At 62.1% G+C, this 230,104-nt stretch carries 208 protein-coding genes, 1 pseudogene and 1 riboswitch (2 of these 210 running past the window's edge); of the genes and pseudogenes, 73 read left to right on the top strand and 136 right to left on the bottom strand.

Annotated features, from left to right (window positions below; translation table 11 throughout):
- The 12 genes from OCA5_RS07450 to OCA5_RS07395 all read right to left on the bottom strand — a co-directional run.
- On the bottom strand, positions 1-932 hold the 5' portion of the coding sequence (locus tag OCA5_RS07450) for a DUF2793 domain-containing protein (protein WP_012563724.1). 538 nt of this gene lie to the left of the window's left edge; only the first 932 of its 1,470 coding nucleotides appear in the window; its start codon is at positions 930-932; the stop codon falls past the left edge of the window.
- A gap of 6 nt (positions 933-938) precedes the next feature.
- Positions 939-4,808 carry a baseplate multidomain protein megatron gene (locus OCA5_RS07445; protein WP_012563725.1) on the bottom strand — a complete coding sequence of 1,290 codons (3,870 nt, stop codon included), beginning with the start codon at positions 4,806-4,808 and terminating at the stop codon, positions 939-941.
- Positions 4,808-5,251, bottom strand: coding sequence for an NlpC/P60 family protein (locus OCA5_RS07440; protein ID WP_012563726.1), 444 nt, complete (start codon positions 5,249-5,251; stop codon positions 4,808-4,810). Before OCA5_RS07440 ends, OCA5_RS07445 begins: the two co-directional genes overlap by 1 nt.
- Positions 5,252-5,259: 8 nt before the next feature.
- Complete coding sequence (locus OCA5_RS07435; protein ID WP_012563727.1) at positions 5,260-6,150, bottom strand: DUF2163 domain-containing protein; 891 nt, start codon at positions 6,148-6,150, stop codon at positions 5,260-5,262.
- Complete coding sequence (locus OCA5_RS07430) at positions 6,147-6,788, bottom strand: DUF2460 domain-containing protein (RefSeq protein ID WP_012563728.1); 642 nt, start codon at positions 6,786-6,788, stop codon at positions 6,147-6,149. The genes OCA5_RS07435 and OCA5_RS07430 overlap by 4 nt, the downstream gene beginning before the upstream one ends.
- Before the next feature lie 116 nt (positions 6,789-6,904).
- A complete protein-coding gene (locus OCA5_RS07425) occupies positions 6,905-7,495 on the bottom strand; it encodes a phage tail tape measure protein (protein ID WP_012563729.1) in 591 nt (196 codons plus the stop codon).
- Positions 7,492-7,695, bottom strand: a complete 204-nt coding sequence (locus OCA5_RS07420; RefSeq protein WP_012563730.1) for a rcc01693 family protein — start codon at positions 7,693-7,695, stop codon at positions 7,492-7,494. Before OCA5_RS07420 ends, OCA5_RS07425 begins: the two co-directional genes overlap by 4 nt.
- On the bottom strand, positions 7,692-8,036 hold the full coding sequence (locus tag OCA5_RS07415; protein WP_012563731.1) for a gene transfer agent family protein: 345 nt from the start codon (positions 8,034-8,036) through the stop codon (positions 7,692-7,694). Before OCA5_RS07415 ends, OCA5_RS07420 begins: the two co-directional genes overlap by 4 nt.
- Positions 8,037-8,045: 9 nt before the next feature.
- The gene (locus tag OCA5_RS07410; protein WP_012563732.1) at positions 8,046-8,453 is read right to left on the bottom strand and encodes a phage major tail protein, TP901-1 family; all 408 of its coding nucleotides are present in this window, start codon (positions 8,451-8,453) and stop codon (positions 8,046-8,048) included.
- A gap of 33 nt (positions 8,454-8,486) precedes the next feature.
- A complete protein-coding gene (locus OCA5_RS07405) occupies positions 8,487-8,897 on the bottom strand; it encodes a DUF3168 domain-containing protein (protein WP_012563733.1) in 411 nt (136 codons plus the stop codon).
- Between the two features lie 33 nt (positions 8,898-8,930).
- The gene (locus OCA5_RS07400; protein WP_012563734.1) at positions 8,931-9,251 is read right to left on the bottom strand and encodes a phage head closure protein; all 321 of its coding nucleotides are present in this window, start codon (positions 9,249-9,251) and stop codon (positions 8,931-8,933) included.
- The gene (locus OCA5_RS07395) at positions 9,248-9,817 is read right to left on the bottom strand and encodes a head-tail connector protein (protein ID WP_012563735.1); all 570 of its coding nucleotides are present in this window, start codon (positions 9,815-9,817) and stop codon (positions 9,248-9,250) included. The genes OCA5_RS07400 and OCA5_RS07395 overlap by 4 nt, the downstream gene beginning before the upstream one ends.
- Positions 9,818-9,872: 55 nt before the next feature.
- Between OCA5_RS07395 and OCA5_RS07390 the strand changes: the two genes are divergently transcribed.
- Both OCA5_RS07390 and OCA5_RS07385 read left to right on the top strand, forming a co-directional pair.
- Positions 9,873-10,631, top strand: a complete 759-nt coding sequence (locus OCA5_RS07390) for a S1 family peptidase (RefSeq protein WP_012563736.1) — start codon at positions 9,873-9,875, stop codon at positions 10,629-10,631.
- A gap of 36 nt (positions 10,632-10,667) precedes the next feature.
- Positions 10,668-10,910, top strand: a complete 243-nt coding sequence (locus OCA5_RS07385; protein ID WP_012563737.1) for a porin — start codon at positions 10,668-10,670, stop codon at positions 10,908-10,910.
- A 69-nt stretch (positions 10,911-10,979) separates the two neighbouring features.
- Here OCA5_RS07385 and OCA5_RS07380 read toward each other — a convergent pair whose 3' ends face one another.
- From OCA5_RS07380 to OCA5_RS07365, 4 genes are all read right to left on the bottom strand, one after another.
- Entirely contained in the window at positions 10,980-11,231 is a 252-nt protein-coding gene (locus OCA5_RS07380; protein WP_012563738.1) for a PilZ domain-containing protein, read from the bottom strand.
- A 144-nt stretch (positions 11,232-11,375) separates the two neighbouring features.
- A complete protein-coding gene (locus tag OCA5_RS07375; protein WP_013913011.1) occupies positions 11,376-11,741 on the bottom strand; it encodes a DUF2019 domain-containing protein in 366 nt (121 codons plus the stop codon).
- A gap of 99 nt (positions 11,742-11,840) precedes the next feature.
- Positions 11,841-13,109, bottom strand: coding sequence for a phage major capsid protein (locus tag OCA5_RS07370; protein ID WP_012563740.1), 1,269 nt, complete (start codon positions 13,107-13,109; stop codon positions 11,841-11,843).
- Between the two features lie 129 nt (positions 13,110-13,238).
- Positions 13,239-13,703, bottom strand: a complete 465-nt coding sequence (locus OCA5_RS07365; protein ID WP_013913010.1) for a hypothetical protein — start codon at positions 13,701-13,703, stop codon at positions 13,239-13,241.
- Here OCA5_RS07365 and OCA5_RS07360 point away from each other — a divergent pair.
- Positions 13,702-13,887, top strand: a complete 186-nt coding sequence (locus OCA5_RS07360) for a hypothetical protein (RefSeq protein ID WP_041559587.1) — start codon at positions 13,702-13,704, stop codon at positions 13,885-13,887. The genes OCA5_RS07365 and OCA5_RS07360 overlap by 2 nt on opposite strands.
- Positions 13,888-13,945: 58 nt before the next feature.
- On the opposite strand, the gene OCA5_RS07355 is transcribed toward OCA5_RS07360, so the two are convergent.
- The 4 genes from OCA5_RS07355 to OCA5_RS07340 all read right to left on the bottom strand — a co-directional run bounded on the left by OCA5_RS07355 (position 13,946) and on the right by OCA5_RS07340 (position 16,381).
- Positions 13,946-14,461: an HK97 family phage prohead protease gene (locus OCA5_RS07355; protein ID WP_012563744.1), complete on the bottom strand. Its 516-nt coding sequence runs from the start codon at positions 14,459-14,461 to the stop codon at positions 13,946-13,948.
- Positions 14,462-14,674: 213 nt separating this feature from the next.
- Positions 14,675-14,875, bottom strand: a complete 201-nt coding sequence (locus tag OCA5_RS07350) for a hypothetical protein (protein ID WP_012563745.1) — start codon at positions 14,873-14,875, stop codon at positions 14,675-14,677.
- Positions 14,872-15,072, bottom strand: a complete 201-nt coding sequence (locus tag OCA5_RS07345) for a hypothetical protein (RefSeq protein ID WP_012563746.1) — start codon at positions 15,070-15,072, stop codon at positions 14,872-14,874. Before OCA5_RS07345 ends, OCA5_RS07350 begins: the two co-directional genes overlap by 4 nt.
- A gap of 133 nt (positions 15,073-15,205) precedes the next feature.
- Positions 15,206-16,381 (bottom strand): phage portal protein, encoded by a 1,176-nt coding sequence (locus OCA5_RS07340; protein WP_012563747.1) that lies wholly within the window; start codon positions 16,379-16,381, stop codon positions 15,206-15,208.
- A gap of 151 nt (positions 16,382-16,532) precedes the next feature.
- On the opposite strand from OCA5_RS07340, the gene OCA5_RS07335 reads away from it, so the two are divergent.
- Positions 16,533-16,820, top strand: coding sequence for a GIY-YIG nuclease family protein (locus tag OCA5_RS07335; RefSeq protein WP_013913008.1), 288 nt, complete (start codon positions 16,533-16,535; stop codon positions 16,818-16,820).
- A 147-nt stretch (positions 16,821-16,967) separates the two neighbouring features.
- Here OCA5_RS07335 and OCA5_RS07330 read toward each other — a convergent pair whose 3' ends face one another.
- Genes OCA5_RS07330 through OCA5_RS19260 form a run of 3 tightly spaced genes read right to left on the bottom strand, consistent with a single transcriptional unit; the run spans position 16,968 to position 19,148 of the window.
- Positions 16,968-18,272, bottom strand: a complete 1,305-nt coding sequence (locus tag OCA5_RS07330) for a DNA-packaging protein (RefSeq protein WP_012563749.1) — start codon at positions 18,270-18,272, stop codon at positions 16,968-16,970.
- Positions 18,223-18,951: a hypothetical protein gene (locus OCA5_RS07325; RefSeq protein WP_013913007.1), complete on the bottom strand. Its 729-nt coding sequence runs from the start codon at positions 18,949-18,951 to the stop codon at positions 18,223-18,225. Before OCA5_RS07325 ends, OCA5_RS07330 begins: the two co-directional genes overlap by 50 nt.
- Before the next feature lie 44 nt (positions 18,952-18,995).
- Positions 18,996-19,148: a hypothetical protein gene (locus OCA5_RS19260; protein WP_012563751.1), complete on the bottom strand. Its 153-nt coding sequence runs from the start codon at positions 19,146-19,148 to the stop codon at positions 18,996-18,998.
- Positions 19,149-19,421: 273 nt separating this feature from the next.
- Here OCA5_RS19260 and OCA5_RS07315 point away from each other — a divergent pair, with 273 nt between their 5' ends.
- Positions 19,422-20,375 carry a DUF3800 domain-containing protein gene (locus tag OCA5_RS07315; RefSeq protein ID WP_013913006.1) on the top strand — a complete coding sequence of 318 codons (954 nt, stop codon included), beginning with the start codon at positions 19,422-19,424 and terminating at the stop codon, positions 20,373-20,375.
- 228 nt (positions 20,376-20,603) lie between these two features.
- Here OCA5_RS07315 and OCA5_RS07310 read toward each other — a convergent pair whose 3' ends face one another.
- Positions 20,604-22,196, bottom strand: coding sequence for an MDR family MFS transporter (locus OCA5_RS07310; RefSeq protein WP_422836364.1), 1,593 nt, complete (start codon positions 22,194-22,196; stop codon positions 20,604-20,606).
- A 158-nt stretch (positions 22,197-22,354) separates the two neighbouring features.
- Positions 22,355-22,864, bottom strand: a complete 510-nt coding sequence (locus tag OCA5_RS07305) for a YcgN family cysteine cluster protein (RefSeq protein WP_012563754.1) — start codon at positions 22,862-22,864, stop codon at positions 22,355-22,357.
- A 365-nt stretch (positions 22,865-23,229) separates the two neighbouring features.
- Here OCA5_RS07305 and OCA5_RS07300 point away from each other — a divergent pair, with 365 nt between their 5' ends.
- From OCA5_RS07300 to OCA5_RS07290, 3 genes are read left to right on the top strand one after another with little or no spacing between them, the layout of a single operon-like run.
- On the top strand, positions 23,230-25,497 hold the full coding sequence (locus OCA5_RS07300; RefSeq protein WP_012563755.1) for a transglycosylase domain-containing protein: 2,268 nt from the start codon (positions 23,230-23,232) through the stop codon (positions 25,495-25,497).
- A 34-nt stretch (positions 25,498-25,531) separates the two neighbouring features.
- On the top strand, positions 25,532-26,110 hold the full coding sequence (locus OCA5_RS07295) for a DUF1214 domain-containing protein (RefSeq protein ID WP_012563756.1): 579 nt from the start codon (positions 25,532-25,534) through the stop codon (positions 26,108-26,110).
- Positions 26,107-26,676 carry a DUF1254 domain-containing protein gene (locus tag OCA5_RS07290; protein WP_012563757.1) on the top strand — a complete coding sequence of 190 codons (570 nt, stop codon included), beginning with the start codon at positions 26,107-26,109 and terminating at the stop codon, positions 26,674-26,676. Before OCA5_RS07295 ends, OCA5_RS07290 begins: the two co-directional genes overlap by 4 nt.
- Before the next feature lie 153 nt (positions 26,677-26,829).
- On the opposite strand, the gene OCA5_RS07285 is transcribed toward OCA5_RS07290, so the two are convergent.
- Positions 26,830-27,039 carry a hypothetical protein gene (locus OCA5_RS07285; protein ID WP_013913004.1) on the bottom strand — a complete coding sequence of 70 codons (210 nt, stop codon included), beginning with the start codon at positions 27,037-27,039 and terminating at the stop codon, positions 26,830-26,832.
- A gap of 210 nt (positions 27,040-27,249) precedes the next feature.
- Between OCA5_RS07285 and OCA5_RS07280 the strand changes: the two genes are divergently transcribed.
- Positions 27,250-27,546 carry a DUF3551 domain-containing protein gene (locus OCA5_RS07280; RefSeq protein ID WP_012563759.1) on the top strand — a complete coding sequence of 99 codons (297 nt, stop codon included), beginning with the start codon at positions 27,250-27,252 and terminating at the stop codon, positions 27,544-27,546.
- A gap of 284 nt (positions 27,547-27,830) precedes the next feature.
- On the opposite strand, the gene OCA5_RS07275 is transcribed toward OCA5_RS07280, so the two are convergent.
- The 4 genes from OCA5_RS07275 to OCA5_RS19455 form a co-directional block, all read right to left on the bottom strand.
- Positions 27,831-28,496 carry a TerC family protein gene (locus OCA5_RS07275; protein WP_012563760.1) on the bottom strand — a complete coding sequence of 222 codons (666 nt, stop codon included), beginning with the start codon at positions 28,494-28,496 and terminating at the stop codon, positions 27,831-27,833.
- A 268-nt stretch (positions 28,497-28,764) separates the two neighbouring features.
- Positions 28,765-29,307, bottom strand: a complete 543-nt coding sequence (locus tag OCA5_RS19460; RefSeq protein ID WP_013913003.1) for a hypothetical protein — start codon at positions 29,305-29,307, stop codon at positions 28,765-28,767.
- A 54-nt stretch (positions 29,308-29,361) separates the two neighbouring features.
- Positions 29,362-30,090 (bottom strand): hypothetical protein, encoded by a 729-nt coding sequence (locus tag OCA5_RS07265; RefSeq protein WP_013913002.1) that lies wholly within the window; start codon positions 30,088-30,090, stop codon positions 29,362-29,364.
- A gap of 50 nt (positions 30,091-30,140) precedes the next feature.
- Positions 30,141-30,341, bottom strand: coding sequence for a hypothetical protein (locus OCA5_RS19455; RefSeq protein ID WP_012563763.1), 201 nt, complete (start codon positions 30,339-30,341; stop codon positions 30,141-30,143).
- A 187-nt stretch (positions 30,342-30,528) separates the two neighbouring features.
- Between OCA5_RS19455 and OCA5_RS07255 the strand changes: the two genes are divergently transcribed.
- Positions 30,529-31,512, top strand: coding sequence for a DUF2336 domain-containing protein (locus OCA5_RS07255; RefSeq protein ID WP_012563764.1), 984 nt, complete (start codon positions 30,529-30,531; stop codon positions 31,510-31,512).
- 392 nt (positions 31,513-31,904) lie between these two features.
- Here the strand turns inward: OCA5_RS07255 and OCA5_RS07245 are convergent, their stop codons facing one another.
- From OCA5_RS07245 to OCA5_RS07235, 3 genes are all read right to left on the bottom strand, one after another.
- Entirely contained in the window at positions 31,905-32,249 is a 345-nt protein-coding gene (locus tag OCA5_RS07245; protein WP_012563766.1) for a DUF1491 family protein, read from the bottom strand.
- Between the two features lie 79 nt (positions 32,250-32,328).
- On the bottom strand, positions 32,329-32,961 hold the full coding sequence (locus OCA5_RS07240; RefSeq protein ID WP_012563767.1) for a peptidoglycan-binding domain-containing protein: 633 nt from the start codon (positions 32,959-32,961) through the stop codon (positions 32,329-32,331).
- Positions 32,962-32,971: 10 nt separating this feature from the next.
- Complete coding sequence (locus OCA5_RS07235) at positions 32,972-34,777, bottom strand: PAS domain-containing sensor histidine kinase (RefSeq protein ID WP_012563768.1); 1,806 nt, start codon at positions 34,775-34,777, stop codon at positions 32,972-32,974.
- A 101-nt stretch (positions 34,778-34,878) separates the two neighbouring features.
- Here OCA5_RS07235 and OCA5_RS18720 point away from each other — a divergent pair, with 101 nt between their 5' ends.
- The 3 genes from OCA5_RS18720 (at position 34,879) to OCA5_RS07225 (ending at position 36,334) form a co-directional block, all read left to right on the top strand.
- Positions 34,879-35,142: a hypothetical protein gene (locus tag OCA5_RS18720; RefSeq protein WP_013913000.1), complete on the top strand. Its 264-nt coding sequence runs from the start codon at positions 34,879-34,881 to the stop codon at positions 35,140-35,142.
- A 50-nt stretch (positions 35,143-35,192) separates the two neighbouring features.
- Positions 35,193-35,729 carry a DUF5330 domain-containing protein gene (locus OCA5_RS07230; RefSeq protein ID WP_012563769.1) on the top strand — a complete coding sequence of 179 codons (537 nt, stop codon included), beginning with the start codon at positions 35,193-35,195 and terminating at the stop codon, positions 35,727-35,729.
- Positions 35,730-35,902: 173 nt separating this feature from the next.
- Positions 35,903-36,334, top strand: a complete 432-nt coding sequence (locus tag OCA5_RS07225; protein ID WP_012563770.1) for a SufE family protein — start codon at positions 35,903-35,905, stop codon at positions 36,332-36,334.
- A gap of 680 nt (positions 36,335-37,014) precedes the next feature.
- Here OCA5_RS07225 and OCA5_RS19255 read toward each other — a convergent pair.
- From OCA5_RS19255 to OCA5_RS07205, 5 genes are all read right to left on the bottom strand, one after another.
- A complete protein-coding gene (locus OCA5_RS19255; RefSeq protein WP_012563772.1) occupies positions 37,015-37,182 on the bottom strand; it encodes a hypothetical protein in 168 nt (55 codons plus the stop codon).
- 86 nt (positions 37,183-37,268) lie between these two features.
- Entirely contained in the window at positions 37,269-37,883 is a 615-nt protein-coding gene (locus OCA5_RS07220) for a DUF6456 domain-containing protein (protein WP_013912999.1), read from the bottom strand.
- On the bottom strand, positions 37,880-38,272 hold the full coding sequence (locus tag OCA5_RS07215) for a helix-turn-helix domain-containing protein (RefSeq protein ID WP_013912998.1): 393 nt from the start codon (positions 38,270-38,272) through the stop codon (positions 37,880-37,882). The genes OCA5_RS07220 and OCA5_RS07215 overlap by 4 nt, the downstream gene beginning before the upstream one ends.
- A gap of 295 nt (positions 38,273-38,567) precedes the next feature.
- Positions 38,568-38,981, bottom strand: coding sequence for a Ros/MucR family transcriptional regulator (locus tag OCA5_RS07210; protein WP_012563773.1), 414 nt, complete (start codon positions 38,979-38,981; stop codon positions 38,568-38,570).
- Between the two features lie 156 nt (positions 38,982-39,137).
- On the bottom strand, positions 39,138-40,019 hold the full coding sequence (locus OCA5_RS07205) for a hypothetical protein (RefSeq protein WP_012563774.1): 882 nt from the start codon (positions 40,017-40,019) through the stop codon (positions 39,138-39,140).
- A gap of 298 nt (positions 40,020-40,317) precedes the next feature.
- Here OCA5_RS07205 and OCA5_RS07200 point away from each other — a divergent pair, with 298 nt between their 5' ends.
- A complete protein-coding gene (locus tag OCA5_RS07200; RefSeq protein ID WP_012563775.1) occupies positions 40,318-41,973 on the top strand; it encodes a glycosyltransferase family 39 protein in 1,656 nt (551 codons plus the stop codon).
- Between the two features lie 261 nt (positions 41,974-42,234).
- On the opposite strand, the gene OCA5_RS07195 is transcribed toward OCA5_RS07200, so the two are convergent.
- Positions 42,235-43,635 (bottom strand): M20/M25/M40 family metallo-hydrolase, encoded by a 1,401-nt coding sequence (locus OCA5_RS07195; protein WP_012563776.1) that lies wholly within the window; start codon positions 43,633-43,635, stop codon positions 42,235-42,237.
- Between the two features lie 135 nt (positions 43,636-43,770).
- Complete coding sequence (locus OCA5_RS07190; protein ID WP_012563777.1) at positions 43,771-45,423, bottom strand: helicase HerA-like domain-containing protein; 1,653 nt, start codon at positions 45,421-45,423, stop codon at positions 43,771-43,773.
- A 552-nt stretch (positions 45,424-45,975) separates the two neighbouring features.
- On the opposite strand from OCA5_RS07190, the gene OCA5_RS07185 reads away from it, so the two are divergent.
- From OCA5_RS07185 to OCA5_RS07155, 7 genes are all read left to right on the top strand, one after another.
- A complete protein-coding gene (locus OCA5_RS07185; protein WP_012563778.1) occupies positions 45,976-46,383 on the top strand; it encodes a DUF4332 domain-containing protein in 408 nt (135 codons plus the stop codon).
- Between the two features lie 136 nt (positions 46,384-46,519).
- Positions 46,520-47,374, top strand: coding sequence for a dihydropteroate synthase (folP, locus tag OCA5_RS07180; protein ID WP_012563779.1), 855 nt, complete (start codon positions 46,520-46,522; stop codon positions 47,372-47,374).
- Complete coding sequence (folB, locus tag OCA5_RS07175; protein WP_012563780.1) at positions 47,371-47,736, top strand: dihydroneopterin aldolase; 366 nt, start codon at positions 47,371-47,373, stop codon at positions 47,734-47,736. Before folP ends, folB begins: the two co-directional genes overlap by 4 nt.
- A 2-nt stretch (positions 47,737-47,738) precedes the next feature.
- Positions 47,739-48,224: a 2-amino-4-hydroxy-6-hydroxymethyldihydropteridine diphosphokinase gene (gene folK / locus OCA5_RS07170; protein WP_012563781.1), complete on the top strand. Its 486-nt coding sequence runs from the start codon at positions 47,739-47,741 to the stop codon at positions 48,222-48,224.
- Between the two features lie 243 nt (positions 48,225-48,467).
- Positions 48,468-49,262, top strand: coding sequence for an RsiV family protein (locus OCA5_RS07165; RefSeq protein WP_012563783.1), 795 nt, complete (start codon positions 48,468-48,470; stop codon positions 49,260-49,262).
- Positions 49,259-49,921: a pyroglutamyl-peptidase I gene (locus OCA5_RS07160; RefSeq protein ID WP_012563784.1), complete on the top strand. Its 663-nt coding sequence runs from the start codon at positions 49,259-49,261 to the stop codon at positions 49,919-49,921. The genes OCA5_RS07165 and OCA5_RS07160 overlap by 4 nt, the downstream gene beginning before the upstream one ends.
- 93 nt (positions 49,922-50,014) lie before the next feature.
- Complete coding sequence (locus OCA5_RS07155; RefSeq protein WP_012563785.1) at positions 50,015-51,376, top strand: TIGR03808 family TAT-translocated repetitive protein; 1,362 nt, start codon at positions 50,015-50,017, stop codon at positions 51,374-51,376.
- On the opposite strand, the gene OCA5_RS07150 is transcribed toward OCA5_RS07155, so the two are convergent.
- Complete coding sequence (locus OCA5_RS07150; protein WP_012563786.1) at positions 51,332-51,673, bottom strand: TIGR03809 family protein; 342 nt, start codon at positions 51,671-51,673, stop codon at positions 51,332-51,334. The two genes, OCA5_RS07155 and OCA5_RS07150, sit on opposite strands and share 45 nt — an antisense overlap.
- Before the next feature lie 453 nt (positions 51,674-52,126).
- Between OCA5_RS07150 and OCA5_RS07145 the strand changes: the two genes are divergently transcribed.
- Positions 52,127-53,266: a GGDEF domain-containing protein gene (locus OCA5_RS07145; RefSeq protein WP_012563787.1), complete on the top strand. Its 1,140-nt coding sequence runs from the start codon at positions 52,127-52,129 to the stop codon at positions 53,264-53,266.
- Between the two features lie 50 nt (positions 53,267-53,316).
- Positions 53,317-54,438 carry a DUF2336 domain-containing protein gene (locus tag OCA5_RS07140; protein WP_012563788.1) on the top strand — a complete coding sequence of 374 codons (1,122 nt, stop codon included), beginning with the start codon at positions 53,317-53,319 and terminating at the stop codon, positions 54,436-54,438.
- On the opposite strand, the gene OCA5_RS07135 is transcribed toward OCA5_RS07140, so the two are convergent.
- Both OCA5_RS07135 and OCA5_RS07130 read right to left on the bottom strand, forming a co-directional pair.
- On the bottom strand, positions 54,435-55,073 hold the full coding sequence (locus tag OCA5_RS07135) for an NrsF family protein (RefSeq protein ID WP_012563789.1): 639 nt from the start codon (positions 55,071-55,073) through the stop codon (positions 54,435-54,437). The genes OCA5_RS07140 and OCA5_RS07135 overlap by 4 nt on opposite strands.
- Complete coding sequence (locus tag OCA5_RS07130; RefSeq protein ID WP_012563790.1) at positions 55,070-55,621, bottom strand: sigma-70 family RNA polymerase sigma factor; 552 nt, start codon at positions 55,619-55,621, stop codon at positions 55,070-55,072. The genes OCA5_RS07135 and OCA5_RS07130 overlap by 4 nt, the downstream gene beginning before the upstream one ends.
- A 360-nt stretch (positions 55,622-55,981) precedes the next feature.
- On the opposite strand from OCA5_RS07130, the gene OCA5_RS07125 reads away from it, so the two are divergent.
- Entirely contained in the window at positions 55,982-56,635 is a 654-nt protein-coding gene (locus OCA5_RS07125) for a hypothetical protein (protein WP_012563791.1), read from the top strand.
- Here the strand turns inward: OCA5_RS07125 and OCA5_RS07120 are convergent.
- Entirely contained in the window at positions 56,612-58,450 is a 1,839-nt protein-coding gene (locus tag OCA5_RS07120) for an acetyl-CoA hydrolase/transferase C-terminal domain-containing protein (protein WP_012563792.1), read from the bottom strand. The genes OCA5_RS07125 and OCA5_RS07120 overlap by 24 nt on opposite strands.
- A 225-nt stretch (positions 58,451-58,675) precedes the next feature.
- Between OCA5_RS07120 and OCA5_RS07115 the strand changes: the two genes are divergently transcribed.
- A complete protein-coding gene (locus tag OCA5_RS07115) occupies positions 58,676-60,073 on the top strand; it encodes a TolC family outer membrane protein (RefSeq protein ID WP_013912996.1) in 1,398 nt (465 codons plus the stop codon).
- Between the two features lie 111 nt (positions 60,074-60,184).
- Here OCA5_RS07115 and OCA5_RS07110 read toward each other — a convergent pair whose 3' ends face one another.
- The 3 genes from OCA5_RS07110 to OCA5_RS07100 form a co-directional block, all read right to left on the bottom strand.
- Positions 60,185-63,307 carry an efflux RND transporter permease subunit gene (locus tag OCA5_RS07110; RefSeq protein ID WP_041559657.1) on the bottom strand — a complete coding sequence of 1,041 codons (3,123 nt, stop codon included), beginning with the start codon at positions 63,305-63,307 and terminating at the stop codon, positions 60,185-60,187.
- A 129-nt stretch (positions 63,308-63,436) separates the two neighbouring features.
- The gene (locus OCA5_RS07105) at positions 63,437-64,660 is read right to left on the bottom strand and encodes an efflux RND transporter periplasmic adaptor subunit (RefSeq protein WP_193372378.1); all 1,224 of its coding nucleotides are present in this window, start codon (positions 64,658-64,660) and stop codon (positions 63,437-63,439) included.
- A gap of 404 nt (positions 64,661-65,064) precedes the next feature.
- Positions 65,065-66,240: a M20 aminoacylase family protein gene (locus OCA5_RS07100; RefSeq protein WP_012563797.1), complete on the bottom strand. Its 1,176-nt coding sequence runs from the start codon at positions 66,238-66,240 to the stop codon at positions 65,065-65,067.
- A 127-nt stretch (positions 66,241-66,367) separates the two neighbouring features.
- Here OCA5_RS07100 and OCA5_RS07095 point away from each other — a divergent pair, with 127 nt between their 5' ends.
- Positions 66,368-67,987 (top strand): GMC family oxidoreductase, encoded by a 1,620-nt coding sequence (locus tag OCA5_RS07095; protein ID WP_012563798.1) that lies wholly within the window; start codon positions 66,368-66,370, stop codon positions 67,985-67,987.
- A gap of 195 nt (positions 67,988-68,182) precedes the next feature.
- Complete coding sequence (locus OCA5_RS07090; protein WP_012563799.1) at positions 68,183-68,419, top strand: hypothetical protein; 237 nt, start codon at positions 68,183-68,185, stop codon at positions 68,417-68,419.
- Positions 68,420-68,626: 207 nt separating this feature from the next.
- Here OCA5_RS07090 and OCA5_RS07085 read toward each other — a convergent pair whose 3' ends face one another.
- Complete coding sequence (locus OCA5_RS07085; RefSeq protein WP_012563800.1) at positions 68,627-70,018, bottom strand: aspartate aminotransferase family protein; 1,392 nt, start codon at positions 70,016-70,018, stop codon at positions 68,627-68,629.
- Positions 70,019-70,141: 123 nt separating this feature from the next.
- Between OCA5_RS07085 and OCA5_RS07080 the strand changes: the two genes are divergently transcribed.
- On the top strand, positions 70,142-70,777 hold the full coding sequence (locus OCA5_RS07080; protein WP_012563801.1) for a DUF2147 domain-containing protein: 636 nt from the start codon (positions 70,142-70,144) through the stop codon (positions 70,775-70,777).
- Here the strand turns inward: OCA5_RS07080 and hpnN are convergent.
- Positions 70,733-73,333, bottom strand: a complete 2,601-nt coding sequence (gene hpnN, locus OCA5_RS07075; protein WP_012563802.1) for a hopanoid transporter HpnN — start codon at positions 73,331-73,333, stop codon at positions 70,733-70,735. The genes OCA5_RS07080 and hpnN overlap by 45 nt on opposite strands.
- Before the next feature lie 212 nt (positions 73,334-73,545).
- Here hpnN and dxs point away from each other — a divergent pair, with 212 nt between their 5' ends.
- From dxs to hpnH, 3 genes are read left to right on the top strand one after another with little or no spacing between them, the layout of a single operon-like run.
- A complete protein-coding gene (gene dxs, locus OCA5_RS07070; protein WP_012563803.1) occupies positions 73,546-75,462 on the top strand; it encodes a 1-deoxy-D-xylulose-5-phosphate synthase in 1,917 nt (638 codons plus the stop codon).
- Positions 75,455-76,423, top strand: a complete 969-nt coding sequence (gene ispH, locus OCA5_RS07065) for a 4-hydroxy-3-methylbut-2-enyl diphosphate reductase (protein WP_012563804.1) — start codon at positions 75,455-75,457, stop codon at positions 76,421-76,423. Before dxs ends, ispH begins: the two co-directional genes overlap by 8 nt.
- An 18-nt stretch (positions 76,424-76,441) precedes the next feature.
- The gene (hpnH, locus tag OCA5_RS07060; protein ID WP_012563805.1) at positions 76,442-77,644 is read left to right on the top strand and encodes an adenosyl-hopene transferase HpnH; all 1,203 of its coding nucleotides are present in this window, start codon (positions 76,442-76,444) and stop codon (positions 77,642-77,644) included.
- An 87-nt stretch (positions 77,645-77,731) separates the two neighbouring features.
- Here the strand turns inward: hpnH and OCA5_RS07055 are convergent, their stop codons facing one another.
- The 8 genes from OCA5_RS07055 to OCA5_RS07025 form a co-directional block, all read right to left on the bottom strand.
- Positions 77,732-78,313 carry a class I SAM-dependent methyltransferase gene (locus OCA5_RS07055; protein ID WP_244396200.1) on the bottom strand — a complete coding sequence of 194 codons (582 nt, stop codon included), beginning with the start codon at positions 78,311-78,313 and terminating at the stop codon, positions 77,732-77,734.
- Positions 78,223-78,522, bottom strand: coding sequence for a hypothetical protein (locus OCA5_RS19130; protein ID WP_148261423.1), 300 nt, complete (start codon positions 78,520-78,522; stop codon positions 78,223-78,225). Before OCA5_RS19130 ends, OCA5_RS07055 begins: the two co-directional genes overlap by 91 nt.
- A gap of 43 nt (positions 78,523-78,565) precedes the next feature.
- Positions 78,566-79,291 (bottom strand): phosphorylase, encoded by a 726-nt coding sequence (locus tag OCA5_RS07050; RefSeq protein WP_012563807.1) that lies wholly within the window; start codon positions 79,289-79,291, stop codon positions 78,566-78,568.
- The gene (gene shc, locus OCA5_RS07045; protein ID WP_012563808.1) at positions 79,288-81,252 is read right to left on the bottom strand and encodes a squalene--hopene cyclase; all 1,965 of its coding nucleotides are present in this window, start codon (positions 81,250-81,252) and stop codon (positions 79,288-79,290) included. Before shc ends, OCA5_RS07050 begins: the two co-directional genes overlap by 4 nt.
- Before the next feature lie 10 nt (positions 81,253-81,262).
- Positions 81,263-82,528: a hydroxysqualene dehydroxylase HpnE gene (gene hpnE / locus OCA5_RS07040; protein WP_012563809.1), complete on the bottom strand. Its 1,266-nt coding sequence runs from the start codon at positions 82,526-82,528 to the stop codon at positions 81,263-81,265.
- Positions 82,528-83,355: a presqualene diphosphate synthase HpnD gene (gene hpnD, locus OCA5_RS07035; protein ID WP_012563810.1), complete on the bottom strand. Its 828-nt coding sequence runs from the start codon at positions 83,353-83,355 to the stop codon at positions 82,528-82,530. Before hpnD ends, hpnE begins: the two co-directional genes overlap by 1 nt.
- Positions 83,356-83,362: 7 nt before the next feature.
- The gene (gene hpnC, locus OCA5_RS07030; protein WP_012563811.1) at positions 83,363-84,241 is read right to left on the bottom strand and encodes a squalene synthase HpnC; all 879 of its coding nucleotides are present in this window, start codon (positions 84,239-84,241) and stop codon (positions 83,363-83,365) included.
- A gap of 188 nt (positions 84,242-84,429) precedes the next feature.
- The gene (locus tag OCA5_RS07025) at positions 84,430-86,019 is read right to left on the bottom strand and encodes a B12-binding domain-containing radical SAM protein (protein ID WP_012563812.1); all 1,590 of its coding nucleotides are present in this window, start codon (positions 86,017-86,019) and stop codon (positions 84,430-84,432) included.
- 239 nt (positions 86,020-86,258) lie between these two features.
- On the opposite strand from OCA5_RS07025, the gene fdhD reads away from it, so the two are divergent.
- The 3 genes from fdhD to OCA5_RS07010 are packed head-to-tail and all read left to right on the top strand — an operon-like array spanning position 86,259 to position 88,094.
- On the top strand, positions 86,259-87,080 hold the full coding sequence (gene fdhD, locus OCA5_RS07020) for a formate dehydrogenase accessory sulfurtransferase FdhD (RefSeq protein WP_012563813.1): 822 nt from the start codon (positions 86,259-86,261) through the stop codon (positions 87,078-87,080).
- Positions 87,081-87,121: 41 nt separating this feature from the next.
- Positions 87,122-87,880, top strand: coding sequence for an oxygen-dependent tRNA uridine(34) hydroxylase TrhO (gene trhO, locus OCA5_RS07015; protein ID WP_012563814.1), 759 nt, complete (start codon positions 87,122-87,124; stop codon positions 87,878-87,880).
- The gene (locus OCA5_RS07010; protein WP_012563815.1) at positions 87,873-88,094 is read left to right on the top strand and encodes a SlyX family protein; all 222 of its coding nucleotides are present in this window, start codon (positions 87,873-87,875) and stop codon (positions 88,092-88,094) included. The genes trhO and OCA5_RS07010 overlap by 8 nt, the downstream gene beginning before the upstream one ends.
- 198 nt (positions 88,095-88,292) lie before the next feature.
- Here the strand turns inward: OCA5_RS07010 and OCA5_RS07005 are convergent, their stop codons facing one another.
- The 14 genes from OCA5_RS07005 to OCA5_RS06940 all read right to left on the bottom strand — a co-directional run bounded on the left by OCA5_RS07005 (position 88,293) and on the right by OCA5_RS06940 (position 107,296).
- The gene (locus OCA5_RS07005; protein ID WP_012563816.1) at positions 88,293-89,153 is read right to left on the bottom strand and encodes an aldo/keto reductase; all 861 of its coding nucleotides are present in this window, start codon (positions 89,151-89,153) and stop codon (positions 88,293-88,295) included.
- A gap of 77 nt (positions 89,154-89,230) precedes the next feature.
- Positions 89,231-90,748 (bottom strand): glycerol-3-phosphate dehydrogenase, encoded by a 1,518-nt coding sequence (gene glpD, locus OCA5_RS07000; RefSeq protein ID WP_041559591.1) that lies wholly within the window; start codon positions 90,746-90,748, stop codon positions 89,231-89,233.
- Between the two features lie 88 nt (positions 90,749-90,836).
- Complete coding sequence (locus tag OCA5_RS06995) at positions 90,837-91,760, bottom strand: FecR family protein (protein ID WP_012563818.1); 924 nt, start codon at positions 91,758-91,760, stop codon at positions 90,837-90,839.
- A gap of 23 nt (positions 91,761-91,783) precedes the next feature.
- Positions 91,784-93,151, bottom strand: coding sequence for a tetratricopeptide repeat protein (locus tag OCA5_RS06990; protein WP_012563819.1), 1,368 nt, complete (start codon positions 93,149-93,151; stop codon positions 91,784-91,786).
- Positions 93,152-93,289: 138 nt separating this feature from the next.
- Entirely contained in the window at positions 93,290-95,071 is a 1,782-nt protein-coding gene (locus OCA5_RS06985) for a hypothetical protein (RefSeq protein ID WP_012563820.1), read from the bottom strand.
- A gap of 58 nt (positions 95,072-95,129) precedes the next feature.
- Entirely contained in the window at positions 95,130-98,213 is a 3,084-nt protein-coding gene (locus OCA5_RS06980) for a MexW/MexI family multidrug efflux RND transporter permease subunit (RefSeq protein ID WP_012563821.1), read from the bottom strand.
- 19 nt (positions 98,214-98,232) lie between these two features.
- Positions 98,233-99,405, bottom strand: coding sequence for an efflux RND transporter periplasmic adaptor subunit (locus OCA5_RS06975; RefSeq protein WP_013912992.1), 1,173 nt, complete (start codon positions 99,403-99,405; stop codon positions 98,233-98,235).
- Positions 99,406-99,407: 2 nt separating this feature from the next.
- Positions 99,408-100,109 (bottom strand): TetR/AcrR family transcriptional regulator, encoded by a 702-nt coding sequence (locus OCA5_RS06970; RefSeq protein ID WP_012563823.1) that lies wholly within the window; start codon positions 100,107-100,109, stop codon positions 99,408-99,410.
- Between the two features lie 243 nt (positions 100,110-100,352).
- A complete protein-coding gene (locus OCA5_RS06965; RefSeq protein ID WP_012563824.1) occupies positions 100,353-101,864 on the bottom strand; it encodes a tripartite tricarboxylate transporter permease in 1,512 nt (503 codons plus the stop codon).
- 12 nt (positions 101,865-101,876) lie between these two features.
- Positions 101,877-102,425 carry a tripartite tricarboxylate transporter TctB family protein gene (locus tag OCA5_RS06960; RefSeq protein WP_193372369.1) on the bottom strand — a complete coding sequence of 183 codons (549 nt, stop codon included), beginning with the start codon at positions 102,423-102,425 and terminating at the stop codon, positions 101,877-101,879.
- An 85-nt stretch (positions 102,426-102,510) separates the two neighbouring features.
- Positions 102,511-103,503, bottom strand: a complete 993-nt coding sequence (locus OCA5_RS06955; protein WP_012563826.1) for a Bug family tripartite tricarboxylate transporter substrate binding protein — start codon at positions 103,501-103,503, stop codon at positions 102,511-102,513.
- 86 nt (positions 103,504-103,589) lie between these two features.
- A complete protein-coding gene (locus OCA5_RS06950; RefSeq protein ID WP_012563827.1) occupies positions 103,590-104,792 on the bottom strand; it encodes a pyridoxal-phosphate-dependent aminotransferase family protein in 1,203 nt (400 codons plus the stop codon).
- 153 nt (positions 104,793-104,945) lie between these two features.
- A complete protein-coding gene (locus tag OCA5_RS06945; RefSeq protein ID WP_012563828.1) occupies positions 104,946-106,016 on the bottom strand; it encodes a Rossmann-fold NAD(P)-binding domain-containing protein in 1,071 nt (356 codons plus the stop codon).
- Positions 106,017-106,087: 71 nt separating this feature from the next.
- Positions 106,088-107,296, bottom strand: a complete 1,209-nt coding sequence (locus tag OCA5_RS06940) for a pyridoxal-phosphate-dependent aminotransferase family protein (RefSeq protein WP_013912991.1) — start codon at positions 107,294-107,296, stop codon at positions 106,088-106,090.
- Positions 107,297-107,471: 175 nt separating this feature from the next.
- Here OCA5_RS06940 and OCA5_RS06935 point away from each other — a divergent pair, with 175 nt between their 5' ends.
- The 7 genes from OCA5_RS06935 (at position 107,472) to OCA5_RS06905 (ending at position 116,345) form a co-directional block, all read left to right on the top strand.
- The gene (locus OCA5_RS06935) at positions 107,472-108,170 is read left to right on the top strand and encodes a GntR family transcriptional regulator (protein ID WP_012563830.1); all 699 of its coding nucleotides are present in this window, start codon (positions 107,472-107,474) and stop codon (positions 108,168-108,170) included.
- Between the two features lie 267 nt (positions 108,171-108,437).
- Complete coding sequence (locus OCA5_RS06930) at positions 108,438-111,404, top strand: FAD-binding and (Fe-S)-binding domain-containing protein (protein WP_012563831.1); 2,967 nt, start codon at positions 108,438-108,440, stop codon at positions 111,402-111,404.
- 59 nt (positions 111,405-111,463) lie between these two features.
- Positions 111,464-111,895, top strand: a complete 432-nt coding sequence (locus OCA5_RS06925; protein WP_012563832.1) for a GlcG/HbpS family heme-binding protein — start codon at positions 111,464-111,466, stop codon at positions 111,893-111,895.
- A gap of 63 nt (positions 111,896-111,958) precedes the next feature.
- Positions 111,959-113,152: a CaiB/BaiF CoA transferase family protein gene (locus OCA5_RS06920; protein ID WP_012563833.1), complete on the top strand. Its 1,194-nt coding sequence runs from the start codon at positions 111,959-111,961 to the stop codon at positions 113,150-113,152.
- Between the two features lie 16 nt (positions 113,153-113,168).
- The gene (locus tag OCA5_RS06915) at positions 113,169-113,960 is read left to right on the top strand and encodes an enoyl-CoA hydratase (RefSeq protein WP_012563834.1); all 792 of its coding nucleotides are present in this window, start codon (positions 113,169-113,171) and stop codon (positions 113,958-113,960) included.
- A 10-nt stretch (positions 113,961-113,970) separates the two neighbouring features.
- Positions 113,971-115,071 carry a DSD1 family PLP-dependent enzyme gene (locus OCA5_RS06910; RefSeq protein ID WP_012563835.1) on the top strand — a complete coding sequence of 367 codons (1,101 nt, stop codon included), beginning with the start codon at positions 113,971-113,973 and terminating at the stop codon, positions 115,069-115,071.
- 14 nt (positions 115,072-115,085) lie between these two features.
- Entirely contained in the window at positions 115,086-116,345 is a 1,260-nt protein-coding gene (locus OCA5_RS06905) for a Zn-dependent hydrolase (RefSeq protein ID WP_041559659.1), read from the top strand.
- Positions 116,346-116,355: 10 nt separating this feature from the next.
- Here the strand turns inward: OCA5_RS06905 and OCA5_RS06900 are convergent, their stop codons facing one another.
- The 5 genes from OCA5_RS06900 to arsC form a co-directional block, all read right to left on the bottom strand.
- Complete coding sequence (locus OCA5_RS06900; RefSeq protein ID WP_012563837.1) at positions 116,356-116,943, bottom strand: hypothetical protein; 588 nt, start codon at positions 116,941-116,943, stop codon at positions 116,356-116,358.
- A gap of 348 nt (positions 116,944-117,291) precedes the next feature.
- Entirely contained in the window at positions 117,292-117,501 is a 210-nt protein-coding gene (locus OCA5_RS06895) for a hypothetical protein (RefSeq protein WP_012563838.1), read from the bottom strand.
- Between the two features lie 86 nt (positions 117,502-117,587).
- Positions 117,588-120,359 (bottom strand): formate dehydrogenase subunit alpha, encoded by a 2,772-nt coding sequence (gene fdhF / locus OCA5_RS06890; RefSeq protein ID WP_012563839.1) that lies wholly within the window; start codon positions 120,357-120,359, stop codon positions 117,588-117,590.
- Entirely contained in the window at positions 120,356-122,068 is a 1,713-nt protein-coding gene (locus OCA5_RS06885; protein WP_012563840.1) for an NADH-ubiquinone oxidoreductase-F iron-sulfur binding region domain-containing protein, read from the bottom strand. Before OCA5_RS06885 ends, fdhF begins: the two co-directional genes overlap by 4 nt.
- A 122-nt stretch (positions 122,069-122,190) precedes the next feature.
- Positions 122,191-122,601 (bottom strand): arsenate reductase (glutaredoxin), encoded by a 411-nt coding sequence (arsC, locus tag OCA5_RS06880; RefSeq protein WP_012563842.1) that lies wholly within the window; start codon positions 122,599-122,601, stop codon positions 122,191-122,193.
- A gap of 58 nt (positions 122,602-122,659) precedes the next feature.
- On the opposite strand from arsC, the gene OCA5_RS06875 reads away from it, so the two are divergent.
- The 3 genes from OCA5_RS06875 to OCA5_RS06865 are packed head-to-tail and all read left to right on the top strand — an operon-like array spanning position 122,660 to position 124,939.
- On the top strand, positions 122,660-123,355 hold the full coding sequence (locus OCA5_RS06875) for an ABC transporter permease (protein WP_012563843.1): 696 nt from the start codon (positions 122,660-122,662) through the stop codon (positions 123,353-123,355).
- The gene (locus OCA5_RS06870; RefSeq protein ID WP_012563844.1) at positions 123,355-124,080 is read left to right on the top strand and encodes an ATP-binding cassette domain-containing protein; all 726 of its coding nucleotides are present in this window, start codon (positions 123,355-123,357) and stop codon (positions 124,078-124,080) included. The genes OCA5_RS06875 and OCA5_RS06870 overlap by 1 nt, the downstream gene beginning before the upstream one ends.
- A 25-nt stretch (positions 124,081-124,105) precedes the next feature.
- Positions 124,106-124,939 (top strand): ABC transporter substrate-binding protein, encoded by an 834-nt coding sequence (locus OCA5_RS06865; RefSeq protein WP_012563845.1) that lies wholly within the window; start codon positions 124,106-124,108, stop codon positions 124,937-124,939.
- An 83-nt stretch (positions 124,940-125,022) separates the two neighbouring features.
- Here the strand turns inward: OCA5_RS06865 and bla are convergent, their stop codons facing one another.
- From bla to mobB, 6 genes are all read right to left on the bottom strand, one after another.
- Positions 125,023-125,901: a class A beta-lactamase gene (bla, locus tag OCA5_RS06860; RefSeq protein ID WP_012563846.1), complete on the bottom strand. Its 879-nt coding sequence runs from the start codon at positions 125,899-125,901 to the stop codon at positions 125,023-125,025.
- Positions 125,902-125,997: 96 nt separating this feature from the next.
- Positions 125,998-126,126 carry an MFS transporter small subunit gene (locus OCA5_RS19580; RefSeq protein WP_012563847.1) on the bottom strand — a complete coding sequence of 43 codons (129 nt, stop codon included), beginning with the start codon at positions 126,124-126,126 and terminating at the stop codon, positions 125,998-126,000.
- Positions 126,127-126,137: 11 nt separating this feature from the next.
- Positions 126,138-127,592: an L-lactate MFS transporter gene (locus tag OCA5_RS06855; protein WP_012563848.1), complete on the bottom strand. Its 1,455-nt coding sequence runs from the start codon at positions 127,590-127,592 to the stop codon at positions 126,138-126,140.
- Positions 127,593-128,176: 584 nt separating this feature from the next.
- Positions 128,177-128,401, bottom strand: a complete 225-nt coding sequence (locus OCA5_RS06850; protein ID WP_012563849.1) for a sulfurtransferase TusA family protein — start codon at positions 128,399-128,401, stop codon at positions 128,177-128,179.
- Positions 128,402-128,406: 5 nt separating this feature from the next.
- Entirely contained in the window at positions 128,407-129,663 is a 1,257-nt protein-coding gene (locus OCA5_RS06845; protein WP_012563850.1) for a molybdopterin molybdotransferase MoeA, read from the bottom strand.
- Positions 129,664-129,666: 3 nt separating this feature from the next.
- The gene (gene mobB, locus OCA5_RS06840; protein WP_012563851.1) at positions 129,667-130,191 is read right to left on the bottom strand and encodes a molybdopterin-guanine dinucleotide biosynthesis protein B; all 525 of its coding nucleotides are present in this window, start codon (positions 130,189-130,191) and stop codon (positions 129,667-129,669) included.
- Positions 130,192-130,283: 92 nt separating this feature from the next.
- Here mobB and mobA point away from each other — a divergent pair, with 92 nt between their 5' ends.
- Positions 130,284-130,931, top strand: a complete 648-nt coding sequence (gene mobA / locus OCA5_RS06835) for a molybdenum cofactor guanylyltransferase MobA (protein WP_013912988.1) — start codon at positions 130,284-130,286, stop codon at positions 130,929-130,931.
- Here mobA and OCA5_RS06830 read toward each other — a convergent pair whose 3' ends face one another.
- The 3 genes from OCA5_RS06830 to OCA5_RS06820 form a co-directional block, all read right to left on the bottom strand.
- Positions 130,932-132,884: a molybdopterin biosynthesis protein gene (locus OCA5_RS06830; protein WP_013912987.1), complete on the bottom strand. Its 1,953-nt coding sequence runs from the start codon at positions 132,882-132,884 to the stop codon at positions 130,932-130,934.
- Entirely contained in the window at positions 132,877-133,983 is a 1,107-nt protein-coding gene (locus OCA5_RS06825) for a molybdopterin-binding protein (protein ID WP_012563854.1), read from the bottom strand. Before OCA5_RS06825 ends, OCA5_RS06830 begins: the two co-directional genes overlap by 8 nt.
- 252 nt (positions 133,984-134,235) lie before the next feature.
- A complete protein-coding gene (locus tag OCA5_RS06820; RefSeq protein ID WP_012563855.1) occupies positions 134,236-134,946 on the bottom strand; it encodes an outer membrane protein in 711 nt (236 codons plus the stop codon).
- 297 nt (positions 134,947-135,243) lie between these two features.
- On the opposite strand from OCA5_RS06820, the gene ku reads away from it, so the two are divergent.
- On the top strand, positions 135,244-136,110 hold the full coding sequence (gene ku / locus OCA5_RS06815; protein WP_012563856.1) for a non-homologous end joining protein Ku: 867 nt from the start codon (positions 135,244-135,246) through the stop codon (positions 136,108-136,110).
- Between the two features lie 309 nt (positions 136,111-136,419).
- On the opposite strand, the gene OCA5_RS06810 is transcribed toward ku, so the two are convergent.
- From OCA5_RS06810 to OCA5_RS06785, 6 genes are all read right to left on the bottom strand, one after another.
- Positions 136,420-137,217 carry a TonB family protein gene (locus tag OCA5_RS06810; RefSeq protein WP_012563857.1) on the bottom strand — a complete coding sequence of 266 codons (798 nt, stop codon included), beginning with the start codon at positions 137,215-137,217 and terminating at the stop codon, positions 136,420-136,422.
- A gap of 12 nt (positions 137,218-137,229) precedes the next feature.
- A complete protein-coding gene (gene exbD / locus OCA5_RS06805; protein WP_012563858.1) occupies positions 137,230-137,700 on the bottom strand; it encodes a TonB system transport protein ExbD in 471 nt (156 codons plus the stop codon).
- Between the two features lie 11 nt (positions 137,701-137,711).
- Positions 137,712-138,638 (bottom strand): tonB-system energizer ExbB, encoded by a 927-nt coding sequence (gene exbB / locus OCA5_RS06800; RefSeq protein WP_012563859.1) that lies wholly within the window; start codon positions 138,636-138,638, stop codon positions 137,712-137,714.
- A complete protein-coding gene (locus OCA5_RS06795; RefSeq protein WP_012563860.1) occupies positions 138,635-139,324 on the bottom strand; it encodes a Fe2+-dependent dioxygenase in 690 nt (229 codons plus the stop codon). The genes exbB and OCA5_RS06795 overlap by 4 nt, the downstream gene beginning before the upstream one ends.
- 97 nt (positions 139,325-139,421) lie before the next feature.
- On the bottom strand, positions 139,422-141,839 hold the full coding sequence (locus tag OCA5_RS06790; protein WP_013912986.1) for a TonB-dependent receptor: 2,418 nt from the start codon (positions 141,837-141,839) through the stop codon (positions 139,422-139,424).
- 206 nt (positions 141,840-142,045) lie between these two features.
- Positions 142,046-142,309 (bottom strand): hypothetical protein, encoded by a 264-nt coding sequence (locus tag OCA5_RS06785; protein WP_012563862.1) that lies wholly within the window; start codon positions 142,307-142,309, stop codon positions 142,046-142,048.
- Between the two features lie 158 nt (positions 142,310-142,467).
- On the opposite strand from OCA5_RS06785, the gene OCA5_RS06780 reads away from it, so the two are divergent.
- The 3 genes from OCA5_RS06780 to OCA5_RS06770 are packed head-to-tail and all read left to right on the top strand — an operon-like array spanning position 142,468 to position 145,495.
- Complete coding sequence (locus OCA5_RS06780) at positions 142,468-143,607, top strand: 8-amino-7-oxononanoate synthase (protein WP_012563863.1); 1,140 nt, start codon at positions 142,468-142,470, stop codon at positions 143,605-143,607.
- Positions 143,604-144,236, top strand: a complete 633-nt coding sequence (bioD, locus tag OCA5_RS06775) for a dethiobiotin synthase (RefSeq protein WP_012563864.1) — start codon at positions 143,604-143,606, stop codon at positions 144,234-144,236. Before OCA5_RS06780 ends, bioD begins: the two co-directional genes overlap by 4 nt.
- Positions 144,233-145,495: an adenosylmethionine--8-amino-7-oxononanoate transaminase gene (locus OCA5_RS06770; protein ID WP_012563865.1), complete on the top strand. Its 1,263-nt coding sequence runs from the start codon at positions 144,233-144,235 to the stop codon at positions 145,493-145,495. Before bioD ends, OCA5_RS06770 begins: the two co-directional genes overlap by 4 nt.
- Positions 145,496-145,672: 177 nt before the next feature.
- On the opposite strand, the gene OCA5_RS06765 is transcribed toward OCA5_RS06770, so the two are convergent.
- Positions 145,673-147,409, bottom strand: a complete 1,737-nt coding sequence (locus OCA5_RS06765; protein ID WP_012563866.1) for a methyl-accepting chemotaxis protein — start codon at positions 147,407-147,409, stop codon at positions 145,673-145,675.
- Positions 147,410-147,894: 485 nt separating this feature from the next.
- Between OCA5_RS06765 and OCA5_RS06760 the strand changes: the two genes are divergently transcribed.
- Positions 147,895-148,875, top strand: coding sequence for an aldo/keto reductase (locus OCA5_RS06760; protein WP_012563868.1), 981 nt, complete (start codon positions 147,895-147,897; stop codon positions 148,873-148,875).
- A gap of 182 nt (positions 148,876-149,057) precedes the next feature.
- Here the strand turns inward: OCA5_RS06760 and OCA5_RS06755 are convergent, their stop codons facing one another.
- Positions 149,058-151,400 carry a bifunctional diguanylate cyclase/phosphodiesterase gene (locus tag OCA5_RS06755; protein ID WP_244405982.1) on the bottom strand — a complete coding sequence of 781 codons (2,343 nt, stop codon included), beginning with the start codon at positions 151,398-151,400 and terminating at the stop codon, positions 149,058-149,060.
- Positions 151,401-151,688: 288 nt separating this feature from the next.
- The gene (locus OCA5_RS06750; RefSeq protein WP_244396068.1) at positions 151,689-152,393 is read right to left on the bottom strand and encodes a Crp/Fnr family transcriptional regulator; all 705 of its coding nucleotides are present in this window, start codon (positions 152,391-152,393) and stop codon (positions 151,689-151,691) included.
- 271 nt (positions 152,394-152,664) lie between these two features.
- On the opposite strand from OCA5_RS06750, the gene OCA5_RS06745 reads away from it, so the two are divergent.
- Positions 152,665-153,045 (top strand): hypothetical protein, encoded by a 381-nt coding sequence (locus OCA5_RS06745; protein ID WP_013912984.1) that lies wholly within the window; start codon positions 152,665-152,667, stop codon positions 153,043-153,045.
- Positions 153,046-153,072: 27 nt separating this feature from the next.
- Here the strand turns inward: OCA5_RS06745 and sucD are convergent, their stop codons facing one another.
- From sucD to OCA5_RS06715, 6 genes are all read right to left on the bottom strand, one after another.
- The gene (sucD, locus tag OCA5_RS06740) at positions 153,073-153,963 is read right to left on the bottom strand and encodes a succinate--CoA ligase subunit alpha (RefSeq protein ID WP_012563873.1); all 891 of its coding nucleotides are present in this window, start codon (positions 153,961-153,963) and stop codon (positions 153,073-153,075) included.
- Positions 153,960-155,087, bottom strand: coding sequence for an ADP-forming succinate--CoA ligase subunit beta (gene sucC, locus OCA5_RS06735; protein WP_012563874.1), 1,128 nt, complete (start codon positions 155,085-155,087; stop codon positions 153,960-153,962). Before sucC ends, sucD begins: the two co-directional genes overlap by 4 nt.
- A 13-nt stretch (positions 155,088-155,100) precedes the next feature.
- Positions 155,101-156,528, bottom strand: coding sequence for an acylating sulfoacetaldehyde dehydrogenase (gene sauS, locus OCA5_RS06730; protein WP_012563875.1), 1,428 nt, complete (start codon positions 156,526-156,528; stop codon positions 155,101-155,103).
- Between the two features lie 326 nt (positions 156,529-156,854).
- The gene (locus OCA5_RS06725; RefSeq protein ID WP_012563877.1) at positions 156,855-158,363 is read right to left on the bottom strand and encodes a tripartite tricarboxylate transporter permease; all 1,509 of its coding nucleotides are present in this window, start codon (positions 158,361-158,363) and stop codon (positions 156,855-156,857) included.
- Positions 158,364-158,380: 17 nt separating this feature from the next.
- A complete protein-coding gene (locus OCA5_RS06720; RefSeq protein WP_012563878.1) occupies positions 158,381-158,920 on the bottom strand; it encodes a tripartite tricarboxylate transporter TctB family protein in 540 nt (179 codons plus the stop codon).
- A gap of 43 nt (positions 158,921-158,963) precedes the next feature.
- Positions 158,964-159,944 carry a tripartite tricarboxylate transporter substrate binding protein gene (locus tag OCA5_RS06715; protein ID WP_012563879.1) on the bottom strand — a complete coding sequence of 327 codons (981 nt, stop codon included), beginning with the start codon at positions 159,942-159,944 and terminating at the stop codon, positions 158,964-158,966.
- A 151-nt stretch (positions 159,945-160,095) separates the two neighbouring features.
- Here OCA5_RS06715 and OCA5_RS06710 point away from each other — a divergent pair, with 151 nt between their 5' ends.
- Entirely contained in the window at positions 160,096-160,971 is an 876-nt protein-coding gene (locus OCA5_RS06710; protein WP_012563880.1) for a LysR substrate-binding domain-containing protein, read from the top strand.
- Positions 160,972-161,141: 170 nt separating this feature from the next.
- Here the strand turns inward: OCA5_RS06710 and xsc are convergent, their stop codons facing one another.
- Entirely contained in the window at positions 161,142-162,917 is a 1,776-nt protein-coding gene (gene xsc / locus OCA5_RS06705) for a sulfoacetaldehyde acetyltransferase (RefSeq protein ID WP_012563881.1), read from the bottom strand.
- A gap of 160 nt (positions 162,918-163,077) precedes the next feature.
- Between xsc and OCA5_RS06700 the strand changes: the two genes are divergently transcribed.
- Positions 163,078-163,854 carry an IclR family transcriptional regulator gene (locus OCA5_RS06700; protein ID WP_012563882.1) on the top strand — a complete coding sequence of 259 codons (777 nt, stop codon included), beginning with the start codon at positions 163,078-163,080 and terminating at the stop codon, positions 163,852-163,854.
- Positions 163,854-164,768: a bifunctional enoyl-CoA hydratase/phosphate acetyltransferase gene (locus OCA5_RS06695; RefSeq protein ID WP_012563883.1), complete on the top strand. Its 915-nt coding sequence runs from the start codon at positions 163,854-163,856 to the stop codon at positions 164,766-164,768. The genes OCA5_RS06700 and OCA5_RS06695 overlap by 1 nt, the downstream gene beginning before the upstream one ends.
- Before the next feature lie 238 nt (positions 164,769-165,006).
- Here the strand turns inward: OCA5_RS06695 and OCA5_RS06690 are convergent, their stop codons facing one another.
- Complete coding sequence (locus OCA5_RS06690) at positions 165,007-166,332, bottom strand: MFS transporter (RefSeq protein WP_012563884.1); 1,326 nt, start codon at positions 166,330-166,332, stop codon at positions 165,007-165,009.
- Positions 166,333-166,361: 29 nt separating this feature from the next.
- Positions 166,362-167,987 carry a GMC family oxidoreductase gene (locus tag OCA5_RS06685; protein WP_012563885.1) on the bottom strand — a complete coding sequence of 542 codons (1,626 nt, stop codon included), beginning with the start codon at positions 167,985-167,987 and terminating at the stop codon, positions 166,362-166,364.
- 114 nt (positions 167,988-168,101) lie between these two features.
- On the opposite strand from OCA5_RS06685, the gene OCA5_RS06680 reads away from it, so the two are divergent.
- Both OCA5_RS06680 and OCA5_RS06675 read left to right on the top strand, forming a co-directional pair.
- Positions 168,102-168,953 carry an IclR family transcriptional regulator gene (locus OCA5_RS06680; protein WP_012563886.1) on the top strand — a complete coding sequence of 284 codons (852 nt, stop codon included), beginning with the start codon at positions 168,102-168,104 and terminating at the stop codon, positions 168,951-168,953.
- Between the two features lie 177 nt (positions 168,954-169,130).
- Entirely contained in the window at positions 169,131-169,358 is a 228-nt protein-coding gene (locus OCA5_RS06675; protein ID WP_012563887.1) for a hypothetical protein, read from the top strand.
- A gap of 71 nt (positions 169,359-169,429) precedes the next feature.
- Here the strand turns inward: OCA5_RS06675 and metE are convergent, their stop codons facing one another.
- Entirely contained in the window at positions 169,430-171,793 is a 2,364-nt protein-coding gene (gene metE, locus OCA5_RS06670) for a 5-methyltetrahydropteroyltriglutamate--homocysteine S-methyltransferase (protein ID WP_013912982.1), read from the bottom strand.
- 111 nt (positions 171,794-171,904) lie between these two features.
- A riboswitch (cobalamin riboswitch) is annotated at positions 171,905-172,118 on the bottom strand.
- 38 nt (positions 172,119-172,156) lie between these two features.
- The gene (locus OCA5_RS06665) at positions 172,157-172,825 is read right to left on the bottom strand and encodes an epoxyqueuosine reductase QueH (protein WP_012563889.1); all 669 of its coding nucleotides are present in this window, start codon (positions 172,823-172,825) and stop codon (positions 172,157-172,159) included.
- A gap of 697 nt (positions 172,826-173,522) precedes the next feature.
- Between OCA5_RS06665 and OCA5_RS06660 the strand changes: the two genes are divergently transcribed.
- From OCA5_RS06660 to OCA5_RS06645, 4 genes are all read left to right on the top strand, one after another.
- Positions 173,523-176,432 carry a ribonucleoside-diphosphate reductase subunit alpha gene (locus OCA5_RS06660; RefSeq protein WP_012563890.1) on the top strand — a complete coding sequence of 970 codons (2,910 nt, stop codon included), beginning with the start codon at positions 173,523-173,525 and terminating at the stop codon, positions 176,430-176,432.
- Between the two features lie 148 nt (positions 176,433-176,580).
- Positions 176,581-177,714 carry a ribonucleotide-diphosphate reductase subunit beta gene (locus OCA5_RS06655; RefSeq protein ID WP_012563892.1) on the top strand — a complete coding sequence of 378 codons (1,134 nt, stop codon included), beginning with the start codon at positions 176,581-176,583 and terminating at the stop codon, positions 177,712-177,714.
- A gap of 287 nt (positions 177,715-178,001) precedes the next feature.
- Positions 178,002-179,627: a sensor domain-containing diguanylate cyclase gene (locus OCA5_RS06650; RefSeq protein WP_012563893.1), complete on the top strand. Its 1,626-nt coding sequence runs from the start codon at positions 178,002-178,004 to the stop codon at positions 179,625-179,627.
- A gap of 86 nt (positions 179,628-179,713) precedes the next feature.
- Complete coding sequence (locus tag OCA5_RS06645) at positions 179,714-179,995, top strand: hypothetical protein (protein ID WP_012563894.1); 282 nt, start codon at positions 179,714-179,716, stop codon at positions 179,993-179,995.
- A 26-nt stretch (positions 179,996-180,021) separates the two neighbouring features.
- Here the strand turns inward: OCA5_RS06645 and putA are convergent, their stop codons facing one another.
- On the bottom strand, positions 180,022-183,726 hold the full coding sequence (gene putA / locus OCA5_RS06640) for a trifunctional transcriptional regulator/proline dehydrogenase/L-glutamate gamma-semialdehyde dehydrogenase (RefSeq protein ID WP_012563895.1): 3,705 nt from the start codon (positions 183,724-183,726) through the stop codon (positions 180,022-180,024).
- A 112-nt stretch (positions 183,727-183,838) separates the two neighbouring features.
- Positions 183,839-185,419, bottom strand: a complete 1,581-nt coding sequence (locus OCA5_RS06635; protein ID WP_012563896.1) for a winged helix-turn-helix domain-containing tetratricopeptide repeat protein — start codon at positions 185,417-185,419, stop codon at positions 183,839-183,841.
- 191 nt (positions 185,420-185,610) lie between these two features.
- On the opposite strand from OCA5_RS06635, the gene OCA5_RS06630 reads away from it, so the two are divergent.
- The 5 genes from OCA5_RS06630 to OCA5_RS06610 all read left to right on the top strand — a co-directional run bounded on the left by OCA5_RS06630 (position 185,611) and on the right by OCA5_RS06610 (position 190,349).
- Positions 185,611-186,366, top strand: coding sequence for an SDR family oxidoreductase (locus OCA5_RS06630; RefSeq protein ID WP_013912980.1), 756 nt, complete (start codon positions 185,611-185,613; stop codon positions 186,364-186,366).
- A gap of 72 nt (positions 186,367-186,438) precedes the next feature.
- Complete coding sequence (locus tag OCA5_RS06625; protein WP_012563898.1) at positions 186,439-187,389, top strand: helix-turn-helix domain-containing protein; 951 nt, start codon at positions 186,439-186,441, stop codon at positions 187,387-187,389.
- Between the two features lie 260 nt (positions 187,390-187,649).
- Entirely contained in the window at positions 187,650-188,480 is an 831-nt protein-coding gene (locus OCA5_RS06620) for an alpha/beta fold hydrolase (RefSeq protein WP_013912979.1), read from the top strand.
- Positions 188,481-188,587: 107 nt separating this feature from the next.
- Positions 188,588-189,793 carry an NAD(P)/FAD-dependent oxidoreductase gene (locus tag OCA5_RS06615; RefSeq protein WP_012563900.1) on the top strand — a complete coding sequence of 402 codons (1,206 nt, stop codon included), beginning with the start codon at positions 188,588-188,590 and terminating at the stop codon, positions 189,791-189,793.
- Positions 189,794-190,055: 262 nt separating this feature from the next.
- Positions 190,056-190,349 (top strand): I78 family peptidase inhibitor, encoded by a 294-nt coding sequence (locus OCA5_RS06610; RefSeq protein ID WP_012563901.1) that lies wholly within the window; start codon positions 190,056-190,058, stop codon positions 190,347-190,349.
- 54 nt (positions 190,350-190,403) lie between these two features.
- Here the strand turns inward: OCA5_RS06610 and OCA5_RS06605 are convergent, their stop codons facing one another.
- Positions 190,404-194,159: a vitamin B12-dependent ribonucleotide reductase gene (locus OCA5_RS06605; protein WP_012563902.1), complete on the bottom strand. Its 3,756-nt coding sequence runs from the start codon at positions 194,157-194,159 to the stop codon at positions 190,404-190,406.
- Between the two features lie 724 nt (positions 194,160-194,883).
- Between OCA5_RS06605 and OCA5_RS06600 the strand changes: the two genes are divergently transcribed.
- Positions 194,884-196,101, top strand: coding sequence for a GGDEF domain-containing protein (locus OCA5_RS06600; protein WP_012563903.1), 1,218 nt, complete (start codon positions 194,884-194,886; stop codon positions 196,099-196,101).
- A 54-nt stretch (positions 196,102-196,155) separates the two neighbouring features.
- Here OCA5_RS06600 and fdxH read toward each other — a convergent pair whose 3' ends face one another.
- Positions 196,156-197,091: a formate dehydrogenase subunit beta gene (gene fdxH / locus OCA5_RS06595; protein ID WP_012563904.1), complete on the bottom strand. Its 936-nt coding sequence runs from the start codon at positions 197,089-197,091 to the stop codon at positions 196,156-196,158.
- A gap of 11 nt (positions 197,092-197,102) precedes the next feature.
- Positions 197,103-200,183 carry a formate dehydrogenase-N subunit alpha gene (fdnG, locus tag OCA5_RS06590; protein WP_013912978.1) on the bottom strand — a complete coding sequence of 1,027 codons (3,081 nt, stop codon included), beginning with the start codon at positions 200,181-200,183 and terminating at the stop codon, positions 197,103-197,105.
- 394 nt (positions 200,184-200,577) lie between these two features.
- Between fdnG and OCA5_RS06580 the strand changes: the two genes are divergently transcribed.
- Positions 200,578-200,880: a hypothetical protein gene (locus tag OCA5_RS06580; protein ID WP_244396069.1), complete on the top strand. Its 303-nt coding sequence runs from the start codon at positions 200,578-200,580 to the stop codon at positions 200,878-200,880.
- A gap of 371 nt (positions 200,881-201,251) precedes the next feature.
- Here OCA5_RS06580 and OCA5_RS06575 read toward each other — a convergent pair whose 3' ends face one another.
- The 21 genes from OCA5_RS06575 to OCA5_RS06475 all read right to left on the bottom strand — a co-directional run bounded on the left by OCA5_RS06575 (position 201,252) and on the right by OCA5_RS06475 (position 220,491).
- Complete coding sequence (locus tag OCA5_RS06575) at positions 201,252-202,049, bottom strand: ABC transporter permease (RefSeq protein WP_012563908.1); 798 nt, start codon at positions 202,047-202,049, stop codon at positions 201,252-201,254.
- Positions 202,046-202,924: an ABC transporter permease gene (locus tag OCA5_RS06570; RefSeq protein WP_012563909.1), complete on the bottom strand. Its 879-nt coding sequence runs from the start codon at positions 202,922-202,924 to the stop codon at positions 202,046-202,048. The genes OCA5_RS06575 and OCA5_RS06570 overlap by 4 nt, the downstream gene beginning before the upstream one ends.
- Positions 202,921-204,027 (bottom strand): ABC transporter ATP-binding protein, encoded by a 1,107-nt coding sequence (locus tag OCA5_RS06565; protein WP_012563910.1) that lies wholly within the window; start codon positions 204,025-204,027, stop codon positions 202,921-202,923. The genes OCA5_RS06570 and OCA5_RS06565 overlap by 4 nt, the downstream gene beginning before the upstream one ends.
- The gene (locus OCA5_RS06560) at positions 204,027-205,118 is read right to left on the bottom strand and encodes an ABC transporter substrate-binding protein (protein ID WP_013912975.1); all 1,092 of its coding nucleotides are present in this window, start codon (positions 205,116-205,118) and stop codon (positions 204,027-204,029) included. Before OCA5_RS06560 ends, OCA5_RS06565 begins: the two co-directional genes overlap by 1 nt.
- Before the next feature lie 57 nt (positions 205,119-205,175).
- The gene (locus OCA5_RS06555) at positions 205,176-205,907 is read right to left on the bottom strand and encodes a CoA-transferase subunit beta (protein ID WP_012563912.1); all 732 of its coding nucleotides are present in this window, start codon (positions 205,905-205,907) and stop codon (positions 205,176-205,178) included.
- Complete coding sequence (locus tag OCA5_RS06550; RefSeq protein ID WP_013912974.1) at positions 205,904-206,728, bottom strand: CoA transferase subunit A; 825 nt, start codon at positions 206,726-206,728, stop codon at positions 205,904-205,906. Before OCA5_RS06550 ends, OCA5_RS06555 begins: the two co-directional genes overlap by 4 nt.
- Entirely contained in the window at positions 206,725-208,266 is a 1,542-nt protein-coding gene (locus OCA5_RS06545; RefSeq protein WP_012563915.1) for a class I adenylate-forming enzyme family protein, read from the bottom strand. The genes OCA5_RS06550 and OCA5_RS06545 overlap by 4 nt, the downstream gene beginning before the upstream one ends.
- Positions 208,260-209,030, bottom strand: coding sequence for an IclR family transcriptional regulator (locus tag OCA5_RS06540; protein WP_244396070.1), 771 nt, complete (start codon positions 209,028-209,030; stop codon positions 208,260-208,262). Before OCA5_RS06540 ends, OCA5_RS06545 begins: the two co-directional genes overlap by 7 nt.
- 323 nt (positions 209,031-209,353) lie before the next feature.
- On the bottom strand, positions 209,354-210,091 hold the full coding sequence (locus OCA5_RS06535; protein WP_041559594.1) for an enoyl-CoA hydratase/isomerase family protein: 738 nt from the start codon (positions 210,089-210,091) through the stop codon (positions 209,354-209,356).
- Positions 210,064-211,236 carry a CaiB/BaiF CoA transferase family protein gene (locus OCA5_RS06530; protein WP_012563918.1) on the bottom strand — a complete coding sequence of 391 codons (1,173 nt, stop codon included), beginning with the start codon at positions 211,234-211,236 and terminating at the stop codon, positions 210,064-210,066. Before OCA5_RS06530 ends, OCA5_RS06535 begins: the two co-directional genes overlap by 28 nt.
- 27 nt (positions 211,237-211,263) lie before the next feature.
- Positions 211,264-212,037 (bottom strand): IclR family transcriptional regulator, encoded by a 774-nt coding sequence (locus OCA5_RS06525; protein WP_012563919.1) that lies wholly within the window; start codon positions 212,035-212,037, stop codon positions 211,264-211,266.
- Positions 212,038-212,300: 263 nt separating this feature from the next.
- Positions 212,301-212,876, bottom strand: coding sequence for a cysteine dioxygenase family protein (locus OCA5_RS06520; protein WP_244396071.1), 576 nt, complete (start codon positions 212,874-212,876; stop codon positions 212,301-212,303).
- A gap of 207 nt (positions 212,877-213,083) precedes the next feature.
- Positions 213,084-214,076 (bottom strand): quinone oxidoreductase family protein, encoded by a 993-nt coding sequence (locus OCA5_RS06515; protein WP_013912972.1) that lies wholly within the window; start codon positions 214,074-214,076, stop codon positions 213,084-213,086.
- Positions 214,077-214,084: 8 nt separating this feature from the next.
- Positions 214,085-214,813 (bottom strand): sulfite exporter TauE/SafE family protein, encoded by a 729-nt coding sequence (locus OCA5_RS06510; RefSeq protein ID WP_012563923.1) that lies wholly within the window; start codon positions 214,811-214,813, stop codon positions 214,085-214,087.
- Between the two features lie 39 nt (positions 214,814-214,852).
- Positions 214,853-215,476, bottom strand: coding sequence for a glutathione S-transferase family protein (locus OCA5_RS06505; protein ID WP_012563924.1), 624 nt, complete (start codon positions 215,474-215,476; stop codon positions 214,853-214,855).
- Positions 215,477-215,515: 39 nt separating this feature from the next.
- Entirely contained in the window at positions 215,516-215,836 is a 321-nt protein-coding gene (locus OCA5_RS06500) for a Rieske (2Fe-2S) protein (RefSeq protein WP_012563925.1), read from the bottom strand.
- Positions 215,820-216,872: a 2Fe-2S iron-sulfur cluster-binding protein gene (locus OCA5_RS06495; RefSeq protein WP_012563926.1), complete on the bottom strand. Its 1,053-nt coding sequence runs from the start codon at positions 216,870-216,872 to the stop codon at positions 215,820-215,822. The genes OCA5_RS06500 and OCA5_RS06495 overlap by 17 nt, the downstream gene beginning before the upstream one ends.
- On the bottom strand, positions 216,869-217,234 hold the full coding sequence (locus OCA5_RS06490; protein ID WP_012563927.1) for a Rieske (2Fe-2S) protein: 366 nt from the start codon (positions 217,232-217,234) through the stop codon (positions 216,869-216,871). Before OCA5_RS06490 ends, OCA5_RS06495 begins: the two co-directional genes overlap by 4 nt.
- Before the next feature lie 3 nt (positions 217,235-217,237).
- Positions 217,238-218,311, bottom strand: a complete 1,074-nt coding sequence (locus tag OCA5_RS06485) for an amidohydrolase family protein (protein WP_012563928.1) — start codon at positions 218,309-218,311, stop codon at positions 217,238-217,240.
- A gap of 34 nt (positions 218,312-218,345) precedes the next feature.
- Positions 218,346-219,896: a tripartite tricarboxylate transporter permease gene (locus tag OCA5_RS06480; RefSeq protein ID WP_012563929.1), complete on the bottom strand. Its 1,551-nt coding sequence runs from the start codon at positions 219,894-219,896 to the stop codon at positions 218,346-218,348.
- Between the two features lie 10 nt (positions 219,897-219,906).
- Positions 219,907-220,491 carry a tripartite tricarboxylate transporter TctB family protein gene (locus OCA5_RS06475; protein WP_013912970.1) on the bottom strand — a complete coding sequence of 195 codons (585 nt, stop codon included), beginning with the start codon at positions 220,489-220,491 and terminating at the stop codon, positions 219,907-219,909.
- On the opposite strand from OCA5_RS06475, the pseudogene OCA5_RS19625 reads away from it, so the two are divergent.
- Positions 220,470-220,535 (top strand): annotated as a pseudogene (locus OCA5_RS19625) (hypothetical protein); the annotation flags it as partial. The gene OCA5_RS06475 and the pseudogene OCA5_RS19625 overlap by 22 nt on opposite strands.
- On the opposite strand, the gene OCA5_RS06470 reads toward OCA5_RS19625, so the two are convergent.
- On the bottom strand, positions 220,517-221,437 hold the full coding sequence (locus OCA5_RS06470) for a Bug family tripartite tricarboxylate transporter substrate binding protein (protein WP_244396073.1): 921 nt from the start codon (positions 221,435-221,437) through the stop codon (positions 220,517-220,519). The pseudogene OCA5_RS19625 and the gene OCA5_RS06470 sit on opposite strands and share 19 nt — an antisense overlap.
- A gap of 187 nt (positions 221,438-221,624) precedes the next feature.
- On the opposite strand from OCA5_RS06470, the gene OCA5_RS06465 reads away from it, so the two are divergent.
- From OCA5_RS06465 to OCA5_RS06445, 5 genes are all read left to right on the top strand, one after another.
- A complete protein-coding gene (locus OCA5_RS06465) occupies positions 221,625-222,713 on the top strand; it encodes a mandelate racemase/muconate lactonizing enzyme family protein (RefSeq protein WP_012563932.1) in 1,089 nt (362 codons plus the stop codon).
- A gap of 31 nt (positions 222,714-222,744) precedes the next feature.
- A complete protein-coding gene (locus OCA5_RS06460; RefSeq protein WP_012563933.1) occupies positions 222,745-223,524 on the top strand; it encodes an IclR family transcriptional regulator in 780 nt (259 codons plus the stop codon).
- A gap of 177 nt (positions 223,525-223,701) precedes the next feature.
- On the top strand, positions 223,702-224,703 hold the full coding sequence (locus OCA5_RS06455) for a glycosyltransferase family 2 protein (RefSeq protein ID WP_012563934.1): 1,002 nt from the start codon (positions 223,702-223,704) through the stop codon (positions 224,701-224,703).
- Positions 224,704-224,838: 135 nt separating this feature from the next.
- On the top strand, positions 224,839-225,687 hold the full coding sequence (locus OCA5_RS06450) for a universal stress protein (RefSeq protein WP_012563935.1): 849 nt from the start codon (positions 224,839-224,841) through the stop codon (positions 225,685-225,687).
- 314 nt (positions 225,688-226,001) lie between these two features.
- Positions 226,002-226,895, top strand: coding sequence for a LysR family transcriptional regulator (locus tag OCA5_RS06445; RefSeq protein ID WP_012563936.1), 894 nt, complete (start codon positions 226,002-226,004; stop codon positions 226,893-226,895).
- Positions 226,896-227,000: 105 nt separating this feature from the next.
- Here the strand turns inward: OCA5_RS06445 and OCA5_RS06440 are convergent, their stop codons facing one another.
- The 4 genes in view from OCA5_RS06440 to OCA5_RS06425 are tightly spaced (at most 23 nt apart) and all read right to left on the bottom strand, a layout consistent with a single transcriptional unit that may run on beyond the window.
- Positions 227,001-228,281, bottom strand: coding sequence for an ABC transporter substrate-binding protein (locus OCA5_RS06440; RefSeq protein ID WP_013912967.1), 1,281 nt, complete (start codon positions 228,279-228,281; stop codon positions 227,001-227,003).
- Positions 228,282-228,304: 23 nt separating this feature from the next.
- Positions 228,305-229,012, bottom strand: coding sequence for an ABC transporter ATP-binding protein (locus OCA5_RS06435; RefSeq protein ID WP_012563938.1), 708 nt, complete (start codon positions 229,010-229,012; stop codon positions 228,305-228,307).
- Positions 229,009-229,761: an ABC transporter ATP-binding protein gene (locus tag OCA5_RS06430; protein ID WP_012563939.1), complete on the bottom strand. Its 753-nt coding sequence runs from the start codon at positions 229,759-229,761 to the stop codon at positions 229,009-229,011. The genes OCA5_RS06435 and OCA5_RS06430 overlap by 4 nt, the downstream gene beginning before the upstream one ends.
- Before the next feature lie 5 nt (positions 229,762-229,766).
- Positions 229,767-230,104 carry the final stretch of a branched-chain amino acid ABC transporter permease gene (locus tag OCA5_RS06425; RefSeq protein WP_013912966.1) on the bottom strand. It continues 673 nt past the right edge of the window, so 338 of the gene's 1,011 nt are visible here — the last part of the coding sequence; its start codon lies off the right edge, out of view — the gene reads right to left on this strand; the stop codon is at positions 229,767-229,769.

Genomic DNA, 230,104 nt, shown 5'->3' with positions numbered 1-230,104 from the left:
ATCTTGACGGAGCCGCCGCCGGTCCAGGGCTGAGAGACAGCCAAAACGCTCGTGCCGCTTGGCGGCGCATAGGTGCCATCGGCAACCTGGACCGTGACCGTAAACCCGCCAAGATCGAGCGTCGCCGCGATCACATCGTACGCTCTCTGGATCGTCTTGAATGCACCACCCGCTGTGTTACTGAATCCGGCATTACTGTCATTGCCATCCGTGCGGACATAATAGGTGCGATCGGCGGTGAGCATCTCACGCGCACCACCGGAGGGAAACAAGACACGCCCCGTCGTGCGATCGAACTTCAGCGCGTCACGCCACAAGGTGCCGTCCGCACTCACCTTGAGATGAAAGTCATCGTCACCCGTCAAGCCAAATTCGGCACGGCCGGAAAAGGCATTGGCGAACACCACCGATGCCGTATTCTCCGCCGCCTCCTTGGAGAGCTGCAGCCGCACATCACCCGTGCCGTCGTCATCCGCGTCGATCGCATGAAACAGCACGTCGTCGGAGCGGACGGTGAGCAAGTTCGTCTCGGCAGCAGCCGTGTTGATGCCGAGATGCGTCAGGTTGTCGGGCGAAAACGGTGTCCCGCCCGCAGCCGATACCGGCATCCAGGTGCTACCGTCGAACACCAGCATCGCATTATCGGCGACGGACCACACGCACCACCCAGCTTTCGGCGCAAGAAAGCGCCACGCATTGGTCTCCCACGTTGCCACCGCATGGCCCTGCCCGACCCATGCACCGCTGGCACCGCTTGCCACGACATAACGCTCACCATCGGCGGGTGCTAACGGTGGCGTCGTCCGTGCAGTATCCTGCACCGAGATCTGGATTGCATCGTCGAGGATCCGAAGAGCCTCATTATGGGTGATGTGCTTCTGCGCCTGGCCGCCCTCGATGAACGGCAGGCCAAGATTGGCTGTCTCTGTCATGTGACCTCAAAGCGCAAAGGTGGATTGCGCGGGAAAGCCGCGCCCAACCGTGGAGGAAAGCTGAAACACGCGAATGGTGAGGTTTGTCTGCGCCACGCCGAAATCGACGATCTCGTCCGCCGAGACATATGTCGCAGCAGACGCGCTCACCGAAAGCGTACGCTTCACGGTGCTGTCCGAAAGTATCTCCACGTCATAAGCCTCGACATCTTCGCCGAGCGGCACTTCGATGCCCCAAGCGTCGCCGTCCTTCCGCGTCCGCCTGATCCAGGTGATTGAAATATCGCCTGCATCGTTTCGGACGGCGCGCAGATGCACCGGCGCAAGTGGCATCAGCGCGACAGACTGCGGCACCAGCGTCATTGCCATGGCGGAGGGATCGTCGTGGCTGCGGCCGGTCGCGACGATGCGCAGATCGCTTGCGCGGTCCAGTGCGCCGATGCCGCGCGCGATCTCGATCAGATGCTCGTCGAGTAGCACGAACGGCGCACCCACAGGCAACGGCGCAGCTATCGCATGTTCGCTGCCGCCCTGCCCACGCAGCAGGCGACTCAAACGATAGGTCCGTTCCTCGACCAGTTCTGCGTGCGCGAACTGGATCACCTCCCATGCGCCGCTTGGCGTCATCACCGCCGCGGCGTTGGCACCATTGAGCACGTTCGCATCCGCAGCCGAGGTCAGCGCATCGCCGTAAAGCCGCACGCGCATCGTCCCGCCGCGATCCCAGCATGCTGTCGGCCCCGCAGGCAGCGGGTCGAGCGTCTCGCCCATCACCGAAGGCGCAAACGTCGTCGCTGCGCGTTCGAAACTCAAACCGTCGGCGGAGCGCCACACCGTAACCGAGCCCGGCCACGGGCTGGCGAATACCGCAAGCCGGGTCAGTACTGGCGGCTCGGAGGCGTCCAACATCGGCAGATCGAGCGCCAATGCCTGCACCGGCCCGAGCGCCGGCGGGATCACCGGTATGCTCGCGCGCGGCAACGGCAGCGGCACCGCGAAAATGTCGGGATCGATGCTGCGCGCGGTGAGTTGGCGCTGCTCGGTATCGACGAGTTCGTTGATCTCATAAAGCGTGCGGCGGCCCTTGAGCGTGACGCCGATCACATCGCCCGGCGTTAGCGCAAGCTGCGCCTGCCCCAGCGCGAAGGTGGCGCTTTCACGTCCTGCCCACAGATCCTGCAGATGAATGTTGGCGCGCCGCGTCGCGGCTGCGTCATCGGTGACGACCGCAAGATCCGCATGCAACGTGCGGCGCGCGCCGCCGACAAGCCGCCGCGAGGTGGCAGCCGCGCGGCGGTAATCGACCGACGCATCGGTGTAACCGAATCTCACCTCGCGCGGCAGCTCGGTTTCCTGCGCGCGCGTCAATTGCGCCAGCGCCTCTTTACCAGAATCGACGAGATGATCTTCTGAAAGCTCAGCCACCGGCGCGCCGCCACGCGGCACGAACACGAGATCGCTTCCCACTGCCGTCGCATCAAAAGCGTAAGCGGCGGCCAGCGGCTCGATCATCGCGCGCGGCGTCATCGGCCGGTCCACCACATAGCCATCGAAGCTCTCGCGCAGCGGCGACGCATCGACGCCCTCGACACCGGCATCGCGCAATAGCGCGGCGACCGTCGCATCGAGCGGCGCGCCGCCGAGCCGGCCGGTCAGCCAATGCCCGGTCTGCCAGTTCGCGGCATCGTCCCAGACGTCGCGCGCGAGCGGAAAGATCGGATAAGGCCGCGCATCCCAGGTCCACAGGTGGATGCCGGAGACATCGACCATCCGTCCGCCATAAACAGGCGACAGCGGATTATGCGCCTCGTCGCCGCCGAAGGCCGGATCGAACGCGCCGAGCACCGCTTCCAGCATTCGGCGCTGGATCAGGTCATCGCGCTGGCCGTTGGAGAAATACGGCACGTTGCCGTCGGACGACTTCGCATCGGGAAACACGCTCGGCTGGTTCGCGCCTTTGTCGACCGCCGGGCAGCCGATCTCGGTCAGCCAGATCGGCTTGCTTGCGGGAGTCCACGTCGTTGCGGCGGGCAACTCATTGCCATCGACGCGCTCGTGATGCGCGCTCCCCCACCAGCTCCAGATATCTTTCGCGCGGAAGATCCACGGCTTGCCGAGGCCATCGGTAATGGGGCTGCGCACCTGCGCTGCGCGCGCAGCGGCGTCGGCGTAAAACCAGTCGTAAGCTTCGCCGCTCGTGAGGCGGCCGCGTAAGTAGTCACGCTGATAGATCGAGGGCGTCTCCGCCGCATCGAGATGCCCGGCCTCGTCGCGCCAGTCGGAGAGCGGCGCATAATAATCGATGCCGACCGCGTCGATCGCAGACGAGGCCCACAGCGGATCGAGCGGAAAGCGTACTTCGGACGCGTTCGGCGACACCACGTCCGCACCGTATTCGGTCCAGTCCGCGGCGTAAGTCACGGTCGTTGCCGCGCCGAGGATCGCCTTGACGTCGGCCGCAAGCGTTACGAGCGCTGTGACGGCCGGATAGACACCCTCGCCGGAACGTACGCGCGTCAGCGCCTTCATCTCCGAGCCGATCAGGAACGCATCGACCCCGCCGCTGGCTGCCGCAAGCGATGCGTAATGCAGGATCATCCGGCGATAATTCCAGCCGCTCGCGCCACCGCCGGAGAAGAACGCCGCGACCTGCGCCGCTGCATCACTCGTTCCCTGCGGTGAACCGCTCTGCCCCGGTGCGGGGTTGCAGGTGATGCGCCCGCGCCAGGGATAAGCCGGCTGCGAGACCGCACCGCTCCACGGGTCCGGCAGCGCGTTACCGGGCGCAATGTCCATCATCAGGAACGGATAGAGCGTCACCTTCAGGCCGCGTGCCTTCAGCTCCGTGATGAGATGCTTCACGCTATCGTCGGACGGCGTGCCCCCATAGGACGGCACACCATCGATGCGCGATACGAGATATGCGGCAGGCCGCGTCACGCCCGCAACCGACCAGGTGCCGCCCGACGTTACCTTGATCGCGTTATCGACGCCGGGTCGCACGATACAGTTTCCCGCGCGCAGATCGCTGCCGAACCACGCCACCACGATGGCGACACGTTCGAGGTTCGGGCATGTCGCCTGCAACTCGTCGAGCGAGGCCATCACATCCGATGGCGCTGTCGCAACATGGCGATTCTCCGGCGCGGATTGGCCGGGACCGAGCACGCGCACCACGGGCGACGTCTCGTAGCCGAACTCCGTCGAGCCTGGAATGAGCGTCACCGCGCGCGTCATCTGCTCCAGCGCGCCGACCGGCCGCACGATCTCGAACGACAATTGCGGAATGCGGTTGCCGAAATTCGCAAGCGGCAGCCGCTCGAACAGGACATAAGCGAGACCGCGATAAGCCGGCGCATTGCCTGCGCCCTCCTTCGCGACAATCAGATCATCGGGCAATTGATTTTCGCCGCCACGATGCACGCGCAACGTCAGCGTCGAGGTATCGAGCAGTTCGCCATCAGCCCAGATGCGGCCGATGTTGCCGATCTCGCCTTCGCACAGACCGACGGCGAAGTTCGCAAAATAGGAATAGGTCGTCGTGGTCGTGGTGACGGTCGCGCCACCGAGGCCGCCTTTGCCGCCCGATGACTGCGTGCTGGTGGACACCACCTCCTCGAGCCGTGTCGCCCAGATCACCTGTCCCGACAGACGCGCGCGGCCATAGAGGCGCGCGATCGGCGCGCCTTCAGTCGAGGCCATCACGTCGAGATCGGCAAGCCGCGGCCCGGTGACGCTCCGCGCGGTCGAGCCGAACATCGCGCGGTCGATCATGTTGCCCGCGAGCGCGCCGGCAATGCGCCCGGCAATCGCGCCCGCCGGGCCGAACACGGCACCGGCCGCGCCACCCGCGACAGAGAGAACGAGAGCCGCCATCAGTCGCACACTCCCGGAAAGCGAAATGCATAGGCCAAGCGCCGCACCCACCATGGCGACAACGCCACCTCGCACACCGCCGCGCCGTCATGCGCATGGATCATCGTGCCATCGCCGCTTGCGATGGCGACATGCTTGGCAACGAACCCCTCGCGCCAGCGAAACAGCAGCACATCGCCTGCACCGATTTCGTGCAAGGCGGTCCTCACGAGATGACGCGCAGCCGCCTGCGCCAGCGTCTCCTCGCCATGCGCCTCAGCCCAATCGGGTGCATACGGCGGCGGCAGCTCCGGCTCCGCACCAATGCAGTTGCGCCAGACACCGCGCACGAGGCCGAGGCAATCGCATCCCACGCCCTTGCACGAGGCCTGGTGGCGATAGCGCGTGCCGATCCAGCTTCGCGCCTCGCTGACAATCGCGGCGCGAGTTAAAGGTGTTGTCATGGTGTGTCTCAGGAGGCGAGCGAGCCGCCGTCGTTGTTGCCGGCGGCATGCGCGCCGGCGATGACGAAGTCGTTGCCCGGAATGTGCGGGAAACCACGAAAATTGACGCTGTTGAAAAAGCGGTCGCGACAGGTCTCGAACCGCTTGTCGCAGCCCGCCGTCACAGTGAAGGCATCGCCGACGCCGATCGGCTCGCTCGCTGCTTGCCATAGCGTGAACTGTGTCTCGCCGTTGACGATACGATGTTCCTTCACCTCGACCGAAAGGTTCAGGTTTGCACCGCTCACCCATGTCAGGCGCCCCGCCGCAAAGAAGCCTTCGGTAAATCCGTCAAGGCCAGTCACCGCGATCGCCGATGCGCCAAGTAGCCGCGTAACGTTGCCATTGCCGCGCAAACCTTCCGTTTCAAGATCGACCTTGCAGCGCGCATCGCCCAAATCTGCTCCGCAGCGCGCGGTATAAAGCTGCCCGCTTTCCTGCGAGAGCTTGTCGGCGAGACCACGCAGTTCGGCGCGAAACGCTTCACCCTCGCGCTTCACTTCGCCGAGCGTCGCGCGCGACAGCAGAACGCTCAGCGCGACGTCGCTCCAGTCCACGAGCCAGGTATCGACCTGCGCGGCGTCGAAGCGCCCGGCCGCAAGATCGGCCTCGGTCAGCGCCTCCGCCGCGAGCGCACCGGAAATCTCCGCGCCATCGATCGACAGATCGAACCGATGGGATGCCTCGGAGGCGCCGAAGCCGGTCCCGGCGCGGCAGATAACGCCTTCGACAACGAGGTCTGCGTCGTGATCGGTAAAACCCTGCACCACGCCATCGCGACGGGTGAGAATCCAGCAGCGCGCCAGCGTGGTGACGCCACTGTCCAGTTTGGCCTGCAGCGCAGGCGGAATGATTCTCATGGCTTGATCTCGATCAGCGGGATTTTCGGGATCGCGCCGGCCGTGAACGCCGACAGATCGACCTCGAGATAATCGGTGTCGAAACGCACCGGCACATCGAACAGGAAGCCAGCGGTGACCGCCGCACCTTCCGTCGGGATATGCCCCGGCACGAACGTCACCACCCCACGCGTCGCATCAACGGTGAAGGCACTTGCTTCAACCTCAACACCGCCGACCGCAACGCGTACGCTACCCGGCACCGGCTTCTCGATCGGCCGCGCATAAGGCGCGTAGCTCGCGCCGTAAATCTTCACCAACTGAAAATCCGTCGCTACGCCGTCACCCGCGCCCAATAACTGATCGAGCGGAGCCGGTGCAGCACTGCCGGATGCAGACGAATGGTCCAGCCGATCGCGCCAGCGAAAGCCATAGAGTTGGCCGCGCCGCTCCTCGAAAAAAGCAACCACCTCACGCAGCGCATCGAGCGTCTTCACGCCATAACCGGCATCGTAACGTCGCCGCGAATGCGCCCAGCGCGCGTTGCGCTGCTCGCGCCCGGAGCCGAACGCGACGATCTCGGTGCGCCGCTCCGGCCCGCCCGCACCTCGCAGCGCGACGTCGAGCGGAAACAGAACTTCGTGAAAGCTGGTGGGCATATCGATGTCCGACTGGAATGGCGAGACGGCTCACCATTCAATGTGTCATTGAGAGGAGTACCCGGATCGACGCAAAGCGTCGTCCGGGCACAGGCTCCGCAACGAAGCAATGACGGCTACAAACTGCGCTGGCCGCGCGCCACCGCGCGCGCGATCTGGCCGGTGATGTAACTCTCCGAGCGGCGGAAGCTGCCGGGATCGGGTGTCGCGATCTGCACGGTGATGTTGTTGACGCCACCACCTGCGCCGGCGACGCCAAGCCGCCCATCCGGCCCGCGCCGAAGCGGCATGATCGCCTCCGGTCCCGCTTCACCGGCAAGACCGACACCACCCTGCATCAGCGGAAAGTATGTCGGCGTGCCGATCACGCCACCGGCCGCAAACGGCTTTACCGCACCCGTTGCCGCAGTGACTGCGGCGTTCGTAGCAGTGCCGGCGCCGGTCAACCCCGACAGCAGGCTTTCGATGCCGCCCGCGATCGAATTTTGCAACGGCTTCAAGGCGAGGTTGAGCGACAGGTTCGACAGCCGCAGCGCCAGCGACTTCAAGACATCGTCGAACTGCCGGCCGCCTGTGACCGAGACCGCAAATGCGCTCGTCATCGCCCGCGAGAACGCGTTGGCGGAGTGCTCAAGATCGCGCACCCGCAGCGTCAGACCATCGGCCCTCTGCTCGGCGTCGTCGAGACTGTTGAATGTATCGCTCACGATAGTGTCCTCTCGCGATCCGGAAATCGCTTCATCAGCTCATCGAGCGCGGCACGCCCGATCGGCTCGTTCAGCGGTCCGCGCACGGCGCGGATTGCCGCCGCCAACTCGCGCGGCGTCATCGCCCAGAATTGTGCAGGCGGCAGATGCAAGACGCCGAACCCGAAACCCATCGCCTCCGTCCAGGGAAACGGCTTCACGATTTGGCCTCATGCGACGGAGCCGCGGCGTTGCCGTCATCGAATGTCGCAGCGATCAGCGCCGCCGCGATGCGCACATAGCCGGCCGCCCCGCCCTCGACCCGTAGCGCCGCAACCTCGTCGTCGGTGAGGGTTTCGCCTGCACCGCGCAGGCCAGCCGCGATGATCCGGATCAGGTCGCGCGCCGACAGCCGTCCCGTGCCGAAGCGCTCAGCCAGCGCCATCAGGTCGTCGGCGCCAAACGCGCTTTCGAGTTCAGCGAGCGCACCGAGCGTGAGCACCAGCGTATGCTGCCGGCCGCCGAGTTCGGCGACGATCTCTCCACGATAATGATTGGGCACGATGCTCTCCTAGAGCGCGGTGAAGCTGAGCGCACCGGCGGACTCCAGCCCGAGGTCGAACGTCACCTCGCCATTGTGCTCGCCGGAAAACTCCAGGCTGGAGATCTGGAACGGCCCCTCGACGGTACCGAAATCCGGCACCACTACCTGACACGATGCAATCGCGCCATTGAAGAACACCTGCCGCACCAGCGCATCGGAAGCCGCGTCCTTGAACAGGCCGCGTCCGGAAATCGAGGCGCGCTTCACGCCCGCGCCTTCCAAGAGTTCACGCCAGCGATCGGCCGATTCCGCATGCGTCACGTCCACCGTCTCGGCGTTGAACGCAATCCTGCGGCTGCGCAGCCCCGCCACCGTGACGAAAGCGGAGCCGTCGTTCATCTTCAACAGAAGGTCCTTGCCCTTTTGCGCGCCCATGTCGTCTCCTTGAATAAGAATGTCTCGCCGCGCTCAGGCGGACGGCTCCGTCACCGCGCGAAAGCGCACCAGTGCGTGATAAGTCCGCCCGTCGCGCTCGCGACGAATGTCGGCAACGGAAAAACGGAAATTGACGAGCCGGTGCCCGCCGAGCGGCAGCGGCGCATCGTCGAGCGCCTGCAACAGCGCACCCGCGATGGTATGCGCCTCGCGATGACCGCCCTGACGCGACCAGGCATGCAGCGTGAGCTGATGCTCCTGCGTCGTGCCGCCATCGCCGGAGAGATCGGACAGCCGCGCCTCGCCCAGCGTCACATAGGGAAAGGCAACATTGCGCGGCGGCTCGTCATAGACATGGCTGCCGCCGAGCACGGCGGCGAGCCCGCTATCGCTGCGCAACGCCGCATGAACGGCCGCACGCAGCGCGACACTGGCTGAGGTCATGATGATCTTTCGGATTGAGAATTGGTGGATGCCTCACTCGACGCGAAGCTCAGCATCGAGCTCGATAAAGCCGCGTTCGCGCGCATCGCGGATCGCGGTGATGCGATAGATCTTGCCGCCGTCGACCAGGCGATGCTGAAGCGTCAAACTGAAATTCGCCCGCAGCATTATTGTAAAAGCCTGCGTCGCACCGGCGGAATCCGCATCCATCTCGTAGCGCGAACCGCGCGGCACCACCTTCGCCCACGCATTACCAAAACTCTCCCAGGTGCGGACCACGCCGCCCTGATCGTCAGCGGTCTCGATCGGCCGCTGCAGCACCAGCCGCGTTCTCAACTGTCCCGGATCGATCATAGCGACAGCACCCGATGGGAGGCGATCAGTGCGTTGACGCTCGGCGGCATCACCGCGACGCTGGAGCCGATCGTGATCAGCCCGCGATTGTCGTACCAGTGCGCGAGCAGCATCCGCAGCGCCTGCATCAGCGCGGGCGGCACATCGCTACCCGCCGCACCGAAGCCGACCGTGACATCCATCTCGATCCTGGCCGTCGCCCGCCCCGGCTGCGGCAGCGACACAGCGCGCATCGCGATGATGCCGCACGCTGCATCGAGCACGAAATTCTCCGGGTCAACGGCATGCGCCACATCCGTCTCGTCATAGACACGCGCCGCCATCACCGCGCGAAGTGGCGCAAGCTTCAGCTTCATGCGTCCGTCGGCGGGCCAGCAATCGCGCACCAGCCGCCAGGTCTGTGTCAGCATCGCGCAGCCGCTCATCGCCTCAATGTGACTGCGCGCCGCCGCGATCAGGCTTGCGATCACCGCGTCATCATCGTCGGTCTCGACCCGCAGATAGGCTTTGGCGTCGGAGAGCGACAGCGGCTCGCTCTCCGGCGGCGTCAGAAGAATGGCGGCCATCTCTCACTTCTCTTTCAGTTGACAAAATGCGCGCGTGCAGGCTCAAGCTGCGTCCATGACGCCGCTTCGCCTCATCTGCTCACTCATTGCGTGGTTCACACTCGCGCAGCCCGCGCTCGCCATCACCGGCAGCCGCTCGGCGCCAAGCGATGCGGTCGCACGCGCGCTCGTCACCGTGATCGGGCCGAACGGCGTAGTCTGCACCGGAACCATGATCGCGCCCGCGGTTCTGCTCACCGCCGGACATTGCGCGACATCGCAGGCCGCGCTGCGGATCGTCGATTACGCCGCGACGCCGCCGCGCCTGATCACGCCGCGAAAAATTCTCATTCATCCGCGCTACAACGCGCAGGACATGGCCGCGCATCGCGTGACCGTCGATCTCGCGCTGGTGCAACTGCCTGCACCGATGCCGGGCAAGGCGCCGCTCGCGCTCGGCACGCCGCGGCTGCCGGTGGTGACAGGAGCGCCCTACACGATCGCGGGCATCGGCTCGAGTTCGCCGAGCGGAAGCGACGTCGGCACCGCACGCGCGGCACCTCTTGTTGCAACCGGCAAGCCCGGCACGCTGCAGATCCGCCTCACCGATCCCTCAACGCAGAACAAGCGCCCCGGCATGGGCGGCTGCACCGGCGATTCCGGCGGGCCGATGCTCGAAATGCAGGACGGCCGCAGCGTCATCGCGGGCGTGGTCAGCTGGTCCACCGGGCCGAACTTCACGAACGGCTGCGGCGGCCTCACCGGCGTCACACCGCTCACATTATATAGAGATTGGCTCGTGCAGGCAGCGCGCAGCCTCGGCGCGGCGCTTTAAGCACGGCCGCACCTATCAGGAGCGGAGACACTCATCATGCTGTTCCGATCCCTCACCATTTTTATCGTATCGCTCATGGTCATCGCCTGGAGCGGCACTGCTTCCGCGCAACACGACAAGCGCAAGCCGCGAAAGCCCGCCGCACAGGAAGCCACCTCAGCGCCACGCACGACTCCGCGTGATCCCTGCGCGCAATATGGCGCAGGCTTCACCCGCGTACCGGGCAGCGACACCTGCATCCGCATCGGCGGCAGCGTCGAGGGCGAAAGCAGATTTTAGCGCAAGACGATGCGTTGTCGTTCATGCGTAAACGCGCGTGTGACAGCATCGCTGTCTACCGAAAGATGCCTACTGGAACGCGACACCGATGCGACGGCCATTGGTCCACGCCACACGACATTTCTTCTTGATAGCGCCGTGGATCAACTCGAAGCGCCGCGGCAGCACCACGCCGGGGTTCACCTGCAGGCAGACGCCGCCCGCGCCATAATCGATGATGTGACAGTCGATCAGCGGCGACTTCGCGTCGATCGCGATCTTGCCGGAGCTTGAAATTCGCCCACCAGGTTTGACACGGGCAAAGCGCCTGTTCTGAACCACCGCCGCACCTCGAAATTTACAGATTGCAATCCAGGCTCACGACATAATCGGTAACATTATGAGGGCGCAGGTGAACGAGCGGTTAAAGCGCCGGTCGCCTATGAGTGGTCACAGGTCGGCCATTGGACGAGCGGCCAGCCCGATCTATGTCGGCTTGTAAAAGCCGCTATCGAGATTATCGAGCGTCATCCCTGCATCGCCGGCAAACGGCCATTCTTTCTTATCGACGATATTCTGGATCACCGCCCGCGCTGCCGGATAAGCCAGTGCCAACGTCATATGCGCGGCCATAAGGCGCACCTTCGGAAGTGGATGCTCATAAAGCACCATAAGCGCACGCCGCTGATCGCCCGGCCGGCTTTTCAGCTCATTGGCGACGCCCATCATCTGTGCGAACAATTTTTTATATTGCTGGATTTTGTAGTGCCTCAGCGCGTCGCCCTGCTTGGCAGTGATCTCAGAAAAAAGCTGAACAAGCTCCTCCACAGTCATGTTCTGGAGAGCGTTCATGGCTCACGCACCTAGCGCTTTCGTGGTTCGGCTCCGTTATCCTAACAAACCGAAAACGGCGCGCAAGGAGCGCGCCGCTCTCATCGTCGAAGCGACGCCTCAACTCGCAGCAAACTTCACGAGCTTGATAGCGTCGAAGTCCTGCACGCCACCACCGACGCGCTTGGTCGTGTAGAACAGCACGTAAGGTTTGGCGGAATACGGATCGCGCAACACCCGCACGCCGAGCCGGTCGACGATCAGATAGCCGCGCTTGAAGTCGCCGAACGCGATCGAGAGCGAATCCGCGCCGATGTCCGGCATGTCCTCCGCTTCCACCAGCGGGAAAGTCATCAGCGAGGCGCGCCCGCCCGCCTGCGCCGGCGGCTGCCAGAGATACGCGCCGCCGGTGTCCTTGAACTTGCGGATCGCGCCCTGCGTCTTGCGATTCATCACGAAGGTCGCGTTCTGCCGATAGCCCGCCTTCAGCGCATAGATCGTATCGACCAGCACGTCGGAAGGATTCGAAGCGGGAAACGCGCCGGCGTTGCCGCTCGCAACCGTGCCGAGCTTGCCCCAGGCCCACGAACCATTCGCGACCGTGGTGTAATCGAGAAAGCCCTTCGGCTTGCTGCTGCCGTCGCCGTTGACGAACGCGGCGCCCTCCTGCACGGCGAAGGTGAGCTCGACCTCGGAGGCGATCCATTCGTCGATGTTCACCGCCGCGTCGTCGAGCAGCGTCGCGGTCGCAGCCGGCATGGCGTAAAGCTCCATCGCCGGGAAGCTCAATGCATCGAGCGTCGGCGACGTGGTCTGCGTGCGCGCGTCGGTCTCGCCGACCCAGCCGGTCGCCGGGCCCGCGGTCATGAACGGCTTCTTGTAGACGCCGCCGGAAATCTCGCGCACCGAGGCGATGGCGCGGATCGGCGAGATCGCCGCGAGGCGCTGGCCGATCTCGTGTTCCAGTTCGCTCGGCACCAGATAGCCGCCATCGGCATTGCTGCCCGCCGACATCGCCTTGGTTTCGATCTCACGCAGCGCCGACGCTTCGCCGGAGCGGACATAAGCCTCGAACGCGCTCTTGTGTTCGCGCGCGACATTGTCGGTTGCGTGCGCGCGCAGGCCCGCCGGCCGCGAACCGTCGAGCAGCGGCCGCGCCGCCTTCAGCGCGAGTTCGTCGATCCGTTTCATCTGCGCATCGAGCGCGCCGTTGATGCGGTCCACCTTTTCCTCGAGCAACACATCGGCGCGGCGGCCAAGCGCTGCAAGGCGCTCGTCGTTCGCGGCCTTGAACTCCTCGAACATCTGCACGATCTGGTCGTGCTCGCCGCGCGCGGCGGAAATGCCGGACTTGTGCTCCGGCGCGTGATCTTGAATGTCGTAATCCATCGGGGTCTCCTTTGTAACGTTTCGATCGGGCAAACAAAAAGCCGCCCAATGGGCGGCAAAAACAAAAATCCAGATGCAGATGGCCGCCGAGCCGGGCAGCGCCGGCCGAGCCAAACTATCCCACGCGGTTCACTCCTCCTTCGTAACCACCAGCCCCGGCACATCGGCCAGCAGCTTTTTGAGCGACACCATCAGCGGATCGATCTCGGCCAACGAAGGTGACGACTTTTCACGCTGTCGATAGAAAATAAACGCGAATTGAAATTCCGGTGCGCGCCTTTTCGACCTGTTTGAACCCAGCAGCAGAATGTTCTTCTGCGACAATTGGAAGAAAATTTCATCGGGATCAGGCGTCAATTGCCTGATGTTCAAATCGAAATGGTGCTGATCGGCAAAACGCCTGACCTGTTGTACAAAATGATTTCGTTCGCTGCGATCCATTTGAACATAGAGCAAACGGATCGGCGACGACCCTTCCGAGCGATCAGACATGGGCCTTCGCTCCCACGACCACATGGCGAGTGCCAAGGCGACAGCCGGCAGCCACAGCAGCACGAGGAGTCCACGTCGAGTCCACGAAACTTTTTCGCCCATGATGCCGCTCGATGTTGGCGCGCATCTGCCGGTCCAAACCATCGAAAATGCCCGGACCGAAGATCTGGTTGATCCCATTCATTCCGGGCTCGACATTATTGCCGATGCCGCGCGTTGTCACGTACCACGCGCCGTCAATCGTTTGCGTAGCACGACGCTCGACTGTTCTATCGCCTGGCGATAAGCGTCCGGCCGCGTGAAGCGCGAGCGCTGTCGCGCGTCGAACACGTCGCTGCCGCGGATCATCGGCGCGCCTCCATGACTTGATCCATCGCTTGATGGCGGCGCGAGGATCGCGGCACGCTTTTCACTGCATGCACGCGCGCGCCGGCGAGCAGCGGAAAGGTAACGATCGACACTTCCCAGAGATCGACCTGATAGAGGCGGCGGATGCGCGTCTTCGGATCGATCCGGCCGCGCACGGTGCGATAGCCGATCGACAGCCCGTCGATCGCGCCCTCGCCCACCAGCGCCATCAATTCGCGCCCACGCGCGACCTCGGGGATCAATCGCCCGCGCGCCCACAGCCCGCGCCAATCCTCGCGCAGCTCCAGCCAGATGCCGACCGGCTCGGACGGGTCGTGCTGAAACAGCATCGGAATGCGGCGCAGGCCGCGGCTCTGCAGCGTCTGCGTGAACGCGCCCGGCATCACCATGTCGCGCGCCTGATCGACCGCGCCGAACAGGCTGGCGTAACCTTCGACGGCGCCGTCGCCGGTGAACGAGACGCGGGAGGCGGATGGCAGCGGCGCATGCATAGGCGTTCTCGCAGGGTGCAAGGTGGGAAGGCGTTAAAGAGAGGCTGAAGAAGTGCGGCTACATTCGATGTCGTTCCCGCCAACGGATCGGCGCGAAGCACCGTCCGATGACAGGCTCCGGCGGGGACCCATAACCGCCAGCGGTTCTGAGTATCGCGCTTGGAATCACCAACTTCATAAGTCTGGATCCCCGCATGCGCGGGGATGACATCATTACTTCACGCGGCGCGGAGTCTTCTTCGCCGGCCGCGTGGGCCGGGCCGCAACGCGAGCGGCTCTGCCCGGCGCACGCGGCGCCTTGTGCTGGATCTTTTCGAGATGGGCGAGGAACTCGCGAAACACCGTGAGGTGCGCGGGCTTCGCCTTGGTCTCGCTGCTGATCGACTGGATCACGGTGTGCAGTTTGTCCATCATGGGTCCATCGGTTTGCGGCGGCGCGCGCGCCGGTTGAAAACGGAAAGCTCGCGCACAGAATCGTCGAAGCGCTTTGAGGCGACCGCAAGTTCGCGCAACGTCACAAGAAACGCAGTGCTGGCGACAGCCGCCCACAGAAACAGCGCGAGATGCGCGAGGTCGCCGCGCTCGACGAAGATGCGGATGAGGTCAATCATGGCGCCTTTCCCCGGGCGCGGCGCAGTATTCTTCATGCTGCACCGCTGAACCGGGGCCATCTCGAGTTTAGTATTTTTGGCGGCCCCGGCTCTGCGACGCGGCGCATGCGCTGCATCGCGTCCGGGACACTCATCACCCCAGCCGGTCGCCACCGTCCACTGGTGCGTAGCCGGCGGCTTCGCGCTTTTCGTTCAGCGTAAGAAACTGCGCGCGTTCAATCCGCTCCCACAGCGCGTTGCGGTCGGACGCCAGCGCGTCGATGCGGTCGGTGTCGATCACCAATCGCAACTCGTTGCCGAACTGCGGCCCGAGCCATTGCACCAGCACCGCGCCGACACGCGAGGCGAGCGGCAGCACCGTCTGGCGCCACAGCGCGCGGTTGGCTTCCTGATAATTGGCATAGGTATTGTCGCCCGGAATGCCGAGCAGCATCGGCGGCACGCCGAAGGCGAGCGCGATCTCGCGCGCGGCGGCGTGCTTCGCCTCGAGAAAATCCATGTCCTTCGGCGTCAGCGACATCGCCTTCCAGTCGAGCCCGCCTTCGAGCAGCAGGGGCCGCCCGGCATTCGCCGCACCTTGATAAGTATCGGTGAGTTCACGCTTCAGCCGCTCGAACTGCGAGTCGGAGAGCACCGCGCCCTCCGGTCCGGCATAGACCAGTGCGCCGGAAGGGCGCGCGGCATTGTCGAGCAAGGCCTTATTCCATTTCGCCGCCGCGTTATGCGTATCGACCGCAACGGCGGCAGCTTCCAGCGGCGCGAGGCCGTAATGATCATCAAGCGGATGAAAGAACGTGAGATGCAAAATCGGCGGCACGCGCTCGGCCGATTGCTCGAACCGTACGCTGCGCCCGCCCGCGGTGTACTCATAAGCCTCGGCCCAGCCGTTCGCGCCCGGCACCACCTTGATGCGATCGGGCCGCAGCGCATACAGCTCGCGCACTTCGTCCTCCAGCGCCACGCCTTCAAGATAGGCGTTGCCGGCAAGCAGCATGTGCGCATAGAGCGCCTCGAACAGGCTGGCACCATCCTGACGCGGGTTCGGCCGCGCGAGGAGCTGCAGTAGCGGATGCGATTCGAGTTCGCGCGCGCCTTCGTACAAGAGATAATGGCAGGATGCCGCGCTTTCCGCGATCAGCCGCACCGCGCGATGCACCACCGCATTGGCGAGGTAGCCTTCGCGCGCGAGCGTCGCGTAATCGCGCGGCATCCATCGCGCCCGTCCACCGGAGGCAAACGCCAGCACCTGCGCGGTGCGGCTCGCCTTGGCTTCGGGGGCGGCGAAGAAATGTTTGAGGCGGTTGAGCATAAGAAATGATCCAGCATTCTTGCCCCGGACGCAGCGCAGTATTCTTCATATCGCGCCGCCGAGCCGGGGCCGTTTCACATTCGGAGTTCTTGACGGCCCCGGTTCTGCGGCGCAACGCTTGCGCGTTGCATCGCGCCCGGGACACGCCTCAATGGACTCGACTTTCTTTGTCTACGTTCTGGCCAACTGCCCCAGAGGGGTGCTCTATGTTGGTGTCACCAGCGATTTATCGCGACGTCTATCCGAACATCGGGTGAAGCTCGTCGCCGGCTTCACCGCAACCTATGGCGTAACCAACCTCGTCCATGTCGAGACATACGCATCGATTATCGAAGCTCGTGCCCGCGAGCATTCGCTCAAGCGCTGGCGACGCGCGTGGAAGTTCGACCTGATCGAGAAGGACAATCCAACGTGGCGCGATTTGTCCGGCGATATCTAATTATCAGAATGATCCGTTGCCCCGGGCGCGGTGCGGCATCCTTCATGCCGCTCCGCTGAACCGGGGCCGTTCCAAACATAGTACTCTGAACGGTCCCGGTTCTGCGAAGCAGCGCTTTGCGCGCTGCATCACGCCCGGACAAATTTCTCACAGCTCCCGCACCCGCGGCCGCACCGCCGCGCCATGGGTGAGTGCGGTGAGCGCCCAGACCAACGCGTCGAGATGATCCGGCGAGCGGCCGGAGCTCAAGCCGCTGGTTGCGAAGTCGCACATCTCGTCCTCGAGCGCGGCGAATACGCCGGCGTGGCGCACCCGCCCCTGCTCGTACAATGTCGCGATCGGCTCGGCGCGCAGCCACTTGCCACGCAAGGCCCGCACCGGCTGCACCGGCACGCTCGGGTCGACCTGTGCGATCACCGCGCGCACCATCTCGCCGCCCTGGTTGACTTCGACGACCAGCGCATCCGCTTCCAGCCGTCGCCACAACGCCACCGCCCGGGCGGCCCACGCCGCCGGCGCGGCCTGCGTCAGTGTCTCGTCGGCCAGCACATACAAACCGTTATCAGCGGCAACTCCCGCCGCGACGATGCCGCAGGCATCCGCACGCTTGCCGGAGGTGGCGGGCGGATCGACCGCCACCACGATCCGTTGCAACGGCGGCGCTTCACTGATGCGACACGTTTCGATCAACCCGCGCGACCACAGCGCATCGGGCCGCTCCTCGATCAGTTCGCCGTCGAGCTCCTGCCGCCCGAGCCGCGTGCCGGCATAGCGCGCCATCACACTCTGCAGAAACGTCGGCGCCAGATGCAGCGCATTGGAGCGCGTCGCCGCGCGCGTCGTCACGCAACTCTCATCGTTCAGCAATCGCTTGATCAGTGCGGTCGGCCGCGGCGTCGTGGTGATCAACTGGCGCGGCTGCGCGCCGAGCCGCAGGCCGAACTGCAGCATGTCGAACGCCGCCTCCGCGTAACGCCATTTGGCGAGTTCATCCGCCCACGCGCAGGCAAATTGCGGCCCGCGCAAACTCTCCGGGTCCTCCGCCGAGAATGCATGGGCGACCGCGCCGTTCTTCCATTCGAGCCGGCGGCGCGAGGGCTGCCACATCGGCCGCTCGTCGCGACGGTGCACGGCGAGAAGACCGGAGACGCCTTCGATCATCACCTCGCGCACGTCATGTTCGGTTTCGCCGACCAGCGCGATGCGCCCGGCAGGCTGTTGCGCGAGCGGCGCGAGGCCAAGCGCCTGCGCCCGGATCCACTCCGCGCCCGCGCGGGTCTTGCCCGCGCCGCGCCCGCCGATCAGAAGCCATGTGGTCCACGGCTTGTCATTGGCGGCAAGATCGGGCGGCCATTGATGCGGATGCGCGAACAGTTGCCAGTCGGAATGCAGCGCTTCGAGTTCATCGCGGTTGAGCCGCGCCAGGATGTACAGCCTTTGCGTCGGCGACAAGCTCGTCCAGTCGTTGCGCGAGCTTGGCTCGAAGCTCGTCGATGTCGCGGGGCAAGGCGTCGTCATCCTCCTCACACTTCTCCTCGCTCTCGCGCAACTGCATCACCTCGCGCAACGTGCGCGCGAGCGAGGCAAGCGTGCGCGCCCGCCGCTCAGCTTCGGTGCGGTGGCGCGGCAGCACACGCGTGCCGCCCACGATCAATTCGATTTGCGTGAGCTCGCGCTCGATCGCGCGGCTGACGCGATTGAGCAGCGTCGGCAATGGCGCTGGCGGCGGATCGTCGAGACGCTCGAGCGCGCTGCGGCGATGGTTGGAGAGTTTCGCGCCGTGACGCCCGCGCGCGAACGCCATCGCGTCCTGCGCCGTCTCGTCATCGTCCAGCACCACCGCGTCAAGAACAGCCGGCGTTACCCGCCGCTGCGGCAGCGAATCCCCATCAAGACATTCGTCATCGGCTGTAGCGGAAACTTTTTTTGCAGGCTTTTTTGCCGCAGATTTTTTGGCTGAAGCTGTCTTGGTTGAAGCCTTCCGGACCGGAGACTTCTTGACCGGAGCCTTCTTTGCCGCCCTCTTCTTCGTTGCGGCCTTGCGCACCGCGACCGGCTCGACACTCTCGTCCTCAACAGATATCGCCGCCGCCGGTCGAGCGACCGGCACGGTTGTCTTTCGCACAGGCATGAAAACGATCGTCCCTGTTGCGCCGTCAGCGGACGGCCGCGACGTCAGGTCCGGAAGAACACGAACCAGATGATCGCGAGAATGAAGATCGACGCGATTGTGCTCACCGCAAGCACTGCCGCAATGGAAGGCCCCGGCTCCGCCTGGCGGGCTTCCGTCGGTGTTTCCACGATCTGACCGTGCTGCTTTGTTACCATCTCCGCCTCAAACTTCCGTTCGCGTTGGATTGCTGCAAACCGGCAGCGTGCGCCGGCTTCACTCAACAGGCCAACGTGCGGAAGAAAGGCGGGTTCCTCAGAACCCAATTTCGGAGCATGGCGTAACCCTACTGCGGGAGCGTCACGCTGTCAAGGACTATTTTCCTAGTCATGAATAACGTACCCAGTCAAAAACTGGTACGCTACCGCGTCGAGGAGTCGTGAGCCTACCCTACGCACCTCCTAGGGCGGCTTCGACTTCGATCTCGGCGCATGTTAGCGGCATTGTTTGGCTGGTACAGGACGAAAAAGTCTTTGGCCTTTTTGAGAGCGTTTATCGACGATTCTGGCAGCGAAAAGGGGGATCGACGTCTTTTCCTAGCAGGCTATCTAAATCGCGCCGATAAATGGGCTCTTTTTGCCGACGCCTGGAAAGAAGAGCTAAGGGCGGCACCATCGATTGATTACTTGCACATGGTTGAGGCTGGGAATTTCAGAGGGCAATTCCATCGAAAATTGGGTTGGAACGAGGAAAAACGCGCGGAAAAACTGCGTAGTTTAGCGCGCGTGATCCGCCACTTCGATCCGATATCCTTTCAAATATCGATTGATCGCAACCATTTTTACGAGGTGCTTGCTCCTGTTTCTCCTCGCGGTTTGGCAAACCCATATTTTACCTCCTGCTCTGCGCTCATCGCTAAGCTCGCTCAACAGGGCGAGACGACCGGTACTAAGGGCAAGATAGAATTCATCTTCGACAGTCAGGAGGGTGTCGACGATGATATGGACATGTTTTTCGATGACATGATGCAGGGCATCTCTAAAAAGGCCCGCAGTTGGATAGCTGGACGACCCCTTTTTAGAAGTGACCGGGAATTTGATGGCCTACAAGCCGCCGATCTTCTGGCTTGGCACATTCGGCGGGAACACGAAGAGGTAGGATTTCCAAATATGCCAATGGCTGAGTTGTTACGGGGCAACAACCATATCGTTTCAGAAATTCCCAATTCGTACATTGATGCTTGGGCTGAGCACCATCGGCAACAGCCTGGAATCTCATCAGTGCAAAGTAAGACTCAATGGCGCAATCTTAAAAGCGAAGCACGAAAGCTCCGGTCAGTGGGCATCAACCCAGCAAGAGTGACGAAACCCGGAGTATATTATCCTGATAGCTGGGGCATCTTTGGGCGAGTGCTTGAACTTGCAAGGCGCTTACTTGGGCGCTGATCTTTTTAACGTGATTTTTCGCGTTGCTACACCCTTGGTCAGGGGTCGAGAAACGACAGCACAAGCGCGGGCGCGTAGTAGCCTGCTGAAATAATTTCGGGCGGTGGCACACAATCGGGCCACGCCCGCGCGGAGTTCGTCAAAGCCTGCATGCAGGGCAAGATCAAGTAGCGCTCGGGCTCACGCCGCGATCGCGATGAAGGAGCCGCGCGCTGCTGCGCGGCTCGCCTATTCCGCCGCGATCGGTGCTTCGCGCGGCGGGCCGCCGGCGAGCGGGCGTTCTTCCATCAACGCAAACAGCAATGCCGCGATCGCCATGAACAGCATCGCCGCGAAGAACACGTAGCGGAAGCCCGCGACCATCGCTTCGGGCGCGCCGGTAAAGGCACTGTGCGCGCCCTCGCCGACCGCGATGCCCGGCCCCACCGCCGCAAGCAGGATCGCGGTGAACAACGCCACCGCGAACGAGCTCATCAGCGAACGGAAAAAGTTCATCGCCCCGGTCGCGGTGCCAACCTTGGAATGCGGCACCGCATTCTGGATCGCGACGACGCTGATCGGGAAGCAGGTGCCGAGCCCGAGCGCAAAGATCGCCAGCAGCGTCAGCAACAGCCAGAGCGGCAACGGCGACAGCGCGCCCATAATCAGCGAGCAGATCACCGCAACCGATGCGCCGCCGACCGCCGCCCATTTGTAATGGCCGGTCGTCGCCATGAACTGCCCCGCGCTCCACGCGCCGAACACCGAGATCGCGACCAGCGGAATGAGCGCAAGCCCCGCTTCGCTCGCGCTGAGGCGATAGACCGATTCATAGTAGATCGGCATGTGAACGATGAGGCCGATCATCGCGCCCATCGCGCAACCGCCTGCGATCATCGCATACGGGATTACCGATCCGCTGATGAGCGACAGCGGCAGGAACGGCTCGTCGACGCTGCGCGCATGCAGGACGAAGCCCGCGAGCAGCACGACAGCCGAGCCGATCATGCCAAGGATGGTCGGTGACAGCCACTCGAACTTGTGCCCGCCCCAGGTCAGCGCCAGCAGGAAGACGACGGCCGCGATCATCAAGAGGAAGCCGCCCGTCCAGTCGACCTTGCGGCGGCGGTGATAGGTCGGGATCTTTTTCATCCGCGGCAACAGCAGCATCAGCGAGACGACGCCGATCGGCAGGTTGATCCAGAAGATCATCGACCAGTGCAGATGTTCGGCGAACACGCCGCCGAGCACCGGGCCGCCGATACCCGCCGTCACCCAGACCGAACTGATGTAGCCCTGATAGCGGCCGCGATCGCGCGGCGTCACGATGTCGGCGATCAGCGTCTGCACCAGAGGCAGAATGCCGCCGCCGCCGATGCCCTGCAGGCCGCGCGCGAGGATCAGCGCCAGCAACGTCGGCGCAAGCGCGCACAACACCGAGCCGACGAGGAAGATCACCGTCGCGGTGATGACCATCGCGCGGCGGCCGTAGACGTCGGCGAGCTTGCCGTAGACCGGCGCCACCGCGGTCGAAGACAACAGATAGGCGGTGATCACCCAGGACAGATTCGAGACGTCGCGAAACTCCGTGCCGATGGTCGGCAGCGCGGTTGCGACAATGGTCTGGTCGAGCGCGGTGAGGAACAGGTTGAGCATCAGGCTCAACACAATCGGCACCACCTCGCTGTGCGGCAGCGGCGCGAGGTCGGACTGGTGGGTGGTCTTGATTTTCTTCCCCTTGTTCGCCGTTTTGGCGGGGCTCTTGGTTTGTGCGGGCACAGACTGATCTGCCTTTGCCGATTCGCGTTGCAACGGATAGCCCGGTCTTTCGATCTTGTTCATGCGGCCAAAGCGCAAAACGCGCGCAGTCTGAGGTAAACTCGTAAATATATCGGATGGCGGAGCGTTTCTTTAGCCCGAACAACGCGGCACGGTAAGCGGCCACAACGCATGGGATGGCTTCCCTGCGCGCACAGCGCTCCACGCAAATGTGATCGAACTTATGCCCGGCGCTTCATCCGCGCGCGCTTCGGCAGCAGCGTCGGCCAGCGCACGATGTGGTCTTCGAGGTCGGCGTCGTCCACCTCGTCCTCGGTCGCAACCACGCGGCCCCGCACCGAGACGCCGGCCTCATGAACGGTATTCGGATCGCCCGAGATCAGCGGATGCCACCAATAGAGGTCGCGCCCTTCGGCCACGAGCTTGTAGGCGCAGGACGGCGGCAGCCAGTTCAGCGTCCGCACGTTCTCCGGCGTGAGCCGCACGCAGTCCGGCACCTTCGCCGAGCGGTTCGGATAGTCGCTGCAGCCGCAGGCGCCGACATCGAACAGCCGGCAGGCGACATGGGTGAAGTAGATCTTGCCGGTGTCCTCGTCCTCAAGCTTTTCCAGGCAGCAGCGCCCGCAGCCGTCGCACAGGCTCTCCCATTCGGCGCTGGAGAGTTCCTCCAACGTCTTGGTTTTCCAGAAGGAATCCTTCTGGTCGGACGGCTTTTCAGGTGGGCGGGTCATGGGTTCGATATACGCTCTCAGCCGTCATGGGCGGGCTTTCCCCGGGCCATGACAAGGACGAGTCCTGAATTAAGGGTTGGCGCGAAAAACACCAAGGCTAACCGCCGCTTGGCATTGGTTTGTCCCCTGACCTCGGCTAGAAAGAGGCAGATTCCCGAAAGCGGAAAGGTTCGGGAACATCCGGCCGCAGGACGCCATTCCTTTCCGATGCAGGCATCGACGCGCGGAACAGGGCTTTAGCCCACACCGCACAAGGGCCGCCTTCATCACCGCCACGGGGATGCCGCAAACGAACCGCCATGTTCGTTCGCGCCCTGCCCGAGCGCCCGGCGGGCCGGAGTGAACCGCAGATTTAGGACGATCGGTTGCGCAGGATCATCCCCAGCAATTGGACGGAGCGGGTCCGGAATTTCTTTCTGGACCTCGATTCACGCTTCGATTCCACCCTGTTCTCCTCAGGGCGCGGCTTGCGCGAACTCTATGAGCGCTATTCGGCGTTCATGGACCGCTTTTATGTCGGACGCTGGAAGCGCTGGGTGTTCATCGAGCCGTTGTCGGAGGCGGCCACCATCGGCCTTGCCGGCGGCATCGTCATGCTGGCGCTCGCGATCCCCGCCTTCCACGAGACCTCCGACGAAGACTGGCTGAAGAAGTCCGACCTCGCGGTCAGCTTCCTCGACCGCTACAATAATCCGATCGGCAACCGAGGCATCAAGCACAACGACTCCATCCCGCTCGAAGACTTTCCCGATCATCTCATCAAGGCGACGCTCGCGACCGAAGACCGCCGCTTCTACGATCATTTCGGCATCGACCTCGCAGGCACGATGCGCGCGCTCGTCACCAACGCACAAGCGGGCGGCGTGCGCCAGGGCGGCTCCTCGATCACCCAGCAGCTTGCGAAGAACCTGTTCCTGTCGAACGAGCGCACCATCGAGCGCAAGGTCAATGAGGCGTTCCTCGCGATCTGGCTCGAGACGCGGCTGTCCAAGAACGAGATCCTCAAGCTCTATCTCGACCGTGCCTACATGGGCGGCGGCACCTTCGGCGTCGACGGCGCGGCACATTTCTATTTCAACAAGTCGGCGCGCGACGTGAACCTCGCGGAAGCCGCGATGCTCGCGGGTCTGTTCAAGGCGCCGACCAAATACGCGCCGCACATCAACCTGCCCGCAGCGCGCGCCCGCGCCAACGTCGTGCTCGACAACCTCGTGGACGCAGGCTTCATGACCGAGGGCCAGGTGTTCGGCGCCCGTCGCAACCCGGCATCCGTCGTCGACCGCCGCGACGAGAACTCGCCGAACTACTTCCTCGATTACGCCTTCGACGAGATGAAGAAGCTCGTCGCGACCTTCCCGAAATCCTACGCCGAGCGCGTGTTCGTGGTGCGCACCACCATCGACATGAAGGTGCAAAAGGCGGCCGAGGACACCGTCGAGGATCAGTTGCGCCAGTTCGGTCGCGACTATCACGCAACGCAGGCCGCCGCGGTGATTGCCGATCTCGACGGCGGCGTGCGCGCATTGGTCGGCGGGCGCGACTACGGCGCGAGCCAGTTCAACCGCGCCACCGACGCGATGCGCCAGCCCGGCTCCTCGTTCAAGCCCTATGTTTACGCCACGGCGCTGATGAACGGCTTCAAGCCGACCTCGGTCGTGGTCGACGGCCCGGTCTGCATCGGCAACTGGTGCCCGCAGAACTACGGCCGCTCCTACTCCGGCTCGATCACGCTGACGCAGGCGCTGACGCGCTCGATCAACGTCATCCCGGTGAAGCTCTCGATCGCACTCGGCGGCAAGAGCGGACCGAAGGCCGGTCGCGCCAAGATCGTCGAGACCGCGCGCAAGTTCGGCATCGTCACGCCGCTGCCGGATACGCCCTCGCTGCCGATCGGCGCCGATGAAGTGAACGTGCTCGAGCACACCGTCGCCTACGCCACCTTCCCGAACCGTGGCAAGGCGGTGACGCCGCACGCGATCCTCGAAGTGCGCACCGGCATGGGCGATCTGGTCTGGCGCTTCGACCGCGATGGACCGCAGCCGCGTCAGGCGATCCCCACCTCCGTCGCCTCCGACATGGCGATGATGATGAGCCACGTCGTCTCCGAAGGCACCGCGCGCCGGGCGCAACTCGACGGCATTCCCGCCGCGGGCAAGACCGGCACCACCAACAATTATCGCGACGCCTGGTTTGTCGGCTACACCGGCAATTTCACCGGCGGCGTGTGGTACGGCAACGACGACTACTCGCCGACCAACCGCATGACCGGCGGCTCGCTGCCCGCCAAGACCTGGCACGACATCATGGAAGTCGCGCATCAGGGCATCGAGATCAAGGAATTGACCGGCGTCGGCGCAGGCAAGGCGCTGCCGCGCGACGGCGTGATGGCGGGCGCGAGCGCGCCGAAGATCATCGACATCGCGGCCGGTCCGCCGCCGACGCTGACACGGCGCGGCGTCAACATTCTCGTGAAGATCGAGAAGGATATGGACGAAGCCGCGAAGGCCATTCCGGCGGACAAGACCTCGATGAAAGACCGGAAGCCGCCCGCGCCGCGCGCCGCCGTTCCCTTCACCGACAGCTTCGCCTCCGCGGGCGATGCCGTGACCTCCTCCGTGCCTGCGAAGAAATGACGAGGGGCCGGACGATCATGGGGGCGATGCTGCCGTGCGGCTGATTTTCGTGGTGATCCTCGCCATGGCGATTGCGACTGCCACAGGCCTCGGCCTGACGTGGAGCACCGCCACACGCGGCGTCGACATCGGCACGCTGACGATCGGGCCGTGGACCGCGCGGCCGTGGATCGGCACCAGCGACATTGATCCCTACGCCCGCGCATCGATCGCGCGCAGCGGCGAATTGCCGATCGGCGCCGGCGACGGCATCACCTTCCGCGCCGCCGCCGACAGCGACGGCAAGAAACTCGACGGACGCTGCGACGTGGTCGTGAGCGGCATCACCCCGCCCGCGCGATTCTGGACGCTGACGCTCTACGACACCAGGGGCCGCCTCGTCGCCAACGCGCTGTCGCGCTACGGCTTCACCAGTCAGGAAGTGGTGCGCGCCGCCGACGGTTCGTTCACGGTGCGGATCGCGCCGCGCGCACGCTCCGGCAACTGGCTGCCGACCGGCGGCATCAATCGCTATCAGCTTCTGCTGCGGCTCTACGATACGCCGGTGGGCGTCGCGACGCGCTCGCAGAAGGATGCGCCGCTGCCTTCCATCAGCATGGCGGGGTGCTCATGATCCGCTGGCTGTTCGCAATTCTGGGGGGCATTCTGCTCGGCGGCGTCGTGCATCTCGTCAGCGTGCTGGCGCTGCCGCGCATCGCCTCGCAGGACGCCTATGCGCGGCTCTCGCCGATGCTGAAGGTGAATGCGGTGACGGCACTGCCCGATGCCACGCCCGACACCGCGCCGATGCCGTTCATGGACCCGGCCTTCGCCTCCGCCGCCTGCAAATACGATCTCGCCGGCGGCGCGATCAAGCTACGGGTGCCGGTGAGTCAGGCCTACACGTCGGTGTCGTTCTACACCGACAACGACATCGCCTATTACGCGATCAACGACCGGTCCGCCGGACGCAAGGTGATCGAGCTCGATTTGATGACCCCGCAGCAGAAGGCGGCGCTGCCGGAGGACGAGGACATCACCTCCGCCGACCGCCTCATCATCGAATCGCCGACGCCAACCGGCCTCATCGTGATGCGCGCGCTCGCCGCCGAGCCGGGCCTGATGAAACAGGCCAAGGCCTCGCTCGCCGCCGCAAGCTGCAAGGAACAGGTTCAGGTCGCCCAGCCGAAGCGGCGGTGAAGTTACCTTCACCTCTCCCCAACGGCGAGAGGGAGCGCGTCGCGGAAGTGCCAGCGCGGCGTCAGCCAGCCTGCACCGCCGTTGCACTTGTCACGAGCCTCTCCTCCTGGTCATTCCCGCGAATGCAGGAATCCACACTTACCGGGTCCCCGCCTACGCGGGGACGACAGTGGAGAGATGCGTCGCGCGGCGGCGGCGCACGAACAGCCGGCGCAGATCGAGGCGGAAGGAGAACACGCACTCGTGGCAGCGCAGCCCCTTGCCGCCCTTGACGAGCCCAAGGTCGCGAATGACGGACCAGCGTCCGTCGCTCATCCGCACGAGACGCAGATCCGGGTAGCGCCGTTTCAGATATGACAGCATGCAGCACCGCGCGTGGATCGCGGCCCATGATGCATCGTGCCCGCGAGCGGTCAATGCTTGACGCCCGCGCCGCTCCTTCACAAGAACGAATCATAAATGACGGTTGCGTCTTCACGCAGCCTTGAGGGCTGCCATGAGACGGCTATGCGCTCACCCGCTGGCGCCGACCCCGCGCGCTCTCTATGTTGGGGGAAACCAACGGAGTCTCGTATGCGAATTCTCATTACCGGCCTGATGGCGGCCGCCACCCTCGGCGTCATGCTCGCCGCACCGACCCCGGCGGAAGCCTTCGAACGGCGGATCTGCCTGATCGGCGGCGGCTACCCCTACCCCGGCGACTGCGCCTACGACACCTTCGCGCAATGCAAGGCATCGGCCGCCGGCCAGCAGGCCTATTGCGACGTCAATCCGGCCTACGCCTTTGCCGAGGCGGAAGGCCGCCGCATCCATCCGCGCGACGGATTCGACACCACCCGCTTCATCTTCGGCGGCTACCGCTTCCGCTAAGGCACCCACACCTCACTCTCATTGCGAGGAGCCATAAGCGCGTTTACGCGCGTCTTCGACGCGCTATGGCGACGAAGCAATCGCCCCCACCCCAACCCTCCCCCGCTTGCGGGGGAGGGAAAGGGAGGGAGCGTTCCGGATTGCTTCGCGGAGTCTGTCATCGGGCCGGCAAAGCCGGACCCGTTGGCTCGCAATGACAGGGACAGACGTGGATGCCCGGCATAAAGCCGGGCATGACAAATCAGTCGAAAGGGCGCGCGAGGCCATCGCGCGCCCGTTTTGCGTTACGACGCCCCGCGGCCGGCCAGCCACGACAGGATCTGCGGCTGCACCTCCATGAAACCGCGATAGATCATGTCGCCCGCGACGTAGAGGATCACAGCAAGGCCGACATAGGCGATCCAGCGATGCTTCTGCAGTAGCTTCGCGATGAACGACGCGGCCGCGCCCATCATCGCGATCGACAGCAGCAGACCGAACACCAGCACCCACGGATGCTCGCGCGCGGCGCCCGCGACCGCGAGCACGTTATCGAGCGACATCGAAACGTCGGCGATGATGATCTGCCACGCCGCCTGTCCGAGTGTCTTGCGCGGCGCGGTCTCGTCGTCGGCAAGCTCATCGAGATCGGCCGACGCGTGGTGCGCCTGCACCCGCAGCTCGCGCCACATCTTCCAGCACACCCACAACAGCAGGATGCCGCCCGCGAGCAACAGGCCCACGATCTGCAGAAGCTGTGTGGTGAGACCCGCGAACAGCATGCGCAGCAGCGTCGCCGCGCCGATGCCGATCATGATCGCCTTGGCGCGCTGCTCTTTCGGCAGGCCCGCGGCGGCGAGACCGATGACAATGGCGTTGTCACCGGCAAGCACGAGGTCGATCAGGATCACCTGAAACAGGGCGGTGAGGACCTGCGTGGTAAATACTTCAGTCGTCAGAAATTCTAACATAAGCCGGGCTCCTTGATGACGAAGGAGCGGCTCCTGCAGCAGGCACGCCAATCAGGCATCGCGGCCGCTAACGCGGCTACAATGTCGATGAACGAGGCGGCGGGACGCAACGCATTACGGCGGCGGCCGTTAATAACGGTCACCGTCCGTGCGCAAGCACGTCCCACGGCAGAAACAAGGGCCACTCCAACTTTTCCAGTCCGACATCACAGCTTGTCGCTGCCAGAGGGGCCCGGGCTGGTCTCTGCTTAGTAGGTCAGGTCTCCTGCTATCGTGACTCGGATCGGCGTTCGAACAGATGCTCGAACAGTTGTGCTGCGTGTTCCGGCTCGGCCATCACCGAAGCGGCGCAACCGGTGATGACAAATCCACCGGCGACATCCCAAAGCGAGAGGCTTTGCGAATTGCGCTTGCTGTTGATGAACCAGGCCGTCACGGCGGCAAGGGTGGCACCGAGAAAGAACATGACGCTGAAGGCGATCATCATCAGTTCCCGATCGAGCGTTCGCGCGATGAAGAGAACCGGGACGAAAACCGCAAGGGTCAGCGCGGTCAAGCTCGGAGCGGACTCCTTCAGGCTTGCCAGTTCGCGTTTCCAGTTGCGGTCACCTATGCCGATCATGGCCTTTACTCGTTGCGTCCTTGCCGTCCTGTCCAGTGCGAAGCCGCAACGGCTTCTCACCGAACACACCGGAATGGCTGCCGATACCGGACCGAAACCATTCCGATACACCGATCCAACACACGACCGGCGATTCCGACAACGTGGTGATGCGCCGCGCGCCAACAAGACGCGGGTTTGCTCACGCATGCGTGAAGACGCTGCATACGATCCATTTCGGGAACTTGATTTTGCGAATGACGGTCAGCCGCCGACGCGCAGCACGCGTCCTGCAACCGGCGTCGCACTGGTCCAGGCTGTCGCAGCACGACGGGCGAGTTCCGCAATCAGCGCGTCGGCCTGCGCCGCAAGCGGGTCCGGCGCCATGATGACGAGACGCTCGAGCGCCCAGCGGTAGGACGAGACGCGCTGCTCGACGCATTGCTGCGCCCACTGCACCACCAGCACGTTCTCGCGCATCCGTGCCTGCGCATCACCGCGCTCGCGCGGCGACAGATCGCCGACATAGCCGAGCGCCTTGTTGCGCTTGATATCGAGGTCGTTGATCTTCACCGCGAGCGGAATGAACTGATCGAGCATCGAGAGATCGTTGCGCACGTCCTCCATCAGCCCCTGATAGGAGGAGGCCTGCGAGCGATGCGGCTCGTCGATCATCTTGCGGCCGTAAGACGTGCGGTCGAACACCACCTTCTGCCGCCACGGCGAGGCGATGCGATCGTAATCGCCGAACACGGCCTTCCACGCCGGGCGCGAGTGCGGCGGCTGGATGAAGTAATAAGCCATGTCGCGCAGCGCGCGCTCATTGTCGGTTAGTAGAAATTCGGATGCACGGCCGCCGAGGCTCTCGGTCGCCTCCGCGCCAACCCACTGGTGCATGTCCTGATGATAGATCGTCTGGCGGGTGCGGCCGAAATCATCGCCAACGCACCCGAGCCCGAACACCAGCGGGAGAACGAAAAGAGGAGTGCACATCGAACGACGCCGTTCTCTTGGTCACGCGCCGGACGATCCGGCGCGAATGGTTACGACCGCGCCCGTCGCCTGCGGCGGCGCCCTGCGGCAGCGCCCTCTTCCGGCCCGTGATCGCCGTTCGGCTCCTCGACGTGCCGCTCGATGCGAACGACCGGAAGGATCACGATTGTCGCCTCACACGGGGCCGATGCCATGTTTGAGTCCGCGCGCCGCGACGCCGCGTCCGCCGGAAATTCAAGAATGGTGCCCATCGCTACTGTCTCCTCGTCACGGCATTCACACGACCGTGACGCAGGCCATTAGAGTGAGGCATGGTTAATGGTGTCTTAACCGAACGATTCCGATGTGCAGCATCGGGTTAACCGTTCCCTAATCTTAACTGCCCGTTAAAAAAGCCGCTCTAAATTGACGCAATTCTCGTCAACGCGTCCGGTCTCCATGAGCGTGCCTCCTCCCTTTCAAGGCTTCGACGGCCTGTTGTCGCTGTCCCGGCGCGAGGGCGTGGACATTCGCCCGACGCTGCTGCGCGTGCTGACCGATCTTTACGTGCAGACGCCCGCTCACACCGCCGACGAAGAGCAGCAGTTCACTGAGCTTGCGATACGGCTGCTCGACGAAGTCGATGACGCGACGCGTGCGATGGTGCGCGCCAAGCTCGCGATCTATCCGAAGACGCCGCGCGACATTCGCCGCAAGCTTCTGATCCCCCCACCACCGCTCTATCCGCGCGAGGTCGCGCCATCGCTGGTGCCTGCGCAAGCCGAGACCGTTGTGGCAGAGGCCGAGGCACAGACCGCCGATGCGCCGCCGCTTGCGCCGTCGCAGCCGCAGGGTCCCGCGCTGCTGTCGATGAAGCCGCAGGATGCCTCCTCCCTCATCGAGATGTTCACCGGCGCCTCCGCAAAAGAGCGTGCCAGGATTCTCGAGAGCCTCGCGGATGCGCCGCTGAAGCCCTCGGTGAAGATCGATGCGAAGCGTGCAACCCGCGCCATCGCCTTGCTCGAGGGCGCGGCGATGGTCGCCGATGCACCGGCCTTCACCACCGAACTGGCCGATGCGCTGATCCTGCCGGGATCGGTCGCGAAGGCGATCGTCTCCGATCCGCTCGGCGAGCCGCTCGCCTGCGCGATGAAGGTGCTCGGCATGAGCGCGGAAGCATTCCAGCGCGTGCTGCTATTCCTCAATCCCGCAATCGGCGCGTCGGTGATCGACGTCTATCGTCTGGCGCGGATGTACGACGTGTTGAGCGAGCGCGTCGCGCTGATCATGATCGCGGCCTGGCGCGGCTCGTCGATCGCGAACGCACGGGCGAAGTATCAGCCGGTGCTCTACGACGGCGAACGCCAGCGCGCCCGCCTCACGCCGCACACCCAGCCATTCCACATCGCAACCGACGACGGCCTGCGCAAAGAGCGGGTGTGAGGTTCAACACGAACGGCAGATGTCCTGGGCGCGATGCAGCGCGAAGCGATGCGTCGTAGAACCGGGACCGCAACAGCATCGCATTAGGAACGGCCCCGGCTCAGCGGCGCAGCATGAAGGATGCCGCACCGCGTCCGGGGCACCATCGCAGACTGGATACTTTCTTCACCTCTCCCCGCCGGGGAGAGGTGCAGAAGAAGCCAGATTGCTTCGTCGCTGACGCTCCTCGCAATGACGGCTAGAATGATTTCGCTTCTAATGGAAACGAAAGCTGTCATTGCCGGGCATAGCCCGTCGAAGACGGGCGTGAACGCCCTTATGACCCGGCAATCCATCTTCTTGAGAAGACTCACCCTTTTTGATGAATCAAGTCCGCGCATGACGGCCGGTAATCACACCTTCGCAAGGTCGAGCAGGTGCCGCCCCTTGGGATCCTCGATCTCGACGATCCACGCATCGGGATCGAAATCGACCTCGCGCCGCAGCCGCGCTTCCACCGCCTTCTCCTCGACAGGTGCAGCACCGGTCGCAACGAAGGCGCGGTCGGACGGCTTTGCATCGTCATAGATCGTCTGCGGCGCGGGCACGAACAGCGCCGCGGTGCCGTTGAGCAGCGCAACCTTGACGAACACCGCGCCCGCCTCCTCCGCGCCGCGGCGGCGCACGGCGGCGAAGATGCCCTCGCCCTGCAGGCGGCGCAGATAGGCCGATACCCAGATTGCGGATTTCAGTCTCATGCCGTCGTGATAGGCGATCCGCCTGACTCGCGCCAGCGCGATATCAGGCTGGGCGCGCGGACTTACGCCGCGCGCGGCCTCACTGGATCGTCTTGCCGGTCAGCTTCGCCATTTCTGCCAGCAACCAGTCGGAGATCTTGCCGGTCTGCGGATGGCGGCGGTCGGCCTCGAACTTGCGGATCGCAGCCTGCGTATCCGCGCCGATGATGCCGTTCGCCTTCAACTGGCCGTAGCCGTAATCGGTCAGCACGCGCTGAACCGCGATCACGCGATGGCCGGCGCTGATGAGATCGCCGAGCGGGTCCTTGTGCGTGGGCACCGGCGCGGGCGGACGTACCGCGGCGGGCGCGGCCGCAGGCTTCGCGGCCGGGATCGCAACCATCGGCTTCGGATCGATGACGTTGGCAGCCTCGATGTCGGCGGGGCGCGGGCGCGGCATCGGCTGCACGGTCGCCGGAGCCGGAGCGCTTGCCGCCTGCGGCGCGACATAGGCCGTACCGAACATCGGCGAGGGATGATGGCCGGACTGCAGGAACATCGCATTGACGACGATCGCGGTCATCGCGCAGAGCGCCACCGCGCACGCCATCGTATCCTTCGGGCTGTGCAGCAGCACGCGCATCACGAAGTTCTGCTCGCGTTCGATATCGAGCGCCACCGCCTTTGCAACGGTCCTGGCGCGGGATTTACGGCGGGGCTTGTCATCGTCCATGGCTGAAGCTCTAGGCAATTTTCTTCACCAGCGTCACTTTGGAATCGGCGCGCGGCGCCGGAGACAGGGTTGCGATGTTGCTCGGCTTCGCAGCCGGCGTGAATACGATCGGCAGGCGCACCGAGACGGTGGTGCCGCAGTCGATCTCGCTGTCGACGCGCATCTCGCCGCCGTGCAGCGCCACGAGGTTCTTGACGATCGACAGCCCGAGCCCGGTGCCTTCGCGACGGCCGTGATAGCTCGCACCCGCCTGGAAGAACGCCTTGCCGAGATGAGCGAGATCGTCCTTGCCGATGCCGATGCCGGTATCGGTGACGCGCAAGGCGAGTTCACGCCCCGCGACCTCGGCGGAAACCGTGACCGAGCCGCCTTCTTCGGTGAACTTGATCGCGTTCGAGAGCAGGTTCAGCAGGATCTGCTTGAACGCGCGCGCATCGCCGGTCATCTGCGGCAGATCGGACGGCGCGCGCAGCACCAGTTCGACGCCCTTGTCGCGCGCCTTCAGCACCATGAGATTGCAGGAACTCGCCAGCGTCTCGCGCGGCGCAAACGGCTCGGCGACCAGTTCAAACTTGCCGCTCTCCATCTTCGACATATCGAGAATGCCGTTCACGACCGACAGCAGATGCAAGCCGGATTCGTTGATGAGGCCGGCATATTCGTGACGGCGCGCGGCATCGATCTTCATCTCGTCTTCATGCGTCAGCATTTCCGAGAAGCCGATAATGGCGTTGAGCGGCGTACGCAGTTCGTGACTCATGGTGGCGAGGAAGCGCGACTTCGACGCGCCCGCCTCTTCCGCCTCGCGCCGCGCGATTTCCAGCGCCTCTTCCTGCGCCTTGCGCTCGGTCACGTCGCGCATCACGGAGACGACTTCGCAGGCGCCGCTGGCCTTGTCCTGCGTCGGCTCCAGCGGGCGGCAGCGCATCTCGACCCAGATGAATTCGCCGCCATGCACGGCGCTGTCGCGACGCACGCGAAACTCGACGCTGCATTCCTCGCCGCCGCGTGCGGCATCCGACAGCGCGGTGAGGTAACGCGGCCGGTCGGCGACATGCACGCGATCGAACAGCCCATGGCGCAGCAGCAACGGGCCCGGCACACCGAGCAGCGCTTCCGCGGCCGGTGAGATGAAGTTGACATCGCCGTTGGCGCGATGGCGCGCGATCACATCCGACATATGGCGGGCAAGCAGGCGATAGCGCCCCTCTTCCAACGTCAGCAGCCGCTTGCTGGTGTGCGCGAGCGATTCCGCACCGAACGCAAGCCCCGCGGCATAGACGGTCGCAAGCGTAATGCCGATTGCGGTGAACAGCGTGGCGAGATCGCCGGTGACGGTCGAGGCCGGCAGCGCACCGAACCATTCGAGCAGCACAAGCATGATCGCGCAGCCGAGCGCCATGCCGACGGCTGCCGCCACCACGCGGCGCGAGGCCGACAGCGCCGCCTCGAGCGGCACGGCGACCAGCCAGATCGCGGCAAAGGATGACATGCCGCCGCTCTGCACCGCCACCGCGAACACGAGCGTGGCGAGCGAAGCCGACGACAGAATGTGCGCGGTCTCGAACCGGCCGGTGCGCGACAGATAATAGGAGATCAGGATCGGCGACACGAACCAGGCGAGGATCGTCACCTCGATCGAGGACGGCGCGCCGCGCGCGGCGAGGTAAAGCGGAACACCGGCGAGCGCGACAAGCCCGCCGCCCATGCGCAACGCAATGAAGGCACGATGGCGCGCGCTGCCCATTGCATCGCCTCTCACCGAGGGATGCAGAAGCGATTCAAGTCTCTCACGCAGGATACTGAACAGCGTCACTGAAACCACATCACGAGCCGGCAAGAACGCAACCGGCGTGCCCCCTTTATTGTTCGCGGGATCGTGTCAGAGCGAACTTAAGCGAACGCTAAGGTGAACACATGAACCCGGCCTGCGGCTGCAACGACGCGCATTTGCGGGCGTTTTGCAGCCTGCATTCGACCCTGATGGTGAATGGTTGGTTTCGATGCGCGGACGCTTATGGTTTCGAAAAGGTAGACGCTGTTTCAAATTGGCAAAGCGGGCGCGATGCATCGCCATTCCGTGTTCCCGGCAAGCGAAAATTTACGCCAACCGCAACGATTCAAATTTTACGCAAATTTAGCCAATCCAAAACACTCAAGATTTATCGGGCGGTGGTTTAACGGGGCCAACAAGGCTGCGTCGGGAGAGCGCAGCCATACGGGGATGCGAGATGTTCTTTCTGCTGCGCATGGCCTTCTGGCTCGGTCTCGTGCTCGTGCTGCTTCCGCGCGACCCGGCTCCGGATTCGGAGAAGGGTCCGCAGGTGAGCGCGAGCGAAGCGGTATTGGCGGCAACGGCGGCCGTCTCCGACATGTCGCAATTCTGCACGCGGCAGCCCGCGGCCTGCGCGGTCGGCGGACAGGCTGCGAGCGTTGTCGGCGAGCGCGCGCAAGCGGGCGCGAAGAAGGTCTACGATTTCCTCACCGAGAAGACCGACAAGCCGGAGGCGAACGACAAGGCCACCAAAGCGGACGAGATCGAGAAGCCGCAGGCCGCTCCGGACAACAAGGCGCAGGCTGCGCCCGACAAGGCGAAGAAGACCGGCAAGCATGGCGCGGCCGAGCGGAAGAGCCCGGACCATACCGGCTCGATCGACGCAACTGACGCTGCCGCAGACGACAGCGCAGCAGCGAACACGCTGTCGTCCGTCTCCGGTACGCTGACCGACGCCGATCTCGCCATCGCCTGGCAGGGACCCGTGCTCTAGGCGCACCGACCTGCCGGATCCACGCTGGCGGGCACGCTGCCCGCCGTGCAAACCTGCGATTTTTCGCAGAAAATATTGCTCAAACTCTCGCTTTTCGCCGGGCCCGTTCTCATATAAGCCGTAAGGCAACGGCGCGACGCGCCTGCCCTTTCCTCAGCTCCGGCACATTCGGCATGACGACGATCGACGACATTCGCGAGAATTTTTCGCTGCTCGATGACTGGGACGATCGCTATCGTTACGTGATCGAGCTTGGCCGCACGCTGGAGCCGATGCCGGAATCCGAACACACGCTCGAGAACAAGGTGCAGGGCTGTACCAGCCAGGTCTGGCTCTCGCGCAAGGACGAGCAGGACGCCACGGGCGAGCCGGTGCTGCGCTATCTCGGCGACAGCGACGCTCACATCGTGCGCGGCCTCGTCGCCATCCTGCTCACGCTTTATTCGGGCAAGCCCGCGAAAGAAATTCTCGCAACCGATGCGCTCGCCGTGTTCGACGAGTTCGGCTTCCGCGAGCATCTGACGCCGCAGCGCTCGAATGGTCTGCGCGCGATGGTCGACCGCATCAAGGCCGACGCCACCCGCGCCGTCGAAGCCGCGGTGTGAGCGGCGAGGCGTCACGCGCCTCCAAAATTTCCGATCATCGCTGTCGATTGCTTGCCCCGGATACGACCGGCTATCTGTTCTCTGGATGCGGTATAGCTCGCCCCGGACGCGGTGCGGCATCCTTCATACTGCGCCGCTGAGCGGGGCCATTCCAGACACAGCGTTCGCTACGGTCCCGGTTCTGCGACGCACCGCTTCGCGCTGCATCGCGCCCGGGACACGCTGATCAAGCTTGCATGCTCTATTGGAATTCAGTGCTGCCCCACAAATGATCTGCCATTGCCGGGCATAGCCGTTCAAAGAACGGCGTCGCTTCCGCTCGCCTATGACCCGGCGATCCATCCCTTGGTGCTGAATTTCTTTGCATGATGGATGCGCGGATCATCCTCAGGTCGGGGACAGAGGCCCGCGCATGACATTCAGAGATAGCTTCAAAATCACCTCTCCGATTTCCGATAATTGCGTATTCCGACAATCTTGCCCCGGATGCGGTGCGGCATCCTTCATGCTGCGCCGCTGAGCCGGGGCCATTCCAGACGCAGCGTTCGCTACGGTCCCGGTTCTGCGACGCACCGCTTCGCGCCGCATCGCGCCCGGGACACGCTGATCAAGCTTGCATGCTTGCTATCAGAAACGCTCCACTGCACTACGAATGATCTGTCATTCCGATCAAGCCGCCCTCACCCCGTCTTCTTGCGGGACAGCGTGTGCGACGGTTTTGCGGCGGGCTTCTGCGAAGCGTCGAGCTTGTGCACCTTCGCGCCCCTTTTTGCGGTCCCCTTCGCCGGCTTGTTCACGGTCCGCTTGTGTTGCGGCAACTCGACCTGCGTGATCTGAATTTCGTCCATCGGCACGCTCCTTTTAAGCGACAGTTCAGACGGGCAAAACGCGCGCCGCGTGCGCGCGTTCCGCAGGAACGGCGGTTCCGGCCGCCTCACGCCGTGAACGATGCATCTTCCGCAAGCCAGGTGCGGATCGGCGCGCGATGCGCGGGGCGTTGCAACCCGTAGTGCCGCGCAAGGCGATCGAGCGCGAGTTGCAGCACCACCTTGGCCGAGCGCGCGGGCCAGCCGTGCGCGCGCTCGACATCCTCGAGCCCGTGCAGGAAGCAGCACACGTCCATCAGCACGCCGGAAAATTCCGGCCCGCATGCGTCAAGCGCAAGCTGCACCCGCTGACGCGCGGCGATCACCATGTCCGTCATCGAACCGGCATCGCCGCCGCCGCAATTGCGGCCGCGCGCGAGCCCCGACCAGCTCGATGTCACGCGCGGGCTGAGATGCGCGCGGGTGAAATCGGCGCGCAACCGTTCGCCCGCCATGAACTCGATGGAGTCGATCATGGTACGGCCGTCGCGCCCCTTGCGGCGCGCGAGCCAGGCAAGCGGGCTTTCGCTGTCGTTGACGGTGACGCGGTCGAGACCGTTCCCCGTCATGATCTCGCGGGTGCCGAGTTGCATGTGAGCGGCGCGCCGGACGTCGATGCCGCTCGCGGCTGCGGCGGCCCCGGCCGAATGGCTGCGCCGGGTGCGGGACTTGTGCGCCTTCATTGGCCGCACCCCCGCCGCACGGCGCTGACACATTGCCGCTCCAGCCTGGCGAGGCGCGTGTCGAAGCGCACCTCCTCCCGCCGTTCCTCGATCACGCGGCAGGCATAGGCGACCGTGGTGCGGTCGCGATGAAACAGCCGCCCGATCCCCTCGAAACTCAGCGCGAAGCCGACATGGCAGAGATACATCGCGACCTGCCGGGCCAACGAGGCCCGCGGCGAGCCGCGCGAGCCAAACCCGAGTTCATCCGCGGTGATGCCGAACTCGGCGATCACGCAGGCCGCGACGCGGCGACGAATGGCTTCGGGATCGCGCAGTGGCGGCGAGGCAGGGTTGCGAGCTGGCGCAGCGGAGAAAGACGAGGAATGATAAGCAGGGGTGGGCAGCATTGGGCGACCTCGTTAGGATTTTATACCTACACCCTACCCCAACTTTTTCAACCGGGGATATCCCGCACCAGCGAATTTGTGTTTTCGTTTGGATCGGATGAGCAATCCAAAGGGCGAACGATGTTTGAGATTACCTCTCCCTCAAAAGAGCCGGCTTGTTCCGGGCGCAACGCAGCGCGAAGCGGTGCATTGCAGAACCGGGACCACGGCGAACGCTGCATTTGGAGCGGCCTAGCTCAACGGCATGTCATCGACGATGCCGCACCGCGTCCGGGCGCACCAGCCTGACGGAAGCTCACCGCTTGCCGCGACGGCGCTGCTGGCCGAGGCCCATCTTCTTGGCAAGCTGCGAACGCGCCACCGCGTAGTTCGGCGCCACCATCGGATAGTCCGCCGGCAGACCCCACTTCTCACGATACTGCTCGGGGCTCATGTTGTAGCGGCTGCGTAAGTGGCGCTTCAGCGACTTGAAGCGTTTGCCGTCTTCGAGACAGACGAGATATTCCGACGTCATCGATTTCTTCACCGGCACCGCAGGACGCGTCGCCTCGACCGGTTGCTCCGCGCCAGTCGCAACACGCAGCAGCGCGGCATGGACCTGCGCGATCAGCCCCGGAATTTCCGAGGGCGGGACCGTGTTGTTGCTGACATAGGCGGAGACGATGCCTGCCGCCATTTCGACAAAGCCCTTGCCGGCCGGCTCACTCATTCAAGTTCTCGTAAAATCAGGTTCGCACTAACGCTGCGCTGTTGCGTGACGGCGCAGGCGGTGCACCGCCTATCGCGGATACACAAACATTTAAGCGAGCCGTTCGGCGGGACGCAAGGGCGCGATTTAACGCGCGCCCGGCAATACACCGGCGTATCAGCCGCGCTGGTCGAGATGGGAGCGCAACTCCTCGATCGAGTCGAAGCGCACAGTGCCCTCCGGCAACTGCGCCTCGATCGAACCATCGGAGTAAAGCGAATAGGCCATGGAATCGACCACGCCGGACTTCACCACGCTGACCTCCGGCTCGCGGCGCGGCGGCGGCGTGAAGCTGCGCGAGGGCCGCAACGGATGGCGCGGCTCGGACGCACGCTCCTCCTCCGCGGCCGAGCGCGAGGCCTGCACCCACGGCGGTGACTGAGATGGCGGCGATTGAGACTCACGCGCGCCGGACTCGGCCTGCGCGGAAGCCTCATCGTCATGCGACAGATCCGGGGCCGCCTCCGGTTCGCTCCTGCGACGGCGCGAGGAAAACAGGAAATCGCGACGCGGCCGCTCGGACGATGCGGTCGCCGTCCGCTCAGGACGCTCCGTGCGCTCGAAGCGCTCAGCACGCTCCGCTCGCGCAGATTGCTCGCGGGTCGGCGGCGGGAAGTCGAACTCCTCCCCGGCCTCGGAAGGTGCGGCCGGATCGTCCCGCGCGAACAGGAAGTCGCCGTTCGCCGGCGCGCGCGGCGCAGGCCGCGGTTCGGGACTGACCGGCGCGGGAGCCGGCGGCGGTACGGGGACTTGGGCGACCAGCACCTCGTCCAGCTCCGTCGCTTCCAGCCGCGGGGCTGCGCCGAGCCGGCGCGCCGCCTGCCGCACTTCGCGGGCGAGGATGCCAAGACCGATCAGCACGAGGCCGGTCGAGGACACGACCGAGCCGACGATGATCATCGTATTGCCGAACGAAAATTCCTTGATCGGAATCCCGAATACGATCGCCAGCACGCCCGCGCAAAACACCACCGTTCCGGCCAGCAACAACGCAACCATCACTCAAACTCCGGGTTGCCGCCCTGTTGGGAGGGGCGGCTCCTGCAATGCCACAATACTGTCAAACTAACTGCCCGATGAAGGTAAATTTTCCGTCCCCTGCCCGGAAAAGTATAAGAACACCAATATCATCCAGCCCTCCTGAGCGGCCTTTCGAGCGACGCGCTTCCCTTCAACCCCGAAGACGCCCTGATTGTTGCGACGTTTCAGGAAAATTAAGCCATAATCGCTCACTATCGCACCGCTGGTCCGATCAGGCAGGCATGGCCGCACGGCCTTTAACGAGCGTAATCCCATCATGACATCGATCACGGCGTCCGGCGTTGAGGTGCCCGCCCGGCAATCGATGGATCAGCTCTACGATAGGATCGCCTACGTCACGCTGGCGCTGGTCGCGAGCGTCGCCCTTCTCACATTTCGCGCCTACGGCCTTGGCTGGGACGACTACACCCATGCCGAATATGCCGACCTCTTGCTGAAGATGTTCGGCTCCGGCTTCAAGGATACGAGCGCACTCTCGTTCGCGAACCTCTACATGTATGGCGGCGGCTTCGACATGGCGGCCGCACTGCTGCACAAGGTTGTCCCGCTCGGCCTGTTCGATACGCGCCGTCTTGTCGGCGCGATCGTCGGCATCATCGGCCTTGCGCTCACATGGCGACTGACGCGCCGCGTCGGCGGGCCGCTCGCAGGCCTCGCCGCGCTTCTTCTTCTCGCACTGTGCCCGACCTTCTACGGCCACATGTTCATGAATCCGAAGGACGTGCCGTTCGCGGTCGCGATGATCGTGCTGTTGCTCGGCCTCGTGCGGCTTGCGCAGGAATATCCTGCACCGTCGCCGCACACCGTGCTGATCCTCGGCCTCGGTGCAGGGCTATCGCTCGGTTGCCGCGTGCTCGGCGGCTTCGGCGTCGTCTATGCGCTCATCGGCTTCATCCCGATCTGGCGCATGGAGGTCGCGACGTATGGCTGGCGCAAGTCCGGCAGTCGCTTCGTTCACACCTGCTACGTTCTGCTGCCGGGCCTTCTGATCGGTTATATCGTCATGGGCCTGATCTGGCCGTGGTCGATCATCGAGCCAGCCAATCCGCTGCGGGCGCTGACCTACTTCTCGGCATTCTTCGAAAAACCGTGGAAGGAATTGTTCGACGGCGCGGTGGTCTCTGTACCCGAGATGCCGTGGTCGTATCTGCCGACACTATTCGCGATGCAGATGCCGGAAGTCTTCCTCCTGCTCTGCGGCGGCGGCCTCGTGATGACCATCATGGCGCTCGCTCATCGCAGCGACGATCCGCGCCGCAAAGCGATCATCATCATGATCGCCTCCGCCGCTTTCCTGCCGCTCGCAATCGCAATGGTGAAGCGGCCCGCGCTCTACAACGGCATTCGGCATTTCATTTTCGTGATCCCGCCGATGGCAATGCTGGGCGGCCTCGCGCTCGCACGCTTCGTGACATGGGTAAGCGCTGACGGCCGCCACCGCGACCGTCAGTTCGCAGCCGTCGGATTGTTCGCCGCCGGGCTGACGCTGCCGCTCATCGACATGGCGCGGCTGCATCCCTACCAATACACGCACTTCAACTACATCTCCGGCACGGTGCGCACCGCCGACCACCGCTTCATGCTGGACTATTGGGGTCTTGCGCTGAAGCAGGCCTCTAACATGCTGCGCGAACAGATCATCTTGCGGCAGGAGATTCCGCCGGCCAATCGCAAGTGGAAGGTCGCGGTATGCGGGCCGCAGCGGCCGGCGCAGGTCGCACTCGGTCCCGATTTCTCCATCGGCTGGGATAGCCACAGCGCGGACTTCGCGATGACTCTCGGCGAGTTTTACTGCAAGGGCCTGCCCGCACCGATCTATGCTGAAGTGAAGCGCGACGATGTGGTGTTCGCCCGCGTCTACGACATTCGCGGCCAGAGCATCGCAAGCCTGCTTGCGGTTCCGCCACCGTAAACGGCCTTGACCTCAGCGCCAAGCGGGTTAGGTTCGCGCATCACCCTCTACACGATTTCAAACGCCGTCCAATCCCGGGCGGCGTTTTTACGTTGGGGTGTGAGTGCAGCGCACGACCGCATTTTGATTATGCCGAAATCTCTCATCCGTCATGGCCGGGCCTGTCCCGGCCATCCACGTCTTTCTTAATTGAGGCTTTTAAGACGTGGATGCCCGCCACAAGCGCGGGCATGACGAGTTTAGGCTTTCATCAAACCAATGCTACCGCGCCACCTGCGCAAACGCTTCGAGGATGCGCACCCACGAGCGCGTACCCTTGTGGAAGCTCTTGAGGTCATATTTCTCGTTCGGCGAGTGGATGTTGTCGTCGTCGAGACCGAAGCCGATCAGCACCGTGTCGAGCCCGAGCGTCTTTTTGAAATCCGCAACAATCGGAATCGAGCCCCCACAGCCGATCAGCAGCGCCTCGGTGCCCCACTCGTCCGTCAGCGCGCGGCTCGCAGCCGCGAGCGGCTTCATGCCCCAATCGAGCGCGACGGCGGGTGCGCCCGCATGGTCGAGGAATTCAACGCTGCAATCAGCCGGGATGCGCGCCTTTACGTAGGCACGGAACGCGTCGCGGATTTTGGCTGGGTCCTGCCCTTCGACCAGACGGAACGAAATCTTCGCCGACGCCTGCGCAGCGATCACCGTTTTCGATCCCTCGCCGGTGTAGCCGCCGACAATGCCGTTGATGTCCGCCGTCGGGCGCGAGGAGACCTGTTCGATCAGCAAGCGATCCTTTTCGCCCGCGGGCAGCGACAACCCGATCGGCTTGAGAAACATTTCGGGCGTCAGGTTCAGCTTCTTCCATTGCTCCAGAATGGCAGGCGGCAGATCCTTCACGCCATCATAGAACCCCGGAATGGTGACGCGGCCGTTGTCGTCATGGATGCCGCCGAGGATGCGCGTCAGCACCCGGATCGGGTTTTGCGCAGCTCCGCCGAAGAGACCGGAATGCAGGTCGCGGTTGGCGGCCTTGACGATGATCTCCTCGTAAACCAGGCCGCGCAGCGAGGTGGTGATCGCAGGCGTGTTGCGGTCCCACATGTTGGTGTCGCAGACGAGCGCGAAATCAGCTTTGAGATCGGCCTTGTTCTTCTCGAGGAAGGGGCCGAAGTTCTTCGAGCCGACTTCCTCCTCGCCCTCGATCAGGAGCGTAACGCCAAGCGGCAGGCTTCCCGTGACGTTCTTCCACGCCCGGCACGCCTCGACGAAGGTCATCAGTTGGCCTTTGTCGTCCTCCGCTCCGCGCGCGACGATAATCTCGCGCCCGTCCGCATGCTTCGTCACAACGGGCTCGAACGGCGGGCGGTCCCACAGGTTCAACGGGTCGACCGGCTGCACATCGTAATGGCCGTAGAACAGCACATGCGGCCCGCCCGGCACCGGGCTCTCGCTGCGCGCGACGATGGCCGGATGGCCGGCGGTCGGCCGCACCTCGGCCGAGAAACCGATGGTCTTGAGATCGTCCGCGATGTGCTGGGCCGCCTTGGCGCAATCGTCATTGAAGGCCGGATCGGCGGAGATCGACTTGATCCGCAGCAGCGAAAACAGGCGCTGCAGGCTACGGTCGAAATCGGTATCGACCCGGTCAAGAACGGCAGAAAGATTATCAGACATCGTGGCGTGTCCTTACAGAAACGAGGGCCGACAGGCAGGCTGCCGAAATAATTCCGGGGCGTCCATGCGCCCCGGTTGAGGTGTAATCCGAATTGCAGCGCCGGGAAATGCGGAAAGCACGCGGCCCGCAAACAGCTACCGCCGCAGCAGGCCGCCGAGTGCACCGCGGATGATCGAGCGTCCAATGGAGCTGCCGAGCGAGCCGCCGACCGACTTACCCAAATCCGCCGCGACGCCGCCAACGACCTTGTTGGTGACGGAGCGCGTGACGTTGCGGGCGATCAACTGGCCGGTGGTCAGCCGCCCCCGCGAATTCGAGGTGCCGAACACGGAGCCGACGATGGAGCCGATGCTGTCGAGAAGCCCGCCGCCGCTGCCCGCCTCGCCGGTCGCCGCGGTCTCAAGGCGCTTCTGAAGCATTTCATAGGCGGACTCGGAATCGACCGCGATGTCATATTTCCCCTTCACCGGGCTCTTCGCGATGATCGCGTTGCGTTCCTCCGGCGTCACCGGCCCGATCCGCGCGCTCGGCGGCCGGATCAGGACGCGCTCCACCATCGCGGGCGTGCCGTTGCCTTCCAGAAAGGAGACCAGCGCCTCGCCCTTGCCGAGCTCGGTGATGACACGCGCGGTATCGAGCGCCGGATTCGGCCGGAAGGTCTGCGCCGCCGCTGCGACAGCCTTCTGATCGCGCGGCGTGAAGGAGCGCAGCGCATGCTGCACGCGGTTGCCGAGCTGGGCCAGCACCTTGTCCGGCACGTCGATCGGGTTTTGCGTCACGAAGTAGACGCCGACACCCTTCGAACGGATCAGCCGCACCACCTGCTCGATCTTGTCCATCAGCGATTTTGGCGCGTCATTGAACAGAAGATGCGCCTCGTCGAAGAAGAACACGAGCTTCGGCTTCGGCAGGTCGCCAACTTCCGGCAACTCCTCGAACAGCTCGGACAGCATCCACAACAGGAAGGTCGCGTAGAGCTTCGGGCTCTGCATCAACTTGTCGGCCGAGAGGATATTGACGATGCCGCGGCCATCGGCGTCGGTGCGCATGAAATCTTTCAATTCCAGCGCGGGTTCGCCGAAAAACTTTGCGCCGCCCTGGTTTTCCAGCACCAGAAGCTGGCGCTGGATGGTGCCGACGGTCGCCTTGGAGACGTTGCCGAACGACTGCGCGGCAGCGCGCAGCGAGGCAAGCGGGTCCTCCTCGCCGGCCTTGGCAGGCACCGGGATCATCGCGTCCAGCAGCGCGCGCAGATCCTTCATATCGATCAGCGGCAAGTGGTTCTCATCGGCCAGACGGAAGGCGACGTTGAGCACGCCTTCTTGTACGTCGTTGAGATCGAGCATTCGCGACAACAGAAGCGGTCCCATTTCCAGCACGGTTGCCCGTACCGGGTGTCCCTGCTCGCCGAAGACGTCCCAGAACACCGTCGAGAACTGGTCGGGCTGGAACGCAAGGCCCATACCCTTGGCGCGGCTGAGGATGAAATCCTTCGGCTCGCCTACTTCAGCGATGCCGGAGAGATCGCCCTTGATATCGGCGGCGAAAACCGGAACGCCGGCGCGTGCAAAACCCTCCGCCATGACCTGAAGGGTCACGGTCTTGCCGGTTCCGGTCGCGCCCGTCACGAGGCCGTGGCGGTTGGCGAAAGCAAGATCGAGAAAAGCGGACTTGTCACCCCGGCCGATGAAGAGCGCCTTATCGGTATCGGCCGATACCGGCTGCGCTGATGCCCCTGCAGCACCTGAGCTCGCTGATGCAGAAGCTTTTTTCGTCGTCTTCGCCATCGTCGTTCCTCATCCTTCGGCCGCGATCAAGATCGGCATCTATTGGCGCATCTCGCCCGCTTCTTCAATGCCATTGGAACTATTCAAACATAGGTTGGGACGAAACAAATCCAAATCTCGACAATAGAAGAAGATAATTCGTCGCGCCCTGTCGGTGCCATTTCCTATTCTGGTTCAATCATTTTGCATTTGAACATTCTTTCTCTTGCATGATGGCAACACTTGCTGCGCCTTGCATGAGAAATCGAGACGCATACGCGTTCGTCTCTTGTAATTCGCGCGCCATCCGACCAAGATGAAACAACAAACTCAAGAACCGGACAAACCGGAAGGACTAAAGAGATGACATGCGGGGCCACGTTGCAAGGGATGGTGTTGAAAGGGATCAACACAAAACCCAAGCAGACCTCGCAACACTCTCACCTCTTCGATCTTCCGTATCTGCACCGCCTGCGCCACGCTCCCTGCTCCTGTCGTATGTGACGATTGAGAGCCCGTGACCGTCTTGACTTCCAGCCTTACCTCTCGGACCGCGTAACTTCTTCCAGTGCAATGACATACCCTCTTTCACAGATCGACGGGCTCGGCCCCCTTGCTGCTGCCAAACTGAAAGCTCAAGGCATCCGCACGACCGAAACCCTCCTTGAAAGAGCGGGCACCTATAAAGGCCGCAAGGAGCTCGCCACCACGACGGGCCTTTGCGAGAAGCAGATCCTGGTCTGGGCCAACATCGCCGACTGCATGCGGATCAAGGGCATGGGCCGCGCCAGGGCGGAACTGATCCGCGCGGCCGGCGTCGCCACGGTGCGCGAATTCGCGCTTCGCAATCCGACGCGGCTTGCGCAGGCGATGGCCGAGGCGAACGCCAAGCGCAAGCTGGTGCGCGTGCTGCCCTCCGAAAAGTCAGTGGGCCAGCTGATCGAGCGCGCCAAGAAGCTGCCGCTCAAGATCAGCTATTAGCAGATTCGGCATCCGCAAACGTGCCCGCCCGACAGGGTTGCGAATGTTGAAATCGCACCGCTAGCACTGCCGTTTAGGGCACCTTCCCACCCGCTTCCGGCTTGACTCGTTTCCCGAGTCCGCGCAAAGCCGCGCCATGACCGCCCGCTCCTCAACCTTTGGCACTTCAGCCAGCACCCGGCACGACATATTGCCCGCGCTGCTGGGAAAGCCGCATCCGCTGGTGATGGGGGTGCTCAATGTGACGCCGGATTCCTTCTCCGACGGCGGCCGTTTTCTCGATCCCGCCACCGCGCTTGCCCAGGCCGAGCGGATGGTGGCTGAAGGCGCCGACATTCTCGATGTCGGAGCGGAATCGACCCGTCCCTACGGCTCGGTCCGGATTTCGGAAGAGGACGAACTGGCGCGGCTGCGGCCTATTCTGCCCGCCCTCACCCGGCTCGGCGTGCCGATCTCGATCGACACCATGAAGGCCGGCGTCGCCGCCTGGGCGCTCGATCAGGGTGCCGCGATTGCAAACGACGTCTGGGGGCTGCACCGCGACCCCGCGATGGCGCGCCTTGCGGCCGCACGTGGCGTGCCCGTCGTGGTGATGCACAATCGCGATGCCGCCGACCCGGCCATCGACATCATGGACGACATCGCGGCCTTCTTCACCCGCTCGCTCGCAATCGCCGACGAGGCCGGCCTGCCGCGCGAGCGCATCGTGCTCGATCCCGGCATCGGCTTCGGCAAGACCGCCGAGCAAAGCATGATCGCGCTGGCCCGCCTTGGCGAACTGGGCCGGTTCGGGTTGCCCATTCTGGTGGGCGCTTCGCGCAAGCGCTTCATCGCCAGTATCTCGCCATCCGAACCAGATCAGCGCATCGGCGGCTCTCTTGCGGCGCATCTCATCGCGGTTCAGAATGGTGCCCGCATCATTCGCGCGCATGACGTCCATGAGACCGTCCAGGCGCTGCGCGTGGCGGCTGCAATCGGGGACAAGCGGTGAGCGACACCATCTTCATCAAGGGCCTGCTGATGCACGCCCGCCATGGTGTCATGGAGCATGAAGCGGAGGTCGGGCAGCGGTTCGTCATCGACCTCGAACTCACCATCGATCTTTCGGAGTCCTCACGCACCGACAAGCTGATCGACACCGTGTCCTATTCCGACGTGGTGACCAGCGCGAGCCAGGCCTTCAAGGGGCAGAATTACTATCTGCTCGAGCGTGCGGCCGGGGCGGTCGCGGACGCTGTGCTACGGGATTTTGCCCGCGTCGAGGCCGTCAAGGTGACAATCCACAAGCCGCACGCGCCGATTGCCGCAATCTTCGACGATGTCGGTGTCGTCATCACACGACGGCGCGCCTGATCATGTCGAGTGTCCTGATCGCGCTGGGCGGCAATGTCGGCGATGTCCGCGCGACGTTCAAATCCGCCATTTCGCACATTTGCGGCGCGACGCAGGCCTCGCTTGTCGCCCGCTCATCTGACTACCGCACGCCGCCATGGGGCGAGGAAGACCAGCCGCCCTTCATCAACGCCTGCATCGAGATCAGAACGTCGCTCGACCCGCTCGCGCTGCTCGCCACGCTGCACCGGATCGAGAAAAGGTTTGGCCGCGACCGCGCCAATGAACGGCGCTGGGGTCCGCGCACGCTCGACCTCGACATTCTCGCCTATGACAACGGCACCATCTCAACGCCGGAACTGACCCTGCCCCACCCGCGGCTGTTCGAGCGGGCTTTTGTTCTGGTACCGCTCGCGGAAATCGCCCCAGACAGAAAAATCGGAGAGCGAACGCCGCGCGAGGCGCTGGCGCAGCACTCGACCGAAGGTATCGAGCGGCTGAGCGATTAGGCTCGGGCCTTGTTTATGATGTCGTCCCTGTCACGATGCTCGTGACGTCGTCCCCGCGCAGGCGGGGACCCAGACAGGCAGAAAAACTCTCAATCGTCATCACCGGGCTTGTCCCGGTGATCCACGCCTTTTCTAAAATGGGCCACCAAGACGTGGATGGCCGGGTCAAGCCCGGCCATGACGATGGAGATATAGGCCCCATCGGGGACGACGATAAGCACAGAATTGCTGTATAGAAAGCGAATGCTCCCGCTCGCACCGATCCATAACATCGTCCGTATCGTCGTTGTCGGCATCTTCCTCACGGGAGCGTGCTTCGCGGCCGAACCCAAGCCGGATTTCGCGATCAAAACCGATGCGGTCGATATCGGCATCATCCTCGATGCCACGATCAAGGCCAATCCGGCGCTCGCCGCCGACTGCCTTGCGGAAGGCAAACGCTACGCCAGCACGCAACGCAAGGAAGCGACGGATGCCAAGCGCAGCGATCCGAAATATTTTCCGAAGGACGGCTATACGTTCGAGCGCCATTACCTCACGGCATCGGTCGTCGCCGGGCGGTACATCAGCGTCCTGCGGGAGGATTACGCCAACACCCACGGCGCGCATCCCAACACCTACGTGAACACGATCCTGTGGGACGACGTTGCAAAAAAGCGCATCAGCATCAGGCCTTTCTTCAAGGAAACCGCTGATGACGGCCCGACCCTGAAGGCAATGAAGAAAGCCGTCATCGTTGCGCTGAAGGCTGAAAAGAAAAGGCGCGGCATCGTGGACGCTGAGTCCCCGCTCGACTGGTACGAGAATATCGGCGCGAGCCTTCTCAAGATCGGCCCGGTGACGCTGGCGCCTTCAACGGAGTCCGGCAAAAGCGCCGGGCTCATGTTCCACTACGAACCCTATGCGGTCGGCCCCTATGCCGAAGGCCGATTTGACGTGGTCGTGCCATGGCAGGAGTTGAAGCCGTATCTTTCTGCGGAAGGCACGGCGATCTTCGGCGGAACACCCCCAAAGCGCGACGACAACGATCAGCGATGACGCGGGGCAGGCTTCGCGTCCTGATCACCGGCTTCGGACCGTTTCCCGGCGCACCCTATAACCCGACCGAGAAACTCGTCACCCAACTCGTCCGCCTGCCGCGCCCTGCGTTCACCAACGTCGAGCGCATCGGTCACATCTTCCCGGTTACCTATGCGGCGGTCGATGCCGAATTGCCCGCCCTGCTCGCACAACACGCGCCGGATATCCTTCTGATGTTCGGGCTCGCAACCCGGACACCCTGGTGCCGGGTGGAATTCCGTGCGCGCAACGCCATCACCCAGCTCTGGCCGGATGCCGCCCATACAGCCGTTCTCAGCCGCACGATCGATCCCGCCGCATTCGCGACGCGGTCGTTCGGCGCGCACACCGCACGGCTCCTGCATGCGGCAAAGGCGAATGGCGTGGACATTCGCCCCTCAATCAACGCTGGTAGTTACCTCTGTAATTACCTGAGCTGGCGTACAATCGAAGCGGCCCAACGCTCGCCGAACCATGCGCCGCTCGCGGCCTTTATCCACATGCCGCTTATCGCCCGCAACGAAGCTCACCTGAAGAAGCCCAAAGCCATCCGCTTCGCGCATCTCGCCGCAGCCGGTGAAGCGATCCTCGCCGCGCTCATCCAGCGCGCACGGCAACGCGCCCTTCGCTCCTTTTAGCTGGGCAAATTTAACCAAGAGCGCGCCATAAAGCCTGCAGTGCCCTCTCTTTCGATATCGGGACGTGTCATAAACGGCAGCAGGAGCCGCACCATGAACCTCACCCGCCGCCGTTTTGTGAACTCGTTCAGCCTATCTGCTGCCGTGCTCACGCTGGAGAGTGCACGCGCGATTGCGGCCCCGGCAGTGACACCTCTTGGCCGCGATGCGGGCCAGCTCGGCGTCAAGCACAACAGTCCCGACGATCAGACCATTCCGTTGCAGCGCGCGATTTACGCCACCGCGGCGGCACGCACGCCGCTGGTGCTGCGGCCGGGAATCTATCGTACCGGCGAACTCGATCTGCCGAGCGGCGCGCAGATCATCGGCGCGCGCGGCGCAACACGGATTGAATTCACCGGCGGCACCGCCCTCCTCACCGCCAAGGGCGCGGACGGCCTCGTTCTCACCGGGCTGACGCTCGATGGCGGCGGCGCTGACCTGCCGCAACGGCGAGGCCTTATCAGCCTGCAGGCCTGCCGCGACATCCACATCGCCGATTGCGACATTCTCGGAAGCCGCCGCAACGCCATCTGGCTGGAGACGTGCTCCGGCGACATTCGCAACACCACCATCCGCCAGACGGTCGCCACCGCGATCGTCAGCGTCGATGCGCTCGGCCTCCTGATCGCGCAGAACGTTATTCAGGATGCTTCCGAGAATGGCATCGAGATTCTGCGCTCGGCCCCCGGCGACGACGGCACCATCGTCACCGATAATCGCATCGAAAACATCAAAGCCGGCCCCGGCGGCTCCGGACAATACGGCAACGGCATCAACGCTTACCGCGCCGGCAATGTGATTGTGCGCGGCAACCGCATCCGCAATTGCGACTTCTCCGGCATACGCGGCAACTCCGCCTCCAACATTCAGATCATCGCCAACAACGTCACCGACGTGCGTGAGGTCGCACTCTATTCGGAATTTGCGTTCGAAGGCGCGATCATCGCCAACAATGTCGTCGATGGCTGCACCACCGGCGTGTCGGTCGCCAATTTCAACGAAGGCGGCCGCCTTGCCATCGTGCAGGGCAACATCATCCGCAACACCAGGGCAAAGCGCGATCCGGGATCGGATATCGAAACCGGCGGCCACGGCATTTACGTCGAGGCCGACACCACCGTGACCGGCAATGTGGTCGAAAATGCACCAGTCTGCGGCATCGTCGTGGGCTGGGGGCAATATCTGCGCGACGTCAATGTTTCCGACAACGTGATCCGCAACGCTTTCGTCGGCATCGGCATCTCGGCGATGGACGGCACCGGCAAGACGCTCGTGACGGGCAACCTGATCTCGAATGCACCGCGCGGCGCGATCGTCGGTTACGATCACTACAAGCCCATCACAGGCGATCTTGCGGTGATCGGCGCGTCAGAGTTTCCGAAGATCGTACTGGGCCTCAACACCGTCCAATAAGCTCGAGCCCGGCAGACCGTCCGGCACGCCCGCCTCCGCATTCTCGGCTTGCGCAACCGCAACCTCGGCCGGCTTGTCGAGCGTCTCATCGGGCGGCGCGAGCTCCTGCCAGATCTTCAGCGCGGTGTGCGCCTCCTGCAGCATCGTCAGGAAATCGCTTTCGGTGTGATAGAGCTTCCAGCGCCCGCTGGCGCCCAATTCATGCAGATAATCGAGGCGCTGCTGCGCGAGGATGCGCCAGCGCGCGACGACGCTGCGGCCTGCGGCTCGCACCGTCTTCAAGGGAGCTTGAGACATCGCCTCTTTCCGTAACAAAATACGTTGCAGAATGACGCCGGCCGACAAAGCCGAGACGAACCGAGGATGACGCAAAGCAACAGGGAGCGCGGCAAACGCGCGTGAACCCGAGAAACGGCAGGAAAGGAATCGCCGCTGGAACGATGTATCGTCCCTGCCAGGGCGGTTCGGGTCAAGGTATTCACGTATAGTGAGCCTCTAAACTCACCCGCAGCGTTAACGCATCGGCGCGGCCTCCGGCCCGACATCAACGCTCACAGGTAAGCCGGCCGGGAGATTTGGCGCTTCCCAATGGGAGGCTCAAAAACCATAAATCATTGAAATATATTATAATTCGATACTCCGCGAAAACCCGCGGCCAACCGCCACAAGGCATCCGAAGGCGGCTCCCAGATACGAAACCTAAACGCTTTGCCCGGTACTTTAGGGGCGGAGCGATGGGATTTTTTCGAAATGTGGGGCGCCGTCCTACCACTAAAGCTGACTGATCAGTTCGACTTTTCCGACGTTGCCGCGCCGGATGTCCTGAAGCGGCGTGCCACCCAGCGCCGACAACTCCTCGCGATCACGGCGCTCAGCTACCTCACCGACACCGTCGTGCTGGTACTCTATGCCTATGCCGGCACCACAAGCCTGACGACGCCGCTGGTGTTCCTCGTCTGCGCGCTCCTCACCGTTACCTGCTTCGCCATCCTCTCCGACGCCCACTTCAACGACCGCTTCAAGGACCACTATCTGGTCCTTCAGCAGATGAGCGTCAGCTTCCTGTTGATGCTCGCCTTCATCTACATGGCGCCGGAAGTAGGCTGCGTCTTCCTCTGCTCGCTGTTCGTTACGGTGGCGCTGGGTTCGCTGCGATCGACCATGCTCCAGATCGGCATCGCGTGGACGCTGATCACCGCAGGCCTCGCCGTTCTGTTCCTTTTTACCGATATCCCGATCTCCATGCCGCACGGCTCGCCAGCCGAGCGTTTCGCAACGTTGCTCCTGTTCGTTTTCACCATCAGCCGCTGCATGATGATCGGCATGTTCTCGAGCGCGCTGCGGGAATCCTTCTACAGCCAGGGGCTGGCGCTAAAGGAAGCCTATCGGCGCATCGAGGAGCTGGCTGAATTCGACGAACTCACCGGCGCGCATAACCGCCGCAGCATCATGCATGCGCTCGCCGAGGAAGCCGAGCGGGCCGCGCGCAGCAAGTCGCCCTGCTCTGTCGCGCTGATCGATCTCGACTGGTTCAAGAAGATCAACGATCATTTCGGCCATCCTGTCGGCGACGAAGTGCTACGCACCTTCGCCATCACACTGTTCGCGAATATCCGGTTGATCGACAAATTCGGGCGCTACGGCGGGGAAGAATTCCTGCTGGTACTGCCCGAAGCCGGTGAGGACGTTGCCGGAAGGGTCGTCGACCGGCTGCGGACGATCGTTGCGGATGTCGACTGGAATTCGATTTCGCCGGGTGTTGACATGACGATGTCGGCAGGCGTGGCGACACTGCTCCCCGGTGAAACCGTGGACAGTCTTCTTCTGCGGGCAGACGTTGCGCTTTACCGCGCAAAGGACCTGGGACGAAACAGAATCGAACGAGCTTAGACGACCGCCCCGGTGCAAGAATTGCATCGGCCTGTTTGGGACAGAAAGTTATGAGTACAAACGCGGCCAACGCCAAGAGTCTGTTGGCAGACCTTCAGACCGCCCTCACACATGGGACGGTTGCGCGGCGTGTTGAAACACTCCAGCGCGTCACCGATCTGTTTCTCTACGCGCCTTCTCAATACTCCGAAGAGCAGATCGCGCTGTTCGACGATGTCTTTCACTGCCTGATCCGCAAGATGGAGATGTCGGCAAAGGCGCTGCTGGCCCAGCGCATCGCCACTGTCCCCGAAGCACCGACCAATCTCATCCATACGCTCGCCTTCGACGACCTCGTGGAAGTTGCGGCCCCCGTGCTCTCTTATTCCGAAAAGCTCAGCGACGACGTTCTCGTCAGAAATGCCAGGCAAAAAAGCCAGGGCCACCTCCTCGCAATCTCGAAACGCAAGATTTTGAGCCAGGCCGTCACCGACGTGCTGGTCGAACGCGGCAACGACGATGTTGTCGAAAGTACCGTCAACAATCCCGGCGCAAATTTTTCCGATAACGGCTATGGCCGCTTGATCTCGCGCGCAGAGGGGAACGACGACATCGCCTCCTGCCTTGGTATGCGTCCGATCCCGCGGCACTATTACCTGCAGCTCGTCGCCAAGGCGTCACGCTCGGTGCGCGAAAAGCTCAACCGCGCCAACCCGCATCTTGCGGCCGACGTCGCCTCAGTGGTGAAGGAAGTCACGCTTCAGGCAAGCAATGCAAAAAGCGAAGAGACGATCCGCGCGCAGACGCTCGTCAAGCTGCTCCACACTGACGGCCGCCTCAACGAGGCACAGGTGGCGACCTTCGCCGACAACGGCCGCGTGGAGGAGATATCGACCTCGATCGCGCTGATGACCGACGTGCCGATCCTCACCGTCGAAAACATGATGATCGAGCCGCGCGCCGAGGGTCTTCTCGTGCTTGCCAAGGTCGCAGGTTTGAGCTGGGCGACGGTCGAGAAGATCCTCAAAGCACGCCACCCCGCCGCGCCTGAGAGCATCTCGACGAGTCTCAGCGAATATCAGGATCACTTCAATCTGCTGCGGCCCTCGACGGCGCAGCAGGTCCTGCGGTTCTACCGCATGCGCGAGGCAACCGGTCAGGTGCCGTTCGCCGCATCTGCCGCGATCGCCTAGAACCGCAAGACTCGTCGGCCGACGAACGCGCCGACGATAGCGACAAGCACGGCCGCGAGCGTGTACCAGGTCGCAACGAACAGCGGCGAGTCGTCCATGCAATGCACGGCATAGATCACTCCGCCGAGCCCGGCTGACATCAGCCCCGCAAGCGCTCCGACCAGCATCGGGCGTGTCGTGGCGCCCCGGCGCAATGTCCATAGCGCCGCCGCAAGAAATGGGATCGCAAACAGCGGGATCGACGCCATGCAGGCCATGGCGCTCGATCCGACGAGCCGCGCTGTCCAGGAGTTGCGTTGTGGAACGGCGAAATCCGCGACGATGGCGATGCCAAGCAGGCCCGCCGGCACCGCAAGCAGCCATCCCCAGCGCTCCAGCGAAGCGCCCGGGCGCGACAGGTGCAGGCTGAGCGCCGCCGAGACCGAGGCAAGAACCAGCATCACCACGAATTTGAAATCGAAGAACGGGTTGTAGATCGCACTCGCAAGATCCGGCCGCATCCGGAAGCTCATCATGAAGATTGCGGCCGACAGCGGCAGCGCGGCAAAGAGTCCCGCGAGAAGCCACAGCCACACCGGCTGCATCCGCGAAGGATGATCGGCGACAAGACTTGCGATCAGATCGTCGGTCTTCATGGCAATTCTTCCCGCGCGCGAGCGGCGAGGCTCGCCAATCCCCGGTGCAACGCGACCCGCACCGTGCCTTCCTTCATCGTAAATTTTTGCGCCGTCTCCGAGATCGACAGGCCGTCCACCGCGATCGCCTGCAGCACGTCGCGCTGGCGTGGCGGCAGAAGCTGCAGATGCGCCGCGACGTCAACGCCGTTCGCGGGTTCCGGCGCATCCTCACCCGGCAACACATCGGTGAAATCGTCGATATCGACGAACACGCGGCGGCCCCGACGACGCAATGCATCGATCAGCTTGTTGCGCGCGATCGTGAACAGCCACGGCGCGAACGGCGCTTTCGGGTCCCAGGTGTGACGCTTCAGATGAACAGCGAGCAAAGTATCCTGCACGATATCCTCGGATTGATCGGGCGATTGCCCTGCGCGCAGCAATCCGCGCCGCGCCGACGCCCGCAAGACCGGCGTGATCGCCGACAGGAGCCGATGGTACGCAGCCGCATCGCCTGCATTGGCCGACCGCATCAGGTCGGTCCACTCATGTTCCTGACCGCTCACACTGCTCTCTCTAGTGCGGTGGTTCAGACGCTCGCTCTATTTCTCCGCGAGTCCCTCAAGCCAGCGTCTGAGTCTAAACCGCACTAGAATTACATATTTACTAGTGTCCTTCGAATCTGAAGCTCGCTCCCAGAGGGCGCGGCACGGCTCATGCGAGCTTCGGATTCGGGACACTATGCAATACGACGCATTTTCGAGGATGTTACAGCTGCCGCTGGCAAATCGCATACGCCGGATCGATCGCGGAGGTCCCCGGGCTTTGGCCTGCAAAAACCAAAGATTTCCTCGCTTTTGCCGCGGTCTGGCCACTTCCGCAGGGCCATCTGGGACGCGGGCGCGGGGCGATGCGGAGACACCACCATGCCACGAGGATTGCGTTACGCTGTGATGGCGGCCGCCATGGCGCTGGCCTCGCTCGCGGGAAGCACGACACCCGGCACGGCTGCGCCTGAAACGACTAGTGCGAAGCCGCTCGCGCTCGGACAGTTCACCAAGCATCGTGCCCATACGCGCAAGAAGCACGTCCGTCCGCACCGTTCCGCAAAAAAGCACCGAACGAGCACCGAGAGCCGGACCAAGGCCAAGACCGTTTCATCCAAATCTGACACGACGAAGAATGCGAAGGATGAGTCGCGCCTTCCGTCTTCTGTGGCCGATGCCCGCGCCGAAGTACCGCCCGACAATTCAGCGCAGGAAAACCTAGCGCCTGATACTTCGACCTTGACCGAGGCAGACAAGACGGCGGTTGAACGGCCCTTGGCGGCTCCTCCTGCACAAGGCGTCGAAGTGACGACCTCCGATCAGTTGAACGAGATCGATCGTGCCGTTGCGGAGCCCGAGCCGCAGCACGCCATGACGTTGGCGCTTGCTCAGATGCCGGAGCCCACGGAATCCGTATCGGAAGGCGGCATATGGGGCAGCGCATCGCTGGTCGGGAAAATCTTCATCGCCATCGGCGTGCTGCTGACATTCGCCTCCGCCGCGCGGATGCTATGGCCTCAACGCACCACGTAACAACAAGCGATAAACCCGCTCGCGCAACGTCGCCGGCGCATCGAGCTTCATGCGCGCAAGACACTCCGCATCGTCGGCATCGTCTGCCGATAGACCGCGCCAGCCGAGCGTAAGCAGCGCAGCAGGGCTTGCCGACACCTCTTTCAGCCGCTGCAATGCCGGGATCAGGCGTTGCTCGACGCCGGTGAAATCGGTCCCGAACGGGAATTGCGGCAGCAAACTCTTGTCGCGCAGTGGCGCGAGCGCACGGGCGATGCGTTCCGGCGTGTTGTCGCGAAAGGCCTGCGGAATGTCATAAGCCTGCGGCAGCTTGCCGGCGTCCTTCGCCTGCCGCATCAGATCATCTTGAAAACGCGAGTCCGCTACGCACAGCATCGCGGCGATCACCTCGGCATCGGATTTACCGCGCAGTTCGGCAACACCATATTCCGTCACCACAATATCGCGCAGGTGACGCGGAATCGTGGTGTGGTCGTAGGACCAACGGATGTTCGATTCCAGACGTTTGCCGTTATGTCGCGTCGCCTCGAGCGTCAGGATCGAACGAGCGCCTTCGAGCGCGAAAGCCTGCGCCACGAAGTCATACTGGCCGCCGACGCCGCTCACCACCTGCCCGTTGCTCAAGCCATCGGAAACGGCTTCACCGAGCAGTGTCACCATCATCGCGTTGTTGACGAAGCGCGCTTTGGGCCGCCCGCGCCGCTTGCGATCTTCATCGCCATAGAGCGCGTTGGTGAACGAGACCGGCATCATCCGGATGCGATCGAGCCTGTCGGGCGGCATCTCGCGCAGGGCGCGATAGAATGATTTTGGCCCGAGGAAGAACGCCGCATGCAGCGCTGCGCCATCCACCTCGCGTCGAACGATGCCAGCTTCGATCAGTCCGAGAAACGCCTCGAAGAACATTTCGCTGAGGCCGTGCAGCCCTTCCTCGAAGGGCGCGCAGGCGCGTCCGCTCACACCCGGTGCAAGACGATCGATCGCCGCGCGAAAATCCGCATTGTGGCGATCGCGCACGATCAATCCTTGCGCGAGCGCGTCGCCGACCTGCCCGATCCCGATCTGCAACGTGCCGCCGTCCTCGATCAGGCTCGCGGCGTGAAGGCCGATCGCATATTTCGCTTCGCCGACCGGCTCCGACGGCGGCGCGAACGGCGCAAAATCCGTCTCCGTGCTGTCGAGAATCGCATGGAATTCGAAGGCCGGAAGATCGCCTGGCCCAGGCATGAAGGGCAGTTCGGAGTTCACCTGTCCGATCAGCTTGAAATCGATCTTGCCTTCCGCGCGTGCCTTCAGGAGATCGAGCGTGGTGTCGGTGTTGCAGCTCAGGCTGTAGCGCACTTCGCCGTCGACCACGCGCTTCGCCACAAGCTGCAGCACCACGTTGAGACCGCGCGTCAGCATGCCCGCAACGGCGTGGGTGTAATTCGCGGCAATGTAATGCTGTTGCGCATAGCCATGACGGAGCCAGCGGCCCGCGAGGAAGAAGAACTCCGTCACCTCGATGTTCTTCGGCAGCGTGCCCGCGCGCAGCCATTTCGCGTAGAGGAGATCGGGATACCCGCCGAACAGCCGCTCGATCACAGGGCCGATGAAACGCCGCTCCAGATCGGATTTCGGCGCGGGCTTCTCAAGCGTCAGTGCTGTGAAAATCGTGAGACGGATGGCGTCATCCTGCGCCGCCCGTTCACACAGCGCATTGGCGATGTGGTTGGCCTTGCCGAGCCCGAGCGGCAGGCCGACGACGAGTTCGCGGCCACATTCACGCAAAATCGCGTCGGCGAGCTCACGGGGATCGGCATAAACCGTCGACATTGCTTTTCTGCCTCACCCGTTCCGCCCCGCGGCATCCGGGGCCGAATGTCCCGAGCGGGACGGCGGGGTCAAGCCCGTAAGCCGCTTTTCCCCGCTTCCGAGGGTGGGATTGCCACAGGACCGAACAATTTCACGGGACAGTTTGCCCAAGCCGGGTCCGGCCAGTATGACTGCCCTGCAGGTTGCGGTATCCGCAGAGTGCGGGGACGTGGTGATTAGGGCGTTATGATTCGTCGGCATTCAGGGCAGCGTTGCGGGGCGGTGGCGGGACTGCTGATGCTCGGCGTGGCGGCGGGCGTGCAGCCCGTAGCCGGCGAAACGCTGCCGGAAGCCCTCGCCAAGGCCTACCAGTCGAGCCCGCAGCTCAACGCCCAGCGTGCCCAGCAGCGCGCGACCGACGAGAACGTGCCGCAGGCGCTCGCAGGCTACCGCCCGCAGATCGTGGCCAGCCTGTCTGCGGGCTTGCAGACGGTCCGCAATACCCTTCCCGACAATGCGATTCAGGCTCAGGGGCAGAAGCCCTGGCAGATCGGCGTCACCGTAACCCAGACGCTGTTCAACGGCTTCAAGACCTCGTCGAGTGTCCGGGTCGCCGAATTCCAGGTGCTGTCAGGGCGCGAGGCCCTGCGCAATATCGGCCAGGGCGTGCTGCTCGACGCGGTGACGGCCTATATGAACGTCATCGCCAATCAGGCGCTGGTCGAGACCCAGAAGCTCAACGTCCAGTTCCTGCGCGAGACACTCGGCGTCGCCCGCACCCGTCTTGAGGCCGGCGACGTGACGCCGACCGACACCGCACAAGCCGAGGCGCGGCTGAGCCGCGGGCTCGCCGACCTCAACGCCGCACAGGTCGCGCTCCAGATCAGCGAGGCGACCTATGCGCAGGTGATCGGCTCGCCGCCGGGACGGCTTGCTCCTGCGCCCACGGTGGACCGCTTCATCCCGCACAGCCAGCAGGCGGCGATTGACCGCGCCACCCGCCAGAACCCGGCGGTGATCGCGGCCTCCTATGACGTCGATGTTGCCACCGCCACCATCAGCGTCGCGGAATCGAGCCTGCTGCCGCAGGTCAACGTGCAGGGCACGGTCAGCCGCCAGTCCGACGGCGATCCGTTCCTCAGCGTGAAGCGCTCCGATCAGGCGACCGTCCTCGGCCAGATCAACGTGCCGATCTACGATGGCGGTCTCGCCGCCTCGCAGACCCGGCAGGCCAAGGAAGTCGTGATGCAGAGCCGGCAGGTGCTGGAGCAGGTCCGTAATCAGGCACGGACAGCGGCGCTCAGCGCCTACATCACCAATGAAGGCGCAAAGGTCGGTCTTTCGGCCGCCGAAAGCGAAGTGAAGGCAGCAACTGTTGCCCTTGCCGGCGTGCGGCGCGAGGCGCAGGCGGGCCAGCGCACCACACTCGACGTACTGAACTCGCAGGCCGACCTTACCGCCGCGCGCAGCCGCCAGATCCTCAGCCAGCGCGATCGGGTGATCGCCTCCTACACCTTGCTGAGTGCAATCGGAAAGCTCGACGTCCGCACCCTCGGCCTCAACACCCCGGATTATCTGCCCGAAGTTCACTACCATCAGGTGCGTGACGCATGGCACGGCCTGCGCACACCATCGGGACAGTAACGGCGGTTCTGCTGGATCAATCGTTGTTATTGCGAGGAGCGCAAGCGACGAAGCAATCCAGCTTTCTGGATTGCTTCGCTTCGCTCGCAGTGACGTTCGTGAGCGTCTGTCCTACCGGCCGTGCCGCGAGAAGGTCAGGATCAGCACCGGCAGCGTGACGAGGATCACGAACGGCGCAACCGCCATGCCCGACACCACGACGAGCGCGAGCGGCTTCTGCACCTGCGAGCCAATGCCGGTCGAGATCGCCGCCGGCAACAGGCCGATGCCGGCGACGGCGCACGTCATCAGCACCGGGCGCATCTGCAATTCGCCAGTGCGGATCACCGCCTTGACGCGGTCGAGCCCCTCGTCGATCAACTGATTGTATTGCGACAGCATGATGATGCCGTCCATCACGGCAACACCGAACAGCGCGATGAAGCCGATCGCCGCCGACACGCTGAACGGCACCCCGCTTAACAGAAGTCCGAGCACGCCGCCCAGCACCGCCATCGGGATCACGCTCATCGCAAGCAGCGTGTCGGTGACCGAACCGAAATTGAACCACAGCAGCACGGCAATCAGCGCGAGGCTGATCGGCACCACGACCGACAGCCGCTTGATCGCGTCCTGCAGGTTGCCGAACTCGCCGACCCACTCCGCCCGCGTGCCGGATGGCAGATGGACCTCCTCCGCGACCTTCTGCTGCGCTTCGCGGATGGCACTGCCGAGGTCGCGCTCACGCACCGAGAACTTGATCGGCAAATAGCGCTGCTGCTGCTCGCGATAAATATAGGCCGCACCGGAGACGAGCTTGATGGTCGCGACTTCGCTCAGCGGGATTTGCGTCACGCTGCCGTTCGCGCCCTGCACACCGATACGCAGATTCTGGATGCTCTCGGCGCTCTTGCGGTATTCCGGCGCAAGGCGAACGATGATCGGGAAATGACGATCGCTGCCGGGCTCGTACAATTCGCCCGCGGATTCGCCGCCTATCGCCACACGGATCGTCGCATTGATGTCGCCGGGCGACAGGCCGTAGCGCGCAGCGCGGATGCGATCGATATCGATGCGGATGGTCGGCTGGCCGAGCGAGGTGAACACCGACAGATCGGTGACGCCGCGCACCGTCGCCAGCACGGACTTGATCTTGTTCGCCGTCTCGGTGAGCTCGACCAGATCGTTGCCGTAGAGCTTGATCGAGTTTTCGCCCTTCACGCCGGACACGGCTTCGGCAACGTTGTCCTGCAGATATTGCGAGAAGTTGAACTCGACGCCGGGGAATTTCGCCTGCAGGTCCTTCAGGATTTCGGCGGTGACATCATCCTTGTCGTGCGAGTTCGGCCACTGCTTCACGGGCTTCAGCGGCGCAAAGAATTCCGCATTGAAGAAGCCCGCAGCATCCGTGCCGTCGTCGGGGCGGCCATGCTGCGACACCACCGACTGAACCTCGGGCCGCTCGGCAATCAGCCGCCGCATCTCGTTGACGTAGGTGTTGCCTGCCTCGAGCGAAATCGTCGACGGCAACGTCGCGCGAATCCAGAGGTTGCCCTCCTCGAGCTTCGGCAGGAATTCGAGGCCAAGCAGCCGCACCGCGAACAACGACAGGATGAACAGCATGCCGGCCGCCGCCATCACGGTCCGCGTATTCTTCACCGCCCATGCGAGCAGCGGCGCGTAGACCGCATGCAGCCACCGCACGATCCGGGTTTCGACTTCGCGGACATGCGCGGGCAGGATGATGGCGCTCAGCGCCGGCGTCACGGTGAAGGTCGCGAGCAGACCGCCGACCAGCGCGTAGGCATAGGTGCGCGCCATCGGGCCGAAGATGTTGCCCTCGACGCCGCTCAGCGTGAACAGCGGCAGGAATGCCGCGATGATGATCGCTGCTGCAAAGAAGATCGAACGCGACACGTCGGCGGCAGCGCTCAGCATCGCGTGCCCCTTCATGTCCATGACAGTGTCGGGCGAGATCGCCTTTTCTTCCGACGGCGACAACTCGGTGGTGTGCGACAGTCGTCGGAAGATCGCCTCGACCATGATGACGGTGCCGTCGACGATCAATCCGAAGTCGATCGCGCCGACCGACAGAAGATTCGCGGATTCCCCGCGTAAAACCAGAATGACGACCGCAAAGAACAGCGCGAACGGAATCGTCGCGCCGACGATCAGCGCGCTGCGCAGATCGCCGAGGAACAGCCACTGCAGCAGCACGATCAGCACAATGCCGAACACCATGTTGTGCAGAACGGTGGCCGTCGTGGTGTCGATCAGGTCCTTGCGGTCGTAGATGCGCTCGATCCGCACGCCGGGCGGCAACACGCCCGAATTATTGATCTGCTCGACCGCTTCGCCGACACGCGCAATCGTTGGCGAACTCTTTTCGCCGCGCCGCATCAGCACGATGCCTTGCACAATATCGTCGTCATTGTTCATGCCGGCGATGCCAAGCCGCGGCTTCCAGCCGATCTCGACCTTGGCAACGTCCTTGACGAGGATGGGGGTGCCGCCGCTCTGGGTGATCATCGTGTTGGCGATGTCTTCCACACTGCGGATCGCGCCCACGCCGCGCACCACGGCCGACTGCGTTCCGATCTCGACCGTGCTGCCGCCGACATTGACGTTGGCATTGCCCACGGCCTGCAGAAGCTGCGGCAGCGACAGGCCCGCCGCGGCGAGCTTGTTGAAATCGACCTGCAGTTCATAAGTCTTGGTCTTGCCGCCCCACCCCGTCACGTCGATCACGCCGGGCACCGAGCGGAAGCGGCGCTGCAGCACCCAATCCTGCAAGGTCTTGAGATCGACGACGCTGTAGTTCGGCGGCCCGACAAGACGATAGCGGTAGATTTCGCCGATCGGGCTAAGCGGCGAGATCTGCGGCTGCGCCCCGCCCGGCAATGGCGGCAGTTGCGACAACCGGTTCAGCACCTGCTGCAGCGCTTCATCGTAAGTGTAGTCGAATGAGAACTGCAGTTTGACGTCGGAGAGACCGTAGAGCGAGATCGTGCGGATGGTCCGCAGGTTCTTGATGCCTGCGACCTGCGTCTCGATCGGAATCGTGATGTAGCGCTCGATCTCCTCCGCCGACATGCCCGCACTCTGGGTCACGATGTCGACCATCGGCGCCGTCGGGTCGGGATAGGCTTCGATATTGAGCTTCTCGAACGCGATAACGCCGCCGATGACCATCGCGGCAAACAGGCCGAGAATGACGAAGCGACGATGGACGGCAAAGGCAACCAGACGGTCGATCAAATCAGGCCCTCTGGATCAAGGGCTGTCGCGCCGCGATGCCGCACATAGGAATCCGGCATGCCGTAACACCCGCGGCGTTCTCGCTTCGCCGTCCGCCACGGCACCGGCTTGCGATTTCTGCCATCTCTAGCTGCCGGACGCCGCGCGATCGATGAACAGCCCGCCTTTGACGACGACCTGCTCACCGGAAAAGAGCTTGTCCTTCACCTCGACGAAATCGCCGTTGGAAAGGCCGGTCTGCACCGTGCGCAGCTCGATGGTGTGGTCGTCGTGAGCGACCCAAAGCCGGACGCGGTCCGCCTCATAGATCAGCGCCTGCCGGGGCACGGCAACGGAAGAGTGATCGCCCGGCGAATAGATCGTGACGTTCGCGAACATCTCCGGCTTCAGGCTGCGATCGGCATTGTCGATCGTCGCGCGAATGGTGAGCCGCCGCGTGACCGGATCGATCGCGGTGGCGACGTAATCGATGCGGGCATTCCGCTCGCGTCCGGGCGAGGCGAGCACGGTGAAGGAGATATCCTGCCCCACCGCGATCTCGTCCGCATCGGCTTCGCGGACATAGCCCGTCAGCCACACGGTGGAGAGGTCACCGATCACAAAGACCGGATCGGTCGCGCCCGCGCTGATGTACTGGCCAGGGCCGACCTTGCGCTGAACCACGGTGCCCGCAATCGGCGAGACCACCGTCACCTCGGGATTGATGCGGCCCTTGTCCTGGAACGAGGTGATCGCCTCCTCGCTGAGGCCGAGAATACGCAGGCGATTACGCGACGCTTCAAGCGCGGTCTGCGCCGAGCGCATATCGTTTTCCGCCTGGATCAACGTGGCCTGCGCGGACTGATAATCCTTGAGCGGGATCGCTTTGCCGTCGAACAATTCCTTGGCGCGCTTGCCCTGCGTCTGCGCAAGGTCGAGCGCGGACTGCGCCTTGTTCGAAGCCGTCAGCGCCGCGATGAAATCGTTCTGCGATTGCACGGTATCGGCCGCTTCGAGAACGAACAGCGGCTGGCCTTGCGCAACCTGCTCGCCGGGGCGCACCAGAAGTTTGGTCACACGCCCGGTATAGGGCGAGAACACCTGCGTCGAGCGATCCTCGTCGATCGAGATCTTGCCCTCGGTGACATGCTCGGCACGGAACACGCGGTCGGTGACCGGCGCGATCGTGAGGGTCGCCCACTCGAGCGACGTCGGCTTGTAATGCGTGGGGTCCTGCACCGCCTTGCTCGAGATGTCGGACATCTGAGGGCGGCTCGTCGTGTACTGGTAGGCGCTATAAGCGGCGCCCGCGACGGCGAGCACACCGAAAAGGCTCAGCACGGCGCGTTTGCGACCAAACTGGTCGGCCATCACCTTCAAGGAAGACATCGTCTTCGAGGGAGACATGTGGTCCGGCACGCAAACGATCCCATGAAAAGAAGAGCTACATTGCTCGTATCATGACAAACTTGGAGAAATAACGACAACCTCAACTGTGCAGTCTGCACGACAAAGCGCCACGGCCAAGTCTTAACGTTAAACCCCCGCTCGCGCGGTGGCTGACCTGCGACCTTCTGACCAATCTTTAGGGCGGCTTTTGGTCGCCCGACAATCCAAAACATCGTGCGGAAGGTCGATTCCGCACACTTCTTCGATTATGTGTTAATTCCGCTGCAGGAACGGGTCCCCGGAGCTTCCCTACACGGTCCGGCAGGATGGCTGCAGCCACTGGCGACAACCCGCCGGAAGGCTCACAAAACGCGTTTTCCTGCTTTTCAGCCCGCAAGCTGGGTTTCGACCAGCCGCACCCAGTAGGACGTTCCAAAGACGATGGCCTCGTCGTTGAAGTCATAGGCCGGGTGGTGCCAGCCTGCGGTGTCGCCATTGCCGAGGAAGATGAACGCTCCCGGCCGCGCCTCCAGCATGTAGGCGAAATCCTCCGCGCCCATCAGCGGCGGGAAATCGGTGCTGACGCGCCCCTGCCCGGCCACCTCGCCCGCCACCCGCGCGGCAACGTCGGTCTGGGCCGGATGGTTCACGAGAACGGGATAGCCGCGCCGGTAGCTGAGGTCGATCTTCGTTCCGCTCTGGGTGGCAACGCCGGCCACGACCTCCCGCACCCGCGACTCCACGAGATCGCGCATCGGGGCTGTCAGCGTGCGGACGGTACCAGCAAGGCTCGCCGTCTGCGGAATGACGTTGCGCGCCTCACCCGCCCTGAACTGGCAGATCGAGATCACCGCCGGATCGAGCGGATCGGCGGCACGCGAGACGATCGACTGCAGCGCCACCATAAGCTGCGCTCCCGCCAAAACCGGATCGACCGCTTTGTGAGGCGCGGCGGCGTGACCGCCGACCCCTTCGATTTCAATATCGACATGGTCGGTCGAGGCCATCGCAGGCCCGGCGCGCAGCGCAAACGAGCCGACCGCCATGCCGGGCGCATTGTGCATGCCGTAGACTTCGTCGATGCCGAATTTCTCCACCAGCCCGTCGTCGAGCATCGCGGCCGCGCCAGCACCGCCTTCCTCCGCGGGCTGGAAGATCAGCACGGCATCGCCGGCAAAATTGCGCGTCTCGGCGAGATAGCGCGCCGCGCCGAGCAGCATCGCAGTGTGGCCATCATGGCCGCAGGCATGCATCCGGCCGGGCACGGTCGAGCGATACTCTGCGCCGGTCTCCTCCTCGATCGGCAGCGCGTCCATATCCGCGCGCAGTGCGACGACCTTGAGCCCGCCCTCACCCGCGGGCTTGCGGCCCCTGATGCGTCCCACGACACCAGTGCGCCCGAGGCCGGTCACGACCTCATCGCAGCCGAACGCACGCAATTTCTCCGCGACGAACGCCGCCGTGCGATGCACCTCGTACATCAGCTCGGGGTGTGCGTGCAGCTCGTGCCGCCAAGCGGCGATATCGGGCTGGAATTCGGAGATGCGATTGACGATCGGCATACGGCGAGCCTGCATTGAGTGCGATGCACAAAACTAACATGCCCGCCTGTCTCGCTCAAAGTGCAATGGCGGACGGTGCGCATGCGCGTTAAGACAACTCATACTTGAATATCCGAAAGCTCCCAACATGCCGAACCGTCTTGAAGGTGACTATGACTATATTGTCGTCGGCGCCGGCACTGCCGGCTGCATCGTTTCCAACCGATTGTCAGCCAATCCCAAGAATCGCGTGCTGACGCTCGAAGCCGGTGGCCTCGACAACTGGATCTGGTTTCACATTCCGGTCGGTTATCTGTTCGCGATCGGCAATCCGCGCTCGGACTGGATGTTTCGCACCGAGCCTGAACCCGGCCTCAACGGCCGCTCGCTGCATTATCCCCGCGGCAAGGTGATCGGCGGCTGCTCGGCGATCAATGCCATGGTGTCCATGCGCGGACAGGCGGCCGATTACGACCATTGGCGCCAGCTCGGCCTCGACGGCTGGGGCTGGGACGACGTGCTGAAATCGTTCAAGTCGCTGGAAGACCATTATCTCGGCGCGACCGAGTATCACGGCGCGGGCGGCGGCTGGCGAATCGAACCGCCGCGCATTTCGTGGGACGTGCTCGACGCCATCGCCAACGCAGCCGAGCAGATGGGCATCCGCAAGATTCCCGACTTCAACACTGGCGACAATGAAGGCTCGAGCTACTTTCAGGTCAATCAGCATCGCGGCCGGCGCTGGTCATCGGCGCGCGGCTTCCTCAAGCCGGCGTTGAAGCGGCCAAACCTGCGGCTTGAGACGGGCGTCCTCGTCGACAAGCTCATTATCGAGAACGGCCGCGCGGTCGGCGTGCGGTTCAGCCGCGGCACCGAGACTTTCGAGGCGCGCGCCAAGGGCGAAGTGATCCTGACTTCCGGCTCGATCGGCTCCGTTCAGGTCCTGCATCGCTCTGGCATCGGACCGCGGGAATGGCTCGAACCACTCGGCATTACTCCGATCCTCGACCGTCAGGGCGTGGGACGAAATCTGCAGGACCATCTGCAGCAGCGCGCGATCTTCAAGGTGTCCGGCATCAAGACGCTCAACGAGATTTATGCCTCGCTCATGCAGCGCGCCTGGATGGGGATCGACTATGCGCTGCGCCGGCGCGGGCCGCTCACCATGGCGCCCTCGCAACTCGGCATCTTCACGCGCTCCAGCCCCGACCATGAGCGCGCCAACATCCAGTTTCACGCTCAACCGCTGTCGCTCGACAAGTTCGGCGATCCGCTGCACGACTTTCCCGCCATCACGCTCAGTGCCTGCAACCTGCGGCCGACCTCGCGCGGCGAAGTGAAGCTGCGTTCCGCCGCACCAGACGACAAGCCAATCATCGCGCCGCATTACCTCACGACCGACGAGGACCGCAGGGTTGCAGCCGATGCGATCCGCGTCACGCGCAAGATCATGCAGCAGCCGGCGATGGCGCCCTACAAGCCCGAGGAATATCTCCCCGGCCCCGCCGTCAGCGACGACGACGAGGCGCTTGCCAAGGCAGCGGGCGATATCGGCACCACGATTTTCCATCCGGTTGGAACCGCGAAGATGGGCCTTCCCAATGATCCCTTCGCGGTGGTCGATGCGCGGCTGCGGTTTTATGGAATCGAGCGATTGCGCGTCATCGACGCTTCGGTAATGCCGACCATCACCTCGGGGAACACCAATACGCCGACCGCCATGATTGCGGAAAAAGGCTCCTCTTTCGTGCTCGCAGATAATCGTTAGGCGCGACAATCGTCGCATGGCAGCGGCACGATTGCTGCCACATTTGATCCGCACAAGGACGAAATATTCCCGGTGCGGGGCTGCACGCCCGCACGGAATCCGGCAGGCGCGAACGGCATTTTTCGCTTGTCACCGGCACCCAAGCCGTGCGGCATTACAGTGCGATTCGTGTCGCCATCAGATTGAAGGACGAAGATGATCAGAACACTTCTCGTTGCCGCATTGCTTGCGTCCTCGTCGGCCGCGGTTCTCGCCCAGGGACAGTCGCGCAGCGGCACCCCCGAGGAGCAGAAGGCTTGCGCAAAGGACGTCTCGCGCTACTGCCGCGCCGTGATGGACCAGTCGGACCTCGTAATCCTGTCCTGCCTGCAGCAGCATCGCCCCAAACTCAGCAAGGCGTGTGACGGCGTCCTCGTCAGCCACGGCCAGTAAGACAACTCCGGATCAACAAAAAGCCGCCGCATCGAGGATGCGGCGGCTTTTTGCCGTGCAGGTTTCTACGTCATTCCGGGGCGCGAGCAGCTTCGCGAGCGAACCCGGAATCTGGTGCTGCGAGTCCGCATCAATGTCGAGAAAGATTCCGGGTCTGGCCCCCTGCGGGGCCCATCCCGGAACGACGGTCTTAAACCGAGAAACGCATCACGCCGACTTCCGCACCGCGTTGTCCACCAGCGTCTTGCCGAGCGACCACACCGCTCCCGGCACGCGATGGCTCGCCGCGATCACCTCGTCGAGCGACGTCTCGATCCAGGTGCAATCTTCATCCGTGATGGTGAGCGGCGGCAGCATCTTCACCGTATGGCTCGCATGCCCCGCGACCTGCGTCAGGATCTTGTGATCCTTGAACAGCGGAATGGTGATGAGCTGGCAGAACAGCCCCTTGCTCGCCGTTTCCAGCAAATTCCACGATGCCTTGAGCGCCAGCGACTTCGGCGGCCCGAACTCGATGCCGACCATCAGGCCCTTGACGCGCACCTTTTTCAGAAGCTCGTAGCGCGGGATCATCGCGCTGATCGACGCATTGAGGCGGTTGCCGCAGTGCTCGGCATTCTCGATCAACTTCTCGGACTTCAGAACGTCGAGCGTCGCGATACCCGCCGCCATCGCAAGATCGTTCTTGGCAAAGGTCGAGCCGTGGACGACAGCACGGTCCATGCGATCGAAAATCTTGTCGAAGATCGCCTTGCGCGTCAGCACCGCACCGACCGGCACATGACCGCCCGAGAGCGACTTCGACAGCAGCACCATGTCGGGCTCAACATTCCAGTGCTCGACCGCGAGGAAGCGGCCGGTGCGTCCAAGGCCGCACTGGATTTCGTCGGCGACAAAGATCGTGCCGTACTTCTTGCAGAGCGCCGCAACGCCCGGCAGATAATCGTCGTCCGGAATATTGATGCCCTTGCCCTGGATCGGCTCGACAACGAAAGCCGCGACGTCGCGCGACGCCAGCGCCTGCTCCAGTGCGGCGAGATCGTTGAAGGGAATGACCGAGCAATCGGGCAGCAGCGGGCCGAAGCCGCCGCGGAAATTCGCATCGTCAGTGAGCGACAGCGAGCCGTAGCTGAGGCCGTGGTAGCCGTGGTCGCAATAGACGATCTTGGTCCGTCCGGTCGCGCCGCGGGCGAACTTGATCGACGCCTCGACGCATTCGGTCCCGGAATTGGCGAAAAACACCTTATCGAGGTAGGGCACATGCGCAATCAGGCGTTCCGCCAGCACACCTGCCAGCGTCGAAATATCGAGCTGGACGAGGTTCGCATACTCGCTGTCGAGCACGCTTTTCAGAGCGTCGCGAATCACGGGATGGTTGCGGCCGAGCGCAAACACGCCAAACCCGCTCAAAAGGTCGAGATAACGGACATTATCGCGATCGAACAGGTATTGGCCCTGCCCGCGCTGGAACCCGACGTCGTAACCAATCGTTTTAAGAACCCGGACGAGCTGTTCGTTCAGGTATCTCGTATGCAGCGCGCCGCGCTGAAACTGGCGGTCGGCGACTATCTCGGAAATGTCTAGATTTGCTTTCACCATGCAGTACATACGTCGTCTGACAGGCTGTTCGTCAACCGAAAAAAGCGCGACCGCCTGTCACCGGCCGGTGGAACATCCTGGAAAAATGCGATTTACTTTCGCAAGCAGCTTACGCGAGGGTTCATGCGGAAATTAGCTTGTTCGGCGATCGTCTTGCTCGGCACACTTGGCCTCGGCACGCTTGGTGCGGCTCATGCCGCCGAAATCCCCGGCGAATGGCGGGTGGAGGAAGGTGTGGCCACGATCCGCATTGCCAATTGCAACAACCGTCTCTGGGGGGTGGTCGCCTCGGAAAAGACACCGGGCGGCCTCGACAGCAAGAATCCCGACAAGGCCAAAAAGAACCGGCCGACGCTCGGTATGCCTGTCCTCCTCAACATGAAGATGGACGAGGATGAAAAGGGCAAGTGGGACGGCGAGATCTATAACGCCAAGAACGGCAAGACCTACGAAGCCTCGATCAAGCTTGCCTCCCCCAACAAGCTGAAGGTGGAAGGCTGCGTACTCGGTATCCTGTGCGGCGGAGAGACCTGGACACGCGTCCTTGAACCAGCGCCGGCTCCGATGGCCGCCAACCCGACGCCGGGCATACATCCCGGCGCCAAGGCGCCGCCGGCCACCGGCTCAGTTCCTCCGCGCACCATCGGGCAGAAAGCTCCGCCCGCAGGTGCTGCGGCGCCGGGCGCTACCGCCGCAGCGCCTCAGGACCCCGCCTCAGACATCTGTCTTCTCCCCGACATCGCGCGGGCGACCCATTAACGCGGGCTGAAACAGCACCGCAGCGGCGAGCGTCGTCACGAGCGACAGCGCCATCAGCTTACCCATGCTCGACGTACCGGGATGGCTCGACAGCCACAGGCTGCCGAACGCCGTCGCGGTCGTCATCGCGCTAAAAAAGATCGCGCGCGTCAGGCTCGATTGCAGCAGGTCGACCTGCCCTGCCCGCCATGCGGTGATGTAATAGATCTTGAACGCAACGCCGACACCGAGCAGAAGCGGCAGCGCGATGATGTTCGCGAAATTGAGCGGCAGTCCGATCAGGACACAGATCTCCAGCGTTACTACGCCCGCGAGGATGAGCGGCACCAGCGTCAGCAGCACGTCGCTGAACCTGCGCAGCACGATATAGAGCAGGATGCCGATCGACAGCAGCGCCCAGCCGCCGGCCTGAATGAAGGCCATGACGATGGTATCGCCCGATTCGAGAATCGAGATCGGCCCACCAACGGCCAGCGGCTCGATCTTCTGAACGGCAGCGGCAAACTTGCGCAGCGTGTCGTTGTCGTTGGGGTCGCCCTTCGGCAACGCCTCGACGCGGGCACGGCCGTCCGGCGTCATCCACTCGCTGACGATCTCCGGCGGCAGGTTCTTCAGCGTGATCGGCTGCGCCTTCAACGAATTGCGGACCTGCTCAACCAGCGTACGATAAGGCGACAGGAAGATCGTTTCGACCTTGTCGCGCACCTTTTTGTCGGACTGCGCGAGCCGCGTGAGATTTCCCGCAAGACGATTCGCCGCGGCCGCAACCTCGGGCGGTGACTTGCTTGCGGTGCGCTTCAGACTCGCGGCGGCATCGGTCAGCGCCGCAACATTGTCGAAGTCCTCCGCGGGGCTTCCCGGCTGCGACTTGAAGATTGGATCGAGCGCCCCGGCGGCACGGCGGATCAGGCCGAGCTTCGCCTGCTGGTCGTCCGGCACGAAGCTCTCGATCGTCGTGGTGCGCGAGACCTCCGGCAACTTGGCAAGGCGCTCCTGCGCCTCCTTTGCCGCCGCCAGCGACGGCGCCAGCAGGTCGACCGCGTTGCTCGCCGTGGTCGGATCGCGACGCAGATCGAGATAGGTCGCAATCGACTCGACCTTCGGGCTGCGCAGGTTCATCGGGTTGAAGTCGAAGTGCAGGAAATACAGGAGCGGCAGGCCGAGAACCGCAATGCCGAGCGTGCCGACAACAATGCCGACGCGGTGATCGTCGAGGAATTTGTCGACCGGTGCGAGGAAGGCATAGCCCACCGGCTCCTTTTCGCCGGCCGGATTGAGGATCTTCAACAGCGCGGGCAGCACCGTGACCGCCATGAAGAACGCAATCAGCATGCCGGCGCCGGCGATCTTGCCGAGTTCGGACACGCCCTCGTAGCTCGTCGGCAGGAACGACAGGAATCCTGCCGCCGTCGCCGCAGCCGCAAGCGTAAGAGGCACGGCCGCGTGCTTCGCTGCCGACTCGAGCGCTTCCTGCAGGTCGGGAATTTCGTAGCGATCAGCGCGATAGCGGACGCTGAACTGAATGCCGAAATCGACACCAAGTCCGACGAACAGAACGAAGAACGCGATCGATATCAGGTTGAACGAATTCGCGAGTAACAGCGCCACCGCAGTCGTGACCGACAGGCCGATAAAGAGCGTCACCAGCACCGCGATAATGATCCGTGGCGAATGCAGCGCAAGCCACAGGATGAAGATCACGATCAGAATGGTAATGGTCGCGTTGAGGAAGGCACCCTCCTGCACCGTGCCGAATTCCTCATCGGCTATCGGAACGGGGCCGGTCAGGCGCACGCGGGCATGGAAATCATGGTCGAAAGACAGGTCACGCGCCGCCTGACGGATGGCGTCGGTCGCGACTCTGCCGGGCTCCAGCGCCTGATAGTCAAGAATCGGCTGGATCAGGATGAGGGAACGCAGGTCGGAGGCGGTCAGCGGTTCGCTGCTCGTCATCTTGCGCCAGGAGAAGGTCCCGTCGCCGGTCGCGAAGATTTGTTCGAGGCTGTCGGAGACAATGTTCAGGGGCCGCGTCAGCGATTCGCGTGGAAGCTTCCCGCGCTCGGCGCCCTGCAGCCCGGTCTGCAACACGCCGGTGAGGCCGCGGATGCTCGGGTCATCATGCAGAATGTCGAAAAACGGCTGTGCCGCCGCGTATTGTCCGGTGATCTTGCCGACTTCCTCGGTCGGCAGAAACAGAAGGCCGTTGGTCTCGAAGAACGGGGTATTGGCCGGGCGCATCACCGACTTGAACTTGTCGGTCTGCGGAGTGAGTTTCTTTTCGAGCGCGGCACTCGCCTGGGTTGCAAGTTCGGGGGTCGCCGCCTCCACAACGGCGAGAATCAGCTCGTTTCGGCCGGGAAATGCCTTTTCATAGGCGATTTCGCGCTGCCGCCAGTCCAGATGCTCGGAAATCAGCTTGTTAACGTCGGTCGAGATCGCAAAATTTTGCGCCGCATATAAACCGGAGACTGCCGCCAAAATAACGCCAAGAATGACGGTAAGCCATGCGTAGCGCGTGCATGTCTTCACCAGAGAGACAATTATCCTTGTCAGCACGGGTTTTCTTTCTATCTGAAACGATCAAATCGTGGGATTGCGCGTTTTAAAAAGGTCAGCCGGTTAACTCTGACCTGTTGGATAGGTGCCCTTAGGGCACACAATAGTGGCATAAGGCGGAAAGTTGCTGAGAACTACTGCTTAATAGCTGCCATAATGATACACTCGCTCGCCGTTCCTGTCTTGTTCTTGTACGTTCGGACCCCCCTCTTATGACCTCATCCACCCCGCTGCTCGACCAGATCAACTGTCCCTCCGATTTGCGCAAGCTCAAAGAAAGTGAGCTCACTCAGCTCGCCCAGGAGCTGCGCGCGGAAACCATCAACACAGTGGCGGTAACCGGAGGCCATCTCGGTTCAGGCTTGGGCGTGGTGGAACTCACTGTTGCGTTACATCATGTTTTTAATACGCCCGACGATCGCATCATCTGGGACGTCGGCCATCAGGCTTATCCTCACAAGATTCTGACTAGTCGACGTGACCGGATTCGGACGCTTCGGCAAGGTGGCGGTTTGTCCGGTTTCACCAAGCGCGCCGAAAGCGAATACGATTGCTTCGGCACCGCGCACTCCTCGACATCGATCTCCGCTGGCCTTGGCATGGCGGTTGCGCGCGACCTCGCCGGCGAAAATCGCAGCGTGGTTGCGGTGATCGGCGATGGCGCGATGTCGGCAGGCATGGCCTATGAGGCAATGAACAATGCGGGTGCGATGGATTCGCGCCTCATCGTTATTCTGAACGACAACGAGATGTCGATCGCCCCGCCGGTCGGCGCAATGTCGTCGTATCTGACGCGTCTCACCTCCAGCAACGCCTACCGCTCGCTGCGTGAGATCGGCAAGCAAGTGGCGCGGCGGCTACCGAAATTCATGGAAAAGGGTGCGCAGCGCGCGGAAGAATATGCCCGCGGCATGATCTCCGGCGGCACTCTCTTTGAAGAGCTCGGCTTCTATTATGTCGGCCCGATCGATGGCCATAACCTCGATCAGTTGCTGCCGGTCCTGAAAAACGTGCGCGACTCCAAGGTCGGGCCAACGCTCGTCCACGTCGTGACGCAGAAGGGCAAAGGCTACAGCCACGCCGAAACCGCCAAGGACAAATATCACGGCGTCGTCAAATTCGATGTCGCAACCGGCAAGCAGAACAAAGCGAAGGCGAACGCGCCGTCTTATACGAGCGTGTTCGGCAGCACCCTCGCCCGGCTTGCCGAAACTGATGACAAGATCGTCGGCATCACTGCCGCAATGCCGTCCGGCACCGGCATCGACCTGTTCCAGAAGGTCCACCCCGAACGCACGTTCGATGTCGGCATCGCCGAGCAACACGCGGTGACGTTCGCCGCGGGTCTCGCCACCGAAGGCATGAAGCCGTTCGTCGCGCTCTATTCGACGTTCCTGCAGCGCGCCTACGATCAGGTCGTCCATGACGTCGCGATCCAGAGGCTGCCGGTTCGCTTCGTGATCGACCGCGCTGGTCTCGTCGGCGCCGACGGCCCGACCCACGCCGGTTCTTTCGATATCGCCTATCTCGGCTGTCTGCCCGACATGGTCATCATGGCGGCGGCGGATGAAGCCGAACTCGTTCACATGGTCGCGACCGCGGCTGCGATCAACGACCGTCCGTCCGCCTTCCGCTTCCCGCGTGGCGATGGTGTCGGCATCGATCTTCCCACCGAGCCCACGCCACTCGAAATCGGCAAGGGCCGCATCGTGCGTGAGGGCTCGTCGGTTGCGATCCTCTCGCTCGGCACACGGCTTGCGGAATCGTTGAAGGCTGCGGACATCCTGAAGTCGCATGGCCTCACCACCACGGTTGCCGATGCGCGCTTCGCAAAGCCTCTCGACACCGATCTTGTGCTGAAACTCGCACACGAGCATGAAGTGCTGATCACGATCGAGGAAGGTTCGATCGGCGGCTTCGGCGCCCACGTCCTGCACCTCCTCGCCGAGCACGGCGTGCTCGACAAGGGCCTGAAGGTGCGTTCGATGGTGCTGCCCGACGTGTTCATCGATCAGGACAGCCCTGCCGCCATGTACGCCAAGGCCGGACTCGATGCCAAAGGCATCGTCACGCGTGTGTTCGAGGCGCTCGGCCGGGAAAACGAAATCGACGCGGTGCAGCTTGCTTAACAGAGCCCCAATTCAAGTTCTGCTGGCACAACCGCGCGGCTTCTGCGCGGGCGTCGTTCGTGCGATCGAAATCGTCGAACGCGCGCTCGAGCAATATGGCCCGCCGGTCTACGTCCGCCATGAGATCGTCCATAACAAGTATGTGGTCGAAAGCCTCAAGGCCAAGGGCGCGGTGTTCGTGGAGGATGTCCACGAGGTACCGGACAATGCCATCACGGTGTTCAGCGCTCATGGCGTTGCGAAGAGCGTCGAGCAGGAAGCGGCGTCCCGTAACCTGCCGGTGCTTGATGCCACCTGCCCGCTCGTCTCCAAGGTCCACAATCAGGGCAAGCGCTACGTCGGCAAGGGCCGCCGCCTGGTTCTGATCGGCCATGACGGCCACCCGGAGGTTGTCGGGACCATGGGTCAGGTGCCGGGCCCGGTGACGCTCGTGCAGAGCGTCGAGGACGTCGCCCGTCTCGACATCCCGACCGATGCGCCGGTCGCCTACATTACCCAGACTACGCTCAGCGTCGACGACACCAAGGACATCATCGCGGCGCTCGCAGCCCGATTCCCCGATCTTGAGGGGCCCGATACCCGCGATATCTGCTATGCTACACAGAATCGTCAGTCTTCGGTCCGCGACCTCAGCAAGCATGCCGACCTGATACTTGTTGTCGGCGCGACCAACAGTTCCAACTCCAATCGTTTGCGTGAAATCGGCGCCGAGGTCGGTGTCCCGAGCTATCTGATTGCCGATGGCAGCCAGCTCAATCCGGACTGGCTCCATGGCGTCAAAACGGTTGGAATCACCGCCGGGGCCTCTGCTCCGGAAGTTCTCGTCGATGACGTGATCGACGCCCTACGCCGCATCGTCCCGGTTACCGTGGATGTGCTGCCGGGGCGCGAGGAAAACATCGAGTTCAAACTGCCCCCTGAGCTGACATCGGTCAGAGTCAGAGCCGGGGCAGAGCTCTAATCGGAAAGACGCTGCCTCATGGCCATACCATTTTTCAAGGAAATCAAGATTGGCTCCTACCTCGTGAAGCAGAAGCTTCTCGGGCGCAAACGCTATCCGCTGGTGCTGATGCTCGAGCCCTTGTTCCGCTGCAACCTCGCCTGCGCCGGCTGCGGCAAGATCGATTATCCGGATGCGATCCTCAATCGTCGCATGAGCCCGCAGGAATGCTGGGACGCGGCCGAGGAGTGCGGTGCGCCGATGGTCGCCATTCCGGGCGGCGAGCCGCTGATCCACAAGGAGATCGGTGAGATCGTGCGCGGCCTCGTCGCGCGCAAGAAGTTTGTCTCGCTCTGCACCAACGCGATGCTGCTCGAGAAGAAGCTCGATCTGTTCGAGCCCTCGCCCTACCTGTTCTTCTCCGTCCACCTCGACGGTCTGCGCGATCACCACGATCAGTCGGTGTGCCAGACCGGCGTGTTCGACCGCGCCGTCTCCGCGATCAAGGCCGCCAAGGCGCGCGGATTCACCGTGAACGTCAACGCGACGATCTTCGACAACTATCCCGCCGAGGAAATCGCCAAGTTCCTGGATTACACCACCGAGCTCGGCGTCGGCGTCTCGATCTCGCCTGGCTACGCCTACGAGCGCGCGCCGGATCAGGAGCACTTCCTGAACCGCAAGAAGACCAAGGAGCTGTTCCGCGGCGTGTTCGCACGCGGCAAGGGCAAGAAGTGGAATTTCATGCACTCGAGCCTGTTCCTCGACTTCCTCGCCGGCAACCAGAACTTCCATTGCGAGCCGTGGGGCATGCCCGCACGCAACATCTTCGGCTGGCAGAAGCCGTGCTACCTGCTCGGTGAAGGCTACACCAAGACCTTCAAGGAGCTGATGGACACCACCGACTGGGATTCCTACGGCACCGGCAAGTACGAGAAGTGCGCGAACTGCATGGCGCACTGCGGCTACGAGCCGACGGCGGCCAATGCGGCGATCACCAATCCGCTCAAGGCGGCGTGGGTCGCGATTCGCGGCATCAAGACGAGCGGCCCGATGGCGCCGGAGATCGATCTCTCCAAGCAGCGCCCGGCGCAGTACGTCTTCTCCTCCGAGGTGCAGAAGCGCCTCTCGGAGCTGCGCGCCGACGAAGCCAAGGAAGCCGAGGCGAAAGCGGCTGCGAAGCTTGCCGCGCAGGCTGCCACCGGGAAGCCGGCTCCAGAGAAGGCGACCAGCGCCGCCTGATCCGCTCAACCATCATCCAGCAAAAAGGCGCGAGAAAAATCTCGCGCCTTTTTATTTGCCTGCAGGCGATACTCGATCTTGCCGGTCTCAGTGTCTCATCAGCCGTTTAATCTTTTTCACCCTCTTGCGAACCTTCGTCTTGAACCGCGATGTCCATCTGGGCCGCTCCGGCAATAGCTCCCTGAAGACATCGACCATATCACCGATGAATTCCCTATCTTGCTGATCGGTCAAATGGGGGAATTCCGACCGCATGAAAGAGCGATACGACGCCACTGAGCTGCCGTCCGTCAAAAATAGCTTGTTGGGCACGAGAGCGAAGGGCCGCAGCGTGCCGCCCTCCCGCTTGTAGCGCACATATCCACTGATCACGCCGGTCCATGACGGATGCAGAATATCGTCAAGCGCGACAATTCCTCCAGTGGCGATGGTGCGCTCCGCAAGGCGCAAGTCGTTAGCCGTGATCGCCTCCGTATGCCCACCATCGATCGAGAAAAACCGGATCTTGCCGTACTTCGAAATATCCCCGGGCGACAGACGTGTCGAATTGGTGTGAAGAGTAATGACGCACGCCGGGTTCAGGAATTTCGTGACATTTCCCTCGAACATGTGCCGGTCGCCCATGCCCGAATGGTCGATGTTCTCTTCCTGATTCTCAAAAAGATCGATCGCGATGGCTTGTTCATCCCGGCGCAGTTCGGAGGCAAGCGCGATAAGTATTTGCCGTGATGAATGCCGATTTCGCAGATAGGCCCGACTAGCCCACCAGTACTCTGATGACGCATCAAGCGGTTTGAAAGGATGGCGGTGGTCTTGCTCAGCCAGCCTTCGACATCATCGATATGTTTGAAGTAATGATCGAAAGCGCTCTCGTTCATCCGTGACGCTCCATTTATTCGGAGCAGTCTGACGATAGCTGCCTCAACGTCCCAAGGCCGTCATTGCCATCGCACCATCGAGGCGGCTGCGGTAGCTGCGCAGGCCACGCAGTGCGCGATTGAAATCGCGTCCTGAATGCACCAGTGCGCGGATCTGCGAGGGACTGCGGGCGATGCCGCGCATCACCTTCCAGACATCGACGTTGCCGTCGGCCTTCAAAGCCGCCGCCGCGATTGCAGGGAGCGCACGGTGCGCAGGGTCGCTGATAACGCGGAGCGCCGCGAACGGCAGGCTGTGCTGCGCAGCATAGCGCGCCGCGATATGGCTTTCCATGTCAACCGCATCAGCGCCGGTCGCCGAACGCAGCGCCGCCTTGGCGGTTTGGCCGAGCACGACCTCTTCAACGCCGGCAAGAACGCCGCGCACGATGCGATGTGCGCCCTGCTCCGGCAGGCCGTACAAGGCCTGGCTCAAAGCTTCCGCTGCAAGCCAGCGGCCCTTGGACGCGATGATCTCCGAGGCGATGACAATGTCACCGGAACGCAACGCCGGGTTCAACCCACCGGCCACACCGAAGCTCACGATCCCGCGGATGCTCGCGGGATCGAACGACATCATCATTTCGCGCAGTTGAACCGGATTGCTGGAGCTGCAGATCACGGTGAGGCCGGGGCCCGCGGCAATCCGGGCCTCCTGCTTCAATCCGGTGACGATCAGAACCGGCTTTTCGATTTGCTGTGCGGCGTCTTCGCCGGTGGTCTCAATCACATTCCAGCCCCTACGAACCGGCTGTTGCTGCTACGCAAATTCCTATATCTCGCCATCGCCCACAAGGGGAAGAACTTAGAATATCCGTGGTATCGCAAATAGAACACACGCGGGAACCCGCCCCCGGTGTAGTAGGGTTCACCCCAGAAGCCATCCGCTTCCTGTGATTGCACAAGATTATCAATACCACGCTGGGTAGCGTCGCGATCCACCCGCCCGGCCGCCATCAGGGCGAGCGTCGCCCAGGCCGTCTGTGACGCGGTAGTCGCAGCGCGCTCGTATCCTTTGTAGTTGAGCTTGTAGCTGTTGCCATCCTCGCCCCAGCCGCCGTCCTCGTTCTGGATCGACTCGAGCCAGTCGGCCGCCTTGGCAATCATGGGGTCGTCATGCGGCACACCCACGGCATTCAGGGCACACAGCACCGACCAGGTGCCGTAGACGTAGTTGATGCCCCAGCGGCCGAACCATGAGCCGTCGGGAAGCTGGGTCTTGCGCAGATATTCGACCCCGCGGCGCATCGGTTCGCTGGTCTCGAGCGTATCGCCAAGCTGTGCCAGCATCGACAGGCAGCGCGCCGTGACGTCCTCGGTCGGCGGGTCGAGCAGCGCGCCATGATCGGCGAACGGAATGTTGTTGAGATAATATTCGAGGTTGTCGGCGTCGAACGCAGCCCAGCCGCCGTTCTCGCTCTGCAGTCCGAGAATCCATTCCGTGGCGCGGGCGATCGCCTCGTCGTACTTTGTGGTGCCGTCGAGGCGCCGAACCCGGTCCATCGCCATCACCACGACCGCGGTGTCGTCGAGATCGGGATAATGGGCATTGTTGTACTGGAACGCCCAGCCACCGGGGCGCACGTCCGGGCGCTTGTCCGCCCAGTCGCCCTTAAGGTCGAGCACCTGCCGCGGCAACAGCCAGTCGAGCCCTGCCTTCGCCGCCTCGATATCGGCAGCCTCCCCGCTCTCAAGCATGGAATGCGCGGCGAGCGCCGTATCCCACACCGGCGAGACGCACGGCTGGCAATAGGCCTCATCATCCTTGATGACGAGCAACCGCTCGACCGATTCACGCGCGAGCGCGCGGTTTGGATCGTTCGGAGGATAGCCCAGCACATCGTACATCATGATGCTGTTGACCATCGCCGGGAAGATCGCGCCCAACCCATCGACGCCGTTGAGACGCTCGGTGACAAAGGCTTCCGCCTTGGCGATGGCGCGCTTGCGCATACCCTTGGGAAAGAACGGATCGGTGATGCGCAGCACGCGGTCGATAATATCGAAGCTGGTGAACCACAACTGGCTCTGATGTGCTGCCTTCGGTGTCGGGCCGACCGTCTGCGGGTCTTCCAAGAACAATTCCCGGACGCCGATGCCACGCGGATTCTTCGCACGCGGCTTCAACGTCATCAGTACCAGCAGCGGCACGATAACGGTGCGTGCCCAATACGAGACCTTGGTGAGGTGGAACGGAAACCAGCGGGGCAGCAGCATAATCTCGACCGGCATCATCGGCACGGCCTTCCAGCTCACCTGACCGAACAGCGCAAGCATGATGCGGGTGAAGACGTTGGCGCGCGATGCACCACCGCGGGCGAGCATCGCCTCGCGCGCTTTCTTCATGTGCGGCGCATCGGGCGAATCCCCGATCATCTTCAGCGCGTAGTAAGCCTTCACGCTCGCGCTCATGTCGAACTCATGGCCGTAGAACAGCGACCAGCCGCCGTTGTCGTTCTGCATCCGGCGCAGATATTTCGCGATCTTCGCTTCAATCTCGGCGTCGACCGGCTCGGCAAAATAATGCCGCATCATCACATATTCGGCCGGAATCGTGACGTCGGCCTCGAGCTCGAACACCCAGTGGCTGTCCGGCTGCTGCACGTCATGAAGCGCGCGGCTGGCACGCGTAATGCTCGTTGCGAGGCGTCGCGGATCAAGCGCGGCTGCGCTTGCGGTATCGGAAGTCATGGTCGTCTTGTCACTCTTGCGTCTGCAGGATGAGGTCGGCGGCCCGATCGCCCGAACGGATCGAGCCTTCAATCGTCGAAGGCAGGCCGGTGTCCGTCCAATCCCCGGCCAGAAAAAGGTTCTTCAATTCGGTGGCAGCACCGGGGCGCAAAGCGTTCTGCTCCGGTGTCGCCTCGAACGTTGCGCGACGCTCGCGCACGATCTGCCACGGTGGCAACGGCCCTTCGGCCACATCTTCGCCAAGGTCCGCGACCTTGCAGATATCGCGCCAAATATCGCGCGCAAGGTCTTCACGCGGCAAATTGACGAGCCGTTCCGCGGCGCTGATGGTGATTGAGAGACGATCCGGGAACGCAAACAGCCACTCGATCAGTCCGCCGACAACGCCTGTCACATCCGGAACACCCGCTGGCGGCGTGTATCGAAAATGCGCGTTGAGGATGGTGCGGAATTTCGTCGGTGCCTTGATGCCGGGCATCAATCCCGAGGCCGCACGAGCGGTCACTGCCAGCACGACAACATCGCCCGGCCCGAGCGGCACCGTATCCTCGCCGAAGTTAAGGCCCGTCGCGCGAAGCGGCGAGCGCTCGATCTTCCGCAGTTCGTGACCCAACGTCAGCGAGCCACCCTTCTTCTTGATGAGCTCGATCGCAGGATCGATCAGCACGGGCGACAATCCCTCACGCGCGATCAGCGGGCGGCAGGCCTTGCCTCCCGCAAGCAATGTCTCGCGCACGATCGCGCCTGCAAGACCCGCCGAGCCCTGCGGCGGTTCGACGTTCAGTGCTGCAATCAGAAGCGGCTGCACCAGCCTGTCATACAGCACGCCCTCACACGGAATGGTGTCACCAACGAGCGCCTCCGGCTGCGCCGAGACGAGCGGCAGCAGCGCGAGATAATCGCGCACATGCGTATCCGGCACGCGGCGCTTGGCGCTGAACACCCAGGTCGGCAGCCGCCCTGCTCCGAGATCGAGCAGCCAACGCTTGCCGCTCGCAATGTCCATGAATGGAAATTGCGCACGCGCCGGGCCAACGAGCTTGTCGTCTGTGCCGAGTGTCTTGGCATAATGGCGGACGTGGCGGTTGCCCGACAGCATCAAATGATTGCCGTTGTCGATCACCATGTCGGTTGCGCCGTCGTAATACGAACGGCAACGGCCACCGGTGTATTGCGTCGCCTCATGGACGTGGACCGTGAACCCCTCGTTCGCAAGGCGCACGCCCGCGCTGAGGCTCGACAGTCCGGCGCCGATAATATGAGCGGTCCTCTCCATCAGAACACCGCGTAGCGCAAAAGAATCGACATCTTCGCTGCCTTGCTGAGCTTCACAGGCTGTCGTGGCGGCGCGAAGCCGCGCGCCAGAAGCCGCTTGAGAATTTCCTGATAATATTTCGACATGATGCGCGGGGCGCGCACGGTGCTGCGCGGATAGCGTGCCATGATCGCATCCGCCTCGCGGAAATAGACTTTCACGCGTGCGACGATCGGCATGCAAACCCGCGGGATATTCGGATCGGCCGCAACGACCTGCGGATCGTTCGACGTAATGCCCGCCCCTGCCAGCAATTCGCGCGGCAGATAAAGCCGGCCGATGCCTGCATCCTCGTCGATATCGCGCAGGATGTTGGTGAGTTGCAGCGCGCGGCCGAGATTATGCGACAGCGCAATGCCATCGTCCTCCGACAGGCCGAACACCCGCACCGACAGACGACCAACCGCGCTGGCGACACGATCGCAGTAGAGATCGAGCGTTGCCTCATCCGGCGCACGGATTTCTGCCGGCACGTCCATCTCCATGCCATCGATGATGGCGATGAAATCTTCGCGCTTGAGACCAAAGCGCTTCACGGCAGCCTGATAAGGCGCGACGCGCGGCGTGGGGTGCCCCTCATACAGTGCATCGATATCGCGCCGCCACTCCGCCAGCGCTGCGAGGCGCTCAGCACGCGGGCCGTCGGAATCGGCGATGTCGTCCACCTTGCGGCAGAAGCTGTAGATGTGAAACATCGCCTCGCGCTGCTCGCGCGGAAGGATACGCATCGCCGCGTAGAACGAGCTGCCGGAGGCCGTCCGGGCCGGTGTTGTATCGACATCGCTCATGGCAGGATCATGCGCCCGTGGATAGCCGCGGCATCGACTTGGTGCCGGTCATGCGCCGGCCGAATTCCGCCGCAGCCGAAAGAGCGGCGAGCCTCAGCATCTCGCCTTTCGAGAGGTGAACCTTCTCGCACAGCGGATCGTGGGTTTTCAAAAGGCCGACGATCCGTCGTGCAAAAGCATCGATGACGGAAATCTCCATGCCGAGCCGCATATCCTTCACCTGAGAGGAAAACGATGCGCTCTGCGTCAGAAGCGCCTCGTTGCGCTCGGCGAGCTTGCGCAGGCAGGCAAGAAGCGAGGGCGAGGATTTGGCCGCGCCGAGCTCTTCGACTGCAACACCTGCGGTTTCCAGCGCATCGCGCGGCACGTAAACGCGGTTGAGCTTGCGGTAGTCCTTGCCGCAATCCTGCAAGTGATTGTTGATCTGAAGCGCAGCGCACAGCGCATCGTTGGCGGCCCAGGTCGCGCGATCCTCGCCATGCACGTCGAGCACGAAGCGGCCGACCGGCATCGCCGAATAGCTGCAATAGTGGATGAGATCATCCCAGTTCTCGTAACGCAGCTTGGTGACGTCCATGCGAAACGCCGTCAGCAGATCCTGCGCATGGCGCGGCTCGAGCCCACGCTCGGCAAGTGCACGGCGCAGCGCCACCGCTTCCGGCTGGGTATCGCCATCGCCGAGCAACTCCGCTTCGAGACGATTGAGCTGGTCGAGTTTCTCCTGCGCCGGCAGGCTCTCATGGTCGGCAATGTCGTCCGCCGTGCGCACGAAATTGTAGAACGCGAGGATCGGCGCGCGGTAGCGCGGATGAATAAGGTGCGAGGCAACGGGGAAGTTTTCGTCCTTGTGCCCTTTGCCTGAGCGCAATTCAGCGGCAGCCGTCATGATGCGCGGCCCCCACGGGAGGACACCGCACCCTGCGCAAGAATCGACAAAAGCTGGGCGAACAAAGTCGTCACGTCTCGTTAAGCCATTGGTTTCATTGATAAAAACAAGGCGATACGGCCAAGCGGCGGCATCATACCCCACCCCCGCACGGAATGCGAGAGGGCCCAAATCATTGAAATATCCCGCTATTCCGCGGCCTGCGGCAAGGCCTCGGCCGGCTTGTCGGAATAGTACGATGCGGTCTGGCGGCCACTTGAGGCGCCGCGCGCAAACGTAATCAGATGGTGCGCCACCAGGCTGCAACTGATGAAGCGTTCGACATCGCCCGCCTTCAGTCGCGGCCACGCAAACTTCCAGAACTCGCGCCGGTAGTCGCTGCGCACGCCCGCGTGCCAGATGATACGCGCCATCATGGTGAGACCACGCTTGATGTTCGCCGCAGTGAGGCGCTGCTTCGTCGGCGGCGGGTGGATGCGGTTCGGATAAGTATGCTCGATCTGATGCTGGAAGCGCGCGAACATTTTCTCCGGCGTATAGGCGCGGCCCATGCAGTCACGCCACATCGCCACCACCTGCTCATAAGGCAGCAGGAAATCGACATTCGAGTCTCGCTCGGTGTTTTCAATCAGGCGGCCGGCACGCGCGAGGCGATCCCACAGCGGAGTCTTGGGCAACGCCTGCAACAGATTGATGGTGAGCAGCGGAATCTGCGATTGGTCGACGAACTCGAGAATACGCTCGCCTGAATCGTCGGTGTCGGTATCAAGGCCGAGGATGATGCCGGACACCACCTCGAGCCCGTAGCTGTTGAGCGTTTTCACACCCTCCAGAATTGGCACCATCATGTTGTGCTGCTTCGACATCGCCTGCAGCGCCTTCGGGTCCGGAGTCTCGATGCCGCAGAACACGGTGAGGAAAAAGGCATCGTGCATGAGCTGCAGGATTTCCGGCCGTTTGGCGATATTCAGCGTCGCCTCGCACGCGAACTGCACGGCATAGCCGTTTCGTTTCTGCCATTCGACAAGATGCGGCAGCAATTCCAGCACCGCGCGGCGATTGCCGATGAAATTGTCATCGACGAAATACACCGCGCCGGACAACCCGTTCGCCACCATCTTGTCGAGTTCGGCCAGAACCTGCTGCGGCGATTTCAGACGCGGGTTGCGGCCGTACAGCCCCGGAATGTCACAAAACTCGCATTGATACGGGCAGCCGCTGGAGAACTGGATGCTGCCGAGAAAGTACTTTCGCAGCGGAATGAGCTCATAGGCGGGCTGCGGAAACTCCGCCATAGCTAGCCGCTCATGCGTCGTCAGCGCCACCTGCCGCGGCGGCCGCGCGACATCGTCCGCCAACCGTACGAACAACTCCTCGGTAGCATCGCCGAGTTCGCCAATATGCAGATAGTCGAACTCCGGATAATAATCCGGGCATGCACTCACCGATGGCCCGCCGAGCGCGACGACGCGTTCCGCCTCATGCGCGCGGCGGCAGATATCGTTGATCTGCTTGCGCTGGATGTGCATCCCGCTGACGAACACGGCTTCCGCCCAGGCAAAATCCGCATCCGTCGCGCTGCGGATGTTCTCGTCGATGAAGCGGACGCTCCACGACGGCGGCAGCGCGGCCGCGATCAGCAGCAGGCCCTGCGGCGGCATGAAGGCCTTCACGCCGTCCGTCAGCGGATAGGCATATTCGAACGTGCCGAACGACGGCGAATATTTCGGGAAAACGCAAAGGATGCGGCGCGGTGAGAGCTCTGCCTGCTTGTCCATCAATGCCGCCTCGCCTCCTTCTGCCTTCTCGTCTGCCCGATATCGTCAAATCCGCCATGGCTTTTCGGTGAGAATGGGGCCGCGGTACCTACCTCTCTCGGCAGGCAACCCTTCGCTGGGCCGCAACACCCGCCTGCGGCCCATTTTGCCCTTGCCGGAGGGGCCAAGCGGCTTACGCTGACGCGCATGATTTCCTATATGATTGGTTCAAACGATCTTGCGGGACGAAGGTACAACTCATGACGGAGCCGACAGTTTCAGCCCATCGCCAGATCTGGCGGGAAAACGGCCTCAGCGAGGGCATCCGCGTCGTGCCGGAAGAGACGGCGCTTGCGATGTCCTACGGCGCGAGCACCCACGCGGTGATGATGGGGACGCCACAGGACCTCGAGGATTTCGCAGTCGGCTTCAGCCTGACGGAAGGCATCATCGATAACGTTGACGGCATCGAATCACTGGAAGTCGTCCCGCAGGACGAAGGCATCGAGCTGCGGATGTGGCTCAGCGGGACCGAGGCTGCGCGCCAGAGCGAGCGCCGCCGCCACATCGCCGGCCCGACCGGCTGCGGCCTGTGCGGTATCGATTCCATCGCCGAAGCAATGCGACCCGTGGCACTGGTCGGCACCGGCATCACCGTCACGCCGGCGCAGATCATGACGGCGATGCAGGCGCTCTATCCGCTGCAGAAGCTGAACACGTTGACCCGCGCGGTCCACGCTGCCGCCTTCTGGGACCCGGAGAAGGGCATTCTGGAATGCCGCGAGGACGTCGGCCGCCACAATGCGCTCGACAAGCTCGCAGGTGCCCTCGCCCGCAACAGGATCGACGGCGCCAGCGGCGCGGTGCTGCTGACGAGCCGCGTTTCGGTCGAGATGGTGCAGAAGACTGCCGTGATCGGTGCTTCGCTGATCGTCTCGGTTTCCGCGCCAACCGCGCTTGCGATCCGCATGGCGGAACGCGCCGGGATCACGCTGTGCGCCATCGCGCGTTCCGACGGGTTCGAGATTTTCACGTATCCCAACCGGGTGAAAACGGACGACGCCGCCATTCACGTCGCCTGACACGCCTTTCCGCGCGAGCTTCGAGCCACTATAACAGCGCGATGCCGTACAAAGTCGCCGCGTTCTATCAGTTCACCCCGTTGCCGGATTTCGAGCAGTTGCGCGATCCGCTGCGCAGTATGTGCGTCGCGCTCGACATCAAGGGCATCATCCTGCTCGCCGCCGAGGGCATCAACGGCACAGTCGCAGGCAGCGCGGTGGCGATCGACGCGCTGATGAAGCAGATCGAGCACGGTGCGCTGTTCGGTGGACGCATCGACAATCTCGAGCTTAAATTCTCGACCGCGCTGGAGATGCCGTTCAACCGGATGAAGGTCCGGCTGAAAAAGGAAATCGTCACCATCAAGGACGGCGCTACCGATCCGACGCAACAGGTCGGCACCTATGTTGACGCCGCAGACTGGAACGATCTCATTACGCAGCCGGGTATGGTGCTACTCGACACGCGCAACGCCTTCGAGGTGGAGATGGGCACGTTCGAGGGCGCCGTCGATCCGGACATTAGCAGTTTCAGCGAGTTCAAGGATTTCGCCGACCGCACGCTCGATCCCGCACGAGACAAAAGCATCGCCATGTTCTGCACCGGCGGCATCCGCTGCGAGAAGGCGAGCTCTTATCTGCTGTCGCGTGGGTTCGAGAACGTTTTCCACCTCAAGGGCGGCATCCTGAAATATCTCGAAACGATTCCAGAGGCGCAAAGCCGCTGGAAGGGCGAATGCTTCGTGTTCGATCAACGCGTTGCACTCGGCCATGGATTGACCGAGCGTGCCGCGCGGCAGGAAGGCGACGATCATGAGTAACGCAGGCGATCTCGCCAAGCGCGTCGAGGCGCTGGAAATACAGATCACGCATCAGGACGCAGCGATCGAGGCGCTCAATCAGGTCATCACCGCACAGTGGCGGCAGATCGACATGCTGACGCGCGAACTCTCGCGGCTGACCGACCGCATCGCCGCCGCCGAGGAAAGCATCCCCGTCGCACCCGGCAGCGAACCACCCCCGCCGCATTATTGAGGGGCACCTCTACCATCATTGCGAGGCAAAAAAGACCAGACACATACTGTGTCGTCCCCGCGCAGGCGGGGACCCAATAGTATTTGGCACCCAGACAGCTATAAATCGAGCAACGAAAATTACTCGACACCACTGACAGGCGCCTCTCGATTTTTAAAGAGCTGGGCCCCCGCCTGCGCGGGGGGCGGCAATATAATTCTACAGCATCGGCAGATGCGAGGGTTCCCGCCCGCGCGGGAATGCCTTGTCGATCTGCGCGATCTCATCGGCACTGAGCGTCAAGCCACCCGCGCCGGCGTTCTCCTCCGCGTGCACGGCCGAGGATGCCTTCGGAATCGTCACCACCGCAGGCTTGCGAGTGAGAAAGGCAAGCGCGACCTGACGTGGCGTGACACCTCGCGCACTTGCAATCTGCTGCAGCACCTGCCCGCCCTCCGAGCGCGGCGATGGGAAATCGCTGTGGCCGAACGGCGAATAGGCCGTCACCGTCACGTCATGCTGCTCGCACCACGGGATCACCGAATGTTCGATCGCGCGCTCCTTCAGGTGATAGAGCACCTGATTGCAGGCAATCTTGCCCTTGCCCGCGATGTCGTAAATTTCCTGCATGTCGTCGGCATCGAAATTGCTGACACCCCATGACAGGATCTTGCCGTCCCTCTTGAGCTGATCGAGCGCGCTCACGGTGTCTTCCAGCGGATAGCTTCCGCGCCAATGCAGGAGGTAGCAATCCATCCGGTCGGTCTTCATGCGCGAAAGCGAGCGCTCGCATGCCTTGATGGTGCCGGTGCGCGAAGCATTACTCGGCAGCACTTTCGAAACCAGAAACACTTCGTCGCGACGCCCGGTGATCGCTTCAGCGACCACGAGTTCGGCATCGTCATACATCTCGGCGGTGTCGATATGGTTCATGCCGAGATCGAGCCCCTTGCGCAACGCCGCGGCGGCGGTCGCATGGTTGCCCTGATCGATGTACCAGGTGCCCTGCCCGATCACCGACACCAGCCGTCCCGTCGTTCCCCACGATTTCTGCTGCATCGCGCGCACGCTCTCCGCCATCGCCTACTCCTGAATTCTTTGAGATTTTCGCTTAGCCCATCTTGCGCAAATGCAAAAGGCGTAACCGCATTTTTGTTTCAATGCGCGGGCGCACCAAGGTTTGATTGCGCCGCCATCCAAGCCTCAAGCGCTGCAATTTCTTCGCGCGACAGCCACAGGCCAAGCTTGGAACGTCGCCATACGACATCTTCCGCCGTTCTCGCAAACTCATGCGCCATCAGATAGCGCACCTCGCGCTCGGTCAGGGTATGACCGAAATCTCGGCCGAGATCGGCGAAACTTGCTGCCCGACCGAGAACACGCTCGGCCTGCGTGCCATAAGCATGTGCGAGTCGATTGGCGTGGCGTTGCGACAGGAACGGGTATTCCCGCAAGAGGCGCTGCACGAGCATATCGACTTCGCCCATCGGAAAATCGCCACCCGGTAGCGGCGTATCCGCCGTCCACGGCTTGCCTGCACTGCGGAGGTAAGGCGACAGCTTGTCCAGCGCATGTTCGGCAAGCTTGCGATAGGTCGTGATCTTGCCGCCGAACACCGAGAGAACGGGCAGCCCCTCCGGCGCATCAAGCTCGAACATATAGTCGCGCGTGGCGGTGCGTGCCTCGCTTGCATGGTCATCGTAAAGCGGCCGCACGCCGGAATAGCTCCACACCACATCGGACGGCAAGACGGGCGTTGCGAGATATTCGCTTGCAGCGGCACAGAGATAATCAATCTCCTCTTGCGTCGCGCGGACTGCCGCGGGGTCTCCCTCATAATCGCGATCCGTCGTGCCGATCAGCGTGAAATCGCGCTGGTAGGGAATGACGAAGATCACTCGCCCGTCGGCGTGCTGGAACGTATAGGCATAGTTGTTATCGTAAAGCCGCGGCACCACGATGTGCGAGCCCTGCACGAGGCGGACGTGGGCTGTCGCTTCGACGCCGACACGCGCGGTGAGAATATCCTGCACCCAGGGGCCGCCGGCATTCACCACAATGCGGGTCTTGACGGTGTGACGCGCTTGTGTGGCGTCTTCGACCTCAAGCTGCCATACGCCGTCGCCCCGCTCTGCGCGGATTGCCTTGGTTTGTGTCGCGATGGTCGCGCCGCGTGCAACTGCATCCTGCGCGTTAAGCACGACGAGTCGCGCATCGTCCACCGTGCAATCGGAATAGGAAAAGCCCGTTTTAAAGCCCGGCTTCAGCGGCTTACCTGCAATATCGCGGCGCAGATTCAGCGTGCGTGCAGGAGGCAGACGGCGGCGACCGCCGAGATGATCGTAGAGAAAAAGCCCGAGCCGCAGAAGCCATGCCGGCCGCAAGCCATCATGATGCGGCAGCACGAAGCGTTGCGGCGCGATGATGTGAGGCGCGATGCCCCACAGCACCTCGCGCTCGATCAGCGCCTCGCGCACCAGACGGAATTCATAGAATTCGAGGTAACGCAAGCCGCCGTGAATGAGCTTGCTCGACCATGACGAGGTGCCGCTCGCGAGATCGTTCATCTCGCACAAATAGACCGAATAGCCCCGCCCCGCCGCATCACGCGCAATGCCGCAACCGTTGACGCCACCACCGATGATCGCGAGATCGTAGATATGATCCAAGGTCATTCCTGCTGGCGAGGGGATCAGCAAACTGCCGCTTCGCCAACCGATCATAGCGGCCGGGTTTATAAATTGAAATTACATGCCGCCGGCGTCAGCAACAGTAGAGGGTGCATCCCCCTCCCCCCGGATTCGTATTCGGCTGCGGCGCCTGCTGGGTCTGACCGGTCTGCGCCTTGTTCTTGGCGATCTCATTGCCACCGTCGAAAATCGAGACATAGCCGAGCGGATCGGTGCCCGGCGGGTGGGTCGGGTCCGGCAACGTGCTGATGCCGTAACCCTGACGGCTCGCCATCGAGTCGGTGGGCAGGTCGACAGCGCCACCGCTCTGCCCCGGCTTGCTGCGGAGATCCGCCATGATCTGCGCGAGCAACGCATCGGAGACGCGGAACGGCTCCGGGATCGGGTCGTTCGGCCCAGTCACGCAGGTCGCGAAACCGGGGCGCACGTTCACCGAGCCCGCCGAGTTCTTCACCGTCGACGAGCCGACATGGCCGACGATTAACTCCCCCTTGCAGCCCGCGATATTCGCATCGGCAGACGCATAGGCCGCCGTGATCGGGTAGACGACCGTCGCAACACCACCGCGAATACCGAGCGTCGCGACCGGCGTGTTGATGGTAACTCCTGCAGTGTGGCTGATCTGGCCTCCAACGAAGCGCAGCACGCCCTTGCCGACGGTCGCGACCATTTTTCCGGTGCCGGCATTCGGGTCGTACACATACTCGTCGATCACGATGTTGCTGTTGCGGCCAACATTCAGCGTCGAGGTGTCGGGAAACAGAATCTGCGTCGAACCGGAGGCCGTGGTCTGGATACGCTCCTTGTGAACGACATTGTTGCCGATCGCGAGCATCCGCGAACTGTTGCCCGGTGGCGTTCCGGTCGCACTCTGATTCACCGCGCCGACGCGGCCAACATTCTGTGCCTCAGCGGGCAGCGTACCGACGAGCGCCGACGCAGTAGACAAAAGCACCGTCAGAAGCGGAGCGAGGCAGGATCGTACGCGCGCATCCATGGCAGTGTCCTTGGCAAATGTCCCTAGAACCGAAGCGTCGGTCCGACGATCACCGAGAAATTGTTCATCCGATAATTCGGCAACGTCGAGTTCGTGCGATCGTACTGCACCGTCGTCATGAAACCGATGGCCTTGGTGATCGGCGTATTGAGGATTGCGCCGGCGCTCCATCGGTCGTCACGGCGCACGGTCAGCGGATCGATGAAGGGATTGGCGGAATCAAAGCGCGTGTTCGCGTATTTGACGTAAGGCGCGATACTCCAGTTGCGCGGAATGCTCAGGAACGGCGGCATGAACTCGACCGTCAGCGCGCCCTCGATACCCCACTGATCGAACGACTGGAATACGAAATCGGAATCGCCGCGGCGATAGAGGCCCCGCCCTTCCAGCCGCACGGTCTGGCTGATCTGCCATGAGCCGCCGACCGCGCCGGTGTACCAGTTGCCGGAGCCGTAGCCGGAATAGGTCTGCAGCGGACTGTTATGGAACTTTGCCTGCCGCCACTCGAAGCTCGGGCCCCACGCGAAATGTGTACCGGTCGGGAAATTCAACGACACGCCCGCGCCGCCGGACGACAGATAGGACGAGCCACCGATCCAGGTGTTGCCGCCAACCACATACGGCTTGATCGTCGCGCCCGGCAGCAGTTCAGGCGCGAGTGCGAAACGCGGACCAAACGAGATATCGAACAGACCGACGTTGAGTTCATCGAAGCGCTGCTGCGCGGTGAGATAGCCGGAGAAGCGCGTCTCCAGCACATCGCCGCGCTGATTGCCGAGATCGTAATCGTGGCTCAGGCCAACGAGGCCGAACCAGTTGGTGTCGCTGCGCTTCAACGACGACTGCGGCAACGCAAACAGCGTGCCGTCTGCTAACAGCGAGCCGGTCGTCGGCGCGTAATTCGCGTTCGACTGGGTGCGGATACCGGTCTGGGCGAAGCCGGAGAAGCGGCTCGGCTGAAGCTGCTTTTCGGCGTCGGGCAGATAGGCAGCGATGCGCCCGCGCGTCACCTCGTCGAGGTCGGGGCTTGCCAACGCCTCCTTGAAATACCGCTTGGCCATCTCATAGGAGCCGAGGCGGAAATACAACGCACCGAGTTCGTATTTCACCCGCGTCAATTTGGGGTTGTAGAACAGAAGCCGCTCAAGCGCGCCGATTGCAGCCTCGTAATCGGTGCGGGCGGTCGCGACACGCGCATATTCAAACGTCAGATCGTGGTTTGTCGGGTCACGAACCATTTGTTGGAAAAGGCGATTTTGCTCGGATGCATCCTGCGCGGCGGCAGGCGCGACGCCGCTCAAACCAGCAGCGATGGCGGCAACCAGAATACCGCGCGACAGCGGAGCTGCTTTACGCCCAACCCAGGTTCGGACATCAGCTCCGAGAAGCATACTGGTTGGCCCCCTCAGCCCAACGCGCCTTTTCAAAGACCACAAAGATTGTGCGAAATCAAATCGGCGGAACCGGAGGAGCGTCCGGTTTTCGGTCCGAGTCACCGAAAAGCCTCAACTCGCCTTATGGGCAAAAGCTCACGCGCGCTCGAATCCAGCGGTACGATACATATGCCGCACCCATCGGTTCACCTGATCGAACGTCATTCGTGCGGGGAAGTCAGCCGCAATACCCTGACGCGCGAGCAGACTTTCCATATGTGAGCCCTCCGGCGGCGCCAGCACCGACGGAATGCCCGCCCGCCGCCAGACCTCATCCTGCAGATGTAGAAAGACGGATGACGCGGCGGCGCGTTCGAGTTCATCTTTCTTGCGCGGGTCGAACAGGTCGGGGACGTTCAGCCATGAAATCGGCCCAAGCCCTGCATTCTTCGGACGGGAAACAGGAGTGCGAGAAACGATCTCGCTGAGAAGCGCGACCCCTGCCTGCTCCCATTCCTCAGGCCGCTCGCGCATCTCATAGGCTCGCGCGTGCGCTTCTTTCATTACCGGATGCCCTGCCGGAAATTTCAGAACGGCGACCGGTGTGCGGCCAAAAATGTCGGGCCCCGCCAAAAATATATCGTCCTCCGGCAGGTCCGGCTGCATCAGCATGACATCGGGATCGATCCACCAGCCGCCTAATTTTTCGAGCAACGCGTAACACAACAGCCGCGCATGAATGGCCTGCTGTCCATTGGAGAGTGCATGCAGCACATCTTCCTCCGGCAAAATCTCGCGTGCATCACGCGCGACAAGCCCCTCCGCAAAGCTTGCATCCGTCTGATACGTCAACACCTCGACGCGGTGGCCGTAGCGCACAAAACTCTGCAGGCACGCCTGCTGATAGATCGGCATCGACGTGCCGTGCCAGAAAGTGCGCACCGTTTGTGGCTTTGCGCTTTGCGGCGCTTCATTCCACGGCCGCCGCAGCACAGCAGGACGATAGAGTCGCTCGCGGGGCTCGAAGCCATCGCGCCTCAACGCCGCGATGAAGCCATCGAGGGTCTCACCAGACGGACTCGCCTCGCCGAGACGCTGTTTGTATTCCTCAAGAATGCAATCCTCCATCGCCCATGACGCGATGGATTCATAACGAAGCCTGCCCTCCTCCGGCACGTTGATGCCGAAGTGCTCGAACAGGCGATCGAGCAAGCTACCGCGCGGCGGGCCGTAGTGGCGCGGAATGCGCAGCCTGTTCCAGGCGCCGTTCCACAAATGCGTGAATGTCGAATCCGTAAGCCGCGCCTCCAGCGCCTTGCATTGACCCGGGTCGAAGAACGCCAACGCCTCGTTATACGGAATGGCGTAGGCATCCTGCATCGGCGCTGCACGATCATTGAGCCCGTGCTGTTTCAGAACCCGGCTAAGCAGCGGCGTACCGATAACCGCGCGCGCCGTGTTCGACTGCACCTCGCCTGCCTCGGGCAAAATTCGCTCTGCCTCAAGGATGACGTCGCGTAGCGCCGGAAATGCCTTCGGAAATTTCAGCAGCCCTGCAAAGGCGCGCATGCCGGTGGAGCGCCCAAAATACATCTCCGCTGGAGGCAGGCGATCAGCGAGGCAAACAACATCGAGATCGGCATACCAGTTGCCGAACCGCTCCAGCATCACATAGCGAAACAGATCCGAGTGCCGCGCCCACGCATCGGGATTGCCGGAATTGTATCGTTTCAGGACATCGAGCGGCAGCACCGCCTCGGCATTGTGTAGTTCGACGCCCTCGGGCACGGAGAGGTTCTTATCGTACGAATAAAGAATGACGCGCGCACCCGTCGCGAGAAAACTCGTCAGCGACAGGATTTCATAAGTACTGAGCGGAGGTCCGACCCAGAAAAAGCGGACCTCGTCGCTGGCGGGCGGCGAGAGCGGATGATCCATCCGCCTATTGTGAAGGCCGGCCCCGTTTGTCGCAAGACGGGGCCGGCCGCATTCATCGTCAGGTCGTCTGGCCCAACTCGAAGGCCTTGATGTCCTTCGCCCGCTTCGTTGTCGCAGCGGCGGTATGGTCGGTCGCGATCGCAACGTAGACCGCCGGCAGCACGAACAGGGTGAATATGGTGCCGATGGTCATGCCCGCGACGACCACGAGGCCGATCGAGAAGCGGCTCGCGGCGCCTGCCCCGCTCGCGGTGAGGAGCGGCAGAAGGCCGGTGACCATCGCCGCGGTCGTCATCAGGATCGGGCGAAGACGGACACGGGCGGCCTTTTCGATCGCCGCGCGGCGGTCGAGACCTTCATTGAGCTGCAGCTCATTGGCGAACTCGACCATCAGAATGCCGTGCTTGCTGATGAGGCCGATCAGCGTCAGCAGGCCGACCTGCGTGTAGATGTTGATCGTCGCCACCCCGAAGAACAACGGCACCAGCGCGCCGCTGATCGCCATCGGCACCGAGATCAGGATCACCAGCGGGTCGCGGATACTCTCAAACTGCGCCGCCAGCACCAGGAAGATGATAATCAGTGCGAAGCCGAAGGCGACCGCGAGCTGATTGCCTTCCTGCTTGTACTGACGCGCATCGGCGAGGAAGTCGTGACTAAATCCTGCAGGCAAATTCTGCGCCTGCTTCTCGAGGAAGTCGACGGCCGTCCCCACCGTAACGCCCGGCATCGGCACCGCCTGGAACGTCGCCGAATTGAGCTGATTGAAATGCGTTAGCGCGTTGGGGTCGGTGCCCGTCTCGATGTTGACGAGGGTCGCGAGCGGGATCTGCTGCCCATTGATAGCCGAGACATAGAACCCGTCCAGCGAATGCGGCGTCAGGCGCAGACTGCGCGGCACCTGCGGGATCACCTGATAGGAGCGGCCCTGCAGGTTGAAGCGGTTGATGTAGTTGCCACCCAATGCGACCGCGAGCGTGTTGCCGATGGTCTGCATCGTCACGCCAAGCTCGTTCGCCTTGTTGCGGTCGATCGCCACCCGCACAACCGGCTGGTTGAACGCGAGATCGCTGTCCGAAGCGATGAACAATCCGCTCTTGCGCGCAGCATCCTTCAGCTTCTCCATTTCCTGGAAAACCTGACGGAAGTCGTTTGTCGAGTTAATCACCATCTGCACCGGCAGGCCGCCCGGCCCGCCCGGCAGCGCCGGCAGGTTGAACACGAAGGCCTGCGTGCCGGTGATCGCGTTGACCGCGTTCTGCACCTCCTGCTTCATTGCAGTCGATGAGCGCTTTCGCTCATCCCACGGCTTCAGGATCATGCCGGCGATGCCCTGATTGCCGACGGGAGTGCCGTTCAGAACGAAGGTCAGATCGGTTTCGGGGAAGCTGCCGAACACCTTGCCGAGTTGGTCACCATAATAATTGACGTAGTCAATGTTGGCGTATTTCGGCGCCTTGGTGAGCGAGAACAGGATGCCCTGATCTTCCTCTGGCGCGAGCTCCGAATTGGAGTGCGTGTAGAGAAACCCGACGAGACCGAGGATCACCACCGCAAACAGCGCCGTCACAGGCCGATAATCAAGCGTGCGGTCGAGGTTGCGTCCGTACCAATCGGTCACCTGACGGAAGATGCTGTCGACCTTCCGGGCGAACCAGCCCTGCTCCACATGCGTGAGCAGGATCGAGCACATCATCGGCGACAGCGTGAGCGCAATTACGCCCGACACGATCACCGAGCCTGCAAGCGTGAAGGCGAACTCACGGAACAGCGTGCCGGTCAGGCCACCGAGGAAGCCAATCGGCGCGTACACCGCCGCGAGCGTGATCGTCATGGAAATGACCGGGCCGACGATCTCGCGTGCGCCGATCAGCGAGGCTTGCACAGGAGGTTTGCCCTCCTCGAGATGTCGATGGATGTTTTCGACGACGACAATCGCGTCGTCGACCACAAGGCCGATGGCGAGCACCATCGCGAGCAGCGTCAGGAGATTGATACTGAATCCCATGACCAGCATCAGCGAACAGACGCCGATCAACGATAGCGGAATGGTGACGACCGGGATGATGACCGACCGCAGCGATGCGAGGAACAGGAAGATCACCACGATCACGATGATGACCGCCTCGGCGAGCGTATGCACCACCTCGTCGATCGAAGACTGAATGAATTTGGTCGAGTCGTAGGCGACCTTCATCTTCAGTGTCGGCGGCAGGTTGCGTTCAATATCGGGGAACAGCGCCCGCACACCCTTGACGATGTTGAGAGGGTTGCCTTCCGGCGTCGCCTGCACACCGATGAAGATTGCCTGCTGGCCGTTCATCGCGACGCTCGAATCCGTACTCTGCGCCGCCAGTTCGACGGTTGCGATATCCTCCATGCGGACAAGACCGCCGTCCTTCGACTTCACGACCATGCGCTTGAAGGCATGCACGTCACTGAGGTCGGAGTTCGTCGTCACGTTGGAGACGATGAAGAAGCCTTTGGTTTGGCCGGCCGCGGCCTGATAGTTATTAGCTTGAATGGCAGCCGCAACGTCGGCCGCGGAGACGCCGCGGCCCGCCATGCGCGCTGGATCAAGCCATAACCGCATCGCAAACGTCTGACCGCCGAGAATGTCGGCGGAGGCAACGCCATCGACTGTGGACAGGATCGGCTGCACGACGCGTGTCAGGTAATCGGAAATCGCTGAGCCACCGAGCTCATCGCTCGCAAAACCGATATACATCACCGCCGTTGTCTGGCCGGTGGATTTGGTGATGACCGGGTCGTTCGATTCCTTCGGAATGAGATATTTGACCGAGTTCACCTTGGCGAGCACCTCGGTCAGTGCCTGATTGGAATCGAAGTTCAAGCGCACAAACACCTGAATCGTGCTCACGCCCTGCACCGAGGTCGACGTCATGTAGTCGACGCCTTCCGCCGAGGCGACGGCCTGCTCGATCGGCGTGGTGATGAAGCCCTGCATCAGCTCCGGCGATGCGCCAGGATAGCTCGTCGTCACCGTGACAACGGTGTTCGACAGCTTCGGATATTGCCGGATCGGCAAACTGGTCGCGGCCTTGAAGCCGATCAGCAGGATCAGCAGGCTCACGACAAGCGACAGCACCGGCCGCTTGATGAAAATGTCGGTGAAGACCATGAGGGCTCGCTCCGGCTGATCAGTAACGCGGCGGTTGTGCCGGAATCGGCGGCGGGGGATCGGACGAGATCGTCACGGCAGCACCCGACTGCAGCTTGAGCTGGCCGACCGCGACCACGCGATCGGTGGCCTTCAGTCCGCTTGTGATCGCCACACGTCCATGAGCACGCGTTCCGACCTTGACCGGCACGCGTTCGACCGTGAGGTCGGTCTTGCCGTCTTCACCCTTCTTTTCCTTGATGAGGAAAACAGAGTCGCCATACAGCGTGTAATCGACTGCCGTCTCCGGCACGGTCACCTGCGCAGGCGTCGCGGCCAGCACGACGGACACCGTCGCGAACATACCCGGCTTGAGAAGATGCTCGGGATTGTCGAGCGTCGCCTGCACGCGCACGTTACGCGTCTCTGGGCTGATCTGCGGCTCGATGGTGGTGATCTTGCCCTTGAAGGTGCGGCCCGGATAGGCGTCGACCGTAAGCTCGACGTCTTGTCCGACGTCAATAATGGCGCGATCCTTTTCCGTCACGGTGATGTTGGCGTAGACCCGCGAAAGATCCGTCAGCGTCACGATCAACGTGCCCGCGCTCAGGAACTGGCCGACTTCCACGCGCCGCACGCCGAGCTGACCGTCAAACGGCGCACGGACGAGCTTCTGCGAAATCACAGCCTCGGTCTTGGCAACGCTGGCGCTCGCCTGATCGAAAGCGGCCTGCGCCTGATCGACAGTCGCCTGCGGACCGAACGACCGTGCGAGCAGCGCCTTGGCGCGATCGAGCGCGAGCTGAGCGTTCAGCGTCTGCGCCTTGTAGCTCACGAGGTCCGCCTGATCCGGCGCATCGAACAATTGCACCAGCGGATCGCCCTTCTTCACCGAGGCGCCCGCGGTGAACAGAATATCGGTGACGCGACCGCTGACATCGGCGGAGACATCGACCTGATGCACAGCGGCGAGATCGCCGATCGTCGTCAGCAGGTTCGGCAATACCTCGCTCTTCGCGTCCACCACCGCGACGCTGACCGGCGGCGGCTTCATGTTGGCGAAGAACTGTTTGATCATGTGCGAACGGAAGGCGTTGAAGCCTACGAAGCCGGCCACCACCAGGGCAAGCAGCCCGCCGATGATGATAAACCACTTGCGTAGACGCACCGGCTTTTTGGCAGCGTGCGTGTCGTCTTCCACGGGGACCGTCATATTTAGGCGCCTTCTGGAATAAGGTGATGCGGGTTTGATTGTGGAGCGGCACTGTCGAGATGGGCGGTGATGACGTCCGCCTTCACGCCGAGTGCACGCAGGATGAAGCCGTTGAGTTCACGCGCAAGCGCCTCGTCCGCCGGATAGTCGAGAGAGGGTGTGTCCGGCAGCCGCGTCAGCGCAAGAGCATGAAGCAGGTGATGCACGAACCAGAACGAATGGATCGGTTTGGTTTTGATCGGCAACGCATCGCCCGAGGCAATCGCCGCCTCGAGCGAGGCAATGAATAAAGGCGCGATCAGACCCGCCACCTTCTCGAACAGGAGCCGCGCGAACTCACCGTCGTCCAGATGGCTCGAGGCGGTGAGGCGAAGCCGCTCCTCTTTCTCCCGGTCCGCCAGAGTGCGGATCGCGAGGAAATGGCTGACGAACTCCCGCACCAGGATCACGAGCGTCTCGCTCGAAGGCCGCAGGCCCAGGAGCCGGTCGAGATCGGGGTCGGCCTCGCAGGCTTCGGCGAGGATTTCGGCGTGCAGCGCGGCCTTGGTCGGGAAATGGCGGAACAGCAGCCCCTCAGAAATGCAGGCCGCACTCGCTACCTTTCGCGTCGTCGTGCCCGCAAATCCGTATTGCGCGAAGCACTGCTTCGCGGCGTCGAGGATCTGCCGCCGGCGCGAATCGCTGCTCATCCGCTTGAAAACCATGCGGCGAAGTAAGCACTTACTTGGGTGCAGTCAACGGAATTCTAGGCGGCCGGAGGACCACTTTCGGCCAAGGAACCCTCTCACAAGGCCAGAATAAAGAGGCTCTTTCGCAAGCCGAGCCCAAAATGGACCGGCGGCCCCCGATCGGTAGGTATCGGGGGCCGCCGGCAGGACCTGACAGGGAGTGAGCACGCCCTACCCAGGGAACCGAGGCAAAGCGTGACTGCACCCTGTCCGGAACGATCAGGCGCGTGCCGGGCGGAGCACGCTGCCAATCTTGGAGATCGCCTTCTCGATCGGCGTCAGGAACAGGAGCACGAAGGACAGCGTCGTGATCGAGCCGACGAGCCAGTTCGACCAGAACACCCCGAGCGAGCCGCCTCCGCTGATCATCGACAGGCGGAAGGAGTCCTCGGCACGGCTGCCCAACACCAGCGCGAGCGTCAGCGGCGCGAGCGGGATGCCGATCTTCTTGAAGACGTAGCCGATGACGCCAAACACCAGCATCAGCCAGATATCGAACATCGCGTTCTGGATCGCGAAGGCGCCGATCGCGCAGGACACGACGATCATCGGGGCGATCGCCGCGAACGGCACGCGCAGCACCGAAGCGAACAGCGGCACGGTCGCGAGCACGATCAGCAGGCCGACCACGTTGCCAAGATACATCGAGGCGATCAGGCCCCAGACGAAGTCCTTGTGCTCCACGAACAGGAGCGGACCGGGGTTGAGGCCCCACACCATCAGGCCGCCAAGGAGGATCGCGGCGGTGCCCGATCCCGGAATGCCGAGTGCCAGCATCGGCAGCAGTGCCGAGGTGCCGGAGGCGTGTGCCGCCGTCTCGGGCGCGAACACGCCCTCAACCTTGCCCTTGCCAAACTCCTCCGGATCCTTGGAGAAGCGTTTGGCGAGGTTGTAGCCCATGAAGGACGCGGCGATCGCACCGCCCGGCGTGATGCCGAGCCAGCAACCGATTGCGGACGAACGAACCAGCGTCACCCAGTAGCGCGGCATCTCCATCCACACCTTGAGCACGACGCGTGGGCTGATCGCCGCCGCATGCCCCTTCAGCGCGAGCTGCTCTTCCATGGTGAGCAGGATTTCGCTGATGCCGAACAGGCCGATCACCGCGACGAGGAAGTTGACGCCACGCAGCAGGTCGGTCGAGCCGAACGTCATGCGCAACGTGCCGGACACGGTATCCATGCCGATGCCGGTGAGCAGAAGCCCGAGCGCCATCGAGATGATGGTCTTGTGCTTGTCCTCACGTCCCAGTCCGACGAAGGAGCAGAAGGTGAGCAGGTAGACCGCGAAGAATTCCGGCGGGCCGAACCGCAGCGCAAAGGACGCGATGCCCGGCGCGACGAAGGTGATCAGCAACACCGCGACGAACGAGCCGATGAACGAGGAGGTGAAGGCCGCCGTCAACGCCTCGCCTGCCCTGCCCTGCTGGGCCATCGGATAGCCGTCGAAAGTTGTCGCGACCGACCACGCCTCACCCGGGATATTAAAGAGGATCGAGGTGATGGCGCCGCCGAACAGCGCGCCCCAATAGATGCACGACAGCATCACGATGGCCGATGTCGGGTCCATCGAGAAAGTGATCGGCAGCAGGATCGCGACGCCGTTCGGGCCACCAAGACCCGGCAGCACGCCGACGAACACGCCGAGGATCAGGCCGACGAACATCAGGCCGATGATCTTCCAGGTGAGCAGCACCGAGAAGCCGTGGAGCAGCAGCGAGAAAGCCTCCATGTGCCCCTCCCCCTAGTAGCCGAGCAGGGCTTCGAGCGGCCCCTTCGGCATGATGACGTCAAACTGGACTTCGAAGATGTAGAACATCGCGCAGGAGAAGATCAGCGCCGTCAGGACCGACTTCCAGACGGAGATCTTGCCAACGAAAATCATGAAGCCGGCGGTGAGAAGGAAGCTCGAGACATAGAGTCCGAGCGTCTGAATCCCGAACACAAACGCAACGGTCGGCCCGAACACGAGCATCACGCGCTTCAACTGATCGCGGGTGACGAAAATCTCGGGGTCAGTTGCGACCCTCCGCTCGCGGACTGACTTGATGATGCCGAACACCGATGCGCCGAGCAGGATCATCGACAGATAGAACGGAAAATATCCCGGCTGCGGGCCATCTTCGGCCCAGCCCATGCCGGTATGATAATTGTCGTAGGCCATCAGCAGCGAGAACGCCCCGAGCGCGGCCAATGCCCAGATATCGACCGTCAAGGTCTTGGCCACCGGCGGAGAATCCGGCGCAGGCGCTGTGGGGTCGGAGACCTGTATTTCGATATCGGTATTTGACATCAGCTTCGCTCGCACATGAGTTCACCGTTCCCGCGCGCCGCCTGGATAGCGGCGCGCAGGTTGTTCGTCGGTCTTGCAGTCAGCCTTACTTCGCGACGAAGCCGGCAGACTTCATCAGGTCAGAGTTGATCTTGTCGTCCTGCTCAAGGAAATCGCGCATCTCCTTGCCCGTCATGTAGACCGGCTTGAGTGCCTGCTTTTCCATGTACTCCTTGTATTCCGGAGCTTCGCTGACCTTGCGGAACATGTCCTCGTAGAACTTCACCTGGTCAGGCGTCACCTTGCCCGGCAGGAACATCGAGCGCAGCATCTTGTACTGCACGTTGACGCCCTGTTCCTTGCAGGTCGGAACGTCGTGCCAGGACTGCGTATCCGTCACCTTCGCGGTGTAGGAGATGCGCTCATCGTCGAACACGCACAGCGCCCGAACCTGGCCGGCACGCCAGACTTCTAGATTTTCCGACGGGTTGTTGACGTTGGCGTCGATATGCTTACCGACGAGTTGGGTCGCTGCCTCACCGCCCGACTTGTAAGGCAGATAGGAGAACTTCGCGCCGGTCTGCTTCTCGAGACCGACCATCAGAATCTGGTCTTCGCGCTTGGAGCCCGTGCCGCCGAACTTGAGCGGCGTCGAAGACTTCTTCGCCGCTTCGATGAAGTCCTTCACGGTCTTCTCCGGCGACTCGGCGTTATTCCAGAGGATGAACTGGTCGAACGCCATGACGTTGACCGGCGTCAGATCGCGCCAGTTGAACGGAATCTTGGCAGACAGCGGCAATTGATAGATCAGCGAATAGGCGATCATCACCTTGTCGGCGTCGCCCGGGCTGCCCTTCATGTACATCAGTGCTTCAGCGCCCGACGCGCCGCCCTTCAGCGACACAACGACGGGAGACTTGATCAGCTTGTACTTCTGGATGACCGATTGCAGCATTCGGGCCATCTGATCGGAGGCGCCGCCGGCACCGGCAGCAACCACGATTTCAACGGTCTTGGTCGGCTCCCAAGCGCTGGCGCCCGTTACGCCAGCGCACATTGCCATCGCGGCAATCGCAGCCGTACTCATTGCCTTCCGCATTGCGTCGTCTCCCTTTTTGCCCTTCACCGAATACGCGCCGCTCTTTTTCCTGAGCTTATGCGCTTGTTTCGTTGCGTGACGGAGCGTCACGCAACGGCCACCCGTGCAACTTCGACTGTCTCTTCTTTCGATTTCAGAACATCCATCGCCGCCAGCACGCCGCCGCTCTTGTGCGGAACGCGAGCGAGATCGAGACCCATTTCGACGCCCGAGAGCGTGCCCATCAGCATCAGGTCGTTGAAGTGACCGAGATGGCCGATGCGGAAGGCGCGGCCCTTCAACCGGCCAAGGCCGGCGCCGAGCGACATGTCGAAATTCTCGAGGATGATCTGGCGGAATTGATTGGCGTCATGACCTTCCGGCATGAGCACGGCCGTCGTGACCGGAGAATACTCGAGCGGATCGACGCACACCGTCTCAAGTCCCCACGCCCGCACTGCCGCACGCGTTGCCTCGCCGTGCCGGGTATGGCGGGCGTAGACGTTCTCAAGCCCCTCCTCTTCCAGCATCGCGATCGCTTCGCGCAACGCATAAAGGAGGTTGGTCGCCGGCGTGTACGGCCAGGAGCCAAGCTTGTTTGCCTTGATCGCCTCGGCCCAGTCCCAATACGAACGCGGCATGCGGTTGGTCTTGGAGGCCGCAATCGCCTTGTCGGAAATTGCATTGAAGGACAGGCCCGGCGGCATCATCAGGCCCTTCTGCGAGCCGCACACCGTGACGTCGACGCCCCAGGCATCGTGCTCGTAACGAATCGAGCCGACCGAGGAGATGGTGTCGACGAACAGCAGCGCCGGATGCTTCGCGCGATCGATCGCCTTGCGAACTTCCTCGACGCGGGTCGTGACACCCGTCGAGGTTTCGTTGTGGACGATCATCACCGCCTTGATGGCGTGCGCCTTGTCGGCAACGAGACGCGCTTCGATCTCCGACGCACGCGCACCATGGCGCCAGTCGCCGGCAATGGTCTCGACTTCGATCTGGAAGCGCTCCGCAAGGGTGCGCCAGAGCACGGAGAACTGTCCCGTCTCGGCCATCAGAACCTTGTCGCCCGGCGACAGCGTGTTGACCATTGCTGCTTCCCACGCGCCCGTACCGGAGGAGGGAAAGATCAGCACAGGATTCCTGGTGCGGAAAATACGTTTGCAGCCTTCCATGATGCCAAGAGCCATCTCGGCAAATTCCGGGCCACGATGATCAATGGTCGGCATATCCATCGCGCGCAGAACCCGGTCCGGCACATTGCTCGGCCCCGGAATCTGGAGGAAATGCCTTCCTGTATGAACAACCATCGTTAAATCCTCGATTTTTATGGCACAAACGCCCTTATTATAAAGGCGGTTTGTCGTCGGGAATGTATCGGGAAAAGCCCCCCACGCAACCATAAAATCGCCCTGTTTGGTGATCCGGAACAATCTTTAGTACGATGAAATCCCTGTTTTATTTCAGGCCGCTACCTTCCTTTGATTAGCCTCGAGCCGCCGGTCGACGAGGGCAACGATGCCGTCGAGAACCGGGTGACTCATGCCGAATTGCCGTGCGCAGAGTTGAACGAGCTTGTCGGCACGTTCGATGTGAGGCGCGCCGTTATGGAGCGCGCGTGCAGCCGACGCCGGACGGGTCAGGCTTTCCGCCGCGGCCGCATATTTCTCGAACGGAACGAGATCGCTGCGCGAGGCGCCGAGCCTGACGCAGACCTCGACCACGAAATCGTAGATCGAACGGGATTCCGCGATGTTGGAATGCACCGCTTCCTGCGCGGTTCGCATCCCGTCAGGCGTGATGCAGCGGTAATTGCCTGCCATCAGCATCGCCCATTTGGCGAGCGGCACGAACAGCGAATCGTGGAAGCGCAATTTCACCGGCAGTTCGATCGGACCTTCCGGCGCATCGAAACGCACCGCCTGGATGTCTGCCTCCAGCCCGCGCAGCATCTCGTTGCTTGCTTCATCATCAAAGCGCGCGACCTTGAAATTGGTCGGCAGCGTCACCTGCAGGACGTTGACCTTCTCCTCCGGCGGGCGAACCGCCTGCGGATCAGGGCTGCACAGCGTGAGGCGGCCGGGATCGAAACTGTCCCACACTTCCGGTGCCGTATAAGCCGGCTTCAGTTGATCGGCGTCGAGCCCCGGAATGCGCCGCATGTACGGCAGCGGCGGCATGTTCATGATCGACATGCAGGGCACGCGCGATTTCGCCACCGCATCGAGCAACTCCCGCACGCCGGGAGAGCCATATTGCGGCTCCTGCATCGCAAGGCCGACAAGATCGTAATCCGCGGGATTGACGTCCTTTGGCCCTGCCGCAGAAACCTTGCCGGGCAATTTCCGGGAGTCGATCTCGATCTGGTCCTTGCGGCCACGGACAGGCATCCGCACGCGAAAACCTTCCGCGTTGATGAGATCGGCTTCCGCCGGGAGGCAGACGAGTTTGACGTGATGGCCGCCGAACAACAGCTTCGAGGCCAGAAGCGAGCCGTAAGACGCGCCGAGGATGAGAATGTTGCGACGAGGCATTGACGCACTCCCAGGTTTTTTCCGCCCACTTCGCTCCGTCTCTGTCGGACGGATTCGAAAACTGAAGCTCCTCAGGTCTTGATGAGCTTCAGGTGGTTAGCCGCATTCGCACTCGTGCGATCTTCGAGCAGCTTCATCGCCGCATCGACGCCACCGGCGCGATGCGGGACGCCCGCGATCGACAGACCCATTTCGATGCCCGTCAGCGCCGCGAGCAGCGTGAGCTCGTTGCACTCGCCGAGATGGCCGATGCGGAACACCTTGCCCGAAAGCTTGGTGAGGCCCGCGCCGAGCGACATGTTGAAGTTCTCGAGTACGATCTTGCGGAATTGGTCAGCGTCATGGCCGGGCGGCATCACCACCGCGGTCAGCACCGGCGAATACTCTTCCGGATTCTGGCAGAGCACTTCGAGACCCCAATGCGTCACCGCTTCGCGCGTTGCGGCGGCAAGACGCTTGTGGCGCGCAAACACGTTCTCAAGCCCCTCCTCCAGCATCATCGCGATCGCTTCGCGAAGGCCGTAGAGAAGGTTGGTCGCTGGCGTATAGGGGAAGAAGCCGTCGGCGTTGGGCTTGAGCATATCTTCCCAATCCCAATAGGAGCGCGGCATGCCTCCGGTCTTCGCCTTGGCACGAGCCTTCTCCGAAATCGCATTGAAGCCGAGGCCCGGCGGCAGCATGAAGCCCTTCTGCGAGCAGCTCACCGTGACGTCGACGCCCCACTCCTCGTGGCGATAGTCGGCCGAACCGAGCGAGGAAATGGTGTCGACGAGAAGAAGCGCCGGATGCTTCGCGTCGTCGATCGCCTTGCGGATCAGCGCGATCCGGCTGGTGACACCGGTCGAGGTCTCGTTATGGACGACCATCACCGCCTTGATGGCGTGATCCTTATCCTGCGCAAGATGCTCGCCGATCGCAGCGGGATCGGCGCCGTGACGCCAGTCGCCCGGGATGAATTCGACATCGAGGCCGAGGCGGCGCGCCATCTTCTGCCACAGCGTGGCGAAGTGGCCGGTTTCCACCATCAGGACCTTGTCGCCGGCAGAAAGCGTGTTGACGATCGCCGCTTCCCACGCGCCGGTACCCGAGGATGGGAAAATGATGACCGGGCCGCTGGTCTGGAAAATCTTCTGGCTGCCGCTCAGCACCGCCTTGCCGAGTTCGGCAAACGCTGCGCTCCGGTGATCGATGACGGGCATATCGATCGCCCGCAGCACCCGATCGGGAACCGGGCTCGGTCCGGGGATTTGAAGGAAATGGCGCCCTTGGAAACCGGTCATAGCGTTTGAAGCCTCTGTCTTGATCTTGGGTCCGGATCTTTTGCGTCCGTTCACCCGACCATTTGAGGATTGCATGTGCATTTTTTGAATGCAACATAAATTTTGAATTCAAAAAAATCTCGACGATTTCTGCGCACCAGATTAAAGTCACAATAGTGAAACCAGCGATTTCCCCATGACTGCGACCCTCGCCACACTGCCCTCTCGCGACACTGCGGGGAGCAAGGAAGAAACGTCCCTGCACGATGAGACGCTGTCGCGTCTTCGCGACCATATCGTCGAAGGCAACATCCCCGACGGCGGCCGCATCCTCGAGCGCGAGCTGTGCGAACTGCTCGGCATCTCACGCACGCCGCTGCGCGAAGCACTCAAGGTGCTCGCCTCGGAAGGCATCGTCGAACTACTGCCGAACCGCGGCGCACGCGTGCGGGCGCTGAGCGAGCAGGATCTGCACGAGCTGTTCGATTTGATGGGAGGCCTGGAAGCCTTATCCGGCAGGCTTGCCTGCGAAAACATCACCGATGCGGAAATCGCCGAGATCGAGCGGCTGCACCACGAGATGTACAGCTTCTATCTCCACAAGGACATGCACAACTACTTCCACGCGAACCAAGCGATCCATCAGAAGATTCTGGAAGCCTCGCGCAACCATACGCTGCAGGCGACCTACGCAACGCTCGCCGGGCGCATTCGCCGCGTGCGCTATTCCGCAAACTTCGCCCGCGACAAGGAGCGCTGGGGCGAAGCCGTGCGCGAGCACGAACTGATTCTCGACGCGCTTCGCCGCCGCAACGGCTCCGAGCTTGGCGAAATTCTCTTCCGCCATCTGCGCAATAAGCGCCGCGCCGCCATGGAACCCGGCCATCCACAATAAAATACCGCCGGATTTTTTTGTGCGCTTCTTTGTCGCTAAATTATGAATACAAAAATCCGGGCGTGGGCGATTTCTTTTGCATTTTATACCGCCCCACCCTACCAAATGAGCCTGCCTGCCCACGCATGGAGCGTAAGATCGGCCCGGCAACCCGGCAGGCAGAGCAAATGACAGGGCATCAAAGGCGCGTCTGGCCAAACCTCCCGCCCCTGATGCCCGTTTAATGAACCGCAGCCGATTAAGCGGCAGATTGTGTAGAGGTTGCCAATGGCAGGTGGAGCGACATCGAATCTGGAGCGACGGCTTCGCACTGAAATCACCGGGGAGGTGATGTTCGATGCCTTCTCTCGCGGCCGCTACGCCACCGATGCCTCGTTTTATCAGATCATGCCGGCCGGCGTGGTCACGCCCCGCACCAAGGCCGAGGCGCTCGCCGCCATGGCGATCGCCCGCGACGAGGGCTTGGTCGTCACCCCGCGCGGCGGCGGCACCTCACAATGCGGCCAGACCATCAATAACGGCCTCGTCGTCGACGCCTCGAAATACCTCAACAAGATCGTTTCGTTCGATGCCGGGAAGCGCACCTGCGTGGTTCAACCGGGCATCGTTCTCGATGACCTCAACCGGCAACTGAAGAAGCACGGCCTGTGGTTTCCGGTGGATGTCTCGACCGCCTCGCGCGCCACGATCGGCGGCATGGCCGGCAACAATTCCTGCGGCGGGCGCTCTCTGCGCTACGGCACCATGCGGGACAATACGCTGTCGATGAATGCCGCGCTTGCCGACGGCACCGAACTCCATTTCGGTCCGCTCGCGCGCGATGCGGCTTGGCCGAACGTCAACGAGCCGGGTCGCGATCTGTTTCGCGATCTGCTGGCGCTCGGTGCGCGCGAAGCGAACGAAATCGACGAGCATTTCCCCAAAGTGCAGCGCCGCGTCGGCGGCTACAACCTCGATGCGCTGACGCCGAAAGGCGCCGTCAACAACATGGCGCATATTCTGGTCGGCTCTGAGGGCACCCTCGCCTTCACGACTGAGGTCGAACTGAAGCTCTGGCCGCTGCTCGGCACCAAGGTGTTCGGCATCTGCCATTTCGGCAGCTTCTATGAAGCAATGGATTCCGCGCAGCATCTGGTGAAGTTGAAACCGATCGCGGTCGAGTTGATCGATTCCACGATGATCGCGCTCGGCCGCGACATCGCAATGTTCAAGCCGACCATCGAGGCGGTGGTGCGCGGCGAGCCGGATGCACTGCTGGTCGTCGAGTTCGCCGAGGAGAGCGAGGGCGTCAATCTCGCCAAGCTTCGCCAGCTTAACGAACTGATGGGCGATCTTGGCTTCGGTTGGAATAATCCCCAGCGCAAATGGGGCGGCGTGGTCGACGTCGTCGAGCCGGCGATCCAGGCGGCGATCACCGATTTCCGCAAGTCCGGCCTCAACATCATGATGTCGATGAAGACCGCCGGAAAGCCGGTGTCATTCGTCGAAGATTGCGCGGTGCCGCTGCCGCACCTCGCCGAATATACCGACCGCCTCAACAAGATCTTCGTCAAGCACGGCACGCGGCCGACGATGTATGCGCACGCCTCCGAAGGCTGCCTGCATGTGCGTCCGGTGCTGAATCTGCGGCTCGACAAGGACGTCAAGGCGATGCGCGCCATCGCCGAGGAAGCCTTCGCCATGGTGCGCGAGTTCAAGGGCTCGCATTCCGGCGAGCACGGCGACGGGCTTCTGCGCTCCGAATTCCATCAGGACATGTTCGGTCCGCGCATCGTGCGCGACTTCGAGGAGGTGAAGGATCGTTTCGATCCGCAGGGCACGCTTAACCCCGGCAAGATCGTGCATCCACCGAAGATGGATGACCGCTCGCTGTTCCGCTTCAAGCCCGGCTACAAGGTCGAGGATTTCAAGACCGAGCTCGACTGGTCGGCCTGGCCCGGTGCCGCTGGCGGTTTCCAGGGCGCGGTCGAGATGTGCAACAACAATGGCGCCTGCCGCAAGCTCGAGGGCGGTGTGATGTGTCCGTCCTATCGTGCCACCCGCAACGAGAAGGACGTGACGCGCGGCCGCGCCAACACACTCCGCCTTGCGATCTCCGGCCAACTCGGTCCCAACGCACTATCATCCGACGAGATGATGGAGACGCTGAAGCTTTGCGTCTCCTGCAAAGGCTGCCGCCGCGAATGCCCGACCGGCGTCGACATGGCGAAGATGAAGATCGAGGTATTGGCTGCGCGGGTGAAAACCCACGGCCTTACACTGCACAGCCGGCTCGTGGGTTACCTACCCCACTATGCAAGTTTGGCTTCCACGTTCGCGCCGCTCGTCAACCTGCGCAATAAAAGCAAGCTGCTGCGCTGGGCGCTGGAAAAGACCGCGGGCTTCAGCGCCAAGCGTGACCTGCCAGAATGGCGACGCGACACCTTCGCGCCCGACGCCACCGCATTCGGCCCGGAAAACGGCCCCCAGGTCGTGCTGTTCGCTGATACTTTCAACCGCTGCTACGAACGGGAAAATCTCGACGATGCGCTGAACGTGCTGGTCGCGGGCGGCTATCGCGTCCATCTGCCGAAGCCTGTGGAAGGCAAGCGCGCGTTGTGTTGCGGCCGCACTTTCCTCTCGGCGGGGCTCGTCGATAAAGCACGTGATGAACTCTCCCGTCTCGTCGCAACCTTCGCCCCGTTTGCCGAGCGTGGTGTGCCGATTGTCGGGCTGGAGCCGAGCTGTCTACTGACGCTGCGCGATGAGCTGCTCTCGCTGCGCAACGATCCAGCGGCAAAGGCCGTCTCGCAACAGGCGCTCCTGTTTGAAGAATTCCTGGTGCGAGAAGCGGCGAGCGGACGGCTGCAACTGCCGCTGAAGCCGATTGCGCCCAAGGCGATGGTGCACGGCCACTGCCACCAGAAGTCGTTCGATGCCTTCAAGCCGGTCGAAAAGATTCTGCGGCTGATCCCCGATCTCGATGTTCAGGTGATCGAATCGAGCTGCTGCGGCATGGCCGGTGCGTTCGGCTATGGCGCCGAGACCTATAACGAATCCATCGCCATGGCAGAGCTGAACCTGCTCCCCGCGGTGCGCAAGGCACCGAATGAGGCCATCATCGTTGCCGACGGTACCTCCTGCCGCCATCAAATCAAGGACGGCTCGGGCCGCGGCGCACTGCATGTCGCACGCGTGCTCGCCATGAGCCTCGATGGCCATTCTGCCAGCCATGCTGATCAGGAGCGCGCTTGATCGGCTAAAACCAACGTGCTGAAAACGACTGCATTCACGTCCCAGCAAGGAAGCCAGCCATGACCGCTCTTACGCTCGATACCGCCCGCGCAATTCTCGACGCCGCCCTGGCAAAGATCGCCGCGATGAAGCTGAAGCCGATGGCTGTCGTGGTGCTTGATGCGCGCGGCTGTATCCGGGCGGCGGTGACGCAGGATGGCGCGAGCCTGATGCGGCACGAGGTGGCGCACGGCAAGGCCTATGGCGCGCTGGCAATGGGGCTCGGCTCGCGTGCACTGTTCAAGCGCGCCGGCGAGCAGCCGTTCTTCATCGATGCCGTGAATACCATGGCACGCGGCGCCCTGATCCCGGTACCCGGCGGCGTTCTCATCAAGACTGCAAGCGGCGAGACCATCGGCGCGGTCGGCATCAGCGGCGATACGTCGGACAACGACGAAGCCTGCTGCATCGCAGGCATCGAGGCGGCAGGCCTGAAGGCAGACGCAGGCTAGCCGGAAGCTGCCTGTTCTCGCGGTGTCGTCGCTTCGCTTTCAATAAAAGAGTTGGGAACAACCATGTCTGCGCCTCAAGCTTCCAGCGCCCTCTCCCGTTTCACCGTGCTCGATCTCACCCGCGTCCGCGCCGGCCCCACCGCCGTGCGGCAGCTTGCGGATTGGGGTGCGAATGTCGTGAAGCTTGAGGCGCCGACCGATGTTCCCGATGACGAGCAGCTCGGCGGCGCGCGGCATGGCGGCGACTTCCAGAACCTGCATCGCAACAAGCGGGCGATGACGATCGACCTCAAGAGCGAGGCTGGAAAGCAAACTTTTTATCGCATGGTCGAGAAGGCCGACGTCGTAGTGGAGAATTTCCGCCCCGACGTAAAGGCCCGCCTCGGCATCGATTACGAGACGCTGCGCAAGATCAATCCACGCATCGTCTATGCGAGCATCTCCGGCTTCGGTCAGGATGGCCCCTATGCAAAGCGGCCGGGTTTCGATCAGATCGCGCAAGGCTTGGGTGGCCTGATGTCGATCACCGGCGAGCCAGGGCGCGGGCCGATGCGTGTCGGCATTCCGATTGCCGATCTCACCGCAGGCCTGTTCTGTGCGATGGGCATTCTCACCGCGCTGCTGGAACGTGAGGTTTCCGGCGAAGGCCAGTGGGTGCAGACGTCGCTGCTGCAATCCCAGATCTTCATGCTGGACTTCCAGACTGCACGCTGGCTCTTGCAGAAGGAAGTGCCGCCGCAGGCGGGCAACAATCACCCGACCATCATCCCGACCGGCGTATTCCAGACCTCTGACGGTTACGTCAATATCGCAGCCACCGGCCTCGTCATCTGGGAGCGGCTTGCCAACGCGATCGGCAAGCCGGAGCTGGTGTCCGATCCCGACTATGCGTCGCCAAAGATGCGCTCGAAGAATCGCGATGCGCTGAACGCCATCATCGAAGCCGTGACACGCACGCGCACCAGCGCCGAATGGGTCGAGATTCTCAACAAGGCCGGTGTGCCTTGCGGGCCGATCCACACCATCGACAAGGTGTTCGACGATCCCCAGGTCAAGCATCTCGACCTGGTGCAAAAGGTCCCCGGCACCGGCGAGCGCGACGTGCGGCTCGTGAAACAGCCCTTCACCCTGTCACGCACGCCGAGCAAGTTCGTCGCCCCGCCGCCCGAGGTTGGCGAGCATACCGATGAGTTGCTGCACGAGTTCGGTTTCAGCGACGCGGAGATTGCCACGCTGAAACAAGATAAAGTCGTCTGAACCGGAAAGGCGCCCCATGGCAGAGACGGACAAGATGATCGCCCGCAAGGACGGCGCGATCGCCACACTGACGTTCAACAACCCGGCGCGCCACAATGCAGTGTCGCTCGATATGTGGCGCGCCTGCGCCGACATCATGAAAGACTTCTCCGCGGATCCCGCCATTCGCGTCGTCATCATCACCGGCGCGGGCGAGAAGGCGTTCATCGCAGGTGCGGATATCTCCAAATTCGCCGAGGAGCGCTCCGCCGACAACGGCGCTGATGTCTATAACGAGGCAGTCGAGGCCGGCTACGCCGCGGTCTATGATTGTCCGAAGCCGACCATCGCCATGATCCGCGGCTATTGCATCGGCGGCGGCATGGGGCTTGCGAGTTGCTGCGACATCCGCATCTGCACGGAGAATGCACGTTTCGCCGTGCCCGCGGCCAAGCTCAGCGTTGGCTACGGCTATGCCGGGGTGAAGCGGCTTCTGGATATCGTCGGCCCCTCCTTCACCAAGGAGATTTTCTACACCGCGCGCCAGTTCGATGCCGAGGAGGCGCGCGCGATGGGTTTCGCCAACCGCGTCGTACCCAACGACCAGCTTGAAACCTATGTCCGGGATTACGCGGCTACCATTGCCGGGAATGCGCCGCTGACGATCGATTCGATCAAGTTTATCGTCGGCGAAATCGCCAAGGACGCGGCAGAGCGCGACATGGCCAAATGCGAGGCCATGGTTGCAAATTGCTTCACAAGCCGCGATTACGAAGAGGGCCGCACGGCCTTCATGGAAAAGCGCAAGCCGGTCTTCACTGGCAAGTAAGGGACAGATAATGACAGCTCGACGCCCCGCCGAGCCGGGCATGCCTCTCGCGCAGGTAGAGACACCTGCGCTGATCGTCGATCTCGACGCGATGCAGGCGAACATCAAGGCGCTCGCGACGCGCGTGTCGGCGTTTCCGTCGGTGCGAGCGACACCGCACGCGAAGGCCCATAAGTGCCTCGAGATCGCGCGGCTGCAGATGGCGGCCGGCGCGAGCCGGATCTGCTGCCAGAACGTCGCCGAGGTCGAAACCCTGGCGACGGGCGGCATCACCAACATCCTGCTGTCCAACGAAATCATCGGTGCGGATAAAGCGCGCCGCCTCGCGGAAGCCGCACGCACGGCGAAGGTCGCCGTCTGTGTCGACCATGCCGATCAGGTTGCTGTTCTCGCCAAGGCGGCGGACGAGGCCGGCGTCACCCTGGATATTCTGGTGGAGATCGACGTCGGCATGGGCCGCTGCGGTGTTCCTTCCACGGAGAGTGCGGTCGCGCTCGCCCGTGAAGTCGCCAAGCACAAGGGACTGCGCTTCACCGGCTTGCAGGCTTATCACGGCACCGCGCAGCACCTTCGCAAACCAGAAGAGCGTGCAGCGGCCATCGCCAAAGCGGCTGCGTTCGCGCGCCAGACAGCCGATGCCTTGCGCGAGGCCGGCCTGCCCTGCGAGGTTATCGCGGGCGCCGGCACCGGCACCTACGAAAATGAAATGACCGGCGGCGTATACACCGAGCTGCAATGCGGCTCATATGTGTTCATGGATGCCGATTACGGCCGCAACGACACCGCCTACCCGTTCCGCAACGCGCTGTTCGTGCTCACAAGCGTCATCAGCTCCGCTGCACCCGGCCGCGCCGTGTGCGACGCCGGTTTGAAATCGCTCACCGCCGAAAGCGGCCTGCCAGTGACCTACGAGGCGCCGGGCGTCACCTATGTCAAAGCAACGGATGAGCACGGCACGCTGGAGCTTTCGGCTGACGCGCAGGTGCGCCCCGGCGACCGGCTGAAGCTCATTCCCGGCCACTGTGACCCCACCGTCAACCTGCACGACTGGCTCGTCGCCTATCGCGGCGATACCGTCGAAGCGGTGTGGCGGGTGGCGCGCGGCTGGTAACAGCCAGCCGGAGTATTTCGATGGCATCAAGCAATCTGCAGATCGATTCCGGGCGGCTATGGCGTGACATTCACGACACTGCGAAGTTTGGCGCCACTCCCAAGGGCGGCGTCAAACGTCTCACCCTGAGCGAGGAAGACAAAAAGGTTCGCGACTGGTTTCGCGAAGCCTGTCTTGCTGCGGGTTGTGAGGTGCACGTCGACGAGCTTGGTGACATGTATGCGCTGCGGCCGGGCCGCGACAACAATCGTCCGCCCATCGGGTTCGGTTCGCATCTCGACACCCAGCCGACAGGCGGCAAGTATGACGGTGTCCTCGGCACGCTCGCGGCACTTGAGGTGATCCGTACGCTGAACGATGCCGGGATCGTCACTGAAGCGCCGCTCTGCATTATCAACTGGACCAACGAGGAAGGCTCCCGGTTCGCACCCGCGACGATGGGTTCAGCCGCCTATGTCGGCGAATACACCGCCGAAAACATACTCGGCCGTCGTGATGTCGATGGCGTGAGCGTCGCTGCGGCACTCGAGAGCATTGGCTACCGTGGCAATGAGGCGATGGGCGCGCGAAAGCTCGGAGGCTTTGTCGAGTTGCATATCGAGCAAGGCCCCATTCTCGAAGCCGAGAACAAAACCATCGGCGTTGTCGAGGGCGGTCAGGGCATCGTCTGGTACGACGGCACGATCACCGGTTTCGCGAGCCACGCCGGCGCCACCCCGATGGCGCTACGGCATGACGCACTGCTTGCCCTCTCCGAACTGGCGCTCGCGGTCGAACAGGCAGCCATCACACATAAAGCGGTTGCGACCATCGGCGAGATAAAAATCGAGAATGCGTCCCGCAATGTCGTGCCGGGCGATATCACTTTCACCATCGATGCCCGGAGTCTCCTTACAGAGGCACTGGACAAGATGGATAAAGCATTCAAGGCGGCGGTGGCCGAGATTGCCGCACGCCGCGGTGTCGGGATCGAACTCATTCCGATCTGGCGCAAGGAGCCGACCATCTTCAACGCGGACTATGTCGAGGCCGTCGCACAGGCGAGCAGCAAACTTGGTTATGCCAGCCGGCGCATCACCTCGGGTGCGATCCACGATGCCTGCAACCTCAGCATGGCGGTACCGACGGCGATGATCTTCGTGCCGTGCAAAGACGGCATCAGCCACAACGAACTCGAAGATGCGAAGGAAACCGATTGCGCCGCCGGCGCGAACGTGCTGCTTCACACCGTGCTCAAGCTTGCGGGCGTCGCGGGCGAACGGAAGCCCGGCTAGCGGTGCGCGATCAATTCGCGCCCGGCAGTTCGGTGCCGAGCCCTGCCATCCGCATCAGCGACTGGATCTGGCCTTTCTGGTCGGCGCGCAGTTGGGCGAGGAACGGCCCTGCTGCCGCCATCAGGCGCTTCACCGCCTCATGATCGGCATCGAACGACGAGGGCTGGCGGCGGCTGACATGCATCGCCGAGATCAGTTCGCGTAGCGCGCTTTCGACCGGCGGCCAGTACTTCTCCTGTGCAGTGGTGAGCCTCAGCCGCGCTTTGAGCGCAGCGATCTGCTTGTCATCGAGAAGCGCATTCGTCGCGCGGACTGGCGGCTGAGCAGGCGCCACGACCGGGGCCGACATGAAATGCCGTGCCGTCTCCAACGTCATGCTGGGGCTCACATCGGCAAGTTGGGGCAACCGATCGCCCTTGGAGTCCGCGTTGGAGCGCAGCGGAAGCGGCTCGGAATCGGTCTTCAGCTCCGACACCGGCTGCGGGGTCTCCCTCACCTCGCCCGGCCATAACGGGCCATCGGTCAGAGCAATGACGGCGACTGCCGCCGCTGCTCCGGCCAAAGCCGCCATCGCAATGTAGGTGGCCCAGGGCCGCACCACTCAACTCCCATTCCCCGCCGTGCGGGGTAACCACCACCCAAATATGGCACCCTGATGCCATCTGGCGAGTCCTCGAAGGCCGGCACCCGGCCCACGACCGGCTTTTCGGCGATTCGGCGCCCCCTCTCCAACCCCGCAATTGCGGGCTTGGCACAGGCGCTGAGGCAACCGGGAATGGAGACGCAGATTGGCTGTTCGGGTGCGGCGCTTTGACCGTCGCTGAGAATGACAATGCGCCCGCACACAGAGGCCGCCGCTCCGGCATGCGGGTCGCTTTTTTACTTCCCAGTGGAGCGCTCAGCATTTCAAACTCGGGGGAGCGCTTTCAGTGTCTCGCGGGTGTCCTCAACGATGGTGATGCTCGGGCGAGCCCTCATGCAACTCCCGCATATAGGCAAGGCCCTTCACCGCAAGGCGCTGCTGGTCGTGCTGACCCTCGGAGGCGAGTCCGTCGATATAGCTCGCAAGCTTAATGCGTGAAGCCTCAAGATCGGCATTGTCCACATTACGCATCATGGCAAATGTCGTCATGACCCTGTCGATCACGTCGTCCATGGCTAACCTCGATCGTTATGGAAAAATAAAAAGCTGCGGCAGAACAACGCTGCCGCAGCTTTAAAGTTCCATTGCTTGCGCGAGGCTTATTCAGCCGCGCTGCGAAGCTCCGCCTTTTCAACGCGCGCCGCGCAGAACTTGAATTCGGGAATCTTTCCGAACGGGTCGAGCGCGGGGTTGGTGAGCAGGTTCGCCGCCGCTTCCGCGTAACAGAACGGCATGAACACCATGTTCTCCGGCACGTCGCGGTCGGAACGCGCCTTCACCTCGATAGCACCGCGGCGAGTCTCCAGCCGGATGAAATCGCCCGGCCCAATATTGAGGCGACGCATGTCCCGCGGCGACATCAGCGCAGTTGCTTCCGGCTCGATGCTATCCAGCACCCCGGCACGGCGGGTCATCGAACCCGTGTGCCAGTGCTCGAGAATGCGCCCGGTGGAAAGCACCATCGGATAATTCTCGTCCGGAACTTCATCCGGCGGCGTGACGTGCGCAGGCACGATCTTCGCGCGGCCGCTCGCGGTCGGGAAGCCGGTGGTGAAGATGATCTCGTTGCCGGGCTTCTGCGGATCGTCCGCCGGATAGGTGACCGCGCCTTCGCGGTCAACACGCTCCCAGGAGATGTTATCCAGCGACGGCATCAGGCTCGCCATCTCGGTGTAAACATCACTGACGCTTTCATAGGTCCAGCCGCAACCCATGCGGTTGGCAATCTGCTGAATGATCCAGATGTCCTGACGTGCATCGCCCGGCGGGTTCAGCACCTGACGCGACATCTGCACGCGGCGGTCGGTATTGGTGAAAGTGCCGACCTTCTCGGCAAACGCGGAGGCCGGCAGGATCACGTCGGCATGGAATGCCGTTTCGGTCACGAACAGATCCTGCACCACGAGGTGATCGAGCTTGGCGAGCGCCTCGCGCGCATGCTGCAGGTCGGGGTCCGACATCGCCGGGTTTTCGCCCTCGATATACATACCATTGATCGTGCCTGCATGGATCGCATCCATGATCTCGACCACGGTCAGTCCTGGTACCGGATCGATTTCCTTGCGCCAGACTTCCTCGAACGGCGTGCGCAGATCGGTGCGGCCGACCGGCTGGTAGTCCGGCAGCAGCATCGGGATCAGGCCGGCGTCGGAGGCGCCCTGCACGTTGTTCTGGCCGCGTAACGGGTGAAGGCCCGTGCCCGGTCGGCCGATCTGGCCGGTCACCAGCGCAAGCGCGATCAGGCATCGCGAGTTGTCGGTGCCGTGAACGTGCTGGCTAATGCCCATGCCCCAGAAGATGATGGACGATTTCGCCTTGGCATAAAGCCGCGCAACCTCCTTGAGGGTCTCGGCCGGAACGCCGCAGATCTTCTCCATCTTCTCCGGCGGGAACTCCTTGATCTTCTCCTTGAGTTCCTCGAAGCCCTCGGTGTAGCCGGCGATGTACTGCTTGTCGGTCAGGTCTTCGGTGATGATCGTGTGCAGCATGCCGTTCAGCATCGCCACGTCGGCGCCCGGCTTGAACTGCAGGTGCTTATAGGCAAGCCGCGACAGCGGCTGCTTGCGCGGGTCCATGACGATGAGCTTGGCGCCATTCTTCTTCACCGCGTTCTTGAAGAAGGTCGCAGCGACGGGATGGTTCGCAGTCGGGTTCGCACCGATGATGATAATGACTTCAGCATCGAGTGCTGCCGAGAACGGTGCCGACACCGCGCCCGAGTTCACACCCTCCATCAACGCTGCGACGGACGATGCGTGGCAAAGCCGCGTGCAGTGGTCGACGTTGTTGGAGCCAAAGCCCGTACGCACCAGTTTCTGGAACAGATACGCCTCTTCGTTCGAGCCCTTGGCGGAGCCGAAACCCGCGAGCGCTTTCGGACCCTTCTCGTCGCGAATCTTCACAAGTCCCTTGGCGGCGACGTCGAGCGCCTCCTCCCACGTCGCTTCACGGAAGTGCGTGAAGGGATTGGCCGGATCGACCTGATCCATCGCGCTCTTCTTCGCGTTCGGCAACCGGATCAGCGGTTTGGTGAGGCGATGCGGATGGTGGATGTAGTCGTAACCAAAACGGCCCTTGACGCACAGGCGGTTATGGTTCGCCGGGCCATCGCGGCCCTCGGCGTAGACGATCTTCTCGTCCTTGACGTGATAGGTGACCTGACAGCCGACGCCGCAGAACGGACACAGCGAGTCGACCTTGCGGTCGGCATAGACCGTGCGGGTGAAGTGCTGTTCGTCGAGCAGCGAGGCCGGCATCAACGCACCGGTCGGGCACGCCTGCACGCATTCACCGCAAGCAACGCAGGTGGACTCGCCCATCGGATCATCGAAGTCGAACACGACCTTCGCGCCGTGGTTGCGATACGCCATGCCGATAACGTCGTTCACCTGCACTTCGCGGCAGGCACGCACGCACAGGCCGCACTGGATGCAGGCATCGAGATTGACGCTCATCGCCGGGTGGCTGTAGTCGCCGGTCCAGCGCTCCGCCTTCGGAAAGCGGCTCTCCGCGACTTCAACGCGATCGGCCCACTGCCAAAACTTCGAATCCGGATCGTGCGACGTCGTGCGCTCGGGCTGATCGGCAACGAGAAGCTCGATCACCATTTTGCGGGCCGATGCGGCGCGCTCGCTCGCGGACTTCACCTTCATGCCGACAGCCGGCATGCGCATGCAGGACGCCGCCAGCACGCGCTCACCTTCGATCTCGACCATACAGGCACGGCAATTGCCGTCGGCGCGATAATCCGGCTCCGGCGAATAGCACAGGTGCGGGATCTCGACGCCTTCTCGCTTGGCGACCTGCCAGATCGTCTCGCCCGGAGCGGCTTCGACCTGACGGCCATCAAGCTCGAACTGAATCTTGTTCATTCTGCTGCCTCCCGAGGCGCAAACTCGTCTGGGAAATATCTAATGACCGATGTCAGCGGATTCGAGGCTGCCTGACCGAGGCCGCAAATCGAGGCGTCGCGCATCGTCTGGCTCAATTCCATGAGCAGGTCACGGTTCCAGACGTGTGACTCCATCAATGCAGCGGCCTTCTGAGTTCCGATGCGGCACGGCGTGCACTGCCCGCAGCTCTCATCCTCGAAGAACTTCATCAGATTGAGTGCAGCACCCTTGATGTCGTCCTTGTCGGACAGCACCACGACCGCTGCAGAGCCGATGAAGCAGCCATATTTCTCAAGCGTTCCGAAATCGAGCGGAATGTCGTTCATCGACGCTGGCAGAATGCCACCCGATGCACCACCCGGCAGATACGCACGGAACTGATGGCCGTCGGCCATGCCATCGCAGAATTCTTCGATCAATTCCTTGATGGTCACGCCGGCTGGCGCAAGCTTCACGCCCGGATTCTTCACGCGGCCCGAGACGGAATAGCTGCGCAGGCCATGCCGCTCATTGCGGCCATGAGACTGCCACCAATCGCCGCCCTTCTGGACGATGTCGCGCACCCACCAAAGCGTTTCGACGTTATTGATCAGAGTCGGCAGGCCGAACAGACCGACCTGGAACGGATACGGCGGCTTGTGACGCGGGAGGCCCCGCTTGCCTTCGATGCTTTCCAGCAGCGACGATTCCTCGCCGCAGATGTAGGCACCCGCGCCCCGCCGCAGATGCAGCGTGGGACCACCGGGCGGCAGCTTGGCAATTTCCCGCGCAAGAATTTCGCGCGACGCCGGATATTCGTCACGCAGATAGATGTAGACCTCGCCGGCATCGACGATGTGCGCGCCGATCAGCATGCCTTCGAGGAAACGATGCGGGTCGGTTTCGAGATAGAAACGATCCTTGAACGTGCCGGGCTCACCCTCGTCGCCGTTGACGGCCATCAGCCGCGGCCCGGGCTCGCCCATCACCGCGCGCCACTTGCGACCGGTCGGGAATCCTGCGCCACCAAGGCCACGCAGCGAAGCACCATCGAGAGCCTTGAGAATATCTTCCTTCGAGGTCTGACCAGAGCGAAGGCTGTTCAGCAACGCGTAGCCGCCCTGAGCGACATACGAGTCATACTCGATATAGTCCGGCACATGCGCGTGCGTGTCGCCTTCATCGGCGGCCGCAAGAACTTTTGCCGGTGTCGCTTCATCGATGAAATTGTGTCCGACCTCGGCCACCGGCGCATGATCGCAGCGCCCGACGCACGGCGCGCGAACAACGCGCACTTCCGGCCCGGCCTTGTTCTGCAACTCCTTCATGAGCGTGTCGGCGCCCAGCATCGCGCAGGTGAGAGAGTCGCAAACCCGGATCGTCAACGGCGGAATATCCGGCTCGCCTTCCTTCACCACGTCGAAATGCGCGTAGAAGGTCGCGACCTCGAAGACCTCAGGAAACGAGAGTTTCATCTCGTCCGCCAAGGCCGCAAGGTGAGCCGCGGAAATCTGCCCCCACTTGTCCTGGATGAGGTGCAGGTGCTCGATCAGCATGTCGCGACGATGCGATTTGCCCGCGAGCAGTTCCTCGATTTCCCCACTTGCCCGGGGGTCGATCTGCCGCCCTTTTGGCGTCGGTTTCGTCCGACGCTTACCCTCGCCAGGGTGTTCAAAAGGATGGACTTTTTGCTGCTCCACATGAGCCATCTTGGAATCCTTCTAAAACAGGAAAACCATACCTCCTCCCGCTTCCAGCGTGCAAGGGAGAAACAGGCTTCTTTTCCATTCCCTGCGATGCAGAATGCCGCGGCCTCAGCCCGCAGATAGGTTCACGGGTTCATATAGGTTAAGAGATCGAGCACCAGTTCCGCCGGCCGGCAAATGCGCGCGCCGTTCGGCGTTTCCACGATCGGCCGCTCCAACAGCCGAGGATATTGCACGACAAAGCCGAGAAGATCGTCGTCGCTCCACTTCGGATCGTCGAGATCGTGCTCGGCGTAGACCGTTTCCTTTTTGCGCAGAAGCCCGCGCACCGGAATTCCCATCTCCCGTGCGAGAGATTTCAGCCGGCTGCTGCTCGGAGGCGTCTTCAGATATTCGATGACGACCGGGACTTCGCCGCTTGCCTCGATCAACGCGAGCGCCCGGCGCGACGTGCTGCAATCCGGATTATGATATAGGGTCACGACCCCGCGCGGCTGACGGCCCTTGGGGCGCAACGATGTTATGTCGGAGACCATTCGCTGTCCCTCTTCCTGATTTACGGCCATCTATCGCACCTCCTGCAGATGACATCCGATGACCAACTTCGAATCCGCCATCAGCCTCATTATTTCATCCGACGCGGCGTTGCTCCAGATCATTGAGCTCTCGCTGTTCGTCAGCCTGTCGGCGGTGGGCATTGCCGCGCTCATCGGGTTTCCGTTGGGTGCGCTGATCGCTTTAAGCGATTTCCGCGGCCGCTCATTGGTCATCGTCATCGTCAACGCGTTCATGGGCCTCCCGCCCGTGGTCGTCGGCCTTGTCGTCTATCTGGCGCTATCGCGCTCGGGCCCGCTCGGCTCGCTCGGCATCCTGTTTACACCGCAGGCAATGATCATCGCCCAGACCATTCTGATCGTGCCCATCATCACCGCCCTCGCCCGGCAGACCATCGAGGACTACTGGGTGGAATATCGTGACGAACTGACGGCACTCAACGTCTCGGCGCCGAGACGTGTTGCCACATTATTATGGGATGCACGGTTCAGCCTGATCACCGCGCTCCTTGCCGGGTTCGGGCGCGCAGCCGCAGAGGTTGGCGCGGTTATCATCGTCGGCGGCAATATCGACGGCTTCACCCGCACCATGACCACGACCATCACGCTGGAAACCTCGAAGGGCGACCTCCCAAGCGCCATCGCGCTCGGGCTGGTGCTGATCTCGATCATCATCACCATCAACGCCCTCGCCTGGTGCACGCAGCGCATCAGCGCGCGCCTGTCAGGTGCCTGATGGCAGGCCGCCCTCCGTCCGATCTGCCGCTTGCGTTGCATGACGTCAGTTACCGTGCGGGCGAGACCATCATCCTCGACGGTGTGTCGCTGCATCTGACAACGGGCGCGCCGACCATCATCATCGGCCCCAACGGCTCGGGCAAGACCACGCTGTTGCGCGTGGCAATGGGGCTTCTGCAACCCACCATAGGCCGCGTCACCTGGGGCGGGCGCGAGAATTCGCCGCCGATCCGGCGCGCATTCGTGTTTCAGCGGCCCGTGATGTTGCGCCGAAGCGCGGCAGCCAATATCCATTATGTGCTGAAGAGCGCTGGCGTGCCCCGCCGTCGATGGACGGAGGAAACGAAAAGGCTGCTGGACATGGTTGGACTTCCGAATCTGGGCGCGCGCCCCGCGCGCAAGCTGTCGGGTGGTGAACAGCAGCGGCTCGCGCTTGCGCGGGCACTCGCGCGAGATCCCGAGATTCTGTTCCTCGACGAGCCGACTGCCGCACTCGATCCGATCTCGACGCAATCCATCGAAGAGATTTTGCAATCTGCCGCCGCGCGCAACATCAAGATCGTGATGTCGACGCACGATCTTCATGAAGCAAGGCGACTCGCGGGCGATATCGTCTTCATGAATCGCGGCCGCGTGATCGAGAACGCGCCGAGTGCCACCTTCTTCACAAGCCCTGCAACCGAAGATGGCCGCCGCTTTACACGCGGCGAACTTCTGACCTGAGAAGCGCGACACAAGGAGACCCATCATGAAACTGTTTCATTCACTCGCGGCGCTCGCCGCTCTCGGTCTGGCGCTCACCGCAACACCCACACTCGCCCAGGAAAAATCGATCGTCGTCGCGTCCACGACATCGACGCAGGATTCCGGCCTGTTCGGCCATATCCTCCCCGCATTCAAGAAGAAGACCGGCATCGATGTGAGGGTCATCGCACAAGGCACGGGCCAGGCGCTCGACACCGGCCGTCGCGGCGATGCCGACGTGGTGTTCGTTCACGCCAAGGCCGCAGAGGAGAAATTCCTCTCGGAAGGCTTCGCCAAGAAACGCTACCCGGTGATGTACAACGACTTCGTTCTGATCGGACCGAAGAACGATCCGGCCGGCGTGAAAGGCACCAAGGACATCGTCGCCGCACTGAAGGCGATCAAGGACAAGGGCCTGCCCTTCATCTCGCGCGGCGACCGCTCCGGCACGCACATGGCCGAGCTGAAGCTCTGGAAGGCTGCCGACATCGACATCGCCAAGGACAAGGGCCCCTGGTACAAGGACATCGGCCAGGGCATGGGCGCGGCGTTAAACACCGCCTCGGCCTCAAACGCCTATGTCATTTCCGACCGCGGCACATGGCTGTCGTTCAAGAACAAGGGCGATCTTGCCATCGTCGTCGAGGGCGACAAGCGGCTGTTCAACCAGTACGGCGTGATGCTGGTCAATCCCGAGAAACATCCGAGCGTGAAGGCCGATCTCGGCCAGCAGTTCATCGACTGGCTGATCTCGCCTGAAGGCCAGAAGGCGATCGCCGATTACAAGATCAACGGCAACCAGTTGTTTTATCCGAACGCGACCGATCCGAACGCATAGCACAAGATTTGAGCGCAGTGCTCTCACAGGGGCCGCGATAACGTCGCGGCCCTTTTCATGGCTTGTGCAAGATAACTCAGCAATCAGACGGCGAACGCCGCCGCTACCGCCTCCCCCACCGCGGCCAGCGCTTCATTACGCGCGCTCATCGGCGCCGCCGTCTCCGTGAGGTAGGCCGCGACAATGATCGGCGAAGCGGCAGGCCGCAACAGGAAGCCGACATCATTGGTGGTGCCGCGCTCGCCGCTGCCGGTCTTGTCGCCCACGCGCCAGCCGGCCGGAAGCCGCGCACGCAAACGCATATCGCCGGTTTTGTTCGCCAGCAGCCATGTCTTCAATTGATCTTTTGAAGCGGAAGCCAGCGCGTCGCCAAACAATAACTTCCGGATATCGGCCGCCATCGCAGCCGGCACCGTGGTGTCGCGCGCATCGCCGGGCGCCGCCTCGTTCAACGCCGTCTCGATGCGGTCGAGCCGCGTCAGCGAATCGCCAAGCGTGCGGGCGTAGGCCGTCAACCCGGCAGGCCCGCCGATCGCAGCAAGCATCAGATTGCCTGCCGTGTTGTCGCTCAGCGTGATCGCAGCCTCGCATAATTCCGCGAGGGTCATGCCATCAGCGATGTGCTTTTCAGTCACGGGCGAATAGGTCACGAGATCGCTCGCAGTATAACGCACGCGTCGCGCAAGTTGCTCCTGTCCTTCATCGACGCGCTTGAGGATCGCCGCCGCCGCGAGCAACTTGAAGGTGCTGCACATCGCAAAGCGCTCGTCGGCCCGATACTCGAAACGGCGTTGCGATCCGGTATCGAGCGCGGTGACGCCGAGACGGCCTTTCACCTTGCCTTCGATCAGGCGAATCTTCGCTTCGAAATCCTGCGGCTGTGCAAATCCCCTCACGGGGTTCAAAGCACCTCCCGTGAGAAGAGCCGTTGCCGTTATGATGAAGTGGCGTCGTGTCGTCATGGCTATCCCTTGTCGACGCGGACAAAAAGGCCAGGGTCACTTTTGTGACCCTGGCCAGAGCGGCCGCCTGGGAGCGACCCTAGGACATTATGGAGCTTATTGGAAAAGCTTCATCGCATTGATCAACGTCTGCGTGACGCCGGCAAGAAGCGGAATGCCCGCGATGCTCCAGGCGAGAGCAATCATGTAAGCCGGCGTGGTGGCGCTGTGTTCGACGTTTTCCATCTTCAACCTCCTTAGGCGTTGGCACTGCTGGGAGTCGCCGCCAATTCCTCATCGGCAGCGCTGTCCGGTTGATGATGACCACCGGCCATGTGGTACTTGGCGTTCACCGCCTTCACGCAGGCATTGCAGATGAAGCCGACGATGAAGAGCCCCGCCATGATGTACATGGTGGTGTTGTAGGCCTCCGCCTTCGGCACGCCGTGCGTGACGTTGTACTCACGGATGTAGTTGATGAGCACCGGTCCCGCGACGCCCGCTGCCGACCAGGCGGTGAGGAGGATGCCGTGGATGGCGCCGACATAACGCGTTCCGAACAGGTCGCGCAGATAGGCCGGAACGGTCGAGAAGCCGCCGCCATACATCGAGACGATGATCAGGAAGCAGAACACGAACAGGACGACATTGCCGCTGCTGCCTGCGTAAGGAACGGTGACGTACAGCGCAAAGCCCAGGCACATGAACACGAAATAGGTGTTCTTGCGGCCGATGAAGTCTGACAGCGTCGCCCATGAGAACCGCCCGCCCATGTTGAACAGGCTCATCAGTCCGACGAGGCCGGCGGCCGCGATCGGGGTGATGTGACCGGGGAACATCTCCTGGCTCATCGCCGACGCCTGGCCCAGCACGCCGATGCCGGCCGTGGTGTTGAGGAACAGCACCGTCCACACCAGCCAGAACTGCGGTGTCTTGATCGCGTCATACACGAACACATGGTTCCTGGTGACGAGCTTCTTGCCGGTTGCGGCTGCGGGCACAAATCCCTTCGGCTTCCAGTTCTCGGCCGGCACGCGCACGATGAACGCACCGAACATCATGAAGCAGAAATAGACGCAGCCCAGCACGATGAAGGTGTTGAACACGCCGACATCCGTCGTCGTGTGGAATTTGCTCATCAGCCAGACCGACAAGGGCGAGGCGATCAGCGCACCGCCGCCGAAGCCCATGATCGCCATGCCCGTCGCCATGCCGGGACGGTCCGGAAACCATTTCATCAGGGTCGAGACCGGCGAGATGTAGCCGATGCCGAGCGCGCATCCGCCGATCACCCCATAGCCGAGATAGATCAGCCAAAGCGTATGCAGGTGCACGCCGAGCGCGGAAATCAGAAAGCCGCTGGCCCAGCAGATCGCCGCCGTAAACATCGCCTTGCGCGGGCCGCCTTCTTCGACCCAGCGTCCGAACACGGCCGACGAGATGCCGAGAAACAGCATGGCGATGGAAAAGATCCAGCCGAGTTCGGTGAGCTTCCAGTCACCCGGCGCGGATTCGGTGACGCCGAGCAGCTTGGTCATCGGCAGGTTGAACACGCTGAACGCATAAGCTTGCCCGATGCACAGATGCACGCACAGCGCCGCCGGCGGAATCATCCAGCGGCTGTAGCCCGGTTTTGCAATCGTGCGCTCCCGGTCGAGAAACGGAATCCACGCCTTGGCGTAGGTTTCCGGGGTATGAATTATCGCTGCCATTATGTCTCCTCCCGATAGGTCGTTGCCTGCCGCGCGGTTTGCCGTCCCTGGCCTTGTCCGCAGCCGCCTGTTTCCGGCGGTCCGTGGGGCCAGGTGAAATGACGCGTGGGATCGCAGGGATTGCAGCGCGCAGAGAGCTGGTCTCTCCCGCACCGTCCCTTCACGCTCACTTCACGAAGACGAAGCGCATTCACTCCGCCGACGACTAAACCCGCATTGCTTGTGTTATTCCGTTCCGCCCCAACATTTTTGAATGCGAACGGCATACCGATTGGGACAGAGGATTTGATTTGTGTCGATCATCCAAAAGTATGGATGCACGCAATTTGTTTTATCGTGCTGCTACTGCGAATGGAAATTTTCTTCATATTATGTCGTGAAACGACCTACTTTTCAAAAGTGCGATATTTATAAGGGTTTTCTCATTGTCAAATCTGTCAACTTATGACGGTAAAACATATCGTATAAATGCGTCTTATGACGATATTATGTATCCCAATACCCCTGTTATGGTGGCGGGATGAACATTGGAATTTCTCTAGGAGAAGATTGTTTTCTAAGGGGCGTCTGCCGGTCGAATCGACTTAGCGCTTCTCGATCAGGAAATGAATGCTCTCGGCATCCTGCTTCAGGATCTCGATATGATCGCCAGTCTCACCAATAAGATGCGGTACGTCGATCGCTGCAAGCGGGTCGGTGCAGATCACTTCCAGCCGGGCACCCGGCGCCAACCCCTTCAGCGCCTTGCGCGTGCGCAGCACCGGCAATGGACATTTCAGTCCGCTGAGATCGAGTTTGTGCGAGGGCATCGCGATTACAGAAGGCTCGAATAGGGAAGGAAGCTCAGCATATCGCCCGACTTCACGGTGGTGACGTTCTCGCGAAGCTCCACGAGACCATCGGTCTGCACAAGCGACGACAAGATGCCCGCCCCGTCGCGCGGAAATTTGGTTGCACCGAAGAGCCCGTCCTCATCCTGCACGAGCGTCACCCGGACGTATTCGCGCCGGCCCGCTTTCTTGTGGTAATCGAATTTGGCGCGAACCTGCAGGGGGACCGGTTTGCGCGACACCACTCCGGAGAGCGCGAGGATCGCAGGACGACCGATATAGGTGAAGGTCACAAACCCCGCCACCGGATTGCCCGGCAGCCCGATAAACGGCGTGCCGTCGATCACACCCATCGTAACGGGGCGGCCCGGCTTGATCGCCATGCGCCACAACACAAGAGTGCCGATGCTCTCGATCCCGGCCTTGACGTGATCCTCCTCGCCCGTCGAAACGCCGCCGGTGGTGAGGATCAGATCGCACTCCTGTGCGGCCTGTTTCAGCGAGGTCGATACGGCCGCCTCATTGTCCGGAATGATGCCGAGATCGACCGGTTCGCATCCGAGACGGCGCAGCATCGCGCTCAGCATGGTCCGGTTGGAATCGAATAGTTGCGAAGGCCCCCTCTTCTCGCCCGGCGACACGACTTCGTTGCCAGTCGAGAAAATCGCAACACGCGGACGGCGACGAACCGGCAATTCGGTGAGGCCGAGCGCCGCTGCAAGCGCGACGTCCTGCGGGCGCATGCGCCGCCCTTTGGGCAATGCCACCGAGCCGATCGGAATGTCCTCGCCTGCGATGCGCACATTGGCACCGCGCGTCAGTCCCGGCGGCAGGACAACCGTCCCGTCCTCCGCGACGCTGACGTCTTCCTGCATGAAGACCGTGTCGGCGCCCGGCGGCATCGGCGCGCCGGTAAAGATGCGAATGGTATGGCCGGGCTTGATCTCGGCATGCGCGCTAGAGCCTGCAATGACGCGCTCCTGCACAACAAACACCCGCGCGCTATCCGTCGGCAGATCCTCGCCCCGCACGGCATAGCCATCGACAGCGGAATTGTTGAACGAGGGAATATTGATCGGCGCATACACCTCGGCAGCCGTCGTACGCCCATCCGCGGCGGACAGCGGGACCTGTTCGACATCTTCGACCGGCTGAATTCGCGACGTGATGATCTCGAGCGCCTCATCGACGCTCATCATCGGGCCGCCGAATGCAAAACAATCGTCCGACAACTGCGCCATCGATCAATCCACCTTGTACTTCGCCGAAAATTCTCCGAGATCTTCGGCCTTGGCTTTCACGACCTCGGCAATCGCCGGGATGTCGTTGAGATCGAAAACCGGCAGTGTCGTTTCCGGCCTGATGTCGCTGGCAATCGCAACGATATTCGGGTCGTTCGGAAACATCAGCGGCTTATTGTTCGCCGTGCGATGGATCTCGATCTTGGGATGGCGCTCGGCCTTGAATCCCTCGATCAGAATGTAGTCGACGGGTGACATCTTCGACAACAGCGCAACCAGCGGCGGTTCGGGCTCGCCGCGCAACTCATGCAAGAGCGCCCAGCGGCCGCTCGAGGAAATCAGCACATCCGTCGCACCCGCCTGCCGGTGAATCCACGAATCCTTGCCGGGTTTGTCGATATCGAAAGCGTGATGCGCGTGCTTGACGACCGATACGCGCGCGCCACCCTCGATCAGATACGGCACGAGGCGCGACAGCAACGTGGTTTTCCCTGCGCCGCTCCACCCCGCAAACCCGATCACCCGCATTGCATTCTCCCTTTCGCCCCTGCGTGCTATAGCGTGACTGTCGTCCGGCACAAGGCTGGAACGCGTGAATCAACGCGGGTTTGCAGGAAATCATGTCACCTGATCGCACGATAGAGGACGGCTATCCCGCCACACCCGGCGTGCTGCTCGCCGGCGGCCTCGCCCGCCGCATGGGTGGAGGCGACAAACCGATGCGGCTAATTGCCGGCCGCACCATTCTGGCACGGGCAATCGAGCGCCTCACTCCGCAATGCGACGGATTGATCCTGAACGCCAATGGTGATCCGGCGCGCTTCGCTGCGTTCGGCCTGCCGGTCGTGCCGGACAGCGTGGAAGGCTTTGCGGGGCCGCTCGCAGGCATTCTCGCAGGCCTCGACTGGGTGGCGGAAAATCGGCCCGGCATGCGTTACGTCTTCACCAGCGCGGGCGATTGCCCGTTTCTGCCGCGCGATCTCGTCGCACGCCTTCATCAGGCCCGTCGCAAGAACGATGCCGAAGTCACCGTGGCCGTATCCGGCGGCCAGATGCACCCCATCATCGCGATTTGGGATATCGAACTGCGCCACGCGATCCGTCATGCCTTGACGGTGGAAGATTTCCGCAAGGTACATGCCTTCGTTCGCCGCTTTCGTCTTGCGCAGGCGTCGTGGCCGACGGAGCCGCTCGATCCGTTCTTCAATGCGAACGAAGCCACCGACCTCGAAGAGGCCACGCGCCTTGCCGCGCTCGACGGTGGCTGATTACGCCGGACGAAAGCCTGCCTTCTCGAGCGCCTTGCGCGTCTCATCAGAGTGGAGCGAGGCCAGAAACGCTTTCACGCCGGGCCGCTTCGCACGGGCATCCACCAGCGCAAAGTCATAATGCTCCTCGGTCAACGGCAGAAAACCAAGTTCTGCCGCATTCGCAACCGGCGCAATCGTCACGCCCCAATCGGCGCGTCCCTGCGCGACAGCCGCCGCCACCGCATTGTGAGAGCGCGGCTGATTCCAGTAACCATCGGGCCGCGCATCGCCAAGCAGACGATCAATGAGAATGCGCGTGCCTGCACCCTGATTGCGGTTGACCATCAGGCAGGAGGCATCCGCGAGCGCCGCTGCCACAGCAGCCTCCGGCGTCTTGCCCTCGAAACGCGCATCACCCGGGCGAAATACGATGCCCTGCATGCGGCGATAGCCGGGCACAAGCGTCAGACCCGGCGCCAGGAACGACGTGTTGTAGGTGTCGGTCTTGTCGGCGAAGAGATGGATCGGTGCGAGATCGCATTCGCCGCGTCGCGCTGCCGCCAATCCCCCAAGACTGCCAACTGAAATCGAACGCACCGACAATCCTTCGCGCACGACAGGCGCAGTGACGACGTCGAGTCCCGTACAATGACTGCCGACGATGACGAGATCGGGCACGCGCACATGCGGTGTAAGCAGCGTCACGTCGGTCTTGGTGCCGGCCGGCATCTGATCGGCAAGCGCCTCGATGCGCAGAAAGCCATCAGCCTGCGCGAAGGACGTGATCGCGCCGGAGCCCTTGCCCGTCGGATACGCGATCAACTCGCCGTCTGCGCCTTCCACCAGCGAGACCATCACAAACTCGGTGCGGCCGAGTTCGGAAGCAATCCGCACCGGCACCGTCGCTTCCACAGTCGTGTCGGTCCGCAGCGGCAGGCCTGCAAGGCGGCGCAGCACCGGCACAATGATATCGTGGAACGTGAACATCGCCGAGGTCGGAAAGCCCGGTAGAATAACGACCGGCTTGCCGTCGCACACCGCAAGGCACAGCGGCTTGCCGGGCTTCAATGCGACACCATGCGCGATGATTCCGGGCGCGCCGAGCCGCGGAATGATCCGGTGCGAAAGGTCGCCCGCACCCTTCGAGGTGCCACCGGACAGTACGAGCATATCTGCGCGCGCAAGCGCAGCACGCATGCCCTGCTCCAGCACGTCCTCCTCGTCCGGATAGGAGCCCATGAAAATCGGATTGCCGCCATTCTCCGCAATCGCCGCGGTGACGATGGGGCCGTTGGTGTCGTAGACCGCCGCGGGTCGCAGCGGCGTGCCGGGCTGCTCCAGTTCGTCACCCGTCGAGATCACCGCGACCACCGGGCGGCGCACGACATTGACCCGCGCAATGCCGCAGGCCGCGAGCATTCCGATTTCCCGCGAGCCGATCACCGTGCCCTTGTGCATCAGCACTTCGCCGCGCGCGATGTCCGAGCCCGCATAGGAAATAAACTGCCCGGGCGAAACCGCGCGGCGAACTTCGATCGCATCGTTTGCCAGCGGCTGGGTGTGCTCCACCATCACCACCGCATCGGCGCCGCGCGGAATCGGACCACCGGTCGCAATCGGCGTTGCCGTGCCGGGCTGCACGATCTGTTTTGGCGCTGTGCCGCAAGCAATCGTTTCATTATTCAAAGCAAGACGGACCGGGGCGCCCTCGCCTGCTTGCGCGAGATCATCCGAGCGCACCGCAAACCCATCGACGTTAGATCGATCGAACGGCGGCACATCGATCGGCGCCATCACGTCCGTTGCAAGCGCAAGCGACAGTGCGTCCGCAAGTGGCACCGTGTCGACCGGCAGTGAGCGCGGAAACAAAGCGTCCTCGAAACGCGCCAGCACTTCCTCGCGCGACAGGATCGTCAGGAACTGATCCTGATCGCCGGGCAAAGATGACGACAGGTCGGTCACGTCAGACATACCCCTCCAACACAAAACCGCGACATATCGTGCCGGCGGCATATCCCTCGCTCTCGCCCGGCACCACCAGCCATGCATCAGCCTCCGCGATCAGGGACAACGGCAGATCGCCGATTGCGAGCGGCATCCAGCGCATATCGTCGCGCTTCAATAGCACGATCTCGGCCATGCCCGGCGCGGACGAAATCTTGCGAACAAGCGGCAATGACAGAGATGGTGGCTCGCTTCGCGCCGACAACCGCGCAAGAACCGGCAGTGCCAGCAGAAGCCAGGCCGAGAGTGCCTGATCAAGTCGTCCCGGCAACGCCAGAATCGGCAAGCCTCCCATGCGCCCGGTCAGCGCTGTCGTGCCCGGCGCGATCGCAATGCTGTGGGCCAATAATGCGCCGCGCGACGAAATTGCGGCAGCAACGTTGTCATCGCGGCCCTCGCCTGTTCCGCCAATGAAAACAAGCAGATCCGCCTCGGTCTCCAGCGTGGCGACTAATGTGGCCATATTGCGGTTTTCCATGCGTCGAAGCGAAACCGCCGCACCGGCCCGGCGCGCAAGCGCGGCGATGAAATCCGAGGTCACCGCCTTGTCGGTCGACGACACGACGTCGACGATAGTCACGCGCGGCTTGCGAATGGCGATGCCGGAAAGACCGGCCGCGCACGCAAGCGCCGCATCGAGCGGCCGCACGACGCTGCCCGGCGCAATGATGCTCGCTCCTTGCGCGATATCACCACCGGCGCGGCGAACACCGGCTCCGGGACTCGCCTCGCCTGTGACCTGTGCGAGCGGACCATTTACCTCGACGAGATCGGGATCGACGATGCAATCGCATCCCTCGGGCATCGGCTGCCCGGCCTCGATCCAGAGCGGCGGGTTTGGCAGGAATGCGGGAGCGTAGGAGGTTGCGCCGACGAGATCGCGCGAGGACAGCGCCCAACCGTCGCGCATCGCCGTGTCTTGCTGCGGCACGCCCACGCCAAGCGGCGCCATCGCGGCAGCGATCGAGCCCACCGCTTCCACAACCGGCACGGATATCTCCTGCACGGCAGCGAGCCCTTCGAGCAGACCCGCAAGCGCGTCATCGAGCGAGACCAACGGCTTCATGATACTCCGCTTCGTTTCCGGGCCTCTCCAGGGCGTTTTCGAGCGAAGTGGAAACCGCTTCGCGTGAAGAAAACGCGTCAAAATAATAAGCTAGGGTCCCGCTTTGCTTTTATCAAAGCGGGACCCTCGCCCGAACCGGCGTGGAAGTCCCATCGCGACTGCGCGTTCACGGCGCACATTACGCCCCCCAACGCAAAAGGCCGGCTGCGAGAGCCGGCCTTTCCGTCAGATCGCGGATGCGATCAGCGTGTCTTAGTAGCGGGCCACAACCGGACCACCCCAATTGAAGTGGTAGTTGATGCCAGCCTTCACAGTGTGAAGGTCGTCGCGGTAGCTGACCGTGCTCGGCAGCGTGCCGAAGGTGAGCGCGGTGCGGTCGAAGTCGTAGTACTGGTACTCGATCTTCGCCGACCAGGCCGGAGCGAACATGTACTCGAGGCCCGCACCGACGGTGTAGCCGGTGGTGTCGCGGCTGACCAGGAACGGCGTGGTGGCAGCAATACCGCCGTTGTCGCGGAACGCGACACCGCCCTTGGCGTAGATCATGCCAGGACCCCAGGTGTAGCCGAGACGGCCGGTGACCGAAGCCAGCCAGTCGTTCTTGACGCGGATGCCGTCAAAGCCATCCGTGAAGGTGTAGCGGTTGTTCGACAGGCCGTTGAACTCACCCTCGATGCCGAGCACCCAGTTCGGCGAGAACTGGTAGTTGGCGCCGAGCACGCCGCCGCCGAGGAACGAGGAGTCGTCACGGTTACCGGTCACGAGCGGATCGTCAGTGACGAAGCCGCTGCTGCCCTGGAAGGCACCGCCAACCTGAGCACCGATGTAGAGGCCGGTCCAGTTGTAGATCGGCGCGACCGGAGCCGGCGGAGCCTTCGTATAGGGCCGTGCCGCCAGGTCCGCAGCAAACACTGACGTCGAGCTCAGGGCTGCGATCGTCGCTGCAAGAAGAAGCTTGTGCATTTTCGTCTCCAGACATCCCAAGTTGAATGATCGCTATTGATCACGCGCCGAGACAAAATGCTGTAGCGCAAAGACCACACTGAACCCCCAAAAACCGTAGCGTAAACAAGGCAATAACGTGGCGGAGACTCACCCCAAATGTGGCGGAACAAATGTGGAACCCGTTGATATTGGGTAAAATTCCGTCTCGCTTTCGGCCATGGGCGCGGCGGCTCCCGGTCTTCCGCCAAAATCTTTGGAACGATGTGGTGAACACTCCATTGAACAGGCTGGTGTTGCGTAACCCGGAGTTAAGACATGGCGCCCCGCGCGAACTGGAAGGGCTTCCTACGGCTGTCTCTCGTCACCTGTCCGATCGCCTTGTTCCCCGCAACATCGGAGTCCGACAAGATCCGGTTCAACCAGATCAACAAGAACACCGGGCATCGGATCAAATACGCCAAGGTGGATGCCGAGACCGGCGAGGAAGTCGAGCGCGAGGACATCGTCAAGGGCTACAAGGTCGACACCGACACCTACATCCAGGTCAGCGACGACGAACTCGACAATATTGCTCTGGAATCGACTCACACGATCGACATCGACGAGTTCGTGCCGCGCGAGGAGATCGACAACCGCTTCCTGATCCGCCCCTATTATATCGTCCCCGACGGCAAGGTCGGGCATGACGCCTATGCGGTGATCCGCGAAACCATCCGCTCCATGAACATGATGGCGCTTGGCCGCATCGTGCTCACCAACCGCGAGCACATCATTGCGCTGGAGCCTCTCGAAAAGGGGCTGATGGGCACGCTGCTGCGCTTTCCTTATGAGGTGCGCGACGAATCCGAATATTTCGACGACATCAAGGACGTCAAAGTCACCAAGGAAATGCTGGACCTCGCCCGCCACATCGTCGAGAGCAAGGCGGCCGATTTCGATCCCAAACATTTCGAGGATCATTATGAGGCCGCGCTCGCCGACCTGATCGAACGCAAGCGCTCCGGCGAGAAGATCAAGGCGCCCGCCGCACCGCGCGAGAGCGGCAATGTCATCAACCTGATGGATGCGCTGCGCGAAAGCCTCAAGGGCAACGCCAAATCCGCACGCCGCCCGGTCAAGACACAGGCCCGCACCGCGCGGAAACCGGCGAGATCAAAGGCCCGCACCCGCAAGGCAAGCTAACGGGATTTAGCTTCTGTCATTATTGTGCGGAGCCACTTATCCGATCCGGCAGCAATATTCCCTTCACCTCTCCCCGGCGGGGAGAGGTCGGCGCGCAGCGCCGGGTGAGGGGGACTAGATATTTAATCGAGGCATTTAGAGCCCTCACCCCGACCCTCTCCCCAACGGGGAGAGGGAGCAGATTGCAATCGTTGCTTGCACTCGATGAACGTTTTTCAGATCGGCACTGAATGCGAACGCTTGTGTCAGAATGTAAAGTGATCTGAAGGCAATCCGAAACGCTAAACCGCCCGATGCCGAAACACCGATCTACTTCTTCTGGCCGCGTGCGCGGAACACAACCGGCAGCGTGAAGGTCAGCCCTTCGTCGGCCACGAGCGGCGGCGGCGCGGGCACGGGATCGGAACGCTTGAGCATCGCAAGCGCCGCCTGATCGAATTCCGGATCACCCGAGCCTTGCGCGATGGTCGTGGCAATCAGGCGGCCGGTCCGGTCGATTTCAAAGCTGACCATGATCTTGACGCTGACGTCCGAGCGGTCCGCCGGATAGCGCTTGTGACGGTCGAGATGAGCGACGAGCTCCTTCTGCCACGTCGCGCGGATGCGCTGCTTGCTGGCCCCGGTGCCCTGCGCCAGCGTCATGGAGCGATCCGACTGCTGCGCGGCCTCGGAGGTCGGCATTGCGGTTGCCTCGGCGGCCACCGATTCCGTCGAAGCGGTCTGCTGCCTCGCCGCCTTGTTCGGATCGTTCTCCTTCGGATCGGTCGCCTTGTCCGGCGACACCACGCGATCAGGGTCCTCGGATTCGACCGGCTTCTCCTGCGGCAGGTCGCTCTCTTTCACTTCCGCCTTCTGCTCGACCACTTCAGGCGAGGCCGCGGAGGCTTCCGTATCCGGCCCCGGCGGCAGATCGGTTATCTCGCCGCGCGGCGCCAGAAATTCGAGGCCGACCTCGATGCCGGCCGCGCCGAGTTCTTCGTCATCCTCGGTGCCGGAAAAGCTCGCGACCGCAACCGCCGCGACCGCGCCATGCAGGACCAACGCCGCGATCGCCGCAAGCACCCATACGCGGTGCGAGGAGTCATTCCACAGGCGGGTCAAGAACATTGCACGTCCGAACTATTGCGGCTTCGCGTCCGCCGCCGGGATTGCGGTGCCGGCGCTGTCAGGCACGCCCTCGAGCGCCACCAGCGCGACCTTCAGATATCCTCCGGCGCGAAGGATTTCGAGCACGTCCATCATGTTGCCGTAGGACACGGCGCGATCCGCGCGCAGGAAGATACGGCGATCCTTCTTGCCCTCTCCGGCCGCATCGAGCGCATTGACGAGATCGACGCGCTTCACCGGCGTCTCGCCGATCGCGACCGCGAGGTCGGACTTGATGGTGACGTAAGTCGGCTTGTCCGGCTTCTTGGTCGGCGTCGCCGTGGAGGACGGCAGATCAACCGGCAGATCGACGGTCGAGAGCGGCGCGGCCACCATGAAGATGATCAGAAGAACGAGAATGACGTCGATGAACGGCGTGACGTTGATCTCGTGCGTCTCGCCGAGATCGTCGCCATCATCGACATCGTTGAACGTAACGCCCACAACCGTCTCCGTTATTCGGCCGCGTGGGAAACCGCAGAGCCATGGCCGCGGTCGAGGTCACGCGAGAGAAGACGCCCTGCCGAGCCCGAAGCCTGGTTGACGTATTCCATGTAGCGCCGGGTGACGCGGGTGAAGTGGTTGTAGATGATCACCGCCGGGATCGCCGCGACGAGGCCGAGCGCGGTCGCGAGTAGCGCTTCCGCGATGCCGGGCGCAACGACGGCGAGGTTGGTGGTCTGCGATTTCGAAATGCCGATGAAGCTGTTCATGATGCCCCAGACGGTGCCGAACAGGCCGACGAACGGCGCGGTCGCGCCGATCGTTGCGAGCACGCCCATGCCGAGGCGCATCCGCCGCGCTTCGCTGCGCGTGACTTCGGCGAACAGCGAAGCCGCGCGCTCCTTGATGCCGGCATCGCCGACGATGCCCGATGACATCCGCAGTTCATGAACCGCCATCGCGAGGAACGACGACAGCACCGTCTTGCCGGAGCCGAGCGCCATCCGCGCCTCCGCGAGCGTGCGCGAGTTCGAGACCGCACGCAGCGCCGCCTTGAGGCGCTTCTGCATCACATACTGTTCGCGCAGTTTCGCAAAACAGATCGTCCAGGTGAGCAGCGAGGCGAACGCCAGGCCGATCATCACCAGCTTCACGACGATATCGGCCTGCATGAACATGCCCCAGGGGGACAGGTCGTGCGGCACCACCGCCTCTTTCACGATCCCCTCCGCCGCAGGCAGCGCGGTCGGCGCCGGTGCAGCCTCAGTCGCGGCAGGCGCGGCTGCGGGGGTCGATGGAGCGGCCTCCGTTGCGGGCGCATTCGCGGCGGGAGCGCTTGCCGCCGGCTGCGCAGGAGCAGCCTGCTGGGCCAGCGCGGGTACGGCGCCTGCCACACAGACGACAATGGAAAGGCACGTCATCAAGCGAATGGTTTTCATACGTCAGCCCAGTAGCGAATGAGGTTGTGATAGATGCCGGTCAGTTTGACCGTTTCCGGGTCGTCCCGACCCAGCCGTTCGACGAGGGCCTGCACGGCCGTGTCGAGATCGAAAATCATGCTACGCGCGTGTGCATCGCGTACCATGCTCTGCAGCCAGAAAAAAGATGCAACCCGGGTCCCGCGCGTCACCGGCGTCACCAGATGCAAACTAGACGCAGGATAAAGAACGAGGTGCCCCGCAGGCAGCTTCACCTCGTGAGAGCCGTAATAGTCTTCGACGGTGAGAACGCCGCCGTCATAATCCTCGGGTTCCGACAGAAATAGCGTCACCGACAGATCGGTGCGAATGCGCAGGCCCGTCAGACGATCGCCGCGCACCGCATTGTCGACATGGACACCGAAATGGTGGCCGTTGGAGGACGCATAGCGATTGAACAGCGGCGGAAAGATATGCAGCGGAATCGCTGCGGAAATAAACAGCGGACTGCGTGTCAGCGCGCTGAGAACACGCTGGCCGAGTGCGCGCGCGACATCGCTGTCAGGCGGCAGTTGCTCGTTGCGCTTCACCATGGCGGATTGCGCCCCGGCGGTCGAGCGGCCGTCTTCCCATTCGGCTGCATCCATGACGCGGCGGAAGTCTGCGACCTCGGCCTTGTCCAGAATATCGGGGATGCAGATCAACATGGCGAACTCATATGCATACCGGGCCTTGTATGTCCCAAGGCCCGGTATAAGTCATTCTCCGAGGCCGATTTTTCGGCTTCGCAAAGATAGAATAGGTCTAGAATTTAACCGACGTCATCACGTAGACCGCCCGCCCCGGCGCAACCGCCACGAACGGCGCAGCGCTGCGGTACAGCGTGTCGTAGTAGAGCTTGTTGAAGATGTTCTGGGCATAGAGCTTCACGGTCACGTTCTTGTCGATCTTCTTTTCCAGGAAGGTGTCGAAGCGCCAATAGCTTGGCAGTTCCGTGCCCACGCTGGCCGCGAGCGTGCCGCCATAGACCTTCGAGCGATAGATCGCCTGGCCGCCCAGTTCCCAACCGTTGTCGAACCGGTATTTCGACAGCAGGCTGAAGGACTCATGCGCGACGTTGGCAAGCTTGAGGCCGATATTGTTGGCTATCGCGGACTTCGTGACCTTGGAGTCCATCAGCACCACGCCGCCGAAGATGCTCCACCTGTCGGTGATCTTGCCGCCGACCCCGAGGTCGATACCCTGGATGCGATAGGCACCACCGCCCTGAAGGACGTTGCTGACGGTCTCACGGGCATTGTCCTTCGTGGTCTGGAACAGCGCCGCCGTCACCAGCAGCTTCTTGTCGAACAGCTCCCACTTGGTGCCGACCTCAGCCGATTTGTTGCGCTCGGGGCCAAGGATCTGGCCCGTCGGCAGCGTCGGGCTGAGGCCACCATAATCAGCGCCGCCAGCATCCATCTCCTGTCCGATCGGATTGGAAGACGTCGCATAGGCCGCATAGACGCTTGCGAACGGCACCGGCTTCAAAACAGCGCCGACATTGTAGTTGAACAGACCGTCGTGAGCTGAGTTCGATGCCGTGTTGTTCTGCGTGTGGATGTCGTAATCGTCGTAACGGATACCGCCATTGAGAATCAGAACATCGTTATAGTTGGCGGTGTCCAACAGATAGACGCCCTTGGTATTGATCGTCGGCTTGAGCGGATTGCCGACCAGCGTCGGCGACCCCGTGAACGGCCATTGGTTGTAAGCGGGATAGAAGATCGACTGGTTCTGGAGTGCTCCCGAAGACGTGAAGGGATCAGAACCGCCGACCTCCGATGTCAGACCGCTGTAGCGATCAACCGACATCTTCTCCTGGGAAAATTCGGCGCCGAAGATTGCCGTGTGCTTCCACGCGCCGGTGTTGAACTTGAAGGTCGCGTCGTTCTGGTTGGCGAGAACGTCGGTGACCTGATAGCGGCTCTGCGCGCTCGCGGTGACAGTCCACTTCAGCGGGTCCGGATCGGTGGTGTTCGGCCCCTGCGGCAGCGTGCCGATATAGTCGAGGACAGAGCGTGCGGCGCGGACGCGGCTCGAAAGCGTCAGGCTGTCGTTGACCTGCACCTCGGCAGCCACCGTGCCGAAATCCTGCGTCGATTTGGTGTAATCGCGATTGACGAAACCGTACCAGGTGCCGCGCGGCACGCCGACCTCGGTCACCGGCACGTTGCCCTGCCGGTAATAAGGAATGCCGAAATCCGGCAGGCCGCTGAGATCGGTGTGAACGTAATTCGCCGTCACCTTGACGTTCTCGGTCGGCGTCCATTTCAACGCCGCGAACCCGCCCCAGCGGTTGTCCTCGACATAATTGCGGCCGGCGACACCTGCATCCTGAAACAGGCCGCCCGCGCGCATGGACAGGGTCGGGTTGATGACCTGATTGACATCGAGCGTTACGCGCTTGGTGCGGTCGGTGCCGAACGTGGTCTCGGCGTTGTAGAAATTCCTGTCGCCCGCCTGCTTGGTGACGATGTTGATTGCGCCGCCTGCGGTGCCGCGCCCCGCGTAGGACGACGCCGGGCCACGCAGGATCTCGACCTGCTCGGTGAAGAAATTCTCACGGATGCTCACTGACGGATCGCGAATGCCGTCGATAAAGACGTCGCTGCGCGCATCGAAGCCGCGGATGAAGAAACGGTCGCCGAACGCGTTGCCGCCTTCGCCCGAACCGAGCGTAACGCCCGCGGTGCTGCGGCCGATTTCCCGCAGGGTGGTTGCGTTCTTGTCCTCGAGCACATCCTTGGTGAGAACGGTGATCGTCTTCGGCGTGTTGATGAGCGGCTCGCTGAACTTGTTCGATTGCACCCGCGTCGCCTGATAGGGCGCGTTCGGGTTCGCATAAGGATCTGCATCCGGCGGCAACTGGCCTGCGTTCGGATACGGCACCGGCTGCACTTGGGTCTGCTGCTGGCGCCGCGCGGCCCGGCGCAATGCTGCAGTGGCACGCCTCTGGTCCGCCGAGGGCCTGGCGCGGGTGGCACGCGGCTTGGGCGCATCGACCGTCACCGCAGGCAATTGCGACTGGGGCTGCGGTTGCGGCTGGGCCTGCTGAGCTTCCGCCCCCGACACCGACGCAACCGCGATAAGCCCCGCAATCGACGTCACTTTTCCTGCTGAAACCCCACAGGCACTAGTCTTCAATGTCCGCAACGAGCGCGGCGCCTTCACCCCATTCATGTCTCTTGCCCCAAATCCAGAGTCGGTCGCGTCACTTTGACTGTGCGACCTTTTGTCTAGTCGCTCATAGGACTCGGGAACTGCGCAATCAATTTTATTCCGATGCTTTTCCTTTTGAATCCCTCAAAAGAGGCAGATCGGAAGCACCTTTTAAGTTTGAGTGCTCCAAGTTTTTAATCGTTCTAAACTTGAGATACTCAGGGCTTTCACTCGTGGCTTTGCGAAGGATCGGCATCCTCGCTCGGCGGCTTCATCAGTGAAAACATCTCATCGACCGTCTCCTGCGCGGTGCGCCGGATCGCATCGGCATTGGGAGTACCGGCGATATTGACGCCGCGGACCACGGCGCGGATTTCGTCGCGAAAGTCGGTGAGAAAGCGCAGCGGATCACGCTGCTCGTTGGCGACACGCGCGATCAGTCCCGTAATCAGGATCTGGCAGGCGATCATCCGGCCGTTGAGTTCTTCCATGGGTCGTTCCGTCGGTTCTGTTGCAAAAAGCGATCACGCTCTAGACAAAACCGAAAATAATGTCGCGCGGAATCTGCGCCGCTGACGCCCCCTGCCCGGCATGTTACAAGCGCCCGGACCAACCGAAGCGGTGACCCTTGGCGTCCCTCCCCTCCGATATGCCATCTGTCGACGAGCGCTACAGGAGCGCGCTGGACGCGCTGACGCGCGACGCGCGACTGCGCAGCCTGCATCCGCGCCAGGGCATCGATTTCGTCTCGAACGATTATCTTGCGCTCGCGGAATCGCCGCGGCTGCGCCAGGCGGTGATCGCCGCCATCGATGCCGGCACGCCGATCGGCGCGGGCGGTTCGCGCCTCTTACGCGGCAATTGCGCGGAGCACGAACAGCTCGAGGCGCAGGCGGCGGCGTTCTTCAAGGCCGAGAACGCACTCTATTTCGGCGCGGGCTACAGCGCGAACTTCGCGGCGCTGAGCACCCTGCCCCAGCGCGGCGATCTGCTCATCATGGACGAGCTTTCGCATGCGAGCATGCGCGAAGGCGCCAAGGCGAGCCGCGCCGAAATTGTCGAGTCGCGCCACAACGACGCGGGCGCAGTGGAAGATGCGATCCGCACTTGGCGCGCCAATGGCGGCAAGGGCCGGCCATGGATCGCGGTCGAGAGCATCTATTCGATGGATGGCGATATCGCGCCGCTCGATGAGCTGATGCAAATCGCCGACCGGCACGACGGCTTTCTCTATATCGACGAAGCGCACGCGACCGGCGTGTTCGGCCCCGACGGGCGCGGGCTTTCCGCGCCGTTTGAAGGCCGCGCCAATGTCGTCGCGGTTCACACCTGCGGCAAGGCACTCGGCGCCTCCGGTGCGCTGGTGCTGACAACAAAACTGCTGCGAGATTTTCTCGTCAACCGCAGCCGGCCTTTCATCTTCGCCACCGCGCCGTCGCCGCTGATGGCAGTTGCGGTCGGCGAGGCATTGAACATCCTGCGCGAGGAGCCGGAACGTCGGGAGCGGCTGCACGATCTGATCGCGCTCGCAGGTCGCATCATCGGCGCGCAAGGCTGGACGCCGTCCGGCACGCAGATCATTCCCTACCTCGTCGGCCATAATGACCGCACCATGGCGCTCGCATCCGCCCTGCAACATCGCGGGTTCGACATTCGCGGCATCCGCCCGCCGACGGTACCTGCGGGCACCGCGCGGCTACGCATCTCGCTGACGCTCAACGCCAGCGCCGACGATCTCCAATCAATGCTTGCAGCGCTCGCGGAAGAAGCGCACACACTGCCGGCATGAGCACGCGCCTTGTTGTCAGCGGTACCGATACCGATGTCGGGAAAACTGTTTTCAGCGCCGCGCTCGCGGGCGCGCTCGATGCCGATTACTGGAAACCGGTGCAGGCGGGCCGCGATGACGGCACCGATGCATTGCGCGTCGCACGCCTGAGCGGCCTCCCGCCCGAGCGCATCCTGCCCGAGCGCTACATCCTCAACACGCCCGCCTCCCCGCATTATGCCGCGCGGATCGACGGTATCACGATCGATACAAATGATCTCACGCCGCCGCCTGCGAAGGACCGGCCGCTGGTGATCGAAGGGGCCGGCGGGCTGATGGTGCCGATCAACGAGGATACGCTTTTCATCGACGTGTTCGCGCGCTGGAAGCTGCCGCTCGTGCTCTGCGCACGCACCACGCTCGGCACCATCAATCACTCGCTGCTGTCGATCGAGGCGGTGAAGCGGCGCGACATTCCGCTCGTCGGTATCGCGTTTATCGGCGAAGACTATGCCGAGAGCGAGCGCATCATCTGCAAGATCGGCGGCGTGCGCCATCTCGGCCGCCTGCCGCCGCTCTCCCCACTCACGCCCGAGGCGTTGCGCGCAGCCTTCATCACCTCGTTCAATCTGTCCGACTTCACCGCATGACCTCACCCACGCAATCGCCGGTCTGGCACCCGTTCACGCAGCATGCGCTCTACGATGATTTCCCGACCATCGTGCGCGCCGAGGGCGCGTTCCTCTACACCGACGACGGCCGCCGCATCCTCGATGCCATCGCGTCGTGGTGGGTGGTAACGCACGGGCATTGCCATCCGAATATCGTGCGCGCTATTCAGGATGAGGCGGCGCGGCTCAGCCAGATCATCTTCGCGGGGCAGACGCACCCGGCCGCCGAGGAGGTGGCGGAGCGGCTCATCGGGCTCTCGCCCAAAGGGCTCTCGCACGTCTTCTTTTCCGACAGTGGCTCGACCTGCGTCGAGGTCGCGATCAAGATGGCGTTGGGCTACTGGCGCCACACCGGCGCGCCGCGCGAGCGCATCGTGGTGATGGAGCACTCCTATCACGGCGACACCATCGGCACGATGTCGGTCGGCGCGCGCGGCGTGTTCAACGCGGCCTACGAGCCGCTGCTGTTTTCCGTCGATTGCATCCCCTTTCCGGCCGCAGGCAAGGAGCAGGACACGCTCGACGCGCTGGAGCGGGCCTGCCGCAACCGCCCGGCCGCGCTCATCGTCGAGCCGCTGGTGCTCGGCGCGGGCGGCATGCTGATGTATTCGCCGCAAACCCTCAAGGAAATGCGGCGCATCTGCACCGAGGCCGATGTGCTGTTCATCGCCGACGAGGTGATGACGGGCTGGGGCCGCACCGGCACGCTGTTCGCCTGCGAACAGGCCGGGATCACGCCGGACATCGTCTGCTATTCGAAGGGCATTACCGGCGGCGCGCTGCCGCTCGCGGTGACATTGTGCACGCGCTCGATCTTCGATGCCCACTACTCAACGGATCGCACCAAGACCTTCTACCATTCGAGCTCCTACACGGCCAATCCGGTCGCCTGCGCGGCGGCGCTTGCGAACCTGAAGATGTGGGATGATAGCGCCGTTCGCACGCGCATCGACGCGCTCTGCACCATGCAGGAGCGCGCGCTCGAGACATTCCGCGACGATCCGCGTTTTACGAATGTGCGCCGCTGCGGCACCATCACCGCGCTGGATCTGAAGGTTGAAGACGCCGGTTATCTCGCCGACATCACGCCCCGCCTCTGGGCCTATTTCAATGAGCACGACCTGCTCATACGGCCGCTCGGCAATACGATCTATGTAATGCCGCCCTATTGCGTGACGCAGGGCGACATCGATCGGATCTACGCCGCCATCGGCGAGGCGGCGAACCTGCGCGCGTAAAGCCGCGCGCCTTGGAACGTTTTAGACTTACTCGGAATCGTCATGCGCGGGCTTGACCCGCGCATCCATCAAAAAAGAGTTTGCTCAAGAAGATGGATTGCCGGGTCAAGCCCGGCAATGACAGATCGCGTTTCCAATAAAACGAAAATACTCCAAACTAGTGACCCTCGAGCCGCCTTACGCGGCCCGGACGGTCTCCAGGAACTTCGCGACTTCCGCCTTCAGCCGCTTGTTCTCGTTCGAGAGCAACTGCGCGGCCGAGAGCACCTGCGAGGATGCCGTACCGGTGTCGCCCGCGCCGCGATGCACGTCGGCAATGCTGGTGGCGACACGCGAGGTGCCGACCGCCGCCTGCTGGACGCTCACGGCGATTTCCTGCGTCGCCGCGCCCTGCTCCTCGATCGAAGCCGCGATGATCGTTGCGATCTCCGACAAACGGCCGATGGTGCCACCGATCTCCTTGATCGCAACCACTGACTCTTCCGTGGCCGACTGCATCGCTGCAATCTGGGTGCTGATTTCGTGGGTCGCCTTGGTGGTCTGGGCGGCCAGCGCCTTCACCTCCTGCGCGACCACCGCAAAGCCCTTGCCGGCCTCGCCCGCGCGCGCCGCCTCGATGGTGGCGTTGAGCGCAAGGAGATTGGTCTGGCTCGCGATCGTCGTAATCAGCATGGTGACGTCGCCGATCCGGCTCGCGGCCTGCGACAGTTCGCTGATCCGCTCGTCGGTGCGCTGGGCCTGCGCCACAGCTTCCGATGCGATCTGGTTGGAATCCGCGACCTGACGGCCGATTTCCGACACCGACGCCGCCATCTCCTCGGTCGCTGAGGCAACCGACTGGACGTTGCTGGAGGTTTCTTCCGAAGCGTTCGCCACCACGGCGCTGAGCTCCTGCGTCGCAACGCTGCTCTTGGTCAGTACCTCCGCAGAGGCTTCAAGGTCGCTCGATGCCGAGCTGACGTGTTCGATGATCCTGCCGACCGCGCTCTCGAAGGTTTCAGCGAGCGTATAGAGCTCGGCCTTGCGTGCGGACGCAGCTTCGCGGTTCTTCGACTCGCGCTCCACCGCCTCGGCCTCGGCCTTCGCCACGGCCTGGATTTTGAATTCCTCCACCGCGCGCGCCATCTTGCCGACTTCGTCGCCACGATCGAGGCCCGGCAACTGCACCGTGAGATCGCCCGCGGCAAGCTCACGCATCGCCGTGGTCATCGCGACGACCGGCTTGGAGATGCTGCGCCCGATGAAGAAGGCGAACAGCACGCCGAGCAGCGACACGACGGCAAGCACCACCTGCAATGTGAACTGCTGCTCCTCGAGGCGCACCTGCGAATTGCCGATCTCGATGCTCTTGCGGTTGCCGCTCGCCATCATCAGATCCGACACCTGACGCGAGACCACGGCGAACTGCTCTTCCGCTTCCTTGGTGAAATGAGGGTCCGCGCCCATGGCGCCGGTCTTCTCGACAATCACCTTGCCCTTTTCGAGGTAGGCGTTGACCGCGTCCTTGAGGTGGGCGTAGTCGGCGGGCGTAAACGACGAGCTCGGCTGCAGCACGGTGATTTCAAGCGCTGCCAGCGCATCGGATGCGCGGCCGAGCGAGGCCGAGGCATCGAGCGCATAGCTCTCGATATGCTTGGCGTCGGTTTCGATCGCGGCGGTTGCAGTGAGACGATAGAGATTGGCGTGAGCGGCCCACGTCATGGCGGTGAGCTCATTCATCAGCTCCGCCTGCCGCACCGGCCCCGACATCAGGTCATCGGCGGCGGTCTGGTTGGATTGCAGCGTCGAGAGCGCGTACATGCCGATCCCGACGATGGCGACAACCATCAAGCCTGGTCCGATCTGCGCCTTCCAGGACAACCCGACGTGCTTGATCCAAGCGAAAATGTTGAATTTCTTGACCCAGCCCAGCATATCCGTCCCTTCAAGTATAAGCGAACACAAAACTGAAACCTGTAGCCGCTCCTTTGCGACAACGACGCATGCTTTGCGGACAACAATCCGCTCACTTCAAATTCCGTGCAGGTTGTGCGCAGGCCGCTTGCAGCAATGGCGGAAGGCAAAGCCTTCGCAGCTTCGGAAACGAAAGGCGCTCGGAAGAACGCCGCCTCAGCCCATTGCCGGCAAATGGCCGCCAAACCCACGGTTCAGACATGGCATAAAATGTAAAATCGTCCGTTAAGATACTACCGCCGACAGCATTGCGCGGCGCGCAACGGTCGGCCCCGGAATGGCTTGATCTCGTTCAGTGAACGAGCGCGCTTTGCGAAAGATCACTTTTTCCGTGGCTGTCGGCACGCAAGATTTTGAGCGCCGCTTGTCGCATCCCTATGCTTTAATGCGGCCGCGGCGACCGCCGCATTCTCCCTTTCTGACATAGACGAAGTACGAGGCTGTCCATGGAATACGTCAAGTTCGGCAAAACCGGTCTGAAGGTGTCGCGCCTGTGGCTCGGCTGCATGACCTACGGCACGCCGGATCGCGGCCAGCACCCCTGGACCATGCCGGAGGACGCGAGCCGGCCGCTCATCAAGCAGGCGCTCGAACTCGGCATCAACGTGCTCGACACCGCCAACACCTATTCCGACGGCACCTCGGAAGAAATCATCGGCCGCGCGGTGAAGGATTTCGCCCGCCGCGACGAGGTCATCATCACCAGCAAGGTCTGCCTGCGGATGCGCGACGAGCCCAACGGCGCCGGCCTTTCCCGCAAGGCGATTTTCACCGAGGTCAACAACAGCCTGCGCCGACTCGGCACCGATTACATCGACCTCTACCAGATCCACCGATGGGACTACGACACGCCGATCGAGGAGACGCTGGAGGCGCTGAACGACATCGTTCGCGCCGGCAAGGTGCGCTATATCGGCGCGTCGTCGATGCACGCATGGCAGTTCGCCAAGGCGCTCTACACCTCGCGCCTGCATGGCTGGAGCGAATTCGTCAGCATGCAGGACCATCTCAATCTTCTCTATCGCGAGGAGGAGCGCGAGATGCTGCCGCTGTGCCTCGATCAGGGCATCGCCGTGGTGCCGTGGAGCCCGCTTGCGCGCGGCCGCCTGACCCGCGAGTGGGACGACGTCAGCGAACGCACCAAGAGCGACGTGTTCGGTCGCACGCTCTACACGCAGGCCGTCGACGCCGACAAACAGATCGTCGCGGAAGTCGCGCGCATCGCCAAGGCACGCGGCGTGCCGCGCGCGCAGGTCGCGCTCGCCTGGGTGATCCAGAAACGCGGCGTCACCGCGCCGATCATCGGCGCCTCGAAGCCGCAGCACCTGACCGATGCGGTGGCGGCGCTGTCGCTCAATCTCACCGACGAGGAAATCAAGGCGCTGGAGGCGCCCTACATTCCGCATCGCGTGTCAGGGCATCAGTGAGGATCGGGCACGCGAGCGCGGTTCTATTGGGATAGAAACGCGCCCTGCTGTCATTGCCGGGCTCGACCCGGCAATCCATCTTCTTATAAGGAGACTCTTCTTTTTAGATGGATGCGCGGGTCATAGGCGAGCGGAAGCGACGCCGTTCTTCGAACGGCTATGCCCGCGCATGACGAGGCGCGCTACCCGACCATCGCCGTCTTTGACGTCTCGGGCGGGCGGCCGACGATACCGGCATAAGCAGCGATCGGCTGCGGGCGGCCGATCAGGTAGCCCTGCATCTCGAAGCATCCCGCATCGGCGAGGAAATCCCGCTGCAGCTCGGTCTCGACGCCCTCGGCAATGACGCCGAGATTGAGCGCCTCGCCGAGGCTGATGATCGCACGGATGATCGCGGAGGACTGCACGTTCTTGTTGATCTGCGCGACGAACGCCTGATCGATCTTGATCTTGTCGAACGGGAACGACTGCAGATACGACAGCGACGAATAACCGGTGCCGAAATCATCCATCGCAACCCGGACGCCGAGGTTCTTGATCCGGCGCAGGATCGAGCAGGCGCGGGAGAAATCCTGCACCAGCACGCCTTCGGTGATTTCGATCTCGAGCCGCTTCGGGTTGAGGCCGGTTTCCAGAAGGATGGAGTGGATGAGGCCCGGCAGATCGTTGTGCTGGAAGCTCATCGGCGAGACGTTGATCGCAATCGACAACGGCTTCGGCCAGCTCGCGGCCTCCTGACAGGCCTTGCGCAGAATCCATTCGTCGATCGCCACGATCGCGCCGGTCTCCTCGGCGAGCGGCACGAAAACGCCCGGCGGCACCAGCCCCTTTTCCGGATGACGCCAGCGCACCAGCGCCTCGAATCCGAACGGTGTGCCGTCGGGGTCCGCCTGCGGCTGGAAATGCAGTTCAAGCTGCTTGTTCTCGAGCACGAGGTCGAGATCGTGCAGCATCACGCGCTTCTCGCGAAGCTGCCTGTCCATCTCCGGCTCGAAGAAACGGATCGAGCCGCGCTCCTCCTTCTTGGCGCGATAGAGCGCGACGCCGGCATTGCTGATGAGCGTTTCGATATCCTCGCCGTCCTGCGGATAGATGCTGACACCAACGGTGCAGCCGCTGTGGATCGCATGACCGTCGATGTTGAACATCATCTCGAAGGCGGTCAGCACCCGCGTGCAGATATCGCCGGCGCGCGCGGGCTGCTCGCCCTCCGAGGATACGATCATGAACTCGTCGCCGCCGAGGCGGGCGATGAACGCACTGCCGCAGGCGGCCTGCAGACGCCGCGCGGCTTCCCGCAGAAATGCGTCGCCCGTGCTGTGGCCGTAGGTGTCGTTGATCTCGCTGAAGCGGTCGATATCGAGGCTGAGGATCGTGAACGGATGCTTCTGGGCTGCCGCCTTCTGCCAGACCTTGCGGACGTGATCGTTGAAGGCGACGCGGTTGAACAAACCGGTCAACGAGTCGTGCTGGGCGAGATACTGAATGCGGGCTTCGCTCTTGCGCTGCTCGGTGATGTCCTCATGGGTGCCGACCCAGCCGCCATTCTCCATCGCCTGATACGCGACGCTGATGGTGCGGCCGTCGACCAGTTCGAGAACCCAGCGCGCGGACTCGCGGTTCTTCACCGAATCCCACAGCCGCGTGGAATAGAAATCGAGCTCCTTGACGATGGTACCCGCCTTCTTGCGCGCGGCGAACAATTCCTCGACGGTCGCGCCGACACGGATATCCTCGGGCGCGATCCGGTACATCGAGACGTACTTGTCGTTCCAGAGCTGCAGGCAATTGTCCGGCCCGAACATGCACAGACCCTGCATGATGTTCTGGATCGCGGCATTGAGCTGAATGTTGCGCTCGTTCATGTGCCGGCGGCTGCGGCGATCCGAAATCGCGCCGATCAGGCAGGCGATCACGATCGCCACCATCATCGACGCAACGCTGATCGACAGCACAATCGGCGAAAGCCCGGCTTCGTCCGAAACGGTGTTGATATCCGGGATCAGCCCGATCGCGCTCACCGCGATGATATGATCGGACAACGTCGCGGTGGCGAGCAGTGCGGCTGCAATGCCGCTATGGGTGATGGCGGTGCCCTGCCGCACCGTAAACAGCGACAGCGTGCTGAAGACGATGCCGCAGACGGCCGACAGCACCAGCAGATCCGGCATCCAGACGATATCGGCCGACATCCGCAGCGCGACAATGCCGAGATGGTGCATCACCGAAATCGCAATGCCGACGATCACGCCGCCGACCAGCGACGACCACGTCCGCTCGCCGTAGATTGCCGCGACGAATCCGGCCGTCATCATCACGACCGCGACCGCGAACGACACCATTGTCATGGTGAAATCGAACGTGATCGGAACGCCGGGCGAATAAGCGAGCATTCCGATGAAATGCGTCGACCACACGCCGCAACCGCAAACGAGGCCGGCCGCAAGCGTCCAGAACAGGCGGGACTTCGCCTTGTTCGCGCGCGCGCGTTGATACATGTTGATCGTCGCAATACTCGCCAGCACGCAAACACCAGCCGCCAGGAGAACCAGTCTCCAGTCATGTTGGGTTTGCAGGCAGTTGAGAATTCTCAGCATTTCGGGGAGTCGCTGCGATCGAGACCAACGAGGCTAGCAGCGAGAGGTGTGTTGCTGCTTAACGTTTTACCGCAAAGCGCGTGTTGGTAAATGCGATGTAAATGACGTGCTGCGAATGTCCGGCAGACCGTCGCAATGTCGGCCAAAGGACGACACCGCCGGCCATTGTGCCCCCTCGGAAGCCGCACTCGGCGCGCACGAGGCCGAGGCACCCGGCTAACTCAAGGCACTCGCCACGCTCGTGGCCTCGCTCTTGCGCAGGTGCAGATAGTCGTCGGAAAAATCGCCGAGGGTCGCAAGCCCCTCCCAGTTGCGGATCTGGATCAGCCGGGAATCCCATTCCAGCAGGCCGAGCCGCCGCAATTCCTGAATTACGCGGTTGGTATGCACCGTCGAAATGCCCGCGGCATCGGCGACATCGGACTGCGTCCACGGAATCGTAAACGCCATGTCGCGGGCGAGGCCGACCGCCTGCAGGCGCACCATCAGTTCGCAGATCATGTGCGCGACCCGGCTGATGGCATCGCGCCGGCCGTTGATGACCCATTCGCGGAAGATCGCGGCATCGACCAGCGATTCCCGCCAGAACACATGGGTGAGCCGCGGCGATCCCTCGAGCATGTCCTTGAAGGCCGCATGCGGGATGAACGCGATCACCGTCCCGCCGAGCGCGGTGACGGTATGATCGAGCTTCGGCAAATGCAGCGTCTGCAAATCCGGAATGTCGCCCGGCACATGAAACGACATGATCTGCCGCTGCGAGCCGTTGGCGAGCTTGTGGCGGAACAGATAACCATCGAGGACCAGGATGCACTGGGTGCTGATGTCGCCCTCCCGGGCGACGTCCTGCCCGTTGGCGCAGTTCTTCACCGTCATCGGCAGTCTGGTGATAGCGTACCTGTCGCTTTCCGCCAGAGACACGATGCTGTCCAGCCGACGCAATAATCTCGTATAGGGCCGCCCGGCTTCCATTCTTGCCTCTGCTCCGATTCCGTTGACGTAAGGCCAACGGTTCCCCGGAATGCCAGTTCCTGACGAGGCAGTTCCATAACCCATGTTAATCGTTCTGAAGGTTGTGCTTTAAAAATGCGTCCACCTCACTGCCACAAGTGAGGGGAAAGTCCGGCGGATTGGGGGTTTTCAATGCGCTATACGCATTTTCCGCGCGCTCCATGCGGGCGGAACACGCCGCATGGTCGGGCGTTTGAGACGCCGAGGGACGGTTCGTTCAGGCAAAAGTGGCCGGATTGAAATCGTTCCTGACGAGACGAAAAACATTGCAAACGGCGACGATGCAACCAAGCCAAAGGCCCACCGTTGTCTTGGCAATCACCCAAACCGCTATGAGGAACGCTGCATGACTCGACAGAGCTCGAAAGTATGGTCTGAATACGAGTTGAAAAAGCTGAAGGACTATGCGGACGCGGGCGCGTCGCATTATCGGACGGCGGCTGCCCTCAATCGTACCGTTTCAGGCGTGCGCAGCATGGCGCAACGTCACGGCATCCGCTTCATTTCGCCGAAAGCGGCGCGGCACGCTGCCAGAGAGGCAACGCCCGCACTGCTTTCTTAAACGTGTGGGTTATGAGGTGTAAGCCGTTCAGCCCACCGCCGACACTTTGGCAGTATCGACCTGCTTCAAAAGCGTCACCACTTCAGCCGGCGTATTCGCCACCCGAATTCCCGCTTTCTCGAGCGCGGCGCGCTTGGAGTCATAGCCACCGCGCCCGCCGGTGACGATCGCGCCGGCATGGCCCATCTTCTTGTCGGGCGGCGAGGAGCGGCCCGCGATGAAGGAGACGATCGGCTTCTTCATGGTTCGGGCATATTCGGCCGCTTCTTCTTCCATCGCGCCGCCGATCTCGCCGACCAGCACGACGGCGTCGGTCTTGGCATCGCGATCGAGTTCGATCAACGCATCGCGCGTCGTGGTACCGATGATCGGATCGCCACCGATACCGATGAACGCCGACTGGCCAAGGTCGGCACGCGTCAGGTTCAGGCACATCAGGGTGCCGAGGCTGCCGCTGCGTGAAATCACGCCGACGCGGCCGGGCTTGAAGATGTTGGGGTTATGTCCCGGCATGATGCCGACGAAACCTTCGCCCGGCGTCACGATGCCGGCCGTGTTGGGGCCGATGATCCGGCTCTTCGAGAGCCGCAGGCGCGCAAAGATTTCCAGAACGTCGTGCGCCGGAATGTGCTCGGTCAGCGTGACGATGGTGCCGATGCCCGCATCGATCGCGTCGATGATCGCGGCCTTCGCCATCGACGGCGGAATGAAGATCACCGAGACATCGCACGGCGTCTCCTTGGTGGCCTCGACCGCCGATCCATAGATCGGCACGCCAAGATACGTCTCGCCCGCACGCTTCGGATTGACGCCCGCGGCGACATCCGTGCCCATTTCCCGCATCCGCTCCGACCAGAACGTGCCCTGCTTTCCGGTCATGCCCTGAACGAGAACTTTTTGTCCGCGACGATAAATCATTGCGCTGCCTCGACCGCCGCTTTCACGGCATCTTCCATGAAGTCATAAGGTTCAATGCCAAGCCGCTCCCGCACCAGCTTGACGGCTTCGTCCTCACCGGTGCCGTGGATCGAGAAGAACACCGGCACCTTCGGCTTCAGCGTTTCCCAGGCCTTGACGACGCCTTCCGCCATCACATCCGTGCGCGCGAACGCGCCGCAGAAATTGATGACGAGGCTTTTGACGCCGGGATTGGACAGCACCAGATCGAGCGCGATTTCCGACTTGGTGTAAGCCTCGCCGCCGATCTCGAGGAAGTTGGCGGGCCTGCCGCCAAAATGATCGATGACATCCATGGTGGTCATGGTGAGGCCCGCGCCGTTCGCCAGCACGCCGACATTGCCGTCGAGCTGGATGAACTTCAGGCCGTTGTCGGCGCCGCGCTGTTCAAGCTCGGTCATCTTCGCGGGCGTTGCCACCTTGGCGAGATCGGGCTGACGCAGCGCGGAGGAATCGTCGAGCACGAATTTGCAGTCCAGCGCCACCACGCGCCCGTCCTTCAGAACGGCGAGCGGGTTGATCTCGACAAGCTCCGCATCCTTGTCCTGGAAGATGGCGTAGAGCTTTGCCAGCACCTCGCCAACGGCCTCAGTGGCCGAGCCGAGCGGCAGGCCTTTCAGCATCGCCGCCGCATCGGCAGCGCTGAAGCCCTTGTGGATGTCGACGACATGCTTGCGGATGGCGTCGGGGTGTTTCTCCGCCACCTCTTCGATATCCATGCCGCCTTCGGTCGAAAACAGCACCAACGGTGCACGGCTCGCGACGTCGATCAGAACCGCTGCATAGAGTTCGCGTTCGATCGGGCAGAGCTGCTCGACCAGCACCTGCGAGACGCGATGCCCGCCGATGCTCATCGACAGGATATCGCGCGCCGCGCTTGCCGCTTCATCCGCCGTCTTGGCGATCTTGATGCCGCCGGACTTGCCGCGCTTGCCGGTCGGCACCTGCGCCTTGATGACCGACGGGCCGATGGCCGTCACCGCGGCCGCGGCTTCCTCCGGCGTCTTGCAGACCCGGCCCTCAGGCGTCGGAACGCCGGTCGGCACGAGCACGTGATGCTTGGCTGCATGCTCCTCAAGATTCATATCGTCCTGCCCCTTACTTGCCGTAACGCGCCCAATGCGGCCCGAACAGATCTTCCTCGCTCGGCTTGTCTTCCGGAATCGGCGTGACAAGGTGCGTGATGTTGAGGAAGTGCTTGTAGTTCAGGTTCTCGGAGATGCTGTTCTTCTGCCAGGAGCCGCAGCCCATGGTCAGCGTGAACTCGAGGCCGCTGTCGAAACCGCCACCATTGCCGAAGGTGTGGGCGAAGTTGACCAGAACGCGCACCACCGGCAGGTCTTCCGCCAGTTCGCGCGCACGCTCGAGCTTGGTGGTGTGCAGGCCCATCGAGTGGCCCTTGCCCTGATGGTTGAGAATCTTGTGGACGGTATCCTTCGCCGCGGCAAAATCCTTCGCACGATAAACGGTGAGCACGAGCGACAGTTTCTCACCCGAGAGCGGATAATCGCGGCCGATGCCGGTTTCCTCGACGAGAAGGAATTTCGACTTCGCCGCTTCCGCCGGAAGGCCGAAAGCCTCCGCGAGGATCGACATATCGCGCGCGATCAGATGGCGGTTGAGCTTGCCGTTCTTCCACAGCTCGCTCACAACCTTGTCCTTCGCAGACGGATCGACGAGGAACGCGCCCGCCTTCTTCAGCGCCGCGATGGCCTTGTCGTAGCAGGCATCGACGATCACCACCGCGTTCTCCGACGAGCACGAGGTCGCGTTGTCGAACGTCTTCGACGCGCAGATCTTCTGCGCGGCAGAATCGAAATCCGCGGTTTCATCGATGATGACCGGCACGTTGCCCGCGCCGACGCCGATCGCCGGCGTTCCGCTCGAATAGCCGCGGCGCACGTTATCCTGCGAGCCGGTAATGACGACGAGGTCCACCGCTTCCATCAGCGCCTGCGTCGTATCCTTGGTGACCGGCGACGGCAGGATCTGCACCAGATCCCGCGGCAGGCCGATCTGATCCAGCGCATCGCGCATGAAGTTGACGACCATCTCCGTGGTGCGGAAGCCAAGCGGCGACGGCGCGATGACGATGGCGTTGCGGCCCTTGATCGCCATCAGCGCCTTGTTGACGGGCGTGGCGCCGGGATTCGTCGACGGCGTGATCGCACCGACGACGCCGATCGGCTTGGCGAACTTCACGATGCCGCGCTTGTCGTCGCGCTCGATCTCACCGACCGTCTTGGCGCGCAGCATGTCGCGCAGCGTGCCGAACGTCTTGCGCTGCTTCTTGATAATCTTGTCCGGCACATTGCCGAGGCCCGTGTCCTTCACCGCCAGCTCGGCCAGCGCCTTGGCGTGCTCCGGCTTGTAGAGCGACCACGCGACGGCGCGAACGGCTTCATCGGTGCGGGCCTGATCGGCCTGCGCAAAGACCTCCTGCGCGACGCGCGCGCGGCGTACCAGATCGGCTGCGATCTTCTGCGCATCCGAATTCCGGTCCTGCATTTCAACGACAACACTCATGACATTCTCCATTCATCGCGATCGTGGGGGTCGCTCTTCCTTGCCGGACGAACCGGCAAGGTGCGCGCCATCCAAAAACTATCAGCCAGCGTGGTGCGGGCGCCTGAGCGGCGCTGCGACGTTCCTCCGCTGTCTGCCGGTTCAGCCCGGCTTCAAAGTCATGCAGCTTTATCGACCATGCTACAGGAAGCCAAATCCCATAAGGAAATCGATAATCTGCATCGCATCCATTCGCGAGATTTATCAGCGTGAGGTCGGCGCAAAAATATCTCGGGACATCAAGCGCCGCCCGTTATGTATCGATCGATCGCAACTCGCGATCGCTCTCACGCAGGAGCAGCCACCTTACGCTTGGCCCAAGTCCGCTGGAGGAACGGCAACGCAAGGATGACCACCGTGCATGCCATGACAATTCCGGAAATCGGCCGGGTGAAGAACACCGTCCAGTCATTGCCGAAACTGATCATGGAGTTCATGAAGGCTGCCTCGGTCAAAGGCCCGAGGATCACGCCGAGAACCAATGGAGCGACCGGAAATTTGAACCGCTCGAACAGATAACCAATGACGCCGAACCCGATCATCAGCCACAGGTCGGTGACGTTGTTGCGGATCGACAGCGCGCCGACGAAGCAGAGCGTCATCACATAAGCCGACACCACCGCCTCTGGCAGATCCAGAATCTTCACCAGCGGACGAATCGCGAAGTAGCCGACGACGCACATCAGCGCGAGACCGACGAACACCGAGGCAAACACGGTGTAGACGATCGGCGCCGACGTCAGCATGACCTGCGGACCGGGCTGAATGCCGTGCAGCATGAAAGCGCCGAGAATGATCGCGGTCGCGCCGCTGCCGGGAATGCCGAGCGCGAGCAGCGGCACGAGCGCACCGCCCACGGACGCCGTTGCCGCCGCCTGCGGCGCGACAATCCCTTCCGCGATGCCAGTGCCCATTTCCTTCCGGCGCTTGCCAAACTGGGACTCGAGACCGTAGCTCACGAAGGAGGCGATCGTCGCACCGGCGCCGGGAATAAGGCCGATCACGTTGCCGAGCACGCTTGCCCGCGCGAACATCCATTTCAGCGCGCTCATTTCCCGCCAGCTCGGCAGTTCGGTTCGCGCATTGCTGATCTTCTCGATGGGTCGGGTGGAGAATCCGGTCTCGAGCCGCGACAGCACTTCGCCGATGCCGTAGGCGCCCACCATCACCACAAGAAACTCGATGCCGTCGGCAAGGATTGGCGAACCGAAGGTGAAGCGATAGGCGCCGTAGGTTTCATCGGTACCGACCGTTGCGATCAGAATGCCAACGCAGAGGCTGATGAGCGCATTGGCAAGCGAGCCGCTGCCGAGCGCGACGACGCTCGACAGGCCGAACACCAGCACGGCGAAATATTCCGGTGTCGAGAACCGCAAGGCGAAGTGCGCAAGCGGCTGCGTCAGAAGCACCATGATGACGGCCGACAGCAGGCCGCCGCCGAGCGCCGCGACCAGCGTCCAGCCGAGCGCCTTTGCAGGCTTTCCCTTGCGGCCCATCGTGTAGCCGTCCCACAACATCGGAACGTCAATCGGCTCGCCGGGTATCTTGAACAGGATCGCCGTGAAAGCGCCGCCATACGTACCCGAGACATACATCGCCGTCAGCAGCACGATCGAGGCGGTGACGTCCATGTGGTAAGTGAAGGGCAGCGCCAGCGCCACGCCCATCACCAGGGTGAGGCCCGGCAACACGCCGACCAGCAACCCGATCACGATGCCCGCTAGGAGCATCAGCATGTGACTTACGGTGAAGCAGTTGAGGAAGCCGTGGCCCAACTGAAGCAACATCTCAGCCATGATTGTGTACCCCTGCCTCAGCCGCCGATGATCATGCGAACGAAATCGGTGAAAGCGTCAAACGGCGGTTCGCCGCGTGGAAGCGAGACATAGGCAATGCGCATGAACAACAGCGCCGCCCCCAATGTGATGCCCGCGCCCGTCAGCCAGATCGCAATGTGGTTGCGATAACGGCCGAGATACATGAACGCCACGAGGAAGATGAAGGTCGAGAGCAGGAAGCCCAGCGTCGTGACAACGGCGGCATAAACGAGAACAAGCACGACGCCGCCGGTAAGGAGCCAGGGATAGGTCGGAGACGACGTCTCCTCCTCTTCTTCCTTCTCGAAGGTTTCGGCGATCCCGTGGGTCTCGCCCCCGAAACCGACCAGCCGGCGAACGATCTCGATGAGGCAGATCAGCGCCATCATGCCGATCGTGATCTTCGGCCAGAAGTCCGGACCGAGGCTCCCCGGACGCGGGGAATACTCGATCTGCTGAGCGTAGTGATAAAGGATGCCGGATATGATCAGGCCGGCGACATACGGAAGAGTGAGACGAAGTGCGCTTTTTCCCATAGTGTCGTCGGCCCGTCTGTTTGAGGAATGACGTCGATGGCAACTACTTCGCGGCCGTCACTTTCTTCATGTCGTCGAGCTGCTGCTTGACGAAAGCGCCAGCCTTCGAGGAAGGCTCGAAGCTCGTGGGTTCACCAAACTGGTCCGCGAGAAACTTCTTGTACTCGGGCGATTCGGCGACCTTGGCGAGCGCGTCAGACAACTTCTTGACGACTTCCGGCGGCGTGCCGGAACGCACCACGATCGAGCGGAACTGCGGCAGCGCGATCTTGTAGCCAAGCTCGTAGGATGCCGGCACGTCCTTGAACGCATCGAGGCGCTTTTCTCCGAACAGGAGAATCGGGCGCATCTGCTTGCCGCTCAGGAACTGAGCGACGTCACCGGCCTGCTCATAGAGCGCATCGGCATGACCGCCGAGGATCGAGACGTAACGCTCGCTAGGCTTGGCGAAAGGCACCTGCACAACCTTTACGCCGCCCTGCTGATCCAGCACGGAGAGCGAGAAGTCGTCGACGCTGCCGAAGCCGAGCGTTGCAACCTTCAGCTTGCCGGGATTGGCCTTGGCTTCCTTCTCGAAGTCGGCCCAGGTCTTGAAAGGACTGTCCTGCTTGACGAAGATGAAGGACGGTCCCTTGATCATCACCGCCACCGGCGTGATGTCGTCCATCGTCCAGCGCGGCGATTTGCCGGCAAGAAGCGCGTGGCTGTCGGCGATGTAGATGGCCATCGAATAGCCGTCCGCGGGCGAAGCCATCAGCTTGGCCATGCCGGTCGCGCCGGTGCCGCCCGGCACGTTGACCACCGGGATACTTTGTCCGATCAGCGGTTCCATCAGCTTGCTGACAAGTCGCGCAAGCTGATCGGCGCCGCCGCCCGGTCCCCACGGGACGATCAATTCAATCGGACGGTCGGGATAGCCTGCAGCGTTTGCGCTGCTGCCGAGAGGCATGCTGCACAGAAAAGCCGCGGACAGAACAGCAAGGGTCTTCGCGGCCCAACGGGCCGAGGATTGTATCGCCTTCATGGTCGCCTCCCAGCAACGGTTTGTCGTTTTGTCGACTTTATCGTTGGGCTTGTACGCCCACTTCACATGAAGCCATTTTTCTTATGGTGCACTAGTCAGCAGTCGTGGCAAAATTGATATAGTGCATGAACATCATTCGCGGAATTTATCAGTGAATCAAGACCTCGACATTTCGCTACTGCGAACATTCGTTGCGATCGTCGATACGGGTGGCTTGACATCGGCAGGTAAAAAGGTCGGTCGCACGCAGCCCGCGATTACACATCAGATCAAACGTCTCGAAGGTATCGTCGGCCGCACGCTGTTCGGCGAAAATCGCAGGCAACTCGTCCTGACGCCCGATGGAGAGGTTTTGCTGGAGTTCGCCCGCACGATGTTACGCCTCAATGACGAGGCCCGCGGGCGCTTCTCGATGCCCGGCATTGCCGGCCATGTCACGCTCGGCACGCCGGATCTGTATGCGGCCTATCTGCTGCCGGATGTTCTCAACAACTTTGCCCGCACGCATCCGAATGTCGAGATTCATCTGCGCTGCACCCGTAGCGTCTATTTGAGTGCGGCGCTGGAGCGGGAAGAAATCGACATCGCGCTGATGACCAATCAGCCGGAGTTTCGCCGAGGCGAATTGATCCGATATGAACCGGTGGTCTGGGCCGCAAGCCAGAGCGAAGCGCAGGAGCGCCATCGGCCCCTGCCGCTCGCGCTGATGCCGCAGGGCAGCGTCTATCGGCAGATCGCAATCGACGCGCTCAACACCGCCAACATTCCGTGGACGATGCGTTCGATCTGCGACAGCCTGGCCGGATTGCAGGCGGCGGTGCTGGCGGGCGTGGCCGTCTCGGTTTTCCCCCTCTGCACCATTACGCCCAACATTCGCGCGCTCAACAAAAGCGACGGCCTGCCGGAACTGGCTCCCATCGAAATGGTCCTTCACCGCAAGGAGCAAGGCATTTCGGAGGCGGCCGAGCAACTGGCGCGTTATATCGCCCGCGAGCTCAACAACATCCCGCCTCCGGGAGAGACGTAAAATCGGAATAAAATTTTGATGTGGGCTCTTTCTTCACCTCTCCCCACGGGAGAGGTGGGACTCAAACATCGCTCGAGTCCAAGACAAGCGGCAGCGATATAAGAAAAACCCGGCCGCGTGGCCGGGTTTTTCAGTTTTACAAATGGCGCTGAGCGCCCGTGCGTCTCGGATCACACAACCGTCTGCGGGCGCATGTCCTCGCGCTTGATGCCAGCAACCACCACCGGCTTCTTCATCGCATCGCGGCGGAACGGCTCGCCCAGTTCCTGATTGAGCAACACCTCGATGAACGTGGTGATGCCCTTCTTCTGGTCTTCGCAGGACTGTCGCAGCGCGTCGGTGAGCTCTTGCTGGGTCTTGACCTGAACACCCTTCAGCCCGCACGCGGTCGCGACCTTGGCGTAGCTCAGGTGACGGTCCAGCTCGGTGCCGACGAAGTTGTTGTCGTACCACAGCGTCGTGTTGCGCTTCTCCGCGCCCCACTGGTAGTTGCGGAAGATCACCATGGTAACGCCCGGCCACTCCTCGCGGCCGATCGAGCTCATCTCGTTCATGGAGATGCCGAACGCACCGTCACCGGCGAAGCCGACGCACGGCGTATCCGGATTGCCGATCTTGGCGCCGATGATCGCCGGGAAGCCGTAGCCGCACGGACCGAACAGGCCCGGCGCGAGATACTTCCGGCCTTCATCGAACATCGGATAGGCATTGCCGATCGCGCAGTTGTTGCCGATGTCGCTGGAAATGATCGCATCGGCCGGCAGGCCCGCCTGAATCGCGCGCCATGCCTGACGCGGCGACATCAGATCCTTGTCGCGCACGCGCGCGTCCTTGTTCCAGGTGGTGCCCGGATCGTCGTCCTCGTGATCCATGCTGGAGAGCGTCTGCAGCCATTTCGATTTGGTGGTGTGGATCAGCGCCTTGCGCTCGTCGCGGCCGGCATTGCCGGCGTTCGGCGAAAGCTGCCGCAGAATGCCCTGAGCAACCTGCTTGGCATCGCCGCAGATGCCGACAGTCACGGGCTTGGTCAGGCCGATGCGGTCGGCATTGATATCGACCTGGATGATCTTTGCATCCTTCGGCCAGTAATCGATGCCGTAGCCCGGCAGCGTCGAGAACGGATTGAGACGGGTGCCGAGCGCGAGCACGACGTCCGCCTTCGCGACCAGTTCCATCGCGGCCTTCGAGCCGTTGTAGCCGAGCGGGCCGACCGCAAGACGATGGCTGCCGGGGAAGGAGTCGTTGTGCTGGTAGTTGTTGCACACCGGCGCGTCGAGCTTTTCAGCCAATGCGACGCAATCGGGAATGGCGCCGCCGATCACCACGCCCGCGCCGGACAGGATGACCGGGAATTTGGCGTTCGACAGAAGTTTTGCCGCTTCCGCAATCGCATGCTCGCCGCCCGCGGGGCGCTCGAAATCAACGATCGCGGGAAGATTGACGTCGATCACCTGCGTCCAGAAATCGCGCGGAATGTTGAGCTGCGCCGGCGCGGAGAGGCGCTTCGCCTTCATGATCACGCGGTTCAGCGTCTCGGCGACGCGGGACGGATCGCGCACCTCTTCCTGATAACAGACCATGTCGCGGAACATCGCCATCTGCTCGACTTCCTGGAAGCCGCCCTGCCCGATGGTCTTGTTCGCCGCCTGCGGCGTCACCAGCAGCATCGGCGTGTGATTCCAGTACGCGGTCTTGATCGGGGTGACGAAGCCGGTGATGCCCGGGCCGTTCTGCGCGATGGCCATCGCCATCTTGCCGGTGGAGCGGGTGTAGCCGTCGCAGATCAGGCCGCCGTTGGCTTCATGAGCGACGTCCCAGAAGGTGATACCGGCCTTGGGAAAGAGATCGGAAATCGGCATGAAGGCCGAACCGATGATACCGAAAGCATGCTCGATGCCATGCATCTGCAGCACTTTTACGAAGGCTTCTTCCGTTGTCATTTTCATGAGCGAACTCTCTCTTTTTTACGACGCCTGGCAGGAGGGCCCGATGCGGGCCTCATAATGTCCTGCCCGTATCTGCCATGAGCCTTGACGAGGCGCAACGGATATTTCAATTTAAAACTTGTTACGTTCCGTATATCGGAATTTCTGTGTAGGATGAGGTATGAACGAGCTCCCGGGCGCTCTGAAACCATTGGCTCTGCTCGAGGCCATCGCCGGCTTGCAACATCCGGCGAGCCTCGCCGAGCTCGCCGTGAATGTCGGCGTGCCGAAGCCCACGATGCATCGCTGGCTTGCCTCGCTCGAACAGGCGGGCCTCATCCAGCGCACGCCGGACGGGCGGCGCTATGAACTCGCGATGCGAGCGACCCAGCTTGCATTTTCCATTCTGACGAACCGTCCCGGCGGCGCGCTGCGGCACGATATTTTGCGGCGCGTGGTGCAGGAGGTCGGTGAATCCTGCAACCTCACCGTGCTCGACGGCTCGCAGGTGATCTATCTCGACCGCGTCGAATCCAAATGGCCGCTACGCATCACGTTCCAGCAGGGCTCGAAAGTGCCGGCCTATTGTTCGGCCAGCGGCAAGCTGTTTCTTGCGCTGATGCAACCGGCGAAACGCGATCTCGTTATCGCCGAGATGACTCTCGAACGCATGACGGACAATACGATCGTCGATAAGTCCGCCCTTCTCAAGGAGCTGTCAGAGATCCGTCGCAACGGCTACGCACTCGACCGCGAAGAATTTCTCGAAGGGCTTGTCTGCCTCGCCGTCCCCATCATCTATCGGAAAGGCCGCAACCGCGCCTGCGCGGCAGCGCTTGCGATCCAGGCCCCCGTCACCCGGATGTCGCAAGCCGAAATGATCGACAAGATTCCGCTTCTTCAGAATGCCGCAGAAACCATGAGCGCGACGATTAGCGCCGACGTCGGAGCCACCTGATGCCGTCTACATCGCACCCGAAACTTGATGCTCTCGAACAGGCGGCGCGCGGCAAGGGCCGCCTGAGTGTCGCCGTCGCCTACCCCTGCTCGACCGATGCGCTCGCCGCAGCGCTCGCAGCCTACGAGGACGGCGTGATCGAGCCGATCCTCGTGGGACCGCGCAGCCGGATCGAAGCCTGTGCCAAGACACTCAATGCAAGCCTCGACGGCTTGCGTCTCGTTGATGCCGATGACGATCCGGTTCTCTCCTCCCGCGCCGCGGTGGCGCTCGTCAGCGCCGGCGAAGCCAAATCGCTGATGAAAGGCTCGCAGCACACCGACGAGTTGCTCGGCGCCGTGGTGTCGCGCGATGCAAATCTGCGCACCTCGCGACGCATGAGCCACGTGTTCTGGTTCGATTGTCCCGCCTATCACAAGCCGCTGATGATCACCGACGCCGTGGTCAACATTCAGCCCGGCCTGAAGGAAAAGACGGACATCCTCGCCAATGCGGTCGATTTCGCGCACCGGATCGGATTCGAGGCGCCGAAGGTCGCGATCCTGTCGTCGGTCGAAACCGTCAATCCCGACCTGCCCTCCAGCATGGACGCCGCCGCGCTCGCCAAGATGGCCGACCGCGGCCAGATCTCCGGCGCGATCGTCGACGGCCCGCTCGCTTTCGACAATGCGATCTCCGCGCAGTCCGCCAAGACCAAGGGCATCGCCTCCGCTGTCGCGGGCGATCCCGATCTTCTGATGGTGCCGAGCCTCGATGTCGGCAACATTCTCTACAAGTCGTTCATCTACATGGGCGGCGGCGAATGCGCGGGCGTCGTGCTCGGCGCAAAAGTGCCGGTGATCCTGACGAGCCGCGCGGATTCCCGCCGCGCCCGCATCGCCTCCTGCGCGCTGGCAAGATTGAGTCTGGATTAGAGCGCTTCACGTTTGGACAAAAACAAGATGATCCGTCATGGCCGGACTTGTTCCGGCCATCCATCTCCTTAAAACAACTCTTCTTTTAAGATGGATGCGCGGGTCAAGCCCGCGCATGACAACTCTGAGTAAACCTAAATCGCTTTTGCAAGGCCCTGCGCCTTGCTTGCGCGATACTCCCAAACAAAAACGGCCCGGTCGAAACCGGGCCGTTTGCATTTGTATCGTGCCGCTCGGCTTACGCGACCAGCGCGGCAGGTGCTGTCCCGCCCGCCTGAATGCGTTGTCGCGCCAGACGCGCGATCCACATCGCCGACAGCGCGCTGACGACGCCGGCAAAGACGGCATACCAGGCGACCGCCCACGCTCCGTTCTGCGGGCCGTAATACTGCATCAACGCCGTGGCGATGATCGGGGTCAGGCCGCTCGCGAAAATTCCGGAGAATTGATACACGAACGAAATGCCGGTGTAGCGCACCTCGGGCCCGAACAGATCGCAGAACAGCGAGGCTTCGGGGCCGTAGACCGACGCGTAGAGAATTCCGAACGGAATGATCAACGCCGCCCACACCGCCATCGGCTGATCCGGATACGTCATCCAGATATAGAACGCAGGCAGCGCGGAGAGACCGGTGATCAACGAGCCCCAGGCGTAAGTCCGGGTTCGGCCGACGCGATCGGAGACCCGGCCAAAGTACGGAATGAAAATACACATGATGAGCGCGGCGGCACAAACGCCCAGCAGCGCCTCGGTGCGCGGAATCTTGAGCTGCGAGGTGAGATAGGCAATCGAGTACACACCGAAGATGTTGAAAAACACACCATCGATGTAGCGCGCGCCCATGCCTGCCAGGATCTCCTTCGGATAATCCTTGATCATGGTGGCGAAAGGCACCTGCACCTCTTTGCGGCTCTCCTTGAGCTTGGAGAACTCGGGCGTCTCCATGATGTTGAGGCGAATATAAAGGCCGACCAGCACCAGCACGAAGCTCAACACGAAGGCGATACGCCAGCCCCACGCCAGAAATTGCTCGTTGGTCAGCGAGTACGACAACAGCGCCACCACGCCGGAGGCGAGGCACAGGCCGATCGACAGGCCGATCTGCGGCAGGCTGGCGTAGAGGCCGCGCTTGTGCGGCTCGGCATATTCATACGTCATCAGCACCGCGCCGCCCCATTCACCGCCAAGGCCGATGCCCTGCAGAATGCGCAGCACGAGCAATGCGATCGGCGCCCAGATACCAATCTGGTCATAGGTCGGCACCAGACCGATCAGGAACGTCGCGACACCCATGATCATCAGCGTCAGGATGAGCATGCTCTTGCGGCCGATACGATCGCCGAAGTGGCCGAAGATCACGCCACCAAGCGGACGGGTGACGAAGCCGACCGCGAAGGTCGTGTAGGCCAGCATCGTCGAGACCAAGATGTCATGCGACGGAAAATACAGATGATTGAAGACGATTCCGGCGACGACGCCGTAGAGAAAGAAATCGTACCATTCCACGGTCGCTCCGATCAAAGATGCGAAGACGACACGTTTTAAAAGTGCTTTATCCGCCATGTGACCTCTCCTCGTTGCAGGGTCGTTTCCTAAGCTGCGATAGAATTTTCTTTTGAGTCAGCTAAAATCATATCGGATGCCTTTTCCGCAATCATGACGGCCGGCGCATGCGTATTGCCGGAAACGAGGTTGGGCATGATCGAGCAATCGACCACACGCAGCCCTCCAATGCCGTGAACCCGAAGCCGGGCATCCGTCACGGCCAGTGGATCCGATCCCATCTTGCAGGTCCCGGTCGGATGGAAAATCGTCGCGCCGTATTCGCGCGCGAAATCGAGGATCTCGTCGTCGGTGCTCACGTCAGCGCCGGGCTTGTATTCGCCGACGAGATAAGGCCTGAGCGCATTCGTCGATGCGAGGCGGCGGGCGTATTTGATCGACTCCACCGCGCAGATGCGGTCGGTCTCCGCCTCGAGATAGTTCGGCTTCATCGATGGCGGCTCCATCGGATCGGCCGATCTGATTTCGACAGTGCCGCGGGACTCAGGGCGCAACTGGCAGACCGAGAACGTGCAGCCCGACCACGGATGCGGCTTGCCGCCCGCCATGTCGGCCGACAGCGTGCCGAAATGAAACTGGATGTCCGGCGTCTCCGACCCCGGCAGGATTTTCGTGAACAAGCCGCCCTGATTGATGCCGATGCCGAGCGGACCGGTGCCCTTCAGCAACCACTGCAAACCTATCTTCGCCTGGCTGAACAGCGTGCGCAGATCGTCATTGGTGGTGATCGGTTTCGAGACCCGATACATCAGGCGCAACTGCAAATGATCCTGAAGGTTCTGGCCGACGCCCGGCAGATCGTGCACCACGTTGATCCCATGGCGCTGCAGCAGCGATGCAGGCCCGATGCCCGACAGTTGCAGAAGTTGCGGCGATTGCAGCGCGCCTGCCGACAGGATGACCTCGCGGGCCGCACGCGCTTCCCGCGCAACGCCGTTCTGGAGATATCGCACGCCGACCGCACGGCGGCCTTCGAGAATGAGGCCGGTCGCATGCGCGTCGGTTTCGATGCTCAGGTTGGCACGATTGCGCGCGGGCTTGAGATAGGCAACCGCCGACGAAATTCGCCAGCCATTGTGCGTGAACAGTTGATAGTAGCCGACGCCTTCCTGATCGCCGCTATTGAAGTCGTCGTTCTGCGGCACGCCCATTTCCTTGGCGCCGCGAATGATAGCTTCCATCAATTCGCTCTTGGCGCCGATGTCGGACATCCACAGCGGACCATCACCGCCATGCACCGCGCTGGCGCCACGGCTGTTGTGTTCGGACTTGATGAAGTACGGCAGGACGCTTTTCCAATCCCATCCGGGATTGCCGAGCTGCGCCCAGCGATCGTAATCCTCGCGCTGCCCGCGAATGCAGATCAATCCGTTGATCGAGCTTGACCCACCGAGACCCCGGCCGCGCGGCCAATAGATGCGGCGATCTTTCATGTTGGGCTCTGGGTCGGTGTAGAAGCCCCAGTTGTACGCCTTGTGAAACATCGTCTTCCCGTAACCGATGGGAATGTGGATCCACAGGTAGTTGTCCTTCGGGCCCGCCTCGAGCAGCAGCACCTTGTGGCGGCCATCGGCGCTCAAGCGATTTGCCAGCACGCATCCGGCGGAGCCTGCTCCCACCACGATGTAATCGAACTGATCGGGCGTCCTCACCATTTTTATATATCCCATTCATTGAGACGATTTATATTGAATGCTGGACCTCGTTCAAAATACTGTCAACATGGTGAGGCGCCGTGTGGCTCACTGAGCGGGATTGGGTTTCAAAAAATGTCATCGCAGACGACGACGTCAGTTTCGGAACGGGCTCTGCTTCTTCTCGAAGCCATCGCCAAGGCCGAGGAACCGCCCACGCTCAACGAGTTGATGGCGGCGATCCGGTTGCCGAAGGCAACAACACATCGCTTCGTCGCTTTGCTCGAGCGATTGGGGTTCGTTCGGCGCACACTTGACGGACGGCGCTATGAAGCAGGCCATCGTCTGCTTTCGCTTTCGCTCGACGGAATGCGGCACTCGTTCGATCTCGCGCCGCGTCGGGTCATCCTGTCGTCGCTGGTGAAAGAAATCGGCGAGACCTGCAACCTCACCACGCTCGATGGCGATCACCTGATCTATCTCGACCGCGTCGAATCCGCGTGGCCTTTGCAGTATCGTCTCAACATCGGCTCGCATGTGCCGTTGCATTGCACGGCAAGCGGCAAGCTGTTTCTCAGTCTCTCACCGGCGGCATTGCGCAAGGCGATATTCCGCACGCAGCCGTTCCAGCGCTACACCGAGCGAACCCTGACCAGTACAAAACTTCTCGAAGCCGAACTGACGCGCATTCGCCAGACCGGCATCGGCACCGACAACGAGGAGTTCATGGAAGGCATGGCCGCGAGCGCCGTCCCGGTCCACGATTCCCGCGGCCGGATCTGCGCCACCATCGCAGTGCACGGCCCCATCACGCGGCTGCCGCTCTCGCGCGCGCTCGCCCTCGTGCCCGCCTTGAAAAGAGCCGCCAAAGCTCTCGAACAAACGCTCCTGCCCGATACCAGCGCGTCAGCCGCAAGCCCTTCGAGCAGCACCGCGGCAGCCCCGTCGCCTGCCACCACACGCGGCTCCGTGCGCGCGCCGAAATAGCATCGTGCGCGCAAGAATCGTTCAAACAGCGAGCGATTTATCGGCTTCAGAAAAGCCATGCCTTCAATGCGGGCAAAGAAGCAGATTCGTTCTTTGCCGGTGTTGAAATATGGTGAGCTGTTTTCTTGAAAGACCACGCATCGCGAGACAAATTGGTCCTGTTTCAGGACCCTCGCAATGCCCCGCCACGACTTCACATCTCTGTCGGATCACGACACGCCGTGGACCGAGCAAACCACGATCGCAACGGCGTCCTACTCGCCGGTGGTGCGGCTCGGCACCGTCGCGTTCTGGCTGTTAATCGCAGCGCTTCTCGTGGCGCGCGTGCTGATCGCGACGCCGGAGACACCGGCATCCGATACAACCAGCGCCCCGCCCCCGGCGCACACGACCTCGCTTCAATAAATTTGCAACCTACATGAAGAAGCGGCGCCCCTCACATGAGGGACGCCGCTTTCTATCGTGTGCGATGCGGTTTACGCGAGCGCGCGCAATTCCTTCGCCGCCGCGACCATGTTGACGAGCGCGGGCCGCACCTCATCCCATTTACGGGTCTTCAGACCGCAATCGGGATTGATCCAGATTTGCGCATCGTTGAGGCGCTTGCGCGCCAGCACGAGCAATTCCTTCATCTCCGCAACGTCCGGCACCCGCGGCGAGTGGATGTCGTAGACGCCGGGACCGATCTCGTTGGGGTAACGATAGGTCTTGAACGCATCGAGCAATTCCATCTTCGAGCGCGAGGTCTCGATGGAAATCACGTCGGCATCCATCGCGCCGATGGCATCGATGATGTCGTTGAACTCCGAGTAGCACATATGGGTGTGGATCTGCGTCTCGTCGGCCACGCCCGACGAGCACAGCCGGAAGCTTTCCACCGCCCAGTCGAGATAGGTTGTCCACTGCGAGCGACGCAGCGGCAGGCCTTCGCGCAACGCGGCCTCGTCGATCTGGATCATGCGCGCGCCAGCCTTTTCGAGATCGACGACCTCGTCGCGGATCGCGAGCGCGATCTGCCGGCAGGCTTCGCTGCGCGCAACGTCGTCGCGCACGAACGACCAGTTGAGGATCGTCACCGGCCCGGTCAGCATCGCCTTCATCGGCCGCTTGGTGAGCGACTGCGAATAGCGCCACCAGTCGAGCGTCATCGGCTTTGGCCGCGAGACGTCGCCAAACAGCACCGGCGGGCGGACGTAGCGTGAGCCGTAGCTCTGCACCCAGCCCTGCTTGGTGAAGGTGAAGCCTTCGAGCTGTTCGCCGAAATACTGCACCATGTCGTTGCGCTCGAACTCGCCGTGCACCAGCACGTCGAGGCCGATCTCTTCCTGCCAGCGCACCGCGCGCGCCGTCTCCTCCTTCAGGAACTCCTCGTACTGCGCATCGCCGAGCGTGCCCTTGGTGTGGGCGGCGCGTGCTTTACGCACATCGGCCGTCTGAGGGAACGAACCGATCGTCGTGGTCGGGAACAGCGGCAGGCCGAAGCGCGCGTGCTGGATTTTCGCACGGGCATCGAACGGGCTGTTGCGGCGGCGCATCTGATCGGTGATCGCCTGCATCCGCTTTGCGACCGCGGGATTGTGGATCTTGGGCGAAGCCTTGCGCTTGGCGGCAGCCGCCTTCGAGGCCGCGATCTGATCCGCGACCTCATCGCGGTGGCCGGAGAGTGCGCGGCCGAGTACCGCAAGCTCGCTCATCTTCTGCAGCGAAAACGCAAGCCACTCCTTCACGTCGGCGTCGAGACCGGTTTCCGCATCGAGATCGATCGGCACATGCAGCATCGAGCATGACGGCGCGATCTGCACCCGGCCGCCGCCCAGCCCGGCGACCACCGGCTCCAGTTTCTCGAGCAGTGACGGCAGATCGGCGCGCCAGATATTGCGGCCGTCGATCACGCCAAGCGACAGCACAAGTTGCTTCGGCGCTTTTGCCACCACCGCTGCAAGCTGATCGGCGCCGCGCACGAGATCGAGATGCAGGCCCGCCACCGGCAGTGCCAGCGCGGTGTCGCGGTTGTCGCCGAGATCACCGAAATAGGCCGCAAGCATGATCCTGATCTGCGGCACGGCCTCCGCGAGTACTGCATAGGCACGGCGCAACGCCTGCCGTGCGGTATCGTCGAGGTCGAGCACGAGGCACGGCTCGTCGATCTGCACCCACTCCGCGCCCTCGGCGGCGAGGCGCTTCAGCACCTCGACATAAACCGGCAGCAGATTGTCGAGCAGCGACAGCGTATCGAAGCCTTCCTCCTTGCTCTTGCCGAGCTTGAGGAACGTCACCGGGCCGACCAGAACCGGGCGGGTCTGATAACCGAGCGCCTTGGCTTCCTTGTATTCGTCGATCGGCTTGGTGGACGACAGCGCGAAGGTCTGCCCCCTGGTGAATTCCGGCACCATGTAGTGATAGTTGGTGTCGAACCACTTGGTCATTTCCTGCGCAGGCACGCCGTGCCCGCCATGATGGGCATGGCCGTGCGAGCAGGTCTCGCCCTCGCCTTCCGAGCCGCGTGCCATCGCGAAATAGGTCGCGAGCGGCACACTGCCGCCTTTCCAGCCGTAAATCGCCGGAATGGCGCCGACCATGACGCTGGTGTCGAGCACCTGGTCATAGAGCGAGAAATCGTTGGAGGGGATGACGGTGACGCCGCGCGCCTTCTGGCGCGCCCAGTTCGCAGCGCGCAGCTCGGCCGCGGTCGCGAACAGACTTTTCTCATCGATCTTGCCTGCCCAGAAACTTTCCAGAGCGGTTTTCAGTTCACGGCGCGGACCGATCCGCGGCGTGCCGAGCGTTGCAACATCAAGAGTTGCGACAGTGAGAGTGGTAGACGTTGACGAATTCGACATGGCTTCGACCCCGAAGTGCGAGTGCGCAAGGCGGGACGAAGGCGCGCGCATGAATACCGGGGCGCGTGCGCCTCCAGTCTGGAACCTGCGCCCACCGGATACCCCGCCCGTGGAGAACGTGATGTCGCGGCAGGTCTCCTGGCTCGCGGGTCGCAGCCTACACCCGTCTTCCCAAGGGCAAACGCCTCAGTGACATGAATGGGTGTCGGCTCGCCGCTCACAGTTGCGGGGGCAGCGCCGGAATCAGCGCAAAGCGCGCTCCACCGGCTTCCCTCTTAGCTTCGCATCAGAGTGCAATGCGAAGACCACGACGATGCGGACTATGGCGCGGGGGCGGAATCAGTCAACGCGCGGAGGGTGGGATTATCCCTCGCCCTCGGTGGAATCTTGCCCATAGAACTTCACGCCGAGCGTAATCGGCTCTCGCCCGCCCGCACGACGGTGGGCATTGGTATCGCGCAGCGAATAGACGCAGCCGCAATATTCCTGCTGGTAGAACTCCTCGCGCTTGCTGATCTCGATCATGCGGGCGGAACCGCCGCCCTTGCGCCAGTTGTAATCCCAATACTCCACGCCATCATATTTCGCGGCGGCGCGTTTCCCGCAATCGTTGATCTGCGCCATGTTCTTCCAGCGGGAGATACCGAGCGAACTGGTGATCACCGGGAAGCCGTGCTCGTGCGCGTAAAGCGCGGTGCGTTCGAACCGCATGTCGAAACACATGGTGCAGCGCGCCCCGCGCTCCGGTTCCCACTCCATGCCCTTGGCGCGCGCGAACCAGTTGTCCTTGTCGTAATCGGCATCGATGAAACCGACGCCATGCTTCTCGGCAAAGCGGACGTTCTCGTCCTTGCGCAGGAGGTATTCGCGCTCCGGATGAATGTTCGGGTTGTAGAAAAAGATGGTGTAGTCGACGCCGGAGGCGAGCATCGCCTCCATCACCTCGCCTGAGCACGGCGCGCAGCACGAGTGCAGCAGCACCTTTTTCTGCCCACCGGGCGGGTTCAGGATCGGGCGGACAAAATCGGTCATCAACTCATCTCGATTCGGGCGAGGCTCTGCCTGGGACCCCAATTCGGGGCAACAGCGAGGCGTTCCGGGGATGGATTCGCGGGAATCCTCTTTCTCCGGAAGCCTCTATCTAATGAGCACCCTTTCAGCCGTAAAGCCGGGCCTGTTTGCCGCCCTTGTGGCCGGCCGGAACGCCACTTCCCACCCGATCAAATCCCACCCCGGAATTCTCTCACGGAACCGGGGGAAGAGTCCTTGGCCCGGGGTGCAGAATCGCAGCACTCTGTCGGTCCCCGATGGAATTCAAGGACTCACCGGGAGCTTCCTTTCTCATCGGGGATATCGGGGACCGCTTTAATCTTTTCTTGACTCTCCTGGCTAAAGATCACCACATATAGGTGTCATCGTCTGATTTGGTCCAAAATGTAGTGGGCCAAGGAGAGAGCAAGGGAAGGAGCGGCGAGCTGTAGCCCGGTCGGGGAAACCGGAAAAGCTTGTCAGTTTGAGTACCGGACAGCTCTGCCACACAGCTTTGTCATCCAGGTCGCCGGCCGTTGCCGGGGCCTCTTAACGCCGCAGCGACCCGCCTGTGAGGGGGCCTGCCGCGACACGAAAAAACGCCACGGACGGGGGTCCGTCGCTGGCATTTGGCGATCGCGCCAGATGCTCAAGTGCCATGCTCCCGTCCTTCTGAAAATTCGCATCACGGGGCTTGTCGATGTCGTTAAACCTGCAGACCGCCAAAACTGAAAAAGCGCCGCTCGTCCAATTGAGCCCAGAATCGCTTGCGCCCTCGCCGCGCGAGCCCGCCATGCAGATCATCCGGCGCAACGGCACGGTTTCGCGATTCGATCCCTCCAAGATATCGATCGCGATGACCAAGGCCTTCCTTGCGGTCGAAGGACATACGGCAGCCGCGTCCCGGCGTGTCCATGAGATCGTCGAGGGGCTGACCCAGGAAGTGGTCACCAACCTCACCCGCCGCCTCGGCGAAGGCCGCACTTTCCACATTGAAGACGTGCAGGATCAGGTTGAACTCGCGCTGATGCGCAGCGAGCACCACAAGGTCGCCCGCGCCTATGTGCTCTATCGCGAGGAACGCGCCCGCGAGCGCGCCGCCGGCAAGAGCGCCGAAGCAGCCGTCTCGAACGAGCCCGCGCTGCAGATGACGCTTGCGAACGGCACCCGCGCGCCGCTCGACATCAAGCGCCTCGAACTCATTATCCGTGAAGCCGGCGAAGGCCTCGACGGTGTCGACCCGGCGCCGGTGCTGGCCGAGGCCCGCCGCAACCTTTACGACGGCATCAGCCAGGACGAACTCGCGCTTGCGCCGATCATGGCCGCGCGCACGCTGGTCGAGCATGAGCCGAACTACGCTTACGTCAGTGCCCGCCTCCTGCTCGACAAGCTGCGCAGCGAAGTTCTGACCTATCTTTACAAGACGCCGACCTCCGCCTCGCAGGCCGACATGGCAACGCGCTATGCCGAATATTTCCCGGTCTACGTCAAGGCCGGCATCGAGGCCGAGCTGCTCGATCCCGAACTGGGGCGCTTCGATCTCGACCGCCTCGCCAGCGCGCTGAAGCCCGAGCGAGACCTGCAGTTCCAGTTCCTCGGCCTGCAGACCCTTTATGATCGCTACTTCCTGCACGTCGGCGGTTCGCGCCTCGAACTGCCGCAGGCCTTCTTCATGCGCGTCGCGATGGGCCTCGCCGTCCGCGAGATCGACCGCGAAGCACGCGCCATCGAGTTCTACAATCTGCTGTCGTCGTTCGACTTCATGGCCTCGACGCCGACACTGTTCAACTCCGGTACGCTGCGCCCGCAGTTGTCCTCGTGCTTCCTCACCACTGTCGCCGACGATCTCGACGGCATCTTCAAGGCGGTGAAGGACAACGCCCTGCTCGCGAAGTATTCCGGCGGCCTCGGCAATGACTGGACCAACGTTCGTGGTCTCGGCGCGCACATCAAGGGCACCAACGGCGAGAGCCAGGGCGTCGTGCCATTCCTGAAGGTCGCGAACGATACCGCGATCGCCGTCAATCAGGGCGGCAAGCGCAAGGGCGCGGTCTGCGCCTATCTCGAGACCTGGCACATCGACATCGAGGAATTTCTCGACCTGCGCAAGAACACCGGCGACGACCGCCGTCGCACCCACGACATGAACACCGCGAACTGGGTGCCGGACCTGTTCATGCAGCGCGTCGAGGAAGACGGCACATGGACGCTGTTCTCGCCCGACGAGACACCGGACCTGCACGACCTTTACGGCCCCGCGTTCAAGGCCGCTTATGAAGGCTACGAGGCGAAGGCCGCACGCGGCGAGATCCACGTATTCAAGGAAATGCGCGCCACCGATTTGTGGCGGCGCATGCTGACCATGCTGTTCGAGACCGGCCATCCCTGGATCACCTTCAAGGATGCCTGCAACTTGCGCTCGCCGCAGCAGCACGCCGGCGTCGTCCACTCATCGAATCTCTGCACCGAGATCACGCTCAACACCTCGGCGGACGAGGTGGCGGTGTGCAACCTCGGCTCGATCAACCTTCTCAACCACACCACCCGCGAGGGCCTCAACCACGACAAGTTGAAGCGCACCATCGCGACCGCGGTGCGGATGCTCGACAACGTGATCGACATCAACTTCTATACGATCCCGGAGGCGCGCCGCTCCAACCTGAAGCATCGCCCGGTCGGCCTCGGCCTGATGGGCTTCCAGGATGCGCTGCACATCCAGCGGATTCCGATCACCTCCGATGCCGCCGTCGCCTTTGCCGACGAGAGCATGGAGATCATCAGCTACCATGCGATTTCGGCGTCGGTCGATCTCGCCGGTGAGCGCGGCCGCTATCCCTCCTTCGAGGGCTCGCTGTGGTCGCAGGGCATGCTGCCGATCGACTCGGTCTCGATCCTCGCCAAGGCACGCAACGGCGCTCCGCTCGACACCTCCGCGACGCTCGACTGGTCGGGCCTGCGCGAGCGGGTGAAGACGGACGGCATGCGTAACTCCAACGTGATGGCGATCGCGCCGACAGCGACGATCTCCAACATCTGCGGCGTCACGCAGTCGATCGAGCCCGCCTACCAGAACCTCTACGTCAAATCGAATATGTCGGGCGATTTCACCGTCGTGAACGAATTCCTGGTCCGCGACCTGAAATCACGCGGGCTGTGGGACGAGGTGATGGTCTCGGACCTGAAATATTTCGACGGCAGCGTCGGCCAGATCGACCGCGTACCGGACGATCTCAAGGCGCTCTATGCGACCGTGTTCGAGATCGACACCTCATGGCTCATTCAGGCGGCAGCCCGGCGGCAGAAGTGGATTGATCAGGCACAGTCGCTCAACCTCTATATCGCCAACCCGTCAGGCAAGAAGCTCGACCAGCTCTATCGTCTGGCGTGGCAGCTCGGTCTCAAGACCACTTACTACCTGCGCTCACGCAGCGCGACGCATGTCGAGAAATCGACGCTGAAGGGGACCGATGGCAAACTGAACGCGGTTTCAGCCTCGATTCCGTCCGCTCAGCAGCATGCGCCGATCGTCGTTCCGAATGACACCGCGCCCGATCTCACCGGCGTCAAGGCCTGCTCGATCGACAACCCTGATTGCGAGGCGTGCCAGTAGACTTGTGTCGTCCCCGCGCAGGCGGGGACCCACACTTTAATATGGAGCCAATCCAGGGCGGCTCATTACACGACATTTTACCAACGATGTCTCCAAAGCACTGGGTCCCCGCCTGCGCGGGGACGACATCGGAAAGACAGGAAACATCATGCTCGACTGGTCCGAACCATCCACATCCGCAAAGCCAACGCCGGCCACGATCTTCAACACCGCACCCACGTCGTCGGCCGAGCAGACGGGCCTGGGCGAGATCGACCGCACCGGTGGCCGCGTGTCCGTCGACGAGAAGCGGATGATCAACTGCCGTGCGGACGTCAACCAGTTGCTGCCGCTGAAATACAAATGGGCATGGGAGAAATATCTCTCCGGCTGCAACAACCACTGGATGCCGACCGAAGTCTCGATGCAGGCGGATATCGCGCTGTGGAAGTCGCGCGACGGCCTGACCGATGACGAGCGCCGCGCCATCAAGCGCAATCTCGGCTTCTTCGCGGCCTCCGAGAGCCTCGTCGCCAACAACATCGTGCTCGCGATCTACCGCCACCTCACCAACCCCGAATGCCGCCAGTATCTGCTGCGGCAGGCGTTCGAGGAAGCGGTGCACACCCACACCTTCCAGTACATCGTGGAAAGCCTCGGCCTCGATGAGGGCGAACTGTTCAACATGTATCGCGAGGTGCCCTCGATCACCGACAAGGCGGCATGGGCGCTGAAGCACACCAAGAATCTCGACGACCCGGACTTCAAGACCGGCACGCTTGAGGCCGATCAGGCGTTCCTGCGCGACCTCGTCGCCTTCTATGTCGTGTTCGAGGGCATGTGGTTCTACACGGGCTTTGCGCAGATCCTCTCGCTCGGCCGGCGCAACAAGATGGTCGGCATCGCCGAGCAGTATCAGTACATCCTGCGCGATGAATCGATTCACCTGAACTTCGGTATCGACGTCATCAACCAGATCAAGCTGGAGAACCCGCACCTCTGGACCAAGGCGTTCCAGGACGAAGTGCGCGGCATGATCAGCGAGGCCGCCGGGCTCGAAGCCGCTTATGGCCGGGACACCATGCCCCGCGGCTTCCTCGGTCTCAACGCGGCGCTGTGCGAACAGTACATGCACTTCATCGCCAACCGCCGCTGCGCGCAGATCGGTCTCGCACCGGTGTTCGCGGAAACCGAGAATCCCTTCCCGTGGATGTCGGAGGCGATGGACCTGAAGAAGGAAAAGAACTTCTTCGAGACACGCGTGATCGAATATCAGAACGGCGGCGCGCTGAGCTGGGATTGATCGCGCAACCGTTCAGACTCCACGGATTAATCTTGCAATTCTGTTTCGAGAGGCTGCCGTTTCGGCGGCCTCTTTTGTTTTGAGATTGCGCTAGTGGGAAACACATCGCATGGCGGGCTTACGCCTCGATGGCACCGCTCGCTGCATCAGGCAAAGCTTTAACAAAATCCTTACTGTTAGGCGAAGATGTGCCGTTCGCCGCTACGTTTCATTGAACAATAGCGGGCACGCTGGCGCGCATCGCTTCAGTTCGATTGGCATGCCTCGGCGGAAATCCCATTCAAATCATGAACGAATTTAAGACCAAAACGCGCGCGCAAGCAGCGAGAGTGTTCGAGCCGGCGTCACCGGCCGGCACCCTGGTGCTCAGCGTCGTGCTTGCGGTCGCCTATGTGTTTTTTGGCCGCCTGACCTTCGCGCTCTCCGTCGAATACGGCAACGTCACCAGCGTGGTGTTCATCCCGGAAGGCATCGCACTCGCGTTCTGCATCCGCTTCGGCTCCCGCGTTGCCGGCGGCATTTTCATCGGACAGACGATCCTGTCGCTGTGGTCCGGTCCTTCGCTTCTCGGCGGCGCGGTGATCGGCCTCGTCAACGCGGGCCAGGGCGCGTTGGGCGGATATCTGTTTCACCGCTGGTCGATCTCGCCGCGCTTCGATCATCCGCGCGATGTCTCGCTGTTCATCGGAATGATCTTCCTCATCCTGCAGCCGATCAGCGCCACCGGCGGCGTTGCCGTGCTCTATCTCCTGGGCGTGATCCCGCCGAGCGCCATTCCGCTCGAATGGGCGTCATGGTGGTGGATTCACGGCATGCAGAAACCGTTGCCGTCGCTCGATCTCGTACCCTCCGCGTGGGTGCATTGGTGGATCGGGAATTCGGTCGGCCAGTTGCTGGTTGCGCCTCTCATTCTGGCATGGTCCACCAAGAAAGCGCCGGTCGACCAGCCGAAAAGCGCGCTGGAAGTTACGCTCAGTGGCATCGGCATCCTGACTGTCATTGCATTGGCGCTCGGCGGCATTCCAACACATCCGCTGTTGCTGCTGGCGGGGACCTATCTGCTGCTGTTGTGGATCGGCTTGCGACGCGGTCTGCGCGGCATCACGCTTGCCAACGTCCTGATCGGCGCGGCGGTGACATGGGCGGCCTCCTCCGGCGGCGGCTTCATGGCGCATCTGTCGATCGCGGATCGTCTCTCGAACGCCGGTTTCTTCGTTGCAGCCGCCTGCGCACTGTCTCTGTTCCTATTCTCCTTGTTCGAGGACCGGCGAATTCTGATCGACCGTCTGACCCACCTCGCATCCTGGGATTCGCTGGTGGAGTTACCCAACCGCCGTCACTTCATCGAAGTGGCCGAGCAGGAAATCGCAATCGCCCGTCGTGACAGCCGCAACCTCGCGCTGCTGATCCTCGACGCCGACAACTTCAAAACGCTCAACGATCAATGGGGCCATGCAGCCGGCGACGCCGCTTTGCGGATGATCGCGCTGGCCTGTGCCTCGGTGAGCCCGCGCCCCGATTGCGCCGGGCGGATCGGCGGTGAGGAATTCGCGATGCTGCTACCGGCGATGTCCGTTGCTGAGGCGTCGGATTTCGCGGAGATGCTACGCGCGCAGATCGCGGCAACGCCGGTTCAGATAGCGCCCGACACGACCATTTATGTCACGGTCAGCATCGGTGTCTCGGCCTTCGGTGCGCATGCCGACCTTTGCGCGATGATGCGCGCAGCGGACCAGGCGCTTTACACGGCGAAGGGGCGCGGCCGCAACAAGGTTGTTCAGGCTGATGACCAGATCATCGTGGCAAGCGATATCGATCGTATGAATATCGAAATCAGCGAGCCCGGCGTGCGTTTGTCGCCAACGCTAGAGTGCGAAGCCCATCCGCACTGGCGGCTGATCCGGGCGCGATAACGCGCCGTTCATCGGCAGCACGAAACCGGCACGCTGCCCGTGTGTTGTCATCACGCACGTCGATCCATCTGTTGCCGGAGCATAAGATGCGATTTTCCTTTCCGCACAGTCACGCCTTTCCGGGCGGCCGCGTCACTGTCGAGGACGACGGAAAATCAGAGCCGAAATGCCTCGTCGAATTCGGCGACGGTGTCACCGTGATCGCGGATTGGCAGCAAACCGGCTCCGACATCAGGCTCAGCGTTCCGACCTATCGCACGGCGAAAGGCACAGAGGTCGCGTCCCGAACGTGGCGGCTGGTCGAGCGAGCCGACGGCGTCTGGCGCTCCCAGCTTGCACCGGTGATCGGCGGCGCCTCACTGGTGTGAGGCGATCTTGCCGCTTCCTCGCGCCGTCAGCCGATGGCCATCAGGCTGGCATTGCCACCCGCCGCCGCAGTGTTGATCGAGGTCGATACTTCTTCCAGCAACCAGTTCACACAGTAAGCATCCGGGTCGCGCGCAATTTCTTCCATCGCGGCGGATTGAACAAGCACCAGCGGCCCTGGCAATGCTGCGATCCTTCGATTGACGGCCAGCACACGCGCGGCATCGCCTTCAATCAGCGCACCGGCGAACGGCCCATCAGCCTGCCAATCCGACGTCCAACTCACACGCGCCGCGACGCTCGCCGGCAAACCTTGCAGCTTGTTCTGAAATTCGCTCACCGCATCGATCACCAGTTGATTGCCAGTCGCGAGCGTCACCGCCGTCTGGCGGCGAAGACCGGCCTCGGTTGCCGGGACAAGCAGGATTCGTCCGCGCGGATGCAGCGCATAAAGGTTGCGCTCGCCCACAGGCCCTGGCAGCTCCGTGTGAAAGCCGAGCGCCGCATGTCCGCCGATATCGATCGCGGCTTTGGCTTCCGCACTCAATCCCTTGCCCGACAACCAAGCCGCGTAATCGCGCAGCGTCGGGTCGATGTCGATCGAACCATGCTGCGGCAAGATCGATGCCTTCCGTACGAGGCGCCCGAGATAAAGCGGCCCGCCCGCCTTCGGGCCGGTACCGGATAGTCCGCGGCCACCAAACGGCTGCACGCCAACCACCGCGCCGATGATATTGCGATTGACGTAGATATTTCCGGCCTTGATGCGGCTCGTGACGTGCGCGATCGTCTCATCGAGGCGCGTGTGCAGACCGAAGGTCAGCCCGTAACCAGCGCCGTTGATCTCGTCGATGAGGCGATCGAGATCGGCTCGACGGAAGCGGATGACATGCAGCACAGGACCGAACACCTCGCGCTTGAGATCTGAAATCGAATTGATCTCGATGATGGTCGGCGGGACGAAGGTGCCATTCGCGGTCTCCGCCGGCAGCGGCAGTTGCTCGATCCTGCAGCCAAGGCGGCGCATCTGCGCGATATGCCGGTTGATGCTGTCGCGCGCCTCAGCGGTGATCACCGGGCCGACATCGACGCTGAGCCGATCCGTCTTGCCGAGCGTCAGCTCCTGCAACGCGCCCTTCAGCATCGTCAATGTGCGCTCGGCAATCTCCTGCTGCAGGCAGAGCACGCGTAGCGCCGAGCAGCGCTGGCCGGCACTGTCGAACGCCGAAGCAATCGCATCGCCGACGACCTGTTCGGCAAGCGCGGAGGAATCCACGATCATCGCGTTCTGACCGCCGGTCTCCGCAATCAGCGGGATCGGTTTGCCCACGTCAGATAACCGTTCCGCCAACTGCGCCTGAATGAGCCGCGCCACCTCGGTGGAGCCAGTGAATATGACGCCGGCGGTCTCGCGCGCGCCGACCAGCACCGCGCCGACGCGGCCATCACCCGGCACGAACTGCAGCGCTCCGCGCGGCACACCCGCCGCGTGCAAAATCTTCACGCTCTCATGCGCAATCAGCGGCGTCTCTTCCGCGGGCTTGGCGAGCACGGTATTTCCGACGACGAGCGCGGCGGCAATCTGCCCCGTGAAAATGGCGAGCGGAAAATTCCACGGGCTGATGCAGACGACCGGACCGAGCGGAAGATGCGACGGCCCCAACGCGCAACGCGCCTGCTCGGCGTAATAGCGTAAGAAATCGATCGCCTCGCGCACTTCGCCGATGGCATTCGCGGCGGACTTTCCGGCCTCGCGCATGATGACGCCCATCAGCGATTCCATGCGCGCCTGCATGATGTCCGCCGCTCTGTCGAGACAAGCTGCACGCTCAGGTGACGAAACCGCCGCCCATGATGCGGCATGCTCCGCCGCCAGAGCAACGATGCGCGTGGCGACCTCCGCCCTCACTTCGGTGACACAGCCGACGACATCGCGATGATCCGCGGGATTCAACACATCGCGCGCCTCACCTTCAGCGCTGTCATCAGCAAGGAGCGGCGGCGCGTGCCATGGCTTTGCAGCCGATGCGGCGAGCTCGTTCGACAAATGCGCAAGCGTCGCCTCGTTCGACAGGTCGAGACCTTTCGAATTTGTCCGCGCATTGCCATAGAGCGCAGACGGCAGCGCAATCTGATCGTGCGGCGCGCCGATGACAGGCATCGCCGCGACGATATCGACCGGGTCGGCAATCAGAGATTCAATCGTGACGTTGGGATCGGAGATACGATGGACGAAGGAGGAATTGGCGCCGTTCTCGAGCAGACGACGAACGAGATACGCCAGCAGCGTTTCATGCGTACCGACCGGCGCATAGATGCGGCACGGCCGGTCGAGTTTATCTTGGCCGACGACCTCCTCATAAAGCGGTTCGCCCATGCCATGCAGGCACTGGAATTCGTAATCACCGACGGTGAAGTCCGGTCCTGCGAAGTGATAGATCGCAGCAAGATTCTGGGCGTTATGCGTCGCGAATTGCGGAAAGACCGCATTCTTTGCCGCCAGCAGCTTGCGAGCACAGGCGATATAAGCGATGTCGGTATAGACCTTGCGCGTATAGACCGGAAAGCCGTCCAGCCCGTCGACCTGCGCACGCTTGATCTCGGCATCCCAATAAGCGCCCTTGACGAGGCGCACCATCATGCGCCGATTGGCGCGGCGCGCGAGATCGATAATGTAATCGAGCACGAACGGGCAACGCTTGCCATACGCCTGCACCACGAAGCCGAGGCCGCTCCAGCCCTTGAGGCTTTCGTCAAAGCTGATCTCTTCGAGCAGATCGAGCGACAAATCCAGTCGATCCGATTCTTCGGCATCGATGTTGAGGCCAATGTCGTAAGACTTGGCGAGCCGCGCTAACCCCCGCACGCGCGGCAGCAATTCGCCCATCACCCGGCCGGCCTGCGCGCGGCTATATCGTGGATGCAGCGCCGACAGCTTGATCGAAATACCGGGACGTTCATAGACACCACGCCCCTCCGCCACCTTTCCGATGGCGTTAATCGCTGCCTCATAGGCGCGGTAATAGCGCTCCGCATCGGCGGCGGTCATCGCCGCTTCGCCCAGCATATCGTAGGAGTAGCGGAAGCCGCTCACTTCCAGCGACCGCGCGCGTTCGAGTGCGTCATCGATCGTCTCACCCATGACGAACTGCTCACCCATCATCCGCATCGCCATGTCAACGCCGTGCCGGATCACCGGCTCGCCGCAGCGCGCGATCAGTCGCGTCAGGGCGGCAGCGAGACTGTGATCGCTCACCGTTGCGGTGAGCTTGCCGGTGACGACAAGACCCCAGGTCGCGGCGTTGACGAACAGCGAGCGGTCGCTATCGAGATGAGACGCCCAGTCGCCTTCGGCGATCTTGTCGCGGATCAGCGCGTCACGCGTCGCCGTATCGGGAATGCGCAGCAACGCCTCGGCCAGACACATCAGCGCCACGCCCTCATGGCTGGAGAGCGAATATTCCTGCACCAGCGCTTCGACGCCCGTGCCTTTATGCCTGGCGCGCAATGCTTCGATCAACGTGCGCGCCGTGCTGGCGACCTCCCGCTTCATCTCATCCGGAAGCGTAGCCGCGACGACCAGCGGCGGCAGGCATTCCGGCTCCGGACGGCGATAGGCTGCGGTGATGGCCCGGCGCAGCGCCGTCTGCGGCCGGATCGGCGGTGCAAATGTCGCGAAGGGAGGCTCGCTAACTGAGCCTTGGGAAATTGTATCGCGCACCCTGCCGGACATCCGAATGCTCACGCCAAGAGGATTGAAACGCTTCAATCCTCCACCAGACTATACCAGAACGGGGAGAACTATTCGGTCGTTCCTGCGCCGAATTTCGGCAAGGCAAGAACGGCTACCGTTCCGGTAATCCGGCCTTGCGCAACCCTTCGGCGAACACTGCGAAATTGTCGTCCCGATTGATCGGCAGCCATTTCCTGAGATTAGTGATGCGCAATGCAGGATCGAGCTTGCGCAATTGCTCCATCGCCTGCTGTGCTTCCGCGAGCCGCCCGCTCAGCGCACGACTTGCTGCGATGATGCTTACCGTCATCAGAAAGCTCGGAAGGTCGGTATAGGAATCCTCGGCCCATGCCGTGGCCGCGTCATACCGGCCCGCGAATAGATGCGCCATCGCGATGCCGGACTTCATGCGATAGAGCTCGGGGTCGACCGGGCTGAGGCGCATCGCGTGTTCGAAATGCTCAATCGCGCTTTCGGACTCGCCGCGCCATATCCGCAGAAATCCGCCGAGAAACCATGCGGAAGCCAGATTGGGATTGAGGAAAAGAGCCCTGTCGATCAGCGCGATGCCGATATCGAAATCGCCTGCGAGATGCGCGAGCGCATGCCCGGCCCGCGTCAGTGCCAGCGCATCGTTACGGCCGAGCTCGACCGCACGGCGCGCCAGCCGCGTTCCCTCGGCGGTCTCCCTTGCCCGATCCTCCGACCAGCCGTTGACCCGGCGCCAGAAATAACACCACGCCGCCATGGCATGAGCCGCGGCAAAATCCGGATCGATATCGAAAGCCTTGTGAAACAGCGGGAGCGCCTTCTCGATAGCATCCTTGTTACCACGATGCAGATGCGCGAGCCCGCGCAGGTAGCAGTCGTAAGCATCGAGGCTGTCGGTCGGCTTGTGCTTGGCGCGCTCGATCTCGGCCAACTCCACCTGCGGCGCGATGGCGCCGACCACGCTGGTGGCGATACGATCCTGCAGCTCAAAGATGTCGCCGGAGGCGCCTTCGAAGCGATCGGCCCATAAATGCGCGCCGGTACATACGTCAATGAGCTGACCGGTGATGCGGATGCGATCCGCCGCTTTGCGCACGCTGCCCTCCAGGAGATACCCGACACCGAGCGCGCGCCCGATCTCGCGCGCATCCATGGCGTGGCTCTGATAGGCGAAGCTCGAATTACGGGCGATGACGAACAGCCAGCGCAGGCGCGACAACCCGGTGATGATGTCTTCCACCATACCGTCGGCGAAATACGCCTGCTCGGGATCGCCGCTCAGATTCTGAAACGGCAGCACGGCAATCGACGGCCGATGCGCCTGCCCCTGCGCGGGCTGCGGCGTGGCACGTGAAGGCTTCTTCTCCACTGCCGCTGACTCAGCCGCATAAGCCATCTCCGTAACGTCACCGACAAAACGAAAGCCTTTTCGCGCAATGGTGCGGACGAGAGCCTGCTCGCCGCCGCTGTCGCCGATCGCCTTGCGGACGGCGTTGATGTGACTCGTCAACGTCGATTCGGAAACGATGCGCTTGCCCCACACCGCGTCCAGAAGGTCGCTCTTGCTGACGACGCGCTCGCGGTTCTCGACGAGATAGGCCAGCAGATCGAAGGCTCGCGGCGCGATGGAGACCTGATCCGCCCCACGCGTCAGCTCGCGCCGCTCAAGATCGAGCATGCAGTCGCTGAACTGAAATCGCATAGAAGCCCCCGGCCGCCGACTGATCGCCCGATCAAGGCTCCGCAACCGAATGGCGGGCGGTCCACGGTCCTTTGGACGAAAAGGCAAGGAAAATCCAAGAATATCTCAAGGCGCCCGCAAAGTCTCGGGGCGATTTTAAGCACATTGTCTTCTCCGAAAATGCCGGCCCGGTTCAGGGCAAGGAGTTGGACATGAAGATTGTTGTGATCGGAGGCAGCGGCCTCATCGGCAAGACGCTCGTCAGCACGCTGCGTGAGAAAGGGCACGAGGCGCTTGCCGCCTCGCCGCGCACCGGCGTCAACGCAGTGACGCGCGAAGGCCTTGCGGAAGCCTTGTCTGGCGCGCAGGTCGTCGTCGATGTCGCCAATTCGCCCTCGTTCGAGGAGCGGGCGGTTCTGGAGTTCTTCGAAACGTCGAGCCGCAATCTGCTGGCGGCCGGGATCGCCGCCGGGGTTACGCACCATGTCATTCTGTCGGTGGTCGGCGCGCAGCGCGTACACGACAGCGGCTATCTTCGCGCCAAGGCCGTCCAGGAAAAACTGGTCAAATTGTCGGGACTTCCTTTCACCATCCTTCAGGCAACGCAATTCTTTGAATTCGTCGATGCCATCATCGAGGCAGGCACGGAGAATGACGTTGCGCGACTGTCGCCGGCGCTGATGCAGCCGATCGCAGCCCGCGAAGTCGCAAATGCGCTGGCGGAGATCGCGCTCAACAAACCTTTGAACAGCACGGTCGAGATCGCAGGCCCCGAGCCGATCCCACTCGATGCGCTCGCGCGGCAATATCTCGCTGCCAAAGGCGATCCGCGCGCGGTGATCGCCGACGTCCACGCAAAATATTTTGGCGCCCAGATCGACGATACATCGCTGACGCCGGGCGCTGCGCCTCGTCTGGGAACGATGCATTTTCAGGACTGGCTCGACCACGAATTTGGCCGGCGCTAGCGCCGAGACAATGCCGGATCACCGAGGGACCGGAGATCCGTTGTGTTCGGATAAGCACGAGGGGCTGCATCCATGAACAAACCGAAGTCACCCGAGCCGCCCATGCGCGGAGAGCCACCAGCGCCCGAAGCCGACGGACACGACGCGCGGTCATCCGAGCGGCGCTCCGCAAATGCGGAGATGACGCGCGTTCTCGGCGTCAAGCCGCTCCATATCGCAACCGATTCCGAAGGCACCATCGTGCACTGGAATCACGGTGCGCTGCACGATGTAGTCGAGCCGATGGCCGATCATGTCGTCATGACCTACATGAGCACCATGCAGCGGCTGGAGCGGCGCGCCGGCAAATCGCTCGCGACCGGAACGGCACGCACCGGCGTCGTCACCATCATCCCGGCAGGCTCCACCTCCCGATGGGATATCTCGGGTAACGTCAACGTCGTCCAGCTTCACCTCCCTCATGAGACACTCGCGCGCGTTGCGGCTGAAGCCGACCGGGGCGGCCTGATCGATCTTGCGGAGCGAACCGGGCATCCCGACCCGACCACCTCGCGCCTTCTGATGAGCGCAGCGGATTCTCTGGACGGCAGCGACGTGCTGGACAATCTGTTTCGGCAGCAGCTGATCGATCTTCTGGCGACGCGCCTTCTCGTCGCGCATATCGGCAGCCAAACATCTCCTCAGTCGATCGTCGGCGGTTTGTCTCCTACTGTGTTGCGCCGCGCGATCGAGCGCATGCGCTCAGATACCGATGCGGATATTTCGCTCGCAGCCCTCGCCGCGGATGCGGGGCTGTCGCGATTTCATTTCTGCCGGGCCTTCAAGGAAAGCACGGGCCTGTCGCCGCATAACTGGCTGCGCCGCTACCGGCTCGAGCAAGCCATGACCATGCTGCGCGACCCCGGCATCTCGGTCGCCTCCGTTGCGGCGGAGCTCGGCTATTCCTCGCAGACGGCGTTCGCGGCAGCCTTCCGGCGGCTGACCGGAGATACGCCGAGCGATTGGCGCAAGCGGCCGCGTTAGCAGCAATCGCGCTGCAACCACCGCAACCGCTCTGGCGCAGCCAAAGGGCCGGTTCGCTAAATCATCGTTGTCCTCACGTCATCGACCAACGGAGACAACGAATGACCTGGAACCACTCCCTCAGCCAGCTCGGGCGGATCACGCGCCGGAACGCGCTGGCGACCGCGTTCCTTTACGCCATGTCCGCAAACATCCGTTTCTCCTCGGCCGCGGGCGACGACAGGAAAGTCCCCTCACACCTCGCTCAAGGAATTGATCCCATGACCACTGTCACCACCAAGGACGGCGTCAAGATTTTCTACAAGGACTGGGGCCCGAAGACGGCACAGCCGATTGTCTTTCATCACGGCTGGCCGCTGTCCTCCGATGACTGGGAAGCGCAGATGCTGTTCTTCCTCGGCAAGGGCTATCGCGTCATTGCGCACGATCGCCGCGGGCACGGCCGCTCGAGCCAGGTCGCCGAAGGCCACGACATGGACCATTACGCCGCCGATGTCGCGGCGCTGGTCGAGCACCTCAATCTGCGCAACGCCATCCACGTCGGCCACTCCACGGGTGGCGGCGAGGCCACACGATATGTCGCGCGCTACGGCGACGGCCGTGTCACCAAGCTCGTATTGATCGGCTCGGTCACGCCGGTGATGCTGAAAACCGCAGCAAATCCCGGCGGACTTCCGATCGACGTATTCGATCAATTGCGCAAGAGCCTCGCCAGCAACCGCTCGAACTTCTATTTCGATTTCGCGAGCGGCCCGTTCTATGGCTATAACCGCCCGAACGCCAAGCCCTCGCAGGCGATCATCTGGAACTGGTGGCGCCAGGGCATGATGGGCAGCGCCAAGGCGCATTACGACTGCATCAAGGCGTTTTCAGAAACCGACTTCAGTGACGACCTCAAGAACATCGGCGTGCCGACACTGGTGATGCACGGCGACGACGATCAGATCGTACCGATCGCGGATTCCGCGCCGCTGGCCGCAAAGCTTCTCAAGAAAAGTACGCTGAAGATCTACGAGAAGCTGCCGCACGGCATGTGCACGACACATGCGGACACCGTCAACGCCGAACTGCTCGCTTTCATCACGGCCTGATCGCTTCACCACGCCTGCGGCCGCCTCCGATGTAACGGACGTCCCCTGATCGGGGCGGGGGCAGGCTGTTGCAAATTTCCAAGAGACAAAACCACGGAGTATATCCAATGCGAATCGTCATTATCGGAGCCGGCTTCGCCGGCATGTACGCCGCCCTTTCCGCCGCCCGCCTGCGCGACATCGAAGGCGTCTCACCCGCAGGTCTTGAGATCATGCTGGTCGCGCCGGAGCCGACGCTCGTGATCCGCCCTCGGCTTTACGAGCAGAATCCGGAAACGCTGACCGCGCCGCTGCAGGATGTCCTCGCTGCCATCAACGTCGTCTACGTTCAGGGCCGCGCCGAGGCAATCGATCCGGCATCGCACACGGTCGAAGTTGCAACCACGAACGGAGCGAATAAATCGCTCTCCTATGATCGCCTGGTGGTGGCATCCGGCAGCCAGTTATTTCGCCCGAACATTCCCGGCCTCGCCGAGCACGCCTTCAGCGTCGATCAACTGGACGATGCGATTGCGCTCGACCGGCATCTGAAAATCCTTGCTGGTCGCCCGGCCTCGCCAGCCCGCGATACGGTTGTCGTGGTGGGTGCGGGCTTCACCGGCATCGAGGCGGCAACGGAAATCCCGGCGCGGCTGCACACCATCTTCGGCGCCAAGGCGAACCCTCGCGTCATCATCATCGATCGCAATGAAGCGGTGGTTCCTGACATGGGCAGCGGTCCGCGCCCGATCGTCGAAGATGCGCTCCGCAAGCTCGGCATCGAGACGCGCCTCGGTGCAGGCGTCGCTTCGCTCGATACATCGGGCATCACGCTCTCTAGCGGCGAGCACATCGAGACCGCCACGGTGATCTGGGCGGCGGGCATTCGTGCCAATCCGCTTACCGCGCAGATTCCCGTCGAGCGCGACAATTTCGGCCGCCTGATCGTCGACCGCGATTTGCGTGTGCCGGGCGTAGCCGACGTGTTCGCCACCGGCGACGCGGCCAAGGCAGCCTGCGACGACGCCGGCAACTTCGCGCTGATGTCGTGCCAGCACGCCACGCGGATGGGCGCGTTCGCCGGCAACAACGCAGCCGCCGAACTGCTCGGCGTGCCGACGCGGCCCTATCACCAGGAGGCGTACGTCACCTGCCTCGATCTCGGTGAAGCCGGCGCCCTCTTCACTCGCGGCTGGGACCACAAGGTGGAAATGGTCGGCGATGGGGCCAAGAAGACCAAGCAGGAGATCAACACGGTCTGGATCTATCCGCCGCGTGCCGAACGCGCTGCCGCTCTCGCCTCGGCCAATCCGGAGCGCGTCACCGATCTCTGACGCGCTACCGCAGAATCCGGACGTCTTCGTGCACGCGCTTCGAGGATGAGTTTCCTCGCACCCTGTCCCTGATGCGAGGTGATGCGGCCAGGTCTCCCTCGTCCCGCCTGGCTCGCAATGGCGGCCGGTCTTTCCCTCGGGATCGGCCGCCAGCTTTTTCAGGTTCTGATCTGTATCTCGCTCTCGATGCTGCGCGGCGCACGGCGGGCGCTCCCGGCGCCTCAAGCATGCTACACTTACGGGTCCCATTGGAGCTCACATCATGATGCACGCACGTTATCTTGCCGGTTTGGCAGCCGCCCTCATCATCGCTGCGACCTGCCACACGGAGGCGCAGGCCGCGGGCGTTCGCGTCGGCATTTGCAAGACGAGCGCGGCCGCAGCTTTGACAGGCAAGAACAGGATTTCGGACCGCCGGGCGAAACGGCTGACCGGCGCCACCATCGTCCGCCAGATCAGGCCCGGTCAGGGCGTCACGATGGATTACAGGCGGGAGCGCGTCACGATCGAGACCAATCCCAGGACAGGAAAAATCGTTCGCGCGTTTTGCGGTTAACGGCAACGCTGCGCTGCCCAATTGAAACCGGACAGCGCAGCCGCCTCAGAACTGTTAGCTGCAGCCTGTGGTCGCACCGCAGGTATCGCACTTCATGCAAGTGCCGTTGCGTACCAGCGTGAAGTTGGAGCATTCCGAGCACATGTCGCCTTCATAGCCGCGCGCCCGTGCTTCCGCGCGGCGCTCGGCCTTGGAGAGCGTTGCCGGTGCCGGTGCAGTCACCTGCGCGGTGCCCGCCCTGCTCCACTGCTCCGCCTCGAGCTTCTCCGTCGGCGAGAGCGCGCGCTCCGGTTCCGCGGTCTTCAGCGCGGCAGCGCCACTCTCAGCGGCACCTGATGTTGTTGCAGTGACGCGCGATCCGCCCACCGGCGCACTGTCATTGTGCGCGGTGACGGCCGCACTTGCGCCGCCCTGCATCACCACGAGATTGTCGGAGCGTGAGCGTGTGAGACCACGCGAGAGATACTTGCTCGGGCCGGTTGGGCCCTGCGCCTTGCCCTCGTTCACGCCCTTGCCGAGCGAGTCGAAACTGGTTTCGCTCGGGTCGACATGGGCGAGGTCATAGCGCGACAGGTAGCTCACCGCGAGTTCGCGGAACACGTAGTCCAGGATCGAGGTCGCGTACTTGATGGAGTCGTTGCCCTGCACCGGACCCGCGGGCTCGAAGCGGGTGAAGGTGAACGCATCAACGTATTCCTCAAGCGGCACGCCGTATTGCAGGCCGAGCGACACCGCGATAGCGAAGTTGTTGATGAAGGAGCGGAGCGCCGCGCCTTCCTTGTGCATGTCGACGAAGATTTCGCCGAGGCGGCCGTCATCGTATTCACCGGTGCGCACATAGACCTTGTGCCCGCCGACGATCGCCTTCTGGGTGTACCCCTTGCGGCGATCCGGCATCCGCTCGCGCTCGCGCGAGACATGTTCGACCACACGCTCGACGATCTTCTCGACAACCTGCGTGGCACGCGCGGCCATCGGCTTGTCGTGGAACGCCTCGATGGCATCGTCCTCATCATCCTCGTCGGCGATGAGCTGCGAGTTCAGCGGCTGCGACAGTTTCGAGCCGTCGCGATAAAGCGCGTTCGCCTTCAGTGCGAGCTTCCACGACAAGAGATAAGCGTTCTTGCAATCCTCCACCGTGGCGTCGTTCGGCATGTTGATGGTCTTGGAGATCGCACCCGAAATGAAGGGCTGCGATGCCGCCATCATGCGGATGTGGCTCTCGACGGACAGATAGCGCTTGCCGATCTTGCCGCAGGGATTGGCGCAGTCGAACACGGCGTAGTGCTCGTCCTTCAGGTGCGGCGCACCTTCCACCGTCATCGCACCGCAGATGTGGACGTTCGCGGCTTCGATGTCACGCTTGGAGAAGCCGAGCGCCACGAGCAGGTCGAAGCCCGGTGCGTTCATCACCTCAGGCGCGATGTTGAGGCTGTTGCGGATGAAGTCCTCGCCCAGCGTCCACTTGTTGAACACGAATTTGACGTCGAAGGCAGTCGGCAACGCCTTCTCGACCTTCGCCAGCGCTTCATCGGTGAAACCCTTGGCCTTCAGCGTGGAGGCGTTGATGCCGGGCGCGTTCGACAGCGAGCCGTGGCCCACCGCGTAAGCCTCGATCTCGGCGATTTCGCTTTCGCGGTAGCCGAGCGCACGCAACGCTTCCGGCACGGCGCGGTTGATGATCTTCCAGTAGCCGCCACCGGCGAGCTTCTTGAACTTCACCAGCGCGAAGTCGGGCTCGATGCCGGTGGTGTCGCAATCCATCACCAGGCCGATGGTGCCGGTCGGCGCCACCACCGTGGTCTGGGCATTGCGATAGCCGTTGGTCTCGCCGAGTTCGAGCGCACGGTCCCACACCGCCTTGGCATGCTCGACGATGTCGGCCTGCGGGCAAGAGGCGTGATCGAGCGGCACCGGATCGACGGCGAGCGCCTCGTAGCCGACCGCAACACCATGCGCGGCGCGACGATGGTTGCGGATCACGCGCAGCACGTGCTTCGCGTTCTTCTTGTAACCCGGGAAAGTGCCGAGCTCGGCCGCCATCTCCGCCGATGTCGCATAGGCGGTGCCGGTCATGATCGCAGAGAGGGCACCGCACAGCGCACGGCCTTCCTTGGAGTCATAGGGCAGACCCATGGTCATCAGCAGGCCGCCGATATTGGCGTAGCCGAGGCCAAGCGTACGGAATTCGTAAGACAGCTCCGCAATCGCCTTCGACGGGAATTGCGCCATCATGACGGAGATTTCGAGCACGATGGTCCACAGCCGGCACAGATGCTCATAGGCATCCGTATCGAACCGGCGGGTGTGCGGATCGTAAAACGTCAGAAGATTGGCGGAGGCGAGATTGCACGCCGTGTCGTCGAGGAACATGTATTCCGAGCACGGGTTCGACGCACGAATGTCGCCGCTGGCTTTACAGGTGTGCCAGTCGTTCATCGTGGTGTTGAAGTGCAGGCCCGGATCGGCGGACGCCCAGGCGGCGTAGCCGATCTTCTCCCACAAATCGCGCGCACGCAGCGTCTTCCTCACCTTGCCGTCGGTGCGGCCTACCAGATTCCATTCACCATCTGTCTCGACCGCGCGCAGGAAATCATCCTTCAGCGAGACGGAGTTGTTGGAGTTCTGGCCGGAGACGGTCAGATACGCTTCCGAATCCCAGTCGGTGTCGAAGGTGTCGAACTGAATATCGGTGTAGCCCTGCCGCGCGAACTGGATCACGCGCTTGATCATGTTATCGGTGACGAGGGCGCGGCGGGCGAGCTTGATCTCGCGTTTCAGCGCCGGGTTCTTCTCCGGATCGAAGCAGTCGTCGCCTGAACCTTCGCAGTTCACGCAGGCCTTCATGATGGCCTTGAGGTGCTTCTGGTTGATCTTGGAGCCGGTGACGAGCGCCGCGACCTTCTGCTCCTCGCGCACCTTCCAGTCGATATAGGTTTCGATATCCGGATGGTCGGCATCGACCACGACCATTTTCGCCGCGCGGCGCGTGGTGCCACCCGACTTGATCGCGCCCGCCGCGCGGTCGCCGATCTTGAGGAAGCTCATCAGGCCCGAGGAGCGGCCGCCACCCGACAGCTTCTCGCCCTCACCGCGCAGCCGCGAGAAGTTCGAGCCGGTGCCAGAGCCGTATTTGAACAGGCGCGCCTCGCGCACCCACAGGTCCATGATGCCGCCCTCGTTGACGAGGTCGTCCTCGATGCCCTGGATGAAACAGGCGTGCGGCTGCGGATGTTCGTAGGAAGATTTCGACTTGGTGAGCTTGCCGGTCTTCCAGTCGACATAATAATGGCCCTGCCCTGGACCATCGATACCGTAAGCCCAGTGCAGACCGGTGTTGAACCATTGCGGCGAGTTCGGCGCGACCATCTGCTGCGCCAGCATGTAGCGCAGTTCGTCATGGAAGGCGCGGGCGTCGTCCTCCGAGGTGAAGTAGCCGCCCTTCCAGCCCCAATAGGTCCAGCAGCCGGCGAGCCGGTCGAACACCTGCTTCGAGGACTGCTCGCCGCCGAACCGTTCGGCCTCGGGCAGCGCCGCGAGCGCCTCGGTGTCCGGCACCGAGCGCCACAGCCAGGACGGGACGGTCTCCTCCTCGACCTTCTTCAGACGCGCGGCCACGCCCGCCTTGCGGAAATACTTCTGCGCCAGCACATCGGAGGCGACCTGCGACCAGAACTCCGGCACCTCGACATTATCGAGCTTGAACACCACGGAGCCGTCGGGATTGCGAATCTCGCTCGTCGTCAGCCGAAACGAAATGGCGGCGTAGGGTGGCTGATCGACCTTGGTGTAGCGGCGTTGAATTCGCATTGTATGCCCCGTCTATGCGCCCCAGCACCCGCATGACGCGGCGCCGGGAATTTCAATCTGCGGATATTTCCGATCCGCCGTTCGACCGTTTCCACTCGGATTTGAGGGCCGGCCTGTTAACTCCGGGAAGCATCAAGGGGTTCTTGTGATCCCGCCCGCCTCCGACGCTTTACCCCTCGTCACCCACGCGCACACCGCGGGGATGACGCCCCCAAAACCGCGGACAAATCCGCCTCCGCCGTCTCTATAGAGAGATGCGGATGTGCCTTTTGACCATTGTCAGAGACGCCCGGTGCGCTCACACGATACTTGGCCCGGACAGCTCAAACGCTAGGACGACTCGGCAACGCCCGTCAATCATTAGTATTCAATGTTAAATTAAATACTAAATATGGTGTAGATTACCGGCAACATCCCGCCCGCCAAAACCAGCGGCTTCCTAGGAAATGTGGGGAAATCCGCCTCCGCTTCCAAGGCAAAAATCGCCTTTCAACAGGTTCCCACATGCAGAAATCCGGGAGGGGTCGGGTCGCGAGAAACGCCCGGTTCTGCCTGCGGATCAGACGATGCCCTGCCGGATCGCCCAGAGATTGCGAGCGACGCACCCGCCTCTCCGCGAATCCGTAACAGTCTGTTCAGTATCGGCCTGAACGGTCGATTCAAGGATGATGGGCTATAGCTTGGCGGAGATTCGCACTGCCGGAACGAGAAGGCCTCGGGGGTAATGGAAGCAGGCACGGTCTTTACGACCATCTCTTTGATAATGATCGCCAATGCCTGCGTCCTGAGCGTGGTCTCTCGCGACCTGCCGCACACGCTGCGCCCGGCCGCGCGATCCTGGCAGATCGGCACCGTCCTCATCGCGGGCGGCTGCGCCGTGTTTGCATTCGGCAGTTCCTGGCCTCGCCCTGCCATGCTTGTCGGTGCCAACGGCCCGATGGCTCTCGGCCTCACCGTCTATTATGCGGCGATTCAGCAATTCTATAACATCCGTCCCAAAGCGTGGCAGTTCATACCGGCCGTCATCGCGACGCTCGGCGTTCTCTGGTTCTCTCTCGTCACGCCCAGCTTTCAAACCCGGGTGGTGATCGTTTCGATCGTCTGGGTTTGGCTGATGGGCGCCAGCATCTGGACGCTGCTGTTCAAATCGGCCGGAGACACATCACTCAGCCGCAAGATCCTGATCGGCCTCATCGGGGTCGGACTGGTCTTCTCCTCTGCGCGAGTGATCGCCTACCTGCTCATGGGCGTCAGCAGCAACTTTGCCGTGGAAAGCGGCGCGAACTGGCTGAACATTCTATCGCCAATGGTGCTGACGGTTCTGCCCGTCGTCGGGACCACCGCCTTCCTCCTGATGTGTTCGGACAATCTGAGGCGCCGGCTCGAAGTCGTTGCCTCGACCGACTATCTCACCAGCCTGCCAAATCGCCGGATGCTGGCGCGCGCCGGTGAGAAGAGATTCAGGGACGCCAAGGTCCGCCATTCCGGCTTTGCCGTTGCCGTGATCGACATCGATAACTTCAAGACTGTGAACGACACCCACGGCCACGACGTGGGTGATCAGGTGCTCGTCACGGTCGCCAGCCTCCTGCGGGAACACAGCCGGAAGGAGGATATGGTCGCGCGCAGTGGCGGCGAGGAATTCACCGTCCTGCTCAATGTCGAGCATCACACCACGGCAGTTGAGGCCATCGAGCGGATGCGCCTTGCCGTGGAGCAAGCACGGTTCGTGACGGGAGCGGTGCGGATACGCGTCACCATCTCGGCGGGCGTCGCGGCCTACCTCCCCACCGACAACACGTTTGAAGAAATCTTTCGGCGTGCCGATCAGGCTTTGTACAGCGCCAAGGCGGCCGGGCGAAATCGTGTCGAGAATGCTACCGTCCCCCACATCGGCGGGCAGAGCATTCCGATGGCGCCGAACTTGGCGGACGCCAAATAGCAGACGACCGCACGCGAAAGAAACGGAGCGGCCTCACACGCGGTCGCTCTCGCCTCACTCCGTCAAACGCTCCGCGCTCTTCTCGTCTTCTTCCGAAACCGTATTCGGGCCTTCCACCACATAGTGAAGAGCACCAAGCGCAGCCGCTACACCCATGACGGCCAATCCGGCATATTTGGTTGCGCCCTTCCAGATTTCGACGATCGGACTGATGGTCGGGTCTTTCGGAAGGTTGGCGTAAATCTGCGGCTTGTCCGCGTGATGCAGAACATACATCACATGGGTGCCGCCGACGCCCGGCGGATCGTAAAGGCCTGCATTGGTGTAGCCACGCGATTTCAGATCCTTGATGCGATCCTCGGCGTGCCGCTGCATTTCTTCCTTGGTGCCGAACACAATCGCATGCGTCGGGCAGGCTTTGGCACAGGCCGGCCCCTGACCGACGGCAAGGCGATCGGAGCACAGCGTGCATTTGTAAACCGTATGATCGGTCTGGGAGATGCGCGGGATGTTGAACGGGCATCCCTTGATGCAATAGCCGCACCCGATGCAGTTCTCGTGCACGAAGTCGACGATGCCGTTGGAATACTGCACGATAGCGCCGGGCGCCGGACACGCCTTCAGGCAACCGGGGTCCTCGCAATGCATGCAGCCGTCCTTGCGGATCAGCCATTCCAGGTTCTCGGTCTCGGGATTGACCCACTCCGTGAACCGCATCAGCGTGAACATCTGCGGCGTGAGATCTTCCGGATTGTCGTAGACACCCCGGTTCTCTCCCACGGGCTGCCGCACGTCGTTCCACTCAAGACATGCCGCCTGACATGCCTTGCAGCCAATGCATTTCGACACATCGATGAGCTTGGCCACCTTCGTCAGTTGACGCTCCGGCTTCGGCACCGATGACGCCGAGCGGCGAACGAGATCCTGCTGACCGAAGGTCACGGCAGGATTGCTGGTATTGGGATTCGGCAGTTCGAATTCAAAGGCCATGGCTCTCTCCTTTAAGCCACCGGCCCGGAGATGGGCTCGATATTGACAAGGAACGCCTTGAACTCCGGCGTTTCGATATTGGCATCACCGACGAAGGGAGACAGCGAGTTCGGGCCAAAACCTTTCTTCGCCGCGCCCATGAAGCCCCAATGCAGCGGAATGCCGACGACGTGCACGGCCTTGCCGTCACACATCAACGGCGCGATCCGCTTGGTCACCACGGCTTTCGCTTTGATGGAGCCACGTTTCGACCAGACCCGAACCCAGCCACCCAGCTTGATGTTCCGCTCCTTCGCAAGCTGCTCGGAAATCTCAACGAAGAATTCCGGCTGGAGCGACGCATTGATCTGCGCGTGCTTGGTCCAGTAATGGAAGTGCTCGGTGAGGCGATACGACGTTGCGGCGTAAGGAAACTCCTCCGCATCGCCGAACTGCTTCAGATCGGCCTCGAACACCCGGGCGACCGGATTGCCGCGAATGCGCGGCGCCACCACGTTGACGACCGGCGATTCAAACGGCTCGTAATGTGCCGGGAACGGCCCGTCGCGCATCATGCCGCGTGTAAACAGACGCGCGGTACCTTCCGGATTCATGATGAAAGGCTGCACCTCGCCCGGCTTGGCGTTCGGCGCGATGTCCGGCACGTCGTAACCGGCCCATTTGGCACCATCCCACCACAACAGCTTGCGGCTCGGATCCCACGGGTTGCCATTCATATCCGCCGACGCACGGTTATAGAGAATGCGGCGGTTGGCGGGCCACGAGAACGCCCATTTCGAGAACGTGCCCGTATCGTCGGGATCGCTATTGTCCCGCCGCGCCATCTGGTTGCCGGCCTCGGTGTAGGAGCCGGTGAAGATCCAGCACCCGGCCGCCGTCGTGCCGTCATCGCGCAACGCGCCGAACGTCGCGACTTGCTTGCCCTTCTGCAGGAGCGTTTTCGACGAATCGTTCGGGTCCGGCACATCGGCAAGCACATAGCCGTTGGCCTCTTTCGCGATCTCGTCGGGTCGCGGATAGTTCGGGTCTTCATAGTTCCAGACGAGATTTTTGATCGGGTCCGGAAATGCGCCACCTTCCTTCTCGTAGAGGGCTTTCATGCGCTGGTGAATCTGCGCCATGATCCAGATATCGTGCTTGGCTTCGCCGGGAGGGCTCCCGCCCGGCCAGTGCCATTGCAGCCAGCGGCCGGAATTGACCAGCGAGCCCTCGTCCTCGGCGAAGCAGGTCGTCGGAAGCTCGATCACTTCGGTCTGGATACCGGCTGGATCGACATCGTTATGCTCGCCGTGGTTCTGCCAGAAATGCGCGGTCTCCGTCTGCAACGGGTCCATCACCACGAGGAACTTGAGCTTCGACAGTGCCTCGGTGACTTTTCCTCGGTTCGACAGCGCCAACAGCGGGTTGAAGCCCTGGCAGACATAACCGTTGACCTTGCCCTCGTGCATCAGATCGAAGATGCGCAGCATGTCGTAACCGGGCACGTCGAGCTTGGGCAGGTAATCGTAGGCCCAGTCGTTCTGCGCGGTCGCGGCGCTTCCCCACATGAACTTCTGAAAGCTGACGAAGAACTTCTTGTAGTTCTGCCAGTAGCTCATCTGGCCTGGCCGTAGCGGTTTGAACTGACGCGTCGAGATATAATTGTCGAACGTCGCTTCCTTCTCGAGCGGAATCGTCAGGTATCCGGGGATCAGATTCGACATTAGTCCGAGGTCGGTCAGGCCCTGAATGTTGGAATGGCCGCGCAGCGCGTTCATGCCGCCACCCCGGACGCCGATATTGCCGAGGACGAGTTGCAACATCGCCATCGCGCGAATGTTTTGCGCGCCCTTGGAATGCTGGGTCCAGCCGAGCGCATACATCGAGGTCATCGTCTTTGTCTTTGACGAGCACTCGGAAACCATTTCCGCTACTTTGAGGAATTTCGCTTTCGGCGTACCGCAGATGCGCTCCACCATCTCCGGCGTATAGATCGAAACGTGCTTCTTCAGCAGGCTCCAGACGCACCTCGGATGTTCGAGGGTGTCATCCGCCTGCACATAACCATCGGCGCCGAGTTCGTAATCCCAGCTCTCCCGGTTGTAATCACGCTTGATCTCGTCGTAGCCGGTGAACAGGCCATCCTTGTAATCAAAGCCTTCCTTGATCACGTAAGGCGCGTTGGTGAACGCCTTCACATAATCCCACTGCACCTTGTCATGCGAGATGCAGTAGTTGATGAGACCAAGCAGGAAGGCGATATCGGTGCCTTGCCGGATAGGCGCATATAGGTCCGACACGGAAGCCGAGCGTGTATAGCGCGGATCGACGACAATCAGGCGGGCGCCTCTGTTGGCTTTCGCCTCTGTCACCCATTTGAATCCGCACGGGTGCGCCTCCGCGGCATTGCCGCCCATGATCACCACGAGATCCGTGTTCTTGATATCCGTCCACGAATTCGTCATTGCACCGCGACCGAATGTTGGGGCCAGACTGGCCACCGTCGGTCCGTGTCAGACGCGTGCTTGGTTATCGAAGGCCAGGATTCCCGCGCTGCGCACCACCTTGTAGGTGAGAAGTGCCGTTTCGTTGGTGGTCGCGGACGCAGCAAGAAAGCCCGTGCTCAGCCACCGGTTGACCGTCTCGCCCTTGCTGTTCTTGGCAATGAAATTCTGGTCGCGATCGTCCTTCAGCAACCGCGCGATGCGGTCCAGCGCAAAGTCCCAGGAGACGCGCTCGAACTTGTCGGAGCCCGGCTTCCTGAGCCGGGGATACAGCGTGCGGGTTTTCGCATGCACCATATCGAGCAGCGCTGCGCCCTTCGGGCACAGCGTACCGCGATTGGTCGGATGGTCGACGTCACCCTCGATATGGACGATCTCGGCCTTCTCGCCCTTCGTCAGATCACCCTTGGAATAGATGATGATGCCGCAGGCGACCGAACAATAGGTGCAGGTATTACGGACCTCTCTTGTGCCCGTGAGCTTGAAATGCCTTATCGCAGCCGCATGCGCGACTTCTACCTCGCCAAATCCAAGCGCGCCGATCGCGGTGATCGCGACACCACCACCGGCACCTTTGATAAATTGGCGGCGTGAGAGCTCCATGTTCATGACGGCTATCCCTCCGGGTCTTCATATAAGACCTCGATACAGCCCACCCCCGCAGATGCCCCAACACAGGAATACGAGCAATCCATGAACCCGCGACGACACCCCCCGGTTTCAAACCAACGAATAACATCACCGTGATTTCGGGCACGTAATCGTCGATACGATATTTTTCCGAATCCTGCTGTTTGCCAATTTTCAAGCATCTTTCGAGCATACGGCGTCAAACCGAGGCCGGCTTAAAGCGACGCTTGGATTGTCGCAGACGCCTGCGCCACTTCGGCGCATGCTCCTCGCAACCATCTTGCGCAACTCCGCACGGGCCGTTGAGCCGCAGTTGCGTCAGGAACGATCCGCGGCACCGGATCGTTCTGCCTGTTTCCGACAGGAGGCTTCGATGAGAACACGTAGCACTCTCACCTGGGCGAGCGCCCTGCTGCTGATGTGTGGGGTGGCTGCCTACGCGCAGACCGAGAGTTCTACGCCCGAGCGCAAAGGCAACACCGGCTGGACCGGAGGTGCGCAGGATCAGCCGAGCCAAACCGGCGAAACCGGCAAAACAACCGGCCAGAATCCGCAAGGCTCGACGGCGCAGTCTCCGGCTGATGGCGAGGCCGCGAGCAAGCAGCCGCTAACGGCAACCGGTTCCGACCTCAAGGGCGCGCCCCAGCGTTTCCCACCCAACAAAACGCCGGAATGACGCCGCTCCGCTGAAAAACGGGCCGAAGCCGAACGAGCGATCTCCGGAACGCGCTTCAAAGCCCGCCGTTGCCATGCGCTCAATTTTACAAAGGGAGCCGGCAATGAAAAACTTACTGATCGCAGCGGCGATGGTGTCGATGATGTCGGGAGCCGCTTTCGCTCAAGCTGGAACGCCGCAGGGCGATTCAATCGTGCCTAATCCACCCCGGTCGGCGTCCTCAAACGACCGATCCAGAGCTCCTGCCGCGGTTATTCAGGGGAGCCAGCGTGAGGCGACAACTCGCCGCCACGTGAAAAAGCCCAGCAAGCACAAATAGGACAGAGAAGAAAATCCGCCTCGGCCGAGGCGGATTTTCTGGTCTTTCGTGTTCAGCTTGAGCGCTGCTTGGCGCCGAACAGCCACTCGATCCCGACGATCCGGTCGCAGATGAAGACCGCAAGGCATGCGAGCAGAACCAGCAAAGACGCTGCGGCGGCGCCAAGCGAGTCCGCGTTCTGCTCAATGTAGCTGAACAACTGCACCGGCAGCGGCGTGGTGTGCGTATCGGAGAGGAAGAGCGCGATATTCACGTCGTCGAGCGAAACGATGAAGCTGAACAAGAAGCCCGCCAGCACCGCGTGACGTATCAGCGGAAACGTCACATGCCAGAACACCCGGACGGGGTTGGCACCTAAGATCGACGCCGCGCGCTCGAGCCGTGGATCGATGCCGTTGAAGCTCGCCAGCACCAACCGGATCACATAGGGACATGCGATCAGAAGCTGGCCGAGCGTGACGGTCAGGACCGACGCCTTGATACCGAGCGACTGGTAGAACTGCATCAACGCCAAGCCGATCAACACCGTCGGCAGCATCAGCGGCGAGAGAAAAAAAGTCTGCAGGACGCCGGAGAGCGTATTGTCCACGGCGCGCAGCCCGAGCGCGGCCGCAACGCCCAGCACGGTCGAGAGCGATGCCACCGCAACGCCGATCTTCAAGGTCAGCCACAGCGCGTCGCTCCAGATCGGGTCCGACATCACCTGCTGATACCAGGTGAGACTGAAACCTGATGGCGGAAACGACAGATAAGCCGCGGAGTTGAGCGATGCCACAATCACGATGGCGATCGGAAAGATCATCAGGCCTGAGACGATCGCGACATAGACCGTGAGGACGCGGTTCATCATCGCACGACCCTCCGCTTGCTGGCGCCGTCACGGACCGCGAATGTGTAGATCGCCGTCACCAGTGCCGTCGCGACCAAGAGGATCAACGCCACCGCCGACGCAAACGGCCAGTTCAGCACCAGAAGCCCCTCTTTATAGACAAGATAAGGCATCACCGGCACGGCCGCGCCGCCGACCAGCGCAGGCGTCACGAAGCCGCTCGCCGCAAGACAAAAAACGATGACGGAGCCAGCCGAAATTCCCGGAAGGGTCAACGGCAGGATCACACGCAGGAACACGCTGACGCCGTTGGCGCCGAGAATCTGAGCCGCCCGCGCGAGCGATGGATCGATCTGCTGCAGCGAGCCGACCAACGCGATCACCATGAATGGCAGGAACACATGCGTCAGGGCGATGATGACGCCGGCTTCGCTGTAGAGAAGATGCCCCATTGGAATGCCGATGCTGTTCATCAGCGAGCTGAGAATTCCATTCGGGCCGAGGATGATGATCCAGCCGTAGGAGCGCACGACCGCACTGACGAACATCGGCGCGATAACAAGAAACACGACGAGCGATCGGCCCTTGCGCCAATTCTGGGACAGATAGACCGCGATCGGATAGCCGATGATCAGCGTCATCAGGGTCGTGATCGCGCTGATGCGCATCGAACGCCACAGCACGGAACGATAGAATTCGTCGCCGAAGAAATGAGCATAAGTCTCAAGAGACAGTTGCCCGGCCGGAGCAAAGCTTCCCCACGTCGAGAGGACCAGCGGCCACACGAACAGGGCCGCGTAGAACAGCAAGGCCGGCACCAGGAGAAGGCCGGCATTCAACCTCAGCAGGCTGTTTCCTGCCGCGGAGAGCCGTCCGTTCTCGACGGTCGTGCTCATTGCAGGACTCTTTCCGCGGCGCTCGCTTCCATCGATGCGCCCGGCTCTTCGTTCGGCAGAATGCGGGTGTCGTCGGCCGGCCACGAGACCGACAACCGATCCCCGATCTTGCTCAGGCAACGCTTGACCGGAATATCCGCGATCAGCCGCGCGCCATTCGCCTCAATCTCGATCCGCCGCACCGGCCCATGATAGGTGCTGGAGATGACTTCCCCGGTCACACAGTTTTCGCCGGCATCCTCTCCCTTGGTGATGTTCTCAGGCCGGATGGCAACGGTGACCCTGTCGCCGACCGTGCAACCCTCCACCTCCGCCCGCAACCGGCCGAATGCCGTCTCGACAACAGCATTGCCGCGCTCATGAGCGATCACCGTGCCATCGAGGAAATTGGTGACGTCCATGAAGCGTGCACTGAAGATGGTCTGCGGCCGTTCATAGAGTTCGTTCGGCGTGGAGCTTTGCTCGACGCGTCCCGACGCGAGAAGGACGATCCGGTCAGCCGAGACCAGCGCCTCCTCCTGATCGTGCGTCACCACAACCGTGGTGATATTGGCCGATTTCAGAATCTGCCGCATCTCCTCGCGCATTCTCTTGCGCAGCAAGGCATCGAGATTCGACAGCGGCTCATCCAGAAGAAGAACGGACGGACGCACTACGAGTGCGCGCGCGAGCGCCACGCGTTGCTGCTGCCCGCCCGAAAGCTCCTTGGGATAGCGTTTCCCAAGTCCGCCAAGCTGTACGAGTTCGAGCGCCTCCTGCACGCGTTGCCCCACCTCGCCAGACGAAATGCTCCGCATCTTGAGGCCGAAGGCAACGTTGTGCTCGACGCTCATATGCGGAAACAACGCATAGTTCTGGAACACCATGGCCATGTCCCGCTTGTGCGGCGGCACACGGACGATGTCGCGACCATCGACGATGACGGTGCCTTTGTCGGGAGACAGAAAGCCCGCGATCACGTTGAGCAAGGTGGTTTTGCCACAACCGGAGGGACCGAGCAGCGCCACGATCTCTCCGGAAGCGGCCGTGAAGGAGACATCGTCAAGCGCGACGAAGTCTCCATACGCCTTCCTCAGTCGACGGACGTCGAGGTGGGCGTCCATTAGCGGCCTCCCACCATTGCGGTCCAGCGCGCGGTCAGGCTCTGCAGGTTCTGGTTGATCGGCCCGATATCCAGATTGAGGAGCGCGGTGACGTTCTTCTCGCCATAAGGAACCTTGGCCGCCGCCGCATCATCAAGCTTGACGGTCTTGTTGACGGGACCAAGCAGAAGGCTTTCCGCGATCATCTTCTGCGCCTCGGCGCTGATCGTGAAATCGATGAACTTCTGGGCGAGATCCGGATGCGGCGCGTTGGCAACGATGTCGAACTGCTGCGGATAGAGAATTCCGCCCTCCTTCGGCAGCACCATCGCAACCGGCGCGCCGGTGCCGGCAAAATCGTGCACGCGCGCGCTGCCGTTGAAGCCGATCCATGCGCTTCCCGTTCCGAACAGCGCATCGACCTGCGCCGGCGGATCGACGAAGGCGAGCACATTCGGCTGCAGCTCCTTCATCTTGTTCCAGGCCGGCTCAAGATTGGTGACCGATCCACCATTCATGTCGGCGATTTTCGCGAACAGAAGGTTCGTGTAGCCGATCGGCATGTTGTAGAAGACGACATGGCCCTTGTATTTCGGGTCCCACAGATCTGCCCATGAGGTCGGCGGCGCCCAACCCTTCTCCTTGAACACCTTGGTATTGTATTCGATACCGAGCGCCTGAACGCCCATCACAATGCCGATGCCGTCGCGATCCTTCGCGAAGTCATAGAGCTGGGACAGGTTCGGCACCTTGGCCGGATCGAGCTTGGCGTAAAGCTTCTCGGCCTTGCCTTGATAATGCGTGGTATCGTTGGCCCAGATCACATCGATCTGCGGGCTGTTGCGCTGCGCCTTCACCTTGGCGAGAATCTGGTTCGACGTGCCGGTGACGTAGACCACCTTGACGCCGTACTTCTTCTCGAATGCCGGAATGACCGTCGCCTGAAGCGACTTCTGGAGCGAGCCGCCGAAGCCTGCGAACACAAGCTCCTTCTCGTCCGCCGCCTGCGCGGAGCTGCCGACACCGGAGAGAACCGCGAGCGCGCCCCCTACCGCAAGAACCAGAGCACAGGCTTTTCGCACATGACGTACCGTATCAACGATCTTCATCATTCACCTCCCTGAAATTTCATGCGGTCCGTTCTGCGCGGACTTCGCTAATTGATGGATTTACTGCAGGCCAAACTCCACACGTCGTACATTATCGGGGTCGATTTCGCGGATGATGGATAACTCCGCCGCGGTCGGCTCCGGTGTCACCGGCGCACTCTCGAGATTCGGAATACGGAAGCCGGTTTTCTCGGCAAGCTCCGCACGCGTTACGCCGGGATGGATGCTTTCAAGCACCAGTCGCCCGTCTTCCTTGCGGAAGATGCACAGCGGCGTGACGATCCGGTCAACATTTCCTGCCGAGGTCGTGAACCGGACCTCCTCGACGAAAATCTTCGGCGAATGCCCCGCGCGCCACAACACCGCGCGTTTCGACATCGGCAGGATCGCCGGGCCACCGCCACCGCCGGGAAAACGCACTTTCGGCTTGTCGCGTTCGCCGATGAAGCTCGAGTTCACCCGTCCCTTCGCATCGACCTGCGCCATGCCGAGAAACGTGAGATCGAAACCGCCGCGGCCGTTCAGCCCGTAAATTTCCTGATTGTCGAAGATGGATGCCGATCCGCGGCCGAGATCGGCAGTGCTCGTCGCGGCCATGATCTTGTCGACGGTCGGATTGATACCGCCGCCTACCGAGATGAAGGTGCAGTTCGGTGCGTTGTGACGGCGCGCGAGCGTCGCTGCGGCTAGCGGCAGCGGCGAATTCACGCCCACGAATACGACCTCGCCATCGCGGATCAAGCGCGCCATTGCGACAGCCATGATATCGGCAGGGCTGTAGGACGCGCTCATGCGGCGACCTCCATCGGCCGGCGATCGTGCGCCTCGGTCTCATCCAGATATTTTCGGAATCCATCCGGCGTCCGGCTGAGCTCAAGATAATGACGCATTGCCGGTTCATCGATGTCGTAACAATCGAACACCGCCGTCGGCCAGGCACCGGCGGGCGCGTGCACCACCGCCTCGACAAACAGCTCCGGCACCACCGTCATCTCCGGCTGCGCGACGAAGTGCGACGTATCGAGAATTTTCTCCGCGGTGAGGATCACGCGCTTGGCGGCGCGGCTCATCAGACGATCCCAGACCGGCGTGCCGTAGATCCGTGCATTCCCGCGCACGTCGGCTTCATGCACATGCAGGATCGCCCAGTCCGGGCGCACGGCCGGTACTACCAGCGTATCCTTGCCGGAGAACGGGTCCTTCACCGTCGCGAACGGCGCGACACCGGGCACATCGCTTCCTTCAAAGCCCGCGACCGCCTGAAACGGCAAACCGAATGCCGCCGCTTGAAGGCTCGCCATCACCGCCGGACAGGCATTCTCGATCACTTCGAGCTCGCCGCGCTCGGCAGCCCTGCGGAAACTCGGCGCCATGCCGAACGGCTGCTCCAGCGTCGTCATGCCGGCCCGCACGCTCGCGAGACATCCGCCCGCCGCCAGCACATCGGCATCGAACCCCGGCGACGGTTTGATGAGGTGCAAGCCCTTCACGCCTTGTCGCGCCAGTTCGCGCACCATAGCCGCCGGAATTCGCTGCGACAATGTCCCGCCGATGGTGACGATCTGATCGTTGGCGACCAGCCGGGCGGCCTGCTCCAATGTCATCTGTTTCATGATGCCATCTCCTTCGCCCCGCTCTGGAAGAACTGCGCAAGATCGCGGCGGAGAATCTTTCCGGTCGCATTGCGTGGCAGTTCATCGACAATTGCGATTTTGACGGGGACCTTGAAGTCCGCGAGATTTTCGCGGCAGTGAGCGATCAGTTCCTGCTCGGACGCGACCCCGTTGGCGACAACGCAGGCGACAACCACCTCGCCCCATATCCGGTCCGGCAATCCGCCAACCGCGACGTCCCGAACCGAGGGGTGACGGCACATAACTTCCTCGATCTCAAGCGGCGAGACATTCTCGCCACCGCGGATGATGATTTCCTTCTTGCGGCCGACGAGAAAGACATAGCCCTCTTCGTCCATACGGCCGAGATCGCCGGTGTGAAGCCAACCGTCGATAATAGTTCTGCGCGTCGCCTCTTCGTCGCGGAAATAGCCAAGCATCATCGTCGGCGATTGAATGACCAGTTCGCCAGTGCTGTGAGGCGGCAGGAACCGACCCTGGTCATCCACCACCGCAATCTTCTGCCCGGCCAACGCCTGCCCGACGGAGCCGATCTTGCGGCGGCCGCCCGCGTAAAGCGGGTTTAGCGTGCTCGTCGCCGTGCACTCGGTGAGGCCCCAGCCTTCGATCAGAATATCCTTGCCGAACCTGTTCTCGAAGCGCGTCGCAAGCTCCACCGTCAGCGGCGCCGAGCCGGTCTTGACGAAATCGAGCTTGATGCGCGCATCCCGCGCCTCCGCTTCGCGTTCGAGAAGAATAGCGAGCACGGTCGGCGGCGCGCTGAAGCTCGTGACCTGATGATCCGCCACCAGCCGCCAGTGTTCGCGTGCGCTGAATTTCCGGCACAGCACGATGGTGCCATGGCCGATGAACGTGCTGATATGACTGACGATCAGCGCATTGCAGTGGAACAGCGGCATGAAACACAGAGCCACATGGTCCGAAGTCACGCGGAAGCCCTGCGACAACGCGACACCGTCGGCCCAGACATTTGCATGGCTAAGCAGCACACCTTTCGGGCGGCCAGTCGTGCCCGACGTGTAAATGAGAAGGATCGGCGTCTGTTCCGTCAAACCTTCAACAAGCCGTGGCGTGCGCTTCTGCCGATAGAGATCCTGCTCCGAGACGACATCCGCCGGCAGGGCCGCATCGACATGCGCACCGAGCAGGACAATGCGCGGCGGATTTGCAAGCTCGGCGATTGCCTGCAACGCCAAAGGCAGGAATTCCGGCGTGGTGATGAGAACGCGCGCCTGCGCATGCTCCAGCACAAACGAGACTTCACTCGCCGTCAGGCGGTTGTTGATCGGATTTGCAATCAGCCCCGCCTTGAACAAGCCGAAGTAGGAAGCAACCACCAGAGGCTCGTTACCGATCAGCAGACTGACCCGATCACCGATATCGAGCCGCAGTTCACCGAACAGATGGGCAAACTGATTGGCAAGATCGTCCAGTTCCGCATAGGAGAGCACCGCCCCTTCAAAGATGATCGCGGGCTTGGAATGCCGTCCATCCTGCAAGAGTTGGTGAATCAACATGCGCGACTATCTCGAGGCCGGCGTTTCTGAAGAAAGTGCTGACCGAACTCCCGCGAGATACCCTCCGAGGCCTCGATCACCGCGGGCGCAAGCGCCGTCGCGTGCTTGACGGTGAAACGATATTCGGGGCCGGAGACGCTGAGCGCGGCAATCACATGCCCCTGATGATCGCGAATAGGCGCCGCGACGCCGACGATTTCGCCACGATATTCGCCATGATTGATCGCAAAGCCTCGCTGCCGGACAAGATCGAGTTCGCGGCGCAGCTTGCTCGGCTTGACGATGGTTTTCTTGGTGAAGCTCTGCAGCGGGCCGTCACACACCCGGTCGATCTCGCTTTTCGGCTGAAACGCGAGAAGCGCGCGACCGGTTGCCACGCAATAGGCCGGCGCGCGGCGACCGACATGAATGTTGGCGCGGACCGGATTGGGGCTATCGACGCGGTCGAGATAGATCACCTCGCCCGGCGCGCAATATTCGGCAAGCTGCGAGCTTTCGGAACTGAGCTCGACCAGCTTCTGAAGATAACGGTGCGCGACCTTCGGAAGCTCTATCGACTCGGATGCGACAAGGCCGAGCTCCCACAACCGAAGCCCGAGCCGGTAGCCCGGCCGATCCGGCGCGCGCTCCACATATCGTCGTGCTTCGAGGTTTGACAGCACGCCATGAACCGCGGCCTTGCTGAGCTCGAGCTTCACCGCGATCTCACCAAGCGTGAGCGGGACGCTGGAGGACGCCAGCAACTCAACGATGTCGAGCGACATGTTGAGAGAGTGCAGGTGCCGCCGGGGGCCGATGGGCTCAACTACGTTATTCACGAGTGGTGAACACCATTTTCGTTTCGTGAACTAACGCTAAGCCCGCTGCCTGCCCCGAGTCAATCTCCCGATCCGTCGCACGGATCATTATTCGTGTTCCAACTATCGCAACACGAAGGCACAGGGCGGCATAGACGCCGCCCTGTGGTTATATGTCGTTACACGATGTTATTGAGGATAGGCGCGCACGCGCGATATGTCATCCGCGTGGATGTACGAGCGGATGCCTACTTACGCTGGCTCAAAAAGCAGACGAGACCCGTTATCGATCAATGCCCGGCGCGGTACTGCGCAATGCGCTCGTGTAGCCCGGGCGCGCTCACCGATTTCACCAGCTCAGCCATGTCACCGTCATTGTTCTGAGCCGAGGTCAGATGCAAAATCCGGTTGCGTGCGACACGGTCCAGCGAGCCAATCTGCGCAATAATCTCGTCCGCTTTCTGCCGCATGCTCCCGGCATCGACGAGGTGCGTCAGCAATCCGATATCGACAGCGGTCAATGCATCGATCGTTGCATTGGTCAGCAGGATATCGCGCGCCCGTTGCGGGCCGACAAGCTGCGCCAGATGCCGCGTGCCAAGCGCCACGCCGAAACGGAATCCCGGAAAGCGAAACCGGCTTGCGTCGGTGCCGATGCGATAGGTGCAAGACGCGACGATGTCCGCCCCCGCCCCCATCGCCGCACCATGCACCAGAGCAATGCTGACAAACGACGACTGGCGCATCCGCTGCAGCAACTCCTCGATCCGGACAAAGCGCAGCAGCAGGTCGCCCGCCGACATCGATTCATAACCACCGAAATCAAACCCGCCGCAAAACGCCTTGCCGTTGGCGGCGAGGATCAGCACGCGGCAATCCTCCGCCTCGGCCTGGGCGACACACGCAAGCAACTGGTCCACGACCTCCGCATTCAACGCGTTGGCCTTGGACGGACGATCCAGTGTGAGAACGCGTACGCCGTTGGCAAGCGGCGAAAGGCTCACGAATTCCTTCCGCTCTTCGTCCATTCCTCAAACACCTCGTCATTATGCGCGCCAAGAACAGGCGGCGGCCGGTCGATCTCATAGGTGAAGCCGGAAACCCCGATCGGGAAACCGACGGTCTTGGTGGTCGCGCCGTTGGCGAGCTTGATGTCGCGAACAAGTCCCATGTGCTCGACCTGCTCGTTCGAAAGAATTTCGCTATAGTCCAGAACAATCGCACAAGGGATGCCCTTGGCATCGAAAGCGTCGATCCATTCCTGTGCAGTCTTGGTCAGGAAGATCGGCTGCACAATCTCCGCAAGTGCCTTCTGGTTGCGGGCGCGATCGAGTTGCGCACCGAAGCGCGGGTCCTCCGGCAACGCCGGCAACCCGATGACGCCGCAGAAATCGCGCCACAGCTTGTCGTTACCCGCCGCCACCGTGAATGGGCGATCCTTCGCATCGAAGCCTTGATACGGCGCGTTGCGCGGATGCGCCGAGCCCAGCCGCCGCGGCGGCTTGCCGGTGCCGAACAACTCGCTGGTCTGCAGCCCGGCAAGTCCGATCAGGGTGCCGAGCATCGAGCAATCGATATAGGCACCCTGCCCGCTCTCCCGCGCCTTCATCACCGCGGCGAGCGAGGTGAACGCGCCATAAAGCCCGGCGCCGAAATCGCCGACCGGAACGCCGCACTTGACCGGCGGCCCGCTTTCCTCGCCGGTCACGCTCATCATGCCGCTCATCGCCTGCACGGTGACGTCGAACGCGCCCTTCTGCGAATAAGGGCCGGTCTGGCCGTAGCCCGATATCGAACAGTAGACCAGGCGCGGGTTGTGCTTGCGCAGATCGTCGTAGCCGAGTCCGAGTCGCTTCGGCACACCGGGGCGATAGTTCTCGATGAAAAGATCCGCTTGCGCCACGAGCTGATAGAACCGCTTCATCTCTTCCGGGTTCTTCACATCGATCGTAATGCTGCGCTTGTTGCGATTCACCGATACGAAATTGCCGCTTTCGATCTTGCCGTCCTCGCCTTCGATTGCCGGCGGCCAGCTTCGCATACCATCGCCGCCATCCGGGCGCTCGACCTTGACGACATCGGCACCGAGATCGGCAAACAGGCTTCCCGCGAAGGGGCCTGCTGCGATCTGCGCGAATTCCAGAACCTTGATGCCCGAGAGAGGACCTTTCATCATTCCATCCGTGGTTATCGTGATTGGCTAAGCGATCTTTCGGCGGGGCGCAGCTTCGCCGGAATAGCCCAGCGCACGCGAGATAAGCTCCGCCGTCTCGATGACGACAGGTGCCTGCTCTCGCATGAATGCGGGCTTCATGCGGCTTTCAGGCCCCGAGATTCCAACAGCGGCAATGACGTTGTGCGATACATCGCGGATCGGCGCGGCAACGCCGCAGACGCCCTCACGCCATTCTCCGCGGTTCACCGCGTACCCGAGTTGGCGCACGCGTGCGAGTTCGCGTTGCAGTTCCGCCGCATTGGTGATCGTGCGCGACGTATTTGCCTCGAGCCGCTCGCAGAGTGAAGCGATCATCTCCGGGCTCTGATGCGCCAGCAGCGCCTTGCCGGTGGCGACGCAATAAGCCGGCGCGCCCTTGCCGATCTGGCTATAGGCGCGCACAGGCTGCACGCTATCGATCTTGTCGATGTAGACGACGGAGCCTTCAGACAACAGAGAAAGGTGAACCGACTCGCCGGTCTTGTCGGCCAGCACCTGTAGAAGCGCACCCGATACGTTTTTGACATCCACCCGCGACAGAACATGAGAGCCAAGCTCCCAGACTTTGAGCGTGGCGCTGTACTTGCCGGCATCCGCGTTGTTCTGGGCGAAGCCGCTATGCACCAGCGTTTTCAGTAGGCGATGCGCATTGCTCTTGGTAACGCCCAGTTCGCGCCCAAGCTCGGTGACGCCGCGCGGCCTGTCCGACAGCGCCAGCGCCTGAAGCATCCGCAACCCTTTGAGAAACGTCGCGTCCATAGCGTTTCAATGTGTTCCAAATATTGATACAGCGTTCCAGATTTTGATCTGATGAACCCGGGAGTGTCAATACGCATCTACGGGGCACACGCCATGGCGCGTGCCGGATATTGGGACACGATGGGAAATACGCAGGTGCGCATCACCAAACGAGATGACGTCGCGCGGGATCGCGTTCGGACGTGATCGAGAGCGGCGGGGGCGCCTCACGATTTTGCGAAGCCTGTTACCGGGTGATTGCCGCTAGAAAAATCGTCAACGCCTCAAGGCACCCAGACGTTCGGCACGATGTTTGACGAGTAGCCACTCCGGAAGGTGTTGGCCGTTCCGCTGACATCGAACGAATGGCGATCGATCGCGCCGATATTGCCGCCGTAAAGATGAAGGCTGACAGAGGGTTTCGACTTCAGGCCATTGGAGACCTTGTGAATGTCTCCGATCGATGGCGACACCATATCGATCGCGCCAGCTTCCAGCACGTCTGCGCTTCCGGTCTCATGGAGCGTACCATCGCCCCACTCGTAGCGCTGGGAAACTTCCGATCCACGCAACACGCCGATGATGCCCCAGACCGTGTGATCGTGAATCGGCGTCTTCTGCCCCGGTCCCCAGACGAAGCTCACCAGGGAAAAGCGCTCCAGCGGATCGCAATGGAGGAGATACTGCCGATAGCTTCTCTCGTTGGGCTCGGCGAAAGCGTCAGGAAGCCATTCATCTTTGGAAAGAAGCTGCTGCATCAGCGGCCGCGCCTTCTCCAGCAGACTCGGCTCATCCATGCCCTCACCCGCCAGCCGGGTCATGTCCGCAATAAAATCTCTCAGAGGCTGAATGCTCGCCATTTGACGTCTCTCTTTTAAGCCCGCAATGCAGCGCATCCGCGGACGATATTTTCCGCTTCGCTGCACTCCTTAGCAGTTTCGAGAGAGGCGACCTAGATGGCCCGCTCAATATTCTCCAAGACTTTCGCTCGGCACAAAATGCGTCGTGCGGATACGGCAAAGCCAAAACGGTTCCAAATACTGAAACAGAAACCAGACATCAGAGCGCTACGGCTCAATCTTGAGCAGGAGTTTCCCGCGCGTCTTCCCGCCTTCGATGTAACGGTGGGCAGAAGCGGCATCAGCCAACGGAAAGACGGTGTCGATAGCGACGGACAGCAGCTTTTCCTTCATCAGCCTGAACAGATCTCCTGCCCGGCCGCGGATTTCATCGGCGGTCGCCATATAATCCGCCAGATGAGGTCGCGTAAAAAATACGGACCCGGCCTCTGCAAGCGAAAGGGGTTCAATCGCATCGACGACGCCGGAGCTTGCTCCGAACAGCACGCACAGCCCTCTGCGCCGGACGCATCGTATACTGCTCATGATCGTCGTCTTCCCGACGGAATCATAGACGACATCGACTCCCTTGCCGGAGGTGAGTTTCATTAGCTCTTCGCGAAAATCCACGTCACGATAGAGAATGCAATGATCAGCACCACGGTTACGCGCGATTTCGACCTTTTCCTGCGTACTGACCGTCGTGAACACCGTCGCACCCAGGTTCTTCGCCAGTTGAATCAACAACTGCCCGACGCCGCCTGCACCCGCATGCACGAGGCAGCTCTGCCCCTTTTGCAGCGGAAAGGCTGAATGGCTGAGATAATGCGCCGTGCAGCCCTGCAGCATCAGCGCCGCCGCGATCTCGAGCGGCACATCATCGGGCACCGGCACCAGCTTCCAGGCCGGCACAGCGACAAACTCGGCATAGCTACCACGCAACAGGCAGAAGGCGACCCGCTGCCCGACGCGCAGATCCGTGACCCCTTCACCGATTGCATCGACTGTGCCTGACGCCTCCATGCCGATCACCATCGGCAGCGGCGTCTTGTAGGTATGCGAGCGCGCGTAAGTCCCGTTCCGCATATAGACGTCGATGAAATTGACGCCGGCAAAAGCCACCTTCACCCGCGCCTCACCCGCTGCCGGTTCCGGAATCTCAACGTCATCGATAATGCAGGTCTCCGGGCCGCCAAACGCGTGAACGTTAATCGCCTTCATGCCAGCCCTCACAGATAAAATGACAGTCCCTTGATGGTCACAACCACGCCGGTTGCGGCCACGCACAAGATCGAGATCTTCCGATACTTCGACGCGTCGATGCGATCGAATACATAAGCCCCGAGATACTGGCCGAGCAGGAGCGCCGGAATCGACAGTGTAGCGATAACCACGCACTCCCTCGTGACGATGCCGTGCAGGAAGCCGATCACCACGCTGGCCGTGCCGAGAAACAGAAAGACGCAGGACAGCGTGGCGCGACAGCGCGCTGCGCTCCATGACGACGACAGGATCAGCAGGATCACCGGCGGGCCCGCCATTGCGACGGCACCTTGCATCAGACCGCTGAGCGCGCCGGCGCCGAACAACTCGTAACCCTTCGGGTTTCGATTGGCTTTCACACCGAACGCGAGACAGAGCGAGGAGAAAACAACAGCCACGCCGACTGCAAGGCGCATGATATCCGGCGACATATTCGCGACCAAGTAAACGCCCGGGACCAGTGCCGGCACCCCGCCGAGCCACGCAATCGATGCCGAGCGAAAATCGGTATCCGGCCAGTCACGAAACACCGTCGGGAGGCCGGACGGAATTTGCAGCAGCGTTGCGACCGGCACGGCCACGGCTGGTGGAAAAACCAGAGCCAGCAACGGCGTTGCGACGATGGCAAATCCAAATCCGGTCAATCCTCGGACAAACGATGCGATCCCGATGAAGATCACAGCCGCCAGTACCATGCCCCATTGCATGCAATGCACCCCAAGGAGAGCCGACTGCTACGGCTTGCCGATCGCCACGTGCGTTTTGAATCCGGGGCGTTGCGACAGCGCCTGATGATAGGCTGCAACCCGCTGGTCCAGCGCATCGCTGCCGAGCAGCGACACATAGCGATGCAGCATCGCGCCGATGCAAACATCGGCAGCCGTGACGCCTGCCCCGAGCAGAAAGCCTTCGCGTGGAAGTGCCTTCGCCAGCACACCATCAAGCAACTTATTGACGCTGTCGGTTGAAGCCTGCACCACCTTTTCGTCGCGCTTGTCACCAAGCCTTACGATCTGAAGGAAGATAGTATGTAACGGCGGGTTGAGCGTGCCGAGTTGCCAATCCATCCACTGACCGATCCGCGCGGCCGATGCTGCATCCCTGCCGCCGAAATTCTTGCCGGGTGCATAGGCCGCAGCAAGATAGCGAATGATCGTGTTCGATTCCCAGATCGTGACATCGCCATCGACAAGCGTCGGAACGAGGCCGTTCGGATTCATCGTGCGATAATCCGGCGTATCCGTCTTCCCGAACGGGCCGCCGTAATCTTCGCGCGCAAGGGCAAGCTCCATCTCGGCCGCCGCCCACAGCACCTTGCGCACGTTGGACGAATCCGCCCGCCCCAAGAGCCTGATCATTACACTCTCCCGCTTCTCATTATGTTTTTGAATTTGTCGTCAGGCACGGACAAGCCACTCGCCGTTGTCTTCGCGCAACTCGAACATCTCGAGCGGCAGCTCCGCAATCCCGACCTTCTCGCCGGTGCGGACATTCCATTGCCAGAAATGTAACGGGCACGTCAGAATGTCGCCATCAAGCGACCCTTCAGCGAGCGGCGTATCCTGATGCGGGCAATCCGCACAACAGGCGTAGTAACCGCTCTCGCTTCTGAGAATGAGGATGAGCTTACCATTAGACAGCGACACTTCCTTGCGATCTCCCACTTCGAGATCGGCGAGCGACCCGACGGGCTGCCAGACATCAGCCGAAACGGTCATAACGAATCTCCGCAGGACTTACTTTGCATTCGGTGACGAGCATGCGCATCGTCGCGTTCACCATCACGGGCGGTCCCGCGACAAAGAAGATCGGATTGGTATCCGCAGGCACTGCACCACTCTGCATGGCGGCGCGCACCACATCGTGCACAAACCCATCGACGAAATTGATGTTCGGATAGCGCGCGGCGAATTCCGGGCTGCATGCCTCGTTGGAAAACGCAACTGTCACAGCGAGATTGTTCTGCGAGGCGGCGACCGCTGCTGAAATCTCATCAAGAAGATAGCTGCTGGCGGCATCACGCAACCCGAAGAACAGTTTCGATTGATGCTTGCTGAAGTGTCCGCCATTCATCGCATGATTGAGAATTGCGAGAATGCCCGCGATGCCCGAGCCGCCGGCCATCGCAATGAATGGACGCCCCTCATCGCAGGAGAAGGTGGCGCGGCCAAGCGAGCCGAACACCGCAACCTCATGAGAGCGCCCAAGGTCATCAAACAGCGCGGTAGAGAATCTGCCGGATGGATCCTTGCGGATCAGGAGGTCGATGCGGCTTGGGTCCGCCACCTCGCGCGTCATCGAATACCCGCGCGCACCTTCGATCCCCAAACCTGACACCAGAACAAACTGGCCGGGTTGCCACACAATCGGGTCACGGAGCGCAATCGAGAACAGCGCCACCTCGGACGTAAGCTCTCGCACAAGCGACAGTTCGCCCTTTGTCTCTCGTGGAGCAGGCTCATAAGGCGGAATGAAGTTTGCGCGCAACGACAGTTCGACCGGTACATCGGCAGCCGACTGACACAACAGCGTTTCATTCGCGCTCCGAAGTGCTTTCGCACCCGGGGCTTCGGGCCAAAGGCGCCGGACGTCGCCTTTGACCACTGTCGCCTTGCAGCTACCGCACGTACCGGTCGCGCATTCATGCGGCAGGCCGACCCCGGAGGCGAGTCCGGCCTGCAGCAATCGTTGCCCGCTCTCGGCGGAGAACGTCGCACACTGCCCTTGTCTATCGACGACCTTGACTGCGATCATACCGTGACCACGACGTCACTGCCTTCGATCTGCACATCGAAGAAGCGAAGCTTCATTGGCAGATGCGTGGTGCCTTCAACGATCGGGCGGCCATCCAGCAGCGAGAACTCAAAGCCGTGCCATGGGCATCGCAGCGTCTCTCCCTGCCCGCAATATTCCAATGTGTTCACGGATTCGCTTTCGGTATGTCCCGAAATACATCCATGCCCCAGATCGGCGCCTTGGTGCGGACATCGCCCGCCGACGGCCCGGATTTCTCCGGACGGCAGCTTGGAGACGATGATCGGAGAACGGCCGATCTTTGCCGGGATGATTTTTCCGACTTCGAGATCGGACACCTGACAGACAACGTGCTTCGCCATGATTCACTCTGCCGCCTGGTTGGGGATCGTCGATTCACGCACATCGAGACCGTAGAAGTCGGCAGCGTTCTTCCAGAGAATCTTGTCGCGCGTTCCGGACGACAGAGATTTCGGAATCGCCGCGTTCGGATCGTCGAAATCGAAGTGCGGGTAGTCGGTTGAAAACACCAGAATATCGTCGGTCCCCATCAGATCGATCAGCTTCCCCCAGTCCTCGCCGCTAATGTCTTCGGTCGGCTGCGTGGAAAGGCGCAGCCGCTCGCGGCAATGCTGGCTCGGCAGCTTCTTGATCCACGGCACCTCGACGCGGCCCTGTCGATACTCGCGGTCCATGCGCCACATCACATGCGGCAACCAGCTGAAGCCTCCCTCCAGCACCATGAAGCGCAGGTTGGGATAGCTATCGAACACGCCGTTCGCGATCAGGCTGATCACCTGCGGCATCAGCGAGATCGGAATCAGGCAGTGCCGCTCCATGTAATGCAGACCCATGCCGTAGGGCCCCTGCGCAAACGTGGTGTGATGGAAGGCGACCATCAGCTTGTTGCGCTCTGCCGCAGCGAAGATCGGACGATACATCGGATGGCCGTAGGCAATATCGTCAACCACCGGCAGCATCACCTGACGGATCTGCGGGTGCGCAGCCATGCGATCGATTTCGCGCGCAGCCGCTTCCGGATCACGCGCGTTGATCTGCACACTGCCGAGGAAACGCTTGTCCTTGGAAATCCAGTGCTCCAGGACGTAATCGTTGTAGGCGCTCGCGAGCGCACTGCCGAGACCGTACTGAAGCTTCAGGCCCGTCGGATAGAAATATCCGGTCAGCACCGCATAGGACAGCTTGTACGGATCAAGCAGTTGCGAGCGCATCAGGTTGTAGTCGGAGACAGACGCCGAGCCATCCGCGCTCTTGACGTCGGCGCGGTTTCCGTTGCCCGGCGACGTATAGGCAAACGGCTGACTGAAGCCACGCCAGGCTCCGTTTCCAATCCAGCTTTTGTACGGCTCTGGCAGATACGGAACCAAGTCCTTCAAGCTGGCAAAGCTTTCATGAACGTCGGTATCGATGATGTGCATGGTGTTATCCTCGTTAGCTTAAAGGCGATTTATCTCAGTTGGCTCTGGCGGCCGCCGCTTCAGCCATTTTCACGTCGGCGTTCTTCCGCGCTGAGGCGCGAGAGATCATTTTCTTCAGTGTTGGAAACACCAGCGACAGGATCGACAGGAACATCAGCGACGCGCTGATCGGTGAGCGGAAGAACATCGTCCAATCGTCGTGATAGGTGATCATGCTGCGCGTGAAGGAATCCTCGGCGATGGGCCCGAGAATGGCGCCAAGAACCATCGGAGCCACAGGCAGCTTGACCCTTTCCATGATCCACGCCAGCACACCGAAGATCACGACGACCCACAGATCGGACATGCTGTTGCGATCAGCGAACGCGCCGATCAGCGCGAACATGGCAATCACCGCGATCAGGATTCCCGGCGGCACCTTGAGCACCTTGATGACAAGGCGGATCCAGACGAAGCCAAGCAGGCACATGCCGATCACCGACACGAACATCGAGGCCAGGATGGTGTAGACGGTGAGCGCCGACTCCGGATTCTTCAGCATGAATGGCCCGGGCTGTACGCCGTGCAGCAGGAACGCCGCAAGGATGACCGCGGTCGCGCCGCTGCCCGGCAAACCGAGCGTCAGAAGCGGCACCATGTGACCGGCCACCGATGCGGTGGATGCGATCTGCGGAGCCACAATACCTTCCGGAATGCCGGTGCCGATCTGACGGCCGCGCTTTCCGTACTGGCGCTCGATGCCGTAGGCGACGAAGGAGGAGATCGTCGCTCCCGCACCCGGAATGAGGCCAAGCAGCGTCCCGACGGTGGTGCTCCGCGCAAGTGTCGCGCGTAGTCCCCACAGCTCTCTCCAGGACGGCAGGCTGGTCGCTGTGCTGCTACCCGCCGGCAGCGAGACGGATTTCGAGCCTTGGCCGATCTTGTCGAGAATCTCGCCAAAGCCGTACATGCCGACCAGCACCATCACGAACGGCACGCCGTTGATCAACACGTCGGACCCGAATGTAAATCGCTCCGATCCGTAAGTGGCGTCGATACCGATGGTGGAAACGAGCAGACCAAAGCACAGGCTGATCAGCGCGTTCGGCAGAGACTTGCCTGCGAGTGCAACGACGGTTGTCAGACCAAAGAAGACCGCGGCGAAATATTCCGGCGCGCCGAAACTCAACGCGACCTTGCTGAGCGGGCCAGCGAGACTGACCATCACCGCCGAGGACACAAGACCACCCGTGAGTGCTGCGACCAACGCCCAGCCGAGCGCCTTTGCCGCATCACCTCGCATCGTCATCCCCCACCCGTCCCACAACAGTGGAACGTCCATCGGCTCGCCGGGGATTTTGTAGAGGATCGCCGTGTAGCAGCCGGCATAAGTGCCGGACATATAGATGGCGGTCAGCAGGATAATCGAGGTTTCGAGACTCATCGAGTAGGTGAACGGCAGCGCGAGCACCACACCCATCACGAGACCGAGACCAGGCAGAACGGAGACGGCCATGCCGACGCACAGGCCGATCACCAGCGCGACCATGTCCTGCCATTTGAAGACTTCGGCAAAGCCTGCCAACAGAAGATGAAAGGTATCCATGTCGTCCCCCTCAGTTGGCGCCGACAAGTTTCATGACGATCAGCGAGATCTGAGCGAACGGCCCCTCCCCGAGTGGCAGTGCGACGTAGATCAGCGTCATGAAGAAGAATGAAAAGACGAAACCGAAGGAGATCGACAGCAGGCCCAGAAGCGCGGGCTTGCGCACACCGCCGATCCACATCACGGCCGCGAGATACAGAACTGTCGCCGTGAAGAAACCAAGCAGGCCGAGCAGCAACAGGTAGCCGACCGTGGCGGCCGTCGCCGCAGCAACCAACATCGGATGGGCTTCCATCTGCTGTGAGAAGCCCTCGTCATCCACAGTCTCCGCAGCAGTGCGCGGTCTGACAGACACGATGATCCGACGCACGATCTCGAATCCGCTGACGCAGATCAACAGCGCGATGATGATCTTCGGCCACCGCTCCGGCCCCATCTGACCGGGGATTTCGGTATAGGAAATCCGGGACGCGATCTGATAGAGCGCGATCGCGGCGCCGATGATCAGAACGTAAGGCCCGAGATCGCGGAGCCACTTCAAGGCAGGCACAGGAGTGCCGGACCCGGCGCTCCCATGCACTGATTTACTGGACATTGCGTCACCCGACATGGCTGGCGCGTTATTTCGCGGCCGTGGTGGCGGCGTTGTTCTGCGAGAGCGCACTCGCCTCGCTGAGCCAGCCCTTCATGAACTTCAGGCTGTCTTCGGGACCGATAAAGCTGTCAGCCTCGGCATATTGCAGCTTGAGATAGTCGCGGTATTCCTTCGACTGTGCGACCTTGGCCAGCGCATCCGACAGAGTCTTCACGATCGCCGGATCGGTGCCGGAGCGCGCGATAATGACGCGGAATTGCGGAAGGTAGACGTTGTAACCGAGCTTGCCTGAATACGCGACGTCCTCGAAGCCCTCGACCGGCTTCTTGCTGAAGAACAACACCGGCTTCATCTGCTTGCCGTCGATGAAGCTGCGAACGTCACCAGCCTGTTCATAGAGCAGATCGCTCTGGCCGCCGACCACTGACGCGTAGCGCATGCCGGGCTCGGCAAAGCTGACGCTCTGGAATTTCATGCCCTTGGCTTTGAAGAAATTGACCGACATGTCATCCGGGCTGCCATAGCCCGTCACCGCCATGCGCAATTCCTTGTCCGCGACGGCCTTCTCCACATCGGCCCAGCTCTGCAGCGAACCGGTCACGCTCGAGAAGAAGCCCGAGGGCTGCTGGATCATCACCGCGAGCGGCGTGATCTGCTCGAGCTTGAAGCGGGAGTTCTTCGCGGCAAACAGCGCAAGCGTGTCACCGGTCATCACCTCGATGGTGTAGCCATCCGCCGGCGAGGTCACGAGCTTGGTGAGGCCGGTCTGGCCGGTCGCACCCGGCATGTTCACCACCGGCACCGAGGTCTTCAGCTCAGGCTCGACCAGCTTGCTGACGATCCGCGCGACCTGATCGGCCCCGCCGCCAGGTCCCCACGGCACGATGAAGGTGATCGGACGGGACGGATAATCGGCCGCAATGGACGCAACGGGTGAAAAAACCACTGTTCCAGCCAAGCCGGCTGCGAAAGCCAAGAAAAGACCCCTCATTAGCGTGACTCCCTTGATTTATTTGGATTTTTGGGATGGGCGTTTGGCCCCTTTTTGATCTTGATCAAAACTTGACAGCAAATCTCGAACGAGTCTAGAAAAAAATGGTACGTTTTTTTCAAAAAAATGGAACGATAAAACAATGCCAACAGGTCTTCCCAATTCCAAAATCGCCCTCGCGACGGCCAAGCTGCGGCTGCCTCTCACGGTCCCCTACCGATTGGCCTTCGGCGAGCAGACGCATTTCGACGTGCTGCTGGTGGCTGTTCTCGACAACGGAAATATCGGTTGGGGGGAAGCAACTATCCTGCCCGGCTATACCGACGAGACCATCGATCAGAGCTGGTCGCTGGCACAGGACCTGACGGACAGTTGCACGACGACGCAGGAACTGGTTTCCGCGTGTGACAAAATGCTGGATAAGGCGCCGTTCACGGCGACTGCATTCCTCACTGCACTCGACTGGCGAGCAGGAGATCCAATCCTGCAGCGTAGTGGCCGCTTTGAATTGCTCGGAACGGTCAATGGAAAAGCCGATCACCGCGACAAGCTCGAGCACGAAGTCGAGACATTGCTGGATCGCGGCTACAAAACGCTGAAAGTCAAAATCGGATGGGAGCCAGAAGCGGACCTCAAGCAGGTGAACGTGGTCCGGGAGATCGTAAATGGCCGGGCGAAACTACGCGTCGACGGCAACCAGGGTTACAATCGCGAACAAGCGATCCATTTTTTGAGCCGGCTCGAACCAGAAGACATCGAGCTTGTTGAACAGCCTTGTGCGGCAGAGGATTGGGAGTCGGCAGCCGCGATCGCCAAGGTCAGCAGTGTGCCTTTGATGCTCGACGAATCGATTTACTCTTTGAGCGATATAGATCGGGCAGCCGACCTGAAATGCGCCGATTACATCAAGCTCAAACTCATGAAACTGGGCCGGTTGAATACGCTGGAAAACGGCCTGCGGCAGATTTCCGACCGCGGCATGACAGCCGTTCTCGGCAACGGCGTCGCAACGGATCTTGGCTGCTGGATGGAGCTTTGCGTAGCGCTGAGCAACGTCAAGACGGCCGGCGAGATGAACGGGTTTTTGAAAACCCCTGTCCAGCTTCTCGAGCCTGCTCTGACATGCGAGGGGGCATCCGTTATTCTCGATGGCAGCATGCCAAAAATTAATTTAGACGCTGTGGAGCACCACGCAATCGATCGCGCGGGCGCCTGGAAAGAGATAGCCTGAAACAACACGCCGACCCGGATTTTGGCGAGCCATGGTGAAAAAAATGGACGACGAGGCTGACAGCAAAATCACCGCGGTCCAAAAGGCCGCGCGTCTGCTTCAGGCCATTGCCTCTGCCGACGAACCGCAATCGCTCGCCGATCTCTCCGATCAAACAGTGATGCCAAAGCCGTCGGTTCACCGGCTTCTCTTGCAACTCGAAGAGATCGGATTCGTGAAGCGCGACCTCAGCGGCCGTGGTTACACGGTCGGCGCATCGTGGCTGCGCCTCTCGGTCGACGCATTGGTCACCCAGGCGCGTCAACCAATTGTTCGCGGTGTGATGCAGAGGCTCGTGGATCGGGTAAAGGAATCCTGCAACCTTTCTGTTCTGCAGAATCACGAAGTGCTCTACCTCGAGCGTGTCGAATGCGACTGGCCATTACGCATGCAATTGCAATCGGGCTCTCGTGTCCCAATCCATGCGACGGCGTCCGGTAAGCTCCTGATCGCGCAGATGTCGGAGAAGAACCGGCGCGCGCTCCTCAACAGCGTTCACCGCGAGAAATTTACCGACACAACGATTGTCGATCTCGACGAGATGGAAGAAGAATGCCGCATCATCAGGAAGAACGATCTGTCGATGAACAAGGAGGAATACCATCGCGGGTTGATAGGTGTGGCCGTTCCGCTGCGACGTTCAGACAATACCGTCATCGCCACGCTCTCGATCCACGCACCCAGCTTCCGAATGTCCGTCGAAACGGCACTTAGCTATGCGCCGCTTTTGAAGGAATCGGCAAAAGAGATTGTGGCCGAGCTTGGGCTGTAAAGATGCTTACAATTGCTGACGTTCGACGGCTTTCCCCGCCGGTTCCTCGAACAACGACACGTATGCATCGTCGAACTCTTCCACTATAATCATAAACTGGCGTCAGCGTCTTCAGCACCGGCAGCAGGAAGCGAGCAAGGAGAAGGAGCAAATTTCTAGCCGCAAAGGAGATTGAGAATGCCAACAATTGCGGCAGTTATTCCGCTTTATAATGGTGCGCCTTATATCAAACAGGCTATTGAGAGCGTGTTTGAGCAGGATCGCCCAATCGATGAAATCATCGTTGTCGATGATGGCTCGTCAGACGATGGAGCGCAAATCGTCGAGGACATGCGCCAGAGCGACGACCGGTTGCGGCTTTTCCACAAAGCGAATGGTGGCCAAGGGTCTGCCAGAAATTTTGGTGTTGCCAATACCTCTTGCGACCTGATCGCGTTTCTGGACCAGGATGACTATTGGTATAAGAATCACCTTGCGGTCTTGGAAAAGCTGTTCCTTGCCAAAGATGACGGGCGGCTGGCGTATGTTTACTCCAACCCCGATCGAGTCGCTGTGAACGGCGACCTTATCGCTCCGAGATTTCTTGACACCCTTAAAAACCAAGAACACCCGAAGTCATCTTTGATGTCTTGCCTCACGCGGGACATGTACATTCTGCCCGGATCCTCGCTGATCAGTCGAAAAGCTTTTTCTAAGGTTGGCGGATTCGATGAGCAGTTCAGAGGCTATGAAGACGATGATCTGTTCTTGCGCATATTCTGTGCGGGCTATCGATCAGAATATATAAATCAGGGTCTTTATGCATGGAGAGATAATCCCTCTTCCACGTCTTACAGCCGTAAAATGCTGATTTCTCACATTTTATTTTTCGAGAAAATTTCGAATCAAGACATAATTGGGAAGCTTTCAAAGGCTGAGAGATCCATCGTCGCCCATAGATTTGCGCGGATGGCTGCCCGGCACGTTAAAACGCTCATTCCACGGAATGATCGAGAAACCATCGACTTCCTTCTTCCTCACATAAGAAAAGCAACGAGCGAGATGTTGCCTTATCCTCGATCTCTTCTGAGGTTTAAGGTTTTTAGGCGATATTGGCTTTTCCGAGCACGGCTTGCGCTTGAGAACATGCTTGGCATTAAACGCGATTCAAAGCCGATGCCGGCATCTCCCAATCAGTAGATACATCCATAAACGACGCTTCGGACTAGGTGCATATCTAAGAACGCCCCCCGGCGCAGCTTGCCACGCTTGCGCTGGATCAAACCTCACTAATATCCGTGAGGTAGGCTTCCGTATATAAAAAGGGAGCTTCCCATGGCCTTCAAGGATGTTCTTCTGTCGCTGACGACCTATCCCGATCCGACGCCAGTGTCTGCCTTGGAAGACCCAATCGCTTTTGCTGCGGCGATAGGTGCGCGGATTTCGGCCGTTGCTTGCGAGGTTAAATATCGTGTGCCCGGTAGCGTGTTTGGAAATATGCTGCTGAACATTCCGGCAATAGCCACCACGGAATTCAAGAAAAGCGCAGCCAACGCTGAAGAACTCCTTTCCGCGTTTCAGAGCGCCGCGGAAAGAAAGGGCGTGTTCGGGGAGCGGATCACCGAACAGTGCCTGACGTCGGATACGGCTGACGTCCTGGTCGAACATGCCAGGCTGCGCGACCTGACGATCGTCCCTGTTCCTGACGGCGATCACCTCGATCAATGGTATGCTCAGTCGATTATCTTCGGGTCAGGACGGCCGACGCTTGTTACACCTCACGCACGCAAACGGACCGGAGCGCTTACCCTCGACACCGTAGCTGTGGCGTGGGACTTCAGCCGCCCGGCGGCACGCGCCGTTACCGATGCGCTCCCGATCCTGGAGAAGGCGAAACAGGTTCATATCGTGACGGTCACCCATGAGAAGAATATCTCCAGCCGACGGTCGGCCGACGAGCTGGCGAAAAATCTCCTCAGTCACGACGTGCAAGTCACCCTTGACACCGTCGATGCCGGCGGCCGTGGAATTGGCGAGACCCTCACATCCTACGTTGACTCGGTGAATGCAGACATCCTGGTCATGGGCGCTTATGGACACTCACGGTTGCGGGACTTCATCCTGGGCGGTGCGACCAAGAGCATGGTATCGAAGCCTCCAGTCCCGATCTTCCTCTCACATTGATGGCCGAGGTGAAGAATCTACCCAAACGCGAGCCGTAATACCTCTGGCGTCAATTAAGATGAGCAACATGAACCCGCTACCGTAAGCGCGGGAGTTGCCGTCGGCTGGCCCCGACGGCAACTCAGAAGTTGGCAAGGCTGAAGGCCATCTATCCGGCTGCAGAAAATAGCTTGTCGAGATTTCACAGCCCGTTTAACTGAAAAGAGCCTTAGGGCCGTAAACGGCTATAAGGCTGGATATAATTGCGCCGTATTTTAACCCGCCCGTTCCGGATCGCTGCTATTTTGATCCTGAAATCACGATAGCTTATCGATATGTTCAACTGGAACGATCTGGTCTTTTTTCTCGAATTGGCGCGGCAGAATCGACTCGCGCCGGCGGCGCGGCGACTGCGGGTGGATCACACTACGGTCAGCCGCCGAATTTCCGAGCTCGAGAGGAACCTGTCGGTCAAACTTTTTGACCGCAAACCGGATGGCTTTGTTCTCACCGAACAGGGCCACCGCCTGTTCGTCGTTGCCGAGCGAATCGAGCAGGAAATCGGCAACGTACCCCAGGCATTGGGTGCCGAAGACATGGCCGCGACCGGCCGCGTCCGCGTCGTCACGATGGAAGGAATCGGCGCATTCTTCCTCGCCGAACGTCTCGCTGAGTTGGCTCAGCGTCAGCCGGGAATCGTGGTCGAGTTGGTGACGGAGCGTCATATCGTCAGCCTGACCAAGCGCGAGGCCGACATCTTCATCAGCTTCATTCCGCCAACAGGCCAACGCCTCGTCGTGAGAAAACTCGGCAGTTTCCGGCTCGCCCTCTATGCCAGCTCGGCCTATATCAGCCGCAACGGGATGCCGAAGGATCACTCCGAGCTGATCCATCACACCTTCGTCGATTATGTTGAGGACCTGATCGCAATCCAGCCGGTGCGCTGGTTACTCGATGTGATCGATCCGCTCACCGTTTCGTTCCGTTCGTCCAGCATGCATGCTCAGCAAAATGCGATTGCTGCCGGGGCTGGCATTGGTCTGCTGCCGCTGTTTTCCGCGAAACGAAATCCGGGTCTGGTGCCGATCCTCGCTGACGCGGTGCAGGTCCACCGTGACATCTATTTGTCGGTGCACGAGGATCTGGAATTCCTGGCACGAGTGCGCTCGGTGATTCGCCACCTCGGCGAAGTGTTCCAGCGCGACAACACCTACATGAACGAATTCTAAGAGCCCTGGTTCTGATGCGATCAGAACCAGGGCTTTGTACTTCTTCACTTCGCTCGAAAACGCGACAGGTATTGCGGGCACTTAGACCCGCAACGCCTGGCCCAATCAGATCGCTGTCTTGGTGAAATCGTAACGCGGCGGAAAAACCTTGATCATCTCTTCCTTCGTCACCTTCTTCTTCACTTCGAACTTGCCATTCTCGACACGGGAAATATAGCAATCCACCATGCCGGAGTGATCTTCACGGCGCAGCAGCTTTTCTCCCTGCGGGTGGCCGAGAGAATTAGCCAGCTTGGCGCCTTCGAGGGCCTCAATCACCAATTTATCGTCCTTTTTCGTCTTCCACCCCGAAGCCTCGATCGCCTGCTTGATCGCGAAGACGTTCTCCCACGACTGCCAGGCATGGCTCTTGGCCATCACCCGCTTTGAGTTGGTCTCGCGCGCGTCGACATCGTCGATTCCCATGCGCTTGTTATGCTCACGATGGAATTCATCGTCCTTGTATTTGAGCACTCGCGGGAAATTCTCGACGATGTAAACGCCCTCGCCCGCCCCCTGAAGGTCGTCCGGTGCGATCGCTTCCATCGTTCCGCAGATCGAATACATTTTCATGGTCTTTTCCAGACCCATCGACTTGGCCTGGGTATAGAAGGCAACCGACTGTGCGCCGAAGAACACCGAGAACAGAACCTGCGTGTCCTGCGGAATCTTGGCGAGATAAGGCACCATGTCCTTCGCATCGAGCGGCACGAAGATCGGATCGTTGACCTTGCCGCCAAGCTTTTCGATGACTGCCTTGTGTTCCTGATAGTGACTGTGGCCCCAGGCGTAGTCCGGCGAGATAATCGTCCAGTTCTTGCCGAGATTCTCGAAGGCCCATGGTGCACCGGCCGCCGCCAGCGCATAGGTATCGGTACCGGTGCGGAAGGAATAACGGCTACCCTTGGAACCCGTCGCTTCGGTCGCCTCGCCCGCCGAGAAATAGACGGTCTTGAGTTCGGTCGCGACCGGAATAGCCGACAGCATGACGCCGGAATGCACCGAGCCGACGATAAAGTTCGCGCCGCTGCGCTCGATCAGAGAGCGCAGTTTGCGGGTGCCGATCGCGGGGTTCGATTCGGTGTCTTCCGTGACGAGTTCAACCTTACGGCCGGCAATCCCGCCCTGCTCGTTGACGAGCGCCACCGCGGCCTTCGCCGCCTTGTCGTGCCAGTATCCCCACGATGCAAAGCCACCGGTGAGTTCGCAGTGATTTCCGAGAATGATCGGGCCGCCGTCGCGAGCATAAAGATCGCGCGTCAGGCCAAGATAGGCAGTGCCCGCCGCTACGCCTCCAGACAAGGCATGGGACAGGAAGCTTCTCCGGTTCAGTCTGTATTTGCTCATGACATTCTCCATACCTTTTCGCTTCAGATCGATACGCCAAGATAGCGATGAACAGCCGAAGGATCGGCGGAAAGCTGCTCCGGTGTCGCCTCATGGACGACAACGCCTTTTTCCATGAGATAAATCCGGCTCGCGAGCTTGAGCGCGGTGCGCAGATTCTGTTCAACGAGGAGCACGGCAACGCCGCGGCTCGCGATGGTGGAAATCTCACGCCGGATTTCATTGACGAGCTTGGGCATGATGCCCTCGGTCGGCTCGTCGAGCAGGATCAACTTGGGAGAGCGCATGAGGCAACGCCCGAGCGCAAGGATTTGCTGCTCGCCACCGGATAACGTGCCGGCACTTTGGTATCGCCGCTCGAGAAGACGGGAAAACCGGCCATAAATGTAGTCGAGAATGGCGGGATCCGGTCGCTCGCGTAATCCGAGAAACAGATTCTCCTCGACCGTCAGATTCGGAAAGATACCGCGCCCCTGCGGCACGTAACCGATGCCCTGCCCGCTCACCCGATGCGCGGGCAGCCGCGCAAGATCATCGCCATTGAAGTGCACATGGCCGCTTTTGCGCGGAAGCAGGCCCAGGATCGCACGCAGCGTCGAGGTCTTGCCGACGCCGTTTCGTCCGAGCAGCGCAACGGTCTCGCCCGGCTGAACATGTAATTGAACGCCGCGCAAAACCGGGATGCGCCCGATCGAAGCCATAAGATTGACGACATCCAGAACCGGTTTCATTCAACTTCCTCCGGAGTGCCGAGATAGACTTCCTGAACCTTGTCGTTCTTGGCCACTTCATCCGGCGTGCCCTGCACCAGAAGGCGCCCCTGCGCCATCACGGTGATAAGATCGGCAATCTTGAAAACCACTTCCATGTCGTGCTCGATGAGAATGACATCGATCGTGCGCGCAAGCTTGGTGATGCGCTCGACCGTTCGCTCTGTCTCGCTCGGGCTCATACCGCAGATCGGCTCATCCAGCAGCAGAAGCGTGGGCCGATTCGCAAGCGCGAGCGCGATTTCGAGGAGCGCGACGTCGCCATACGACAGCGCACCGGCATTCGCCGAAGCAAGACGATTGAGCCCGGTCTCCTGCAGGATCTCGTCAACGCGCCGGCTGATGTCGCGATAGCCGCGCGCGGGGCGGAACGGGTTCGACACGCCTTCATTGGCAAAGACGGCGATCCGAATATTGTCTCTCACCGTCATGCCGCCGAACACACTTTTGATCTGCAGCGTGCGGGACAAGCCGCGCGCGACGATCTGATGCGGAGGCTTTCCGATCAGGTCCTCACCCTGAAAGAACACGTGGCCGGACGTCGCGGGCAACATTCCGGTCACAAGATTGAAGAGCGTGGTCTTACCCGCGCCGTTCGGGCCGATCACCGCATTGAGGATGCCCTTCGGAAAGCGGATGTCGATATTGTCGACCGCGGTGAGACCGCCAAAACGCTTGGTCAGACCCTGAATTTCGAGCGCCGTTTCCATGCCGCTTAGTCCGCCTGTGCCAGGGGTTCGATCTCGGAGTCCTCACGCCCCTCTTTGCTGCGCTCGCGCCGGCTGATCAGATCGTTAAAAATTCCGACGATACCGCGCGGCGCAAACATCACGACAAGGATGACAAGCGCACCGACTGCGATGAGGTAATTTTCCCAGATGCCGGAAATGACTTCGCGGAACAGGATCAGAAGTGCCGTGCCAACGAACGGCCCGAGCAGCGTTCCAGTACCGCCGACGATGCTCCACACCACGGCTTCGCCCGACACGTGATAAAACATGTAGGATGCCGATGCGTAACGGCCGAACAACGCAAACAGTGCACCGCCGACAC

Source organism: Afipia carboxidovorans OM5, from assembly GCF_000218565.1.
Classification (GTDB): Bacteria; Pseudomonadota; Alphaproteobacteria; order Rhizobiales; family Xanthobacteraceae; genus Afipia; species Afipia carboxidovorans.
The sequence above is the reverse complement of the archived record's forward strand: the minus strand, read 5'-3'. Positions and strand labels throughout refer to the sequence as shown.

What these genes read in the sequence shown, in the direction of transcription:
- OCA5_RS07445 (WP_012563725.1), bottom strand. Translation starts at nt 4,808, where the DNA reads ATGGCGGCTCTCGTTCTCTCTGTCGCGGGTGGCGCGGCCGGTGCCGTG.
- OCA5_RS07440 (WP_012563726.1), bottom strand. Translation starts at nt 5,251, where the DNA reads ATGACAACACCTTTAACTCGCGCCGCGATTGTCAGCGAGGCGCGAAGC.
- OCA5_RS07435 (WP_012563727.1), bottom strand. Translation starts at nt 6,150, where the DNA reads ATGAGAATCATTCCGCCTGCGCTGCAGGCCAAACTGGACAGTGGCGTC.
- OCA5_RS07430 (WP_012563728.1), bottom strand. Translation starts at nt 6,788, where the DNA reads ATGCCCACCAGCTTTCACGAAGTTCTGTTTCCGCTCGACGTCGCGCTG.
- OCA5_RS07410 (WP_012563732.1), bottom strand. Translation starts at nt 8,453, where the DNA reads ATGGGCGCGCAAAAGGGCAAGGACCTTCTGTTGAAGATGAACGACGGC.
- OCA5_RS07405 (WP_012563733.1), bottom strand. Translation starts at nt 8,897, where the DNA reads ATGACCTCAGCCAGTGTCGCGCTGCGTGCGGCCGTTCATGCGGCGTTG.
- OCA5_RS07400 (WP_012563734.1), bottom strand. Translation starts at nt 9,251, where the DNA reads ATGATCGATCCGGGACAGTTGAGAACGCGGCTGGTGCTGCAGCGGCCG.
- OCA5_RS07395 (WP_012563735.1), bottom strand. Translation starts at nt 9,817, where the DNA reads ATGGCCGCCATTCTTCTGACGCCGCCGGAGAGCGAGCCGCTGTCGCTC.
- OCA5_RS07390 (WP_012563736.1), top strand. Translation starts at nt 9,873, where the DNA reads ATGACGCCGCTTCGCCTCATCTGCTCACTCATTGCGTGGTTCACACTC.
- OCA5_RS07385 (WP_012563737.1), top strand. Translation starts at nt 10,668, where the DNA reads ATGCTGTTCCGATCCCTCACCATTTTTATCGTATCGCTCATGGTCATC.
- OCA5_RS07375 (WP_013913011.1), bottom strand. Translation starts at nt 11,741, where the DNA reads ATGAACGCTCTCCAGAACATGACTGTGGAGGAGCTTGTTCAGCTTTTT.
- OCA5_RS07370 (WP_012563740.1), bottom strand. Translation starts at nt 13,109, where the DNA reads ATGGATTACGACATTCAAGATCACGCGCCGGAGCACAAGTCCGGCATT.
- OCA5_RS07360 (WP_041559587.1), top strand. Translation starts at nt 13,702, where the DNA reads ATGATGCCGCTCGATGTTGGCGCGCATCTGCCGGTCCAAACCATCGAA.
- OCA5_RS07365 (WP_013913010.1), bottom strand. Translation starts at nt 13,703, where the DNA reads ATGGGCGAAAAAGTTTCGTGGACTCGACGTGGACTCCTCGTGCTGCTG.
- OCA5_RS07355 (WP_012563744.1), bottom strand. Translation starts at nt 14,461, where the DNA reads ATGCATGCGCCGCTGCCATCCGCCTCCCGCGTCTCGTTCACCGGCGAC.
- OCA5_RS07350 (WP_012563745.1), bottom strand. Translation starts at nt 14,875, where the DNA reads ATGATGGACAAACTGCACACCGTGATCCAGTCGATCAGCAGCGAGACC.
- OCA5_RS07345 (WP_012563746.1), bottom strand. Translation starts at nt 15,072, where the DNA reads ATGATTGACCTCATCCGCATCTTCGTCGAGCGCGGCGACCTCGCGCAT.
- OCA5_RS07340 (WP_012563747.1), bottom strand. Translation starts at nt 16,381, where the DNA reads ATGCTCAACCGCCTCAAACATTTCTTCGCCGCCCCCGAAGCCAAGGCG.
- OCA5_RS07335 (WP_013913008.1), top strand. Translation starts at nt 16,533, where the DNA reads ATGGACTCGACTTTCTTTGTCTACGTTCTGGCCAACTGCCCCAGAGGG.
- OCA5_RS07325 (WP_013913007.1), bottom strand. Translation starts at nt 18,951, where the DNA reads ATGCCTGTGCGAAAGACAACCGTGCCGGTCGCTCGACCGGCGGCGGCG.
- OCA5_RS19260 (WP_012563751.1), bottom strand. Translation starts at nt 19,148, where the DNA reads ATGGTAACAAAGCAGCACGGTCAGATCGTGGAAACACCGACGGAAGCC.
- OCA5_RS07315 (WP_013913006.1), top strand. Translation starts at nt 19,422, where the DNA reads ATGTTAGCGGCATTGTTTGGCTGGTACAGGACGAAAAAGTCTTTGGCC.
- OCA5_RS07310 (WP_422836364.1), bottom strand. Translation starts at nt 22,196, where the DNA reads ATGAACAAGATCGAAAGACCGGGCTATCCGTTGCAACGCGAATCGGCA.
- OCA5_RS07305 (WP_012563754.1), bottom strand. Translation starts at nt 22,864, where the DNA reads ATGACCCGCCCACCTGAAAAGCCGTCCGACCAGAAGGATTCCTTCTGG.
- OCA5_RS07290 (WP_012563757.1), top strand. Translation starts at nt 26,107, where the DNA reads ATGATCCGCTGGCTGTTCGCAATTCTGGGGGGCATTCTGCTCGGCGGC.
- OCA5_RS07285 (WP_013913004.1), bottom strand. Translation starts at nt 27,039, where the DNA reads ATGCTGTCATATCTGAAACGGCGCTACCCGGATCTGCGTCTCGTGCGG.
- OCA5_RS07280 (WP_012563759.1), top strand. Translation starts at nt 27,250, where the DNA reads ATGCGAATTCTCATTACCGGCCTGATGGCGGCCGCCACCCTCGGCGTC.
- OCA5_RS07275 (WP_012563760.1), bottom strand. Translation starts at nt 28,496, where the DNA reads ATGTTAGAATTTCTGACGACTGAAGTATTTACCACGCAGGTCCTCACC.
- OCA5_RS19460 (WP_013913003.1), bottom strand. Translation starts at nt 29,307, where the DNA reads ATGCGTGAGCAAACCCGCGTCTTGTTGGCGCGCGGCGCATCACCACGT.
- OCA5_RS07265 (WP_013913002.1), bottom strand. Translation starts at nt 30,090, where the DNA reads ATGTGCACTCCTCTTTTCGTTCTCCCGCTGGTGTTCGGGCTCGGGTGC.
- OCA5_RS19455 (WP_012563763.1), bottom strand. Translation starts at nt 30,341, where the DNA reads ATGGGCACCATTCTTGAATTTCCGGCGGACGCGGCGTCGCGGCGCGCG.
- OCA5_RS07255 (WP_012563764.1), top strand. Translation starts at nt 30,529, where the DNA reads ATGAGCGTGCCTCCTCCCTTTCAAGGCTTCGACGGCCTGTTGTCGCTG.
- OCA5_RS07245 (WP_012563766.1), bottom strand. Translation starts at nt 32,249, where the DNA reads ATGAGACTGAAATCCGCAATCTGGGTATCGGCCTATCTGCGCCGCCTG.
- OCA5_RS07240 (WP_012563767.1), bottom strand. Translation starts at nt 32,961, where the DNA reads ATGGACGATGACAAGCCCCGCCGTAAATCCCGCGCCAGGACCGTTGCA.
- OCA5_RS18720 (WP_013913000.1), top strand. Translation starts at nt 34,879, where the DNA reads ATGAACCCGGCCTGCGGCTGCAACGACGCGCATTTGCGGGCGTTTTGC.
- OCA5_RS07230 (WP_012563769.1), top strand. Translation starts at nt 35,193, where the DNA reads ATGTTCTTTCTGCTGCGCATGGCCTTCTGGCTCGGTCTCGTGCTCGTG.
- OCA5_RS07225 (WP_012563770.1), top strand. Translation starts at nt 35,903, where the DNA reads ATGACGACGATCGACGACATTCGCGAGAATTTTTCGCTGCTCGATGAC.
- OCA5_RS19255 (WP_012563772.1), bottom strand. Translation starts at nt 37,182, where the DNA reads ATGGACGAAATTCAGATCACGCAGGTCGAGTTGCCGCAACACAAGCGG.
- OCA5_RS07220 (WP_013912999.1), bottom strand. Translation starts at nt 37,883, where the DNA reads ATGAAGGCGCACAAGTCCCGCACCCGGCGCAGCCATTCGGCCGGGGCC.
- OCA5_RS07215 (WP_013912998.1), bottom strand. Translation starts at nt 38,272, where the DNA reads ATGCTGCCCACCCCTGCTTATCATTCCTCGTCTTTCTCCGCTGCGCCA.
- OCA5_RS07210 (WP_012563773.1), bottom strand. Translation starts at nt 38,981, where the DNA reads ATGAGTGAGCCGGCCGGCAAGGGCTTTGTCGAAATGGCGGCAGGCATC.
- OCA5_RS07205 (WP_012563774.1), bottom strand. Translation starts at nt 40,019, where the DNA reads ATGGTTGCGTTGTTGCTGGCCGGAACGGTGGTGTTTTGCGCGGGCGTG.
- OCA5_RS07200 (WP_012563775.1), top strand. Translation starts at nt 40,318, where the DNA reads ATGACATCGATCACGGCGTCCGGCGTTGAGGTGCCCGCCCGGCAATCG.
- OCA5_RS07195 (WP_012563776.1), bottom strand. Translation starts at nt 43,635, where the DNA reads ATGTCTGATAATCTTTCTGCCGTTCTTGACCGGGTCGATACCGATTTC.
- OCA5_RS07190 (WP_012563777.1), bottom strand. Translation starts at nt 45,423, where the DNA reads ATGGCGAAGACGACGAAAAAAGCTTCTGCATCAGCGAGCTCAGGTGCT.
- OCA5_RS07185 (WP_012563778.1), top strand. Translation starts at nt 45,976, where the DNA reads ATGACATACCCTCTTTCACAGATCGACGGGCTCGGCCCCCTTGCTGCT.
- folP (WP_012563779.1), top strand. Translation starts at nt 46,520, where the DNA reads ATGACCGCCCGCTCCTCAACCTTTGGCACTTCAGCCAGCACCCGGCAC.
- folK (WP_012563781.1), top strand. Translation starts at nt 47,739, where the DNA reads ATGTCGAGTGTCCTGATCGCGCTGGGCGGCAATGTCGGCGATGTCCGC.
- OCA5_RS07165 (WP_012563783.1), top strand. Translation starts at nt 48,468, where the DNA reads ATGCTCCCGCTCGCACCGATCCATAACATCGTCCGTATCGTCGTTGTC.
- OCA5_RS07160 (WP_012563784.1), top strand. Translation starts at nt 49,259, where the DNA reads ATGACGCGGGGCAGGCTTCGCGTCCTGATCACCGGCTTCGGACCGTTT.
- OCA5_RS07155 (WP_012563785.1), top strand. Translation starts at nt 50,015, where the DNA reads ATGAACCTCACCCGCCGCCGTTTTGTGAACTCGTTCAGCCTATCTGCT.
- OCA5_RS07150 (WP_012563786.1), bottom strand. Translation starts at nt 51,673, where the DNA reads ATGTCTCAAGCTCCCTTGAAGACGGTGCGAGCCGCAGGCCGCAGCGTC.
- OCA5_RS07145 (WP_012563787.1), top strand. Translation starts at nt 52,127, where the DNA reads ATGTGGGGCGCCGTCCTACCACTAAAGCTGACTGATCAGTTCGACTTT.
- OCA5_RS07140 (WP_012563788.1), top strand. Translation starts at nt 53,317, where the DNA reads ATGAGTACAAACGCGGCCAACGCCAAGAGTCTGTTGGCAGACCTTCAG.
- OCA5_RS07135 (WP_012563789.1), bottom strand. Translation starts at nt 55,073, where the DNA reads ATGAAGACCGACGATCTGATCGCAAGTCTTGTCGCCGATCATCCTTCG.
- OCA5_RS07125 (WP_012563791.1), top strand. Translation starts at nt 55,982, where the DNA reads ATGCCACGAGGATTGCGTTACGCTGTGATGGCGGCCGCCATGGCGCTG.
- OCA5_RS07120 (WP_012563792.1), bottom strand. Translation starts at nt 58,450, where the DNA reads ATGTCGACGGTTTATGCCGATCCCCGTGAGCTCGCCGACGCGATTTTG.
- OCA5_RS07115 (WP_013912996.1), top strand. Translation starts at nt 58,676, where the DNA reads ATGATTCGTCGGCATTCAGGGCAGCGTTGCGGGGCGGTGGCGGGACTG.
- OCA5_RS07105 (WP_193372378.1), bottom strand. Translation starts at nt 64,660, where the DNA reads ATGGCCGACCAGTTTGGTCGCAAACGCGCCGTGCTGAGCCTTTTCGGT.
- OCA5_RS07100 (WP_012563797.1), bottom strand. Translation starts at nt 66,240, where the DNA reads ATGCCGATCGTCAATCGCATCTCCGAATTCCAGCCCGATATCGCCGCT.
- OCA5_RS07095 (WP_012563798.1), top strand. Translation starts at nt 66,368, where the DNA reads ATGCCGAACCGTCTTGAAGGTGACTATGACTATATTGTCGTCGGCGCC.
- OCA5_RS07090 (WP_012563799.1), top strand. Translation starts at nt 68,183, where the DNA reads ATGATCAGAACACTTCTCGTTGCCGCATTGCTTGCGTCCTCGTCGGCC.
- OCA5_RS07085 (WP_012563800.1), bottom strand. Translation starts at nt 70,018, where the DNA reads ATGGTGAAAGCAAATCTAGACATTTCCGAGATAGTCGCCGACCGCCAG.
- OCA5_RS07080 (WP_012563801.1), top strand. Translation starts at nt 70,142, where the DNA reads ATGCGGAAATTAGCTTGTTCGGCGATCGTCTTGCTCGGCACACTTGGC.
- dxs (WP_012563803.1), top strand. Translation starts at nt 73,546, where the DNA reads ATGACCTCATCCACCCCGCTGCTCGACCAGATCAACTGTCCCTCCGAT.
- hpnH (WP_012563805.1), top strand. Translation starts at nt 76,442, where the DNA reads ATGGCCATACCATTTTTCAAGGAAATCAAGATTGGCTCCTACCTCGTG.
- OCA5_RS19130 (WP_148261423.1), bottom strand. Translation starts at nt 78,522, where the DNA reads ATGAACGAGAGCGCTTTCGATCATTACTTCAAACATATCGATGATGTC.
- shc (WP_012563808.1), bottom strand. Translation starts at nt 81,252, where the DNA reads ATGACTTCCGATACCGCAAGCGCAGCCGCGCTTGATCCGCGACGCCTC.
- hpnE (WP_012563809.1), bottom strand. Translation starts at nt 82,528, where the DNA reads ATGGAGAGGACCGCTCATATTATCGGCGCCGGACTGTCGAGCCTCAGC.
- hpnD (WP_012563810.1), bottom strand. Translation starts at nt 83,355, where the DNA reads ATGAGCGATGTCGATACAACACCGGCCCGGACGGCCTCCGGCAGCTCG.
- hpnC (WP_012563811.1), bottom strand. Translation starts at nt 84,241, where the DNA reads ATGACGGCTGCCGCTGAATTGCGCTCAGGCAAAGGGCACAAGGACGAA.
- OCA5_RS07025 (WP_012563812.1), bottom strand. Translation starts at nt 86,019, where the DNA reads ATGGACAAGCAGGCAGAGCTCTCACCGCGCCGCATCCTTTGCGTTTTC.
- fdhD (WP_012563813.1), top strand. Translation starts at nt 86,259, where the DNA reads ATGACGGAGCCGACAGTTTCAGCCCATCGCCAGATCTGGCGGGAAAAC.
- trhO (WP_012563814.1), top strand. Translation starts at nt 87,122, where the DNA reads ATGCCGTACAAAGTCGCCGCGTTCTATCAGTTCACCCCGTTGCCGGAT.
- OCA5_RS07010 (WP_012563815.1), top strand. Translation starts at nt 87,873, where the DNA reads ATGAGTAACGCAGGCGATCTCGCCAAGCGCGTCGAGGCGCTGGAAATA.
- OCA5_RS07005 (WP_012563816.1), bottom strand. Translation starts at nt 89,153, where the DNA reads ATGGCGGAGAGCGTGCGCGCGATGCAGCAGAAATCGTGGGGAACGACG.
- glpD (WP_041559591.1), bottom strand. Translation starts at nt 90,748, where the DNA reads ATGACCTTGGATCATATCTACGATCTCGCGATCATCGGTGGTGGCGTC.
- OCA5_RS06995 (WP_012563818.1), bottom strand. Translation starts at nt 91,760, where the DNA reads ATGGATGCGCGCGTACGATCCTGCCTCGCTCCGCTTCTGACGGTGCTT.
- OCA5_RS06990 (WP_012563819.1), bottom strand. Translation starts at nt 93,151, where the DNA reads ATGCTTCTCGGAGCTGATGTCCGAACCTGGGTTGGGCGTAAAGCAGCT.
- OCA5_RS06985 (WP_012563820.1), bottom strand. Translation starts at nt 95,071, where the DNA reads ATGGATCATCCGCTCTCGCCGCCCGCCAGCGACGAGGTCCGCTTTTTC.
- OCA5_RS06980 (WP_012563821.1), bottom strand. Translation starts at nt 98,213, where the DNA reads ATGGTCTTCACCGACATTTTCATCAAGCGGCCGGTGCTGTCGCTTGTC.
- OCA5_RS06975 (WP_013912992.1), bottom strand. Translation starts at nt 99,405, where the DNA reads ATGACGGTCCCCGTGGAAGACGACACGCACGCTGCCAAAAAGCCGGTG.
- OCA5_RS06970 (WP_012563823.1), bottom strand. Translation starts at nt 100,109, where the DNA reads ATGGTTTTCAAGCGGATGAGCAGCGATTCGCGCCGGCGGCAGATCCTC.
- OCA5_RS06965 (WP_012563824.1), bottom strand. Translation starts at nt 101,864, where the DNA reads ATGGAGGCTTTCTCGCTGCTGCTCCACGGCTTCTCGGTGCTGCTCACC.
- OCA5_RS06960 (WP_193372369.1), bottom strand. Translation starts at nt 102,425, where the DNA reads ATGTCAAATACCGATATCGAAATACAGGTCTCCGACCCCACAGCGCCT.
- OCA5_RS06955 (WP_012563826.1), bottom strand. Translation starts at nt 103,503, where the DNA reads ATGCGGAAGGCAATGAGTACGGCTGCGATTGCCGCGATGGCAATGTGC.
- OCA5_RS06950 (WP_012563827.1), bottom strand. Translation starts at nt 104,792, where the DNA reads ATGGTTGTTCATACAGGAAGGCATTTCCTCCAGATTCCGGGGCCGAGC.
- OCA5_RS06945 (WP_012563828.1), bottom strand. Translation starts at nt 106,016, where the DNA reads ATGCCTCGTCGCAACATTCTCATCCTCGGCGCGTCTTACGGCTCGCTT.
- OCA5_RS06940 (WP_013912991.1), bottom strand. Translation starts at nt 107,296, where the DNA reads ATGACCGGTTTCCAAGGGCGCCATTTCCTTCAAATCCCCGGACCGAGC.
- OCA5_RS06935 (WP_012563830.1), top strand. Translation starts at nt 107,472, where the DNA reads ATGACTGCGACCCTCGCCACACTGCCCTCTCGCGACACTGCGGGGAGC.
- OCA5_RS06930 (WP_012563831.1), top strand. Translation starts at nt 108,438, where the DNA reads ATGGCAGGTGGAGCGACATCGAATCTGGAGCGACGGCTTCGCACTGAA.
- OCA5_RS06925 (WP_012563832.1), top strand. Translation starts at nt 111,464, where the DNA reads ATGACCGCTCTTACGCTCGATACCGCCCGCGCAATTCTCGACGCCGCC.
- OCA5_RS06920 (WP_012563833.1), top strand. Translation starts at nt 111,959, where the DNA reads ATGTCTGCGCCTCAAGCTTCCAGCGCCCTCTCCCGTTTCACCGTGCTC.
- OCA5_RS06915 (WP_012563834.1), top strand. Translation starts at nt 113,169, where the DNA reads ATGGCAGAGACGGACAAGATGATCGCCCGCAAGGACGGCGCGATCGCC.
- OCA5_RS06910 (WP_012563835.1), top strand. Translation starts at nt 113,971, where the DNA reads ATGACAGCTCGACGCCCCGCCGAGCCGGGCATGCCTCTCGCGCAGGTA.
- OCA5_RS06895 (WP_012563838.1), bottom strand. Translation starts at nt 117,501, where the DNA reads ATGGACGACGTGATCGACAGGGTCATGACGACATTTGCCATGATGCGT.
- fdhF (WP_012563839.1), bottom strand. Translation starts at nt 120,359, where the DNA reads ATGAACAAGATTCAGTTCGAGCTTGATGGCCGTCAGGTCGAAGCCGCT.
- OCA5_RS06885 (WP_012563840.1), bottom strand. Translation starts at nt 122,068, where the DNA reads ATGGCTCATGTGGAGCAGCAAAAAGTCCATCCTTTTGAACACCCTGGC.
- arsC (WP_012563842.1), bottom strand. Translation starts at nt 122,601, where the DNA reads ATGGTCTCCGACATAACATCGTTGCGCCCCAAGGGCCGTCAGCCGCGC.
- OCA5_RS06875 (WP_012563843.1), top strand. Translation starts at nt 122,660, where the DNA reads ATGACCAACTTCGAATCCGCCATCAGCCTCATTATTTCATCCGACGCG.
- OCA5_RS06870 (WP_012563844.1), top strand. Translation starts at nt 123,355, where the DNA reads ATGGCAGGCCGCCCTCCGTCCGATCTGCCGCTTGCGTTGCATGACGTC.
- OCA5_RS06865 (WP_012563845.1), top strand. Translation starts at nt 124,106, where the DNA reads ATGAAACTGTTTCATTCACTCGCGGCGCTCGCCGCTCTCGGTCTGGCG.
- bla (WP_012563846.1), bottom strand. Translation starts at nt 125,901, where the DNA reads ATGACGACACGACGCCACTTCATCATAACGGCAACGGCTCTTCTCACG.
- OCA5_RS19580 (WP_012563847.1), bottom strand. Translation starts at nt 126,126, where the DNA reads ATGGAAAACGTCGAACACAGCGCCACCACGCCGGCTTACATGATTGCT.
- OCA5_RS06855 (WP_012563848.1), bottom strand. Translation starts at nt 127,592, where the DNA reads ATGGCAGCGATAATTCATACCCCGGAAACCTACGCCAAGGCGTGGATT.
- OCA5_RS06850 (WP_012563849.1), bottom strand. Translation starts at nt 128,401, where the DNA reads ATGCCCTCGCACAAACTCGATCTCAGCGGACTGAAATGTCCATTGCCG.
- OCA5_RS06845 (WP_012563850.1), bottom strand. Translation starts at nt 129,663, where the DNA reads ATGGCGCAGTTGTCGGACGATTGTTTTGCATTCGGCGGCCCGATGATG.
- mobB (WP_012563851.1), bottom strand. Translation starts at nt 130,191, where the DNA reads ATGCGGGTGATCGGGTTTGCGGGGTGGAGCGGCGCAGGGAAAACCACG.
- mobA (WP_013912988.1), top strand. Translation starts at nt 130,284, where the DNA reads ATGTCACCTGATCGCACGATAGAGGACGGCTATCCCGCCACACCCGGC.
- OCA5_RS06830 (WP_013912987.1), bottom strand. Translation starts at nt 132,884, where the DNA reads ATGTCTGACGTGACCGACCTGTCGTCATCTTTGCCCGGCGATCAGGAT.
- OCA5_RS06825 (WP_012563854.1), bottom strand. Translation starts at nt 133,983, where the DNA reads ATGAAGCCGTTGGTCTCGCTCGATGACGCGCTTGCGGGTCTGCTCGAA.
- OCA5_RS06820 (WP_012563855.1), bottom strand. Translation starts at nt 134,946, where the DNA reads ATGCACAAGCTTCTTCTTGCAGCGACGATCGCAGCCCTGAGCTCGACG.
- ku (WP_012563856.1), top strand. Translation starts at nt 135,244, where the DNA reads ATGGCGCCCCGCGCGAACTGGAAGGGCTTCCTACGGCTGTCTCTCGTC.
- OCA5_RS06810 (WP_012563857.1), bottom strand. Translation starts at nt 137,217, where the DNA reads ATGTTCTTGACCCGCCTGTGGAATGACTCCTCGCACCGCGTATGGGTG.
- exbB (WP_012563859.1), bottom strand. Translation starts at nt 138,638, where the DNA reads ATGAAAACCATTCGCTTGATGACGTGCCTTTCCATTGTCGTCTGTGTG.
- OCA5_RS06795 (WP_012563860.1), bottom strand. Translation starts at nt 139,324, where the DNA reads ATGTTGATCTGCATCCCCGATATTCTGGACAAGGCCGAGGTCGCAGAC.
- OCA5_RS06790 (WP_013912986.1), bottom strand. Translation starts at nt 141,839, where the DNA reads ATGAATGGGGTGAAGGCGCCGCGCTCGTTGCGGACATTGAAGACTAGT.
- OCA5_RS06785 (WP_012563862.1), bottom strand. Translation starts at nt 142,309, where the DNA reads ATGGAAGAACTCAACGGCCGGATGATCGCCTGCCAGATCCTGATTACG.
- OCA5_RS06780 (WP_012563863.1), top strand. Translation starts at nt 142,468, where the DNA reads ATGCCATCTGTCGACGAGCGCTACAGGAGCGCGCTGGACGCGCTGACG.
- bioD (WP_012563864.1), top strand. Translation starts at nt 143,604, where the DNA reads ATGAGCACGCGCCTTGTTGTCAGCGGTACCGATACCGATGTCGGGAAA.
- OCA5_RS06770 (WP_012563865.1), top strand. Translation starts at nt 144,233, where the DNA reads ATGACCTCACCCACGCAATCGCCGGTCTGGCACCCGTTCACGCAGCAT.
- OCA5_RS06765 (WP_012563866.1), bottom strand. Translation starts at nt 147,409, where the DNA reads ATGCTGGGCTGGGTCAAGAAATTCAACATTTTCGCTTGGATCAAGCAC.
- OCA5_RS06760 (WP_012563868.1), top strand. Translation starts at nt 147,895, where the DNA reads ATGGAATACGTCAAGTTCGGCAAAACCGGTCTGAAGGTGTCGCGCCTG.
- OCA5_RS06745 (WP_013912984.1), top strand. Translation starts at nt 152,665, where the DNA reads ATGGTCGGGCGTTTGAGACGCCGAGGGACGGTTCGTTCAGGCAAAAGT.
- sucD (WP_012563873.1), bottom strand. Translation starts at nt 153,963, where the DNA reads ATGATTTATCGTCGCGGACAAAAAGTTCTCGTTCAGGGCATGACCGGA.
- sucC (WP_012563874.1), bottom strand. Translation starts at nt 155,087, where the DNA reads ATGAATCTTGAGGAGCATGCAGCCAAGCATCACGTGCTCGTGCCGACC.
- sauS (WP_012563875.1), bottom strand. Translation starts at nt 156,528, where the DNA reads ATGAGTGTTGTCGTTGAAATGCAGGACCGGAATTCGGATGCGCAGAAG.
- OCA5_RS06725 (WP_012563877.1), bottom strand. Translation starts at nt 158,363, where the DNA reads ATGGCTGAGATGTTGCTTCAGTTGGGCCACGGCTTCCTCAACTGCTTC.
- OCA5_RS06720 (WP_012563878.1), bottom strand. Translation starts at nt 158,920, where the DNA reads ATGGGAAAAAGCGCACTTCGTCTCACTCTTCCGTATGTCGCCGGCCTG.
- OCA5_RS06715 (WP_012563879.1), bottom strand. Translation starts at nt 159,944, where the DNA reads ATGAAGGCGATACAATCCTCGGCCCGTTGGGCCGCGAAGACCCTTGCT.
- xsc (WP_012563881.1), bottom strand. Translation starts at nt 162,917, where the DNA reads ATGAAAATGACAACGGAAGAAGCCTTCGTAAAAGTGCTGCAGATGCAT.
- OCA5_RS06700 (WP_012563882.1), top strand. Translation starts at nt 163,078, where the DNA reads ATGAACGAGCTCCCGGGCGCTCTGAAACCATTGGCTCTGCTCGAGGCC.
- OCA5_RS06695 (WP_012563883.1), top strand. Translation starts at nt 163,854, where the DNA reads ATGCCGTCTACATCGCACCCGAAACTTGATGCTCTCGAACAGGCGGCG.
- OCA5_RS06690 (WP_012563884.1), bottom strand. Translation starts at nt 166,332, where the DNA reads ATGGCGGATAAAGCACTTTTAAAACGTGTCGTCTTCGCATCTTTGATC.
- OCA5_RS06685 (WP_012563885.1), bottom strand. Translation starts at nt 167,987, where the DNA reads ATGGTGAGGACGCCCGATCAGTTCGATTACATCGTGGTGGGAGCAGGC.
- OCA5_RS06680 (WP_012563886.1), top strand. Translation starts at nt 168,102, where the DNA reads ATGTCATCGCAGACGACGACGTCAGTTTCGGAACGGGCTCTGCTTCTT.
- OCA5_RS06675 (WP_012563887.1), top strand. Translation starts at nt 169,131, where the DNA reads ATGCCCCGCCACGACTTCACATCTCTGTCGGATCACGACACGCCGTGG.
- metE (WP_013912982.1), bottom strand. Translation starts at nt 171,793, where the DNA reads ATGTCGAATTCGTCAACGTCTACCACTCTCACTGTCGCAACTCTTGAT.
- OCA5_RS06665 (WP_012563889.1), bottom strand. Translation starts at nt 172,825, where the DNA reads ATGACCGATTTTGTCCGCCCGATCCTGAACCCGCCCGGTGGGCAGAAA.
- OCA5_RS06660 (WP_012563890.1), top strand. Translation starts at nt 173,523, where the DNA reads ATGTCGTTAAACCTGCAGACCGCCAAAACTGAAAAAGCGCCGCTCGTC.
- OCA5_RS06655 (WP_012563892.1), top strand. Translation starts at nt 176,581, where the DNA reads ATGCTCGACTGGTCCGAACCATCCACATCCGCAAAGCCAACGCCGGCC.
- OCA5_RS06650 (WP_012563893.1), top strand. Translation starts at nt 178,002, where the DNA reads ATGAACGAATTTAAGACCAAAACGCGCGCGCAAGCAGCGAGAGTGTTC.
- OCA5_RS06645 (WP_012563894.1), top strand. Translation starts at nt 179,714, where the DNA reads ATGCGATTTTCCTTTCCGCACAGTCACGCCTTTCCGGGCGGCCGCGTC.
- putA (WP_012563895.1), bottom strand. Translation starts at nt 183,726, where the DNA reads ATGTCCGGCAGGGTGCGCGATACAATTTCCCAAGGCTCAGTTAGCGAG.
- OCA5_RS06635 (WP_012563896.1), bottom strand. Translation starts at nt 185,419, where the DNA reads ATGCGATTTCAGTTCAGCGACTGCATGCTCGATCTTGAGCGGCGCGAG.
- OCA5_RS06630 (WP_013912980.1), top strand. Translation starts at nt 185,611, where the DNA reads ATGAAGATTGTTGTGATCGGAGGCAGCGGCCTCATCGGCAAGACGCTC.
- OCA5_RS06625 (WP_012563898.1), top strand. Translation starts at nt 186,439, where the DNA reads ATGAACAAACCGAAGTCACCCGAGCCGCCCATGCGCGGAGAGCCACCA.
- OCA5_RS06620 (WP_013912979.1), top strand. Translation starts at nt 187,650, where the DNA reads ATGACCACTGTCACCACCAAGGACGGCGTCAAGATTTTCTACAAGGAC.
- OCA5_RS06615 (WP_012563900.1), top strand. Translation starts at nt 188,588, where the DNA reads ATGCGAATCGTCATTATCGGAGCCGGCTTCGCCGGCATGTACGCCGCC.
- OCA5_RS06610 (WP_012563901.1), top strand. Translation starts at nt 190,056, where the DNA reads ATGATGCACGCACGTTATCTTGCCGGTTTGGCAGCCGCCCTCATCATC.
- OCA5_RS06605 (WP_012563902.1), bottom strand. Translation starts at nt 194,159, where the DNA reads ATGCGAATTCAACGCCGCTACACCAAGGTCGATCAGCCACCCTACGCC.
- OCA5_RS06600 (WP_012563903.1), top strand. Translation starts at nt 194,884, where the DNA reads ATGGAAGCAGGCACGGTCTTTACGACCATCTCTTTGATAATGATCGCC.
- fdxH (WP_012563904.1), bottom strand. Translation starts at nt 197,091, where the DNA reads ATGGCCTTTGAATTCGAACTGCCGAATCCCAATACCAGCAATCCTGCC.
- OCA5_RS06580 (WP_244396069.1), top strand. Translation starts at nt 200,578, where the DNA reads ATGAGAACACGTAGCACTCTCACCTGGGCGAGCGCCCTGCTGCTGATG.
- OCA5_RS06575 (WP_012563908.1), bottom strand. Translation starts at nt 202,049, where the DNA reads ATGATGAACCGCGTCCTCACGGTCTATGTCGCGATCGTCTCAGGCCTG.
- OCA5_RS06570 (WP_012563909.1), bottom strand. Translation starts at nt 202,924, where the DNA reads ATGAGCACGACCGTCGAGAACGGACGGCTCTCCGCGGCAGGAAACAGC.
- OCA5_RS06565 (WP_012563910.1), bottom strand. Translation starts at nt 204,027, where the DNA reads ATGGACGCCCACCTCGACGTCCGTCGACTGAGGAAGGCGTATGGAGAC.
- OCA5_RS06560 (WP_013912975.1), bottom strand. Translation starts at nt 205,118, where the DNA reads ATGATGAAGATCGTTGATACGGTACGTCATGTGCGAAAAGCCTGTGCT.
- OCA5_RS06555 (WP_012563912.1), bottom strand. Translation starts at nt 205,907, where the DNA reads ATGAGCGCGTCCTACAGCCCTGCCGATATCATGGCTGTCGCAATGGCG.
- OCA5_RS06550 (WP_013912974.1), bottom strand. Translation starts at nt 206,728, where the DNA reads ATGAAACAGATGACATTGGAGCAGGCCGCCCGGCTGGTCGCCAACGAT.
- OCA5_RS06545 (WP_012563915.1), bottom strand. Translation starts at nt 208,266, where the DNA reads ATGTTGATTCACCAACTCTTGCAGGATGGACGGCATTCCAAGCCCGCG.
- OCA5_RS06540 (WP_244396070.1), bottom strand. Translation starts at nt 209,030, where the DNA reads ATGTCGCTCGACATCGTTGAGTTGCTGGCGTCCTCCAGCGTCCCGCTC.
- OCA5_RS06535 (WP_041559594.1), bottom strand. Translation starts at nt 210,091, where the DNA reads ATGGACGAAGAGCGGAAGGAATTCGTGAGCCTTTCGCCGCTTGCCAAC.
- OCA5_RS06530 (WP_012563918.1), bottom strand. Translation starts at nt 211,236, where the DNA reads ATGAAAGGTCCTCTCTCGGGCATCAAGGTTCTGGAATTCGCGCAGATC.
- OCA5_RS06525 (WP_012563919.1), bottom strand. Translation starts at nt 212,037, where the DNA reads ATGGACGCGACGTTTCTCAAAGGGTTGCGGATGCTTCAGGCGCTGGCG.
- OCA5_RS06520 (WP_244396071.1), bottom strand. Translation starts at nt 212,876, where the DNA reads ATGGCGAGCATTCAGCCTCTGAGAGATTTTATTGCGGACATGACCCGG.
- OCA5_RS06515 (WP_013912972.1), bottom strand. Translation starts at nt 214,076, where the DNA reads ATGAAGGCGATTAACGTTCACGCGTTTGGCGGCCCGGAGACCTGCATT.
- OCA5_RS06510 (WP_012563923.1), bottom strand. Translation starts at nt 214,813, where the DNA reads ATGGTACTGGCGGCTGTGATCTTCATCGGGATCGCATCGTTTGTCCGA.
- OCA5_RS06505 (WP_012563924.1), bottom strand. Translation starts at nt 215,476, where the DNA reads ATGATCAGGCTCTTGGGGCGGGCGGATTCGTCCAACGTGCGCAAGGTG.
- OCA5_RS06500 (WP_012563925.1), bottom strand. Translation starts at nt 215,836, where the DNA reads ATGACCGTTTCGGCTGATGTCTGGCAGCCCGTCGGGTCGCTCGCCGAT.
- OCA5_RS06495 (WP_012563926.1), bottom strand. Translation starts at nt 216,872, where the DNA reads ATGATCGCAGTCAAGGTCGTCGATAGACAAGGGCAGTGTGCGACGTTC.
- OCA5_RS06490 (WP_012563927.1), bottom strand. Translation starts at nt 217,234, where the DNA reads ATGGCGAAGCACGTTGTCTGTCAGGTGTCCGATCTCGAAGTCGGAAAA.
- OCA5_RS06485 (WP_012563928.1), bottom strand. Translation starts at nt 218,311, where the DNA reads ATGCACATCATCGATACCGACGTTCATGAAAGCTTTGCCAGCTTGAAG.
- OCA5_RS06480 (WP_012563929.1), bottom strand. Translation starts at nt 219,896, where the DNA reads ATGGATACCTTTCATCTTCTGTTGGCAGGCTTTGCCGAAGTCTTCAAA.
- OCA5_RS06475 (WP_013912970.1), bottom strand. Translation starts at nt 220,491, where the DNA reads ATGTCCAGTAAATCAGTGCATGGGAGCGCCGGGTCCGGCACTCCTGTG.
- OCA5_RS06465 (WP_012563932.1), top strand. Translation starts at nt 221,625, where the DNA reads ATGCCAACAGGTCTTCCCAATTCCAAAATCGCCCTCGCGACGGCCAAG.
- OCA5_RS06460 (WP_012563933.1), top strand. Translation starts at nt 222,745, where the DNA reads ATGGTGAAAAAAATGGACGACGAGGCTGACAGCAAAATCACCGCGGTC.
- OCA5_RS06455 (WP_012563934.1), top strand. Translation starts at nt 223,702, where the DNA reads ATGCCAACAATTGCGGCAGTTATTCCGCTTTATAATGGTGCGCCTTAT.
- OCA5_RS06450 (WP_012563935.1), top strand. Translation starts at nt 224,839, where the DNA reads ATGGCCTTCAAGGATGTTCTTCTGTCGCTGACGACCTATCCCGATCCG.
- OCA5_RS06445 (WP_012563936.1), top strand. Translation starts at nt 226,002, where the DNA reads ATGTTCAACTGGAACGATCTGGTCTTTTTTCTCGAATTGGCGCGGCAG.
- OCA5_RS06440 (WP_013912967.1), bottom strand. Translation starts at nt 228,281, where the DNA reads ATGAGCAAATACAGACTGAACCGGAGAAGCTTCCTGTCCCATGCCTTG.
- OCA5_RS06435 (WP_012563938.1), bottom strand. Translation starts at nt 229,012, where the DNA reads ATGAAACCGGTTCTGGATGTCGTCAATCTTATGGCTTCGATCGGGCGC.
- OCA5_RS06430 (WP_012563939.1), bottom strand. Translation starts at nt 229,761, where the DNA reads ATGGAAACGGCGCTCGAAATTCAGGGTCTGACCAAGCGTTTTGGCGGT.